The 226,643-nt window shown below is 64.8% G+C and carries 209 protein-coding genes, 4 tRNA genes and 3 pseudogenes (2 of these 216 cut by a window edge); 103 read left to right on the plus strand and 113 right to left on the minus strand.

Features of this window, described 5'->3' with window-relative positions:
* The 5 genes in view from QOU61_RS32075 to QOU61_RS32095 are tightly spaced (each overlapping or abutting the next) and all read right to left on the minus strand, a layout consistent with a single transcriptional unit that may run on beyond the window.
* A protein-coding gene (locus QOU61_RS32075) for a Wzz/FepE/Etk N-terminal domain-containing protein (RefSeq protein ID WP_289655188.1) crosses the window boundary here: on the minus strand, window positions 1-748 show its 5' portion. The gene continues 269 nt to the left of window position 1, outside the view; the window shows 748 of its 1,017 coding nt (coding positions 1-748); it begins with the start codon at window positions 746-748; its stop codon lies beyond the left edge, outside the window.
* Window positions 732-1,616 (minus strand): polysaccharide deacetylase family protein, encoded by an 885-nt coding sequence (locus QOU61_RS32080; protein WP_289655189.1) that lies wholly within the window; start codon window positions 1,614-1,616, stop codon window positions 732-734. Before QOU61_RS32080 ends, QOU61_RS32075 begins: the two co-directional genes overlap by 17 nt.
* Window positions 1,616-3,964 carry a polysaccharide biosynthesis C-terminal domain-containing protein gene (locus QOU61_RS32085; RefSeq protein ID WP_289655190.1) on the minus strand — a complete coding sequence of 783 codons (2,349 nt, stop codon included), beginning with the start codon at window positions 3,962-3,964 and terminating at the stop codon, window positions 1,616-1,618. The genes QOU61_RS32080 and QOU61_RS32085 overlap by 1 nt, the downstream gene beginning before the upstream one ends.
* Window positions 3,949-4,755, minus strand: coding sequence for a WecB/TagA/CpsF family glycosyltransferase (locus QOU61_RS32090; protein WP_289655191.1), 807 nt, complete (start codon window positions 4,753-4,755; stop codon window positions 3,949-3,951). Before QOU61_RS32090 ends, QOU61_RS32085 begins: the two co-directional genes overlap by 16 nt.
* Complete coding sequence (locus QOU61_RS32095; protein ID WP_289655192.1) at window positions 4,755-5,732, minus strand: UDP-glucuronic acid decarboxylase family protein; 978 nt, start codon at window positions 5,730-5,732, stop codon at window positions 4,755-4,757. Before QOU61_RS32095 ends, QOU61_RS32090 begins: the two co-directional genes overlap by 1 nt.
* A gap of 283 nt (window positions 5,733-6,015) precedes the next feature.
* Between QOU61_RS32095 and QOU61_RS32100 the strand changes: the two genes are divergently transcribed.
* The 4 genes from QOU61_RS32100 to QOU61_RS32115 all read left to right on the plus strand — a co-directional run bounded on the left by QOU61_RS32100 (window position 6,016) and on the right by QOU61_RS32115 (window position 11,070).
* Complete coding sequence (locus QOU61_RS32100) at window positions 6,016-7,359, plus strand: polysaccharide biosynthesis/export family protein (RefSeq protein WP_289655193.1); 1,344 nt, start codon at window positions 6,016-6,018, stop codon at window positions 7,357-7,359.
* Window positions 7,360-7,535: 176 nt separating this feature from the next.
* Entirely contained in the window at window positions 7,536-8,528 is a 993-nt protein-coding gene (locus tag QOU61_RS32105) for an NAD-dependent epimerase/dehydratase family protein (RefSeq protein WP_289655194.1), read from the plus strand.
* Window positions 8,529-8,600: 72 nt separating this feature from the next.
* Complete coding sequence (locus tag QOU61_RS32110) at window positions 8,601-10,070, plus strand: exopolysaccharide biosynthesis polyprenyl glycosylphosphotransferase (protein ID WP_289655195.1); 1,470 nt, start codon at window positions 8,601-8,603, stop codon at window positions 10,068-10,070.
* A 772-nt stretch (window positions 10,071-10,842) separates the two neighbouring features.
* Window positions 10,843-11,070 carry a hypothetical protein gene (locus tag QOU61_RS32115; protein ID WP_289655196.1) on the plus strand — a complete coding sequence of 76 codons (228 nt, stop codon included), beginning with the start codon at window positions 10,843-10,845 and terminating at the stop codon, window positions 11,068-11,070.
* Between the two features lie 67 nt (window positions 11,071-11,137).
* On the opposite strand, the gene QOU61_RS32120 is transcribed toward QOU61_RS32115, so the two are convergent.
* Window positions 11,138-12,115, minus strand: coding sequence for a helix-turn-helix transcriptional regulator (locus QOU61_RS32120; protein ID WP_289655197.1), 978 nt, complete (start codon window positions 12,113-12,115; stop codon window positions 11,138-11,140).
* A 466-nt stretch (window positions 12,116-12,581) separates the two neighbouring features.
* On the opposite strand from QOU61_RS32120, the gene QOU61_RS32125 reads away from it, so the two are divergent.
* The 3 genes from QOU61_RS32125 to QOU61_RS32135 all read left to right on the plus strand — a co-directional run bounded on the left by QOU61_RS32125 (window position 12,582) and on the right by QOU61_RS32135 (window position 15,052).
* Complete coding sequence (locus QOU61_RS32125; RefSeq protein WP_289655198.1) at window positions 12,582-13,607, plus strand: AraC family transcriptional regulator; 1,026 nt, start codon at window positions 12,582-12,584, stop codon at window positions 13,605-13,607.
* Between the two features lie 81 nt (window positions 13,608-13,688).
* Entirely contained in the window at window positions 13,689-14,375 is a 687-nt protein-coding gene (locus tag QOU61_RS32130; protein WP_289655199.1) for a CPBP family intramembrane glutamic endopeptidase, read from the plus strand.
* A 266-nt stretch (window positions 14,376-14,641) separates the two neighbouring features.
* Window positions 14,642-15,052 carry a DUF4864 domain-containing protein gene (locus QOU61_RS32135; RefSeq protein ID WP_289655200.1) on the plus strand — a complete coding sequence of 137 codons (411 nt, stop codon included), beginning with the start codon at window positions 14,642-14,644 and terminating at the stop codon, window positions 15,050-15,052.
* Window positions 15,053-15,080: 28 nt separating this feature from the next.
* Here QOU61_RS32135 and QOU61_RS32140 read toward each other — a convergent pair whose 3' ends face one another.
* Window positions 15,081-16,226, minus strand: a complete 1,146-nt coding sequence (locus QOU61_RS32140; protein WP_502876847.1) for an alpha/beta fold hydrolase — start codon at window positions 16,224-16,226, stop codon at window positions 15,081-15,083.
* Window positions 16,227-16,450: 224 nt separating this feature from the next.
* Window positions 16,451-17,713, minus strand: a complete 1,263-nt coding sequence (locus tag QOU61_RS32145; protein WP_502876848.1) for an MFS transporter — start codon at window positions 17,711-17,713, stop codon at window positions 16,451-16,453.
* 349 nt (window positions 17,714-18,062) lie between these two features.
* Here QOU61_RS32145 and flhA point away from each other — a divergent pair, with 349 nt between their 5' ends.
* From flhA to QOU61_RS32160, 3 genes are all read left to right on the plus strand, one after another.
* The gene (flhA, locus tag QOU61_RS32150) at window positions 18,063-20,192 is read left to right on the plus strand and encodes a flagellar biosynthesis protein FlhA (protein WP_289655202.1); all 2,130 of its coding nucleotides are present in this window, start codon (window positions 18,063-18,065) and stop codon (window positions 20,190-20,192) included.
* Window positions 20,193-20,509: 317 nt separating this feature from the next.
* The gene (locus tag QOU61_RS32155; protein WP_289655203.1) at window positions 20,510-20,710 is read left to right on the plus strand and encodes a hypothetical protein; all 201 of its coding nucleotides are present in this window, start codon (window positions 20,510-20,512) and stop codon (window positions 20,708-20,710) included.
* Window positions 20,711-21,060: 350 nt separating this feature from the next.
* The gene (locus tag QOU61_RS32160; RefSeq protein ID WP_502876849.1) at window positions 21,061-21,339 is read left to right on the plus strand and encodes a DUF3551 domain-containing protein; all 279 of its coding nucleotides are present in this window, start codon (window positions 21,061-21,063) and stop codon (window positions 21,337-21,339) included.
* Between the two features lie 188 nt (window positions 21,340-21,527).
* Here the strand turns inward: QOU61_RS32160 and QOU61_RS32165 are convergent, their stop codons facing one another.
* From QOU61_RS32165 to fliI, 5 genes are all read right to left on the minus strand, one after another.
* On the minus strand, window positions 21,528-22,409 hold the full coding sequence (locus tag QOU61_RS32165; RefSeq protein ID WP_289655204.1) for an AraC family transcriptional regulator: 882 nt from the start codon (window positions 22,407-22,409) through the stop codon (window positions 21,528-21,530).
* Between the two features lie 203 nt (window positions 22,410-22,612).
* Entirely contained in the window at window positions 22,613-23,533 is a 921-nt protein-coding gene (locus tag QOU61_RS32170) for an anti-sigma factor (RefSeq protein ID WP_289655205.1), read from the minus strand.
* Between the two features lie 79 nt (window positions 23,534-23,612).
* Window positions 23,613-24,161, minus strand: a complete 549-nt coding sequence (locus QOU61_RS32175; RefSeq protein WP_289655206.1) for a sigma-70 family RNA polymerase sigma factor — start codon at window positions 24,159-24,161, stop codon at window positions 23,613-23,615.
* Window positions 24,162-24,362: 201 nt separating this feature from the next.
* Window positions 24,363-24,782 (minus strand): flagellar export protein FliJ, encoded by a 420-nt coding sequence (gene fliJ, locus QOU61_RS32180; RefSeq protein WP_289655207.1) that lies wholly within the window; start codon window positions 24,780-24,782, stop codon window positions 24,363-24,365.
* A 108-nt stretch (window positions 24,783-24,890) separates the two neighbouring features.
* Window positions 24,891-26,216 carry a flagellar protein export ATPase FliI gene (gene fliI / locus QOU61_RS32185; protein WP_289655208.1) on the minus strand — a complete coding sequence of 442 codons (1,326 nt, stop codon included), beginning with the start codon at window positions 26,214-26,216 and terminating at the stop codon, window positions 24,891-24,893.
* A gap of 373 nt (window positions 26,217-26,589) precedes the next feature.
* Here fliI and ctrA point away from each other — a divergent pair, with 373 nt between their 5' ends.
* From ctrA to QOU61_RS32210, 5 genes are all read left to right on the plus strand, one after another.
* A complete protein-coding gene (ctrA, locus tag QOU61_RS32190) occupies window positions 26,590-27,291 on the plus strand; it encodes a response regulator transcription factor CtrA (RefSeq protein ID WP_016848562.1) in 702 nt (233 codons plus the stop codon).
* A 131-nt stretch (window positions 27,292-27,422) separates the two neighbouring features.
* Window positions 27,423-27,827 (plus strand): DUF350 domain-containing protein, encoded by a 405-nt coding sequence (locus QOU61_RS32195; RefSeq protein ID WP_289655209.1) that lies wholly within the window; start codon window positions 27,423-27,425, stop codon window positions 27,825-27,827.
* Between the two features lies 1 nt (window position 27,828).
* Window positions 27,829-28,230, plus strand: coding sequence for a hypothetical protein (locus tag QOU61_RS32200; protein ID WP_289655210.1), 402 nt, complete (start codon window positions 27,829-27,831; stop codon window positions 28,228-28,230).
* A 106-nt stretch (window positions 28,231-28,336) separates the two neighbouring features.
* Entirely contained in the window at window positions 28,337-28,564 is a 228-nt protein-coding gene (locus QOU61_RS32205) for a hypothetical protein (RefSeq protein ID WP_289655211.1), read from the plus strand.
* Between the two features lie 6 nt (window positions 28,565-28,570).
* Window positions 28,571-29,731, plus strand: coding sequence for a glutathionylspermidine synthase family protein (locus QOU61_RS32210; protein ID WP_289655212.1), 1,161 nt, complete (start codon window positions 28,571-28,573; stop codon window positions 29,729-29,731).
* A 9-nt stretch (window positions 29,732-29,740) separates the two neighbouring features.
* Here QOU61_RS32210 and QOU61_RS32215 read toward each other — a convergent pair whose 3' ends face one another.
* From QOU61_RS32215 to chpT, 6 genes are all read right to left on the minus strand, one after another.
* Window positions 29,741-30,607 (minus strand): CheR family methyltransferase, encoded by an 867-nt coding sequence (locus tag QOU61_RS32215; protein WP_289655213.1) that lies wholly within the window; start codon window positions 30,605-30,607, stop codon window positions 29,741-29,743.
* The gene (locus QOU61_RS32220; protein WP_289655214.1) at window positions 30,604-31,773 is read right to left on the minus strand and encodes a protein-glutamate methylesterase/protein-glutamine glutaminase; all 1,170 of its coding nucleotides are present in this window, start codon (window positions 31,771-31,773) and stop codon (window positions 30,604-30,606) included. The genes QOU61_RS32215 and QOU61_RS32220 overlap by 4 nt, the downstream gene beginning before the upstream one ends.
* 78 nt (window positions 31,774-31,851) lie before the next feature.
* A complete protein-coding gene (locus QOU61_RS32225) occupies window positions 31,852-32,217 on the minus strand; it encodes a response regulator (protein WP_289655215.1) in 366 nt (121 codons plus the stop codon).
* 75 nt (window positions 32,218-32,292) lie between these two features.
* Window positions 32,293-32,763 carry a chemotaxis protein CheW gene (locus QOU61_RS32230; protein WP_289655216.1) on the minus strand — a complete coding sequence of 157 codons (471 nt, stop codon included), beginning with the start codon at window positions 32,761-32,763 and terminating at the stop codon, window positions 32,293-32,295.
* 31 nt (window positions 32,764-32,794) lie between these two features.
* Window positions 32,795-35,551, minus strand: a complete 2,757-nt coding sequence (locus tag QOU61_RS32235) for a hybrid sensor histidine kinase/response regulator (protein ID WP_289655217.1) — start codon at window positions 35,549-35,551, stop codon at window positions 32,795-32,797.
* A 190-nt stretch (window positions 35,552-35,741) separates the two neighbouring features.
* Window positions 35,742-36,386, minus strand: coding sequence for a histidine phosphotransferase ChpT (gene chpT, locus QOU61_RS32240; protein ID WP_289655218.1), 645 nt, complete (start codon window positions 36,384-36,386; stop codon window positions 35,742-35,744).
* 146 nt (window positions 36,387-36,532) lie between these two features.
* On the opposite strand from chpT, the gene QOU61_RS32245 reads away from it, so the two are divergent.
* Window positions 36,533-37,396 carry a 3'(2'),5'-bisphosphate nucleotidase CysQ family protein gene (locus QOU61_RS32245; RefSeq protein WP_289655219.1) on the plus strand — a complete coding sequence of 288 codons (864 nt, stop codon included), beginning with the start codon at window positions 36,533-36,535 and terminating at the stop codon, window positions 37,394-37,396.
* Window positions 37,397-37,440: 44 nt separating this feature from the next.
* On the opposite strand, the gene QOU61_RS32250 is transcribed toward QOU61_RS32245, so the two are convergent.
* A complete protein-coding gene (locus QOU61_RS32250) occupies window positions 37,441-37,893 on the minus strand; it encodes a YHS domain-containing (seleno)protein (RefSeq protein ID WP_289655220.1) in 453 nt (150 codons plus the stop codon).
* Between the two features lie 165 nt (window positions 37,894-38,058).
* Between QOU61_RS32250 and QOU61_RS32255 the strand changes: the two genes are divergently transcribed.
* The 4 genes from QOU61_RS32255 (at window position 38,059) to QOU61_RS32270 (ending at window position 40,698) form a co-directional block, all read left to right on the plus strand.
* The gene (locus tag QOU61_RS32255; RefSeq protein ID WP_289655221.1) at window positions 38,059-38,664 is read left to right on the plus strand and encodes a DUF1134 domain-containing protein; all 606 of its coding nucleotides are present in this window, start codon (window positions 38,059-38,061) and stop codon (window positions 38,662-38,664) included.
* Between the two features lie 118 nt (window positions 38,665-38,782).
* A complete protein-coding gene (locus QOU61_RS32260) occupies window positions 38,783-40,042 on the plus strand; it encodes a coiled-coil domain-containing protein (RefSeq protein ID WP_289655222.1) in 1,260 nt (419 codons plus the stop codon).
* Window positions 40,043-40,199: 157 nt separating this feature from the next.
* A tRNA-Val gene (locus tag QOU61_RS32265) sits at window positions 40,200-40,274 on the plus strand.
* Window positions 40,275-40,500: 226 nt separating this feature from the next.
* On the plus strand, window positions 40,501-40,698 hold the full coding sequence (locus QOU61_RS32270; RefSeq protein WP_289655223.1) for a hypothetical protein: 198 nt from the start codon (window positions 40,501-40,503) through the stop codon (window positions 40,696-40,698).
* 205 nt (window positions 40,699-40,903) lie between these two features.
* Here the strand turns inward: QOU61_RS32270 and QOU61_RS32275 are convergent.
* Window positions 40,904-41,103: pseudogene (locus QOU61_RS32275) on the minus strand (hypothetical protein).
* A gap of 144 nt (window positions 41,104-41,247) precedes the next feature.
* On the opposite strand from QOU61_RS32275, the gene QOU61_RS32280 reads away from it, so the two are divergent.
* Window positions 41,248-41,499 (plus strand): hypothetical protein, encoded by a 252-nt coding sequence (locus QOU61_RS32280; protein WP_289655224.1) that lies wholly within the window; start codon window positions 41,248-41,250, stop codon window positions 41,497-41,499.
* 44 nt (window positions 41,500-41,543) lie between these two features.
* Here the strand turns inward: QOU61_RS32280 and QOU61_RS32285 are convergent, their stop codons facing one another.
* Complete coding sequence (locus tag QOU61_RS32285) at window positions 41,544-41,672, minus strand: hypothetical protein (RefSeq protein WP_289655225.1); 129 nt, start codon at window positions 41,670-41,672, stop codon at window positions 41,544-41,546.
* A gap of 243 nt (window positions 41,673-41,915) precedes the next feature.
* Between QOU61_RS32285 and QOU61_RS32290 the strand changes: the two genes are divergently transcribed.
* A complete protein-coding gene (locus tag QOU61_RS32290) occupies window positions 41,916-42,131 on the plus strand; it encodes a hypothetical protein (RefSeq protein ID WP_289655226.1) in 216 nt (71 codons plus the stop codon).
* A 93-nt stretch (window positions 42,132-42,224) separates the two neighbouring features.
* Here QOU61_RS32290 and QOU61_RS32295 read toward each other — a convergent pair whose 3' ends face one another.
* A complete protein-coding gene (locus tag QOU61_RS32295; RefSeq protein ID WP_289655227.1) occupies window positions 42,225-42,740 on the minus strand; it encodes a hypothetical protein in 516 nt (171 codons plus the stop codon).
* 40 nt (window positions 42,741-42,780) lie between these two features.
* Window positions 42,781-44,328 carry an acetolactate synthase large subunit gene (locus QOU61_RS32300; protein WP_289655228.1) on the minus strand — a complete coding sequence of 516 codons (1,548 nt, stop codon included), beginning with the start codon at window positions 44,326-44,328 and terminating at the stop codon, window positions 42,781-42,783.
* A 233-nt stretch (window positions 44,329-44,561) separates the two neighbouring features.
* Here QOU61_RS32300 and QOU61_RS32305 point away from each other — a divergent pair, with 233 nt between their 5' ends.
* Window positions 44,562-45,140, plus strand: a complete 579-nt coding sequence (locus QOU61_RS32305; protein ID WP_289655229.1) for a L,D-transpeptidase — start codon at window positions 44,562-44,564, stop codon at window positions 45,138-45,140.
* A gap of 72 nt (window positions 45,141-45,212) precedes the next feature.
* Window positions 45,213-46,016: a DUF2927 domain-containing protein gene (locus QOU61_RS32310; protein WP_502876850.1), complete on the plus strand. Its 804-nt coding sequence runs from the start codon at window positions 45,213-45,215 to the stop codon at window positions 46,014-46,016.
* Window positions 46,017-46,020: 4 nt separating this feature from the next.
* Here the strand turns inward: QOU61_RS32310 and QOU61_RS32315 are convergent, their stop codons facing one another.
* The 3 genes from QOU61_RS32315 to QOU61_RS32325 all read right to left on the minus strand — a co-directional run bounded on the left by QOU61_RS32315 (window position 46,021) and on the right by QOU61_RS32325 (window position 49,746).
* Complete coding sequence (locus QOU61_RS32315) at window positions 46,021-47,139, minus strand: M48 family metallopeptidase (RefSeq protein WP_289655230.1); 1,119 nt, start codon at window positions 47,137-47,139, stop codon at window positions 46,021-46,023.
* A 3-nt stretch (window positions 47,140-47,142) separates the two neighbouring features.
* Complete coding sequence (locus tag QOU61_RS32320) at window positions 47,143-48,348, minus strand: DUF898 family protein (protein ID WP_289655231.1); 1,206 nt, start codon at window positions 48,346-48,348, stop codon at window positions 47,143-47,145.
* Between the two features lie 225 nt (window positions 48,349-48,573).
* Window positions 48,574-49,746, minus strand: coding sequence for an isovaleryl-CoA dehydrogenase (locus QOU61_RS32325; RefSeq protein ID WP_289655232.1), 1,173 nt, complete (start codon window positions 49,744-49,746; stop codon window positions 48,574-48,576).
* Window positions 49,747-49,962: 216 nt separating this feature from the next.
* Between QOU61_RS32325 and QOU61_RS32330 the strand changes: the two genes are divergently transcribed.
* The 7 genes from QOU61_RS32330 (at window position 49,963) to mdlC (ending at window position 57,877) form a co-directional block, all read left to right on the plus strand.
* Window positions 49,963-51,231 (plus strand): cytochrome P450, encoded by a 1,269-nt coding sequence (locus tag QOU61_RS32330; RefSeq protein ID WP_289655233.1) that lies wholly within the window; start codon window positions 49,963-49,965, stop codon window positions 51,229-51,231.
* Window positions 51,232-51,258: 27 nt separating this feature from the next.
* Window positions 51,259-52,533 carry a cytochrome P450 gene (locus QOU61_RS32335; protein ID WP_289655234.1) on the plus strand — a complete coding sequence of 425 codons (1,275 nt, stop codon included), beginning with the start codon at window positions 51,259-51,261 and terminating at the stop codon, window positions 52,531-52,533.
* A gap of 15 nt (window positions 52,534-52,548) precedes the next feature.
* Complete coding sequence (locus QOU61_RS32340; protein WP_289655235.1) at window positions 52,549-52,986, plus strand: PaaI family thioesterase; 438 nt, start codon at window positions 52,549-52,551, stop codon at window positions 52,984-52,986.
* Window positions 52,983-54,152 (plus strand): acyl-CoA dehydrogenase family protein, encoded by a 1,170-nt coding sequence (locus tag QOU61_RS32345; RefSeq protein WP_289655236.1) that lies wholly within the window; start codon window positions 52,983-52,985, stop codon window positions 54,150-54,152. The genes QOU61_RS32340 and QOU61_RS32345 overlap by 4 nt, the downstream gene beginning before the upstream one ends.
* A 10-nt stretch (window positions 54,153-54,162) precedes the next feature.
* The gene (locus QOU61_RS32350; protein ID WP_289655237.1) at window positions 54,163-55,290 is read left to right on the plus strand and encodes a CaiB/BaiF CoA transferase family protein; all 1,128 of its coding nucleotides are present in this window, start codon (window positions 54,163-54,165) and stop codon (window positions 55,288-55,290) included.
* Window positions 55,287-56,138, plus strand: a complete 852-nt coding sequence (locus QOU61_RS32355; RefSeq protein WP_289655238.1) for an HTD2 family dehydratase — start codon at window positions 55,287-55,289, stop codon at window positions 56,136-56,138. Before QOU61_RS32350 ends, QOU61_RS32355 begins: the two co-directional genes overlap by 4 nt.
* A gap of 110 nt (window positions 56,139-56,248) precedes the next feature.
* A complete protein-coding gene (mdlC, locus tag QOU61_RS32360; RefSeq protein ID WP_502876991.1) occupies window positions 56,249-57,877 on the plus strand; it encodes a benzoylformate decarboxylase in 1,629 nt (542 codons plus the stop codon).
* 60 nt (window positions 57,878-57,937) lie between these two features.
* Here mdlC and QOU61_RS32365 read toward each other — a convergent pair whose 3' ends face one another.
* Entirely contained in the window at window positions 57,938-58,726 is a 789-nt protein-coding gene (locus QOU61_RS32365) for an SDR family oxidoreductase (protein WP_289655240.1), read from the minus strand.
* A 188-nt stretch (window positions 58,727-58,914) separates the two neighbouring features.
* A complete protein-coding gene (trhA, locus tag QOU61_RS32370; protein ID WP_289655241.1) occupies window positions 58,915-59,610 on the minus strand; it encodes a PAQR family membrane homeostasis protein TrhA in 696 nt (231 codons plus the stop codon).
* Window positions 59,611-59,781: 171 nt separating this feature from the next.
* Between trhA and QOU61_RS32375 the strand changes: the two genes are divergently transcribed.
* The gene (locus tag QOU61_RS32375; RefSeq protein ID WP_289655242.1) at window positions 59,782-61,251 is read left to right on the plus strand and encodes a YcjX family GTP-binding protein; all 1,470 of its coding nucleotides are present in this window, start codon (window positions 59,782-59,784) and stop codon (window positions 61,249-61,251) included.
* Window positions 61,248-62,279, plus strand: a complete 1,032-nt coding sequence (locus tag QOU61_RS32380; RefSeq protein WP_289655243.1) for a YcjF family protein — start codon at window positions 61,248-61,250, stop codon at window positions 62,277-62,279. The genes QOU61_RS32375 and QOU61_RS32380 overlap by 4 nt, the downstream gene beginning before the upstream one ends.
* On the opposite strand, the gene QOU61_RS32385 is transcribed toward QOU61_RS32380, so the two are convergent.
* Window positions 62,276-63,754 carry a glycosyltransferase family 39 protein gene (locus QOU61_RS32385; RefSeq protein ID WP_289661990.1) on the minus strand — a complete coding sequence of 493 codons (1,479 nt, stop codon included), beginning with the start codon at window positions 63,752-63,754 and terminating at the stop codon, window positions 62,276-62,278. The genes QOU61_RS32380 and QOU61_RS32385 overlap by 4 nt on opposite strands.
* A 202-nt stretch (window positions 63,755-63,956) precedes the next feature.
* On the opposite strand from QOU61_RS32385, the gene QOU61_RS32390 reads away from it, so the two are divergent.
* The 4 genes from QOU61_RS32390 (at window position 63,957) to QOU61_RS32405 (ending at window position 67,898) form a co-directional block, all read left to right on the plus strand.
* Window positions 63,957-65,699 carry an adenylate/guanylate cyclase domain-containing protein gene (locus tag QOU61_RS32390; RefSeq protein WP_289655244.1) on the plus strand — a complete coding sequence of 581 codons (1,743 nt, stop codon included), beginning with the start codon at window positions 63,957-63,959 and terminating at the stop codon, window positions 65,697-65,699.
* A 204-nt stretch (window positions 65,700-65,903) separates the two neighbouring features.
* On the plus strand, window positions 65,904-67,103 hold the full coding sequence (sorA, locus tag QOU61_RS32395; RefSeq protein ID WP_289655245.1) for a SorA family sulfite dehydrogenase catalytic subunit: 1,200 nt from the start codon (window positions 65,904-65,906) through the stop codon (window positions 67,101-67,103).
* Between the two features lie 5 nt (window positions 67,104-67,108).
* The gene (sorB, locus tag QOU61_RS32400) at window positions 67,109-67,447 is read left to right on the plus strand and encodes a SorB family sulfite dehydrogenase c-type cytochrome subunit (RefSeq protein WP_289655246.1); all 339 of its coding nucleotides are present in this window, start codon (window positions 67,109-67,111) and stop codon (window positions 67,445-67,447) included.
* Between the two features lie 250 nt (window positions 67,448-67,697).
* Window positions 67,698-67,898 carry a cold-shock protein gene (locus QOU61_RS32405; protein ID WP_289655247.1) on the plus strand — a complete coding sequence of 67 codons (201 nt, stop codon included), beginning with the start codon at window positions 67,698-67,700 and terminating at the stop codon, window positions 67,896-67,898.
* Window positions 67,899-68,035: 137 nt separating this feature from the next.
* Here QOU61_RS32405 and QOU61_RS32410 read toward each other — a convergent pair whose 3' ends face one another.
* Window positions 68,036-68,686 (minus strand): hypothetical protein, encoded by a 651-nt coding sequence (locus QOU61_RS32410; protein WP_289655248.1) that lies wholly within the window; start codon window positions 68,684-68,686, stop codon window positions 68,036-68,038.
* A 136-nt stretch (window positions 68,687-68,822) separates the two neighbouring features.
* On the opposite strand from QOU61_RS32410, the gene putA reads away from it, so the two are divergent.
* On the plus strand, window positions 68,823-71,855 hold the full coding sequence (putA, locus tag QOU61_RS32415; RefSeq protein ID WP_289655249.1) for a bifunctional proline dehydrogenase/L-glutamate gamma-semialdehyde dehydrogenase PutA: 3,033 nt from the start codon (window positions 68,823-68,825) through the stop codon (window positions 71,853-71,855).
* 3 nt (window positions 71,856-71,858) lie between these two features.
* Here putA and QOU61_RS32420 read toward each other — a convergent pair whose 3' ends face one another.
* Window positions 71,859-73,934 (minus strand): tetratricopeptide repeat protein, encoded by a 2,076-nt coding sequence (locus QOU61_RS32420; RefSeq protein ID WP_289655250.1) that lies wholly within the window; start codon window positions 73,932-73,934, stop codon window positions 71,859-71,861.
* A 296-nt stretch (window positions 73,935-74,230) separates the two neighbouring features.
* On the opposite strand from QOU61_RS32420, the gene QOU61_RS32425 reads away from it, so the two are divergent.
* Window positions 74,231-75,436: a CaiB/BaiF CoA transferase family protein gene (locus QOU61_RS32425; RefSeq protein WP_289655251.1), complete on the plus strand. Its 1,206-nt coding sequence runs from the start codon at window positions 74,231-74,233 to the stop codon at window positions 75,434-75,436.
* Window positions 75,437-75,601: 165 nt separating this feature from the next.
* Here QOU61_RS32425 and QOU61_RS32430 read toward each other — a convergent pair whose 3' ends face one another.
* From QOU61_RS32430 to QOU61_RS32450, 5 genes are all read right to left on the minus strand, one after another.
* Window positions 75,602-75,760, minus strand: a complete 159-nt coding sequence (locus tag QOU61_RS32430) for a hypothetical protein (protein ID WP_289655252.1) — start codon at window positions 75,758-75,760, stop codon at window positions 75,602-75,604.
* 19 nt (window positions 75,761-75,779) lie between these two features.
* Window positions 75,780-77,180, minus strand: a complete 1,401-nt coding sequence (locus QOU61_RS32435; RefSeq protein WP_289655253.1) for an MFS transporter — start codon at window positions 77,178-77,180, stop codon at window positions 75,780-75,782.
* Between the two features lie 76 nt (window positions 77,181-77,256).
* The gene (locus QOU61_RS32440) at window positions 77,257-78,492 is read right to left on the minus strand and encodes a flavin-dependent oxidoreductase (RefSeq protein ID WP_289655254.1); all 1,236 of its coding nucleotides are present in this window, start codon (window positions 78,490-78,492) and stop codon (window positions 77,257-77,259) included.
* A gap of 141 nt (window positions 78,493-78,633) precedes the next feature.
* On the minus strand, window positions 78,634-80,205 hold the full coding sequence (locus QOU61_RS32445; RefSeq protein ID WP_289655255.1) for a hypothetical protein: 1,572 nt from the start codon (window positions 80,203-80,205) through the stop codon (window positions 78,634-78,636).
* A gap of 95 nt (window positions 80,206-80,300) precedes the next feature.
* The gene (locus QOU61_RS32450) at window positions 80,301-81,311 is read right to left on the minus strand and encodes a hypothetical protein (protein ID WP_289655256.1); all 1,011 of its coding nucleotides are present in this window, start codon (window positions 81,309-81,311) and stop codon (window positions 80,301-80,303) included.
* Window positions 81,312-81,607: 296 nt separating this feature from the next.
* Here QOU61_RS32450 and QOU61_RS32455 point away from each other — a divergent pair, with 296 nt between their 5' ends.
* The 3 genes from QOU61_RS32455 (at window position 81,608) to QOU61_RS32465 (ending at window position 83,685) form a co-directional block, all read left to right on the plus strand.
* Window positions 81,608-81,976: a Crp/Fnr family transcriptional regulator gene (locus tag QOU61_RS32455; RefSeq protein ID WP_289655257.1), complete on the plus strand. Its 369-nt coding sequence runs from the start codon at window positions 81,608-81,610 to the stop codon at window positions 81,974-81,976.
* 154 nt (window positions 81,977-82,130) lie between these two features.
* On the plus strand, window positions 82,131-82,958 hold the full coding sequence (locus tag QOU61_RS32460; protein WP_289655258.1) for an MBL fold metallo-hydrolase: 828 nt from the start codon (window positions 82,131-82,133) through the stop codon (window positions 82,956-82,958).
* 112 nt (window positions 82,959-83,070) lie between these two features.
* Window positions 83,071-83,685, plus strand: coding sequence for a glutathione S-transferase family protein (locus QOU61_RS32465; protein ID WP_289655259.1), 615 nt, complete (start codon window positions 83,071-83,073; stop codon window positions 83,683-83,685).
* A gap of 19 nt (window positions 83,686-83,704) precedes the next feature.
* Here the strand turns inward: QOU61_RS32465 and QOU61_RS32470 are convergent, their stop codons facing one another.
* The 7 genes from QOU61_RS32470 to QOU61_RS32500 all read right to left on the minus strand — a co-directional run bounded on the left by QOU61_RS32470 (window position 83,705) and on the right by QOU61_RS32500 (window position 90,856).
* Window positions 83,705-84,067 carry a hypothetical protein gene (locus QOU61_RS32470; protein WP_289655260.1) on the minus strand — a complete coding sequence of 121 codons (363 nt, stop codon included), beginning with the start codon at window positions 84,065-84,067 and terminating at the stop codon, window positions 83,705-83,707.
* A 149-nt stretch (window positions 84,068-84,216) separates the two neighbouring features.
* On the minus strand, window positions 84,217-84,996 hold the full coding sequence (locus tag QOU61_RS32475) for a 2-keto-4-pentenoate hydratase (protein WP_289655261.1): 780 nt from the start codon (window positions 84,994-84,996) through the stop codon (window positions 84,217-84,219).
* A gap of 37 nt (window positions 84,997-85,033) precedes the next feature.
* Complete coding sequence (locus QOU61_RS32480) at window positions 85,034-85,531, minus strand: TPM domain-containing protein (RefSeq protein ID WP_289655262.1); 498 nt, start codon at window positions 85,529-85,531, stop codon at window positions 85,034-85,036.
* An 8-nt stretch (window positions 85,532-85,539) separates the two neighbouring features.
* On the minus strand, window positions 85,540-86,451 hold the full coding sequence (locus QOU61_RS32485; protein WP_289655263.1) for a TPM domain-containing protein: 912 nt from the start codon (window positions 86,449-86,451) through the stop codon (window positions 85,540-85,542).
* Window positions 86,452-86,579: 128 nt separating this feature from the next.
* A complete protein-coding gene (locus tag QOU61_RS32490) occupies window positions 86,580-87,188 on the minus strand; it encodes a LemA family protein (RefSeq protein ID WP_289655264.1) in 609 nt (202 codons plus the stop codon).
* Between the two features lie 282 nt (window positions 87,189-87,470).
* Window positions 87,471-89,795 carry a xanthine dehydrogenase family protein molybdopterin-binding subunit gene (locus tag QOU61_RS32495; RefSeq protein WP_289655265.1) on the minus strand — a complete coding sequence of 775 codons (2,325 nt, stop codon included), beginning with the start codon at window positions 89,793-89,795 and terminating at the stop codon, window positions 87,471-87,473.
* 185 nt (window positions 89,796-89,980) lie between these two features.
* Window positions 89,981-90,856 carry a dihydrodipicolinate synthase family protein gene (locus QOU61_RS32500; RefSeq protein ID WP_289655266.1) on the minus strand — a complete coding sequence of 292 codons (876 nt, stop codon included), beginning with the start codon at window positions 90,854-90,856 and terminating at the stop codon, window positions 89,981-89,983.
* A 271-nt stretch (window positions 90,857-91,127) separates the two neighbouring features.
* Between QOU61_RS32500 and QOU61_RS32505 the strand changes: the two genes are divergently transcribed.
* Window positions 91,128-91,931: a transporter gene (locus QOU61_RS32505; RefSeq protein WP_289655267.1), complete on the plus strand. Its 804-nt coding sequence runs from the start codon at window positions 91,128-91,130 to the stop codon at window positions 91,929-91,931.
* 112 nt (window positions 91,932-92,043) lie between these two features.
* Window positions 92,044-93,768: a membrane protein insertase YidC gene (gene yidC / locus QOU61_RS32510; protein WP_289655268.1), complete on the plus strand. Its 1,725-nt coding sequence runs from the start codon at window positions 92,044-92,046 to the stop codon at window positions 93,766-93,768.
* On the opposite strand, the gene QOU61_RS32515 is transcribed toward yidC, so the two are convergent.
* From QOU61_RS32515 to QOU61_RS32525, 3 genes are all read right to left on the minus strand, one after another.
* On the minus strand, window positions 93,765-95,450 hold the full coding sequence (locus QOU61_RS32515) for an outer membrane beta-barrel protein (protein ID WP_289655269.1): 1,686 nt from the start codon (window positions 95,448-95,450) through the stop codon (window positions 93,765-93,767). The genes yidC and QOU61_RS32515 overlap by 4 nt on opposite strands.
* A gap of 154 nt (window positions 95,451-95,604) precedes the next feature.
* Window positions 95,605-97,470: an HlyD family type I secretion periplasmic adaptor subunit gene (locus QOU61_RS32520; RefSeq protein WP_289655270.1), complete on the minus strand. Its 1,866-nt coding sequence runs from the start codon at window positions 97,468-97,470 to the stop codon at window positions 95,605-95,607.
* Window positions 97,467-99,179: a type I secretion system permease/ATPase gene (locus QOU61_RS32525; RefSeq protein WP_289661993.1), complete on the minus strand. Its 1,713-nt coding sequence runs from the start codon at window positions 99,177-99,179 to the stop codon at window positions 97,467-97,469. The genes QOU61_RS32520 and QOU61_RS32525 overlap by 4 nt, the downstream gene beginning before the upstream one ends.
* 534 nt (window positions 99,180-99,713) lie before the next feature.
* On the opposite strand from QOU61_RS32525, the gene QOU61_RS32530 reads away from it, so the two are divergent.
* The 3 genes from QOU61_RS32530 (at window position 99,714) to QOU61_RS32540 (ending at window position 106,510) form a co-directional block, all read left to right on the plus strand.
* Window positions 99,714-103,199: a hypothetical protein gene (locus QOU61_RS32530; protein WP_289655271.1), complete on the plus strand. Its 3,486-nt coding sequence runs from the start codon at window positions 99,714-99,716 to the stop codon at window positions 103,197-103,199.
* A 315-nt stretch (window positions 103,200-103,514) separates the two neighbouring features.
* Entirely contained in the window at window positions 103,515-105,425 is a 1,911-nt protein-coding gene (locus tag QOU61_RS32535; protein ID WP_289655272.1) for an ethylbenzene dehydrogenase-related protein, read from the plus strand.
* A complete protein-coding gene (locus QOU61_RS32540) occupies window positions 105,422-106,510 on the plus strand; it encodes a 2Fe-2S iron-sulfur cluster-binding protein (RefSeq protein ID WP_289655273.1) in 1,089 nt (362 codons plus the stop codon). The genes QOU61_RS32535 and QOU61_RS32540 overlap by 4 nt, the downstream gene beginning before the upstream one ends.
* Window positions 106,511-106,638: 128 nt before the next feature.
* Here the strand turns inward: QOU61_RS32540 and QOU61_RS32545 are convergent, their stop codons facing one another.
* On the minus strand, window positions 106,639-107,226 hold the full coding sequence (locus tag QOU61_RS32545) for a cysteine hydrolase family protein (protein WP_289655274.1): 588 nt from the start codon (window positions 107,224-107,226) through the stop codon (window positions 106,639-106,641).
* A gap of 175 nt (window positions 107,227-107,401) precedes the next feature.
* Window positions 107,402-108,514, minus strand: coding sequence for an alanine dehydrogenase (gene ald / locus QOU61_RS32550; RefSeq protein ID WP_289655275.1), 1,113 nt, complete (start codon window positions 108,512-108,514; stop codon window positions 107,402-107,404).
* A 135-nt stretch (window positions 108,515-108,649) separates the two neighbouring features.
* On the opposite strand from ald, the gene QOU61_RS32555 reads away from it, so the two are divergent.
* Window positions 108,650-109,141 carry an Lrp/AsnC family transcriptional regulator gene (locus tag QOU61_RS32555; protein ID WP_289655276.1) on the plus strand — a complete coding sequence of 164 codons (492 nt, stop codon included), beginning with the start codon at window positions 108,650-108,652 and terminating at the stop codon, window positions 109,139-109,141.
* Window positions 109,142-109,193: 52 nt separating this feature from the next.
* Complete coding sequence (locus QOU61_RS32560) at window positions 109,194-109,319, plus strand: alpha/beta fold hydrolase (protein ID WP_289655277.1); 126 nt, start codon at window positions 109,194-109,196, stop codon at window positions 109,317-109,319.
* 31 nt (window positions 109,320-109,350) lie between these two features.
* Here QOU61_RS32560 and QOU61_RS32565 read toward each other — a convergent pair whose 3' ends face one another.
* Complete coding sequence (locus tag QOU61_RS32565) at window positions 109,351-109,548, minus strand: hypothetical protein (RefSeq protein ID WP_289655278.1); 198 nt, start codon at window positions 109,546-109,548, stop codon at window positions 109,351-109,353.
* A gap of 262 nt (window positions 109,549-109,810) precedes the next feature.
* On the opposite strand from QOU61_RS32565, the gene QOU61_RS32570 reads away from it, so the two are divergent.
* The 3 genes from QOU61_RS32570 (at window position 109,811) to QOU61_RS32580 (ending at window position 111,633) form a co-directional block, all read left to right on the plus strand.
* Window positions 109,811-110,038, plus strand: coding sequence for a hypothetical protein (locus QOU61_RS32570; protein ID WP_289655279.1), 228 nt, complete (start codon window positions 109,811-109,813; stop codon window positions 110,036-110,038).
* A 161-nt stretch (window positions 110,039-110,199) separates the two neighbouring features.
* The gene (locus QOU61_RS32575) at window positions 110,200-111,153 is read left to right on the plus strand and encodes a SphA family protein (RefSeq protein WP_289655280.1); all 954 of its coding nucleotides are present in this window, start codon (window positions 110,200-110,202) and stop codon (window positions 111,151-111,153) included.
* A 240-nt stretch (window positions 111,154-111,393) separates the two neighbouring features.
* A complete protein-coding gene (locus QOU61_RS32580; RefSeq protein ID WP_289655281.1) occupies window positions 111,394-111,633 on the plus strand; it encodes a hypothetical protein in 240 nt (79 codons plus the stop codon).
* A gap of 161 nt (window positions 111,634-111,794) precedes the next feature.
* On the opposite strand, the gene QOU61_RS32585 is transcribed toward QOU61_RS32580, so the two are convergent.
* Together QOU61_RS32585 and QOU61_RS32590 are read right to left on the minus strand one after the other, a co-directional pair.
* Window positions 111,795-113,021 (minus strand): CaiB/BaiF CoA transferase family protein, encoded by a 1,227-nt coding sequence (locus tag QOU61_RS32585; protein ID WP_289655282.1) that lies wholly within the window; start codon window positions 113,019-113,021, stop codon window positions 111,795-111,797.
* Window positions 113,008-113,709: a haloacid dehalogenase type II gene (locus tag QOU61_RS32590; RefSeq protein WP_289655283.1), complete on the minus strand. Its 702-nt coding sequence runs from the start codon at window positions 113,707-113,709 to the stop codon at window positions 113,008-113,010. Before QOU61_RS32590 ends, QOU61_RS32585 begins: the two co-directional genes overlap by 14 nt.
* A gap of 104 nt (window positions 113,710-113,813) precedes the next feature.
* On the opposite strand from QOU61_RS32590, the pseudogene QOU61_RS32595 reads away from it, so the two are divergent.
* A pseudogene (locus tag QOU61_RS32595) lies at window positions 113,814-114,641 on the plus strand (LysR substrate-binding domain-containing protein); the annotation flags it as partial.
* A 71-nt stretch (window positions 114,642-114,712) separates the two neighbouring features.
* On the opposite strand, the gene QOU61_RS32600 reads toward QOU61_RS32595, so the two are convergent.
* Window positions 114,713-116,134, minus strand: coding sequence for an MFS transporter (locus tag QOU61_RS32600; protein ID WP_289655284.1), 1,422 nt, complete (start codon window positions 116,132-116,134; stop codon window positions 114,713-114,715).
* Window positions 116,135-116,393: 259 nt separating this feature from the next.
* Between QOU61_RS32600 and QOU61_RS32605 the strand changes: the two genes are divergently transcribed.
* The gene (locus tag QOU61_RS32605) at window positions 116,394-117,416 is read left to right on the plus strand and encodes an MBL fold metallo-hydrolase (RefSeq protein WP_289655285.1); all 1,023 of its coding nucleotides are present in this window, start codon (window positions 116,394-116,396) and stop codon (window positions 117,414-117,416) included.
* A gap of 40 nt (window positions 117,417-117,456) precedes the next feature.
* On the opposite strand, the gene QOU61_RS32610 is transcribed toward QOU61_RS32605, so the two are convergent.
* The 5 genes from QOU61_RS32610 to QOU61_RS32630 all read right to left on the minus strand — a co-directional run bounded on the left by QOU61_RS32610 (window position 117,457) and on the right by QOU61_RS32630 (window position 122,811).
* Window positions 117,457-118,719 carry a CaiB/BaiF CoA transferase family protein gene (locus tag QOU61_RS32610; protein ID WP_289655286.1) on the minus strand — a complete coding sequence of 421 codons (1,263 nt, stop codon included), beginning with the start codon at window positions 118,717-118,719 and terminating at the stop codon, window positions 117,457-117,459.
* Between the two features lie 16 nt (window positions 118,720-118,735).
* A complete protein-coding gene (locus tag QOU61_RS32615) occupies window positions 118,736-119,458 on the minus strand; it encodes a glutathione S-transferase N-terminal domain-containing protein (protein WP_289655287.1) in 723 nt (240 codons plus the stop codon).
* 28 nt (window positions 119,459-119,486) lie between these two features.
* The gene (locus QOU61_RS32620) at window positions 119,487-120,104 is read right to left on the minus strand and encodes a DsbA family protein (RefSeq protein WP_289655288.1); all 618 of its coding nucleotides are present in this window, start codon (window positions 120,102-120,104) and stop codon (window positions 119,487-119,489) included.
* 20 nt (window positions 120,105-120,124) lie between these two features.
* Entirely contained in the window at window positions 120,125-121,345 is a 1,221-nt protein-coding gene (locus tag QOU61_RS32625; RefSeq protein ID WP_289655289.1) for an ABC transporter substrate-binding protein, read from the minus strand.
* A gap of 212 nt (window positions 121,346-121,557) precedes the next feature.
* A complete protein-coding gene (locus QOU61_RS32630; RefSeq protein ID WP_289655290.1) occupies window positions 121,558-122,811 on the minus strand; it encodes a CaiB/BaiF CoA transferase family protein in 1,254 nt (417 codons plus the stop codon).
* 128 nt (window positions 122,812-122,939) lie between these two features.
* On the opposite strand from QOU61_RS32630, the gene QOU61_RS32635 reads away from it, so the two are divergent.
* Window positions 122,940-123,875 (plus strand): LysR family transcriptional regulator, encoded by a 936-nt coding sequence (locus QOU61_RS32635; RefSeq protein WP_289655291.1) that lies wholly within the window; start codon window positions 122,940-122,942, stop codon window positions 123,873-123,875.
* Between the two features lie 79 nt (window positions 123,876-123,954).
* Here the strand turns inward: QOU61_RS32635 and QOU61_RS32640 are convergent, their stop codons facing one another.
* Complete coding sequence (locus QOU61_RS32640) at window positions 123,955-125,127, minus strand: hypothetical protein (RefSeq protein ID WP_289655292.1); 1,173 nt, start codon at window positions 125,125-125,127, stop codon at window positions 123,955-123,957.
* A 111-nt stretch (window positions 125,128-125,238) separates the two neighbouring features.
* Between QOU61_RS32640 and QOU61_RS32645 the strand changes: the two genes are divergently transcribed.
* The 6 genes from QOU61_RS32645 (at window position 125,239) to QOU61_RS32670 (ending at window position 131,723) form a co-directional block, all read left to right on the plus strand.
* On the plus strand, window positions 125,239-127,998 hold the full coding sequence (locus tag QOU61_RS32645; RefSeq protein WP_289655293.1) for a xanthine dehydrogenase family protein molybdopterin-binding subunit: 2,760 nt from the start codon (window positions 125,239-125,241) through the stop codon (window positions 127,996-127,998).
* Entirely contained in the window at window positions 127,995-128,510 is a 516-nt protein-coding gene (locus QOU61_RS32650) for a (2Fe-2S)-binding protein (RefSeq protein ID WP_289655294.1), read from the plus strand. The genes QOU61_RS32645 and QOU61_RS32650 overlap by 4 nt, the downstream gene beginning before the upstream one ends.
* A 3-nt stretch (window positions 128,511-128,513) precedes the next feature.
* Window positions 128,514-129,128 carry an Isoquinoline 1-oxidoreductase subunit gene (locus tag QOU61_RS32655; protein ID WP_289655295.1) on the plus strand — a complete coding sequence of 205 codons (615 nt, stop codon included), beginning with the start codon at window positions 128,514-128,516 and terminating at the stop codon, window positions 129,126-129,128.
* A gap of 1,005 nt (window positions 129,129-130,133) precedes the next feature.
* Window positions 130,134-130,376, plus strand: coding sequence for a hypothetical protein (locus tag QOU61_RS32660; protein WP_289655296.1), 243 nt, complete (start codon window positions 130,134-130,136; stop codon window positions 130,374-130,376).
* 142 nt (window positions 130,377-130,518) lie between these two features.
* A complete protein-coding gene (locus QOU61_RS32665) occupies window positions 130,519-130,668 on the plus strand; it encodes a hypothetical protein (RefSeq protein WP_289655297.1) in 150 nt (49 codons plus the stop codon).
* Window positions 130,669-130,958: 290 nt separating this feature from the next.
* A complete protein-coding gene (locus QOU61_RS32670) occupies window positions 130,959-131,723 on the plus strand; it encodes a hypothetical protein (RefSeq protein WP_289655298.1) in 765 nt (254 codons plus the stop codon).
* Window positions 131,724-131,789: 66 nt separating this feature from the next.
* Here QOU61_RS32670 and QOU61_RS32675 read toward each other — a convergent pair whose 3' ends face one another.
* The 7 genes from QOU61_RS32675 to QOU61_RS32705 form a co-directional block, all read right to left on the minus strand.
* Window positions 131,790-132,011, minus strand: a complete 222-nt coding sequence (locus QOU61_RS32675; RefSeq protein ID WP_289655299.1) for a hypothetical protein — start codon at window positions 132,009-132,011, stop codon at window positions 131,790-131,792.
* Window positions 132,012-132,119: 108 nt separating this feature from the next.
* The gene (locus QOU61_RS32680; protein ID WP_354142488.1) at window positions 132,120-132,542 is read right to left on the minus strand and encodes a hypothetical protein; all 423 of its coding nucleotides are present in this window, start codon (window positions 132,540-132,542) and stop codon (window positions 132,120-132,122) included.
* 414 nt (window positions 132,543-132,956) lie between these two features.
* Window positions 132,957-133,694: an ABC transporter ATP-binding protein gene (locus QOU61_RS32685; RefSeq protein WP_289655301.1), complete on the minus strand. Its 738-nt coding sequence runs from the start codon at window positions 133,692-133,694 to the stop codon at window positions 132,957-132,959.
* Entirely contained in the window at window positions 133,681-134,451 is a 771-nt protein-coding gene (locus QOU61_RS32690; protein ID WP_289661996.1) for an ABC transporter ATP-binding protein, read from the minus strand. Before QOU61_RS32690 ends, QOU61_RS32685 begins: the two co-directional genes overlap by 14 nt.
* A complete protein-coding gene (locus QOU61_RS32695) occupies window positions 134,451-135,446 on the minus strand; it encodes a branched-chain amino acid ABC transporter permease (RefSeq protein ID WP_289655302.1) in 996 nt (331 codons plus the stop codon). Before QOU61_RS32695 ends, QOU61_RS32690 begins: the two co-directional genes overlap by 1 nt.
* Window position 135,447: 1 nt before the next feature.
* On the minus strand, window positions 135,448-136,320 hold the full coding sequence (locus QOU61_RS32700; RefSeq protein WP_289655303.1) for a branched-chain amino acid ABC transporter permease: 873 nt from the start codon (window positions 136,318-136,320) through the stop codon (window positions 135,448-135,450).
* 102 nt (window positions 136,321-136,422) lie between these two features.
* Complete coding sequence (locus tag QOU61_RS32705) at window positions 136,423-137,586, minus strand: ABC transporter substrate-binding protein (RefSeq protein WP_289655304.1); 1,164 nt, start codon at window positions 137,584-137,586, stop codon at window positions 136,423-136,425.
* A 156-nt stretch (window positions 137,587-137,742) separates the two neighbouring features.
* Here QOU61_RS32705 and QOU61_RS32710 point away from each other — a divergent pair, with 156 nt between their 5' ends.
* Window positions 137,743-138,201: a DUF3237 domain-containing protein gene (locus QOU61_RS32710; protein ID WP_289655305.1), complete on the plus strand. Its 459-nt coding sequence runs from the start codon at window positions 137,743-137,745 to the stop codon at window positions 138,199-138,201.
* 56 nt (window positions 138,202-138,257) lie between these two features.
* On the opposite strand, the gene QOU61_RS32715 is transcribed toward QOU61_RS32710, so the two are convergent.
* From QOU61_RS32715 to QOU61_RS32725, 3 genes are read right to left on the minus strand one after another with little or no spacing between them, the layout of a single operon-like run.
* The gene (locus QOU61_RS32715; RefSeq protein WP_289655306.1) at window positions 138,258-138,944 is read right to left on the minus strand and encodes an NAD(P)H-dependent oxidoreductase; all 687 of its coding nucleotides are present in this window, start codon (window positions 138,942-138,944) and stop codon (window positions 138,258-138,260) included.
* Complete coding sequence (locus QOU61_RS32720) at window positions 138,941-141,013, minus strand: hydantoinase/oxoprolinase family protein (RefSeq protein ID WP_289655307.1); 2,073 nt, start codon at window positions 141,011-141,013, stop codon at window positions 138,941-138,943. Before QOU61_RS32720 ends, QOU61_RS32715 begins: the two co-directional genes overlap by 4 nt.
* Entirely contained in the window at window positions 141,010-142,782 is a 1,773-nt protein-coding gene (locus QOU61_RS32725; RefSeq protein WP_289655308.1) for a hydantoinase B/oxoprolinase family protein, read from the minus strand. Before QOU61_RS32725 ends, QOU61_RS32720 begins: the two co-directional genes overlap by 4 nt.
* Before the next feature lie 281 nt (window positions 142,783-143,063).
* Between QOU61_RS32725 and QOU61_RS32730 the strand changes: the two genes are divergently transcribed.
* On the plus strand, window positions 143,064-143,978 hold the full coding sequence (locus tag QOU61_RS32730; RefSeq protein WP_289655309.1) for a LysR family transcriptional regulator: 915 nt from the start codon (window positions 143,064-143,066) through the stop codon (window positions 143,976-143,978).
* A gap of 465 nt (window positions 143,979-144,443) precedes the next feature.
* Here the strand turns inward: QOU61_RS32730 and QOU61_RS32735 are convergent, their stop codons facing one another.
* On the minus strand, window positions 144,444-144,635 hold the full coding sequence (locus QOU61_RS32735) for a hypothetical protein (RefSeq protein WP_289661997.1): 192 nt from the start codon (window positions 144,633-144,635) through the stop codon (window positions 144,444-144,446).
* Window positions 144,636-145,034: 399 nt separating this feature from the next.
* On the opposite strand from QOU61_RS32735, the gene QOU61_RS37305 reads away from it, so the two are divergent.
* Window positions 145,035-146,345, plus strand: a complete 1,311-nt coding sequence (locus tag QOU61_RS37305; protein ID WP_354142489.1) for a GAF domain-containing sensor histidine kinase — start codon at window positions 145,035-145,037, stop codon at window positions 146,343-146,345.
* 732 nt (window positions 146,346-147,077) lie between these two features.
* Here QOU61_RS37305 and QOU61_RS32750 read toward each other — a convergent pair.
* The 5 genes from QOU61_RS32750 to QOU61_RS32770 all read right to left on the minus strand — a co-directional run bounded on the left by QOU61_RS32750 (window position 147,078) and on the right by QOU61_RS32770 (window position 151,567).
* Window positions 147,078-148,346, minus strand: coding sequence for an Hsp70 family protein (locus QOU61_RS32750; RefSeq protein ID WP_289655310.1), 1,269 nt, complete (start codon window positions 148,344-148,346; stop codon window positions 147,078-147,080).
* Window positions 148,347-148,852: 506 nt separating this feature from the next.
* Window positions 148,853-150,052, minus strand: coding sequence for an extracellular catalytic domain type 1 short-chain-length polyhydroxyalkanoate depolymerase (locus QOU61_RS32755; protein WP_289655311.1), 1,200 nt, complete (start codon window positions 150,050-150,052; stop codon window positions 148,853-148,855).
* 5 nt (window positions 150,053-150,057) lie between these two features.
* Window positions 150,058-150,477, minus strand: coding sequence for a ribbon-helix-helix domain-containing protein (locus QOU61_RS32760; protein ID WP_289661999.1), 420 nt, complete (start codon window positions 150,475-150,477; stop codon window positions 150,058-150,060).
* A 139-nt stretch (window positions 150,478-150,616) separates the two neighbouring features.
* Window positions 150,617-151,237 (minus strand): general stress protein, encoded by a 621-nt coding sequence (locus QOU61_RS32765; RefSeq protein WP_289655312.1) that lies wholly within the window; start codon window positions 151,235-151,237, stop codon window positions 150,617-150,619.
* A 12-nt stretch (window positions 151,238-151,249) separates the two neighbouring features.
* Window positions 151,250-151,567 carry a hypothetical protein gene (locus tag QOU61_RS32770; RefSeq protein ID WP_289655313.1) on the minus strand — a complete coding sequence of 106 codons (318 nt, stop codon included), beginning with the start codon at window positions 151,565-151,567 and terminating at the stop codon, window positions 151,250-151,252.
* A gap of 301 nt (window positions 151,568-151,868) precedes the next feature.
* On the opposite strand from QOU61_RS32770, the gene QOU61_RS32775 reads away from it, so the two are divergent.
* Together QOU61_RS32775 and QOU61_RS32780 are read left to right on the plus strand one after the other, a co-directional pair.
* Complete coding sequence (locus QOU61_RS32775) at window positions 151,869-152,054, plus strand: hypothetical protein (RefSeq protein WP_289655314.1); 186 nt, start codon at window positions 151,869-151,871, stop codon at window positions 152,052-152,054.
* Between the two features lie 223 nt (window positions 152,055-152,277).
* On the plus strand, window positions 152,278-152,484 hold the full coding sequence (locus QOU61_RS32780) for a dodecin (RefSeq protein WP_289662002.1): 207 nt from the start codon (window positions 152,278-152,280) through the stop codon (window positions 152,482-152,484).
* Between the two features lie 152 nt (window positions 152,485-152,636).
* Here QOU61_RS32780 and QOU61_RS32785 read toward each other — a convergent pair.
* Window positions 152,637-152,818, minus strand: a pseudogene (locus QOU61_RS32785) (adenylate/guanylate cyclase domain-containing protein); the annotation flags it as partial.
* 250 nt (window positions 152,819-153,068) lie between these two features.
* Between QOU61_RS32785 and QOU61_RS32790 the strand changes: the two are divergent.
* Entirely contained in the window at window positions 153,069-153,242 is a 174-nt protein-coding gene (locus QOU61_RS32790; RefSeq protein ID WP_289655315.1) for a hypothetical protein, read from the plus strand.
* Window positions 153,243-153,625: 383 nt separating this feature from the next.
* On the opposite strand, the gene QOU61_RS32795 is transcribed toward QOU61_RS32790, so the two are convergent.
* The 3 genes from QOU61_RS32795 to QOU61_RS32805 form a co-directional block, all read right to left on the minus strand.
* Window positions 153,626-154,414: an acid phosphatase gene (locus QOU61_RS32795; RefSeq protein ID WP_289655316.1), complete on the minus strand. Its 789-nt coding sequence runs from the start codon at window positions 154,412-154,414 to the stop codon at window positions 153,626-153,628.
* A 266-nt stretch (window positions 154,415-154,680) separates the two neighbouring features.
* On the minus strand, window positions 154,681-155,031 hold the full coding sequence (locus QOU61_RS32800; protein ID WP_289655317.1) for an HdeA/HdeB family chaperone: 351 nt from the start codon (window positions 155,029-155,031) through the stop codon (window positions 154,681-154,683).
* Between the two features lie 148 nt (window positions 155,032-155,179).
* Window positions 155,180-156,214 (minus strand): DUF1254 domain-containing protein, encoded by a 1,035-nt coding sequence (locus tag QOU61_RS32805; protein WP_289655318.1) that lies wholly within the window; start codon window positions 156,212-156,214, stop codon window positions 155,180-155,182.
* Window positions 156,215-156,545: 331 nt separating this feature from the next.
* On the opposite strand from QOU61_RS32805, the gene QOU61_RS32810 reads away from it, so the two are divergent.
* Window positions 156,546-157,583 (plus strand): AraC family transcriptional regulator, encoded by a 1,038-nt coding sequence (locus QOU61_RS32810; protein WP_289655319.1) that lies wholly within the window; start codon window positions 156,546-156,548, stop codon window positions 157,581-157,583.
* Between the two features lie 156 nt (window positions 157,584-157,739).
* Here QOU61_RS32810 and QOU61_RS32815 read toward each other — a convergent pair.
* Window positions 157,740-157,814 (minus strand) — tRNA-Glu (locus QOU61_RS32815).
* A 446-nt stretch (window positions 157,815-158,260) separates the two neighbouring features.
* Entirely contained in the window at window positions 158,261-158,605 is a 345-nt protein-coding gene (locus QOU61_RS32820) for a hypothetical protein (RefSeq protein ID WP_289655320.1), read from the minus strand.
* A gap of 148 nt (window positions 158,606-158,753) precedes the next feature.
* On the opposite strand from QOU61_RS32820, the gene QOU61_RS32825 reads away from it, so the two are divergent.
* Together QOU61_RS32825 and rpoH are read left to right on the plus strand one after the other, a co-directional pair.
* A complete protein-coding gene (locus QOU61_RS32825) occupies window positions 158,754-159,779 on the plus strand; it encodes an RluA family pseudouridine synthase (protein ID WP_289655321.1) in 1,026 nt (341 codons plus the stop codon).
* A gap of 216 nt (window positions 159,780-159,995) precedes the next feature.
* A complete protein-coding gene (rpoH, locus tag QOU61_RS32830) occupies window positions 159,996-160,895 on the plus strand; it encodes an RNA polymerase sigma factor RpoH (protein ID WP_289655322.1) in 900 nt (299 codons plus the stop codon).
* A gap of 267 nt (window positions 160,896-161,162) precedes the next feature.
* Here rpoH and QOU61_RS32835 read toward each other — a convergent pair whose 3' ends face one another.
* The 4 genes from QOU61_RS32835 to QOU61_RS32850 all read right to left on the minus strand — a co-directional run bounded on the left by QOU61_RS32835 (window position 161,163) and on the right by QOU61_RS32850 (window position 164,725).
* Window positions 161,163-161,807: a peptidoglycan recognition protein family protein gene (locus QOU61_RS32835; protein ID WP_502876851.1), complete on the minus strand. Its 645-nt coding sequence runs from the start codon at window positions 161,805-161,807 to the stop codon at window positions 161,163-161,165.
* Between the two features lie 19 nt (window positions 161,808-161,826).
* Complete coding sequence (locus QOU61_RS32840) at window positions 161,827-163,041, minus strand: GGDEF domain-containing protein (protein WP_289655323.1); 1,215 nt, start codon at window positions 163,039-163,041, stop codon at window positions 161,827-161,829.
* 640 nt (window positions 163,042-163,681) lie between these two features.
* Complete coding sequence (locus QOU61_RS32845) at window positions 163,682-164,293, minus strand: LysE family translocator (RefSeq protein WP_289655324.1); 612 nt, start codon at window positions 164,291-164,293, stop codon at window positions 163,682-163,684.
* A 45-nt stretch (window positions 164,294-164,338) separates the two neighbouring features.
* Entirely contained in the window at window positions 164,339-164,725 is a 387-nt protein-coding gene (locus QOU61_RS32850) for a response regulator (RefSeq protein ID WP_289655325.1), read from the minus strand.
* 143 nt (window positions 164,726-164,868) lie between these two features.
* Between QOU61_RS32850 and QOU61_RS32855 the strand changes: the two genes are divergently transcribed.
* Window positions 164,869-165,717 carry an SDR family NAD(P)-dependent oxidoreductase gene (locus QOU61_RS32855; RefSeq protein ID WP_289655326.1) on the plus strand — a complete coding sequence of 283 codons (849 nt, stop codon included), beginning with the start codon at window positions 164,869-164,871 and terminating at the stop codon, window positions 165,715-165,717.
* Between the two features lie 76 nt (window positions 165,718-165,793).
* Here QOU61_RS32855 and QOU61_RS32860 read toward each other — a convergent pair whose 3' ends face one another.
* The gene (locus QOU61_RS32860; RefSeq protein ID WP_289655327.1) at window positions 165,794-166,603 is read right to left on the minus strand and encodes a lytic murein transglycosylase; all 810 of its coding nucleotides are present in this window, start codon (window positions 166,601-166,603) and stop codon (window positions 165,794-165,796) included.
* A 203-nt stretch (window positions 166,604-166,806) separates the two neighbouring features.
* Between QOU61_RS32860 and QOU61_RS32865 the strand changes: the two genes are divergently transcribed.
* Complete coding sequence (locus QOU61_RS32865; protein WP_289655328.1) at window positions 166,807-167,148, plus strand: hypothetical protein; 342 nt, start codon at window positions 166,807-166,809, stop codon at window positions 167,146-167,148.
* A gap of 43 nt (window positions 167,149-167,191) precedes the next feature.
* Here the strand turns inward: QOU61_RS32865 and QOU61_RS32870 are convergent, their stop codons facing one another.
* Window positions 167,192-167,992, minus strand: a complete 801-nt coding sequence (locus tag QOU61_RS32870) for a lytic murein transglycosylase (protein WP_289655329.1) — start codon at window positions 167,990-167,992, stop codon at window positions 167,192-167,194.
* A gap of 169 nt (window positions 167,993-168,161) precedes the next feature.
* Between QOU61_RS32870 and QOU61_RS32875 the strand changes: the two genes are divergently transcribed.
* Window positions 168,162-168,398, plus strand: a complete 237-nt coding sequence (locus QOU61_RS32875; protein WP_289655330.1) for a hypothetical protein — start codon at window positions 168,162-168,164, stop codon at window positions 168,396-168,398.
* A 120-nt stretch (window positions 168,399-168,518) separates the two neighbouring features.
* Here QOU61_RS32875 and rpoD read toward each other — a convergent pair whose 3' ends face one another.
* The 5 genes from rpoD to QOU61_RS32900 form a co-directional block, all read right to left on the minus strand.
* A complete protein-coding gene (gene rpoD / locus QOU61_RS32880; RefSeq protein ID WP_289655331.1) occupies window positions 168,519-170,654 on the minus strand; it encodes an RNA polymerase sigma factor RpoD in 2,136 nt (711 codons plus the stop codon).
* Window positions 170,655-170,996: 342 nt separating this feature from the next.
* Complete coding sequence (gene dnaG / locus QOU61_RS32885; RefSeq protein ID WP_289655332.1) at window positions 170,997-172,988, minus strand: DNA primase; 1,992 nt, start codon at window positions 172,986-172,988, stop codon at window positions 170,997-170,999.
* A gap of 274 nt (window positions 172,989-173,262) precedes the next feature.
* Window positions 173,263-173,658 carry a gamma-glutamylcyclotransferase family protein gene (locus QOU61_RS32890; protein ID WP_289655333.1) on the minus strand — a complete coding sequence of 132 codons (396 nt, stop codon included), beginning with the start codon at window positions 173,656-173,658 and terminating at the stop codon, window positions 173,263-173,265.
* 32 nt (window positions 173,659-173,690) lie between these two features.
* Window positions 173,691-174,503, minus strand: a complete 813-nt coding sequence (locus tag QOU61_RS32895; protein ID WP_289655334.1) for a transglutaminase-like domain-containing protein — start codon at window positions 174,501-174,503, stop codon at window positions 173,691-173,693.
* Window positions 174,504-174,506: 3 nt separating this feature from the next.
* On the minus strand, window positions 174,507-175,391 hold the full coding sequence (locus QOU61_RS32900; protein WP_289662008.1) for a transglutaminase family protein: 885 nt from the start codon (window positions 175,389-175,391) through the stop codon (window positions 174,507-174,509).
* A gap of 100 nt (window positions 175,392-175,491) precedes the next feature.
* Between QOU61_RS32900 and QOU61_RS32905 the strand changes: the two genes are divergently transcribed.
* On the plus strand, window positions 175,492-176,295 hold the full coding sequence (locus QOU61_RS32905) for an N-formylglutamate amidohydrolase (RefSeq protein ID WP_289655335.1): 804 nt from the start codon (window positions 175,492-175,494) through the stop codon (window positions 176,293-176,295).
* Between the two features lie 214 nt (window positions 176,296-176,509).
* Here the strand turns inward: QOU61_RS32905 and QOU61_RS32910 are convergent, their stop codons facing one another.
* Window positions 176,510-177,001 (minus strand): hypothetical protein, encoded by a 492-nt coding sequence (locus QOU61_RS32910; RefSeq protein WP_289655336.1) that lies wholly within the window; start codon window positions 176,999-177,001, stop codon window positions 176,510-176,512.
* On the opposite strand from QOU61_RS32910, the gene QOU61_RS32915 reads away from it, so the two are divergent.
* Together QOU61_RS32915 and QOU61_RS32920 are read left to right on the plus strand one after the other, a co-directional pair.
* The gene (locus tag QOU61_RS32915; protein ID WP_289655337.1) at window positions 176,972-178,171 is read left to right on the plus strand and encodes a Spy/CpxP family protein refolding chaperone; all 1,200 of its coding nucleotides are present in this window, start codon (window positions 176,972-176,974) and stop codon (window positions 178,169-178,171) included. The genes QOU61_RS32910 and QOU61_RS32915 overlap by 30 nt on opposite strands.
* A 342-nt stretch (window positions 178,172-178,513) precedes the next feature.
* The gene (locus tag QOU61_RS32920; protein WP_289655338.1) at window positions 178,514-179,122 is read left to right on the plus strand and encodes a DUF1906 domain-containing protein; all 609 of its coding nucleotides are present in this window, start codon (window positions 178,514-178,516) and stop codon (window positions 179,120-179,122) included.
* A gap of 7 nt (window positions 179,123-179,129) precedes the next feature.
* On the opposite strand, the gene QOU61_RS32925 is transcribed toward QOU61_RS32920, so the two are convergent.
* The 3 genes from QOU61_RS32925 to QOU61_RS32935 form a co-directional block, all read right to left on the minus strand.
* Complete coding sequence (locus QOU61_RS32925; RefSeq protein ID WP_289655339.1) at window positions 179,130-179,747, minus strand: LysE family translocator; 618 nt, start codon at window positions 179,745-179,747, stop codon at window positions 179,130-179,132.
* A 130-nt stretch (window positions 179,748-179,877) separates the two neighbouring features.
* On the minus strand, window positions 179,878-180,459 hold the full coding sequence (locus QOU61_RS32930) for a hypothetical protein (RefSeq protein ID WP_289655340.1): 582 nt from the start codon (window positions 180,457-180,459) through the stop codon (window positions 179,878-179,880).
* A gap of 132 nt (window positions 180,460-180,591) precedes the next feature.
* On the minus strand, window positions 180,592-182,043 hold the full coding sequence (locus QOU61_RS32935) for an LVIVD repeat-containing protein (protein WP_289655341.1): 1,452 nt from the start codon (window positions 182,041-182,043) through the stop codon (window positions 180,592-180,594).
* Window positions 182,044-182,163: 120 nt separating this feature from the next.
* Here QOU61_RS32935 and QOU61_RS32940 point away from each other — a divergent pair, with 120 nt between their 5' ends.
* The 5 genes from QOU61_RS32940 to QOU61_RS32960 are packed head-to-tail and all read left to right on the plus strand — an operon-like array spanning window position 182,164 to window position 184,424.
* Window positions 182,164-182,478 carry an ArsR/SmtB family transcription factor gene (locus QOU61_RS32940; RefSeq protein WP_289655342.1) on the plus strand — a complete coding sequence of 105 codons (315 nt, stop codon included), beginning with the start codon at window positions 182,164-182,166 and terminating at the stop codon, window positions 182,476-182,478.
* A complete protein-coding gene (locus tag QOU61_RS32945) occupies window positions 182,471-182,956 on the plus strand; it encodes an SRPBCC family protein (protein ID WP_289655343.1) in 486 nt (161 codons plus the stop codon). The genes QOU61_RS32940 and QOU61_RS32945 overlap by 8 nt, the downstream gene beginning before the upstream one ends.
* Window positions 182,953-183,402, plus strand: coding sequence for an SRPBCC family protein (locus QOU61_RS32950; protein WP_289655344.1), 450 nt, complete (start codon window positions 182,953-182,955; stop codon window positions 183,400-183,402). The genes QOU61_RS32945 and QOU61_RS32950 overlap by 4 nt, the downstream gene beginning before the upstream one ends.
* 9 nt (window positions 183,403-183,411) lie before the next feature.
* Window positions 183,412-183,879, plus strand: a complete 468-nt coding sequence (locus QOU61_RS32955) for an SRPBCC family protein (protein WP_289655346.1) — start codon at window positions 183,412-183,414, stop codon at window positions 183,877-183,879.
* A 32-nt stretch (window positions 183,880-183,911) separates the two neighbouring features.
* Window positions 183,912-184,424: an SRPBCC family protein gene (locus QOU61_RS32960; RefSeq protein ID WP_289655347.1), complete on the plus strand. Its 513-nt coding sequence runs from the start codon at window positions 183,912-183,914 to the stop codon at window positions 184,422-184,424.
* A gap of 6 nt (window positions 184,425-184,430) precedes the next feature.
* On the opposite strand, the gene QOU61_RS32965 is transcribed toward QOU61_RS32960, so the two are convergent.
* Window positions 184,431-185,210: a DUF2189 domain-containing protein gene (locus QOU61_RS32965; RefSeq protein ID WP_289655348.1), complete on the minus strand. Its 780-nt coding sequence runs from the start codon at window positions 185,208-185,210 to the stop codon at window positions 184,431-184,433.
* A 225-nt stretch (window positions 185,211-185,435) separates the two neighbouring features.
* Between QOU61_RS32965 and QOU61_RS32970 the strand changes: the two genes are divergently transcribed.
* On the plus strand, window positions 185,436-185,690 hold the full coding sequence (locus tag QOU61_RS32970) for a hypothetical protein (RefSeq protein WP_289655349.1): 255 nt from the start codon (window positions 185,436-185,438) through the stop codon (window positions 185,688-185,690).
* A gap of 97 nt (window positions 185,691-185,787) precedes the next feature.
* On the opposite strand, the gene QOU61_RS32975 is transcribed toward QOU61_RS32970, so the two are convergent.
* The 4 genes from QOU61_RS32975 to QOU61_RS32990 form a co-directional block, all read right to left on the minus strand.
* Window positions 185,788-187,386, minus strand: coding sequence for an OprO/OprP family phosphate-selective porin (locus QOU61_RS32975; RefSeq protein ID WP_289655350.1), 1,599 nt, complete (start codon window positions 187,384-187,386; stop codon window positions 185,788-185,790).
* 290 nt (window positions 187,387-187,676) lie between these two features.
* Window positions 187,677-189,284, minus strand: coding sequence for an acyl-CoA synthetase (locus QOU61_RS32980; RefSeq protein ID WP_289655351.1), 1,608 nt, complete (start codon window positions 189,282-189,284; stop codon window positions 187,677-187,679).
* A 53-nt stretch (window positions 189,285-189,337) separates the two neighbouring features.
* Window positions 189,338-189,793 (minus strand): GatB/YqeY domain-containing protein, encoded by a 456-nt coding sequence (locus QOU61_RS32985; protein WP_289655352.1) that lies wholly within the window; start codon window positions 189,791-189,793, stop codon window positions 189,338-189,340.
* Between the two features lie 235 nt (window positions 189,794-190,028).
* The gene (locus QOU61_RS32990; protein ID WP_289655353.1) at window positions 190,029-190,730 is read right to left on the minus strand and encodes an alpha/beta fold hydrolase; all 702 of its coding nucleotides are present in this window, start codon (window positions 190,728-190,730) and stop codon (window positions 190,029-190,031) included.
* A 139-nt stretch (window positions 190,731-190,869) separates the two neighbouring features.
* Here QOU61_RS32990 and QOU61_RS32995 point away from each other — a divergent pair, with 139 nt between their 5' ends.
* The 4 genes from QOU61_RS32995 to QOU61_RS33010 all read left to right on the plus strand — a co-directional run bounded on the left by QOU61_RS32995 (window position 190,870) and on the right by QOU61_RS33010 (window position 195,112).
* On the plus strand, window positions 190,870-191,388 hold the full coding sequence (locus QOU61_RS32995) for a GNAT family N-acetyltransferase (protein ID WP_289655354.1): 519 nt from the start codon (window positions 190,870-190,872) through the stop codon (window positions 191,386-191,388).
* 77 nt (window positions 191,389-191,465) lie between these two features.
* Window positions 191,466-192,656 carry a glutamine-hydrolyzing carbamoyl-phosphate synthase small subunit gene (gene carA, locus QOU61_RS33000; RefSeq protein ID WP_289655355.1) on the plus strand — a complete coding sequence of 397 codons (1,191 nt, stop codon included), beginning with the start codon at window positions 191,466-191,468 and terminating at the stop codon, window positions 192,654-192,656.
* Window positions 192,657-192,831: 175 nt separating this feature from the next.
* Entirely contained in the window at window positions 192,832-193,359 is a 528-nt protein-coding gene (locus QOU61_RS33005) for a hypothetical protein (RefSeq protein ID WP_289655356.1), read from the plus strand.
* 283 nt (window positions 193,360-193,642) lie between these two features.
* On the plus strand, window positions 193,643-195,112 hold the full coding sequence (locus QOU61_RS33010; RefSeq protein ID WP_289655357.1) for a DUF1254 domain-containing protein: 1,470 nt from the start codon (window positions 193,643-193,645) through the stop codon (window positions 195,110-195,112).
* 106 nt (window positions 195,113-195,218) lie between these two features.
* On the opposite strand, the gene QOU61_RS33015 is transcribed toward QOU61_RS33010, so the two are convergent.
* Complete coding sequence (locus QOU61_RS33015) at window positions 195,219-195,746, minus strand: Dps family protein (RefSeq protein ID WP_289655358.1); 528 nt, start codon at window positions 195,744-195,746, stop codon at window positions 195,219-195,221.
* Between the two features lie 116 nt (window positions 195,747-195,862).
* On the opposite strand from QOU61_RS33015, the gene QOU61_RS33020 reads away from it, so the two are divergent.
* The 5 genes from QOU61_RS33020 to QOU61_RS33040 all read left to right on the plus strand — a co-directional run bounded on the left by QOU61_RS33020 (window position 195,863) and on the right by QOU61_RS33040 (window position 202,202).
* On the plus strand, window positions 195,863-196,558 hold the full coding sequence (locus QOU61_RS33020; protein ID WP_289655359.1) for a class I SAM-dependent methyltransferase: 696 nt from the start codon (window positions 195,863-195,865) through the stop codon (window positions 196,556-196,558).
* Window positions 196,559-196,626: 68 nt separating this feature from the next.
* Window positions 196,627-196,702, plus strand: a tRNA-OTHER gene (locus QOU61_RS33025).
* A gap of 307 nt (window positions 196,703-197,009) precedes the next feature.
* Window positions 197,010-200,474: a carbamoyl-phosphate synthase large subunit gene (gene carB, locus QOU61_RS33030; RefSeq protein ID WP_289655360.1), complete on the plus strand. Its 3,465-nt coding sequence runs from the start codon at window positions 197,010-197,012 to the stop codon at window positions 200,472-200,474.
* A 375-nt stretch (window positions 200,475-200,849) separates the two neighbouring features.
* Window positions 200,850-201,323, plus strand: coding sequence for a transcription elongation factor GreA (gene greA, locus QOU61_RS33035; RefSeq protein WP_289655361.1), 474 nt, complete (start codon window positions 200,850-200,852; stop codon window positions 201,321-201,323).
* Window positions 201,324-201,797: 474 nt separating this feature from the next.
* Complete coding sequence (locus tag QOU61_RS33040; protein ID WP_289655362.1) at window positions 201,798-202,202, plus strand: DoxX family protein; 405 nt, start codon at window positions 201,798-201,800, stop codon at window positions 202,200-202,202.
* Window positions 202,203-202,340: 138 nt separating this feature from the next.
* Here the strand turns inward: QOU61_RS33040 and QOU61_RS33045 are convergent, their stop codons facing one another.
* On the minus strand, window positions 202,341-202,820 hold the full coding sequence (locus QOU61_RS33045; protein ID WP_289655363.1) for an Lrp/AsnC family transcriptional regulator: 480 nt from the start codon (window positions 202,818-202,820) through the stop codon (window positions 202,341-202,343).
* Window positions 202,821-203,085: 265 nt separating this feature from the next.
* Between QOU61_RS33045 and trxB the strand changes: the two genes are divergently transcribed.
* The 5 genes from trxB (at window position 203,086) to QOU61_RS33070 (ending at window position 207,439) form a co-directional block, all read left to right on the plus strand.
* Window positions 203,086-204,051 carry a thioredoxin-disulfide reductase gene (trxB, locus tag QOU61_RS33050; protein WP_289655364.1) on the plus strand — a complete coding sequence of 322 codons (966 nt, stop codon included), beginning with the start codon at window positions 203,086-203,088 and terminating at the stop codon, window positions 204,049-204,051.
* A 38-nt stretch (window positions 204,052-204,089) separates the two neighbouring features.
* Window positions 204,090-204,983 carry a LysR family transcriptional regulator gene (locus tag QOU61_RS33055; protein ID WP_289662010.1) on the plus strand — a complete coding sequence of 298 codons (894 nt, stop codon included), beginning with the start codon at window positions 204,090-204,092 and terminating at the stop codon, window positions 204,981-204,983.
* Window positions 204,984-205,786: 803 nt separating this feature from the next.
* The gene (locus tag QOU61_RS33060; protein WP_289655365.1) at window positions 205,787-206,710 is read left to right on the plus strand and encodes a 4-hydroxy-tetrahydrodipicolinate synthase family protein; all 924 of its coding nucleotides are present in this window, start codon (window positions 205,787-205,789) and stop codon (window positions 206,708-206,710) included.
* Window positions 206,711-206,815: 105 nt separating this feature from the next.
* Window positions 206,816-206,947 (plus strand): hypothetical protein, encoded by a 132-nt coding sequence (locus QOU61_RS33065; RefSeq protein ID WP_289655366.1) that lies wholly within the window; start codon window positions 206,816-206,818, stop codon window positions 206,945-206,947.
* A 333-nt stretch (window positions 206,948-207,280) separates the two neighbouring features.
* The gene (locus tag QOU61_RS33070) at window positions 207,281-207,439 is read left to right on the plus strand and encodes a hypothetical protein (RefSeq protein WP_289662316.1); all 159 of its coding nucleotides are present in this window, start codon (window positions 207,281-207,283) and stop codon (window positions 207,437-207,439) included.
* Between the two features lie 89 nt (window positions 207,440-207,528).
* Here the strand turns inward: QOU61_RS33070 and QOU61_RS33075 are convergent, their stop codons facing one another.
* Complete coding sequence (locus QOU61_RS33075) at window positions 207,529-208,206, minus strand: AAA family ATPase (RefSeq protein WP_289655367.1); 678 nt, start codon at window positions 208,204-208,206, stop codon at window positions 207,529-207,531.
* 34 nt (window positions 208,207-208,240) lie between these two features.
* On the opposite strand from QOU61_RS33075, the gene QOU61_RS33080 reads away from it, so the two are divergent.
* Window positions 208,241-208,549, plus strand: coding sequence for a hypothetical protein (locus QOU61_RS33080; RefSeq protein ID WP_289655368.1), 309 nt, complete (start codon window positions 208,241-208,243; stop codon window positions 208,547-208,549).
* Here QOU61_RS33080 and QOU61_RS33085 read toward each other — a convergent pair.
* Entirely contained in the window at window positions 208,546-208,893 is a 348-nt protein-coding gene (locus QOU61_RS33085; RefSeq protein WP_289655369.1) for a hypothetical protein, read from the minus strand. The genes QOU61_RS33080 and QOU61_RS33085 overlap by 4 nt on opposite strands.
* Before the next feature lie 329 nt (window positions 208,894-209,222).
* On the opposite strand from QOU61_RS33085, the gene QOU61_RS33090 reads away from it, so the two are divergent.
* On the plus strand, window positions 209,223-212,024 hold the full coding sequence (locus QOU61_RS33090; RefSeq protein ID WP_289655370.1) for a UPF0182 family membrane protein: 2,802 nt from the start codon (window positions 209,223-209,225) through the stop codon (window positions 212,022-212,024).
* Window positions 212,025-212,095: 71 nt separating this feature from the next.
* Here QOU61_RS33090 and QOU61_RS33095 read toward each other — a convergent pair.
* The 3 genes from QOU61_RS33095 to QOU61_RS33105 all read right to left on the minus strand — a co-directional run bounded on the left by QOU61_RS33095 (window position 212,096) and on the right by QOU61_RS33105 (window position 213,378).
* Window positions 212,096-212,172, minus strand: a tRNA-His gene (locus tag QOU61_RS33095).
* Window positions 212,173-212,332: 160 nt separating this feature from the next.
* Window positions 212,333-212,767, minus strand: coding sequence for a phasin (locus tag QOU61_RS33100; RefSeq protein WP_289655371.1), 435 nt, complete (start codon window positions 212,765-212,767; stop codon window positions 212,333-212,335).
* 227 nt (window positions 212,768-212,994) lie between these two features.
* Window positions 212,995-213,378, minus strand: a complete 384-nt coding sequence (locus QOU61_RS33105; RefSeq protein WP_289655372.1) for a phasin family protein — start codon at window positions 213,376-213,378, stop codon at window positions 212,995-212,997.
* Window positions 213,379-213,706: 328 nt separating this feature from the next.
* Between QOU61_RS33105 and QOU61_RS33110 the strand changes: the two genes are divergently transcribed.
* The gene (locus tag QOU61_RS33110) at window positions 213,707-216,874 is read left to right on the plus strand and encodes a PAS domain-containing protein (RefSeq protein WP_289655373.1); all 3,168 of its coding nucleotides are present in this window, start codon (window positions 213,707-213,709) and stop codon (window positions 216,872-216,874) included.
* Window positions 216,875-216,974: 100 nt separating this feature from the next.
* On the opposite strand, the gene QOU61_RS33115 is transcribed toward QOU61_RS33110, so the two are convergent.
* The 4 genes from QOU61_RS33115 to QOU61_RS33130 all read right to left on the minus strand — a co-directional run bounded on the left by QOU61_RS33115 (window position 216,975) and on the right by QOU61_RS33130 (window position 221,046).
* Window positions 216,975-218,843 carry a PASTA domain-containing protein gene (locus QOU61_RS33115; RefSeq protein WP_289655374.1) on the minus strand — a complete coding sequence of 623 codons (1,869 nt, stop codon included), beginning with the start codon at window positions 218,841-218,843 and terminating at the stop codon, window positions 216,975-216,977.
* A 124-nt stretch (window positions 218,844-218,967) separates the two neighbouring features.
* Window positions 218,968-219,618: a GNAT family N-acetyltransferase gene (locus QOU61_RS33120; protein WP_354142490.1), complete on the minus strand. Its 651-nt coding sequence runs from the start codon at window positions 219,616-219,618 to the stop codon at window positions 218,968-218,970.
* A 10-nt stretch (window positions 219,619-219,628) separates the two neighbouring features.
* The gene (locus QOU61_RS33125) at window positions 219,629-220,279 is read right to left on the minus strand and encodes a CoA transferase subunit B (protein ID WP_289655375.1); all 651 of its coding nucleotides are present in this window, start codon (window positions 220,277-220,279) and stop codon (window positions 219,629-219,631) included.
* Between the two features lie 59 nt (window positions 220,280-220,338).
* The gene (locus QOU61_RS33130; RefSeq protein ID WP_289655376.1) at window positions 220,339-221,046 is read right to left on the minus strand and encodes a CoA transferase subunit A; all 708 of its coding nucleotides are present in this window, start codon (window positions 221,044-221,046) and stop codon (window positions 220,339-220,341) included.
* Between the two features lie 236 nt (window positions 221,047-221,282).
* Between QOU61_RS33130 and QOU61_RS33135 the strand changes: the two genes are divergently transcribed.
* Entirely contained in the window at window positions 221,283-223,235 is a 1,953-nt protein-coding gene (locus QOU61_RS33135; RefSeq protein ID WP_289655377.1) for an AsmA family protein, read from the plus strand.
* 117 nt (window positions 223,236-223,352) lie between these two features.
* On the opposite strand, the gene QOU61_RS33140 is transcribed toward QOU61_RS33135, so the two are convergent.
* Window positions 223,353-223,598 (minus strand): hypothetical protein, encoded by a 246-nt coding sequence (locus QOU61_RS33140; RefSeq protein ID WP_289655378.1) that lies wholly within the window; start codon window positions 223,596-223,598, stop codon window positions 223,353-223,355.
* Window positions 223,599-223,742: 144 nt separating this feature from the next.
* Between QOU61_RS33140 and QOU61_RS33145 the strand changes: the two genes are divergently transcribed.
* The 3 genes from QOU61_RS33145 to QOU61_RS33155 all read left to right on the plus strand — a co-directional run.
* Complete coding sequence (locus QOU61_RS33145) at window positions 223,743-224,546, plus strand: hypothetical protein (RefSeq protein ID WP_289655379.1); 804 nt, start codon at window positions 223,743-223,745, stop codon at window positions 224,544-224,546.
* Between the two features lie 288 nt (window positions 224,547-224,834).
* Window positions 224,835-226,142, plus strand: coding sequence for an ABC transporter substrate-binding protein (locus tag QOU61_RS33150; protein WP_502876992.1), 1,308 nt, complete (start codon window positions 224,835-224,837; stop codon window positions 226,140-226,142).
* Window positions 226,143-226,408: 266 nt separating this feature from the next.
* Window positions 226,409-226,643: the beginning of a carbohydrate ABC transporter permease gene (locus QOU61_RS33155; protein WP_289655381.1), read on the plus strand. 635 nt of this gene lie beyond the right edge of the window; only the first 235 of its 870 coding nucleotides appear in the window; its start codon is at window positions 226,409-226,411; its stop codon lies off the right edge, out of view.

Here is a 226,643-nt window from a genome sequence, read left to right on the forward strand (position 1 = left end):
TCTTGGCACCATCCTTCGATTCCTCGCCCAAAGCGTTCAGTTCGGCTTCAAGATGCCGGAGCTTCATCTCGGCGAGCTGGTATTGCGGATGGCGCACACCGTAGATCGCCGAAGCTTCCTTCAATTCGTTTTCGGCGGTGGACACTTCCTGCATCATCCGGCTTTGCAGATAGGCCGACCCCACGGCGTTAACAAGCATCCTCGCGCGCTCCGGCCGATCCGCGGTTGCTGTGATCGAGATAACGTAGGTGCGCGGCTGCGCGGTGACGCCAACTCGACGCAAGAGTCCGTTGACCGCGCGATCGTGAGGCGTCGACTCCGGCTGGGGAAGTCCTAGCACCGCCTGTACAAAGGTCAGCGCCTGCACGAACAGCGGGTTATGGGTGTATTGGGGATCCTTGTCGAGCCCGAGACGCGTCACCACGACGCCGGCGATCGGGCGCGACCGGAGAACGCGTGCGGCGCTGTCCAGCAGCACGGAAGCGTCGAGATTCGCGATCGACTCCTGGGTCTTGGTGTTGAAAGCGCCTCCCTTTCGACTGAAGCCGAGCTCGATCGTCGCCTCGGCGGTGTATCGAGGCCCTATCAGCACCAGCACGAGGAACGCAAGGACGGCTGGCGTGACCAGAAACGCTGCGATCAGCCACTTGCGGCCCCATAACAATTTCACCGTGTCCTTGGCGATTTGCTCGTAATGGGACCGAAGGTTGACGGTGTCGCTGTTTCCGAACTCAAGTTTCAGAGTCATTCCGACTTCCCTTCACGCAGCAGGCCTCGCTCGCCACCGGCAACCGACGCTCGCAAGGCATAACACTGAACCTCGGTTGCAGAGGTTGAAAGAGCCCATCCGGAGTACCCCGCAAGTCGGAGCAAAGCGGTTCCGCCAGAAAGCGCTGCGCAATCTCGCCGTTTTCGAGCGACGGTGCGCTGGCCGCGACCTCCTTGATTGCCTGAAGAACTTCATCGAGTCGCGTCCATTGATCCGCGGTGCCCAATTCCCATGAATGACCCCAGAGGTGAAACACGCCACCGTGGTCGATTGCCCGACGCAACAGGTATCGCGCCAGCTCCGGCCAGTCGGTCGTGCGACCGTGAATGACGAATCGCCACAGATTCGCGAAGGCCATCCGCTTGGCCGCGTTCCTCACGAATGCCAACAGCCCGTGCGGATAGGCCTGAACCGTCGTCGGCATCAAGACGAGGTCGCCGCGCACTCTGGGGAGATCGAGAGATCCCAGCTCGGTCGTGCGCAGACCGATGAAGCCCGCGCGTCGGATCATTTCCAGGTGCAGCTCCGAAAACGCGCCCGTCGGGGGGCAAAACATCCGACACGGTCGCCCGATCGTATCCTCGAGCCATAACTTGGAGCCGACGATCTCTCGCAACGCGCGTGCTTTCCGCGTTTGGGGCAGGACGACGTGATGAAGCGTATGGGCGCCGATTTCGAAAGCCGAGCTCAGCTCCCGGATCTGCGCAGCAGTCATCGTGCCGGTGTCTGCGCTCATCGGCACATAGAACGTGCCTCGCACGCCGTGCTTGACCAGGAGCTCGGCGATGCGCAGGTCGGCCGGATTGCCGTCGTCCCAGCTGGTCGTGATGTATGTCTCCGGTTTCATCACTGGCGCCTCGCCCGGCTGCCGGTCGACAATGACTGCCGTCCCGAGGACATCGCTTCTGCCGTCAGTCTTTCGAGTGTCGTCTCAATGCCGTTTAGCGCGCTTCGCCGGAGCAACCGGCGCCAATAGCCCTGTAGCGACCACGAAACGTCGATTGCCTTCAAATGGAGCCGCGCGCAGGCATGGATTTCGGCGAGCACACGCATCTTGTCCTCGCATCCCGCGATCGTTTCGACGAATAAACGCATCACGCGCTCCGTGAACATCAGCTTGCGGGCGCGGACGCCGGGCCTGGCGACGTCGCGCTTGACCGGCATTGCCGCGCTATACAGCATGTACGCAAGGTCGTCCGTAGCAGGCCGCCAGCGGCTTGCGCCATCAGAGAAGGGCAGGACGATCGGCGGCAAGTCGAGGTCTACAAAGGATATTTCCCGCGTCACTGGGTCGAGAAGAATGTTGTCGACGTTGAGATCGCCGTGCGATTGGCCTGCGGCCCAGCAATTCGTCATGGCGGCGACAACAGCCTGCGGCGCGGTGTCGATGATTTCGCGTGTCAGTTTGCCGCCAGCCCGGAAATGCGAACTCACCTTGCTTCCAGGAACCCTGGTCATCACGAGCGCAAGCGGCGACCTGCTCAAGTGCAACGGACGCGGGGCCAAAATCCCCCAGCCGTTGAAGGTACGGCCATCCAGCAGCGCATGCGATCGCGACAAGCACTCGAATTGACGGCCGGCGAGCTCGGCTCGCGAATCGACCGAGGATTTGTAAAGCTTGATGATCACCGGCTCCTGCGCTCCAACATCACGGCGTTGGTTCCGGAACTCGGCAAGGAAGACGACGGCCTGTTCGCCTTCGTCGAGCTTCCGGACCGACCAGTCGTCGTCGGCGGTCTCCCGCTTGAATTCCCGGAGCACCTGCATCGCCTGTGCAACCCTTGAAGACGATTCTGCCTTCTCTGCCACGCCACCTTGCGCATCGCACGACCACAGCACCACGTAAAACACGATCCACCGCGCGGCCGCGGCAATGAAATTGCCGAGCATGAATCCGTAGGCCGCGCCATCCAGCCCCCATGCACGTGTCAGATGCCACTCGATGAGCGTGGTCAGAATCGCTGCGCCTGAAATGATCCAGAAAATCTCGCGCGTGCGCTTCATGCTCGCCAGCGCGTTCGTGGCCGGCATTCCCAGGCTGCTCGCCAGCAACGTCACCGCGAGCACTGTAAGAAGCTGCCCCCGGTTCTCGAATGCCGCACCGTGATAGAGCAACGGCATAAGTCGTTCGCCGCCGATCGCGACGGCGATGCAGAAAGCCGCCATGGCGAGACCCAGCAGAGCCGCGTCTTGAACGGATTGGCGCCACAATTTGCGGCCGCCCCCCTCGTTCAAGGCCAGAACGGCTCGCGGCACCAGAATGTTGCTGATGCCGAGGATCAGGGGGTTTGCGATCGACACGACGCTCATGCAGGCGGCGAATATCCCCGTTATCGCGGCGCCGGCAATCCAGGCCAGCAGCCAGTTGGCGGCGTAACCCTGCACCAGCAAGGCGATCTGGCTGCCAAACAGCCACTTGCCCAGGGTCCAGCTCTCACGGATCGACGCTCCCAGCTGACTGAGACGGAGTGAAAAATCCCGACGCGACAGGTAGAGCCACGTCGCGACGGTCGGCGCACAGCCGCCGCCGAGCGCAAGGCAGGCGGTGGAGCTCGACATCCAATCATTCATCCCGAGCCAGAACAGCGTGCCGAGCTGAATCGCTGCTACGGCGCCATCGAGAAGCGCAGCCTGCCCGCTGCGCAGATGCGCGAAGGCAAACCGCCTGCCAAATTCGCGCAGCAATGTGAACGGCGCCATCAACGCCAGCACAAGAACCATCGTTGCGAGCTCGGGGTCCGCGCCCCCGGCACGCATCCCTACGCTTGTCGCACCCAGGACAAGGACGACAAGGGCCGAAAGGAGACCGCTCTGCATCAGGGAGCTGCCGGCGGATTCGGCCGGTGTCCCCGCGGCATGGTGGCGCTGGATCGTATACGGAAGCGAGATCAGCGCTTCCTGGATGGTGACTGATGCCACAAGAAGCGAGATGCCAATCGAATAGATTCCGAGCTGGCTTGGAACCGTCCAGCGGGCGACGATGACGGTCGAAGCGAAGCTCGCGCCGCTGACGATCGCCTGATCGACCAGCGCGATCATGTGCTGGCCGAAAGCCAGGCGCCAAAGCCGCTCCCATAGCGCGCCGCCGACCCGATGCGCGCGGAGAGGAACCGCGGCAGCTTGCGTGGTCGGTATACTCATTTCGTGCGCAGTCTCCTTGACGGTCGCCGAACTATGCTTCAGCGCGTAATCCAACTCTTCTCCCTTCCGGCAATCGTCGCCCTGCGGACGAGCTCGCGGGCGGCGAGGATCATGAACCCCGGTACGATGGTGGCGTAGCGTCGCCACAACCGTCGTGGTTCGGAGCAGAGTCGAAACAGCCATTCGAGCGCGTGACGTTGCATCCACTTCGGCGCCTGGCGCTTGGTGCCTGCGAGGAAATCGAACGCCGCCCCGACGCCGATCATGACCGGCGCCTCGATCCGCCCGAGATGCGCTGCCATCCATCGCTCCTGCTTCGGCGTGCTCAGGCCTACCCAGACGATGTCGGGCCGCGCGGCGTTGATCAGGTCGACCACGGCCTGGTCCTCCGCCGGCGTCATCTCGCGGAATGGCGGGCAGAACGTGCCCGCCACCTGCAGTCCGGGAACGGACCTGATCAGGCCGTCCTTCAGCTTGTCCGCGACGCCGACGCCGCCACCATAGTAGAACTGGCGGTAGCCGCGAGATGCCGAAAGCGTGGTCATTTCCCGCATGAGGTCGGGCCCGTAGACGCGTTCCGTGCGCTTCCTGCCGACAAGGTGCAGGAAATAGACGAGCGGCATACCGTCGGGCGTCACCATGCCGGCCTCGTTGTGGATCCTGCGGAGCGACGGGTCGTCGCGGCATTCCATGATGCCGTGAACGCCGGTGATGCAGACATATTCGCGCCGCCCCTCGCCGATCCAACGCTCGATCGTCGCGATCGCATCGTCCATGGTGATCGCGCTGACCTTGACGCCGAGAACGTCGCCGCGCTCGGCGCGCTGCCGGCGGGACGCGTTCATTACGAAAGTTTCCACACGAGCTTGTCCGCTTCGCTGGGATTGGCCAGCAGATTGTCGAAATAGGCGATGGTTCTGCCGAGGCCCTCTTCGACCGAGATCTTGGGTGTCCAATGCAGCAGGTTGCGCGCGCGTGAGATGTCCGGCCGGCGCTGGCGCGGATCGTCCTGCGGCAACGGCCGGAACTCGAGCCGCGAACGCGAGCCGGTCAGCGCGATGATGAGCTCGGCCAGTTCGGCCATTGTCATCTCGATCGGATTGCCGATATTGACCGGCCCGTCGGGGTGCTGTGCCAGGTTCATCAGCCGTGTCAGCCCGTCGATCAGATCGTCGACGTAGCAGAACGACCGCGTCTGCGCACCTGATCCGAAGATCGTGATGGGCTCCCCCCTCAACGCCTGCACGATGAAGGTCGAGACGACGCGCCCGTCCTGCGGATGCATGTTCGGCCCATATGTATTGAAGATTCGGGCGACGCGCGCATCCAGCCGGTGCTGCCGTCGATAGTCGTAGAACAGCGTCTCGCTGCAGCGCTTGCCCTCGTCGTAACAGGCGCGCGGTCCGGCCATGTTGACGATCCCGCAGTAATCCTCGGTCTGCGGATGGACCTCCGGATCGCCGTAAACCTCGCTGGTGGACGCCTGCAGGATGCGGGCATGCAGCCGCTTGGCAAGACCCAGCATGTTGATCGCACCGAGCACGCTGGTCTTGGTGGTCTGGATCGGATCGCGCTGGTAGTGGATCGGCGAGGCCGGACAGGCAAGGTTGTAGATCTCGTCGACCTCGACATAGAGCGGGAAGGTCACGTCGTGGCGCATCACCTCGAAGGCCGGCTCGTCGAGCAGCGGCTCGATGTTGCGGCGCATGCCGGTGAAGAAATTGTCGACGCAGAGCACCTCGCATTCCTGCCTGAGCAGACGTGCGCAAAGATGCGAACCGAGGAAGCCTGCGCCCCCGGTCACCAGAACACGTTTTTTCAAGATACGCCTCCTGCCCGTTGCATGTCCGCCGGTCGGGAGTCCGGCAGCTCGCATCCTGATCGAAGCCTGAGTTCGTCAACAACCACGCACATGGGTGGCGACACGGCGCATAAGAGCTATCAGGCGGGACGCGACTAATCCGAGGGAAGTACTTCCGACGAGCACGCCGGTAGCCCCTGTTTTTCGGCGGCCCGGCGCCGCCGGCAACTAGGCTCAAGGGCAACAACGACGAGGAACGCGACCGCCGGCTCGGCAGGCCCGGCGGACAACGCATGGAGTCTTCATGACGCACCATCGGCCAAGTTTCGCGAACGCCTCCGCCACGGCCCTGGTCCGCTACGCCCTTGGCGCGACCTGCCTGGCTTTCGTGCTGCTCCCCGGCAGAATGTGGGGCGAGGAGGCCGACAACCGCGCCTACCGCCTGGCGCCGGGCGATCGCATCGCGGTGACGGTCTTTGGCCAGCCGGAGCTGTCGGGTGACGTGCTCGTCGACGACGCCGGCACCGTCACCATTCCGCTCACCACACCGATCGAGGTCAAGGATCTGACGGTGGTCGAATGCCAGAGGCGCATCAGCGAGCGGCTCCTCTCCGACGGCATCCTGCGGACGGCCTCGGTGAGCGTGAAGATCGCCGAGCTGCGTCCGCTTTACGTCATGGGCGACGTGCGGCAGCCTGGCGCCTACCCGTTCCGTTACGGCAGCACGGCGCAGAGCGCGGTGGCGCTGGCCGGCGGATTCGGTCTGGGCGAGGCGCTGCGCCAGACCGCGGTTTCCGAATATCTCGTGGCCGAGGAGCGCGTGCGGCAGCTGACGCTGCAGAAGCGCACGCTGCTGGTGCGCAAGGCCCGGCTCGAGGCACAGCGCGACGGACGACCCAGCTTCTCGCCGCCCCAGCTTGGCGACGGCGCCGACGACAACGACGCCCGCGATATCGTCGCGAGCGAGCAGGACATCTTCCTCGCCGAAGGCAACATCCTGCGCGGCCAGATCGATCTGCTGCGTTCGCAGAAGCCGCTTCTCAAGGACCAGATCGACGCCAACAGCGAACAGGGCACCGCCGGGAAGAAGCAGCTCGACCTGATCCGGCAGCAGATCGACCGCTACGGAAACCTGCTCAAGCAGGGATTGGGAACGCAGAACAACGACTTCCAGTACCGCGTGCTGGAGGCAAACCAGGAAGCCGCGGTCTGGCGGCTGCTGTCGGACGTCTCGCGCCTGCAGGTGGAATCGGGCAACCTCGATTTCAAGATCAAGGAAGTCGAAGCCGCATTCAAGCGACAGGTCGCCACCGAACTGCAGCAGACCGGCGATCACCTCAACGAGCTCGACATCACCCTGCCCGCAGCGATCCGGATCCGCGACGTCAAGCGGCAATTTGCCGGCGGCGCCGCGGCTTCCGACAGCAAGCATCCGATCAGCATCACGCGCACGCGCAACGGCCGGGCCGTTGTTCTCGATGCCGAGGAGACGACGCCCGTCGAGCCTGGCGACGTCATCGACGTCAAGAACGAGATGACGCACGTCCTGCCGCATGACGAGGCCACGGCGACGCCGCCTGGATCGCGGCCGGCGAAGACCGACAAGGCGCGCAACCAGGCCAACGCCGCAACACGGATCGCCCGCTGAAACTGCAAAGTGCAACAGCGCAGCTACAGCAAGACCGATCGAATATTCCGCTGCCGACAGCGATTCCGGATTACCACGTCGTTCCAATCGGGACTCGCGCATCGCGCGTCTAAGATCAGCGTCCGGCCAAAGTCCACAACCCTGCGCGACGCGCGGAAAGTCAACGGAGACGCGAAATGCGAAATGGGAAAACGGCGCTGGTGACCGGCGCCGGCGGGTTCATCGGGCATCACCTGATCAAGTATCTTATCGGACAAGGCTACGTGGTTCGCGGCGCCGACATCAAACATCCCGAATACGAGGAGACGGCTGCCGACGAGTTCGCGATCGCCGATCTGCGCGTCCCCGAGCAGTGCCTGCGCGTCACCAAGGGAATCGACGAGGTCTATCACCTGGCGGCCGACATGGGCGGCATCGGCTATATCAGCGCGTTCCACGCCGGAATCACCCTCAACAACACGCTGATCAACGTCCACACGCTGCAGGCGGCGCGACATCACGGCGTCAAGCGGTTCATGTTCTCGTCCTCGGCCTGCGTCTATCCGCAATATCTGCAGAAGGACCCCGACGTCGTGCCGCTGCGCGAGGAGGACGCGTTTCCGGCCGACCCCGAGGAAGGCTACGGGCTGGAGAAGCTCTACACCGAGAAGCTCTGCCAGTATTTCACCGAGGACTGGAACTTCGCCACCCGCGTAGTCCGCTTCCACAACGTCTACGGGCCGCTCGGCACCTATGACGGCGGCCGCGAAAAGGCGCCGGCTGCGCTCTCGCGCAAGATCGCGTCCCTGCATGACGGCGACGAGCTCATGATCTGGGGTGACGGCAGGCAGACCCGCTCCTTCATGTATGTCGACGACTGCGTCGAAGGCATCCACCGCATCATGCGCTCCGACTACAGCGCCCCGCTCAATCTCGGAACCGACGAGCTCGTCACCGTCGATGAACTGGTCGACATCATCGCCGAGATCGCCGGCAAATCGGTGAAGAAGTGCCACGACACCTCGAAGCCGCAGGGCGTGCGCGGGCGCAACAGCGACAATTCGCGGCTGCGGACGGTGCTCGGCTGGGAGCCGAAGACATCGTTGCGCCAGGGGCTCATTCCCACCTACCGCTGGATCGAGCAGCGCGTGGCGGCCGAGCTCGGCTTTTCCGGAATTGCAGCCGAATAGCTGCAGCGCGCTTCGCACCGCCCGGCGCGAGGCGCGCGACCTTTTACATCGAAAAGAGAAGCATAGGGCAGCATGGCAGACCACGGTCTGAACCTGCATTCGGCGGGCCCTGCGCGACTGCGCTCCCGCGGTCGACGTGACGGCGATCTGACGCTTGTCCGTCCCTACCGCAAGCCCATCGTCGTGGCCTCGCTGGTTTCGGGCGATCTCGCAGCCACGCTGGCTGCCATCGCCTGCAGCCATCTGCTGGCGTGGTTGACCGGACTGTCGGCGCATGGACCGCCGCCAGCGGCCGCCCTGCTCGTCATTGTCGCCTTCCTTGCCGTCGGACTTTACAGCGGATCGGGCCCCGGACCCTACGAACGGTTCCGGCAACGCACGCTCGGCATTGCCGGCTTCACCGTGGTCTGGATCGTCCTGGCGCTGCCCGGACGAAACGTGGTCGACTTCGTGATCGTGCAACTGGCCAACGCGGCCTGCCTGCTGCTGTTCAGCCATTACGTCGAGGCCATGACCCGCGGTCTCCTGACCTATGTCGACCTGTGGGGGGCTTCGACCGTGCTGGTCGGCGCAACCGCGCAATGCCGCGAGCTTGCGCAGCTTCTGGCGCGCAAGTCCGAACTCGGCCTGAAGCCGATCGGGCTGATCAGGACCGCCGGCAGCCGAGCGGATGCCAGCTTTCCGCTTCCCGTGCTGGGAACGACGACCGATCTCGCCCACATCAGGCCGCGTGTCGAAATCGAGGTGGCGATCTTCACGAGCACGGCCGCGCTCGCAACGCTGCCGCGCGATTGTCCGCTGTTCGCACCGCCATGCCGCGTGCTGCTGCTCGAGGACATCCACACCATGCAGCGGCCCTGGGTGCGCGCGCGCATGCTGGAGACGATGGTCGGCATCGAGATCCGGCGCGGCCTGTGCTCGCGGCATAACCAGCTGCTCAAGCGCGCGCTCGACATCATCGTCGCTCTTCCCGCAGCACTGCTCGCCCTGTTGGTCGTGATCCCGGCGGCGCTCCTGATCAAGCTGATCGATCCGGGCCCGGCCTTCTATGTCCAGAAGCGCATCGGGCATCACGGAAAAACCGTGTCGGTGCTCAAGCTGCGCACCATGTACACCGACGCCGAACGGTTGCTCGAGGCCCATCTGGCCCACGACCCGCAGGCCCGCGCGGAATGGCAACGCTTCTTCAAGCTGCGCCACGATCCGCGAATCCTGCCCGTCATCGGTCACTTCCTGCGCCGTTCCAGTGCCGACGAGCTGCCGCAACTCTGGAACGTGATCTGCGGCGACATGAGCCTGGTCGGCCCGCGGCCGCTCCCGACCTATCACGCCGAACAGTTCGACGAGGAATTCCGCTCGGTGCGGAGCAGCGTGCTGCCCGGCGTCACCGGACTGTGGCAGGTCTGCGCGCGCAGCGACGGTGACCTCAAGGTCCTGCGGGAGCAGGATCTCTTCTACATCCGCAACTGGTCGCCATGGCTTGACGTCTACATCCTGCTGCAGACGGTTCCGGCTGTTCTCGGCGCCAGGGGCGCCAGGTAACGTCAGGCATCGCCAGATCATCGGACGCCCGGCAGTCCGGCCTCCTGCTCATTGCCAAACAACAGATAGCGCAACCGTCCGCATTGTCGCGGCACGAAATGCCCGAGCTGTGCGAGATCATGACCCTCGAAACGGAGGGCGCAGGGAAGGCCGGGTGCTGGCCGCACCCGCAGCCTCGCGTGCAGTAAAGAAAAGCACACGAGTTAGTCACCACAGGTTTGGCCTCGACATCCGGCCTTCCCCGCGCGAATGGTTTTAACGGTTTCCTTCGTGCTCTCCCCGGTGACCGGGCTTTCTTGCCACCGTCGCCTGCAAGAGCTTGCCTCTCGCGAGCTTGGCATCAGCGTCGGGATGCCAGGACCACACGACTTCGCCGTCCGCAAGTGAACGCCGCTCGTCTGGCGACGCCATCACGTCCATCGCATCCTGCGCCAACGTTCGTGACGACGCGTACGCCCCTCGCTCGGTGCAGGACGCGCCGAGTGAAGCCACTGATTTGCCCGACGCAACAAGCGAATTATTTTTTGGCAAAGGACTGGACGACCCAAATCACGTTGACCTCATTGGCGAATTCTCCCTGTTCGCGCAGGCGATTTCCAGGCTGTCGAGCGCGCGCCGCGCGCAGCGACGGTCGCAAGGCGCACTGATTCAGGAACCGCACCGCGCCCGGCAGGTTGATCCGTCAGCGCGAGGGACGCGCTTCGATGAATGCGAGGAAAGCGTCAGGAGAAGCGCCAAGAGGACTACCAAGAGAACTGCCAAGAGGAATGTCATGAGCAGAGTACGACGATTGAGCGGCTGCGCGGTGTTGCTGTCGCTGTGGATCACGCCGGCGTCGGCGCAGCACGTGACTTCCAACCCCGGCTGGTGCGCACAATTCTATCCGAACGCCAATTGCCAGAATTACGGCCCGGGCAATCCCTACACCAGCTACGGCTGGGCGCACCGCGGCCATTGGCGCCACCATCATTATCGCCATCATCGGCATTGGCATCGCTAGGCCGAGGCTCGAGCGCTGTCGGCGCCGGCCGACACTCAGCCACCCATGAAGCGCCTGCCCCGGTGCGTCACGCCCCCATGCGGCCATCGCCGCGCGCTCCGGTCGGCGTGTCGCCAAAGCGACGGCGGAATGCGCGATCGAAGGTCGACAGCTCCGGATATCCGACGGCGCGCGCGACGTCGCCGATCCGCTTGCTCGCATTCGCCGGATCGGTCAGGAGCGCCATCGCCTGCTTCAGCCGCTCCTCCTCCACGAAGCGGCTGAACGTCTGTCCGGTCATGCTGAAAAGCTGGTGGACATAACGGTCCGACACGCCGTGGCGGGCCGCCACCGTTCTCGCGGAAAGGCTGGCCTCCGACAGGCGGGTGAGCGCATCGGCGCGGATCGCCGCCAGCCGCGCGGCACGGGTCGCGCTCTCGCCGCGAACGCGCGCCTCTTCGGTCGGCCCGAGCGCCAGCGCCACGAGGCTCGCCAGATGCTGGCGAACCTGGTGAGCGAGGGACGGCTCGGTGGACGGCCCCTGCTGGCGCAGCACCGCGCAATAGTCGTTGAGCAGCCGCAACGCGCGCGACTGTGCCGCAACCCGGCGGATCGGACGCTCGTCGAGGTCGCGCACGGAAGCGGCCAGAAGATCGCGTTGAATGCAGATGATGCCAAGCGTGCAAGGCTCGGGAAGATCGGTCGTCCCGGCCACGCCGTTGAACAACAGCGCTGCGTCGCCATAGTTCATGACCTCGTCGACGCCATCGGCCGTGAAGCGGAAACGCGTGCCGCCGGCCTTCATGACGAAACGAAAATTGCCGTCGCCGTCGCGGAGCAGCTCGGAGGTGCGCGCCGACCGCAGCGGATTGGTCTCGGCAAAGGTGAGCGACGTCGCGCCCCAGAGATGCTGCTCCACCGCAAAGTGGACCGGCGCCTCGCCGAGCGGCTCGAGATCGAGACGCAGGTAGCTGTGCCCGGTCAAATCGCGCAGCACCGCGTACCTGTCCTTCAACGGCACGTCGTTCGTCGAGAAACGGATCGCATCGCTCGAATTCACACTCATCATCATCCCAACCAATATTTTCAAAAATCGAAGTGATCGATCTGCCTCCCGAAGCCTGTCGGATCAGGAGCCACATCCTGCTCAAGGCAGAAACCCGGCGTTGCGCGACAGCGACGCGCCGGCCGGGTCTGGCTGGCGGACCGCCGTCGGCAGCCTTGCGAATAGCAACAACACCGCAGGCGTCGCGCCATTCCCGGGGCGCCGTCGGCGCGGCCTGAACGCCAGTGAAGATTTTTCGCGCGCGGTGAGTGAATCTGCATCGTCCGCGCGCGCACGCAACGTTCGCGCTGCGCGGCAGCGGCAATCGCTGCCATCACGATGAGCGGCGAATTCCTTGCCTGCCAAATTTGCTTCGGCAGCGAATGAGACGGAGCCATGCGCGGCTGGCATAATGCAGGCCATGCAAAACCAGATTTGCCGGGACAAAGCAGACGCAATCCTCCCGGCTTCAATGCAAGGCGAACGAATGAATCCAACGACGAGCGATGGCGAACCGTTTCGGTTTTCGACCGATGACGCCCCGCCGCAAGAGCGCGTTGCGCTGCTGCGCGAAATCGTGGGACGCATCTACCTGCGGCTGGACCCTGCGCCGATCGGCGACGGACCGGTGCGGACCATCGTCGAGCAGCATCCCTGGGCGGCCGCAACGCTGATCTTCTGCAAGACCAATCCGCTCGCCTATCTACGCAGCCCCGAGCTCGTGCGCGACGGCGACGGCGATTTCCGCTTCGTCGCGCGCGTCGAGGGAACGCGCTATCACTATGCCGGCGGTGGCGGCGAAGAGACGATGAATCCGGACGACGCCGCGCTCCTGTTCAACGGTGCGGCGAGCACGATCCAGGTGCCGAATCCGGCCTCGCTGACGGCGGTCCGCATCCGCCGCAGCGATCTTGCGATGGCGGTGAAGAATCTCGACGAGCGGCCGATCCGTCGCGCCGCCGGCGGCGCCGCGTCGCTCACCCTGCTGAACGGCTACATCGCCACCCTGCGCAGCCACCGCCCCTCGACCGATCCCATCCTCGCCCATCGCGTCGGCCGCCATTTGATCGATCTGGTGGCGCTCGTGCTCGGGCCGACCGAGGAGACGCGCCAGCGCGCGGCCGGCGGCGCGACGCGCGCGGCGCGGCTCGCCACCATCCGCGCCGACGTGCTCGCCAACCTCTCGGAGTTCAACCTGTCGGCAAAGACGATCGGCCGCCGCCATGGCGTATCGGATCGCTACATCCACATGCTGTTCGAGGAGACCGGACAGACGTTCAGCCGCTTCGTCGAGGCCGAGCGGCTGCAGCGCGCCTTCGCGATGCTGGTCGATCCCGATAACGCGACCAAGCGGATCAGCGAGATCGCGGCCGATGTCGGCTTCGCCGAGCTGTCGACCTTCGGTCACGCGTTCCGCCGCCGCTTCGACGACACGCCGACCGGCGTGCGTGCCAGGCACGCGGCGGGTCTTCCGGCAAGCCCGCCGGGCGATGCCGCCGCGCCCAGGGAATAAGCCGCTCGCGCCGCTCGACGGCCGCACCCGGTTTGCGCTAGTTCAGGTGCCGTCGGGCTTGGCTCGTCGTCGGGATCACCCATGGACTCTGCGGCTTCGGGACAGGCGACCGCGGCGGGCGAGCGCGCCCGCGAGCCGCTGTTCTACCTCTATCTCGCCTTCTTCGCCTGCGCCTGGACGGCCTATGTGTGGTTCGTCTACCGGCATGTCCAGGCGCTGGGCGAGAGCAGCCTTGGCTATGCCGCGGCCAACATCGCCATGCGGCTGGCGATCTGGGTGGGGCCGGCCGTCGCCTATCTCCATTTCGTCGACCGCACCGACGTCTTTCGCTATCTGAAGCTGTCGCAGGGGTGGCGCCGCGGCGTGGCGATCGGCCTTGCGCTTGGCGCCCTGCTGTTTGCCGGCTCGCTGCTCCGCTTCGGCCGGCCGCATGTCGATCCGTCGACCATCACCTGGAACAGCGTCCTCAGCACGTCGATCGGCATCGGCTTCTTCGAGGAAATCCCGTTTCGCGGGCTGATCCTGCAGAAGCTCGCTGCGCGCATGAATTTCTGGACGGCGAATGCCGTCACCGCGCTGCTCTTCGCCGCCATGCATCTGCCGGGCTGGATCCTGCTCGGGCTGTTCTCCTGGCCGGTCGCCCTGAACGTGTTCGCGTTCGGCTTCGTGCTGGGGGCGGTGTTTCGCTTTTCCGGCTCGCTCTGGTCGTGCATCGTGGCCCACAGCCTCAACGACTTCGTCGCCTTCATTCTGTTTCACGGCCGCTAGTGGAGCTTTGGATCTGACGTTCGCATAAGGGGAAGCGCGGCAAAATGGGTAGCTAACGTCAAATCCACTCCACTAAAGCGCGATGAGATCAGGTTGAATCGTCATCGCGCTTTAGGTTCTTGCTTGGGCATGATCTCCGCGCAAACGCGTTCCGCGTTATTCGCGAGGGAAAGCCGCTGCACACTTTTCCCGATCATGCTCCAGCTCGAGAGGACCGCGATCCGGTTTTCTGCTAAGCTTGCGAGGAATCATCCTGCGGGCGATCCATGCGCGCCGTCATGCTGCTGTTCGTCGCGATCCTAGGCCTAGCCGCCGCGCCGGCCATCGCCGCCGATGACGTCGCGACAGCGCGAGCCGTCATCAGCGCCCAGGCCGAGGCCTTTGCGCGCGACGATGCGACCACGGCCTATTCCTACGCGTCGTCCTCGATCCGCGAGGTCTTTCCGCGCGCCGACATCTTCATGGCCATGGTCCAGCACGCCTACGCGCCGGTCTATCGCCACAAGAGCTTCGAATTCGGCGCAGCCCAGACCGAAGCGGGCAAGGTCGCCCAGCGCGTTCACATCGTCGATGCCGAGGGCGAGGCGTGGGAGGCGCTCTACACGCTGGAGCGCGAGGGCGACGGCAGCCTGAAGATCACCGGCTGCGTGCTGTTGAGGGCCGGCCAGGCGGTGTAGGCTTTTCGCGGGCCCGGAGCCCGCGTGCTCACGCCACGATAGCCCCTTGCGCGCGCAGCCGCGGCAGATCGCTGCGCAGCCATCGCGCGATGCGCGGCCAGGACGAGGCGAGCGTCTGGCCGCCCATGAAGAGACCGAGATGGCACGCCGGCACGCAGGCGCTTTCGATCAGCGGCGACGGGGTGCCGAGCAGACCTGAGGTCGCGAGCGCCTGCGCCGCCGGCACCACCTCGTCATCCGCGCCGGCCAGCACGAAGGTCGGCAACCTCACGTCTTCCAGGTGGATTTCGCGGCCGAGCGCGACGAAGCCCCCGCTTGCCAGCCGGTTCTCGCGAAAGATCCAGTTCACCACCTCGAGATAGTAGGTGCCCGGCAGATCCAGCGTCCGTTCGTGCCAGCGCTGGAAGCGATCGCGCAGCTCGGTGGCGGCGCCGCCGGAAAGATCGCGCTGCAGTGCGGTTTCGATATTGGGCGGACGGCTCCAGAACCGCAGCATATGATCGCCGCGCACCAGCCCGCCGCCGCTGCCCACCAGTCCCTCGAAAGCGGCTTGCGGCGCTTTCGCAACCAGCCGCGACAGGTCGGACGGAACGGAAATGTCGACCGGCGTTCCGACCAGCACCAGCCGCCGCACCTTTTGCGGAAAGCGCGCCGCATAGACCAGCGACAGCCATCCGCCCTGGCAAAGGCCGACCAGATCGACGGGCGGTCCGATCTCATCGACGGCGACGTTGAGATCGGCGAGATAGTGGTCGATCGACAGATGACGCATGTCTGGAGTCGCCGACTTCCAGTCCGTCAGATAGAGGCGATCGAGGCCGCCAGAATGCAGCGCTTCGACCAGGCTGTGGCCGCCAGCGAAATCGGCGACCATGGCGCCATGCAGGGTATAGGGCGCGCAGATCAGGACCGGCGGCGCTTCGTGGGCGCGCGAGAAGTCGCGCAGCCGCATCGACGGCAGCTCCAGCGCGACGGTGTTGGGCGTGGTCCAGGGCAGGTCTGCTTCGTCGTCCGCCCGGCCTGAATCCGGGCTTCGATCAAGCCACCAGCCATAGGCGTCGAGCGCCATGTTCGCCGCAGCGAACGGCCACAGCAGCGGATCATGCGGCCAGGCGCCGCCTGACGCCGCAACATCGGAACTCTTTACGATCTGTTTTGCGATCTGTTTTGGCACGGGCATTCCAATCCTGCACAAAGACTCCCCTGCCGCCTTTCGATCCTGATCCCGCCGCGCGGTTCCCGCAATCCCGCCGGCTCTTTTTATTTCATGCACTTTCTTAGCAGGCGCGCGCGACAACCAATTGACCCGCATCAAGGAACGGGCGGCGTGCAGCGCAACTTTTCCGGCGCATCGAAGCGGCGTTTGGCCGCATCGGCGGCGATCTGTGCGGCGACAGATCAGCCGGCGCGCGCCGCGAGGCCGGGGCCGGCCGCCGCCGGCAAAGAGCGCGAGCGCAACAGCAGCATCACCACCAGCGAGATGTTGAGTGCATTCCAGGCGAGCCCGTTGACGAAGGCCGCGGCATAGGAGCCGGTGGCGTCGAAGATCACGCCGGAGATCCAGCCGCCGAACGACATGCCGAACACGGAGGCGAAGATCACGGTGCCGACGCGGGTCGCGGCCTCCTGCGCCGGCATCGCCTCGCGAATGATGATGGCGTAGCTCGGCACGATGCCGCCCTGGAACAGGCCAAACAGCGCCGAGATCACATAGAGTGAGGTCAGCCCGTCAAAGAACACATAGAGCAGCAGCGCAACCCCTTGCGCGATCGAACCAATCAGCAGCGTGCGGATGCCGCCGATGCGGTCGGCAAGGAAGCCCGAGCCGATCCGGCTGAAGATGCCGAAGCCGAGCATCAGCGACAGCATTTCGGCGCCGCGCGCCACGCCATAGCCGAGGTCGCCGCAATAGGCGACGATATGGACCTGGGGCATCGCCATCGCGACGCAGCAGGCAATCGCGGCAAGCGACAGGATCATGGTCAGCGTGTTGGTGGAGAAGCGCAGGTTGAGGGGCGGCGGCGGCGCGTTGAGGTGGCTGCGCGCCTGTCCGGCGCCGACCAGCATCCGCAACACGGCCAGCGCGATCGCCATCGACACCATGACGAACAGCCCGATCGCGATATGGGTGGTGCGCCAGCCGCTCGACTGCATCAGGAAGCTGACGACCGGCGGCCACACCGCGCCGGCGACATAATTGCCGCTCGCGGCGATCCCGACGCCAAGCCCGCGGTAGCGGTCGAACCAGTGGGACGCTTCCGCCATCAAGGGCGCGAAGGTCGCCGACGAGCCGAGCCCGATGGCGAAATTCACCAGGATGAACTGCCAGATCGAGGACGACAGCCCGGCACCGATATAGCCGAGGCCCAGAACGCCGATGCCGAGCCCGATCGCCACGACGATGCCGTAGCGGTCGGTCAGCTTGCCGGTCAGCACCCCGCCGGAACCGAAGCCGATCATCACCATCGTATAGGCCAGCGAAATCATGCCGCGCGTCGCGCCGAACTCGGTCTGCACCACCGGCAGCGCCACCACCACCGACCACATGCTGACGCTGCCGATCGCGCCGATGATCACGGCCACGACAAGGCACAGCCATGCCCGGCGGGAGTCGGGAACGAGCGATGCGTGATGCGGGGGAGATTGAACAGAAATTGCCACGGCTGCCGCAACTTGGGTCAGCGCCCCGGCAAGGGTCAACCCACAATGGCGCGAGATTGGGCATGCAGAACTGCCGCAAGCCCGCCCGCGCGGCAGTGGCGGCAGCGGGCAGTGCCAAGGGCCCCGGAATCGCCCGGATCTGCCCCGCCGGGGTGGCCGGATTAACCCTTTGCTAACCATACACCGGGCAAAAATTGCCGGGTGAAGTCGAGTGTCGTCGATCGCGTTTGATGCGGGAGAAGCCCCCGTGGACGCCAGTGCGGTGCCTCACTTTCGAAACGGCGGCCCCCAGGCCGCCGCACAGACGTTTGGCGCGCGCGAGCGGCATAGTCGGGGGGACACGGCGACCATGGTGGATATCACGGCGGCCCAGGGCGCAGCCGCGCCGGCGGGATTTCCCAAACTCAGCGACATCGGCAACATCTTAAAGCGCGGCGACATCGCGCTCGCCTGCGGCATCCTCACCATCCTGGTGGTCCTGATCCTGCCGCTGCCCTCGATCGTGCTCGACCTGTTCCTGGCGATCTCGATCACGCTGTCGATCCTGATCCTGATGACGGCCCTGTTCATCCAGGCGCCGCTGGAATTCTCCTCCTTCCCGACCATCCTCTTGATCTCGACGATGCTGCGGCTGTCGCTGAACCTGGCCTCGACGCGGCTGATCCTGTCGCGCGGCCACGAGGGCACGGACGCGGCCGGCCACGTCATCGAGGCCTTCGGCAACTTCGTGATGGGCGGCAATTTCGTCATCGGCATCATCGTGTTCGCGATCCTGGTGACGGTGAATTTCGTGGTCATCACCAAGGGCTCGGGACGCATCGCGGAAGTCGCGGCGCGCTTCCACCTCGACGCGATGCCCGGCAAGCAGATGGCGATCGACGCCGACCTTTCTGCAGGGCTGATCAACGAGACGGTCGCCAAGGAGCGCCGCAAGGCGCTGGAAGACGAAAGCGGCTTCTTCGGCGCCATGGACGGCGCCTCGAAATTCGTCCGCGGCGATGCGGTTGCGGGCCTGCTCGTGGTCTTCATCAACATCGTCGGCGGCATCATCATCGGCGTGGCGCAGCAGGGCCTTTCCTTCGGCGACGCCGCGCGCACCTACACGCTGCTCACCGTCGGCGACGGCCTCGTGACGCAGGTGCCGGCGCTGATCGTCTCGACCGCGGCCGGCCTGCTCGTCTCCAAGGCCGGCGTCTCCGGCGCCGCCGACAAGGCGCTGATGAAGCAGTTTTCCGGCTATCCGCAGGCGCTCGGCATGTCGGCTGGCGTCATGCTGGTGCTGGCGATGCTGCCGGGCATTCCGACCCTGCCGTTCCTCGCGCTCGGCAGCGGCGCGGCCGCGCTCGCCTGGTCGGCAGGCAAGCAGAAGCGGGCCAGGAAGGCCGAGGAAGCCAGCGCCGCGGCGGCGCCCGCCGCAGCCGCGGCCGCGGCCGCCGCCGCCGAGGAGCCGATCGCCGCCGCGCTCAAGATCGACGATCTCAAGATCGAGCTCGGTTACGCGCTGCTGCCGCTGGTCAACGGGCCCGACGGCACCGACCGCCTGACCGAGCAGATCAAGGCGCTGCGACGCTCGCTCGCGATCGAGATGGGTTTCGTGATGCCGGCGGTGCGCATCCTCGACAACGTGCAGCTCGAGGCCAACACCTACGTCATCAAGATCAAGGAGGTCGAGGCCGGCACCGGCAAGATCTGGCCGAACTCGTTCATGGTCATGGATCCCGCCGGCGGCCACGTCGCCGTGCCCGGCATCCACACCACCGAGCCGACCTTCGGCCTGCCCGCGACCTGGGTCGACGCCGCGCTGAAGGAGGAAGCCTCGCTGAAGGGCTACACCGTCGTCGACGCCGCCACCGTGCTGTCGACGCATCTGACCGAGCTGCTCAAGGCCAACATGTCCGACCTCTTGTCCTATGGCGAGGTGCAGAAGCTCCTGAAGGAGCTGCCGAAGGAGCAGAGCGAACTGATCAAGGACATCGTGCCGGCCCAGGTCACGATCTCCGGCATCCAGCGCGTGCTGCAGCTGCTGCTCGCCGAGCGCATCTCGATCCGCGACCTCTCGACGATCCTGGAAGGCATCGCCGATGCGCTGGCCTTCTCGCGCAACCCGTCGACCATGGTCGAGCATGTCCGCGCCCGCCTCGCGCGCCAGATCTGCGCCGCCAACACCTCGCCCGCCGGCTACCTGCCGCTGATCGCGCTGTCGGCCAAGTGGGAGCAGGCCTTCGCGGAATCGCTGATCGGCCAGGGCGAGGAGCGCACGCTGGCGATGCAGCCGTCAAAGCTCTCGGAGTTCATGACCGCAGTGCGCGATGCGTTCGAGCGCGCCGCGCGCGAGGGCGAGGCGCCGGTGCTGGTCACCTCGGCCGGCATCCGTCCCTTCGTGCGCTCGCTGGTCGAGCGTTTCCGCCCGCAAACCACCGTGCTGTCGCAGTCCGAAATTCACCCGCGCGCCCGCCTCAAAACGGTCGGCAGCGCCTAGGCGCCGGGGGATCGGGGCCCGCCGAGGGCCCTTGTTCCGCCTGTGTTTTTTCGCCACAGGCAAACGGATTTCACTGATTCGGGCGAACGCAACACAATATCGCCCTAAACACGCCAGACATATTAAACCACTGTTTTATATGGATAAAACACCGATTTCCGACCCTTTTAATCGCGAATATTCAAGTGTTATCACGGCCTTGTGATCGCCCCTTTGGAACGAAAGCGCGCATTCTTACTTTTCTGAGTGCGGGTTGCTTGAACCTGCTGGCGGAAGCTTTCGACGAATCCGCTGCAGGAGGGCGACGGGAGGCTACGATGAACCACTCGATTTACAGCGCTGATCGCGGGACCCATCTGAAGATTGTGGTCGTCGCGCTTGTTGCTGGCATCGCGGTGGCCGGCCTCGGCATCGCCGCCCGCGTGACGACAGATGATGGCTACACCCAGACCGCGCATGTCATCAAGGCAGGCAAGCCGGTCGTGATCACGAGTTCAAACGCCTCAACAGTGCGCTGAGGAGTTTTAAAGGAATTCACGCGGCTCTTTACCAGCCCCCCAAAGTCGCTGCGTGGATACGTAGAAGACCCCAACTACCCCCAAGTTGGAAAACGCCCGCTCCCCACGGGCGTTTTCTTCTTTTTAGGGCTTCTTCTTTAGGGCCCGTATTTTGCGCCCATGAAAAGCGGACCACGCGATCACGCGCCGCGATGACAGGCATGGCGAAATCGATCATCGTCGGGCTGCGCGGCACGTCTCGCTTGATCTCTCACATTAAGCACCTGCGATCGCGCTTCAGCCACGCGCGGCTGTTGAGAAAGAAGTCGAGAAGCGGGAATTTCCCGCGACAATCCGAGGGGAATGCGATCATGAAACTGCCGCAAGCGCTCGCCGGAGCGATGGCCTTGACGATTTTCGGCGCGCTGGCGCCGCTGGCCGGGCCGGCGCAGGCCCAGACCTACGATCCAAAATATCCCGTTTGCCTGCAGATCTACGACGACATGGTGCACTTCTACTTCGAGTGCGGCTACACATCGATGGCACAGTGCGAAGCGTCCGCGTCAGGCCGCTCCGCCCAGTGCGTGGTCAATCCCTATTATGCCGGGCCGAAGGCGAAGCGCGCTCCGCGCAAGAAGCGCCCGACATGAGCTGTGACGGCGTCGCGTTGCAGGCTCGAGCGGACCAGCCGCCGGCATCAAGCCAAAGCGCGATGCGATCAGGTTGAAATCGCCATCGCGCTTTGCCGTGAACCCATAAATCGGGAGCGACCGCGAGAGGTGGACAGCAGCCTGACCGTTTCCTGCGATCGAAAGGGACAAGCCGCCGTCAGAAGGCGCTATTTCAGCGGCAGAAAAAGTTCCGCGACCGTCTCATGCTCCGGCACCTCCGGGAAGAAGCTCAGCCGCTGGCAATAGATCGGGAAGTCGCGCGCTTCCTCGCCGCTGGCCGGAAGCCAGTCGCGATAAAGGTAGAGCGCGGCGGGCTCCAGATTGTCGGTGTTGCCGACGACGCGCAGCACCGCGCAGCGTCCGCCAGGGATCTCACCGGCTTTGATCTGCTCGCCGTTCGCCTCGATCGGTTGGTCGGTCCCGACACAAAGGTCCACGCTATAATCGGCAGGCGTCGCAGGACGCCGCTCGGAACGCCAGACATTGAAGGTCGGACTTGTCTTGGGGTGCAGGCCAGCGGCCATGCGCCACGCGATGAACCGCTGGATGGTGGTGCCGAGCGTCGCCGGGTCGCCCCGATGCTCCATGATCGCCACCGGCGTGGGGGGCACATCGCGGATCGTCACGTCGTCAGTGGTAAAAGTCTTCTGCATGAGCTTGCTCCTCGCGTTTTCGAGAGGCCCGAAGGCCGCAAGCCACGGCTCCCAGTCGGGAGACTTCCGGAACGACGAAGGCGATTGCCCGAACCGTTGCCGAAAGGCGCGGGCGAAGGCATCCGGTGCATCGTAACCGGCATCCATCGCTATGTCCGTGACGCTTTGAGCGTCCATGTAGGCCAGCCGGTACGAAGCGCGCTTCATTCGGGCAAGCTGGACATAGCGATGCACGGATAACCCGAAGGTCGCCGTAAACTGCCGGTGGAAATGAAACTTCGAGAAGGCCGCAACACCGCTCACCGTTTCCAGGTCCAGATCACCGTCAAGATGCCGGTCAATATGGTCCAGCACCCGCCGCATCCGGGCCTGATAGTTTTGAAGCGCCGCCTTCATCGTCCCTTCCTCCGTGGCGGCACCAGTTAGTCGCTGATAGACGTAACGTGCTCGACCGATCTTGCGGTCTTGGGCGGATGCGGCTGTGGCTGCACGCTTGGGAGTCTACGGCCTGGCAAACTCCGGATTCCAGTGGCGTTTTGGATTTGACATTCGCCTTGCGAAGTCGCCGCTAGTGGGGAGCGAATGTCAAATCCACTCCGCTAGCGCGCCGGCGGCACGGTCTCGATCAGCTTGCCGCTATAGACCGGCGCCGAATGCGGATTGCCGTCGGGCGAGCCGCCGGCCTGCTCGACGGTCACCGCATAGGTCGCAGCGTTGATGACGTCGGCGTCGTACGAGGCGAGCACGTTGCGCCCGGTGAACTCGCCACTGCCGATCACGCCGAGCGAGCGCGGCCGTCCGAGCTTGTCGGAGATCAGCCAGAGCTCGAAGCTCTTGCCGGGATCGGCGGCGGGCGCGCCGACCCGGCGCACGGTGAAATTCCTGGTCGCGCCATCGACGGTAAGGATGAAGGCGGGTCCGCCACCCTGCCCCTGCAGGAGTGCGACATATTGCGCGGTGGATTGCTGCGGCGGCGTCTTCACCTCGACGATCTCTGTCCTTGGCTTCGGCCGCATGCCGGAGGGCAGCAGGTCGGGCTGGAACACCTCGATCGCCAGCAGCGCGATCAGCGCGGCCGCGAGCGCGCTCGCGACGCGCGCGATGCCGCGCCAGCGCCTGAGCTGGCCGGACAGCTGAATCACATTGGCGTTGTCGGCGACCGGCGCGGGGCCGATTGCCGCAGGCGAAGGCTCGAGCGGCGCGAGCTGCGGCTCGGCATCGTACGAAGGCGGCGGCTGTTCGAGCGGCGCCTCCGCCGGCGCGTCGGGCATTGCCGGCGGCGCCTCGGCTGCGGCCTTGGCGATCGACGCCTGGATGCTCTCCCACACGATCGGCCGCGGCTCGACCGAGCCCACCATCTGGTTCAGCACGCCGAGCCGGAATTCCCAGGCCTGCACGACCGCGGCGAAATCCCTGTCGACGGCCATCATGGTCTCGACCTGGATACGCTCGTCGGCATCGAGCGTGCCGAGCGCGTATTCCGCCGCGAGCGCGATATGGTCTTCGCTATAGGCCGTCATCATCCAAGCCCGACGTCGTCCAGATCCAGGTGCAAGTCCAGCTGCAAGTCATCCAATTCCAGCTCATCCAGCCGCAGCGTCATCCGAGTCCGAGACATTCGCGGATGTCGAGCATGCTGCGGCGCAGCCACGTCTTCACCGTGTTGACCGGCGCCTCGAACTTCTGCGCCAGCTGCTCGCGGCTCCAGCCGTTGTAATAGGCCAGCAGCACGAGCTTCTGGCGATCCGGCTCGAGCCGGCCGACACATTCCAAGAGCCGCTTCAGCTCTTCCGTCATTTCGCGCCGCGCCAGCGGGTCGGGGCTGTCGGCCGCAACCTCCATCGCCGACGGCTCGTCCTCGAGCGAGGACTCGGCCCGCTTGCGCACGACATCGATCGCCCGGTTGCGGGCAATCGACGTCATCCAGGTAATCGGCGAGGCAAGGCCCGGGTTGAACTGCCCGGCGCTGTTCCAGATCTTGACGTAAGCGTCCTGAATGACCTCCTCTGCGAGATCCTGTCGCCGCAAGATACGCAGCACCACGCCATAGAGTTTCGCGCGCGTCGCCCCGTAGAGGCGCTCGAAGGCGGCCTGATCCCCTTTTGCAATGGCAGCGATCAGCCAGACCAGCTCAGCCGGCGTCAGCATTCAGCGTCCCCAATTCGCGCTTCCCATCGCTTTCTCGATATCCGGCGGCGTCGGTCCGAAGCCCCCTCGTATCATATTCCGGGCCCGATCTGTCCACCAATTCGCCCCACTGCGGCCTGCGCCAAGCTGTGGAAAGCAAACGCAAAAAACCCGGGCCGCGAGGCCCGGGTTCTGGAATGTCGCTTGCGAAGGTGGAGGGCGTCAGGCGATCGCGCCAAGCCGCGCGCGCATCAACCCGATCGAGTCCATGTCGGCCTGCTCGCGCGCGTTCTCCTCGGCGCGCTCGCGCGCCTGATCGCGCTCGTCCAAGAGCTCGACCTTCTTCAATTCCTCGAAGGCTTCCGCCAAGAGCGACTTGGCGTCCTCGAGCTGGGTCCGCAGCTCCTCGGCGGAGCGGGTCAGGTTTTCGCGGCGCTGGATCGCGGCCTTGGCGTAGGTCGGATAGGCGAAATGCGCGGGATCGTTGATGCCGGCGCGCTCCTGCTCGCTCAGGATCTCGCGCTCGAGCTCGGCCGACATGCGCTGGAAGTCTGCGATCATGCCCTCGATCTGGGCAACCCTTCGCCGCTTCTCGTCGACCTGAAATTTCTTCAGGCGGATCAGCGTTTCACGTGACTTCATCGACTCATACTCCCCAGAAGTCCAAATCCCAAAGCGGGACGGAGCCGGCTCCCCTCAGGGCCCCGCCGGCATTACTAACCATGTGCCGGGGATGATGGCCTGACAAAGTTAGCGTTCCGTTTCCAAGGTGCCGAGGATTTGCTGGAGCTGCTGGTAACCCTCGTTCAGGCCGGCGACTTCGTCCTTGGCCTGGCGCAGGAACGCCTCCAATGGCGGATGCAGGGCGATCGCCTCGTCGACCTCCGGGCTCGAGCCCGCCCGGTAGGCGCCGAGCCGGATCAGCTCTTCCATGTCGGCGTAGGTCGCCATCACCTGGCGCGCGCGCATGATCACCGGCAGGTAGGCCGGATCGGCCGATTTCGGCATGGTGCGGGAAACCGACTTCAGGATGTTGATGGCGGGGTAGCGCCCGCGCTCGGCGATCGAGCGCTGCATCACCACATGGCCGTCGAGAATGCCGCGCACCGCATCCGCGATCGGCTCGTTATGGTCGTCGCCGTCGACCAGCACCGTGAAGATGCCGGTGATCGAGCCCGCCCCGGTGCCGGGTCCGGCACGCTCCAGAAGCTTCGGCAATTCCGTGAACACGGTCGGCGTGTAGCCCTTGGCGGTCGGCGGTTCGCCGGCCGACAGGCCGATTTCGCGCTGCGCCATGGCAAAGCGCGTCACCGAATCCATCAGGCACAGCACGTCCTTGTCCTCATCGCGGAAGTATTCGGCGATCGCGAGCGTCAGATAGGCGGCCTGCCGCCGCATCAGCGCGGGCTCGTCCGAGGTCGCCACCACCACCACCGAGCGCGCCAGCCCCTCTTCCCCGAGGTCGTCCTGCAGGAATTCCTGGACCTCGCGGCCGCGCTCGCCGATCAGGCCGATGACGCTGACGTCGGCGTCGACATTGCGCGCCAGCATCGAGAGCAGCACCGACTTGCCGACGCCGGAGCCGGCGAAGATGCCGAGCCGCTGGCCGCGGCAGCAGGTCAGGAAGGTGTTGAGCGCACGCACGCCGAGGTCGAGCGGCCGACCGACCCGCTGTCGCGCATGCGCCGGCGGCGGCAGGTTGCGATAGGGCATCGGCGAGCCGCCTTGCGGCAAAGGCCCCTTGCCGTCGATCGGCTCGGCCATGGCGTTGATGACCCGGCCGAGCCAGGCCGCGCTGGGCCGCACCTGGCCTGCCGCATTGGCAATGACGGCGCGGCAGCCACGCCGCACCCCCTCGAGCCCGGCAAACGGCATCACCACGGCATTGCTGCCGGAGAAGCCGATCACCTCGGAAGGAATGAAACGGTCGGTCCCGGTTTCGATCACGATGCGCGCCCCGACCGACATCGCATGGATCGGACCCGCGATCTCGACCATCAGGCCGCGGACCCCCACGACGCGGCCATAGATATTGACGCCGTCGATGTCATTTATCTGTTCGGCCAGCGCCTTCATTGCGAAAACCTTAAGTTTCGACGTATTTCGGCCCGCCGCTTAACTTCGTGTTTACCCGCATCATTAATCATTGCGTCACTGTCTTTGGTGACTGAGTGCGCGCTCGACTGGTTCAGAATGAACGCCGAGTCGCGGGAGTCGGTTAAGGCCGCCTCTTAATGTGGAGCTTGAACTCGCACGGGTAGGAAAAGCTGCTTCGAAGCAACATCTTAGGGCGATTCGTTAAAAATTGCACTTGAGGATCTTGCGAACCCGAAACAGATTTTGTTAACCATGAGTTGTCAGGATCCGAATCAGTTGTTCAAAGGCGTTTTGAGTGCCGCATGTGCTGCGGCCGACCTGACGCCCGGAGCGGCGACTATGGGGAACTGGCATGCGCGTTTTGCTGATTGAAGATGACAGCGCCGTCGCGCAGTCGATCGAGCTGATGCTCAAATCCGAGAGTTTCAACGTCTATACGACCGATCTCGGGGAAGAAGGCGTCGATCTCGGCAAGCTTTACGACTACGACATCATTCTCCTCGATCTCAACCTGCCGGACATGTCGGGCTACGACGTGCTCAAGCAGCTCCGGGTCTCCAAGATCAAGACTCCGATCCTGATCCTCTCCGGCCTCGCCGGCATCGAGGACAAGGTCAAGGGTCTCGGCGTCGGCGCCGACGACTACATGACCAAGCCCTTCCACAAGGACGAACTGGTCGCCCGCATCCATGCGATCGTGCGCCGTTCCAAGGGCCACGCCCAGTCGGTGATCCAGACCGGCGACCTCGTCGTCAATCTCGACACCAAGACGGTCGAAGTCGGCGGCCAGCGCGTGCACCTGACCGGCAAGGAATACCAGATGCTCGAGCTGCTCAGCTTGCGCAAGGGCACCACGCTGACCAAGGAAATGTTCCTCAACCACCTCTATGGCGGCATGGACGAGCCGGAACTGAAGATCATCGACGTCTTCATCTGCAAGCTGCGCAAGAAGCTCGCCAACGCCTCCGAAGGCCGCAACTTCATCGAGACCGTGTGGGGCCGCGGCTATGTGCTGCGCGAGCCGCACGAGGCTGACGAGCGCATCCCGGCCTGACGGGTTGCGTGAGCCGACCAGGTTCCTCCCGATTGAACCCCGCCGCGAATGGCGGGGTTTTTGTTTTTGAGGGGGTTGAACCGGCGGCGGGAGCCGGTCGACAATTGTCGTAAATCGGGGGCATTTCACCAATGATCCTGCAATCCCTGGCCGGGCTGCCGGCCTTCCTGGTCTATTTCTGCACCGGCCTTTTCGCCGTGACCGCCTATCTCCTCGTCTACACCCGCATCACGCCCCACAACGAGTTTCAGCTGATCCGCGACAACGATCCGGCGGCCGCGATCGCGCTGGGCTTGAGCCTGCTCGGCTTCGTGCTGCCGGTGGTCAGCGCGATTGCCCACTCCGCCAATGTGGTGGACTGCCTGATCTGGAGCGCGATCGCGCTCATCGTGCAGATCGTGGTGTTCTATCTGGTCAAGGTCCCGGTGCCGAACCTGTCGGGACGGATCGCCGCGGGCGAGCTTGCGCCCGCGATCTGGCTCGGGCTGTCCTCGCTTGCCGCCGGCGCGCTCAATGCGGCGGCGATGATCTACTGACATGAGCAAGCAGCCACCGGCGCCGGAATTCGGCAAGCGCAGGCCCGCCGCGCCAGCCCGGCCTGCGCCGACGCCGACCAAGCGCTCCGGCCATGTCGGACTTCTGCTGATGGGCACGTTCGCGGTCGGCGGCGCCGCCTACGCGCTGATGCCGAGCGAAACCTGCCAGCCGCCGCAGCCGGCGATGGCCGCGCCCGCGACGCCGGCGGCCGCCACGGCCTGCACCTCGCGCAGCTCGTCGGGCGGCGGCAGTTCCAGCCGCACCTCGCGCTTCAGCTTCTACGGCGGCGACTCCTCGTCCAGCCGCACGGCGTCCGCCGGTTCGGCCGATTCCGGTTCAGGCGTGACGCGCGGCGGCTTCGGTTCGATCGCGCACGCGTTCGGCTTTTCCGGCCGTGGCTGATGCATGGACGCTTCGCACGATGCCGTGAGATGACGGGTTTCGCTTGCCTCGCCGGCGCGGGCGAGGCGACTATGACGATGACGTTCAAGTGCAAGGGGGCCGGCCCATGAAACGCTCGCGCCGCGTCGTGCTGACCATGATGGGCTCGGCCGCCATCGGCGCCGTGTCGATGGGCCTGGTGCGGCGGCAGGATTGCGGCGCGGGGTTGACCGCGAGGCCGGGTCCGAACGGCCAAGCCTATTGCGGGCCGGTCTATGGCGGCTTCGGCGGCGGTCCGGCGCGGCTTCATGGCCACGGCCACGGTCACGGCCATGGTCATGGCCACGGCGGCTAGGGCGCGATGCGGCGCATCGCCTGTCCCGAACGCGACGACTGGCGCTCCACGGCGGAAGCCTGCGGCTTCGATTTTCACACCATCGACGGCGAGCGCTACTGGGACGAGCGGGCCTATTACGCCTTCACGCTCGCGGAAATCGAGCAGAAGATCGAGGCGCCGACCGGCGAGATCGACGCGATGTGCCTCGAACTGGTCGCGCGTGCGCTGCGTGACGAACAGTATCTGAGGCGGCTGAAGATTCCGGAAGCGTTCTGGCCGCTGTTGTCGCAAAGCTGGCACGATGACGCGCCGAGCCTGTACGGCCGGCTCGATCTCTGTTTCGACGGCCGCGGCACGGCGAAGCTGCTCGAATACAACGCCGATACCCCGACCTCGCTGTTCGAGGCGGCGGTGTTCCAGTGGACGTGGCTCGAACAGGCGACCGAGCGCCGCATCACCCCGCGCGGCGTCGATCAGTTCAACTCGATCCACGAGCGGCTGATCGAGGCGTGGAAGAAGGTCGCAAAACCCCACAGGCACCTGCACCTGACCGGGACCACCGGCGTCAGCGAGGATCTGGGCACGCTGACCTATCTCGAGGATACCGCGACGCAGGCCGGGCTTTCGACCACGCTGATCGACATCGAGGACATCGGCTGGCGCGAGGACGGCTGCTTCGTCGATCTCGACGACAGCGAGATCGCACTCGCCTTCAAGCTCTATCCCTACGAATGGATGTTTCACGACGCGTTCGGCGCCAAGCTGCGTGACGCGCCGACGCGCTGGATCGAGCCGCCCTGGAAAGCGATCCTTTCCAACAAGGGCATCCTGCCGCTGCTGTGGGAGATGTACCCCGGCCACCCCAATCTGCTGCCGGCCTATTTCGAGGACGACGAGCGGGCCGGCTCGCTCGGCTCCTCCTATGTGCGCAAGCCGCTCTATTCGCGCGAAGGCGCCAATGTCGCGCTCGTAAGCCATGGCACGACGCTGGTCGCTCAAGAGGGCCCCTATGGCGCCGAAGGTTTTATACGCCAGGCGCTGGCGCCGCTGCCCGATTTTGCCGGACAGTATCCGGTGCTTGGAAGCTGGCTGATCGATCACACCCCGTGCGGGCTGTCGATCCGCGAGGACGAGAACCCGATCACGGGCAACACCTCGCGCTTCCTGCCGCACGCGATCCTGTAAGATCGCGCCTCAGCGCGCCGCGACCACCCGCAGCCCGGACGTCATGGCGCCGGCCGCCCCGCGCGCCGGATTGAGCTGGTAGAGGCCGCGCTTGTCCGGACAGGGCTTGAAGACGTCGGTGATGCCGACGACGGATTCGGCGGCGCCCAGCATCAGCATGCCGTCCGGCTCGAGCTGCCTTGCGAGGCGTTCGAAGATGCTGACCTTGGTGTCCTGGTCGAAATAGATCAGGACGTTGCGGCAGAAGATGACGTCGAAGGAGCCGAGATGGGAGAAGTCCTGCAGCAGGTTGAGCTGGCGATGCTGCACCATGCCGCGGATATCGGCATTGAGCTGCCACAGCTCGCCGCTTTGCGTGAAATATTTCACCAGCAGCTGGATCGGCAGCCCGCGCTGCACCTCGAACTGGCTGAACAGGCCGGACCTGGATTTTTCCAGCACGCCCTGCGACAGGTCGGTCGCGACGATCTCGATGCGCCAGCCGGCCAGCATGCTGCCGGCTTCCTTCAGGAGCATCGCGATCGAATACGGCTCCTGCCCGGTCGAGGAGGCCGCCGACCAGATGCGGATGGTGCGGCGATTGGCGCGCGCGCGCAGCAGCGCCGGCAGGATGGTTTCCTTCAGATGGTCGAACGGAATCTTGTCGCGGAAGAAGAAGGTCTCGTTGGTGGTCATCGCCTCGACCACGTCAGCGGTCAGGGTTTCCGCACCGAGGCCCTTCATCTTCTGCACGAGCTCGGAAATGCCTGAAAGCCCGACCCGGCGCGCCAGCGGCACCAGCCGGCTTTCGACCAGATATTGCTTGTCCGCAGAGAGGTCCAGGCCGGATCGCTCCTTCAGGAGCTTGCGCAGATACTCGTAATCCAACGGCGTCACGAACGATCTCCAGAGAACAGTCGGACCAGTTTCGGCGCGATCTGGTTGAGCGGCAGCACCGCGGCGCAGATGCCGGCGTTGGCCGCTGCTCCCGGCATGCCCCACACCACGCTTGTCGCCTCGTCCTGCGCGATCACGCTGCCACCGGCCGCGACGATCTCCTTGCCGCCGCGCATGCCGTCCGAGCCCATGCCGGTGAGGATCAGCGAGAGGATGCCGCCCTGCCAGACATCGATCGCCGAGACGAACATCGGATCGACCGCCGGCTTGCAGAAATTGATCGGGGGACCGTCGTCGAGCGCGATCGCGGCGTCAACGCCGTGCCGCACCACGCGCATGTGCCGGCCGCCGGGCGCGAGATAGATCGTGCCGGGCCTGACGGCCTCGCCGTCGACCGCCTCATGCGCCGGCCGTCCGCTCGCGCGCGCCAGGTGCTCGGCCAAAATCGTGGTGAATGTCGGCGGCATGTGCTGGGTGATCAGCACCGGAACGCGGTCGATCACCCGGCCGAGGTCGGCCACCAGCGTCATCAGCGCCTGCGGCCCGCCGGTCGACGATCCGATCAGCAGGACCCGCGGCACCAGCATGCCGAACGAGCGCCGCGTCAATGGCGGCGGCGCCGGCGTGGCGCGGACGGGCATCTCGCGCTTGCGATCCAGCGCCGGCGTGGCCGGCGCCAGCGGCGGGCTCGGCATGGCCGGCTTATTGCGGCGAAGCCTGGCGCCGAGATGGCGGATCTTCTGGATCAGGTCGTGGTGGAAGATTTCGGCGGCGCCCGGCTCCCGCGTGCTTTCCGGCTTCGGGATGTAGTCGGCCGCGCCGAGCGAGAGCGCCTTGAAGCTGATCTCCGCGTTGCGGCGGGTCAGGGTCGAGGCCATGATGATGACGAGGTCGCGCTTCTTGCCGAGAAGCTGAGGCAGCGCCGACAGCCCGTCGAGCTCCGGCATCTCGATGTCGAGCACGGCGACGTCGGGATTGACGCGCTCGAGCTGGTTCACCGCGTCGAGCCCGGTCCGCAGCGACGCAGCGACCACCATGTCGGACTCGGCGCCGATCCAGCGCGAGATCAGGCCGCGGATCACCACGGAGTCGTCGACCACCATCACCCGCAGCGGCTCCGGCCGCGATGAAGTGGGGATCGACGGATTTACCAACGCAACGCTCATTACTCACCAGATACGGTCATGCGGCACAACAAACTAAGACGCCGATGGCCGTGGAGCCGCCGGATCAGTCGAGGTCACTCAGATGAGGCCGACTTCCTGGAACTTCGCGGTGACGATGTCCTTGTCGAACGGCTTCATGATGTATTCGTTGGCGCCGGCGTGCAGCGCCCGCGCGATATGGGCGACGTCGTTCTCGGTCGTGCAGAACACGACCTTGGGCTGGTCGCCGCCGGGCATGCGGCGGAGATTGCCGAGAAACTCGTAGCCGTCCATGATCGGCATGTTCCAGTCGAGCAGGATCGCGTCGGGGAGTCCGCGCTTGCAGACCTCCAGCGCCTTCTCGCCGTCTTCTGCCTCGACGATCTGGAAATCGAGACCTTCGAGGATCCGGCGCGCCACCTTGCGAATGACGCTTGAGTCGTCGACTACAAGACAGGTTCTCATTTCAGCCTCTGCTTCCCATCCCGACGGGGGACGTTTCCTCAACCAATGCGACCCGGCGTCATGCCGGCATCGTCGTCAAGCGGCCATCAGCTCCGGCGCGATCTCGAGCACGCGGTCGACGTCGAGCACCACCATGAGCTGGCCGTCGAGGCGATGCACGCCTCCGGCGAGCTTGGCCATGCGCGGGTCGAGATTGACCGGGTTCTCCTCGCGGCTGTCGTCGGGCAGCCGCAGCACCTCGCCGATCTGGTCGATCAGGAGCCCGTAGGACTCCCCGCGCAGGTCGACGCCGACAGCCATCGGCGTCTTGCCGTCGTCGGCCCTGGGCAGGCCGAGCCGGGTGCGCATGTCGATCACGGTGACGATGCGGCCGCGCAGGTTGAGCACGCCGGCGATCTCGCGGGGCGACAGCGGCACGCGGGTCAGCCGTTCCGGCATGAACACGTCCTGCACGCGCGAGATCGGCAGGCCGAACAACTGCCCTCCGATCACGGCGGTGACGTATTCGGCCATGGTGCCTTCGCTGGTTACGGTCTTGCTGGTCATTTCGAAATCCTCAGTTCATCCCGGGCCTGGTTCACGCCGCCCTGCTCAGCTCGGCGGTCTGCTCCTTGAGCGCCGCGATCAGGCCGGGACGGTCGAACTTGGCGACATAGTCGTGGAAGCCGGCGAGACGCCCGCGCTCAATCGCCGCCGGCGACACCAGCGAGGACAGCCCGATGATCGGCACCTGGTTCAGATGCGTATCGGCACGGATGGTCTCGGCGAACTCGAATCCGTTCATGTCCGGCATCTCGATGTCGGTCAGCACCACGTCGAACGCCTGCCCCGAGCGCAGCGCGGCAAGCCCCTCCTGCGCGTTGGGCGCGACCCGCACGCGGTATCCGGCCGCCTTCAGCACCGGCGCCAGCATGTTGCGGAAGAACGCGCTGTCGTCGACCAGCAGCACCGACTGCGAGCTTGCCGAGGGGCGCATCTCCTTGCGGCTGAACCAGTCGGCGAACGCCATCGGCAGGAAATAGCCGACATCGATCACCTCGGTGGCCTGGCCCTTGATCACGGCCGAGCCGAGGATGCCGTGGCCGGACGAGCCGGCGACCTCGATGTTGAGCCGCTCCTCGACGATGTCGATGATCTCGTCGACCACGAGCCCCATCGAGCGGCCGTCGTCGGCGAACACCAGGATCGGCTGCGTGCTCTGGCTGCCGACGTTGACGCCTTCCATCTGCACCAGCGGCATGAGCTGGTCGCGGTACTGCACCATGTAGCGGCCGTTGGAGAGCTCGATCTTGTCGGCCGCGATCTCCTCGAGCCGGGTGACGAGGCCGAGCGGCACCGCCTTGGGCTGCGTGGAGCCGGCGCGGAACACCAGGAGCGAGGTCATCTGCTCGCCGGAGCCGGCATGCAGGCCGGCGTTCTCGTCCGCGATCTCGTGGCTGGCCGCGCTGGAGGCGCCGAGCGCCTTCGCAATCCCGTTGGGATCGATGATCATGATCACGGCGCCGTCGCCGAGGATGGTGTTGCCGGAGAACATGTCGATGTGACGCAGCTTGGTCGACATCGGCTTGACCACGATTTCCTCAGTGTGGAACACGCCGTCGACCACGATGCCGAAGGTCTGGCTGCCGACCTGCGTCACCACGATGAAGCCGTTCTCGGGATCGGACGAGGCGCCGTCGTCGATCTTGAGCAGCTTCTTCAGGTGCATCAGCGGCAACAGCTTGTTGCGCAGCCGAAGCACCGCGGTGTCCTTGATGCGCTCGATGCGGTGGTCGGAATTGGCGCGCGCGCGCACCAGCTCGACGACCGAGAGCTGCGGGATCGCGAAGCGGTCGCCGCCAGCCTCGACGATCAGCGCCGACACGATCGCGAGCGTCAGCGGGATCTTGATGGTGACGCTGGAGCCCTCGCCCGACACCGACTTGATGTCGATGGTGCCGCCGATCTGGTCGATATTGGTGCGCACCACGTCCATGCCGACGCCGCGGCCGGAGACGGAGGTGACCTGCGCTGCGGTCGAGAAGCCCGGCGCGAAGATGAACTTGTGGATCTGCGCTTCCGTCATCTTCTCGAGCTCGGCCTCGGTGACCAGCCCGTTGCCGATCGCCTTGGCCTTGATCTTCTCGGTGTTGAGGCCGCGGCCGTTGTCGGCGATGCAGATGATGATGTGGCCGCCTTCATGATAGGCGGAGAGACGGATCGTGCCCTGCTCCGGCTTGCCGGCGGCGGCGCGCTCGGCCGGCGTCTCCAGGCCGTGGTCGGCGGAGTTGCGCACCATGTGGGTGAGCGGGTCCTTGATCAGGTCGAGCACCTGGCGGTCGAGCTCGGTGTCGGCACCGTGCATCTCGAGCTCGATCTGCTTGCCGAGTTCGCTCGACAGGTCGCGCACGATGCGCGGCAGCTTCTGCCAGGCATTGCCGATCGGCTGCATGCGCGTCTTCATGACGCCTTCCTGCAGCTCGGCGGTGACGTTGGAGAGCCGCTGCAGCGGCACCTTGAACTCGGTGTCCTCGTTGCGGCGGGAAATCTCCAGAAGCTGGTTGCGGGTCAGCACCAGCTCGGAGACCATCGTCATCAGATGCTCCAGCGTATCCACGTTGACGCGGATCGACTGGTTGGCGACACGGTCGCTGTCGGAGGATTCGACCTCGACCGCGGACTTTTTCGCGGCCGATTTCCTTTCCTTGGCCGCAGGGGCCGGCGCTTCGGCAGCCGGCTTCGCGGCAGCGACGGGAGCGGGCTGCGACGGCTCGACCTCGGTCTCGGTCTCGCGGAAGGCGCGCTCCAGCTCGTCCAGCGACACTTCGCCGGGACGCAGCGGACGCTCCAGCGTCTGCTCCACCAGCGTGCCCTGCGAGGCCGCGGGCGCGGCCGGCGCGATCGGCGGAGCCGACGCCGGGGACATCGGCTGCACCGAGCCTGCCGGCATCGGCTGCGCCGAGCCTGACATCGCCTGCATGCCGCGTTCGACCATGGCTTCGAGCTGGTCGATCAGGTCGCGGTCGTTGCCTTCCGGCTCGGTCTCGGTGGCTTCGAGGCCGCCGAGGATCTCCTTAATGCGGTCGATCGAGGAGAGAATCAGCGTCACCGCGTCGGCGGTGACCGGCATGCCGTCGCGGAACTTGCCCATCAGGGTTTCGCCGGCATGCGCCAGCGCTTCGAGGCGCGGCAGGCCGAGGAAGCCGCAGGTGCCTTTGATGGTGTGGACAAGCCGGAAGATGTTGTCGAGAATTTTGGCGTTGTTCGGCTCCTGCTCGAACCGCACCAGCTGATTATCGACGGTGTCCAGGCTCTCGCTGGTTTCCGTCAGGAATTCCCGCAACAAATCGTCCATGAAACTCGCCTTCGTACACAGGCGCGCGCGACATTGGCGCACCGTTTGGAACCGGGCCAGCTTCTATGCAAAGCGTTTAAGTTTGGTTGAGTAAGCGGAAAAGAACGGCCTCAACAAAGAGATAAGACGGCCGCGCGGCAATCCGCGCGGCCCGGCAAGCATTGGTTAACCGTGTTTGGTAGCAGTTCGTTTACGAAGCGCTGATCACCACTGCCTCGCCCTCCGGCGCGAGCACGACTTTCAGCCCGCAAGCCTGCGCCAGCAGCCGCGTGTAATAGGGCTGCACGGCATGCGCATCGACCGAAGGCGGCTGGCTGACCGAGAGCAGGTCGGCGATGTTCTGCGGCAGGCGCGCGTTGAGCCCCTTCGCGTTGACGCGAAACCCCATCGTCTCGCCCTCGCCGATCGGATCAACCGTCAGCGTGCCGCCGCGCGGGATCGTCTGCTGCGCGATCACCAGCATGTTCAACAGCAGCTTGACGCGGTTCTTCGGCAGAAGCAGGCGCGGCAGATTCCAGGTGATCGTGCACTTGCCGTCCTCGATATGGCCGCGCGCCATGTTGAGCGCGTCGCCGAGATCGATCTGGGCACCGGACGAGCCCGCAGCCCCGAAGGCCAGGCGGCAGAACTGCAACCGGGCAGAGGCCGTCCGGGCGCTCTTGCGGATCAGCTCGAGGGCGAAATCGCGGTCTTCGGGCTTCGGATTGTCGTCGAGGACTTCAAGCCCATTGACGATCGCGCCGACCGGGCTGATGAGGTCGTGGCAGACCCGCGAGCACAGGAGCGCCGCGAGTTCGAGCGTGTCGGGAGGGGAACCGGCAGGAGTTTCAGACATGAAGGTGTCCCTGGAGAAACGACGGGCAACGCGGCGGATCGGAATTTTACAGGATTAGCGAATCACGCATGCTTTGAGGCTTGATACACTCTGGACACGAACGCGGCCAGCATGAGGCAGCCGTTACAAGGAACGACGAACAGCCAATGCGCCCGCCCATCACGCCCACAAACAAGGCAGCATCGTCGTCGCGCTTGATCGACGCCGCGGCGGCGGCCGCGCTGATCGGACCGCTCACCGAGCTCGTGGCGCGCGCGGGCGCGGCCATCCTCGCCGTCAACCGCCAGGCGATGGACGTCGCCGACAAGGGTGACGGCTCGCCGGTGACGGAAGCGGATCTCGCCGCCGACCGCCTGATCGCCGCGGGGCTGGCGCAGCTCGCCCCCGATTTGCCCGTGCTGTCGGAAGAGCGCACGCATGCGGCAAAGCCGCCCTTCCCCGGCAGCTTCTTTCTGGTCGATCCGCTCGACGGCACCAAGGAATTCATCGCAGGGCGGCAGGAATTCACCGTCAACCTCGCGCTGATCGTGGCCGGCACGCCGCTCGTCGGCATCATCGGCGCACCGGCGCTGGGGCTGATCTGGCGCGGGCTGGTCGGCCGCGGCGCCGAACGGCTGCCGGTCGGCGAAGCCGGCATCGGGCTGCCAGAGCCGATCCGCACGCGGCGAATGCCTGGGCCGGGCCAGCCCTGGATTGCCGCAGTGAGCCGCTCGCACGCTGATGCCAGGTCGGAAGCCTTCATCGCGGGACGGCCGAATGCGGTGCGCGTGCAGCTCGGCTCGGCCGTCAAGTTCGGCCGGCTGGCCGAGGGCACCGCCGACATCTATCCCCGCCTCGCGCCGACCTCGGAATGGGATGTCGCCGCAGGACAAGCGCTGGTGACGGCGGCGGGCGGCAAGGTCACCGACTTGAGCGGCGCGACGCTGCGATTCGGCCAGCGCGTGGACGGCTTCGTCGTCCCCGGCTTCGTCGCCTGGGGGGACCCTGCGGCAGCCGAACCGTCATTGTGAGAAGGGTCCGCGCAAAGCGCTGCCCGATCGCAAGACCAAGAACCCTACTGAGCCAGCGATTGCTCGAGCTTCGGCCAGCGCGCCTCGGCGTCTTTCAGGAAGCTTTCCGGATCGGCGGCAAAGGCCTCGCGGCTCGCCTCCCGGCCGAACAGATAGAGCCGCTCCCCGGCAATCACCCAGAAGCGCGGGTTGCCGGCAAAGGCTACGCCGCGCGCAACGTCGGTCGGGTCATAGCCGCCGAACTGGGGACCATAGACCTCCGGATGGGCCAGGAAGGAGGCGCGGTTGCCCTCGTTGCGAAAACGCCAGACCACGCCCGCCTCGAGCGCCTCGAACTGCGGCAGCCCGGTCTCGGCGCGGCCCTCGACGAAATAGGCGACGGGATCGAATCCCTCGATCGCGATCCCTGAGAAACGGTTGATCACGATCCGCTCGGTGGTCGAGGCGGCATCGGCGAAATCGCCGCCGGCCGTGGCCAAAAAGCCCGCCAGAAGCATTAAAAAGGCCGTTCCAAGGCGCCGATGGTATCTTTCCTGCCGCTGTGCCGTCATAGTTGCTGCGGATAACATTCGAGTCGAGGGGAAACTGGACGCAACCTAGAGCCGTGGACGTTGGCGTCGGGTTAAGGCGGCGGCCGGAATTTCGATACCAGGGGTAGCTTCATGACTTTCGCATCACGTCTCGCCGCGGTGACACTCGCCGCGCTGATGTGCTGGACCGTGCCGGTTTCCGCCCAGCAGGCGCCGCCGCCGGAGCTGCCGCCGCCGCAACGCCAGCCCAGCCCCAACACCTACGGGCCGGACGAGCTGGTCTCCGCCGGCCACAAATTCTTCGGCAACGTCTCGCGCGGCCTCGCCTCGGTGATCGAGCGCGCGGTCAGCCAGTGGGGCCTGCCCAACGGCTATGTGCTCGGCGAGGAAGGCTCGGGCGCCTTCGTGGCGGGCCTGCGCTATGGCGAGGGCACCCTCTACACCAAGAACGCCGGCGACCTGCGGGTCTACTGGCAGGGGCCCTCGGTCGGCTTCGACTGGGGCGGCGACGGCGCCCGCACCATGACGCTGGTCTACAACCTGCCCGCGACCGGCGCGATCTATCAGCGCTTCGTCGGCATCGACGGCTCCGCCTATATCGTCGGCGGCTTCGGCATGACGGCGCTCACCGCCAACAACATCGTGCTGGTGCCGATCCGCTCCGGCATCGGACTGCGACTGGGAGCCAATATCGGCTATCTCAAATATACGCCACGGGCGACCTGGAACCCGTTCTGACGCAAGCCTGGCGCGGTGCGCCTGTGTCGCTCGCGCCGATTCACGTTGACGCTGGCATTTTGCCTGCGCGCCGTGGCATTGTGATTAACGATTTCTCAAGCGGCGGAGTTAACGGCTCATGATCGAACCGATCATGTATCTGGCGATCGGCTTCCTGGTCTCGATGCTGTGCGGGCTGATGATCGTGCCGCTGGTGCACAACCGCGCGGTGCGGCTGACCACCCGCAGGCTCGAGGCAGCGACGCCGTTGTCGATGGCCGAGATCCAGGCCGACAAGGACCAGCTCCGCGCGGAATTCGCGATGTCGGCGCGGCGGCTGGAAATGAGCGTCGACCAGCTCAAGAACAAGACCACGAGCCAGCTCGCCGAGCTCGGCAAGAAGACCGACGCCATCAACCGCCTGAAGATCGAGCTTGGCGAGAAGAACGCCACCATTTTCGCGCTGGAAGCGCGCGAGAAGGCGGTGAAGGACCAGCTTCGCGCCAGCGAAGAAGAATTCAACGACAAGGCCGCGGCGCTGCGCAGCGCCGAACAGGCGCTGGCCGACAAGCGGGCCGAGCTTGGCCGCATCAATACCGAGCTCGCCGACCGCTCGATGACTGCGGAAAGCCGCCAGGTCGAGCTGACGGCGGTGCGGGTCCAGATCGAGCAGCTCAAGGGCCGCGTTGGCGATGCCGAGAAGGAATTCTCCGCCACCCAGGCCCGGCTCACGCAGGAGCGCACGGATTCGGAAACCGCCTCGCGCGAGCTCGCCGAGGCGCGCGGCCGGGTGGAGAATCTGAGCCAGCGCGTCACCGATCTCGACCGCCAGCTCATCGTGCAGGTCAAGGAAGCCGAGATGCTGTCCAATCGGGTCAATGATCTGGAGGGCCGGCTTGCCACCCAAGGCAAGATTCTCGCCGAGCGCGACTATGAGAACAACCAGCTTCGCCAGGCCAACACATCAGCCGAGCGCTCCATCAAGGAGCTGCGCGACGAGATCGCCGCGACGAACGGCGGCAAGTCGCCGCTGATCGAGAAGCTGCGCGGCGAGAAGGCGGCGGTCGAGGATCAGCTCCGGCTCGCCCGCGACGAGCGCGCCAAGCTGCAGCGCGACCTCAACATGATCCAGCAGCAGGCGGAAAGCTCCTGGGCGACCGAGCGCATGGAAAATGCGCTGCTGCGCGAGCGCATCAACGACATCGCCGCCGAGGTGGCGAAACTGGCGATGCAGCTCGAGGGACCGAATTCGCCGATCGAGGCCATGCTGGCGGCCGAGCCGGCGACGCCGAAGCCGGCCAACGCCAATGACGCAGCCGCCGTGCCGGGCGGCACGCTCGCCGAACGCATCCGGGCGCTGCAGGCGCACGCCTCGCGCGCCCGCCAGCAGGGGGCGTAAGCCCCCCGCGTCGAGGCGCCCTTCAACAAGGTGCGCCCGTCAATGGTCAGACAGCTTGACACTGGCACCTTACGCTTCGTAAATCGCGGGCTCTGACGGATCACGTTGCTCATTCGGCCCGAAATCTTGCCAGGCCATTGACGAAGCACGACAATCCGGGCGCATAGCTCAGCGGGAGAGCGTTCCCTTCACACGGGAGAGGTCCAAGGTTCGATCCCTTGTGCGCCCACCATCAAAGGCCCCGCTTTTGCGGGGCTTTTTGCATTTTTGGAACCCGCTGATCGGCGCCAGACGGCATTCGCCGGCAGAACCGGGTCAACAGGTGGGAGCGAAACACGAATTAGGTAGACTTGGGCACGTAAGAAGCGCCTAGTCCCGGCATCACCGCTCCGCCATGGCCCCTATCGGTGACTGAGAGCGTCGTGCTCTCCGCCCCCTCGAACTGCGGAGAAGCGGCTATGCAGCGTCGCCATTTCGAACAAATTCGAACGTTTCCAGAGCGGCTTTCCGAACTTGCACATCGCCTGCGCGAACAGGCGCAGACCATGCGGCCGGGCAAGGACCGAGACAGCCTATTGCAGAAGGCTCGGCAGGCTGACACCGCTGCTCATATCGACGAGTGGGTTTCATCCCCCGGACTGCAAGCCCCCAAATAGATCTTGTCGGACAGCATTGTGGAAGATGCGGATGGCAGGTCTGCGGAAGGCGTCGTGCGCTTTCGGAGGCAGGCGGATGGCTGCTACCGGCAAGCCAGGCTGGCGATAAATCCGCTCGACAGGGAAGCGTGGCTTCTACTGGCGGACGACTGGATCAAGATGGCGCAGGCCGCTGAGCAAAACGGCTGGCGATAGCAAGGCCGCCTCAGCTCGCGCCACTTTGGCGATGTTTCGCTTCCCGTTGCCAGCGCCGCAAAACCACAAGCGACCAGATCGCCTCCACCACGCCGAACGGCCACGCGCCCTGTAGAAATCCGTAGACAGAACCGAGCGCGCACGCCCCGGCGATAGCAGATGAGCATGGCGGTGACGGCGAAACAGGCCGAAGGCAGCAAGCGCGTCCATATCAGATAATCTTACAGTGCGGCTGCCAACGGCACTGTCCGCACCTAAGCCTCTGTGTCCCAAGCTGATTTTGCCCGCGTCCCAATTCCGGCTTTGGCACCATATCTCGTTGATGTATCGTCGCACCAAGGACAGGTAGCGAACGTGGCGACGGCAAAAGAGTTCGTTGATTTTTGGCTTGATAACAGCGTTCACGCTGACGAATCATTTGGCGTGCGGCGGGGGCGCATTGAAGTCGAACGGCTCGTCGAAGGTTTGCTCCGGGCCGCGGAAGCGCAGGGCTTCTCGAAAGAACAGGTGGAAGCTGAACTGGGCGGCGATATTTATGCCCACATCCGGGCCCGCATCGACCGGCAAAACGAGGCCGAAGCCAAGCGATTGGGTAACGAAAGATAAGGCCACGCGGCGCGACGCGCCGCCATGTGAAGCCTGACCGCCAGTCAGATTCCGAACATCCAGACCGCAACCACGGTGCCGAGGACCGCGAGCCCGGAAATGGTCCATCCCGCGAGGTAGCCGCCGTCGCTTTCGTCCGGCCTGTCGACCATCGGATCGTGCCAGTAGGTCATGACTGCCTCCTCAGCGCGCCTCCCCCCTTCTAGATGGGTCTCCCCTGACCATCCGAGGTTCAAACCGACAACCGATCGGCCTGCCAATCAGTTCCACAGCATCGCTGGCGACGGGAAAAAGCGGCCGATCGATGGCCCGCGCTTTCACGAATTACTGATCCCGGAATTGGCCGGTATGCGGGAACCGGTTCCGGCCGGTTCCGTTGAGGCGCGGCCGGGGTGCACAACTTGGAGGTCTATCTCATGCGTAAACTGATTGTCGCCATCACCGCTATCGCCTTTGTTTCCGCGCTTTCCGCGCCCGTCCTCGCCCAGGACAAGGCGGGCGGCTCGACCGCGCCCGCGGCGCAGAGCGGCGACACCATGAGCAAGGGCGAGGGCATGAAAATGAGCAAGAAGACGAGCAAGAAATCGAAGAAGTCGGCCAAGAAGTCCGGCGACGACACGATGAAGCAGTAGGCCGCCAGGCTGACGGCCAGCGTGCTCGAAGGCCGCCCCCGGGCGGCCTTTTTGCCTGGAGCTGACCCTGCCGGCACATTGCGGCCTGATCGCTTACGGCGCGGCGAGCCCCACTTCCTTCAGCCGCTCGGCGAGCCAGACCGACAGCGCGCGGTCGACCACGCCGCCGACATAGACCTCCGACGACGCGACGCCCTTGCGCGAAAGGATCACCATCACGCCGATCCAGTAGGCGAACCAGATGTGCGGATCGGTCAGCGCCCGCAGCTTGTGCTGGTCGTGCTCGAGCGGCTGGTGGTTGGCCTCCTTGCGCAGCTCGATCGCGAGCAGGCAGTTGGGGATGGCGCGCTGGTGCACGACGATGTCGGGATAGATCGATTTGGCGAGGTGATCGTCGGTCGAGACGATCGAGCCGTGCGGCAGCCGCAGCGTGCGCTCGCCGAGCCGGTCGTAGTCGCAATCGACCTCCCAGCCGGTGAACTGCTTCTCGATATAGACGGCGAGGCGATGGGTCAGCGCGCGCTCGCCGACATCCTTGTCGAGCAGAAACGTCTCATGCGCGAAGAATTCCTGGAGCGCGGCGACGACCTTGTTGAGCTCGGTCTGCATGTCGCCTCCCCCGCAACTTCCAACCCGCCGCGCCTTCGCGCTACATCTGCACTTCGATCAGCCGCGGCCCCGGCTCGGCGACCGCTTCAGCGAGCGCCTTGTTGAGCTCGTCGGCGGTCGTCACCGCGCGGCCGGGCACGCCCATGCCGCGGGCCAGCGCGACGAAATCGATGGTCGGCCGGTCGAGCTTGAGCATGTCCTGGGCGCGCTTGCCCGGCTCACCGGCGCCGACGCCGTCGAACTCGCCGCGCAGGATCTGATAGATGCGGTTGGCGAACACGATGGTGACGACGTCGAGACCCTCGCGCGCCTGGGTCCACAGCGACTGGATGGTGTACATCGCACTGCCGTCGCCGACCATGCAGAGCACCTTGCGGTCGGGGCAGGCGACCGCGGCCCCGGTCGCAACCGGTGTCGAGAAGCCGATCGAGCCGCCCATGTTCTGCAGCCAATCGTGAGGGCGAGCGGCCGCCGTCAGCGGGAAGAAGCCGCGTCCGGTGGTGATGGACTCGTCGACCACGATGGCGTTCTCGGGCATCGCATAGCCGATCGCCTGCGCGATCGTGGCGTAGTTCAGCGCACCCGTAGGCTTGACGATCTCCGCGAGCTTCTGCGGCTTGACGTCGGCAGGCTTGGCGCCGAGCGCATCGCTAAGCGCTTCCAGCGCGGCGATCGAGTTGTCGCCCCAGGCCGTCATGCGATGGACCTCGCAACCTTCCGGCCTGAGCACGCTCGGCTTGTTCGGATAGGCGAAGAAGGCGATGGGATCGTTGGCCTCGACCAGCACGATGTTCTTGAAATCCTTCAACAGCGGCAGCGCCTGCTCGATCACGTAAGGGATGCGGTCGATCGAGAAGCGGCCGCGGCCGCGCGCCATGCGCGGATGATAGGTCTGGCCCAATACCTTGCAGCCGGTCTTGCCGGCGATCTGCTGCGCCAGCGCCAGCCCGCGCTCGGACAGCGCATTGCCGGTGACGAGCAGCAGGTTCTGCGTGCCGCCGCTGTGCAGGATCTTCGCGGCCTTGGCGACTGCATCGGAGGAGAAGCCCGGCTGCTGGGCGGGCGGCGGAACCTTGGCGATACCGTCGGCCTCGTTCCAGGCGGTGTCCGCGGGCAGGATCAGGGTTGCGATCTGCGGCGGCGCGCTTTTCGCCGCCGCGATCGCCGCGGCGCCGTCGGCGGCAACCGCCTTGGCGTTGGGCGAGGTCCGTACCCAGTCCGACATCGGCCGCGCCAGGCCCTCGATATCAGAGGTCAGCGGCGCGTTGTAGCCGATGTGATAGGTGGCGTGCTGGCCGACGATGTTGACGATGCCTGAACGCGCCTTCTTGGCGTTGTGCAGGTTGGCAAGCCCGTTGGCGAGCCCGGGGCCGAGATGCAGCAGCGTCGAGGCCGGCGTGCCCTTCATGCGGAAATAGCCGTCGGCAGCGCCAGTCACCACGCCCTCGAACAGGCCGAGCACGCAGCGCATGCCCTCGACGCGGTCGAGCGCCGCGACAAAATGCATCTCGGAGGTGCCGGGATTGGCGAAACAGACGTCGACGCCGCCTGCGACCAGGGTCCGCACCAGACTTTCCGCACCGTTCATCGTTCCTCTCCCGTTCGCACGCTCGTTCTCGGCGGCGAGATTGTCGGTTGTCAGTGTCTGATCAATCATTGTTCGCGGCCTCAGTCAAAGGGGGCACGGGCATTGCTGGTACGCAGAGGCTTTCTTAACCGCCCTATCCGAAAGCGGCGCCGTCGCGCCGGAGAGACTTGCGAAATCGCCGCCGATATGGCCTCCTTTTGTGGGCAGAATCCACCTTTTCGCGAGAGAACAAAATGACCCGGGCGCTGGCTCTCTTGGTTGTGGCAGCAGCATTGTTGGCAACCAGCCAGCCCTCACGCGCCCAGGGCGTCGACATGCGCGACATCATGGGCGGCGGGCCGAACTTCTTCCAGCACGGCAGCGGCGGCAGCCCGATCCCGCGGCAGACGGTCTACTACCCGACGAATTACGCGCCCGGCACCATCGTGGTGAACACCGCCGAGCGGCGGCTTTACCTGGTGCTGTCCAACGGCCAGGCGCTGCGCTACGGCATCGGCGTCGGCCGCGACGGCTTCCGCTGGGGCGGCGTGCACCACGTCTCGGCGAAGCGGGAATGGCCCGGCTGGACGCCCCCGGCGCAGATGCGCCGACGCCGGCCCGATCTGCCCGGGCACATGGCCGGCGGCATCGAAAATCCGCTTGGCGCCCGCGCGCTTTATCTCGGCTCGACGCTCTATCGCATCCACGGCTCCAACGAGCCGGAGACGATCGGCCAGGCGGTGTCCTCCGGCTGCTTCCGCATGACCAACGAGGACGTCATCGACCTCTATGACCGCGTCGGCGTCGGCACCACCGTGGTGGTGAAGAACTAGGCTTGGCACCCGGGCCAACTGCGTTCCGGCCCGCGCTTGCACCGGCCGAAGCGTTGCGGCAGCGTGGCGCCGATGTTCATCCTCCCCCTTACGCTTCCGCGCATCGCCGTCATCTCGCTGGCGGCCTTCATGCTTGCTGCCGGACTATCGGCTGCATGGGGTGAAATCCCCGCGATCGCCCAGCGCCAGCGCGCGGAAAAGAAGGTCTTCACCGACGGCGAGATCACCGACGGCTTCATGAAGACGGTATTCGGGGCCGAATTCCACCTGGCCGGACGCGTCGATCGTGTCCGCAAATATGTCGCCCCGGTGCGGGTGTTCGCCGACGGCAACCGCGCCGACCGCAAGGCGCAACTGGCCAGGGTGGTCGCCGACATCGCCGCGCGCGTCCAGCATCTCGACATCGCGATGGCCAAGACCCGCGACGAGGCCAATGTGGTGGTCACGCTGGTGCGCGATCGCGATCTCAATCGGACCATCACCGCGTTCTACGGCAGCGAGCGGGCGCGCGAAATCAGGACCTCGCTCGATCCGCAATGCCTCTCCGGCTTCCGCAAGAACGAGCAGTTCGAGATCGAGCATTCCGACGTCATCCTCACGGTCGACAACGGCGACTTCGTGTTTCTCGACTGCGCCTATGAGGAGCTGCTGCAAGCTCTCGGGCCGATCAACGACACCGACAGCGTGCCCTGGACCATGTTCAACGACGAGGTCTCGATGGGTTTCTTCGATGTCTTTGACCAGTACATCCTCAATCTGCTCTACGACCCGCGCATCAAGCCCGGCATGACGGTTACCGAGGTTCGCGCGGTGCTGCCGGAGGTGCTGGGTGACGTGCGGGCGTGGATCGCCAAGGTGAACAAGCTGCCGCCGTGACGCGCTAATTCCCGCCGCCACAGATCGCCTTCAGCGAGGTCCATTCGTCCGCATTGAGCAGCGGCGGTCCGCTGACCGGACGATCCGCCGCGCGCATCCGCTGCAGGCGGTCCTCGCTCAGCGGATGGCTCGCCAGGATCGACAGCGTCTTGTCGACCTCCTTGCCCGTGATGCGAAACATCAGCTCGCCCATCGCACTGGCCGGGCGGCCGAGCCGGTGCATCACCTCGATCGAGAACGTATCGGCGCCCTCCTCCGCCTCGCGCGAATAGGACGCCGTGACCAGCGAGCGCGAGGCGAAGATCAGCGCGCTCGAGCCCGTGACGTCGCCGAACAATAGCCCGATCAGGAACGAGGTGCCGCCCCTGTAGATCAGCTCGCGCATGTTGTCGCGGTGCTTCAGATGACCGAGCTCGTGCGCGAGCACGCCGGCAAGCTCGTCGGCATTCGCCGCCCGCGCCAGCAGGCCGCTTAGCAGATAGACCCTGCCGCCCGGCAGCGCGAAGGCGTTGGGCACGGGCGTCGAGACCACGGCGGCCTGCACCGGCCCCGGCAGCTCGGCGGCCTCGCGCAAGCGGTCCATGAGCTTCGCGAAAGCCGCCTGTCCGGCGGCGGCGCCGCAGGTCTTGCCGCCGAACATCGCGTGGACCTGGACATTGGCCGCATCGCCGACGCGCCGCTCGATGCCGGCCGGCACCAGCGGGGCAAGGCGGTCCGCGGCATAGGGAACGCCGAACAAAACCACCAGCACGATGGAAAGGGTTGCGGCCAGCGACCAGCCGACGATGACGGCAACGCCGCGGCCATGGGCATTGGCGTCGAGCGCGGCGCAGCGCGAGATGAGTGCCGCCGAGAGGTCCGCATCCGCGATTTCCAGCCGCGCCAAAGGCGGTGCAGTCTGGCAGCTCACGCGCAGCGTGCCCGCGGGGCTGTCGGCGCGCCGGATGTCCGCATAGTCCCAGAACAGCGGCGGGCTGCCGTCCTCGCTGATCTCGAGCCGGTCGGTAAAGGTGAGCTGGACACGCCGCCGGCGGCTCGACTGGCCGTCGAAAAAGATCGCCGACGCCTGCGGCGCGGCCGCGCTCGTCTGCGTCGGTACCGCGTCCATCGGAACGTCGTTCATGGATCAGAACCCGGCGACATCGAGCCCGTCGGCAAAGCCCTCGCCCAGCGCGCTGGCGAGATCGCCGATGGCGGTCACGTTCTCGGCCGCCGCGATGTTGTAGACGGTCGTCGTTGCGGCTACCCGGCTCCAGACGTCGCGCATCAAATAGAGCCGCATCACGACGTTCAGCGCGAGGATGAGCAGCAGATAGCCCAAGAGGCCTAGCACGATCATGGGTATGCTCTGCTGCGCATGGCCGGACATGAACAGCTTCGCGATATCCGTCCGGCTCGCGCCTGCGACCAGGGCCGCGCAGAGCAGCATGTAGAGCGGAAACACGATCGAGAACAGCAAGAACCAGCCGATCACCTTCCAGTAGAGACCGGCGAGCGCGCTGGACTCCAGCTTGGATTCGAACTGAACGCCGCCGAACCGGATGCCCGAAACCCACCAGCGCCACTCGATGGCCTTGAAGGTCGCATAAAGGAACGGCGCTGCGACCACCGCAAGCAGCGGCGCCGGCGGGATCCACTTGGTGAGCGCGAGCGCGGCCAGCAGGGCGATGCCAGCGAACCAGATCCACCAGCCCTGCTTGAAGAACTCCCAGCCGCGGCCGTCGAAATCGCCCGGCAGGCCGCCATAGTAGGAATGCTGCATCTTGTAGCGCTCGAGCGCCGCCTCGCGCCAGGGCAATGCGAGGCCCAGCGTCAGCAGCACCAGCAGCCCCCACAGCGTGGCGCGGCCCGCATAGGCCCAGCCCGAACCATCCATCCAGAACCGCACGCCGCGCCAGACCGTGCGGGTGAGCCGATAGCGCCGCGCGCGATAGACCGCGAACTGACCGAACACGTAGAAGAACGCGAGCAGCGGAAAGCTGGCGAATGCCCTGAAGCGCTCGACCTCGAGGCCGACCAGGAAATAGGCGAGATAAACCGGCACCAGGATCGCCAGCGCGAACAGGAAGCCGATCAGCAGCTCCCGGCCGCGCCCGGTATATTCGGCCGCGTCGCCGTCGATCAGCGTGTTCGACCACAGATGACGGCGGATGTCGGTGGCGAGCCAGAAGCGGTAGAAGCCGACAGTGATGAGCTCGAGCCCGGCGCCGCGGCTCACCAGGCGGAAGAAGGCGCCGCGATCGCCGGAAAACGCGACCGCCGCCGGCAATGGTGGCGGCGACGGCGACGGCGGTGGGGGCGGATGCAACGGCTCCCAACGCAACTGGTCCATGGATCAACCCCCGGATCAATCAACCGAAACGAGCGGACAAATCTCGACGAAACCATAGATTAGAGATTTGTCGGTCCCGTGACCACCCGGATTGGAAGGCTACCCAAAGGCTGAGTGAAGATACCGCTAACGCTTTCCAGCGCTTTGCGCGGCAACCGGAAATGCTTCACTTTTCGTCATGGCCGGCCAGCTCCCCGCCACGTCATTTTTTTTGCGGAACACGCGTCAGACGGTCTTTTCGAACAGCTCGCGCCCGATCAGCATGCGGCGGATTTCGCTGGTGCCGGCGCCGATTTCGTAGAGCTTGGCGTCGCGCAGCAATCGCCCGGTGGGATAGTCGTTGATGTAGCCGTTGCCGCCGAGCAGCTGGATGGCGTCGAGCGCGACCAGCGTCGCCTTCTCCGCGGCATAGAGGATCGCGCCGGCGGCGTCCTCGCGCGTGGTCTCGCCGCGGTCGCAGGCTTTCGCCACCGCATAGACATAGGCGCGCGACGCGTTCATCGTCGTGTACATGTCGGCGATCTTGCCCTGCACGAGCTGGAAGGCGCCGATCGGCTGACCGAACTGCTTGCGCTCGTGCACATAGGGCAGCACGACATCCATGCAGGCCTGCATGATGCCGATCGGGCCCGCCGCCAGCACCGCGCGCTCATAATCGAGGCCGCTCATCAGGACGTTGACGCCGCGTCCGACCTCGCCGAGCACGTTCTCTTCCGGCACCTCGCAATTGTCGAACACCAGCTCGCAGGTGTCGGAGCCGCGCATGCCGAGCTTGTCGAGCTTCTGCGCCGTGGAAAATCCCTTCATGCCCTTCTCGATCAGGAAGGCCGTGATGCCGCGCGAGCCGGCAGCCGGATCGGTCTTGGCGTAGACCACCAGCGTATCGGCTACGGGTCCGTTGGTGATCCACATCTTGCTGCCGTTGAGCACATAGCGATCGCCCTTCTTCTCGGCGCGCGTCGCCATCGACACCACGTCGGAGCCGGCATTCGGCTCCGACATCGCGAGCGAGCCGACATGGTCGCCGGAAATCAGCTTCGGCAGATATTTGCGCTTCTGCGCGTCGCTGCCGTTGCGGCGGATCTGGTTGACGCAGAGGTTGGAATGCGCGCCGTAGGAAAGGCCGACCGCGGCGGACGCCCGCGAAATCTCCTCGACCGCGATGCAGTGCTCGAGGTAGCCGAGCCCGGAACCGCCATACTCCTCCTCGACCGTGATGCCGTGCAGGCCGAGCGCGCCGATCTTCGGCCAGAGGTCGCGCGGGAACTGGTTGGAGCGGTCGATCTCCGCGGCGCGCGGGGCGATCTCGTTGCTGGCGAAATCATGGACCGTCTCGCGGATGGCGTCGGCGGTTTCGCCGAGGTCGAAATTGAACATCCGATAGGCGTTGGGGATCATGGCCGGCGTCTCCGCGCAAGTCTGGCGTCTGCAATTTCGCTATAGGCTTAGCCTCTGCCGCCGCGCTTGTCACGGGAAATGATACGGCTCCGTATCGCCCTCCGGCCGCCGGAGCGCCAACCCCGACTCGCCCTTGCCCTGAACGGCAGCCCGGGGTGTAATTCGCTCAAAATTACCGCCGGCCAGCGGCGGACGAAACCAATCTGGGAGAGGCCCATGCACGGGACCATCAATCCGGGCGAGGACGTCCAGGCCGCGGCGCGCGAGCGTGCTTTTTCGACACCGCTCGCGCAATTCGATCCCGGCGACCCCGAGTTGTTCCGCACCGATACGTTCTGGCCGTATTTCGACCGGCTGCGCCGCGAGGAGCCGGTGCATTACTGCAGCGACAGCATGTTCGGGCCGTATTGGTCGATCACCCGCTACAACGACATCATGGATATCGAGACCAACCACGCGGTGTTCTCCTCGGCCGCCTCGCTCGGCGGCATCACCATCCGCGACACGCCGCCCGATTTCCGGCGCGAGAGCTTCATCGCCATGGACCAGCCGCGCCACTCGGCGCAGCGCAAGACCGTGGCGCCGATGTTCACGCCGACCCATCTCGACCAGCTCGCCATCAACATCCGCAAGCGCTCCGCCGAATGCCTCGACAACCTGCCGCGCGGCGAGGTGTTCGACTGGGTCGACCGCGTCTCGATCGAGCTCACCACGCAGATGCTCGCCGTGCTGTTCGATTTCCCCTGGGAGGAGCGGCGCAAGCTGACGCGCTGGTCCGATGTCGCGACCACGATTCCCGGTCCCGGCGGCGTGGTGGCCACCGAGGATGAGAAACAGGCCGAGCTGCTCGCCTGCGCGGAGTATTTCGCGCGGCTCTGGAAGGAGCGGATCAACCAGCCGCCGCGGAGCGACCTGCTCTCGATGATGGCGCATGGCGAGGCCACGCGCGACATGGACCCGAAGAATTTCCTCGGCAACCTGGTGCTGCTGATCGTCGGCGGCAACGACACCACGCGCAACACGCTGTCCGGCTCGATCTACGCGCTGAGCCAGCATCCGGAGCAGTACAGGAAGCTCAAGGACAACCCCGCGCTGATCGACAGCTTCGTGCCGGAGGTGATCCGCTGGCAGACGCCGCTGGCGCATATGCGGCGCACGGCGCTGGAGGACATCGAATTCCGCGACAAGAAAATTCGAAAGGGTGACAAGGTCGTGATGTGGTACGTCTCGGGCAACCGCGACGAGGACGCGATCGAGCGCGCTTACGAATTCATCATCGACCGGGCGCGGCCGCGCACCCATCTCTCGTTCGGCTTCGGCATCCACCGCTGCGTCGGCTTGCGGCTGGCCGAACTGCAATTGAAGATTATATGGGAAGAGATTCTCAAGCGTTTCGAGCATATCGAGGTGGCGGGCCCGCCCAAGCGGGTCTATTCGAGTTTCGTCAAAGGCTATGAGACCCTGCCGGTGCGTATCGCCGCCTGATCTCTTAACACGTGGGAACGATCACCGATGAACCTGCAGACCAGTCTCCGGGCCGACCGCAACGAGCGCCTGCGCCTCGCGCGCGAGGAGGCGTATGCGACGCCGCTGAAGGATTTCCATCCCGGCGCGCCAAAGCTGTTCCAGGACGACACGCTGTGGCCGTGGTTCGAGCGGCTGCGCAAGGAAGAGCCGGTGCACTACTGCACCAATGCGCCGATCGAGCCCTATTGGTCAGTGGTGAAATACCACGACATCATGCATGTCGACACCAGCCACGGCATCTTCTCGTCTGACGCGGCGCTCGGCGGCATCTCGATCAAGGACGCCCCGCCCGGCTACGACTGGCCGAGCTTCATCGCGATGGACCAGCCCAGGCACGCCGACCAGCGCAAGACCGTGGCGCCGATGTTCACGCCGACGCATCTGGACGAGCTGGCGAAATTGATCCGCCAGCGCTCGGCCAAGGTGCTCGACAATTTGCCGCGCAACGAGACCTTCAACTTCGTGGAAAAGGTCTCGATCGAATTGACCACGCAGATGCTCGCCACCCTGTTCGATTTCCCGTTCGAGGAGCGGCGCAAGCTGACGCGCTGGTCCGACGTCTCGACCGCGCTGCCCAAGAGCGGCATCGTGGAATCGGCCGAAGAGCGCCGGCGCGAGATGGACGAGTGCCGCGAATATTTCGCGCGCCTGTGGAACGAGCGCGTCAATGCCGAGCCGCGCAACGACCTGATCTCGATGATGGCGCACAGCGAGGCCACGCGCCACATGGACCCCGACAACCTGATGGGCAACATCATCCTGCTCATCGTCGGCGGCAACGACACCACGCGCAACACCATGTCGGGCTCGGTGCTCGCGCTCAACGAGAACCCCGACCAGTTCAAGAAGCTGCGGGAGAATCCCGCGCTGATCGACACCATGGTGCCCGAGGTGATCCGCTGGCAGACGCCGCTCGCCCACATGCGGCGCACCGCGCTGGTCGACACCGAGATCGGCGGCAAGAAGATCAGCAAGGGCGACCGCGTCGTGATGTGGTACATCTCGGGCAACCGCGACGACGAGGTGATCGAGAACCCGAACGAATTCATCATCGACCGCGCGCGCCCGCGCATCCATCTGTCGTTCGGCTTCGGCATCCACCGCTGCGTCGGCATGCGGCTCGCCGAATTGCAATTGCGGATCGTCTGGCAGGAGATGCTGAAGCGGTTCGACCGCATCGAGGTGGTGGGCGAGCCGAAGCGGGTCTATTCCAGCTTCGTGCGCGGCATCGAGGATCTGCCCGTGCGTATCCCCGGCTAGCGGGCGGATCGCATCATGAGCACCGAGCGCAACCCACCCTCGCTCGCCGAAGCCGTCAACGCCAAGGGCTTTGGCGCCGCCGCCGGCTTCCGCATCGTCAAGGTCGAGCCGGGCCAGGCCGAGGTCGCGCTCGCGCGCCGCGACGACCTCACCCAGTTCTTCGGCTATTTCCATGGCGGCGTCATCACTGCGCTCGCCGACCAGGCCGCCGGTGTCGCGATCACCTCGGGGCTGCCGAAGGGACGGATCGGGGTGACCGTGGAACTCAAGGTGAATTTTCTCAGTCCGGCCGACGGCACCGAGCTTGTGGCGCGCGCCAAAACCCTGCAAATGTCGGGCTCGATCGGTGTCGCCACCGTCGAGATCTTCACCGGAGGCGACAAGCCCGAGCGCCTTTGCGCATTCTGCACCGCCACGATGCGCGCCCTTGACCTGCCGGCCGAGTTTCGATGACCGCACAAGAACAGCAAGACGACCATTCCGACATCCGCGACGCCATCGCCAAGCTCTGCGCGCAATTCCCCGGCGAATACTGGCGCAAGCTCGATCGCGAGATGACCTACCCTTCCGCCTTCGTCGACGAGCTGACGCAGGCCGGCTACCTCTCGGTGCTGATCCCCGAGGAATATGGCGGCGCGGGCCTGAAATTGTCGGCGGCGGCCGCGATCCTGGAGGAGATCCAGCGCGCGGGCTGCAACGGCGGCGGCTGCCACGCCCAGATGTACACCATGGGCACGCTGCTGCGGCACGGCAGCGAGGCGCAGAAGGCGAAATGGCTGCCCAAGATCGCAAGCGGTGAATTGAGGTTGCAGGCCTTCGGCGTCACCGAGCCGACCTCGGGCACCGACACCTCGTCGCTGAAGACCTTTGCGCGGCGCGAGGGCAATGACAGCTACATCGTCAACGGCCAGAAGATCTGGACCAGCCGCGCCGAATATTCCGACCTGATGATCCTGCTGGCGCGCACCACGCCGAAGGACCAGGTGAGGAAGCGCACCGACGGACTTTCCGTGTTCATCGTCGACATGCGCGAGGCCAAGAAGGCGGGGCTCTCGATCCGCCCGATCCGCACCATGATGAACCACTCCACCACCGAAGTGTTCTTCACCGACATGAAGGTGCCGGCGGAAAACCTGATCGGCGAGGAGGGCAAGGGCTTTCGCTACATCCTCTCCGGCATGAATGCCGAGCGCATCCTGATCGCCGCCGAATGCATCGGCGACGCCAAATGGTTCATTGCGAAGGCGACCGCCTACGCCAAGGAACGCAGCGTGTTCGGCCGGCCGATCGGTCAGAACCAGGGCATCCAGTTTCCGATCGCCAAGGCCTATGCGTCGATGCGCGCGGCCGAGCTGATGGTGAAGGAGGCGACCCGCAAATACGAGGCCGGCCTCGATTGCGGCGCCGAAGCCAACATGGCCAAGATGCTCGCCGCCGACGCCTCCTGGGAGGCGGCGAATGCCTGCGTGCAGACCCATGGCGGCTTCGGCTTTGCCGAGGAATACGACGTCGAGCGCAAGTTCCGCGAGACGAGGCTCTACCAGGTGGCGCCGATCTCGACCAATCTGATCCTGTCCTATGTCGCCGAGCATGTGCTCGGCATGCCCCGCTCCTACTGAAAGGCCAGCCATGTTGCCGCTGGAGGGAATAAGGGTCATCGCCGTCGAGCAGGCGGTCGCTGCACCCTTCTGCTCGTCGCGCCTGGCGGATGCCGGCGCCGAGGTGATCAAGGTCGAGCGGCCGGAGGGCGATTTCGCCCGCGGCTATGATGCCGCCGCCCGCGGCCAGAGCAGCTATTTCGTCTGGCTCAACCGCGGCAAGCAGTCCGTGGTCGTCGATCTCGCCAGCAGCGAAGGTCGCGCCGCATTGGAAGAGCTGATCGCCGGCGCCGACGTGCTGTTGCAGAACCTGAAGCCCGGCGCGATGGACAAGCTCGGCTTTTCGCTTGAACGCCTGCGCAAGGACTATCCGGCACTGATCTGCTGCACGATTTCGGGTTATGGCGACGAGGGCCCTTATGCCCACCGCAAAGCCTATGACCTGCTGATCCAGGCCGAGAGCGGGCTTGCCTCGATCACCGGCGGACCGGACGGGCCCTCGCGCGTCGGCCTTTCCATCGTCGACATCGCGACCGGCGCCACCGCACACGCCTCGATCCTGGAGGCGCTGTTCGCGCGCACCCGCACCGGAAAGGGCGCCGACATCCGCATCTCGATGTTCGACGTGATGGCCGACTGGCTGACGGTGCCGCTGCTCAATTCCGAGGACGGCAAGCCGCCGCAGCGCATCGGGCTTGCCCATCCCTCGATCGCGCCCTACGGCGTGTTCCACTCCAAGGACGGCAAGGAGATCCTGATCTCGATCCAGAGCGAGCGGGAATGGAAGAAGCTTTGCGCCGACGTGCTGGGCCGGCCTGACCTGCCCGGCGATCCCCGCTTTGCCAACATGGTGGAGCGGGTGAAAAACCGCGCGCTGACCGACAAGGCGGTCGGCGATGCCTTCGCCAGCATGACGCGCGACGAGCTGCTGGCGCGGCTGGCGGACGCCGACATCGCCTTTGCCGAGGTCAACACCATGGCGGACCTGTCGCACCATCCGCATCTGCGGCGCATCGCGGTCGACACGCCGAACGGCACCGTGTCCTACCCGGCGCCGGCCGCGATTTTCGTCGGCGAAGCGCGGCGCTATGGTGCGGTTCCCGCGATCGGCGACCACAGGGATTTGAACGAGACGCCCCGCGCCCGGAAGACCTCATGACCGACAAGCTCGACCTCGATCATCTGCGCAAGTGGATCGGCCGCACCACCGAGGCTTCCGACATCGTCACGGCGCAGCTCGTCAAGGGCCTGCGCGCGACGCTGTTCCAGGAGATCGGCGAGCCGAAGACGGGCGATGCTGCGCCCTTCACCGTGCATTGGTGCCTGGCGCAGCCGGTGTTTCCGATGTCGGAGCTTGGACCGGACGGCCATCCGACCCGCGGCGGCTTCCTGCCGCCGGTGCCGCTGCCGCGCCGGATGTGGGCCGGCGGCGAGATCGAATTCCTCGACCCGTTGCGGGTCGGCGATGAAGCCAAGCGCACGTCGAAAATCGTCGATGTGACCGTGAAAAGCGGCTCGACCGGCCAGCTCTGTTTCGTCTCGGTCGAGCATGTGATCACGACCACACGCGGCATCGCGATCCGCGAACGGCAGGACATCGTCTACCGCGAGATGACGGGCCAGAGCGCTGCGCCGGCGAAGGCCGCCCCGCCCCCGCCGGCGGCCAGGCATCGCGAGACCCACATGTCCGATCCGGTGCTGCTGTTCCGCTATTCCGCGCTGACCTTCAACGGCCATCGCATCCATTACGACCGCGACTATGTCACCAAGGTCGAGGGCTATCCGGGCCTGATCTTCCATGGGCCGCTGCAGGCGGCCTTCATCGTGGAGCTCGCGGCGAAACTACACGGCGGCAAGCCGCCCAAAAAGCTCAGCTATCGCGGCGTGCAGCCGCTGTTCGAGGGCAGCGAGTTCTCGATCAACGCCAACGAGGATGGCGGGTCCATGGAGCTGTGGACCGCGAATGCCGCCGGACAGCCGACCATGAAGGGGACCGCGACGTGGTGAGCCCCTTCATGACGCATACCGACCCGGCCGAAAGACGAATGCCCACTTGATGACATTCTCGCGCCGGCGATGATACGCTAAACATTGTTCCGATACTTGGAGGTCAAACTATCTTGTCCCGCAAACCCGCCAGAGCCGCTTCCGCCGCAGTCACCGTCAAGCAGGCCACCTTCGATCTGTTGCGCGCCTTCGGCATCAAGAAAGTGTTCGGCAATCCCGGCTCGACCGAGCTGCCGTTCCTTTCCGACTGGCCCGACGACATCGACTACGTGCTCGGCCTGCAGGAGGCCTCCGTGGTCGGCATGGCCGACGGCTACGCCCAGGCGACCCGCAATGCCGGCTTCGTCAACCTGCATTCGGCAGCCGGCGTCGGCAACGCGCTCGGCAACATCTATACCGCCTATCGCAACCAGACGCCGCTCGTGATTACCGCGGGCCAGCAGGCGCGCTCGATCCTGCCCCTGCAGGCGTTCCTCTCCGCCGAGCGCGCCGCGGAATTTCCGCGACCCTACGTGAAATACAGCATCGAGCCGGCGCGGTCCGAAGACGTGCCCGCCGCGATCGCGCGCGCCTATTACGTCGCGATGCAGCCGCCCTGCGGACCGACCTTCGTCTCGGTGCCGATCGACGACTGGATGCAGCCGACGCAGCCGGTTGCCGCCCGCCACATCAGCCGCGAGTTGGGTGCCGATCCGGACGCGATGGCCACGCTCGTCGAGGCGCTCGCGGCAAGCAAGCGGCCCGCCTTCGTGGTCGGCCCCGCGGTCGACCGCGCCCAGGCCGTGGAAAGCATGGTGAAGCTGGCGGAGAAAGCGAAAGCCGTGGTCTGGGCGAGCCCGTTCTCGCCGCGCTGCTCGTTTCCCGAGCGGCACCCGCAATTCGCCGGACTGCTGCCGGCATCGCCGGGGCAGATTTCCGAGGCCTTGCGCGACAACGACCTCGTGGTCGTGGTCGGCGCGCCGGTGTTCACCTTCCATGTCGAGGGCCATGCCGCGATCTTCGACGGTCCGACCGCGATCTTCCAGCTCACCGACGATCCCGAGGCCGCCTCGATCACGCCGGTCGGCACCTCCATCGTCGCGACCATGAAGCCGGCGCTGTCGGCGCTGCTTTCGCTGCTGCCGGAAACAAGGCGCGAGACGCCGCGCGGCCGCACGCTGCCGCCGCCTCCCGCATCCGGCGAACCGATCCCGGTCGAATTCCTGATGCATACGCTGTCGGCGGCGATGCCCGGCAATGCGCGACTGGTCGAGGAAGTGCCCTCGCACCGTCCGGCAATGCAAAAATTCATGCCGATGCGCGGCCAGGACAGCTTCTTCACCATGGCGAGCGGCGGACTCGGCTTCGCGCTGCCGGCCTCCGTCGGCATGGCGCTAGGCAGCCCCGAGGCGCGCACCGTGTGTCTGATCGGCGACGGCTCGGCGATGTATTCGATCCAGGCGTTGTGGACCGCGGCGCAGCGCAAGCTGCCGCTGACGGTGGTCGTGGTCAACAATGCGGGCTACGGCGCGATGCGCTCCTTCAGCCAGGTGATGCAGGTGCGCAACGTGCCTGGCCTCGACCTGCCCGGCATCGATTTCGTCAGAATCGCGCAGGGCATGGGCTGCGACGCCGTGCGCGTCACGAAGTCATCCGAGCTCGCGCCCGCGCTCAAGCATGGGCTGTCGCAAGCCGGCGTCAGCCTGGTCGAGGTGATGGTGGATTCGGCGGTGCCGCTGCTCTACACGCAGAAGCATTAGAGCGGCGCGGCCCTTCGTTTACCGTCTCGACGCCAGCAAGGCCGGAAGGTCTTGAATTTTTCAGTGCCCCTCGCGCATTTGCGCCTGCAGCTTGGCCATGCCGCCGATCCAGCGCTCGTAGTTCTCGGTCTTCTTGCGCATATAGCCGAGCACCTGCGGGTGCGGCAGGATCACGAAGCTCTCCTGCTCGATGCCCTTGAGCGCATCGCTCGCCACCTGCTCCGGCGTCAGGTCGCCGTCGCCGGATTGTGGTCCCTTCGGAATGGATCGCAGCATGTCGGTCTCCACGCCCTGCGGACAGAGGATCGAGACCTTGATGCCGTGGGCCTTGTGCGCGATCGCAAGGCTCTCGGCGAAGCCGACGGCGCCATGCTTGGTGGTGGAATAGACGGGGCTGCCGACCTGCGACAGCAGGCCCGCCGCCGAGATCGTATTGAGGAAATAGCCGCCGCCCCGCGTCTTCATGCGCGGCACCAGATGCCGCGCCGCATAGACATGGGCCATGACATGGACGGCCCAGGCCCGCGACCAGGGCTCGTCCGAGGTGCCGCCGGCATTCTCCCCGAGCGGATCGAAGCCGCCGCCGATCCCGGCATTGGAACAGAACAGGTCGATCGGGCCGAACAGCCGCTCGGTCTCGTCGATAAGGTGGAAAATGTCCTTTTCCTTGGCGACGTCGCATTTGAAGGCCGCGCCGTCGAGCGTGCCGGCGACCGCGCGCGCCCCCGCCGGATCGATGTCGGCGACCACCACCTTGGCGGCGCCGGCCCTGTGCAAGGCTTCGCACAGCGCCTTGCCGATGCCCTTGGCGCCTCCGGTGACAACCACGATCTTGCCGGTCACCTGCATCGCCAACCTCCGTTCTCTAGTGTCCCGGTTCTGGCATTCGCATCATGTTGCAGCGATCTCTCCTGCGAATGCCAGAACCAAAGGGACACTAGCAAATATCGGATTCCGGTGCGGCTTTGGATTTGACATACGCCAAATGGATTCGCGGCGATACTGAAGCGAATGTCAAATCCACCGCACCAGGAACGTCAGGTCAACACGATATCGAGCACCGCCGTATAGTGGCAAGCCGCACCCAGCAGCACGAAGCAGTGCCAGATCACGTTCTGGAAGCGCAGCCGCCGCCAGGCGTGGAAGATCACGCCGAGGCTGTACAGCGCGCCGCCAGCGACCACGAACCCCAGCGCCGTGCTCGGCAGCGCGGTCACGACGGAATGGTACAGCATCAGGCCGCTCCAGCCGAGCGCGAGATAAAGCCCGATCGAGAGCCGGTCGAACCGCCCGGGCCAGCGCAGCTTGAGCACGATGCCGAAGATCGCCACGCACCACACGCCGATCAGCAGCGCAATGGCGAAGATGCTGTCCTTCAGTTCCACGATGAAGGGCGTGTAGGTCGCCGCGATCAGCACATAGATCGCCGAATGGTCGAAGCGGCGCAGGATCCATTTGGTGCGCGACACCGGCCACAGATTGTAGCTCGCGGACAGGCCCAGCATCGACAGCAGGCCGGCGACGTAGATCGAGACCACGACGATGTCGAGCGCGCTGGCATAGATGGCCGTGAGCACCACCAGCACGCTGGCCGCGATCAGGCCGAGACAGAGGCCGACGACATGCACGACGCCGTCGGCGATGATCTCGGCGCGGTCATAGTTCCAGCCGACCGCGTCGGCTGCCGCATGCACGGAGGTGGAGGCGAACTGTTTCAGTTTGAAGACGCTCATGCCGATCCAGCCGGATTGATTTTGCGTAGCGATAGAACGGACACCATGAAGGGTCAATGAACGTGCTCCTTCGCCCCGTAACCGGGCCAAAATGTGAAGCTTGATTTCGTTCCATTAATCGCCACCTTTTGAACGATTTTGCCCTTTCTGACGCCGGACCTTCCCCGCCGCATGCCCCCGACTTTCCAGGACATTCTTGAAGAAGCCCGGCTGTCGGCGCGGGCGCTGCTCGACTATGGCGAGCACCTGTTCAATCCGACGGTGCGGCTTGGCGTCACGGGATTGTCACGGGCCGGCAAGACCGTATTCATCACCGCGCTGGTCCACGGCCTGATCCGCGGCGGCCGCTTCCCGGTGTTCGAGCCCTATGCCTCCGGGCGCATCGCCCGCGCCCGCCTGGAACCGCAGCCTGATGACGCCGTGCCGCGCTTTGCCTATGAAGACCATGTCCGCGCCCTGACCGAGGAGCGGCGCTGGCCGAACTCGACCGTCGACATCAGCGAGCTCAGGCTCGTGATCGACTATCAGCGCCAGAACGGCGCCGACCGCACCCTGACGCTCGACATCGTCGACTATCCCGGCGAATGGCTGCTCGACCTGCCGCTGCTCGACAAGACCTATGAACAATGGTCGGCGGAAAGCCTGGCGCTGTCGCGCGAGAAGCCGCGCGCGCATCTCGCGGCCGCCTGGCACGCGGCGCTTGCGGGCCTCGACGCCGAGGGCCGCGAGGACGAGCAGGCGACGCTGGCCGCGGCAAAGCTCTTCACCGACTATTTGCGCGCCTGCCGCGACGAGCGTTTCGCGATGAGCCTGCTGCCGCCCGGGCGCTTCCTGATGCCGGGAAATCTCGCGGGCTCGCCGGCGCTGACCTTCGCCCCGCTCGACGTGCCGGCCGACGGCACGGCGCCGTCGGGCTCGCTGTGGGCGATGATGGTGCGCCGCTACGAGGCCTACAAGGACATCGTGGTGCGCCCGTTCTTCCGCGATCATTTCGCTCGCCTCGACCGCCAGATCGTGCTGGTCGATGCGCTGTCCGCCTTCAATTCCGGCCCCGAGGCGCTGCACGATCTCGAAGCGGCGCTCGCCGGCATCCTCGATTGCTTCAGGGTCGGCCGCAGCAGCTTCCTCGCGAACCTGTTCCGCCCGCGGATCGACCGCATCCTGTTCGCCGCCACCAAGGCCGACCATCTGCACCACCAGAGCCATGACCGGCTCGAGGCCGTGCTGCGGCGCGCGGTCGCAAGCGCGGCCGGACGCGCGGAGGCCAGCGGAGCCGCGATCGACGTCGTGGCGCTCGCCGCCGTGCGCGCCACGCGCGAGGCGATGGTCGCGCGCGGCCGCGACCGGTTGCCGTCGATCCTGGGCACCCCGGCGCCCGGCGAAACCGCGGGCGGCGAGGCGTTCGACGGCAATACGGAAGTGGCGACCTTTCCGGGCGACCTGCCGGCCGACGCCGGCACGCTGTTCGGCGGCGAGGATGCCTTCCGCGGCCTTTCCTCGACCGGCGCGGGCGAGAGCGACTTCCGCTTCCTGCGTTTCCGGCCGCCGGCGCTCGAACGCGATGGCGACGGCGAGCCCGTGCTGCCTCACATCCGCCTTGACCGGGCGCTGCAGTTTCTGATCGGAGACCGACTGCAATGAGCGACAAGACCCATCGGCGGCCGGCGACCTTCCGCCTCGACGATCCCGGCGTGGTCGTCGTCGACGGTGACGAGCACGCCCGCGCCGGCCGCGGCACGGTGCGCATCACGCCCGAACCCGAGCCGGCGCTGCCTGTTCCGGTTGATGCCCCGCCGGTGCCGGCGCGCCGCGGCTTCCGCTGGGGCACGCTGTTCTGGACCGCGACGGGAGGACTCGTGCTGCTTGGCGCGGGCCTCGGCGTCGCCAGGCTGGTCGAGGACCTGTTCGCGCGCAGCGAAGGCCTCGGCATTCTCGGCCTCGCGCTCGCGGTTCTCGCCGCGCTGGCGCTGGCCGCGATCGTCGCGCGCGAAACCTTCGGGCTGATGCGGCTTGCCACCATCGAGAAGCTGCATCGGCGGGCGCTCGACGTGCTGGCGAGCGACGACCGCGCCGCCAGCCGCGCCGTCGTCAACGACCTGTTGCAGCTCGCGCACCAGAATCCGCAGCTGGCGCGCGCCCGCGCCGCGCTGAAGGACCACGCCAACGACATCATCGACGGCGCCGATATGATCCGGCTCGCCGAGCGCGAACTGATGACGCCGCTCGACGCCGAGGCGCGGCGGCTGGTGTCGGTGGCCGCGCAGCGCGTCTCCGTGGTGACGGCGGTGAGCCCGCGCGCCGCGATCGACGTGCTGTTCGTGTTCGTGGCGTCGCTGCGGCTGATCCGGCAGCTGGCGCGGCTCTATGGCGGCCGGCCGGGTGCGCTCGGCATGATCCGCCTGCTGCGCCACGTGGTCGCCCATCTCGCCATCACCGGCGGCATGGCGGCGAGCGACAGCGTGGTGCAGCAGATGCTCGGCCATGGCATCGCGGCGAAACTCTCGCAGCGCCTCGGCGAAGGCATCCTGAACGGGCTGCTCACCGCGCGCCTCGGGCTTGCCGCCATTGACGTGACGCGGCCGCTGCCGTTCACGGCGCTGCCGCGGCCGGTGCTCGCCGATCTCGCGCGGGATCTGTTGCGCAAGCGCGAGGACGCGGAAGAGAACTAGGCGAGCACGCGCCAGCGGAACAGCGGCGAATCCCTGGGCGGCGACAGTTCCGGCGTCCAGCCGGTCAGCTTTTCCAGCACGTAAGTATCCATCACCACGCCGCGCCACACCCGGTCGATGCGGCCGAGCGGCTGTCGGCCGGCGGGAATGGCCGACCAGATCGGGCCGAGATTGTCGGGCTCGCGGCCGACATAGAGGCCGGGATGGCCGGCGATGCGGTCGACGCCGGGATCGTGAAAATCCTGGAAGCGGCCGCGCTCGTTGATCTGGACCACCGGCACGCGGCCGTTGAAGTGCCAGCGCAGCATCGCATAGGTGCGATAGTCCGTGGTCGCGATCCAGCTCGCGCCCGTGCTCCGCAACTCGTTTTCCACGCGCGCGGCGACCGCCTGATAGCCGGCCTCACCGCCAACCGGGTCGGTGCGCCCGATCAGGTTCCACGGTGCCGCGACGTAATAGAGGAACACGACCACGACGAAGCCGATGCCCGAGACAACAGCGATCCTGGCCCAGCCGCGCGTCGCCCTCACCAGTCCCGCCGACCAGCCTTCACGCGGCATCAACGAAATGTTGATCGCGGTCGCGGCAATGCCGGCCGGCCACAGGAACATCGGCCAGGTATCGCCGACCCGCAGGCTCAAGGACTTCCAGAGGAAATAGCCGAACGGGACCAGCACCGCAGTCGACAGCAGGATCGCGACCGGCTCGCGCGCGCGATAGCCGCGCCACGCTGTCAACGCCGTGCCGAACAGCACGACCGGCAGCAGCACGAACCCGACGAGGCCGAACTGCAGGCTCAGGAACTCGCCGAGCGTGCGCAGCGAGATGTCATGGGTGGCGGAGGCGCGCACGAACTGGAAGCGGAACGAGGCCCAGTCGTGCTGGACATTCCAGATCAACACCGGGAGGAACACGACAACAGCGAGCAGCGCCGCTGCGTAAGGATAGGGACTGAGGACCCAGCGGCGGCGCCAGTCCGGCACCAGCATGAACGCGGCGATCGCCGGCAGCAGCATCACCGCGGTGAATTTCGACAGCAGCGCAAGCCCGCCGAACAGCCCCGCGGCCAGCCACCAGCGCGGATTGCCGCTTTCGGCAAGCCGTACCAGCGACCACAGCATCGCGGTCGCAAACGGAATCAGCGCGGTGTCGGGCGCGACCTTGGCCATCAGCAGGCCGTAATAGAGCGCGGCCTCCGGCATCAGCACGGCGAGCACCACCGCACGCAGGTCGTGCGTGACGCGGCGGACGATGTCGGCCAGCAGCGCCTGCGTCACCAGCATGGCAAGCAGGCCGGCGAGGCGGACGCCGAGATTGGTGTCGCCGAAGATGGCGGTTCCGAACCGGATGAACCACGCGATCATGGGCGGATGGTCGAGGAACGACAGCGCGCTCTCCTTCGACCAGGTCCAGTAATAGGCCTCGTCGGTGCGCAACTCGGTCACGCCGGCATAGATAACCCTCACGAGCGTCATCGCCGCGACAATGACGAGCGCGACGATCAAGGCCCGGCGCGAGGAATCGTCCGGCTTGGTGAGGTTTTCGGGAGCGGCTGGCGGCACGGCGCTTTCTCACCGACTGCCATGCGGGTGTCAACTCGGCCGCCGCCTTTCGATGGCTCCCATGACCGGCGCTTTTGAAGTGGAATAAAGCGCTTGCATCGCAGATAATTATTCCATGAATCGCCCCGCCCGCCTGAACGAACGAGTTTCCCGAACGCTCCGCGGGATCGGGCTGCGGCAGGTCCGGCTCGCCTGCGGCGTCGTGCTGTTTTCCTACCTGGTGAGCCATTTCCTCAATCACGCGCTCGGCAACATCTCGCTGGATGCGCTTGCCGACGGCGTTCGCATCCACACCCTGTTCTGGCGCTTTCTGCCGGTCTCGATCGTGCTGTACACGGCCATCCTGCTGCACAGCGGGCTCGGCATCTGGGCACTCTATCAGCGGCGCGAATTCCGCTGGCGGGCGATCGAGCCGCTGCAGCTCGTGCTGGGCTTGAGCGTGCCTGCGCTGGTCGCCTCCCACATCATCGGCGCGCGGCTGGCGCACGCGCTGTTCGAGAATCAGAAACTCTACCCGCAGGAACTCTACGCGTTCTTCGTCGGCGTGCCGTTCAACGCCTGGAAGATGTCGGCAGTGCTGGTCATCGCCTGGGTGCACGGCTGCATCGGCCTGCACTTCTGGCTCCGGATGCGGAGCTTCTACCCGAAGGCCGCGCCCTTCCTGCTGGCGCTCGCGGTGCTGATCCCGACGCTGGCGCTGCTCGGCGTCTATCAGGCCGGCCGCACCGTGATCGCCGAGAGCGCCAATGCACCCTGGCGCGACGCAAACCTGTCGCCGCAGCAGGTTGGCACGCCGGCGCAACAGACGACGCTCGAGACGATCGCCGACGATTTCCTGATCGGCTATCTCGGGCTGGTCGCGGTCGTGCTGCTGGCGCGCGGCGCCCGCGCGCTGATGGAGCGGCGCGGCAGCATGATCACGCTGTCCTACGGCAATGGAAGGGTGGTGCGGGTCCCCAAGGGCCTCAGCGTGCTGGAAGCAAGCCTGCGCAACAATGTCCCGCATGCCAGCGTGTGCGGCGGCCGCGCGCGCTGCTCGACCTGCCGGATCCGCATCATCGGCGATTGCAGCGGACTGCCGCAGCCGTCGCAGCGCGAGGCCTTCGTGCTCGCGCGCGTCGGCTCCTCCGATCCCGCGATCCGGCTCGCGTGCCAGTTGCGGCCCGCCGCCGACCTCTCCTTCTTCCAGCTCTTCACGCCGCAAGTGACCGCCGCCAATGCGCCCGGCTCGCACCCGGCGCGGATCGGCCAGGAACGATACCTGGTCAGCCTGTTCGTCGATATGCGCGGCTCGACGCACCTCGCCGAAAAGCGGCTGCCGTTCGACACCGTGTTCATCGTCAACCGTTTCCTCGCCGCGGTGTCGCAGGCGGTCATCGAAAATGGCGGCCAGCCGAACCAGTTCGTCGGCGACGGCATGCTGGCGCTGTTCGGGCTATCCACCACCGCGCGCAACGCTTGCCGGCAGGCGCTGCGGGCAGCCGCCGCGATCGCAGCCAACATCGACGAGCTCAACCAGTTCCTCGGCCACGACCTGCGCGAGCCGATGCGGTTCGGCATCGGCATCCATGGCGGCGAGGTGATCGTCGGCGACATCGGCTATCGCGACCACATGGTTTTTACCGCGCTCGGCGACGCCGTGAACGTCGCCTCCCGCCTGCAGGAGCTGACCAAGACGCTCGGCTGCGAGGCAATCCTCTCCGAGGAGGTGCGCGTTACCGCAGGTCTTGCCGCAGACGCGCTGCCGCAGCAGGAAGTGGCGATCCGCGGCCGCGACGAGCCGATGGTGCTGCGTACCGTCGCTGACGCGCGGACGCTGGCGGCGCTGCTCGACAAGGCGGACCCGATCGCGGCCTGACCTCGCTCGCACGCACGCGCTTGCTGCAATGCAAAACATGGGCCGAAAGCATGATTTGACTTCGATGCCGCCAATGCGGCTATGTGGGCCTTGCATCCTCTCCACCGCAGCGGGCACCCGTTTGCGTTGGGGAATATGCGCCGCGTATTGCGGTTAGTAAGCCGGTGATGACCGGCTCAACAGGAATGCTTCGGGGGAAGCTGAATGCTCGACAGAAGAGAATGGATGAAGCGCGCCGGCCTGACGGCGCTCGCCGCGGGCCTCGGACCGGCCAGGGCGCTGGCGCTGGATACGGCGACACTGCCGTTTGGCAACGGCGAACGGCCGCTGGTGCAATACCCGCAGAAGCGCCCGATGATCCGGCTGACCAGCCGCCCGCCGCAGCTCGAGACGCCGTTCCACATCTTCAATGACGGCCCGATCACGCCGAACAATGCGTTCTTCGTCCGCTATCATCTGGCCGACGTTCCCTACAACATCGATCCCGACAAATTCACGGTGGAGATCAAGGGCAAGGTCGATCGCGCGCTGAAGCTGTCGCTCAAGGACATCAGGAAGCTCAAGGCGGTCGAGCTCGTCGCAGTCAACCAGTGCTCCGGCAACAGCCGCGGCTTCTTCGAGCCGCGCGTCGCCGGCGGCCAGCTCGCCAACGGCGCGATGGGCAACGCGCGCTGGCGCGGCGTGCCGCTGAAGACCGTGCTCGACATGGCCGGCGTGCAGGCGGGCGCCAAGCAGGTCACCTTCAGCGGCATGGACGGCCCGGTCAGCGACAAGACGCCCGACTTCGTCAAGGCGCTCGATATCGACCACGCCCGCGATGGCGAGGTGATGCTGGCCTATGGCATGAACGGCGACGACCTGCCGGTTCTCAACGGCTTTCCGCTGCGCCTCGTGGTGCCCGGCTTCTACGGCACCTATTGGGTGAAGCACCTCAACGAGATCACCGTCATCGACAGCGTGTTCGACGGCTTCTGGATGAAGTCGGCCTACCGGATACCCGACACGCCCTGCAACTGTGTCGACCCCGGCACCGCGCCGAAGGCGACCATTCCGATCAACCGCTTCACGGTGCGCTCGTTCATCACCAACGTCACCGATGGCGCCAAGATGAAGCCGGGCACACTGAAGCTGAAGGGCATCGCCTTCGACGGCGGCACCGGCATCAAGGAGGTCGCGGTCTCGACCGACGGCGGCAAGAGCTGGACGCAGGCCAAGCTCGGCAAGGATCTCGGCAAATACTCGTTCCGGGAATGGACGCTGCCGGTGAAGCTCGCGTCCGGCACGAGCGAGCTCAAGGTTCGCGCCACCAGCAATGGCGGCGACACGCAGCCGATGGAGCCGCGCTGGAATCCGGCCGGCTATCTGCGCAACGTCGTCGAAACCGTGCGCGTCACCGCAGCGTGAGGAGAATGACCATGCGACGCTCATCCCTCCTCGCGCTGGCCGGCCTTGGCGCGGCCGCAGGCCTTGTAGTAGCCCTCGGTCTGGCCAGCGGCCAGGCGGCGCCGATCTCGTACAGCCTTCCCGAGGAGAATGTGGTCTTCAAGCCGGGGCCAAACCTCGAGGTGGTGCAGAACAACTGCACGGCCTGCCATTCCGCCGACTACGTCGGCACGCAGCCGCGCGGCGAGAAGTTCAAGAAGGACTTCTGGCAGGCCGAGGTGACCAAGATGATCAAGGTTTATGGGGCGCCGATCGACGACGCCGACGTTCCCAAGATCGTCGACTACCTCGCCGCCACCTATTGAATCAGCCGCCTGCGGCTTCGTCCTCGGGGACGACGGGCACCGCCCCGTCCGCCCCCGGGGGCCGGCATCACATTTGCTTTGACGACCGACAAAATGCCCCCAAAATGCGCGGCCTGTCGGCCGTTTCGGCCGTCTCGGGCTCACGTTTGCGCTATCAAGGTTGCCACAATCATCGTATCTTTTAGGCCGGGCCGGCCGGTTGGCGGTGATCGGCGGCCTGTTATTTTTTTGACTCTCCGGAGAAGACGTAATGGCTAAAGGTACTGTTAAATGGTTCAACCCCACGAAGGGCTATGGATTTATCCAGCCCGCTTCGGGCGGGAAGGACATATTCGTGCATATTTCAGCGGTTCAGAAGGCCGGCCTGTCCACCCTCAACGAAGGGCAAACCGTCGAGTACGATGAGGTTGCCAATCGCGGCAGGAGCTCGGCCGAGAACCTCAAGGTCTAGCCACGCAATCGCGCACCGGCCACGGCCCCGCACCGGGACGCCGTCTGTGACCTTCCGATAACATCAAAATCATTTGCGCCGGCGTGAGCCGTGATCATCGCGCGCTCGCGCCGGCGGAAAATAATAGCCCTCGCGCGTCAGTCCTCGGTCACCCACTGCGTGATCGGCATCACATCCGGGGGTTGCAGGTAACCCCGGGGCCAGAGATCGACGGCCCACTCGACCTTGGTGGCGCGATCGACCAGCACGGCCGTGTTGTGCGGGGTCTGCAGCACCAGCGTATTGCCGCGGTAGTGCGGATCGCCGACCACGTGATACTTGAACAGGCCCCACTCCTGCAGCACCAGCATCAGGCTCGTGGTATTGCGGGTCGTGTCCCAGCAATCGAAATTATGCGGGGCATCGAAATAACGGAAATCCGCCTTGGCGACCCGCTTGTCGGTGCCGAGGATTGGCCCCATTCGCCGGTCGAACCAGATCACGGCCTTCTGCACGGCGGCCCGCTCGGCTGCCGCCGAGGCGCGGCCCGCCGCCATGATTTTCGTCAGCGCCACCCGGTCGGCCGCCGTGAAATCCAGGATTTCGCGGCGCCGGCAGACGAAGCCGTAGCAAACTGTCATCGATCTGGCGTCGGGCGGATAGATCGAAACCGTCGTGTAAAGCGCCGCCTGCGGCTCGGTCAGTTCGGCGCCGGCTGCGGGACAGGCCACGCCGGCCAACAGTGCGGCACCCAGCCCGCAAAGCGCCACGCCTTTGCGGGGTCCTGCGATCCATTCCCTGCCCGTCATTCCGCCCCGCTATTCCCATCGTCCGAAGTGGCTGCGAAAATTATCGCAGGCCTTGCGCAGTGCCAAGAGCCGGGTCGCGCCCCAGCCTTCGCCCGGAACAGCAGGGAACTTCAAATTCTCGGGAAGGAGCGGCAAGATGGGCGCCGAAACGATTCCGGCACCGGCCATGACAACCGAGCCTTTCAGCGCGCCCTATGCTCCCGATGACCGCGCCTTTGCCGGGCCGCTGCTCGGCAGCAGCCGCTTGGCGGCCGCGCAGGACGCCCGCATCGACCGCACCGCCACGCGCCTGATCGAGGCGATCCGCGAGAACGACGACCGGCTCGGTGGCGTCGAGGACATGCTGCGCGAGTTCGCGCTCTCCACCAAGGAGGGGCTGGCGCTGATGGTGCTCGCGGAAGCGCTGCTGCGCGTGCCGGATGCCCGCACCGCCGATCAATTCATCGAGGACAAGCTCGGCGAAGGCGATTTCATCCATCACGAGACCAAGTCGAGCGCGTTCCTGGTCAATGCCTCGGCCTGGGCGCTCGGCATGTCGGCACGGGTGATCCAGCCGGGCGAAACCCCTGACGGCACGATCGGCCGCCTGGTCAAGCGGCTCGGCGCGCCGGCGGTGCGCGCCGCCACGCGCCAGGCGATGCGGCTGATGGGCAGCCACTTCGTGCTCGGCGAGACCATCGAGGCGGCGCTCGCGCGGGCCCATGCGCACGCCGCGCAGGCCCATGCGCCGCGCTATTCCTTCGACATGCTCGGCGAAGGCGCCCGCACCGCCGATGACGCGCACCGCTATTTCAAGGCCTATGCCAGTGCGATCGAAGCGATCGGCCGATCGGCCGGCAACAAGCCGCTGCCCGACCGCCCCGGCATTTCCGTGAAACTGTCGGCGCTGCACCCGCGCTACGAAGCGGTCAGCCACGGCCGCGTGATGACGGAGCTGGTGCCGCGCCTGGTCGACCTGGCGCGACAGGCCAAGGCGTATGACCTGAACTTCACCGTCGATGCGGAGGAAGCCGACCGGCTCGAGCTCTCGCTCGATGTGATCGCAGCCGCGCTCGCTGACCCCTCGCTTGCAGGCTGGGACGGCTTCGGCCTCGCGATCCAGGCCTACCAGAAGCGCGCCAGCGCCGTGATCGGCTATGTCGACGGGCTGGCGCGCCAGTACGAACGCCGGCTGATGGTGCGGCTGGTGAAGGGCGCCTATTGGGACACCGAGATCAAGCGCGCGCAGGAGCGCGGCCTCGACGGCTATCCGGTCTTCACCCGCAAGGCGATGACCGATCTCAACTATGTCGCCTGCGCCCGGCAATTATTGTCCCTGAGGCCGCGGCTGTTCCCGCAATTCGCCACCCACAACGCGCTCTCGGTCGCGACCATCCTCGAGCTGGCCGGCGACGACCGCCAGTTCGAATTCCAGCGCCTGCACGGCATGGGTGAAGCGCTCTATGCACGGCTTGCCGAGGATCATCCTGACCTTGCCTGCCGCACCTACGCGCCGGTCGGCAGCCATCGCGACCTGCTCGCCTATCTCGTGCGCAGGCTGCTGGAAAACGGCGCCAATTCGTCCTTTGTCGCACTCGCCGCCGACGACGCGGTGCCGCTCGCCTCGCTGTTGCGGCGCCCCGCCGGGATCATCGGCAGCGCCGAACAGGCAACACATCCGAACATCCCGCTGCCGCGCGACCTCTATCGGCCCGAGCGGAAGAATTCGCGCGGGATCGAATTCGGCGAGCGCGCAGCGCTCGGTGCGCTCGTTGCCGCGACCGCGGCGGAACGGACTGCCGCGACCGGCAGTGCCACCGCGGCAGCACAGGCGCAGGCGGCTGCGGCCGTCGAGGCCGCGCGCGCCGGGTTCCGACGCTGGAGCGCGACGCCCGCGCGCGAGCGCGCCGAGGTGCTGGAAAAGGCCGCCGACCTGATCGAGGGCCGGCGCGCGCATTTCATCGCCTATCTGCAGCGCGAGGGCGGCAAGACGCTCGACGATGCGCTCTCCGAGGTGCGCGAGGCCGCCGACTTCTGCCGCTACTACGCGGCGCAAGGCCGCAAGCTGTTCGACGACGGCGAGCCGATGCCGGGCCCCACCGGCGAAAGCAACGTGCTTCGGCTGCGTGGCCGCGGCGTGTTCGCCGCGATCTCGCCGTGGAATTTCCCGCTCGCGATCTTTCTCGGACAGGTGACCGCGGCGCTGATGGCCGGCAATACCGTGGTGGCGAAGCCGGCCGAGCAGACGCCCCTGATCGCGGCCGAGGCGGTGCGGCTGCTGCACGACGCGGGCATTCCCCATTCGGCGCTGCAGCTCGTGCAGGGCGACGGCGCGATCGGCGCGGCGCTGGTGTCCCATCCCGCCATCGCAGGCGTGGTCTTCACCGGCTCGACCGAGGTCGCGCGCGCGATCAACCGCGCGCTCGCCGCCAAGGACGGTCCGATCGTGCCGCTGATCGCGGAGACCGGCGGCATCAACGCGATGATCGCGGATGCGACAGCGCTGCCCGAGCAGGTCGCCGACGATGTGGTGACCTCCGCGTTCCGCTCGGCCGGACAGCGCTGCTCGGCGCTGCGGCTATTGTTCGTGCAGGAGGACGTCGCCGACCGCACGATCGAGATGATCGCGGGCGCCGCGCGCGAACTGAAGGTCGGCGACCCCATCGATCCCGCGACCCATGTCGGCCCGGTGATCGACGCCGAGGCGAAGCAGCGACTGGAGGCGCATATCGCGCGCATGAAACGCGAGGCGCGGACGCATTTTGCGGGAACGGCGCCCGAGGGCAACTACGTCGCGCCGCATATCTTCGAGCTCGCGGACGCCGGCGAACTGACCGAGGAAGTGTTCGGCCCGATCCTGCATGTGGTGCGCTACCCGGCCGACCGGCTCGACCGCGCCCTCCAGGCGATCGCGCGGACCGGTTACGGGCTCACGCTCGGCGTCCATTCGCGGATCGACGATACCGTGGAGAGGATCGTCGATGCCCTGCAGGTCGGCAATGTCTACGTCAACCGCAACATGATCGGCGCCGTGGTCGGCGTGCAGCCGTTCGGCGGCTTCGGCCTTTCCGGCACCGGCCCGAAGGCCGGCGGCCCGCATTACCTGGCGCGCTTCGCCACCGAACAGACCGTGACGGTCAACACCGCGGCCGCCGGCGGCAACGCGGCGCTGCTGGCGGGAGACGACTAGCGCTCACAGGCAGGTGCCGTCCTTGTCGTTGCGGACCGAATTTCCGCACGGCACGCGCTTCGAGAGCTGCTGCAGTTTCTGCTTCGACTCGGCCTGCGCGACAAGGTCGAATGCGCTGCCGGGCGCCAGTTGCGTGGCGCGGCGGAAGTCGTTCGTTGCCTTGTCGACGCTGTTCTGCGCTTCATAGATCTTGGCCCGCACGAAGTAGCTTTCGACCGTTTCGCGCTGCGCGATCGCTTTGGTGAGATCATCAAGCGCCTTGTCATAGTCGCGATTGGCGAGCCACGCGATGCCACGCAGCCGCAGCGCATCCGCATCGTTCGGCCGCGTGCCGAGCACCAGATTGAGATCAGCCATCGCGCTCGCCGTATCCTTCCGCGCAAGATAGGCCCTGGCACGAAGCAGCCGCGCCAGCGAATCGAGGGCAACCGACTTGCCGATCAACTGATCGAGCGCGACGATCGCCCGGTCGTACTGGCCGGACAGCACCATCGCCAGGCCCTGGCCGAGCTCCGCCATCTGGTTGTTGGGATTGCGATCCAGCGCATTCTTGACGTCCACCAGGCCTTCGGAGCTGTTTCCCTTCAGCAACAAGGTCAGCCCGCGCGCCGCGCGGGCCGCGTCGTTCGCCTGGTTGAGGACGAGCGCCTGGTCGAAGTCCACCAGCGCCTTGTCGAACTGGCCAAGTCCCATATAGGCCTGTCCGCGTTCGCCATAAGCGTTGCTGTCCTTCGCATTGAGCGCAATCGACCGGCTGAAATCGGCGATGGCATCCTGGAATTTCGCGGTCAACCGGTTGACCGTGCCCCGGCCGAGATAGGCCGTCGCGTTATTCGGATTGACGCTGAGCGCGTGATTGGCGTCGGCCATCGCCTGGTCGAACTGCCTCATGCCCAGCGAAGCCACGACGCGCGCGCCCAGCAGCTGCTGGTCGTCCGGCTTGAGCTTGAGCAGGGTGTCCATGTCGTCGCGGCTTTCGGCAAAGCGGCCCGACGACAGCAGCGCGGCCGCGCGAAGCCGCAGCGCGTTCTGATTACCGGGATCGACAGCCAGCGCCGCGTTGAGCCGCGTCACCGCGTCGGCGAACTTGCGCTGGCCCATGAGCTGCTGCGCCTCGCTGATGCCCTGGCCGGTGGAGGACGGCGCGGTCGGGGCCGCAACCGGCGTCGAGGCCGCCGGCGCGGGCGGAGCCGCAGCGACCGTCCGCCCGGGCGACGCCGCCGGCTGCCCCTCGTGAAGCTTCGCGAGCTCGGCCTGCATCGCGACGGCGGCCTGACGCTGCTGCTGCGCCGCCTTGTGATCCGGCGCGATCGAGAGCAGCTTGTCGAAATCCGCGATCGCCCGCGCATAGTCGCCCCTGGCGATGAAGAGCAGTCCCCGCGCGTAATACGACCCGCGGTCGGCCTGCGGCGCCTGTGCGATGGCCCGGCTGAAGTCCTCGATGGCGTGATCGGCGTCGCCCTTGCGACGATAGGCTTCGCCGCGCCAGTAGAACGCGTTCTGCGCGTTCGCGTTCATCGAGATCGCCGTGTTGAGATCGCTCATGGCCTGGTCGAGCTGGCCGGTCTCGACATAGGTTCGGCCGCGCGCGACATAGGCCTGGGCCAGATCCTGGCGCAGCGCGATCGCCTGATTGAGATCGGAGAGCGCGTCCGTCCATGCCCGCTGCTCGTCGTGCAGGATGCCGCGCGCAAGGAACAGTAGCGGATTCTTCGGCTCGATCTCGATCGCCTGGTTGAAATCGGCCAGCGCCGCGTCGAAATGGCCGAGCCTTTGCCGGGCGTAGCCGCGCGCGATCAGCGCCGGTGTTGATTTGGGATTGAGCTGTAGCGCGGCCTCCGCATCGGCCTGCGCCGGTTCCAGCCGGGAACGGCTTGCGAGGAAGCGCGACCGGCTCACATAGGCCTTCAGATGATCGTCGGCGGAACGTGCGGAATCGTTGATGATCGCGCTGCAGGCCGCCTCGAGCCTGTCGGAGAACGGACCGTTGCAATCCTCGACGTCGCCGGCCCGGGCCGGCTGCACAATAGCCAGCGCCAGCAGGACAGGCGCGAGCAGCCGAAGGCGCGAGGAGTTCATGAAAGTCTCCCTTCTGTCGTATCGGCAAAACGCCGCGCGTCGCCCCGCGCGCAGCGTCGATCGCGATGTTCCCTGATTTCCGCGGATTCTTACAACCGCGACGTGCGGTTTACCATATCGATTTGGCACAAGTCGTGACGACAGCAAGATCGGAAGGCGTCGAGATGCAGGCAGGAGTGGATATTTGCAACCGCCGTCCGGCATGATCAAATGGGATTTGGGTCTTTCGCCGGCGTGGGCGACGGACCAATGTTCCGGCCGCAACGACGCCGGCAACAGGCTCCACGGGAGACGGCATGGACAAGGGCATTTTTGACGGGCTGAAGGTTCTGGACTGCGCGAGCTTCATCGCTGCACCCGCGGCCGCGACCGTGCTGTCGGATTTCGGCGCCGATGTCATCAAGATCGAGCCGCCGGGTTCCGGCGACCCTTATCGCAACCTGCCGAAGCTGCCGGGCTATCCGGTAAGCGAGCACAATTATGCGTGGCTGCTGGAGGCGCGCAACAAGAAGAGCCTCGCGCTCGACCTCTCCAAGGCGGAAGGACAGGCGGTGCTGCACCGGCTTGCCGCCGATGCCGACGTCTTCATCACCAACTATCCGCCTGCGGTGCGCCAGCGGCTCGGCATCACCTATGATCATCTGGCGCCGCACAACGAGCGGCTGATCTATGCTTCCTTCACCGGCTACGGTGAAAAAGGCGAGGAGGCCAACAAGCCCGGCTTCGACAGCAATGCCTATTGGGCGCGCTCCGGCCTGATGGACCTCGTGCGCGCCGACACCAACACGACGCCGGCGCGCTCGATCGCCGGCATGGGCGACCATCCTTGCGCGATGGCGTTCTACGGCGCGATCGTGACCGCGCTCTACAAGCGCGAGCGCACCGGCAAAGGCTCGCATGTCGCCTCCAACCTGATGGCCAATGGCGTGTGGGCGGCTTCCGTGCTGGCGCAGGCAAAACTGTGCGGCGCGAAATTCGGCGAGCGCCGCCCGCGCGAGCGCGCGCTCAACGCCGTCACCAACCACTACCGCTGCAAGGACGGACGCTGGATCATCCTGTCGCTGCTCAACGAGGACCGGCAATGGCCGACGCTGGCGCGCTGTCTCGGCCGTGAAGACCTGCTCGATGACGTCAGGTTTGCCACCAAGCCGGACCGCCACGCGCGCTCGCTGGAGCTGATCAGGATCTTCGACGAGGTGTTTGCGACCAGGGATCTCGCCGAATGGCGCCAGATCCTCGACGGCAACGGCCTCGTGTTCGGCGTTGTCGGCATCCTCGACGACATTCCGCAGGACAGGCAGATGCTCGAGAACGAGGTGCTGGTGCCGTTCGAGAACGACACCATGCTGACCGTCAACAGCCCGATCTGGATCGACGGCGCGAGGAAAGTGCCGCCACGCAAGCCGCCCGGCGTCGGCGAGCATTCGGACGAGATCCTGCGCGCTGCCGGCTACGACGAGGCCGCGATCAGCAAGCTGCGCGCCGCCGGCACGGTGGCGTAAGCGCTAGTGTGGCGGTTCGGAAGTCCGCCTCATTTATTGCCGCGAGTTCGTCATGCGGACTTCTGAACCAAAGCCACACTGGATCAATAGATTGCCGGTGTCCTTCGATTGCGAGGTTCGCAAACGAGGGGCCCGCAGAATGGTGCGAACTTCGGAATCGGGACACTAGCGGCTCAGCCAGGCCCAGACGATGGCGACCGCAACGACGCCTATGATGATCGCGAACACGATGGTCCATACGCTGACGCGAACATCGCCCGTGGTCTGACGCACAGCTTCGTTCTGGGCGATCTCGCGATTGCGTTCCTTCTCGGCTTCGTTCATCCGCTGCCCCCGCGTCGCCTTACGTCTGGCTCCCGGCTGGACGCAGCTTAGCATCAAAAGATGTCGCCTGCTCAACGGCGCCGCCGCCCGTGCCGGCCAACCTGGAGAGCCAGAGCGCCGCCAGCGCCGCGCAGAGTGCTGCCGCCGCGGCCGCGAGAAACACGGCGCCGGCGCTCCAGTGCGCCTCCATCAGCGCGCCGCCGACCAGGGGGCCGACGATCGAGCCGACCCGGCCGATGCCGAGCGCCCAGCCGACCCCGGTGGCGCGCACCGCGGTCGGATAGAAGCCGGCGGCCAGCGCGTTGGCGGCGATCTGCCCGCCGACCACGCAGAACCCGGCTGCGAAAATCGCGATCGCGACCAGTGTGGCGGCATGGCCGAGCTGGCCGATCGCGCCGACCGCGAACACCGCGACGAAATAGACCAGCGCCAGCGCGCGGAACGAGAAGCGGTCGATCACGCTGCCCAGCGCGAAGGTGCCGACCACGCCGCCGACCTGCAACAGCGAGCCGATCGCCGCGGCCGCCGAGACCGACGCGCCGAGGTCGTTGAGCACGGTCGGCAGCCAGTTGGCGAGAAAATAGAGGTCGAGCAGGCTCATGAAGAACACCACCCAGAGCAGCAGCGTGGCGCCGGCGCGGCCCTCGCGGAACAGATGCTGCACTGGCATGCCCTTCAGTTCCGCCTCGTTCACGACGAAGCGCGCATCGTGCGCGAACACGGCCTGCGGCGCGATCCTTGACAACAGCGCCGCGACGGGTTCGGGCCTGTGGCCGGCAAGCGCCAGGAAACGGACGGACTCCGGCAGCGAGCGCGCGAGAAGCACGACCATGATCAGCGGCGTCACGCCGCCCACCGCGAACACCGAGCGCCAGCCGAACGAGGGGATCAGCACGGCGGCGAGCAGGCCACCGAGCGCGGCGCCGACCGAGAAACCGCAGAACATGATCATCACCATGGTGGCGCGTCGACGCCGCGGATTGAACTCCGAGGTCATCGCGATCGCGTTCGGCATCGCGCCGCCAAGCCCGAGCCCGGTGAGGAAGCGGATCACGAGCAGCGCGTTCACGCCCTCGACGAAGGCGGTGGCAAGCGCGCCGACGCCGAAAGCCAGCGTCGAGAAGATGATGATCTTGCGCCGCCCGACGCGGTCGGCAAGCGGCCCGAACACGAGCGCGCCGATCATCAGCCCGAACAGGCCGGCGCTGAACACCGGCCCCAGCGCGCCGCGCGACAGGCCCCACTCCTTAGCCAGCGCCGGCGCGACATAGCCGATCGCCTGTGTATCGAAGCCGTCGAGGAACAGCACGGCAGCGCAGGTCACGAGCAGCCTGATCTGGAAGCCGCCGACCGGCTGGTTGTCGATGAAGTCGGCGACATCGATGCCCGGCGCGGCGGCCGTGCTCTCGGATTCCGTCATGTCGCTTCCCTCCCCGCGCTGCTGCAACGCGGCTCTTGGCGGCCGCTGCTTTGTGGGCGTGTCGTACCGCGCGGCGCTAGCGGCGCAACGCTTCCTTCGAATAGCCGGCGATGCGCTTGTAGCTGTCGGACAGCGCAACCAGCTCGTCATGGCTGATGACGTCGTCGATCGCCGTGAACGGGCGGTCGTGCGTGCGCTGGAACACCTCGCGCAGGATCGCATCCGGCGGATTGGTGCGGTTGGTGAGCACGACGCGCGTGGTCGCCTCCAGCCGCTCTCTCTCGTAGGCCGCAAACGCCGCCGCCGGATCTCCGAGCTGCCGCAGCGCGTCCGTCAGCGCGCGCACGTCGAGAATCGCCTGGCCAGCGCCATTCGAACCGCGCGGCACCATCGGGTGCGCGGCGTCGCCGAGCAGGGTTGCGCGACCGAACGTCCAGCGCGGCAGCGGGTCCTGGTCGACCATCGGAAATTCCAGCACATGATCGGCCGCGCGGATGAAAGCGGGCACATCGAGCCAGTCGAAATGCCAGTCGGAGAACGGGCCGATGAAATCGTCGAGCGTGCCGGCGCGGTTCCAGTCGCGCTTGCGGTAATGCGGCGTCTCGATCTCGGCGACCCAGTTGACGAGCTGCAGGCCGTCGCTGCCTGCGCGGCGGATCGGATAGATCACCATCTTGCCGTGCGACAGCCAGCCGGCGCGCACCATGCTCGCGCCCGACAGCATCGGCTTCCAGCGCGTCACGCCCCGCCACATGTTGACGCCGGAATAGCGCGGCTCGCCCTCGTCGGGGAAGAACTGCTTGCGCACCGCCGAATTGATGCCGTCGCAGGCGACGACCGCGCGACCGCGCACAGCGTGCCGGGCCGCGCCGTTCGGCCCGTCGGAAAAGGTCACGGTGACGCCCGTGTCGTCCTGCGCAAGCCCGATGCAATGGTGATTGGTGAGGATGCGGCTCGCCCCCGCACGCGTGCGGAAGGCCTCGAGCAGCACCATCTGCAAATCGCCGCGATGAACAGAGAATTGCGGATGGTCGTAGCCGGCGGCGCGCCCGAGCGGTTCCTGGTAGATCAACTGGCCGAAGCGGTTGAAGAAGGTCGCGTCCCTGGTCTCGATCGCGACCCGCGCCAGCGCGTCCTCAAGCCCGAGCGCGGCAAGCTCCTTTGTCGCATGCGGCAACAGGTTGATGCCGACGCCGACCGCCTTGATCTCGGGCGCGGACTCGAAGATGCGGCAGGGGACGCCGGCCTGGTGCAGCGCGAGCCCCAGCGTCAGTCCGCCAATTCCGCCGCCGACGATCAGGATATCGTCCATGTTTCCGTCCCGAAACCGTTTGGGCGATGAAACACGATTAGTAAGTCTACTGTCAATTCGGCAAGAGGCCGGCGCTAGTGGTCCTTTGATAACATTCGCATCCTATCCCGGCAGACGGGTAGCGAACGTCAATCCGCTCCACTAGCGGCTTTTGATGAAGCACATGCCCATGCGCGAGCTTTGGCCGGCGGCCTCGCAGGCCAGGCCCTTCGCGCAGGTCCAGGACCGGAAGCTCGCATCGTTATCGCTGCCTTTCGCATGCTGCACATAGCAATGCGCGCCCCAGCCGTCGGAATATTCGGTCCCGGCCAGTTCGTTGCTGCCGCGCAATTGCGGTCGGCTGGAAAAGCCGCGCGAATAGTCCGGCGCGCTGCCGCCAGCGATGGCGGCGAGGATATCGCGGCGACGCAGCTGATCGCCGAAGAAATGCGGCGAGGCCGGAACCACGGTCGAGTTCGACGGCTTCGCCGCCATCCAGTCGACGCCCGGGAAATGAAAGCCGCCGATGCCACGCGTCTGGTGGCACCCTGCGCAGGTGATGTCGTTGAGCCGCCGCTCGAAGCCTGCGACCGAGCGGATGTTCTGCAGCGTGACGCCCTTCTGCGCGGCCTTCTTCAGCGCGGACACGACATCATTGTCGTCGAACACGCCGGCTCCCGTGCCCTCTCCCTGCACCAGGCCGAATTCGGGCAGCAGCCCCGATGGATCGAACCCGGCCGGGGTCGGCGCGATCGCAGCCTTCGCCAGGAACGGCTCCGGGATCAGCGCGGTGCTGCGATCGAAATCGCGCATGTTTTTGGGATCGAGCAGCCAGGCCTTGAATTCCGCCCTCAGATTCGCATCCGCCAGCAGCCGCTCGCGGTCGATCTGGTTTTCCATCGGCGCTTCCTGGAACAGGCGCGCCTGCGCATCGTAGCGAAACACCTTCAACAGATAGTCGGTGCGGAAATCGCGCACCGCCGATTTCGGCGCATGGGCGATCTGGAGGTTGGTCTCGATGCGGTCGATGTTGTCGGGCCTGACCAGCGCCAGCGGTCCGTCCGCGGCTGTGAGTTTTGCCGCAAGCGCGGCGCCGGCCTCGGGCCAATCGGCGACACCAAGCCAGCGCCGCGCGATCTCCTTGCAGGTGACCGCCGCGCCTGCCTTGTCGCCCCTGGCATGCAGCACGACGTTGAGCGTCATCGGCAGCCGCGGCGAGTTCGCGCCCTCGCCGACCGGACCGTCGTCGAGACGGGTCAGGCGATAGATCAGCCGGATCTCGCCGCAACTTTGCGGCGCGACATAGGCGCGATCCATGCGGTTGACGATTCCTGACAATACGAAGCGGGCGCGCGGCGAATAGAGCAGATCGCGGTCGAACAATTGCCAGTCGAAGGCAGTTCCGACGCCGATGGTCTCATTCGGCAGCTCCACGTGGTGGCGGGCGGCGTAGCGATCGAAATCGGCATCGAGCGCGGCGCGCAGCGGCGCCATCGCGGGCAGCGCGAACAATTCGTCATCGGCGATCGGCGCCTTGTCCATCCGCGCGCCGGGAATGAACCTGCGCAGTTCGAAACCTGTTTCGCTATTGCCCGCCTGCTCCAGCGCGCGCAGGGCAAGGGGATCGATGATCGCGGCACCGCGCTCGAGCGGCGCGGTTATTTCCGCGCGCGCCGAAAAAGCCGCGCAAAGCAGGACTGGGATCAGCAGAAGAATTCGCGGTGCACGGCTCATCTGCCGTCACTAACACCGCCGGCAAGCGCCTATTCAAGTCAAAAGGCGCTTCACAGGACGGTGAAGCGCCTTTGCTTTTTCAAAATTGGCAGGTTCTAGCGCGAGGTGATCAGGCCCTTGCTGGTGACGACCACCCAGCGGCCGTCCTGGCGGCGGATCGCATCGATGCGCCCCAAGCCCGGAACGCTGTCGCCGACATACACCTCGTAGGAACCGCGCCGGTTCTCGATCAGCGCGCCGCCATAGCCGACATCGCTCAGCACCCAGCCTTCCACCGCCGGCATCCGCGAAACCTCGGGTTTCGGCACCGGCAGCGGCACCGCTCCGGGCACGGCGTTGGCGACCTGCTGCGGCAGCGAGCCCGTGATATCCTTTGCGGCCTGCGTTGCGGGCGCCGCCGCAACCGGCGCCTGCGGCGCGGCGCGCAGCTTGTCGACGGCTTCGGTGAGTTTTGCGAGTTTTGCGGCCGGATCGATTTGCGCCTTTTCGAGTTTGTCGAGCCGGTCGGCGGTCCGGGTGAACTGGCTCAAATTCGCCTTGGACGCCTGCTCGACGCCGCCCTTCAACGCGACGATATCGGCATCAATCCGGGCGATCGAAGCTTCCAGGCCGGTATTGGCCGTTCCAGCGCCCGTGCCGGCCAGATGCGTGACGCCGAGCGTCGCGAATGCCCCGCCGACTGCGCCCGCGACCATCGCCAGCGCCACGACGGCGGCCATGGCGGCGAAGCGGCGGTTGCCGGCCGCCGGAGAATCCGAACGAACCTGCTCTGCCCCCGGCGCCTCGCCATGGATGCGGTCGCCGGGCGCCATGATCATCAAATGGGGCGTACGCGGAGCGTCCGCCTTCGCCGCCTTGACCGGCTCGGCCTTGGTGGGCTCCGCCTTGGTGGACTCAGCGTGGGGAGCTTCGACCTTCGGCGCCTCGGCTTTGATGGCGTCGGCTTTGGGTGCCTCATGATCGGGGGCGATTCGCGGCGAATCCATCACCGTGATCTCTGGCGCTGCCGCCGAAGCCGGCCCGCTTTCGGGCTGGGAGGACGTGGTTGCCGCGGCGCCGGGGGAACCGGTCTCAGCGCTGGTCTCATCGGCCTGATGTTCGCTCACGTTCGAAATCTCCAGGATGAATTGACCATTTGGTAACTTTCATTGCTTGCGAATTGGTTACCGGGGGGCCGTTTCCCGGCGGCTTACGGAAATTTTAGGGAGTCTTTGGGGCTGGCCCGACTTTGCTGCCCTGCGGCAAAACCGCCGGGCAGGCCGTTTGCGCTGCCGGACTTCCCGGTCCTTGCGCGAGCCCGATCCCCCGGGAGGGAGCCCGAGGACATGCTTTTTCGGAAAACCGGTGGCCAGTTTTCCGCATCATGCTCTAACATGCACCCAGCCAGAATGGCGGGGAAAGCATGGCCATCGAGAAATGCATCAATGAGTTTGGTGTCGGCGATGTCATCTTCGAGGAAGGCTCGACCGGGCGCGAGCTGTTCGTCGTGCTCGACGGCCAGGTCGAGATCGCCAAGATCGCCGGCACCAGCAAGACCGTGATCGTCACGCTCGGCAAGGGCGAGTTCTTCGGCGAGATGGCCGTGATCGACGGCTCCTCGCGCTCGGCAACCGCGATCGCGGCCGCGCCCAACACCAAGGTGATGCGGATCAATCACGCCCGCTTCGTCTATCTGGTGAGCCAGCAGCCGGCCTTCGCGCTGATGATCATGGACGCGCTGTCGAAACGCCTGCGCGTCTCCAACGAGCGCACCTATCGGGCGGCAACCTAATCATGAGCGACCGACGGTCGAGTGTCGCCGATTTGAAGTTGCTACACATGGCGCCCTACGTTCGCCTCAGGGACTTCAAACCGAAAAGCTGCACTGGAATCAGGGACCTTTTGGCACGCTTTGCTTTCCGAAGTTCGTGGGAGAGGTCGCCGCGATGAATGACGAACTTCCGAAAGCAAAGCGTAGCGGCCCGTTCAAGACGCTGTTCGACAATGAAGCCTCGACCCTGATCCAGGCGGCGCCCGACGTCTACCAGATCCGCTTCAAGAATCGCGCGGCGAACGCCTATCTCGTGGTCGGCAGCAGGCGCACGATCCTGATCGATGTGGGATTGTCGAGCAATTATCAGCATCTGCTGGCCTGCATGAACCATGTCGGCGTCACGCCCGACAAGATCGACATGGTGGTGCTGTCCCACGAGCATCTCGACCATATCGGCGCCGCCTATCATTTTGCCGGCCGCTGCTACATCGCCGCGCACCGGCTTGCCGCCAACAAGATCATGCTGCGCGACGACTTCTCGATGCTGCGCAAGATGTTCAACGAGCCGAACGTGCCGATCGACGTCGACCTCTGGCTCGAGGAAGGCAATCTGATCGACCTCGGCAGTTTCCGCCTCAACGTGATGCACACGCCGGGCCACACCTCGGCCTGCATCACGCTGTTCGATCAGGACAAGGGCCTGTTGTTCGCCGCCGACACCCTGATGCCGGGCGGCGTGATGGGTGGCGTGTTCGGATCGGGCTCGATCGCCGACTACATCCAGTCGCTGGAGCGCATCAAGGGGCTGAACTCGAAAATCCTGCTCTCCGGCCATGGCCGGCTGTCCGACACCCCGCAGGAGGACGTTCGCACCGCGATCCAGCGCTCGCACGGGCTTTTGTCCGATACCGCGCAACTGTTCGACGCGCTCGATGCGCGGTCGAATTTCGAGCCGATCATGCAGTCGGTGCGCGACCTCAACAAGCTCGACGACAGCTGAAGCAACTTGATTGACGCCAACGGCGCACTCGCCCCGTTTGACAAAGGGAGGCGGCGTGTTCAACAAAGACCGTCATCTTGCCGGCACAGGCCAGGAACTGGGAGGGAAGTGCATGAAGCTCTACGACTCGATCGGACCCAATCCGCGCGTGGTGCGGATGTTCATGGCGGAAAAAGGCATCGAGATGCCGAAACAGGCAGTCGACCTCATGGCGGCCGAGAACCGGCAGGAGCCGCATCTGAAGCGCAATCCGCACGGCCAGATGCCGACGCTTGAGCTTGATGACGGCAGCTACCTCTCAGAGATCGTGCCGATCTGCGAATATCTCGAGGAGAAGACGCCAACACCCGCGCTGATCGGATCCTCGCCGGAACAGCGCGCCGAATGCCGGATGTGGACACGCCGCGTCGACCTCAATATCTGCGAGCCGCTCGCCAACGGCTTCCGCTTCGGCGAAGGGTTGAAGATGTTCCAGAAGCGCGTGCATTGCGTGCCCGAGGCGTCGGCCGGGCTGAAGGCGATCGCGGCCAACCGCCTGCAATGGCTAAACGGACAGATGGCGGACGGCCGAAAATATCTCTGCGGCGACCGCTTCACGCTGGCCGACATCCTGCTCTACGGCTTCCTGGATTTCGGCAAGCAGGTCGGCCAGCCGCTCGATCCCGCCAACAGCCATATCGCGGCGTGGTTCGCGCGCGTCGGCGAGCGGCCTTCGGCGAAGGCCTAAGACCGCGAGCAATCGGCCATCATGCTGCGGCGGGCTCCGGAACAGCCCATGATGCGTCCTGCCAGGGAGCTGGCGTCTCCGCCGCGAGCATCTCGGGCGTCGAGGCTTCGGCGGAGGCCGCTGCCGCGGCCTCGGGAGAAAGCGCATCCGAAGCTGGTGCTTCTGGAGCGGGCGCAATCGCGGCCGGCGTCGCGGGCCTCGCGAATTCGGGGAACCTCTTTTCGAGTTCCGCGGCGTCGAACGGCCTGCCGTCGGCGTCCGTGATCGTCACCTGCCAGCCCTCGCTCTCCAGAACGCGAGCATTCGCCAGCGTGATCAATGCGCTATCCCGTTGCTTGCGGACGGTCTGGTTTTCCCGCGCTGCGACCAAGCTGTACGCCATGCGACTAACTCCCCCATACAAGAGCCAGAGGAAAACGGCCGAATGCGTGGACTTGGTGACCCGATTGGGCCGAACGGATGACGATTTGGCGTCACGCCGGCGTCGCGGCCAGTCGGCGCGCGGTATCAGGTGATGCGGCGCGGGCCGGATCACCCGGCCAGCTGCACCTCGACGGTGCCGATGCCTTCGAGATCGAAACGATAGGCGGCATCCTCGGTCGGAAACACCGTCTTCATGACGCTGCCGGTCATCACGACCTGTCCCGCCTTCAATGCCTCGCCGCGGGCGGCCAGATGCGCCGCCAGCCACGCCACCGAATTGAAGGGATGGCCGAGGATGTCGCGGCCATGTCCCTCGCCGATCGGCGCGCCATCGCGGCTCGCCCGGCCAGGCACGGCCTCCAGGTCCGGCCATGCCGTGATGAAATCAGACAGCACGATGCCGCCGTTCCAGGAATTGTCTGACACCAGCGAGCGCACGTCGAGGCTGCCGTAGTCCGCAGCGCGGTCGTCGACCAGCTCGATCGCCGCGCACACACTCTCGACATGCGGCGCGATGGTCGCGGCGGTATAGGACGCCGCGCTCGCCGGGACATCCGACTTGACGCGCACCGCGATCTCGAATTCGAGACCGAGCCTGCCGAAATCGGCACGGCGGATGCGCGCGCCGGAGCGGTGGACGCGCGTTGCCAGCACGACGCCGGCGATCGGATGATCGATGCCGCAGAATGTCTGCATCGTCTGCGACGTCAGCCCGACCTTGTAGCCGATGCTCTCGCCGTGCGCGGCGCGCAGTAGCGCGACATAGCGGTCCTGGACGTCATAGGCATCCGCGATCGCGGCGAGGCCGTCCATCGTATGAAACCGGGTGGCTGCCTTGTGTTCGGCGAGCAATTGTTCGGCCGCACGTTGCGCCGCCTGCTTCTCCATCGCGCCCTCCCTTTGTCCCGGTTCTTGATGCGAGACTTTATATCACCACGGGCTTGTCCGGCAGCTCGTTGCGATGCGGCCCCTGCGCCGGGAAATGCACAGCCAGCGCCTGCGAAACCGCCTCGACGCCCTTGATGATGCCGCGCTCGAACGCACCGTGCCGGAAATCCTCCTGCATCGCGCGACAGATCGCTGCCCAGCCTTCCGCGCCGACCTTCGCATCGATGCCGCGATCGGCGATGATCTCGACGTCATGATCGGCGAGCAGCAGATAGATCAGCACGCCGTTGTTATGCGCGGTATCCCAGATGCGGTAGTGCGAGAAGACGTCCAGCGCGCGCTCACGTGCCGGCTGGTCGCGGAGTAGCGGCGCGCCGTCGAGCGCGCCTTCCACGACGAAGCGCACCTGGCCGGTATGGGTCAGCTCGCCGGCCTTGATCGCCTGCTCGATGCGCTCCAGCACCGCGCGCGAAAACAGCCGCCGCGTCCGCCAGCGGTGCTCGATCAAATGCCTGCCGATGCGCTTGATGCCCATGCCTGATATTACCAGCTTCCCGAAGCGCCGCCGCCGCCAAAGCTGCCGCCACCGCCGCCGCTGAACCCGCCGCTGTCGCTTCCGCTCGAGCCGCCGGACCAGCCGCCGCCTCCGCCATAGCCGCCGCCGACCCAGGCGCCACCGGACGACCGGCGGCCGCTCGGAGGCCCGCCCGAGAACAGGCCATCGGCGATCAGCGTGAACAGGAACACGACGCCGCCCGCGATCAGCGCCGCCGCCAAAGATCCGGCGATGAACCAGGCGATCAGCCCGACGGTGCCGCCGGCCGCGGCCGAGCCCAACAGCCGGCCGAGCACGGCGCGAAAGATGCCGCTGACGAAGACAAGCACGATCAGCACGAACGGATTGAACGGATCGAAGGAGTCCAGCGCGCCGGTGTTCTTCCAGTGCGGAGGCTCCGGCGCCGGCAGCTTTTCGCCGTTGACGACGGAGATCATCCGGTCGACGCCGTCGGAAATGCCGCCGGCAAAATCGCCCTGGCGGAATTTCGGCGTGATCACCTCGTCGATGATGCGGTGCGCGGTGACGTCGGTGAGCGCGCCTTCGAGCCCATAGCCGACCTCGATGCGCAGGTGGCGGTCGTTCTTGGCGACCACCAGCAGCGCACCGTCGTCGATCTTCTTGCGCCCGACCTTCCAGGCCTCCGCAACGCGGATCGAGAACTGCTCGATGGTCTCCGGCTGCGTGGTCGGAACGATCAGGACCGCGATCTGGCTGCCCTTGCGCTGCTGCAGGTCGCGCAGCTTTTGCGTCAGCGAAGCGATATCACCCGACGACAGTGTGCCGGTCTGATCGACCACCTCGGCCGTGAAAGGCGGGATAGCGACGTCGGCCGCCGCCGGCAGCGCAAAGCCGAGAACCAGCATCAGGGTGAGAAGCAGGGTTCTCGCCGCGCTCATCGCGATACCGGATCTGTCATTGCGAGCAGCGCAAGCGACGAAGCAATCCAGATCAATCTCGCGCTCTCTGGATCGCTTCGCTTGCGCTCGCGATGACAGGAACAAGCTCGACCGCGTCTCATCCGGGCCTACTTCGCTGGAGCGGGCGCCGGATTGAAATCGACCTTCGGCGCGGTCGAAATCTCCTTCTCGTTCTCGACCGTGAAGTTCGGCTTCTCCTTGTAGCCGAAGGCCATCGCGGTGAGATTGGTCGGGAACGAGCGGATGGTGACGTTATAGTCCTGCACCGACTTGATGTAGCGGTTGCGGGCGACCGTGATGCGGTTCTCGGTGCCCTCGAGCTGGGACATCAGGTCATGGAACAGCGCGTCCGACTTGAGCTGCGGATAATTTTCCGTCACGACCAGAAGGCGCGACAGCGCGCTGGAGAGCTCGCCCTGGGCCTGCTGGAATTTCTGGAACGCGGCGGGATCGTTCAGCACCTCCGGCGTCGCCTGGATGCTGCCGACCTTGGCCCGGGCGTTGGTGACGCCGAGCAGCACGTCCTTTTCCTGCTGCGCAAAACCCTTCACCGAATTGACCAGGTTGGGCACGAGATCAGCGCGGCGCTGGTACTGGTTGACCACTTCCGACCAGTTCGCCTTGATCTGCTCGTCCTGGCTCTGGATCGCATTGTAGCCGCAATTGGTCAGGCTCAGGGTCGCCAGCGCCGCCAGCACGGTGAAAAACTTGCGCATCGAAATCTCCCGTTGCGTATGGTCGCGAACGTAGCAGAACGGATCGGTCAGGTAAGTGATGAAGAGCGCTTTTTCGGCAACTTTCGCTGGCCTCGCTTTGTTGCGCGGAAGGCGCGGCGGGTTCAATGTCGCTGTCATGCCGGCGCGAGCGCAACCGTGTCGTCCTCGCGAAAGCGAGGACCCATAACCACAGGGCTCAGTTGTGAAGAAGCTGGTCCATCCAGTCTTCTTCATCGCTAGATTCCGCGGTATGGGTCCCGGCGTTCGCCGGGACGACCGGAACTACGCCGTCGCCTTGGCGTCCTGGATCGCCTTCCACACCTTCTGCGGCGTCAGCGGGGTCGGCAGCTGCGTGATGCCGAGCTCGGCCAGCGCATCCATCACGCCATTGGTAATGCAGGGCGGACCCCCGATCGCGCCGGATTCGCCGCAGCCCTTGGCGCCGAGCGGATTGGTGCGGCAGGGCGCCGAGCCGTCCAGCGTCACATCGAGCTGCGGCACGTCGTCGGCACGCGGAATGCAGTAGTCCTGATAGGTCGCGGTGAGGAGCTGCCCATCGGGGTCATAGGTGACGCCCTCGTAAAGCGCCTGCCCGATACCCTGCGCGATGCCACCATGGACCTGCCCGGTGACCAGCATCGGATTGATGGCAACCCCGACGTCGTCGACAGTGGTATAGCGCACCACGCGCGTGACGCCGGTTTCGGGATCGACCTCGACCTCGCAGATGTGGGTGCCGTTGGGCCAGCTTGGACCATCGGCCTTGCCCTCGCTGTCGACCGAGAGCCGCGCGCCGTCTTGCCGGCCGGCGATCTCGAACAGGCCGATACGCTTGTCGGTGCCCACAACGGTGAGCGTGCCGTCGTGATATTCGATGTCGGCGGCCGAGGCCTCCAGGACGTCGGCGGCCTTCTCGCGCGCCTTGTTGATGAGATCGTTCGCCGAAACGGCCACCGCCGTGCCGCCGACGAACAGCGAGCGCGAGCCGACGCTGCCGAAGCCGATCGCCAGATCAGTGTCGCCCTGCACCACATCGATCTTGTCGAGGGGAATGCCGAGCGACTCCGCGATCATCTGGGTATAGGTGGTCGCAAGCCCCTGCCCCATCGCCATGGTGCCGGAATGCAGCACGATGCGCCCCTCGGCGGTGGCATGCAGCGAGACCGTTTCGTTGTGGACGTTGCCGCCGGTCCATTCGATATAGCTGGTCAGCCCGCGGCCATAGAGCAGGCCCTTCTTCTTCGCCGCACGCTTGCGCGCGGCAAAGCCGTCCCAGTCGGCGAGTTTCGTGGCGCGATCGAGCATGTGGGCGAATGCGCCGGAATCGTAGACCTGGCCGACCGCGTTGGTATAGGGCAGCTGTGCCGGCTTGACGTAGTTCGCCTTGCGGATGGCGCGCGGGTCGATGCCGATCTGCCGGGCGGCGGCATCCATCAGCCGTTCGACGATGAAGACCGCCTCGGGGCGGCCGGCGCCACGATAGGCGCCGACCGGCGCGGTGTGGGTCATCACCGACTTCACCTCGAAATGGACCAGCGGCAGGTCGTAGACGCCGGTCTGCACGAACGGCCCAAGCACCAGCGGGATGATGTTGGCGGTGCCGGACTGGTAGGCGCCGGTGCCACCGATCGAGCGCACGCGGTAGGCGAGCACGCGGCCCTTGGCATCGAGCGCGAACTCGCCGGTCGAGGTCAGGTCGCGGCCATGCGTGCCGCCGACGAAATCATCGGTGCGGTCGCCGCGCCAGCGGATGGCCTTGCCGAGCTTCGTCGCCGCATAGGCGACGATGCCGTCCTCGGGATAGACATTGGTCTTCTGGCCAAATCCGCCGCCGATGTCGCCGACCAGCACGTGCACGCTTTCCTTCGGCCGCTTCAGGATCGCTTCCGCCATGAGATCGCGGGTGGTGCCCGGGGTCTGCGATTGCACGTGCAGCGTCAGCCGTCCGGTCTTCTTGTCGACCTCGGCAATGGTCGAGCGCGGCTCCATCGCCGACGGTACGAGGCGCTGGCTCACGATGTCGAGCGAGACCACGTGCGCAGCTTTGGCAAAGGCCTCCTCGACCTTGGCGGCATCGCCATAGCTCATGGCGGCCACGACGTTGTCGGGCGCCTCCTCCCAGACCCGCGGCGCACCCGGCTTGACGGCCTCCAGCGGATCGACCACCGAGGGCAGCACTTCGTAATCGACCTCGATCGCTTCCGCCGCGGTCTGCGCTTCCACGCGCGACGAGGCGACGACGGCCGCCACCGGCTCGCCGGCAAAACGCACCACTTCATGCGCGAGCAGCCGCCGCGGCGGCACCGCCATTGCCGAGCCGTCCGGCCGCTTGAAGATCGCCAGCGTCGGGATGCTGCCGATGTCGTCGCGGATCAGGTCGGCGCCGGTATAGACCGCTGCGACTCCGGGCATTTCCGACGCTGCCTTGGTGTCGATCGACTTGATTTTCGCGTGCGCATGCGGCGAACGCAGCACATAGAGCCAGAGCGCGCCGTCGGCCGGCCTGTCGTCGATGAACTTGCCCTTCCCGGTAATGAGCCGCAAATCCTCCAGACGCCTGACCGGCTGGCCCGCCCCGAAACGCATATTGCCGGGAAGAATATTCATCCGTCTTTCCTTCAAGTCTTTTTCGAACAGGCCCGGTTTTAGCGGATTTTTCGTGCCGCACAACCGCAGCCGTCATCCCGATACGCCAACGGGTCCGCGCGAAGCGCGGCCCTATGACAGGCTCCGCGACACTGCCGCGTCGCCCCGGGGATGACGATGTGGCGAGATCACAAGCTGCATGCCGATCAGCCGAGCTCGCGCAGGACCGCCTCGACGGCCTTGCGCTGCTCGTCGGTAAGCGGCGCCTGCGGCGGGACGGGATCGCCGACGTCATAGCCCCTGATCGCGAGCCCCGCCTTGATGCAGGCGGCGAGGTTGAAGCGTGCAAAGGCCTCGTTGACGCGCCAGAGCTTTCGCTGCAGCACCAGCGCATCGTCCCAGCACGACGCCTTGCAGAGATTGTAGAGCTCGACGCTCTGCCGCGGGATGATGCAGGCCGGGCCCGCCATCCAGCCCACCCCGCCGATCAGCATCACAGCGGCCGGAATGTGGGCGGAGGCGGAGAACACCTTGATGGCGTCGCCGCAGCGGTTGATGATCGAGAGCAGCCGTCCGGTATTGGTGGAGGCATCCTTGATGTAGCCGATGCGCGGATGCTCCGCGAGCCGCGCGATCACATCGAGCGAGAGGTCCGAGCGCTGGAATTGCGGATTGGTGTAGATCACGACGGGGATGTCGACCGCGTCCGCAATGGCGCGGAAATAGGATTCGACGCCCGCGTCCGAAAGCGGGAAATAGGCTTCCAGGATTGCAAGGATGCCGTCGGCGCCCGCCTTCTGATAGGCCCTTGCCTGCGCGACCGCATCGGCGGTCGCAGTCGAGACCACGCCGGCAACCACCGGCACGCGACCGCGCGCCGCCGCGATCGTGGCTTGCACCACCGTCATGCGCTGGGTGGAATCGAGATAGGCGAATTCGCCGGTCGAGCCCAGCGGGGTCAGCCCGTGCACGCCCGCTGTGATCAGATCGTCACAGAGCCGGCCAAGCACTTCCGCCTTCACCTTGCCGTTGGCGTCAACCGGGGAAACCAGATAGGGAAAGACGCCGTGGAAATCGGGCATGAACCGACGCGCTCCGAGGAAAAAAGCGACAGTGTCCCGAGGCGGCGCGCGACGTCAACACTGGTGTGGCGGTTCAGAAGTCCGCATCATTGTCGCCGCGAGTTCGCGTTGCGGATTTCTGAACCAAAGCCACACTAGATCGGAATCGGGACACTCAGCGGGAATATTTCGCTTTTTCCTTAGTCTATTGAATCTAGAATAGGATTGTGCTGCACGGCCGCGGGCTCGGGGCGGCGAGGTCTTGCGAAGAAACCGGACGTTCAGGCCCCTCATGTTCGCGTCAATGCCCCGGCTGTCGTTGCCATCGGCCTGCGTCCTTGTCGCGCTTCTGCCCTTTTCGGCCCGTGCCGCCGAATGTCCGGCCTCCAGCTCGGAGATCGCGACCGATCGTCCCGACGTGACCAATTCGAGCCTCGTCGTGCCCTTCGGCAGCCTGCAAAGCGAGAACGGCATCAACAGCACCGGCCAGAGCGCGGGAAAGGGCTTCGACGGCACCAACAGCCGGCTGCGCTTCGGCGTCGCGCAGTGCCTCGAGGTGCTGGTTGACATCCCGAGCTATGTCGGCCGCCTGTCGGGCCCGCTCGCGACCGGCTTCACCAACGTCTCGCCCGCCATCAAATGGCAGGTGAGCGCGCTGCCGGAGACGACGAGCCTTTCGGTCGTGGTCGGCGCGGGACTGCCGACCGGAACGCGCGCGATCACCGGACCCGGCCCGCAGCCCTATCTGCAATTCCCCTGGTCGCACGAGCTCGGCGGCGGCTGGGGCATCAGCGGCATGTTCACGAGCTTCTTCCGGCCTGCCGACTTCACCAACCATCAGAGCACGGAGGCGACCTTCGTGATCGAGAAAAGGCTGAACGAGCGGATGAGCGTGTTCGCCGAATATGTCAGCGACGTCCCCTCGCGCGGCGCGCCCATTGCACTGCTCAACGTCGGCGGCGGCTATCTGTTGAGCCGTACCCAGCAGATCGACTTCCACGTCGCCTTCGGCCTCAACCGCAACTCGCCGGATTACATCATCGGCGTCGGTTATTCGTACCGGTGGGACAATCTGTGGAAGGCATCGACCCGATAGTCAGTCAGTTCGGGGGGGCCTGCAAACCCGGTTGAAACGGCTATCTATCGTAATCGTGAGTTGACTGACGGCGCAGGCTGTCGTCGCTGCGATTGGTAGTTGGAGTTGCGACATGCACGATCAGAACAACGTTTTCCTCGCCATCGCGCTCTCGGTGCTCATCCTGATCACCTGGCAATACTTCTTCGCGACTTCCTTTTCCCGCAAGGAAGCCAGGGCCCCGCAGATCGATCTGCCCGGGTCCCATGCTCAGCTGAAGCAGTCCGAAGCCTTTCCTCCGCCACCACAGCAGCAGAAGGTCTCACGGCAGGAAGCGCTCGGGCGCTCGCCCCGCGTTGCGATCGAAACGCAGAGCCTGAAAGGCTCGATCGCACTCAGGGGTGGCCGGATCGATGACGTGTTGCTGGCGCGGTATCACGAGACGACAGACCCCAAATCCCCGCCGATCGAGCTTTTGTCGCCTTCCGGCAGCCCACAGGCGTTCTATGCCGAGTTCGGCTGGATCAACGTGTCGGGCACGGCCTTGGCGGTGCCGACGTCCGAGACGACCTGGCGCCAGGTCGGATCCAACAATCTCGGCGTTGGACGGCCGGTCCTTTTGTCCTGGCAGAACGGCGCAGGCCTGGAATTCCGCCGGACAATTTCAGTGGACGACAAATATCTCTTCACCGTCCGCGATGAGGTCGAAAACAGGGGACCAGATCCCGTGGCGCTCGCACCCTATGCCTTGATCTCGCGCCACAATCCACCACCCACGCTCGGCAGCTACCTGCTTCACGAGGGAGCCATCGGGGTTCTCGGGGAGGAGGGCCTGCAGGAGCTGACCTACAAGACCCTCGACGAAAGGAAGCGCGTGCCGTTCACAACGAATGGCGCCTGGCTCGGCTTTACGGACAAGTATTGGGCGGCTGTCGTTGCTCCGCAGGCTTCCGTGCCCCTCCACGCCGAATTTGCCGCAAGCGAACTCGGTTCTCTCAAGACCTACGAGGCCGACTATCTGCAGCAGACGCAGACAATCCTGCCGGGCTCAACGGCAAGCGCAACGACGCGCCTGTTTGCGGGTGCAAAGGAGGTCGCCGTTGTCGACGACTATCAGAAGGCGCTCGAGCTCGACCGCTTCGATCGATTGATCGATTGGGGACGGCTCTGGTTCATCACCAGGCCGATGTTCAGCCTGATCGACTATTTCTTCCGCCTGGTCGGCAACTTCGGAGTAGCGATTCTCATCGTCACGCTGCTGCTGAAAATGGCCTTCTTCCCGCTTGCCAGCAGATCCTACGCCTCGATGGCCAGGATGAAGGCCTTGCAACCAAAGCTGCAGCTCATCCGCGAGCGCTTCGACGGCGACAAGGTGAAGCAGCAAGAGGCGATGATGCAGCTCTACCGGGATGAAAGGATCAACCCGATCGCCGGTTGCCTGCCCACGCTTGTTCAGATTCCGGTGTTCTTCGCGCTCTACAAGGTGCTGTTCATCACCATCGAGATGCGCCACGCGCCATTCTTCGGCTGGGTGAGGGACCTGTCCGCGGCGGACCCGACCAACCTGTTCAACCTGTTCGGCCTGCTGCCGTACGATCCGTCGGCAGTCCCCCTGATCGGCGCCCTCCTCGTGGTCGGCGCCTGGCCCCTCGTGATGGGCTTGAGCCAATGGATCCAGATGAAGCTGACGCCCGCGTCCGCGGACCCGACCCAGGCCGCAATCATGAACTGGATGCCGGTGATCTTCACGTTCAGCCTGGCCAAGTTTCCTGTCGGCCTGGTGATCTACTGGACCTGGAACAACCTGCTGTCCACGGTCCAGCAGCTGATCGTCATGCGCAGGAATCGCGTGTCCTAGTTCAGGCCTGCGAACTTGTAGGACGCCTGCAGGAATCCGCCGTAGCGCTCGGCAGAGACCGGCAGCGTCTGGCATGGGCAGCCGAGGCTGAACGCGTTGGTGCTGCCGGGCGCCCACATCGCCCAGTAGCGGGCGCCGGCGCCGACATTGAAGGACCGCGTCACCGCGTAGGACAGGATCGCCTCGAGCTGGACACCGCGGCCGGTCGCCGTTTCGGGCGAGACAGTGTTGGCGACGTCGGTGCGCAGCAGGTGGTTGTCGGTGCCGCTGAAGGAGACGAAGGGCAGATAGGCGGCATCCGCGGTCAGGGTCAGCCGATCCATCAGCTTGACCACGCTGTTGACGCCGACGCGCATCGAATTCCACTTGTTGTCCTCGGTGATGCCGAGGATCGTGCTCGCGAGCGACGGCACGCAGTCGGAATTGGCATTGGCGAGCTGGGCGCAGCCGAAGGCCGACTTGTTGTCGCGCATGTAGTTGTAGCCGATGAAGCCGCCGACATTGGCGCTCGGCCCGCGGAACACCGAATAGCCGACGTCGAAGGTGGCATAGGCGAGGCTGCCGTTCGCGCTCGACAGCGTGTTCGAATAGGGCACGCTGGCGTTGAAGATCAGCCAGTCCTCGTCGTGCATGTTGCCTGACAACAGCTTGCCGCCGCCGACAAAGCCCTTGATGAAGATGTTGGAGGCGGTGTCGATACGGCCGAACACTTCGCCCGACGCCGCCGTGGTGTCGTAGGTCAGCCGCGACACCAGCACGTTCTGCTGCGCGTTGTCGAAAGTGGCGCCGAGGTCCTTCTGGAAGCGCCCGGAGGAGTACCAGACACGCCCGCCGACCTCGACTTCCGCTTCCGGCAGATAGCCGGGATCCGTGGTTCCGCGCAGCCGATAGTCGGAGGCGGAAGGCTCCCACGTCGCATGCAGGTCCTCGCCGATCCGGTAGTTCAGTCCGAGCTTGACGGTATGCAGGCTCTGGCCGACGTTGGTGATGCCGCCTGACGTCGGCGCATACGCATTGAACGGCGGCAGCACCTGCACGAAACTCGCCGGCGTCGGCATGCCGCTGTTGCCGAATTGTGCATAGTCATATTCGAGCTTCACCGACCAGGCCGGCGTCAGCGCCCTCTCGACGCCGCCGCCGACGGTCCAGCCCCAGCGCACGCCGTCGAAGCTCGTCGTCATCGCCGGCAGCAGCGCATTGGTGGCGATGTCGATCTGCTCCTGCAGCCAGGCCGCGCCGGCCTTGGCATAGACCAGCGTGTGGCCGCGCGAACCGGTGACGAAGCCGACACGGCCGGTAAGCGTGCCGGAAAGCTGCGGGCGGACACGGCAATTGGCGGAGATGAAGAAGCCGGAGGAAGCGAAGCAGGTCGCGGTGCCGTCGCCAATCATCGCGCTCGCATCGGTCTCGACGCCGAGCAGGAAATTCGAATTCGGGATCTGCCAGTTGTAGCCGAGCTGGAAGCCTCCGAGCGCCGCCGGGCTTCTCACCGTGCCGCCGTAGATCGATGGCCCCTGCGGATCCGCAAAGCTCGAACTGGCAAAGCCGGCGCCGGCATGGACGCCGAGATAGAGCCCGGTCCATGACCAGACCACGACGGGCACCGGCGCCGGCATGTCCGCCGCATGGGCGATGGACGCGCCGAGAACCACGCCGACTGCTGCAACCGACAGCTTCTTCATGGACACAACCCGAACTTGCAATGGCGAGCTCGCCGTTAACCAAGATCGGGCGAAAAGCTTAAGAAACCCTGAGCAATTCAGGATTGGCTAACCGTATTTTTTAACGCATCCGAGGCCGGCGGCACCGCCGGCGCACGACGGGAGATACCGCCGGTTATTGCTCGATGAAGGCGCGCTGCATCTGTTCGGCGATCGGCTTGAATATGTAGCTCATCATGGTGCGGCTGCCGGTCTGCAAAAACACTTCCGCCGGCATGCCCGGCACCAGCTGGCGGCCGGCCAGCCGCTGCCGCTGCTCGTCCGGCAGCACCACCTTGACCGTGTAGTAGCTCGCATTGGTCTGCGCATCGTGGCTCGTCGTCGCCGACACGAAGACGACATTGCCCGTGAGCTGCGGCGTGGTGCGGGTGTTGAAGGCGGAGAAGCGCACGAACGCCTTCTGGCCGACATGCACCTGGTCGATGTCGTTGGGCTGCAGCCGCGTCTCGACCTGCAACTCGTCGGCGTCAGGCACCACTTCCATGATGGTGTCGCCGGCGCGGATCACGCCGCCGATCGTGTGCGCGGCCAGCTGGTGGATCACGCCCGAGTTCGGGGCGCGGATCTCGATGCGGTCGAGCTGGTCGCGCGCGGCGACTGCGCGCTCGACGAGCTCGGCTTCCTTGCCCTGGGTCTCGCCGAGCTCCTTGACGACCTCGGTGCGAAAATCCTGGTCCATGCGGACGATCTGGAGCTTCGCCTCGTCGATCTTCGACTTCGTCTCGGCGATCGCCGAGGTCAGTTGGCCGCGCTCGCCGTCGATCCGCGCCGCCTCGCGCTGCAGCGTGGTGAGGCGCGTCAGCGGCACCAGATGCTTGTCGAAAAGATCCTGCACGCCGGTGAGCTCGCCCGCGATCAGCTCGATCTGCTTCGCCTTCGAGGCGACCTGCGCATCGAGGCCGGAAATCTCTTCCGTGAGCTGCGAGATCCGGCTCTGCAGGAGCTCGCGCTGGCTTTGCCGCGCATGGGCGCGGGCCTTGAACAGCGAATCCTCCGAAGTGAGCAGGCTCGCCACATTGTCGTCCTTCATGCGCGCCAGCAGCTCGGCGGGAGGCTGCGGCTTCTCCAGCCCGTCGCGCTCGGCGACCAGCCGCGCGATCCGCGCCCGCAGCTCGTCGAGCTGCTTGCTCACCATCTGCAGGCTCGCCTGGGTCTGGGTGGCGTCGAGCCGCACCAACAGATCGCCGAGGCCGACATGCATGCCGTCATACACCTTGATCTCGGCGACGACGCCGCCGGTCGGATGCTGGATGGCCTTGACGTTGGACTGCACCACGAGATTGCCCGGCACCACCACCGCGCCCGCGAGCGGCACCAGCGCGAACCAGCCGCCGCCGATGACAAGCGCGACCAGCAGGAAGCGAAGCCCCATGCGCAGCTCGCGCTCGAACGACCAGCCGGTCCGCGCCATCAGGCTCTCGCTGATGGCCGGCTCTGGCACGCCGTTGCGATCGAGCAGGAAGGCGATGCCCGTACTCAAGCTCGCCTGAGCCTTGGCGATCCATCGCCCGGCCGCCGCCGGCTCGCCTTCGGCGCGCGGCAGGCTCATCGCCGGGCTTTCCAGCAGCAGGCGATCGGGCCCCGGGATTTCCACCGCGGGCGCCGCCAGATTCATCGGTATCGGCTCGGGACGCTTGGCGGGCTCAGGGCGCTTGGCGGGCTCGGGCGCTGCGACGGGTGCGGCCGGCGCGTTCGCAGCCGCCTGTTCGCGGCGCGGTGGCGCGGGGTGCGGTGACGCGGCGGGCTTGTTGCGCTGTTTTCCGGCCGGCGGTCGGCGCGGCGGCGGTGCGGCCGGCTTGGCGCGACGCGACGAAGTGCGCGGCTCCGGCCAGCGCTCGCTGTCGAGCGCCTGGCGCAGCCGCTGCAGCTCGAGGATCAGGGCGTTGCCCTGCGGGCCCACGCCGCTGCCATGGGCGTCGTTTCCCCAGCGCCGCGCGGCCTCCTCACTGTGCCTGATCTCGTCGGTGCGCGCCATGGTCATGCACGCTCGGCGACGGCGGCGCGGCGGATTGGCCTGGCCTGCGCCGCGGGCGCGACCGGCGCACCGGGCACCGGCTTGCCCTTCGCGGCGCGGACGCGCGCAAAGATCTCGTCGCACGAACCGAAGGCGATCGCCTTCCCCTCATACAGCACCAGCGCCATGTTCAGCGTCGACAGCGCGGCCGGCCGGTGCGAGATCACGATGACGATGGCATTGCCCTGGCGCAGCGTCAGGATAGCGCGGGCAAGCGCCTGCTCGCCGTCGGCGTCGAGATTGGCGTTCGGCTCGTCGAGCACGACCAGGAACGGATCGCCGAACACCGCACGCGCAAGACCGACGCGCTGACGCTGGCCCGCCGACAGCGACAGGCCGCCCTGCCCGATCCGCGTCGCATAGCCTTCCGGCAGGCGCAGGATCATCTCGTGCACGCCGGCGATGCGCGCCGCCTTCAGGATCGCGTCCGACGTCGCGGCCGGATCGAAACGCGCGATGTTTTCGGCGATCGTCCCGTCGAACAGCGCGACGTCCTGCGGCAGGTAGCCGATATGACGGCCAAGCTCCGCATCACGCCACTGATCGATGGTCGCGCCGTCAAGCCGCACCGTGCCCTGCCGCGCCGGCCAGATGCCGACCAGCGCCTTCGAGAGCGACGTCTTGCCCGAGGCGGAAGCGCCGAGCAGCGCCAGGCCCATGCCGGCCTTCAAGGCAAAGGAGACGTTCGACACGATCGGCACATCGCTGCCGGGGGCGCTGACCGAAAGCGCCTGCACCGCGAGCTCACGGCTCGGGCGCGGCAGCGCAACCGGCGGCGGCGCCGGCTTTGCGGTCGCCTTGCAGATGTCGCGCAGCCGCGCGATCGCCTGGCGCGCCGCGACGAGCTGCTTCCAGTTTCCGAGCGCGATCTCGACCGGCGCCAGCGCGCGGCCCATCATGATCGATGACGCGATCATGATGCCGCCGGAGGCGTGATCGGCAACCACGAGATAGGCGCCGAGTCCCAGCATGCCGGACTGCAGCACGTAGCGCAGCACCTTGGCGCCGGAGCCGAGATTGGCATGAAGGTCGGTGGCGCGGATGTTTTCCCGCAGGTAGCGTTCATTGGCCTCGGACCAGCGCGCGGTGAAGCGATCCATCATGCCGAGCGCGCGGACCACCTCGGCGTTGCGCTGCGTCGCATCCGCGAGCACCTGGCGCTGCGCGGCGCCATCCATCGCGGATTTGGCGGCATCGCGCGACAGGCGCTCGGTCAGCAGCGTCATCGCCACGATCGCGGCGGTGCCGAGCAAGGCGGTCATGCCGATCGCCGGATGAAACAGGAACAGCACGATCAGAAAGATCGGGATCCAGGGCATGTCGAGAAAGGCGGTCGGCCCCATGCTCGACATGAAGGCGCGGATCTGGTCGAGATCGCGCAGCGGCTGCTGCATCAGCATCGGCTTGACCCCGCGCAGCGGCAGGCTCGCGAGCGCCTGGTGTATCGCCTCCTGCAGGCCGACATCGAACAGCGTCGCGACGCGGCACAACATCCGCGTGCGCAGCGCGTCGAAATAGCCCTGCACCGCATAGGCGAGCAGGACCATCAGCGAGAGCCCGAGCAGCGTCGTGAGGTTGCGGCTCGGAATCACGCGGTCATAGACCTGAAGCATATAGAGCGAGCCCGACAGCATCAGGATGTTGATGACGCCGCTGAAGACGCCGATCCCGATCATCCGCCGCGCGCTCGCGCGCAGGCCGGTGGCCACGGGATCGTCAGCCGACGCCGCGGGCAACAATGTCCATCGGCCCGCCGACACTGATGCCCGCGGGTGCCCCTGAACCACACTCATCCGTCTGCGCCTCCCCTTTGGGCCCGGTGTCGTGGTCGACGCGATTTCACTGACAGGCGATGCCGACCATTTTCCGGCAACAATGGGACCGATCGATATCTTCTCTGCGACTGCGGAGGCGACGCATGCGAACAGCGCGAGCTCGCATCGCACGCAACCATCGCGCGCAGATGGAACCGTGCAGATGCGGGCACGCACGAGCAGGACCATTAGTAAAGAGAGCGTCACACGCCGCGCGAGACGCGAAAAAGCAGCAGATATCGCATGTCATAGATTTGTCCGCCTATGACCTTGCTTCTGCGCGCAATGGTCGCGGTCTCGGCCGATTGACGCCATGAACATTATCGAGGTTTTGCCCGCGCACGGTTGCGCGCGGGGAATTGGAAGTTTCTGGACAAACATATAATGGGGAGCCACATGGCCTTGACCGCAACGGATCTGTTCAATGACGCAACAACGCGCGAGATCGGCGGCGTCGGCCCCGACCAGGTCAACCTGATCGTCTCGGATCTCGTCGGCGTGCAGCAGATGCTGAGCGCGGCCGATCCGACCATCAACAACCTCTCCGACCTGCACACCCACGTCATCATCAATCAGCTCAACGAGGAGATCGCCACCGTCGAGAATGCGAATTCCGCACTCGACACGCCGATCCTCGGCACCGACCTCGGGCAGTATGTCGGCCGCGCCATCAACGACATCCACCGCGACATCATCGACATCGCGCAGGGCGATCCCGGCGTGCAGGCACTGTTCAACCCGACGCCGCTGCCCGCGCTTAACACCCCGGCCGCGCCGTTCCATGACAACGCCGACCAGACCAAGTTCGTGACGCAGTGGATTCAGGACAGCAACCATCTCGGCCAGGCTGCGGTCGCCATCGAGAACAACGGCTTCACCGGCGATGTCGCCGGCCTCGTGCAGCAGATCCAGACCTTCGAGAACAGCGCCAACGCCTTCGACCAGGCACAGGGCGGGCTGTGGTCCGCGCGGTTCTGGAACGAGTTCCGCAACGACGGCACCACGGGCACGGCGGCGAATGCGCTGATCGAGGGCCTGCAGACCCATAATGCCGGCGAGGTCAATGCCGCGGCGGAACAGCTTGCGGCGAATTCGGCCGATGTGGGCGGCAACAACCTGATGACCGACGGCGGCAGTTACGCCAACGTCGTCGCCGCTGCGCAGGCCACCGCCGTCACGCCGGCTGGCAACAACGCGGCTGCACCGGCTGGCAATAACGCGGCAGCACCCGCGGCGAACAATAACGCGGCAGCACCTGCCGAGAACAATAACGCGGCGACACCTGCCGAGAACAATCATGCCGCCGCGCACGCGGCGAACGATCCAGCCGCAGCCGCTGCCCCTGCCGCCGCGCCGGCGGCCGCTGCCGGCCTCACCGCAACGGATCTGTTCAATGACGCAACGACGCGCGAGATCGGCGGCGTCGGCCCCGACCAGGTCAACCTGATCGCCTCGGACCTCGTCGGCGTGCAGCAGATGCTGAGCGCGGCCGATCCGACCATCAACAACCTCTCCGACCTGCACACTCACGTCATCATCAACCAGCTCAACGAGGAGATCGCCACCGTCGAGAACGCCAACGCGGCGCCGGGCACCCTGATCCTCGGCACCGACCTCGGGCAGTATGTCGGCCGCGCCATCAACGACATCCACCGCGACATCATCGACATCGCGCAGGGCGATCCCGGCGTGCAGGCGCTGTTCAACCCGACGCCGCTGCCCGCGCTCAACACCCCGGCCGCGCCGTTCCACGACAACGCCGACCAGACCAAGTTCGTGACGCAGTGGATTCAGGACAGCAATCATCTCGGCCAGGCTGCGGTCGCCATCGAGAACAACGGCTTCACCGGCGATGTCGCCGGCCTCGTGCAGCAGATCCAGACCTTCGAGAACAGCGCCAACGCCTTCGACCAGGCACAGGGCGGGCTGTGGTCCGCGCGGTTCTGGAACGAGTTCCGCAACGACGGCACCACGGGCACGGCGGCGAATGCGCTGATCGAGGGCCTGCAGACCCATAATGCCGGCGAGGTCAATGCCGCGGCGGAACAGCTTGCGGCGAATTCGGCCGATGTGGGCGGCAACAACCTGATGACCGACGGCGGCAGTTACGCCAACGTCGTCGCCGCTGCGCAGGCCACCGCCGTCACGCCGGGCGGCGGGACGGGCGGAACGGGTGGCGGCACCACCGGAGGAAACGGCGGCGGCAATGGCGATCCCGGCGGCGGCGCGGGCAACGGCGGGACGCCGGGCGGCGACCACCCCGGCGCGGGCAATGGCGGAACGCCTGGCGGCGATCCCGGCGGCGGCGTCGCGGCGCTGAAGCCCGGCGACCTCTATTTCGAAAACATGTTCAACGATGCGACCCGCATCCTCGAGGGCGGGCTCTGGCACAACAACGTCCCGGTCGGCAACCAGGGCAACGGCACCGACGGCCGCTACACTGCCGATCTCAAGCTGGTGCAGACGGGGCTGATGGCCGACGTCGCCGCCCATGATTTTGCCGGCGTCCAGCTTGCCGACGTCAACAAGGTGCTCGGCGACATCGGCACCGCGCTCGCCTCGGTGCAAGGTGCGGTCAACAACGACCCCAATGCGGAAGCGTCCCTGCGCACTGCGCATCTCGACATCATCAACACCATCGAGAACGATCCCATTCTGCAGGCGCTCAGCATCAAGGACGGCAATCCCGGCTTCAACTTCGCGCCGCCGGAGCTTGCCACGCCGCTCAACGCCAACACGCCGCACGCGACCTTCGCCGAGCTCGGCGCGATCTTCGACGACGCGCAGTCGAAGTCGCTGGGCGGCATCAACGCCAACAACCTGCCGGCAATCCAGGCCGACCTGCAGACCGTGCATGACGGGCTCCAGACGCTGATGCAGGATCACCCCGAACTGTTCGGCGGCGCGACCGGCATCCACGCCGCGACCATCGTCGATCAGATCAACCTGCAACTCACCAATTTCAACCACCAATACGGCTTCAATCCCGACGCCGCGAAATCCACCAACGACAACCTCCTCGACATCACCGACATCGTTGCCGGCGATCCCAACCTCGCCAATATGGCATCCATCAACGGCGTCACGGGATGGACGCCCGCGCCGGCCACCGACGTCGTGCCGGTGAAGTATCAGGACAATGCCGACCAGACCAACTTCTGGGCCGACTTCATTGCTTCCAGCAACACGCTGGGAACGCAGGCCCAGCATCTTGTCGCCACCGGCACCGACCAGCAGATCAAGGACTTCGTCCAGACGCTCAAGGGGTTCGAGCACAACGTGCAGAACTTCGACGCGGCGCAAGGCGGCATCTTCCAGGCGCGCTTCGACAATGAACTGCTCGGCGATAACTCCACCGTCGGAGCCGACGTCGCGGCGATGATCAAGGGCCTCCAAACCCATGACGCGGCGCTGGTCACGGCGGCGGCAGAAGGCTTTCATGCCAACGCCATGGATGTCTCCGGCAACAACGTCCCTCTCAATGGCGGATCGTACAACCCCGACGGCGCGACGATTGCCGATGCGCTCAGCACGGCGACTGGTCCGTTGCCGCCGGCGCCGGCCACGCCGCTGACACCAGCGGCGCCGGCCGCTGCGCCAGCAGCGGTCGCGGCGAACGACCCGTCAGCGCACGACGCCGGGGCGGCGGCTGCGGCACCACCAGTCGGCGCGGCCGCGGCAAACGATCCGTCCAGCCACGCGACGACGCCGGCCACACCCGCCGCGCCATCGACCGGCGCGGTCGCGGCAAACGACCCGGGCCACCATGACACTGCGCCCGCGGCTGCACCGACGCCGCTTGTCGCGGCCGCGCCGGCAGCCACTATTCCGCACTCGGCTGATTTCGTCGACATGAACCAATTCCATCACCTGTGGGGGTAGTGGCGCGGCCTGCCTCCGGCACCCGCGCATCAGGGGTGCCGGAGGCAGAACGGATCGGTAAGGCGGCGTGGGCGTGACCGCCGACGATCCATGAAAAAAAGATCAGCCAGGAAAGGGACCTCGCTCGCCGAGCCGCGAGCCTTCGATCTGGGGGAATAACCGTTTGCGTACCAAGAACTGGAAATGCTCGCGGAATGCTGTCCCGTCCGCGCACGATCGACGTTTGATCGGGCGCGTCGCACGGCGCGGCCCATCCGACGGAACTGACGGAAGAATCCGCAATCCATCCTGCCGTCCCGATCGGGGATTGCGGCGATGAGACAGCGCAGGACGGACTATGGGACCATCATCCTGCACTGGGCTCTCGTCGGCGCGCTGTGCGTGGCTTTTGTCACCGGTCTGCGGATCGCGACCGAAGCGCCGGACCGGACCTGGATCAACTGGCTCGACCCGCTGTTGCCGGCGAGCCGCGTATGGACCCTGCACATGCAGGCGGCGATCGTGCTGGTCGCGGTCGCGCTGGCCTACGCCGTCTATGTCGTGCGCTCGGGCCTGAGCCGCCGCGTGCGGCTCGACAAGGTCCGGCTGCGCGGCCTGTTCGGCCGCAAGACGGCGCGGCTCGGCTCCGCCAACGTGATCCTGAGCTGGGTGTTCTTCGCCGCCATGCTGGCGCTGATCGGTAGCGGCGGCCTGCTGTATTTCGGAATCTCGGCCGGCCAGGACGCAGCGACCGTGCATTGGTGGACGACCTGGGTGGTGCTGGGCTTCGCGGGCCTTCACATCCTTACGCATTATGCGATCGGCGGCGCGTCACAGCTGTTGCGGATCTTCCGCCCTGAACGTCTGCCGGCCCCGCCGCCGCAACTCGATGCCGTCGAGCTGCTTTCGCTGCTGGCCGAGCAATCGGACCGCCTGGCGCGGCAAGCCGACGGCGCCGAGAGCGCACCGACTGCTGCGCGCGCGCAGCCCAACCCGCTCGGCGAGCCGGTGCGGCTGCGGCCGGCGGCGCGTCGCGCCGCGCCGCCGCCACAGCAGCCATCCGCAAGGCCGGCGCAGCGCAGCGCGCAATCGCGGCCAAGAAATCCGACGTTCCAGTCCAATCCTCTCGTCGTGGCGCTCGCGATCGCGATCACCGGCGCCTCCGCGCTGCTCACCGCCGACTGGCTTGCGGTCGATCGCCTCACCCTGCACCGCATCGATGCGGTCGACGCGCCGGTGGTCGACGGCGATACCTCGGACCGGGTGTGGCGCAACGTGCGGCCGTACTCGCTGCTGACCAACCAGGGCGGCAATTTGGACGGCAAGGGCGAATCCCGCGTCGAGATCCGCGCCGTGCATGACGGCACCTGGGCCTATTTCCTGTTCACCTGGGAGGACCCGACGCGCTCGTTGAAGCAGTTGCCGCTGGTCAAGGAGATCGACGGCTGGCACCTCCTGCACAACGGCTACGAGAATGGCGACGAGCACGACTACAACGAGGACAAGTTCTCGGTGCTGCTGACGACAACGGACTCGATCCTTGCCGGCGACAAGACCTTTCACGCCGGCACCCAGCCGATCGCCAACGCGCCGGCGACCATGAGCGGGCGCGGCCTGCACTACACCAACGGCGGCTATGTCGACGTCTGGGAGTGGAAGGCGACCAACGGCGGGCCTGCCGGATGGATGGACGATCTGCATTTCGGTCCGCCACTCGAGCCGACGTCAGCGCAGGCGCAGGCGCGCGCGCCCTATCACGGCGGCTTCGCGCCCGATCCGGGAACCGTGAACTATGCCGAGAACTTCACCGTTTCGCCCGACGATGCGGCCGCGGGCAACCAGCTCGTTACACCGCGCCGCCTGCCAAAGGACCTGCAGGCGATCAAGGGCGCGATGGGAGAAGTATCGCTCGATCCCAATCTCGGCGAGAGCGAGGGCGCCCGCTGGTTCATGACGGAGGCGGAGTCCGACCCTTATTCGCCCGAGCGCGACCGTCAGATTCCGGTCGGCACCATCCTGCCCGGCGTGATCTTTGCCGGCGAATTTTCCGGCGACCGTGCCGACATCCGCTGCGCGGCGCGCTGGGCGTCGGGCCGCTGGGCACTCGAAGTCGTGCGCCGGCTCGACTCGAAAAGCCCCTACGACGTGGCGCTGAGGAGCGGCACCTTCATGCGGGTTGCCGCCTTCGATCACAGCCAGATCCGGCACACCCGCCATATCCGACCCATTCGTCTCGAGGTGGAATGATGCGAAAGACCTGCAAGGTGACCGTCAACGGGCAAAGCTTTGCCGCGAACTGCGGCGAGCTCCTGCTCGACGGCGCGATCATGAACGGCGTCGAGCTGCCGCATGACTGCCGCACCGGAATCTGCGGCAGCTGCCGGGTGCGCCTCGTCGAAGGCAAGGTGTTCGGCGGCGACGAGGACGGCAGCGGCATGATCCATGCCTGCCAGGCGCGAATCGTCTCCGACCTTTCGGTCGAGACCGAACCGGTGCCCGATTCCGTCACCGTGTCGGCCGAGGTCGCGCGGCTCGTGCGGCTTGCGCCCGACGTCGTCGGCGTCGAGCTGGCGCTGGAGCAGCCGTTTCATTACCTGCCGGGCCAGTATTGCAACCTGCAGTTCCGCGGCTTTCCCGTGCGCTCCTACAGCCCGAGCTATCCGCTCGAAGGCGCGCCCGACGAACGCCGGCTGCACTTCCACATCCGCAAGCTCGCGGACGGCGCGGTCTCCTCCGCGCTCGGCGAGCGGATTCGCGTCGGCCACCGCGTCAAGCTGAGCGGCCCGTTCGGCAGCGCCTATTTCAGGCCCGACCATTCCGGCTGCACGGTTCTGGTTTCCAGCGGCACCGGCTTTGCGCCGATGTGGTCGATCGCGGTTGCCGCGATCACGGAGCAGCCCGAGCGCGAGCTGATCTTCGTGGTCGGCGCGCGGCGTCTCGCCTCGTTCTACATGCACGCCGCGTTGTGCCGGCTCGCGCTGTTTCCGAACGTCACGATCATTCCCGTGGTGAGCGAGCCGCAGGCCGTTTCGTCGGCGATCCGGGTCGGCCAGCTCGCCGATCAACTGCCGAAACTGTCGGCGGATGACGTCGTCTATGTGTCGGGCGCGCCCGCGCTCACGCAACTTGTGGCACGCATGGCCAAGACCGCCAGCGCCCGCTGCTACACCGACCCCTTCGTCGCAAGCGCGAAGCCCGGCGAGCAGGGAAAGCTGTTGTCGCGCCTGATCGGCTGGCTGGACAGCGGGCGCGGCAACGCCGCCCCGCCGCTGCAGCCCGAGGAGATGCCGGCGCGGCCGCTGCCGCGAAAACCGGTCGCCCACGTCGCCTGAGTCCGCGCCTTATCTCAAGAGGCCAACGCGCCAAAGCGGCGATGGCCTTAGGCTGAACGGCCTTCGCCGCCCTGGCTTGTCGTCTCGAGCATGATCGCTTTCGAAAACCCGGCGTCCGCTTTTCCGGATCATGCTCCCGCGCCGCGCACGATGATGGCAAAGCGGTCTGACAGTTCCGCCAGCGCCACGTCATGAATCGTGGCGGCGGCGATCACGCCGCCGCGGCCGTCGGGAAGGTCGCGGGTGGCACAGCCGTCAGCCTCGATCGTGGTCATGAAGCCGAGATCGAGCGCGGCACGCGCCGTCGAGCTCACGCACATATGCGTCATGAAGCCGACCAGAAGCAGGTTCTTGCGCCCGCTTCCGGCCAGCACTTCCTGCAATTGCGTGCCGGCGAACGCATTGGGCAGCGCCTTCTCGACCACCGCCTCGCCCGTGATCGGGACAAGCGCCTGCACGATCTGGCCGCGCGGGCCCTCGCGGTCGAACATGCCGCCGGCCCGGCCCTTGTGCGCGACATGCACAACCGGCGTGCCGGCAGCGCGGGCGCGCGCCAGCAGCCGAGCCACATGGTCGACGGCCCTTGGCGCATCCGGCAGCGCCAGCGGGCCCGCGAGATATTCGTTCTGCAGGTCGATCAGGACCAGCGCGGCATCGTCGAGGCCGGCGGGCCTGAGGTTGGCGCCGGCGAGTTCAAGCAGTGTCCTGGCGGTCATTTCGATATCTCCGGAAAGCGGCGTCCGGCATCATGAAGAAAGCTGCGGCGCATTCACGCCGCAATCATGCAGGGCGGCCTGCAATTCTGCAGGCGCGGGCGCCGCTTCGTTAAAAAAAATCGGGCCGCCTCGAGGGCGGCCCAAGTCAGGGAGGTAAACGGAATAGGATTCGGTGTCAGGCCGCGATGGTTTCCGGCGCCACGTAGGAAAGCCCCTGGCTCTCGGCCACCGCCCTCGAGGTCAGCCGTCCCCGGTGGACGTTGAGGCCGGCGCGCAGATGCGGGTCTTCCGCGATCGCGGCGATGCCCTTGCCTGCGAGCGCGAGCCCGAACGGCAGCGTCGCGTTGTTGAGCGCATGGCTCGAGGTGAGCGGAACCGCGCCCGGCATGTTGGCGACGCAGTAATGCACCACGCCCTCGCAGACATAGGTCGGCGCGTCATGGGTGGTGGCGTGCGAGGTCTCGAAACAGCCGCCCTGGTCGATCGCGACGTCGACGACGACGGCGGCCGGCTTCATCGACTTGAGCATCTCGCGCGTGACGAGTTTCGGCGCGCTCGCGCCTGGAACCAGCACGGCGCCGATCACGACGTCGGCGGAGAACACCTCGTCCTCGATCGCCTCTATCGTGGCGAAGCGGGTACGGACGCGGCCGGCAAAGAGATCGTCGAGCTCGCGCAGCCGCGGGATCGAGCGGTCGAGCACCGTGACCTCGCCGCCGAGGCCGACCGCCATGCGCGCCGCATGGGTGCCGACCACGCCGCCGCCAATCACGGCGATCTTCGCCGGCGGCACGCCCGGCACGCCGCCGATCAAAAGGCCGCGGCCGCCGGCATGGCGCTGCAACGCGCTGCCGGCCGCCTCGATCGAAAGCCGGCCCGCAACCTCGCTCATCGGCGCGAGCAGAGGCAGGCCGCCTTTGGGGTCCGTCACCGTTTCATAGGCCACGGCCGTGCAACCGGATGCCAACAGGCCCCGGGTCTGCGCCGGATCCGGCGCCAGATGCAGATAGGTGAAGAGGATCTGGCCCTCGCGCAGCTTGGTCCATTCGCTGGCCTGCGGCTCCTTGACCTTCACGATCATGTCGGCCTGGGCGAAAATCTCGTCGGCAGTGTCGGCGATGGTGGCACCGGCCTTGCGGTAGGTGTCATCGGCGGCGCCGATGCCTGCGCCGGCGCCCTTCTCGACCAGGACAGCGTTGCCAGCGCGGACATATTCGCGCACCGCTCCCGGCGTGAGGCCGACGCGATATTCGTGGGTCTTGATTTCCCTGGGAACACCTACCCGCATGAGCATCCTCCGTCGGTTCTTGTTGGCACTGGTTTACCACCCGATTTGTTTTGATTCTGTGCATTCTTGCGCTATGACGTGGCCATTAGCGCTAGAATTTCAATTGAATGCGCGTATTGACGCAGGAATTTGATCATGGAGCTCGACCGCATCGACACCCTGATTCTCGAGGAGCTGTCCACCAACGCGCGCGTCAGCCAGGTTGACCTCGCCGAACGGGTCGGCCTGTCGAGCACGGCGATCGCGCGGCGGCAGAAGACGCTGGAGGACGAGGGCTACATCCGCGGCTACCAGGCGGTGCTCGACCTCGACCGCATGGGCCTGAGCACGACGGTGCTGGTGCGGATCGCCCTGGAAAGCCAGAGCGACGAGGCGCTGCGCTCGTTCGAGGCCGGCGTGCTCAAGTGCCCGTCCGTGATCCGCTGCTTCCTGATGTCGGGCAGCGACGACTACATCGCGATCGTGCTGGCGCGCGACATCCAGGACTTCGAGCGCATCCACCGCACCGAGTTGTCGCGGCTGCCGCGGGTGTCGCGCATCCAGTCGAGCTTCGCGATGCGCGACGTCGTCAACCGCGCGGTGCCGCCAGTGATGTTCGACCAGGGCAAGCGGGCGAAGCGCAAGTAAGGCGAGCGCAGCGGCGCTCTCCGTCTCCGCGCGATGGCCTGGGTGCTGTCCCATGGCCGCGGCGATCCCGGATAGTCAAATCCATTGCTTCAAACGCGTCGGCCATGTGCCGATGATCGAGCGTCGCGAGGCGTTCAACGCGCTGACGCTGGACTTGCTGCGTCGCCACGAGCGCTAGCCGGCCTCGCCTTTCCACGATGGCCGCGAGCTTACTTCGGCGGCCGTCCGCGCTTGGCGAACACCAGCCCGCGCGCATCCGCGGAGCATCGCAGCCGGCTTGCCTCCTTCAGCGCCTCGTTGCGCTGCGGACCCGGCGGCATTTGCCGCGCCTGTTCCAGGGCCTCGCTGGCGCGCGTATCCCATTCGAGTCGTTCAGCGGAGCGTGTCTCTCGGCGCATGACCTGCATGGATGTCTATCGGCGCGCGAACAGTGTGTTCGGTGCAAGCCCGACTGACGCAGGCGCAGGATTATTCCTGCGGTTGCAATCTCATTGCCGTGAACGAAAATCGCCGCAGAGGGCGCGCGTGCCGCCGCTCGCGGCGGCTAGCGATCAGGGCAGACGGCGGCCGCGAACGCGGACACGCCAAAGAGTCCCAGCCGGGCATGACTGAGACTCAGCTTGGAGGTTTTTCAAGGGCCGGCTGAAGCGGCGGGCCGGCGGATGCTGGGTGGTTGCGATCGGTCGCTTCGTCGTCTCTCCTTCCGGTGAAAGGAATCATTATCGCTGCCGATATTCCCGCAACGGCTCACTTTTGTTTCAGGTCAGCGTGCGCCTTCCGCTGCACGGCGTTCGCGACGATGCGCTGTTTTGCAGCCGCGAAGCGCCGGCCATTCACGGCTCGCTGCGATGTGAGCGCGGCCAAAGCGTTCCACCTTTCGTTGTGACAAAGCAGTAACAGGATTTCGTCCCTGCGCTTGCTTGGATCGCGCGCGACGCGACTTGCGTCATTCAGCCAGAACTCACGACTCCGTGACGCAGCTGGTCAAACAACAGCAGACCTCGAGGAAACAAATGCGATTCAGCAAAGCACTGCTTGCATGGGGAGGCGTCGCAGCGATGGCATGGACGCCCGCCTACGCGTATGAAGCCGGCTCGGCCGGCTGGGCACAGAAGCCGGGCATCACGCTCGGCGGCGGCACGGCCGGCGCGCCGCCACCCGGCCTCTACATGATCGATCAGGTCTACACCTACCAGACCAACCTGACCGGACCCGGCAACAACGTTCTCAACCCGCGCGGCACCACGACCGGCGTTCCCTCCGCGGTGGGGGTGGGCGCCTTCGTCTGGGTGCCTGGCTGGGAAATTCTCGGCGCGACCTACGATGCGGCATGGGCGCTGCCGTTCGGCATGTTCGCTGCCGGCAGTCCCATCAACGGCGAGGCGTCGGGCATGATCAACACCTTCATCGCACCGATCGAATTGAGCTGGAAGCTCGGCAACTCCGGCTTCTTCATCAAGAGCGGCCTCGGCATGTATGTGCCCGACGGCACCAAGAACGGCATCAACGGGCTCGGCAATGTCGGCACGCCCTGGTGGACCTTCATGCCGGAATTCGTGGTGTCCTACCTGAAGGACGGCTGGAACCTGACCGCGAACATCTTTGGCGAGATCAACACCGAGAACACCATCACGAAGTATCGCAGCGGCGATATCCTGCACGCCGAGTTCACCGCGACGAAGTCGATCGGCAAATGGACCGTCGGCCCGGTGGCGTATTATGCAGGCCAGGTGACCGACGATCGCTCCAGCGCGTTCTATCAGGGCGCCATCAACGTCAACCGCTACAACCTTTTCGCCGTCGGCGCCGAGCTCGGCTACAATTTCGGGCCGGCGCAGCTCACCTTCTGGGCGCTCGACGAGGTCTCGGCCAACGCCTCCGGCGGCACGCCGCAATTGCCGCCCGGACCCGTGATCACCAAGGGCTTCAGCGCCTTCGCGCAGCTCTCCTATCGCCTCTGGGGGCCGGACGAGCAGACGGCTGCGCCGAAATCGCCGCTCTGGCACAAGTGACCTTGATGGTCCCTTGATTCCGGCATTCGCAAGTCCTTCCCGGCGCGGGCAGCGAATGCTGGAATCCCGACCGCTAGCCGGGCACCAGGCGCGACGCGCGACGTCGGCGGCTTGATCATCGGCGCGGGCACGGCCAGTCGCGCTTTCAACTGTCCGTGCAAACGGGAATGGAGAGGCCTGTTTCGCAGTCCTTTCATCACAAGCCCTTTGCATCGGTTCGGGGCTACATGGGAGGTTACGATGACCACACGACTCACGCTGATCGGCGCGGCTGCCATCCTGTCGGTCGCCCTTGCAGCTCCGGCGCTGGCGCAGCAAGCCGTCCAGGAGCCCGGCAATCAGGCTTTCTATCAAAGCCTGGGCGTCGGCTCGCATGACCGGCCGGCAAGCGCGATGGCGCTGGCGGGGAGCGGTGTCTTTGCGGCGGTGCCGACGCATCGGAGAGTCGCACGGCACTACGCCCATGCTCGGAAGATGTGAAGCGCCGCATCAGACCAAGTGAGGGGGAGCGAGCGTCAAGCCCGCTCCATCAGCTCGATTCGTCAAAAGCGCCGGATCGGCAGCGACCTGAGCGCCCGGGGCGCGCGCGCCATCGCATGGGCGTGCGCCCGGGGCGAAATAGCCCCGGCACAACCCCGGCTTCAATCGACCCGCGACGTTGAGGCGCCGAACGCGCCGGCGGCGGCATATCGCTCCCGCTCCCGCGCGTCCCAGCCCAACCATTCCGACAACACCTCGACCGTGTGCTCGCCGAGCCGAGGCGGCGCCTCGGAAGCAGGCGGCGGCGCGTCGTCGAAACGGACCGGTCTTGCAATGAAGCGCACGGCGCCGGCCGCCGCATGTTGCACCGTCTGCACCATGCCGCGCGCGACAAGCTGCTCGGCCTCGCACACTTCGCCGACGCTGCGGATCGCGCCACAGGGAATGCCGGCTCGGCGCAGCACGGCAAGCCATTCGCTGCGCGTCCGCGTTGCCATGACGGGCGCAAGCGCAGCGGCGAGCGCAGCCCGATTGGCGGCGCGCTTCGGCGCAGCGTCGAAACGCGTATCGCAGGCGAGATCCTCGCGGCCGATCACGCCGCAGAAGATGCTCCAGAACTTGTCGTTGGCAACGCCGAGATTGATCCAGCCATCGCTGGCCTGGAACGGCTCATAAGGGCTGATGGTCGGATGGACGTTGCCGCGCCGCTTCGGGCTTGCGCCGCTGGCGAAATACATTCCGGCATTGAAGGTCAGGAGCGAGGCCATCGCATCCAGCATCGAGACGTCGACGCGGCCGCCCTCGCCCGAGCGCGCGCGCCGCATCAAGGCGGCGAGCACGGCCTGCGACGCGTAAAGCCCGGTGACGAGATCGGCGATCGAGGTGCCGACCTTCATCGGCGGACCATCCGGATCGCCGGTGATGTCCATCACGCCGGACTCGCCCTGCAGGATCAGATCGTAGCCCGGACGGTCGGCGTCGGGACCGCTGCGGCCAAATCCCGAAATGCCGCACAGGATCAGCTTCGGATTGCGTGAACGCAGGGCGTCGAAGCCAAGCCCCCATTTCTCCAGCGTGCCCGGCCTGAAGTTCTCGATGACGACGTCGGCGACGCCGGCAAGCGCCAGGATCACGTCGCGACCGGCAGACGATTTGAGGTCGACCGCGCAGCTCCGCTTGTTGCGGTTGACGGAAAGGAAATAGGCGCTTTCGCCGCCGATGAACGGCGGGCCGTAGCGGCGGCTTTCATCGCCCTGCCGGGGGTCCTCGATCTTGACGACGTCGGCGCCGAGATCGCCGAGATGCATGGTCGCGAACGGCCCCGAGACGACGCGGCAGAGGTCCAGCACCTTGATGCCGGAAAGCGCCTCCGTCTCAGAGAAGCGCATCGGCGAGGTCTTTCATCGTCGGCACGAGAATATCCGGCTGGTGCGGCGTGATGCCGAACGGCCGGCTGCGGCGATCGATGAAGGCGGTGCGCATACCCGCCGACTTGGCGCCGATGCAGTCGAAGGCGTGGTTGGCGACGAACAGGATCTTGTCGAGCGGCAGGCCAAGAAGCTCGGCCGCCCTCGTGTAGGTCGCGACATGCGGCTTGAAGGAATTGGCTTCGGCAACCGAGATCACGCGGTCGAACGGGATCTTGTGATAGGCCTTCGCGGTCTCCAGCATGTCGGGATCGCCGTTCGAGAGCACGACGAGCTTGTATCTGGTCTGCAGCCGCGCCAGCGCCTCGGGCACCTCCGGAAACGGCCTCAGCTTCTCGATCGCACCGACGAGGCTGCGCACCTCCTCCATCGTGTAGTTGATGCCGGCGCGGTCCATGACGTGGGCGACCGCGCGGTGGCCGATCTCGCGATACGGCGTGTGCGCGCGATGCAGCAGCGCGTCGATCATCGAGTTCTCGAAATGGGTGCGGCGCCACCAGGTGACGAAGGCGTTGGGATCGCCCTTCCAGCCCTTTGCTTGAAGGAACGGCGTCGCGATCGCGGTCAAGCCGCCCTGCATGTCGACCACCGTGCCGTACTGGTCGAACATGCAGACTTTCACTTCCTTCCTGATCGTTTCAAGGCTCACGGGATATCTCTCCGGTTGGGCTGAACGGGATCATTTCTAGTGCGAACGGCTCCATCTGCTAAATGGATTTGTGATCTCTCATTATTTGTCTTATCAATGATGGCATGAACCTGCGCTCGATCGATCTCAATTTGCTGGTCGCGCTCGACGCCCTGTTGTCGGAGCGCCATGTCACCAAGGCTTCCGAGCGGGTGGGCTTGAGCCAGCCCGCGATGAGCAATGCGCTCGGCCGGCTGCGCGGCCTGTTCAAGGACGAGCTTCTGGTGCGCACCGCGACCGGCATGCAGCCGACGCCGCGCGCCACCGAACTGGTCGAGCCGCTGCGGCAATTGCTGCGCCAGGTCGAGCGCGTGCTGGAAAGCGATTCCGGCTTCGATCCCGCGACGTCGGAGCGCCTGTTCACGGTGCGGATGTCCGACATCCTCGCCTGCCTGATCCTGCCGCTGCTGCTGGCGCGGCGGCCGGCCGGCACGCGGATCGGCTACAACGTCCTGCACCTGCCGCCGACGCAGACCGTCGACGCGCTGGAGCGCGACGAGGTCGATCTCGCGGTCAGCATGGGGCTGGAGCATTCCAACGCGATCCGCGCGGAGAAGCTGTTGCAGGACCGCATGGTCTGCCTGATGCATGCAGGCCACCCGGCTGCCGAGGAAGCGCTGACGCTGCCGCGCTTCATCGCGCATGAGCACATGAAGGTCTCGATGAGCCCGACCGACGTCCGCTTCGTCGACGACGTGCTCGCGGGCCTCGGCCATCAGCGCAAGATCGTGCTCAACGTGCCGCACTGGCTGCTCGTGCCGCATGTGTTGAAGCGCACGGACCTGCTGGCTGTCATGCCGGGCCATCTCGCCACCGCCTTGATGGACGCGGACCTGCGGATGAAGGAGCTGCCGTTCCACTCCGCGCCGTTCCACTGGATGATGTACTGGCATCGCCGCCACGACCAGAGCAAGGCAAACCGCTGGCTGCGCGAGGAATTGCGCCGGGTCTGCGCCGAGCTTGCTCAGGCGCCGAGCCGCGCGGCCGATTCCTCACCGCGCACCACGGCGCCCGCCGGATCGCCGGCGGCGGTCTCCGCGACCTCTTCGAGCGCGCGGCCCTTGGTCTCGAAGCCGAAGCAGAGGAAGACCACCGCCTGAAACACCAGGACGCCGGCAAGCGTCATCAGCACGCCGAACAGTCCCTGCCACGCGAAGATCGCGACCACCGCGAACTGCACCAGCGCCGTGGTGATGCGGCCGGCGGTCGCGCAGATCGCCGTGCCCCGCAGCCGATATCGGGTCGGGAACAATTCCGGCACATGCATCGCAAAGCCGGTGGCGAGCATCACGTAGATCGCGCTCACCAGCAGGAAGCCGACCGCAACCAGCGCGGGCCCGTCAGGCATGAACGGATAGGCGACGCCCAGCGCGGCCGCCGCGAGCGAGGAGCCGACGATCGAGGCCTTGCGGCCGATCAGATCGGCGAGAACGAGACCGATCAGCGAGCCGACCGGGCCGCCCAGCGACATCAGGGTGGTGTAGCCGAGCGAGGACACCACGCTGTGCCCGCCCTTGATCAGGAAGGTCGGCAGCCAGCCGATGAAGCCGTACAGGCTGAAGCCGACCACGATATGAAGAAGACTTCCGAGCAGCGTGCGCGAAAGATAGGGCGGCGCGAACAGCCGCCACACCGAGCCGTCCTCGGCTTCCTTGCGGGTCTCCGGCGCAACTGCCGGCAAGGGGCCCTTGCGCGCGGCTTCCGCCTCGATGTCGGCGAGAATGGCTTCCGCCTCCGCAGCGCGGCCGTGCGCGGCGAGCCAGCGCGGCGATTCCGGCATCGACTTGCGTGCCAGCCAGACCACCATCGCGAGCACGCCGACGATGACGAACATCGCGCGCCAGCCGAATGCCGGAATCACCCACAGGCCGACCATCGAGGAAGCGAACAGCGAGAAATTGGTGATGACCGCGAGCAGCCCGATCCAGCGCCCGCGCGAGGCGGCCGGCACGAATTCGGTCAGGGTCGCATAGCCGACCACGATCTCGGCGCCCAGCCCAATGCCGATCACGAAGCGCGCGGCGATCAGAAAGCCCATCGAGGGGGCAAACGCCGCGGCGAGCGAGGCAAGGCCGAAGATCGCGAGGTTGACCTGGTAGGAGAAGCGACGGCCATAGCGGTCGCCGAGGATTCCGGAGAACCACGCGCCCAGTGTCATGCCGACGAAGGTCGCCGAGACAAAGGTCGCGTTCAATTCGAGCGTGGACCAGCCTTCCTTCAGCACCGCGCCGAGCACGCCGCCCGCAAGGTAGATATCGAAGGCGTCCAGAAACATGCCGGCGCCGATCAGCGCCAGCATGCGCCAATGGAAGCGGCCGATCGGCAGGCGGTCGAGACGCGCACCCGCGTTGACTGAAATGACCTCGTTTCGCGACGGCGTCTGCATCCATCCCTCCCCGGCCGAAACCGCCAAAGGCGGTCCGCTGCTGTTGCGGACAGCATGATGCGCGAAGCGCGGGCGTCTAATCGAAAGATGCAATCGCGCTATTCAACGCGGTGATAGTGCAGGCTTCGCGCATGTCCGGACACGAACGGCAACGCCGACCCGGCGGGAAGCTCGCGCCAGCCACAACTCTTGCTGCATCTTGCCGGGCTTCCGCCAATTTGTATTATCATTGGGTTGATAGGGAGAATGGGGGAAACACATGGCGCCTTTCGCACGGGCCTTCGCCATCGGCATCGCGGCTTTGGCAATCGCGGCGACATCAGCGGCCCCGGCGCGCTGCGCCGACGATCATGTACGGGTGACGCTGGTCGGCACCGGCGGCCCGGAGATCAATCCGACCCGGTTCGGCTATTCGACGCTGGTCGAGGCCGGCGGTGAGAAGCTGCTGTTCGACGCCGGGCGCGGCGTGGTGCAGCGGCTTTACGAGTCCCGCGTCAATCCGCGCGAGGTCACCAAGATCTTCCTCACCCACCTGCACAACGACCATATCGAGGGCCTGCCGACGCTGTGGATCACGCCGTGGTTCCTGCTCGCGCGCGACCAACCACTGGAAATCTGGGGCCCGCCGGGGACGCAGAAGATGGTCAAGGGCATGCGCGAGATGTTCAGCGACGTCGAGAAGCGCGGCGGCGTCAACGGCTTCAACAAGATCGAATACATGGACATCAAGGCCGAGGAGATCGGCGAGGGCACGGTCTATGACCGCAATGGCGTGAAGGTCACCGCCTTCAAGGTGTCGCATGGCGACGGCGATCCGGCCGTCGGCTACAGGATCGACTATGGCGGGCGCGTCGTCGTGCTGTCAGGCGATACCGTCTACAGCCCCAACGTCGTCGCCGCCGCAAAGGGCGCCGATCTGCTGGTGCATAACGTCGTCGGATTCAGCGACGCCTGGGTCGCCCGGCCCGGCGCGGAAAAGCAGCGCAACGCGGTTGCCTCCAAGCTTGCCTCGCCCGAGCAGGTGGCGCGCGCGTTCTCTGAAGCGACCCCTCGCCTCGCCGTGCTCTCGCATATCGTCAAGAAGGATCTTTCGGGCCGCGCCGGCGACGATTTCATCGTGCAGCAGATCCGCAAGAACGGCTACAACGGGCCGATGCTGATGGGCGAAGACCGAACTGTGATCGACATCGACGCCAAGGACATCAAGGTCCACCCGCCGCAGCCCACCGACAAGCTGCCCGATCTCGACAACCGCAACGTCAAGCTCGACGAGGCGCCGTAAGGACGCGCGGCGCATGCGGGGAACGCGCCAGGCGCCGGCGTCAGGCGCGCTCCCGGCCGGCCCGCAAGGCGCGATCCTGAACCAGCACCTTCTCGGCGTAGAGATTCTCGATCTCCGCATCCGACAGGCCGATCTCGCGCAGGATATCCTCGTTGTGCTGGCCGAGAAGATCGGCCTTGAGCTGGTCGCTCGGCTGCCATGCCGAGAATCGCACCGGGTTGCCGGGAATGGCAAATTGACCGATTTGCGGGTCGTCGACCCGACGCACCGTGCCGCGCTCGACGAGATGCGGCTGCGCCATCGCGTCGTTCAGCGTCAGAACCGGCGCGCAGGGAATCCGCTCCTGCTCCAGCGCGGCAATGGCCGCCTCCCGCGACGGGAAGCGTTGCAGCCACGCCTCGACGATCTCGGCGACAGCCTTGTTGTTGTCGCTGCGCGCCCGCGCCGACGCAAAGCGCGGATCGTTCTCGAGCTCCGGACGCCCGAGCGCGCGCACCATCTGCGGCCATTGATGCGCCAGCGCGCAGATCACGAGAAATTCGCCCCGGCCGCAGTCGAACACGCCGACCGGCCCGCCATTGGGATGCAGCGACCCTTCCCGCTTCGGCACGAAGGAATCGCCGCGCAGCGCGACCTTCGGCACGTTCGCCTCATGCATGTGGAAATAGGTGTCGAGCAGCGAGGCTTCGATGAACTGTCCCTCGCCGGTACGCTCGCGATGCAACAGCGCGAAGCCGACCGCCATGGCGGCCGCGACGCCGGTCGACGCGTCGCCGATCGCGACCGGAACCTGCGCCGGCTTGCCGTCCGGCTCTCCGATCACGCCGGTGATGCCGGCAAAGGCCTGCGCGATGTAGTCGAAGCCCGGCTTGTCGCTCAGCGGCCCGGTCTGTCCGGCAAAGGAGATCGAACACATGATCAGCTTCGGATTGATCGCCTTGAGCTCGTCGTAGCCGAGCCCCGCACGCTTCATCACGCCGGGCGTGAAATTCTCGACCAGGACGTCGCAGCCGGCCGCGAGCCGCCGCAGGATGGCGCGGCTCTTCTCGTGCTTGAGGTCCAGCGCAAGGCTCCGCTTCGAATGGTTCTGCTGAAAGAAGTAGGTGCTCTGCGACGTGTTCTTGTACGCGGGATCGCGCGGCTTCAGGCCCTGGAAGCGCGACCGGTCCCCGAATGGCGCCAGCTCCACCTTGATGACGTCGGCGCCGGCTTCCGCCAATAGCCGCGTGCAGGTCGGGCCGGCGACGAATTGCGTGATGTCGAGGACGCGGTAGCCGCTCAGCATTTTCGGAGGAAGGTTCATCGCTATCGTCCAGTCGCTAGATCTGATTGGCCTCGTTCGGCGTCACCGCACCTTCGCGTCTCGCGCCGAACAGGTTTTCCCGCGCTTTGTCGTCGAGGGTCTTGCGCACCGCATGCCGGCCGAGCGCCAGTCCCTTTTGAAGCTGGGGGCGCGCCCGCAGCTCGGCGAACCAGCGCCTGACATGCGGCAGGCCATCGAGGTCGAGACCCTGCGCCTTGTGGGTCATCACCCAGGGAAAGCAGGCGATGTCGGCGATGGAATAGTCGTGACCTGCGACATAGGCACCGGTCTCGGCCAGCTGGGCGTCGAGCACGCCGTAGAGCCGCTTCGCTTCGGCGCCGTAGCGCGCGATCGCGTAAGGGATCTTCTCCGGCGCGTAGAGCAGAAAATGGCCGTTCTGGCCGAGCATCGGCCCCAGCCCGCTCATCTGCCACATCAGCCATTGCTGCACGCGATGGCGGCCGCGGACGTCGCTCGGGAGAAGGCGTCCACTTCGTTCCGCGAGATAGAGCAGGATCGCCCCCGACTCAAAAATCTGCATCGGCGCGCCGCCGTCGGCAGGATCGCGGTCGACGATCGCGGGAATCCTGCCGTTGGGGCTGAGCTTGCGGAACTCAGGCTTGAACTGGTCGCCGCGCGCAATGTTCACCGGCACGACGGTGTAGGGCAGCCCACACTCCTCGAGCATGATCGAGATCTTCCAGCCATTCGGCGTCGGCGCGAAATAGAGATCGATCATCGGCGTGAACCTGCGCGGCGCTGGTGGATCAGGCCGATTGCTTTTCGCGGGCCAGCGCAAGACCGGCCTGCTGCAGGCGTCGCTCCAGCATCGGCACGCGATCGTTGCCCCAAAACTGTTCGCCGCGGAAAACGCAGATGGGAACGCCGAATACGTGATCCTGCTGGCTCTCCGCCTGTGCCTCCTCATATTCCCGCAGGCCATCGCCCTCGAGATAGGCCCGGTATGCGCTACCCGACATGCCAAGCGATTCGATGAAATTCTGCATCGCATCGGCCTCATCGATGGCGAGCTCGCGCCTGAAGAACAGCTCGTAGACAAGGCGGCTGTATTCGACCAGCCGGCCCTGCTTCTCGGCAAACAGCCCGCCGATCAGCGCGGGCGCCGTATCGTAGATCTTCAGCGGGCCGCGGATGATCTTCTTGTCGCCGCGCTCGTTTGCGGTGCGCCTTGCATCCATGTAGGAATACTTGACCTTGTATTCCGAATAGACGCTGCGCTGTCCCGAGCCCTTGATGCGGAGCTGGAACGGCCGCCACTTGACCTGGATGTCGTATTTGCTTTCGAGGTCGAAGACCGGATCGAACGCGAGCCACGCGTAGGGGCTCTTGTAGTCCGAATACATCTTGAGAATTTCACGCGGCATGTTGCTCTCCCTTGTCCTTGTCATTCCGATTGGGCGACCAGCGGGCAGCGGCTCTGCGACAGGGGCAGCGCCGCCTCTTCCGCCGGAATGGTCTTTTCGAGACGGTAGTAGTCCCAGGGCTCCTTCACCTCGTCCGGCTTCTTGATGCTTGCCAGGTAGAACGGGTGCATCAGCCAGCCGTCGGCACGAACCGAGCCGTCGTGCACATACATGTCGTTGACGGGAAGCTTCCTCATCTCGTTCGCGACCGTCGGACCATCCAGCGTTTTCGCCGCCGCCACCGCACGCAGGTAGTGCAGCGTTCCCGAGTAGACTGCGGCATGATCCATGGTCGGCATCGAGCCGCGCTGCTTGAAGAAGCGCTCCGACCACGCGCGCGTTTCGGGCGTGCGGTTCCAGTAGAACGGCGTGACGAAGGTCAGGCCCTGTACGTTCTCGATACCGAGCGCATGGACGTTGGTGATGTAGGTCAGCGGCACGACAATCTGCTGGCCGCCCTGGGCGACGCCGAACTCCCTGGCCTGCTTCAGCGCGTTGGTGGTGTCTTCGGCCGCCGAGATCAGCCACATCACCTTCGCCTTGGACGAGACGGCCTGCAGAATGAACGAGCTGAAGTCCGGATTGTTCTGCGGGAAGCGGACCGAGCCGACCACCTTGCCGCCGGCCGCCTTGATGGCGCCGGTCGCCGCATCCTCCATCGCCTTGCCGAACGAATAGTCGGCCGACAGGAAGAAGAAGCTGTCGAGGCCGCGCTCGATCAACGGCTTCGGCAGCGGCGCGGAAATCGCGTAGGCGTTCAGCGACCAGGAGAACGCCGTCGGCGCGCAGGCCTGCTGCGTGATCGCGGGTGTTCCCGTGACGCCATGGATCACGATCTTGTTGTGCGATCGCGCCAATTCCTGGACGGCGAGCGCCACGGCCGACTGCGCGACGTCGACGATGACGTCGGCGCCGCCATTGTCGAACCAGTTCCTGGCAATCGCGGCACCGACATCGGCCTTGGCCTGATGATCGCCGGACACGATCTCGATCGGCCGGCCGAGCACGCTGCCGCCGAAATCCTCCACCGCCATCTTCGCCGCCAGCACCGAGCCAGGCCCCATGATGTCGCGATACATGCCGGACATGTCGGTCAGCACGCCGATCCTGACTGGTTTCGACGCATCCTCGGCGCGGCTTGCGACCGCCGACACCATGCAGATCGACAGCACCGTCGCCGCGAGAATTCCCTTGCTTGCCATGACGCTTCCCCTGTTCGGGCGGTTGTGATTCCACCGCCTCTTGTTCTGCATCTAGTGTGGCGGCTCCGACGTTCCTTCACTTTCGCCGCATGTTCTTCAAAGGAACGTCAGAGCCAAAGCCACACTAGAATCCTATATTTGCTAGTGCCCCTTTGGTTCTGACATTCGCAAACGTGGCGCCGCAAAATGATGCGAATGTCAGAACCGGGGCACTAGATGATGCTTCGAGCCCGCAGCTCCTCGATCCGCTCGTCCGAAAGCCCGAGCAGTTCGCCGTAGATCTCGGGATTGTCCTGGCCAAGCGAGGGCGCCGGCGCGGCGTATCCCTTGTGGGTCCGTCCCATCTTGATCGGGAAGCCGGCGCCTATGACCTTGTCGTTCAGTCGTTCGGTCGGGTGTTGCAGCGGCTGCAGCATGTCGCGCGACTGCAGATGTTTCCACGCCAGGATGTCGGCGAAATCCCGGATCGGGCTCGCCGCGATCTCGTTGCTGTTGAGCGCCTCGATCGCTTCCGCCGTCGTCAGCCGACTCGTCCACGCCTCGACGATCGCGTCGATCTCGGCGTTGTTGCTGACCCGCCAGCCGGTGCTCATGAACTGCTCGCTTTGCGCGAGATCCATCCGGTCCATGACCCGCAGCAGCGCGAGCCAGTCTTCATTGGTGGCGGCGCCGATCGCGACCGTGCCGTCCTTCGTCGGATAGGTGTTGAACGGCGAAAACCGCATGATGCGGTTGCCCTGGCGCGGCGCCAGCCCAAGACGATCGTAGCAATCCAGCGGCTCGTCGAGGACCAGCGACAGCAGGCAGTCCGTCATGGAAACGTCGACGAACTGGCCCTGGCCCGACGAACGCTGCTCGATCAGCGCAGCGAGAATGCCGGAAACCGCGAATGCTCCGGTGATGCCGTCGGCAAGCGCGGTGCCCGCCTTGCTCGGCGGGCTCTCCGGCGCGCCCGTGATGCTCATCAGGCCGGCGCCGGCCTGGATCATGAGATCATAGGCCTTCAGCCCGCGGTCTTCGCCGGTCGAGCCGTAGCCGGTCAGCGCGCAATGAACGATGGCGGGGTTGACCGCGCGGTTCGATTCGTAGTCGATCCCGAGGCGCCGCGCCGCGCCCGGCCGCAGGTTCTCAACGAGGATATCGGACTTGCGCAGCAGCTCGCGAAACAGGTCCATGCCCTCCGGCGAGCGCATGTTCAGCGTGATGGATTTCTTGCCGCGGCAACGCTTGAGATAGGCAATGCCGAGATCGCTGTCGTGCTGGCCCTCCAGCGACACGCCGCCCTTGCCGAGGAAGGGTGGCCCGGTCATGGTCGGATCGCCCTGGCCGGGCTCGTCGATCCGGATCACCTCCGCGCCGAAGCCCGCCAGCATCAGGGTGGCGAACGGACCGGAATAAAACCGCGTCACGTCGAGCACCCTGACACCTTGCAGGGCGCCCTGCTTCGCTGCGTTCAGTCCCGTCACCTGGCCGCCTTTTCCTGAAAACCAGTTCTAAAAACCGGACCATCATTGCCGCAATGATGCTTGATCTTTCGGGCATCTAGGTCAAATACTTTCCTATCCTCATTATTGATGCAGAAACGGAATGAATGATGAGCCGCCATCGACGCATCGCCGAACGCCGGTTCGACGTCGGGCTGAAGCATATCCGCGCGGTGAACTCGGTTGCGACCTATGGCAGCTTCACCGCCGCGGCCGCCGATCTCGGCATGACGCAATCCGCGGTCAGCCGGCTCGTGATCCAGCTGGAGAAGCAGCTCGGCGTGTCGCTGTTCCTGAGGTCGACCCGCAATGTCGTGCTGACCGCGCCCGGCCGCGAATTCACCGCATCGACGCGCCGCTTCATCGATGATCTCGACATCCAGGTCAACAATGCCCGCGCGCTCGGCGGGCAGATCCGCGGACGGCTGATCATCTCCTGCCTGCTGTCGATCACGCATCACGTGGTTCCTGATGCGGTGCTGAAATATCGCAAGGCGCATCCAGGCGTCGAGGTCCACCTTCGCGAGGGGCTGGGCAGCGAGGTTCACGAGGACGTTCGCAGCGGCTTCGCCGATTTCGGCGTCGGCAACGTCACCGGCCTCGGCCAGGAGGTCGTCACCGAGGAGATCGTTCAGGAATCCTGCTTCGCGGTGCTGCCCTCCACACATCCGCTGCGCCGGAGGAATGCGCTGAGCCTCCGCGAGATGAGGGACGAACCGTTCGTGTCGTTGCCGACCGCGGCCGGCCTGCGGCGGCAGATCGACGTCGCCGCCGCCGACCAGGGGATTGCGCTCAAGCACACGACCGTCGTCGAGCAGTTCGGGACGCTGTTCGATTTTGTCGCGGCCGACGTCGGGATCGCGATCGTGCCGGCCTCGGCACTGCCGCGCCGCCCGCCGCCCGGCGTCGTCATCAAGAAGCTGGTGTCGCCGCCGCTGGTGCGGCGGGTCGGCATCCTGCGCCTGAGAAACCGTCCGCTGACCCCGGCAGCGACCGGCTTCCTGAACATCTTCCGGCCGCTGTTCCTGAGCGCATCCAGGCGGTGATGCGCGGGGCCGACGCCGTCCGACGGATCGTCGGCGCTCGGGGTCAGATCAGCTACGGCTCAGCAACCGCGGAAGGATTTCACTTCGCGGCCGGAAGGTCGGCAAGCGACGCGGGGCCCGGGCCGGGCGTGATCAGCGTCGGCCACTGCTTCGACCCGAACGGCACGACCGGCGGCAGGAACGGCGTGGCGCCGCGCTTCCTGCTTTCGTCGATGATGGCCTGACGGGCGTCGCCGCCCATCAATTCATAGTCCATCAGGTGGTAGCTGCCGAAGAAGGCCGCACCGACGGAGCGATCGGCGATGATGCGGGTCAGCGATTCCAGCATGTCCTCCGGGGTCGTCGTGAACGAAATCGTCTCGATCAGCATCAGCCGGTCGTTGATCGCGTCGGGACCGAAGAATTGCGCCAGCACGCTGAACAGCACGTTGTTCTGCCTGGCGACATAGATCGTGTTGCTCGCGGCATAGGTCCTGTCCCAGGCGTCGCCGAGCTGTTTCTTCCAGTCGGCGAGCACGCCCATCCAGTGCGCCACCTGGGTCTGCGCCGCCCAGGCGATGTTCTTCTTCAGAAGCGGCGCCTGCCTGGCGGCGAATGCCTCCAGCGCCGCGGTCGTGATCACGCCCTTGCCGGCACACTCATCCATGAAGGCGACGTTGTTGCGCAGGATCGCGCGGTTGTTCTCCTTCCAGTCCGCCGGCATGTCGGTGGCGTCGATCCCGTTCAGGGCCGACTGCATCTGGCTGCGATAGGAAAGCAGCGAAGCGCGCCAGGACGTATCGGCCGCATTCTCGAGATACGGCATCACGATCTCGGCCAGCGCCATGGTGCTGTGCCCGACCGATTTCTGCAGCTGATAGGCGACCGGCACCGACGGCGCCTCGAGCGGCGGCATGCCGGGGCGATACAGGATGAAGCGGCCGCCCGAGCCCGAGAACAGTGCGAGGATGACGGGATGCTTCGCCAGCAGGTTTCGCCGGAACACCGCGCCGGCATTGGCGTAGAGCTGGAACATGCTGGTGTTGAGCGCCAGCACGTCAGCATTGGCGATGCCGGCCGCATTCGCCGAGGTACGGCCCGCGATCGGCGCCATGTAGGACGGCAGCTCCTCAGATTGTGCGGCAGCCATCGACCCCGCGAACATCAGCGATGCCATGACGAGGGAAAGACAGCGCTTCGAGATGGAGCCGTTTCTCGCGAAGGTATCCGGCTGTGGCGATGTGTCCACGCTGGGTCCAAGGATGTTGTGCATTTTGGTTTCTTGTCCGCCCTGCAATGGTTCTTTTACGAATCGCCGTGCAGTGATTCTTTTACGGGCTGTCGCGGCGGCAGCAATGCCGCTGTGACCGGGGGCGAGAAAACAATGTGGACATCGCGACGCGCGTTCGTGAAGCTGGCGGCGAGCGGTATCGCGTGCAGCGTGTCGTCTCTCGCCTTCGCGCAACAACCCGAATTCGACGCGCGCGAGACGTTGCCGGGGCGCGCCAATCCCGCTGCCGCCGGCCGCATCGACGGCGTCGCCAAGGTGACGGGCGCCAAGCTCTACGCCTCGGATTTTCGCGCTGCCGACCTTCCCGGCTGGCCGGCGCAAACGTCGCACGCCATGCTGATCCGCGCGCCCGACGCCACTCACGTCTATACCGGCCTCGATCTGGCGCGGCTGGCCGGCCGCGCAAAACCGTCCGTGGTGGTGACGTCGGCCGACCTCGCCCGCGCCGCGATCCGCGTGCCAGCGTTCTATGCCGGCGATCTGTTTTGTCCGGTCGGCCGGACGCCGCTCTACCTCGGCCAGCCGGTGGCGCTGCTGATCTTCGAGACCTTCGAGGCCTTCGATTCCGCACGGACCGCGTTGCGCGACGGATCCTTCGTCCAGTTCGGGGAGGAAACCGGCGCGGTCGCGATGCCCGACTATGGCGCCTTCCGCTTCACGCGCGTCGCGGGTCCGACGTCCGACGCACCCGATGTCTATTCGCCGCTGAAGGCGGGCTGGGTGAGCCCCGCCCATGTGCAGAACTCGGAGCGGCCGGTGTGGACGGCTTCCGCAGCGCCGGCCACGAGCGCCTACGCGCAAGCCGCCGTCCATGGCGAACAGATCCGCGCCGAACTGGCCGCGGACGACCCGGCGCTGCTGGTGCTGGAGCGCGCATTCGAAACCCAATCGGTCGACCCGATGTTCCTGGAGCCCGAGTGCGGGCTTGCCTGGTATGAGACAAGCCGCAGGAATCTCGAGCTCGTCCTGGGCGTGCAATCGCCGTATGAAACCACGGAGTCTGTTGCGTTCCTGCTGGGCCAGGCGGCGCCCGCCTACAAGCCTGCGCGGATCAACACGCATTTCGCCCATGTCGGCGGCGGTTTCGGCGGCCGCGACCACACGCCGTTTCCGCTCTATGTCGCGCTTGCCGCGATGTTCTTCCCGAACCGTCCGGTGCGGCTTGCGCATGACCGCTACCAGCAATTCCAGGGCGGCATCAAGCGGCATCCGTTCAGGATACGCACGCGCATCGGGGTCGATCGCGCGAGCGGCCGGATCCGCGCGCTGGCCGCCGATCATGTGCTCGACGGCGGCGGCCTCGCCAATTATTCCGAGAGCGTCGCGGTGGTCGCGGCCACCGGCGCGCTCGGCATCTATGACGTCCCGAAAGCCGATGTCACCACCGTCGCGCTGCATTCGCGCGGCGTCACGGCGGGTTCGATGCGCGGCTACGGCACGCTGCAGACGATGACCGCGCTGGAGGTGCTGGTCGACGAGGTGGCGGCGGCGCTGCCGCTCGATCCGATCGAGTTCCGCCGGCGCAACGCGCTCAGGACCGGCGGGCGCACCCTCACGGGCAATCCCTATTTCGTGCCGGTGCGCACCCCGGAGATCCTGGACCGGCTGGAGAACCATCCGATCTGGCGGCAGCGCGCCGAAGCAAAGGCGCGTGCGACGCGCGAGATCGCCATCGGCACCGGCGTTGCCTGCGTGACCAAGGATTACGGCTCGGGTGCCGACTGCGCGCTCGGGCGCGTGGAAATCGACCCCGTGGGGCGGGTTTCCATCCATTGCGATCACGTCGAAATGGGCAACGGCATCGGCACGGCGCTGGCGAACCGCGTCGCAATCCATCTCGGCGCCGTCGCCGATGAGGTTGCGGTTGCCCGCACCGATACGTTCGGCGCGCTCGCGCTCGTGACCCATGGCGATCCCTACACCATGACGCAGGCGGACCAGGACGCCGCTCAGCGCAATCCGCGCTGGGTGCCGGCGATCAGTTCACCGACCAGCGCCTCGATCGGCGCGCATGTCGGAACGCATGCGGCGGCCGAGGCCGCGCGCGTCATCTTCCGCTTCGGCCTTTGGCCGGCCGCCTTGAAACTGTGGCAGATCGCGGCGACGGATCGGCGCACCGGGCAATGGGCCGCGGCGCGCTGGAAGGATGGCGAGCTGGTGATGCCCGGGCTCAGGCCATTGCCGCTGGCTGACGTCGCGGCGCAGGCGCATGCGATGAATGCCGTCACCGGAGCGATGGCGCATGGGTTTTCGCGCTGGTCATGGGCGCAGGCCGGCTTCAGGATCGGCAGCGAGCCCTGGACCGCCGCCATCGATGCGCTTGCGGTGCGCCGGGGCGGCGGAGCGTTCATGCGGCTGGACCGCGCAAACGTGAAATATCCGCCGACCGACTATAACCGGATCGGCACCAGCTTCACCTCGCTCTGCGGCACGCTGGTGCGCGTCGAGATCACGCGCGCGACCGGGGCGCTGCGCATCGCCAGGGCCTACAGCGTCTTCGAATGCGGCAACGCGCTGGTGCCCGAGGTCGTGATCGGACAGGCACAGGGCGGCTTCGCCATGGGCGTCGGCTATGCGCTGCTCGAATCGCTGCCGCCCTACGAAGGCGGCCCCGGCGACGGACAATGGAATCTCGGACGATACCTGGTCGCGCGCGGCTCCGATTTGCCGCTGCGCGATCTCGAGGTCGAAATCCTTCCGCCGCTTTCGCCGGACGAGCCGCCGAAGGGCATGGCGGAGGTCGTCATGATCCCCGTCGTGCCGGCGCTTCTGAACGCGATCTTCGACGCGACCGGCCGCCGCTTCCAGTCGCTGCCGGTGACGGAGGATAGCCTCAAGGGAGCGCTGGCGTGACGACTTTCAGCATCACCATCAATGGCCGCGCCTACGGCCCGGCCGAGATCAGCGACGATCTCTCGATGAATGATTTTCTTCGCGAGCACCTCGGCCTGACCGGCACCAAGTTCGGCTGCGGCGCCGGACAATGCCTGAGCTGCGCCGTGATCGTCGACGACGCCGACGGCGCCAGCTACACCAGCCCGACCTGCATTGCCGCCGCCGCGAGCTTCAACGGCAAGGCCATCCGCACGGTCGAAGGTCATGCGAAGGACGGACAATTGTCCGTGCTGCAAAAGGCCTTCATCGTCCATTTCGCGTTTCAGTGCGGCTATTGCACCGCGGGCTTCCTCAACGAGGCGCAGGTGCTGCTCGAGCGTCTTGCGAAAAAGCCGATTCCCCGCGCCGAGCTCGAAAAAACCGTCGCCGAGGCGCTGGACGGCCATCTCTGCCGCTGCACCGGCTACATCAAATATCATGAAGCGGTGCTTGACGTGATCCTCGCTGATCCAAAACGCTACCTGGCTTGATCGATGAAATCCGACACAGGCGTCAAACTTCTCATCGCGGCCGCGGCGCTACTTGCAAGCGCGCTGTCGACGTCAGCGGTCTCGCTGCTTCCGTCGAACGGCCTTGCTGCGCCGGAAAATTTTGCGACGATCGAGGATACCGAAGCGAGGTCGGCGGCGTTGTTCGGCGAGCTTGCCAAGGTGCTGACGCACCCGCGCTGCGTCAACTGTCATCCGGCCGGCGATCGGCCGCGCCAGGGCGACATGATGCGGCTGCATCAGCCGCCCGTGGAGCGCGGGGCTGACGGCCACGGCCTTGCCGCGATGCGCTGTTCGAGCTGCCATCGCGAGACCAATTTCGATCCCGCCCGCGTGCCCGGCGATCCCAACTGGCATCTCGCGCCGCGCGAGATGGCATGGGAAAACAGGACCGCAAGCGAGATCTGCGCCCAGATCAAGGACCCCGCGCGCAACGGCGGCCGTTCTCTGGAGGAGATCGCGACCCATATCGGCAGCGATCACCTGGTCGGCTGGGCATGGCAGCCGGGCGCCGGCCGTCAGTCCGCGCCCGGCACACAAGCGGCGGCCGGAGCACTGGTTGACGCCTGGGTGAAGAGCGGAGCGGCCTGCCCGAAATAGCGGGCACCCCGATTGGGACCGCCCGGTTCACTGAAATCAAGGCGGCCCCGGCCGACCATTTGAAATTGCCCGTCAACCGAAGCCATAGCCAGCGGACGCGACCATAACGCGCCGCAAAATCGCTGTCGCTTCGTCGAACGGCTATTCTCGAATGGGAGCGATTCAGAACGAAGTCCGCCTGCCGATGGTCGGGCAGCGCCTGGAAGGCAATTTCCCGGCGATGATCTCGCCGATGTGACCGATCGTGAAGCTGCCGCAAGCTTGGGATCGCGGCGGTCCGCAACCACATGACGGCTGGCGGGCAATTGCATTCGCAGCCCCTCAGAGCCGCCCGCTGAAGCGGTCCCAGCACGCCGTCGCGTCCCCCCCGTTGTGCGACGCTGGGACCGTTTCCCTGCGGCCCGGCCGGCGCAGCATGTGATCAGCTTGAGCGGACGCCGGTACGTGAATGGGAGCAGTGCGATGCGTCCAGCGCTGACGTTTGGTGTCCTGGCTCTTGATTTGGTGATCATGTTGTGGGCTCCCGCTGATGCCGCCCCGGCGCACCGCGCGACAGCGCACCTGCGCGCGCGCCAACACCTCATCATTCGTCCGAGCCAAGGCGCGACCGCGCCTGCGCACTTCGCGGTCCCGGGCTGGACGGACGAACAGACGCAGCGCTGGCTAGATGCGCCCACCTCGTGCGAGGGCTGCGGATAGCACGCGGCGCAACGCGCGCGATGATGGGACGCTGACTTGGCGCTCGATGCCACGACAAGCGTAGCTTTTGCCGAGCGATCCTTTCCGCCGCGGTTGTGGCTGAGATCCGGGCGCGCGTCCAATGGCGCAAGCAGTGCGCGATGGAAAACGACCTCGCCTGCATTCGTCGGTTGCGGTCAAATGCCCTCCGGCCGGCCAAGTAACGCCCACAAAACGCCCGAAAAAGCGCAGCAGATCGTTTTTCCTAGATCTGTCGACTTTGGGGGGCTCGGGGCTTTTCATCACGTACCTTGGGGAGGGATTGTGATGGACCTACGTGAGCACTCGCTGGAAGGCCGTGAATCACCAACCTGCCCGAACTGCGGCAACGAGATGCAGTTGTACCGGTCGGAGCTCGTCAAATTTGTTCCGGTGACCAACCTGCATTTGTTCAACTGTCCGACCTGCCTTCTGTTCGCGGAGTCAGAAAGCGCGCAGCGCGGGCCGGTTTGGGTGCGCGCTGACAAGCTCGCCGCGCCGTGCTTCAGGTTTTTTGCGCCGGCGGCTTAGACCTTGCGGACTGCCAATCGGGTCCGAGACCGGCTTGCCCACAGGTGCCCTGCTGCGGTCCCCATCTCGGTGAGACCCAACGCAACCCGTGCGGCCGGCGCAAAATCGGATAGAATGCGTACCTGGTCTTTGGCGGTCGCTCATGACTGCTCTGGGTGTCGCGTTCCTCGTCGTCGGCGTCGCACTGGTTTGCGGCGGGCTCATTTTGCGGCCCGCGGCGCCGGAGACAAACGATGAGAAGAGCGAGGAGGAGCGCGACGACGGCGACGAACGGCAGATGCCTGAACGGTGATGCGGCAGCGATCTCGCCAAAGCCATCTCGCAGGCCATATTCGATGATGATTTGATCGATGATGACTTGCGCGGCCACAATCGATCGCTTGCGTGCACCGATCGCCACTCCATTCGCACGCGCAGGCCCCCAAATCTGGGCAATCGGATTCCGAACCGGTTCCCTTTCGCGTGGCCGCACGGTCGCGGCCCCAGTGAAACCAAAATTTCTCCCAAATCGGGTCGGCGATGGTCGCTTTTGGACCTCGATACCGGGCTACCGGTTGGACAGGACAACAAGAGGAGGTGTCAGTGTCGACCAAAGACGGTTTCACTCCCGACCATCCCTTGCCGCTCTTTCTCTCCGACCAGGCGGATGAAGAGGTACAGCGGGGTCCGTCGCGACTCCTCAAGGCGAGCACCGCGGTCATGGCGGCGGCCGTGATTTGTGTCGCCGTGGCCCTGGCACTGGGAAATCCGGCGAAGGTCGTTGCCGACCTCACGGCCTCGCTGACCGACGTTTCGGCGCTAAAGGCTGACGCCGATCAGTCGACGCCAACAATTCAATCAACCGCTGACACTCAGGCTTTGCAGCCGACGGCGAGGGACGCGCCAGCGCGCGACGAGACTTCCGCCAATTCCGATGCCGTCGCGCAGAGCCAGCCGGAAACCGGCGAGGCGCCGTCGGGAGCGCTGTTGAAGCAGTTTCAGAATTGGGCAGCCGAGCAGGACGCAAAGACGCAGGCCCAGCCTGCGCCGGATGCGCGGGCGCAGGCCGAACCCATAGAGTCTGTTCCGGACGCGCGCGCGCCGGTCGAGCCTGTGCAGGCTGCACAGGATAAATCGGAACAGAACCTGCAAAATGCTGAAGCACCGGTCCGACCGGTCAAGCGGCACCGAAGGGCCCAGCCCGTCCAGAATGCGCGGGCGGAGATAAGGTCGCCACGTCCCCAGACAAGGATTCCGCGTCATCAAGCGCCGCGGGCAGAGGTGCGCCCGGCGCAGGCACAGGAGCAGGCGGGGCCCTATGGCCAGCCGCCATCGTTCCTGCAAAGCCTCGGCCTTCGCGATTACTAATGCGGTCGTTCGGAGTTTCTCCTGATTGCGCGTTCGCCAGGAGAACTTCCGAGCCAAACCGCACTTTCATTCGTCCTCCTCCTCGTCTTCCTCATCGTCGGCTTCTTCGAGTTCCTCGAGCGCGCCGTCGATCACCTCGATCGCCTGCTGCACCTCGATGAGGCCTTTGATGGCGGTTTCAGTCTCTCCGCGCTTGTAACCAGCCGCGATGACTTCGGCCCAGTTGTAGCGCAACTCGATGAGAACCTTGCGCGCCTTGGTCAGGTTGTCGTGATCGTCATCGGCCATGGCTATTCCTTTCAGCTTTCTCGGCCGAACGGAGTAGCAGCAGCGCATGTCGCTCGTATGTCGATGGAGCGGCGCTATTCTGCCTGAAGCGCGCCTGCTCGTCGCGCGTCAGCGGCGAGCGCCGAAGGCGAACGGAGAAGCGCCGGGCAGCGAGAGCGAATTGATGTTGCCGGCCGGCTGTTGGGCGTAGCCGACCCCGAGCGACAGGCTGACATTCGATGTCGGCTGGAACTCGACGCCTGCATGCGCGCCATAGCCGGTCACCGCATTGGAGGCGGAGTCAGACGCAAAGGGACTGCCGATACCGGGATTGTATTTCAGGGTGTCGAAGCCGGCATAGACCGTGACGGGCAGCGCCCCCACGCCCTTGAAGTTGTAGCCGAACTGCACGCCGTCGTAGGCGAGCGAGGGGATGTTGGTGAGCGCTCCGCTCAGCCCCGTGCTGCCGCCTTCGCCGCCGCCAGACCAGCCGTCCTGAAAATGGGTGCGCGCGTAGGAAAAGCCGGCGCCTTTCGCGTCACCGCTGTCCAAGCCCGGACCGTTGCCGAAAGCGTTCGCACTCGAAGCGGCGGACAGGCTGCCGCCGAAGCCGATGGGCCAGTTCGGCATCCAATAGGCGAAAGGCGCGGACTGGGCATGAGCGGCTCGCCCGGCCAGACAAAGCGCCGCCAGGACGAATACGAGACCTAATTTGCCAGAGGACATGGACATAAGCGCGACCACCAAATTCTTCGAAATTATACCCGTCCGGCCGTGGGAGCGCCAGTGACCTGGCCGTCGTGATCGATGCTGGCCAAGATGTTCGAGAAGATCCCGGCGATGGCGGGTCCGAGGTCTTGAGCCCCGGATCGACGCCTTTCCCTGCCGAGCACGAGATCGATCGTGTGCGCGGCAATCCCCCGATCGGCCTGGTGGCGGCTGCTTGTCCCGGTATTTCAGTGCGCTCTATTCCAACCGATCATGATCCTCGCCGCTGAACCCAAAATAGGCTTCCTGAATATAAGCATCGTCGCGGAGAGCGGCGGCGCTCGCGGACATTTTCAGCTTTCCGATCTCGATGACGATCCCGCGATCTGCGAAGCTTAGAGCCCAACGCGAGTTCTGCTCCGCAACAAGCACAGCAATGCCTTCCTTGGATCGTATCGCTTTCACCACCTCGCCAATGCGCTGAACGACAACGGGCGCAAGGCCGAGCGAGGGTTCATCGAGCAGCAACAGTTGAGGGCGTCCCATCAGTGCGCGGCCAATCGCCAGCATCTGCTGCTCTCCGCCGCTCAGGCTTGCGGCCAATTGCGACGCCCGCTCCGACAAGCGCGGAAAATAGGAATGAATTTCCTCAAGCCGACTCGCGATCGTGTTTTTGTCGGTCCGATACGCGCCAGCCAGCAAATTTTCCCGCACCGTAAATTCCGGGAAGACGCGCCGGCCCTCGGGCGACAAGCCGATCCCGTGCCGCGCGATCTCGGAAGGACGACGGCCAGTGATGGGCTTTCCCTGGAAGGTGATCGTGCCGGAATGAACCGGCGCCATTCCCATAATCGCCTTCACGATGGTGCTCTTACCCGCGCCATTGGACCCAACGAGCGCGACGATCTCACCTTTTTTCACATCCAGGCGCATCGACTCCACGGCCTGGACATGACCGTAGAGAACCTTGATGTCGTTGACCTCAAGCAGGCTCATCGACATGTCCAAGGTAAGCATCCATCACGCGCGGATCCTTAAAGACATCCCGCGGCGCCCCCATTGCGAGTTCCTGGCCATGATGCAGAACGACCACGCGGCTGCACAGCGCCAGGACAAAACGCATGTTGTGATCGACGATCAGAATGCTCACGCCGCGTTGATTGATATTCCGTATCACGCCCACCAAATGCCTTGCTTCCTGCCCGTTCAGTCCTGCGGCAGGCTCATCGAGCATGATCAACTTCGGATCTGCCGCCAAGGCAATGGCGAGACCAACAAGCTTTTGATGACCATACGGCAAGGTTGCCGCTTTGACATCGGCCAGTTCCTGCAGATTCAACTGAAGCAGAATTTTGTTCACCCGCTCTTCCGCGACCGCGCGGCGTCTACGCAAAGCGGCACCATCCCACAGCGATGACCAAAGATCTCTGTAGACGACCGAAAACGCTCCGCGCAAAACATTTTCGCGAACCGTCCTTGTGCCGAACAGGTTCACGTTCTGAAACGTCCGCAGCAATCCCCGACGAACCAATTCATGGCAGGAATATTTCAGGACCTGTTCGCCATCGAAATGGACAGAGCCGGCCGTTGCCGGTATCGCGCCCGAGATCAAATTGATCGCCGTGCTTTTGCCTGCACCATTCGGGCCAATGAGCCCAACAATTTCATGCTGCCCGATGTCAAATGTCAGATCAGATAATGCATCGACGCTGCCATAACGTTTTTTGAGACCCCGGACCGAGAGTAGCGCCATCACGACCCCGCTCGCATTCGCGCGACAGCCATATCGCGCAGCTTCGTCCCAAGTTCAGCAAGCCCGCCGGGGAAGAAGCGCATGACGCAGATCAGCGCGATACCGTACAAAATCCATTGCAGCTCGACCCATTGTCTTAGCAGCTCCGGCAATGCCACGATAAATATCGTGCCAATGATTGGCCCCCATAGACTATGCGTTCCTCCAATGACGTTCATGACGAGAAAATTGAGCGACTCTGAAAAGGAAAACGATTGCGGCGCAATGAAGCGAATGAAATGCGCCGTCAAACTGCCCTGAAGACCAGCGAGCACACAGCCGATGATAAAGACCGTGATCTTGACCCGATAGACGGGAACGCCCGTGGCCGCGGCCAGCGTCTCACTTTCCCCGATGGCGTCCATCGCCTGCCCGAATTCAGATTTCATCAGACGAAGCGAGAAGACGAGCGACGCCGCGGCGACGGCCAGAGCCAAATAATAATAATGAAACGGAGACGAGAAGAACGCAGACGGCGACGGGATGCGTGAAATCCCATCGGATCCACCCGTGATAGCGCTCCATTCGACGAAAACGAGGCGGACAATTTCTCCAAGCGTAAATGTGATGAGGACAAAGTAGACCCCGCGCAGCCGCAGAATAATGGGGCCGACGACGGCAGCCACCAATCCCGCCGCCATTCCGGCCGCCGCGAACGCAAGCCAGAACGATATGCCAAACCTGGTGGTCAGCAGCGCCGAAACATATCCGCCGATTCCGACAAAAGCTGCCTGCCCCAAAGGGATCAGGCCGGTGCGCATGATCAGATGCATGCCGAAGCCGCCGACCAGATAGAGGAAGACGACCGTCGCGATGTACACGAGGAAGCTGTCGGGGTTCCAAAGCGGCAATAATGCAAGGAGGAGCAAAACGCCGACCGCTGACGCCCAGGCCAGGAAGGCGCGATGGTTTCGCATCTCCTCGCCTGCCAAAATCCTATCGGCTGTCGTGGTCATGCTAGGCGCGTCCAAACCGGCCGAGCAGGCCGTTGGGCCGCCACAACAGCAGCAGGATAATGCCTCCGAAGGAAGCAAATTGCGCGATCGACGCGCCGTAAAGCGTGCTCAAGATACTTTCGCTCATTCCCAACAAAAGACCGCCGAGGGCAGCGCCCGGAATGCTGCCCAACCCGCCGAGGATGACGACGATAAAGCCCTTGGTAAGCGGCATTTGCCCTATAAACGGTGACAGCGCGTAAAGCTGACTGAGCAGACCACCAGCCAAAGCCGCCATAACGGTCGCGACAAAAAATGCGGTTCGATAGACCAGGCGCGTATCCATTCCTTGCGCCTCCGCGATCTCAATATCTTGTGCAACCGCCCGCATCGCGAGGCCGATGCGGCTGAACTGCAGCAGAGCCCAAAACAAGCAAAGCGTCACCGCCGCCACCAGCACGACGACGACCCGATCTTGGGAAATCACGACACTCCCGAATGAACAGATGTCCGTGAATGCGCTTGGGATCGAGCGTTGATAAGGTCCCCAGAGCCAAACACCTGAGGATGTCAAAGCAACGGAAAGCCCAAGCGTCGCGATCATGCCCGGCATCTCGCGTTGATAGAAGTGCCGATAAACCACACGCTCCAGGACCAGGCCGGAAGCACCAACCGTAATCGCACCGGCCGCCAGTGCGGGCAGAAATGGCAGACCTAGCGTGGTGAACCAGAACAGCGTGGCAAAACCGCCCAACATGGCGAATTCGCCATGGGCAAAATTGACGATGCGCATGATTCCAAAAATCAGCGTGAATCCAAGCGCCACGAGAATATAGATGGCCCCGAGAGACAGACCGTTAATTCCGATTTGCGCGATCAGGGCCGACGAGGACATCTTCTCTCAATCCGTTGAAACGGGCCGCATAACCATCCGGCGGGTTTGCACAAGGTCCACAGCGCGCCTTGATTTTTCCGGCGCGCCGCGGATCGGGGAGAACTACGGCTGCAAGCGTGCGACGTAGTCGGGCTTTCCACCCTTTATCTCCACCACATAAAAAGCCGTCAGCAGCTGATGGTCGATGCCGTAGGCTTCCTTGCCGGCCCAGCGAACCGGGCCATACATCGTGTCGTATCCGCCAAGCTTCTCAAGCTGATCGCTCACCGCCGACTTGTCGAGGCTGCCGGCGCGCCTCATCGCCTCAAACAGCAACTGCGCGGCGTTGTAGAACAGGGGCGCGTAGGTCGTGATCGGCGTGGAGAAGCGCGCGCGATACTTTTTCACGAAATCCTGCATGCTCGCGGCATTGGGGTCAAAATTCTCGAACGACAGGAAGCCCTCCGACAACGGCCCCGCGATCCTGATGACTTCCTCGATGCTGGGGCCGCCCGTCTGAATGATCGTCCCCTTGAATCCGAGCTGACGGGCTTGTTTGACCATCAGGCCTGCTTCAGCCAGCGCATTGGAATCAAGCTCGAACACATCAACGCCGGCCTTCATCATTCGCGTGATCAGAGCGATGAAATCGTTGACGCCACGCTCATACGTCTCCTTGAAGACGACCTCGAACCCCTGTTTCGGATAGGCATCCGTCAGCACCTTGATCGCAAACTGGCCGGTCGCGTCATTGGGGCTGATGATGCCGACACGCTTGGCATCCGGCACCCGCTCTCTCAGCCATTTGACAATCGCGGGCGCAATTTCCACGGTCGTGATGTTGACGCGGAAATTGAACTTGCTTTCCGGCGTGAGGATCTTGTCGGAAAATCCATTGGAGACAACGAGAGCCTTGTCGGGCGACGTCACGCCGAGAGCGCCGAGCACAGAGGCCGAACCGATTGGGCCGATGATGAATTTCGCTTTGTCGACGTTGATCAAGCGCGTGGCGGCCGTCGTCCCGCCCTGGGCGGTGTATTGATCGTCGTACAGGACAAGCTTTGGCGTATGCGTTTCACTTCCGACCTTGAGACCACCCGCCTCATTCACCTCCGCTATCGCAAGTTCGACGCCTTGCTTCAACGCGATGCCCCACTCCGTTCCTCCACCGGACATCGGTGCGATCGCGCCGATCACGAGATCGGCTGCTCTTGCTTGAAATCCTCCGCTCAGAACCGCAAGCGAAGCAAGCATTCCGAGAAAGAGCTTTCTGATGATCTGGATCACTTCAAATCCCCCCATTTGTGTTCTGATTTTTTATGCTCTTGCGCGCGTGCCCGGCCTTGTCGCAAGACGGCCGTTGCACGGCGATGACTAACGGAATATGCGAGAGCCGCCACGAGAGATGGTTCGACAGAATTTGAATGAGGGAGACAGATCGCGATGAATAATCTCACGACCCGGCATCTCTTTCACCTTTCGCTCAAGGCTGGCCTGCCGCAACCGATCGGCGCGGCGCCGACCGGTACGCGGCGCATCGTCCCGGTCGAAGGTGGAACTTTCGCGGGTGACCGGTTGCGCGGCATCGTCCTGCCCGGTGGATCGGACTGGATCACGATCCGCTCCGACGACGCGTGGCATCTCGACGTGCGCATCGTTTTGCAGACCGACGACGATCAGCGCATCGCCATGACCTATCAGGGGTTGCGGCACGGACCGCCCGAGATCATGGCGCTCGTCAATCGTGGTGAACCGGTCGATCCGTCCACCTATTATTTCCGCAGCGTCGCGACTTTCGAGACCGCGTCGCAGCGCTATGGCTGGATGAACGGCATCTTCGCGGTGGGAAAGGGATATCGACCGCCCGAAGGCCCCTGTTACGGCGTCTTCGAGGTCACGTAACGGCAGCGGCGGTGAACGCCCGCGACCGTTCAGGATTTCGCGGACAAGTACCGGCATCAGGGCTTCACCATTTCTTGCGCCGCTTTCTGCCTGCTCGCCTGCATGACCCGCCGCAGATGCGCACGGTAAGCGCTGGCGCAGGATTGCCGCTCGACTTCGGACATTTGATTGACCGCCCATCCGATAAACGGCTCCGCCGGCGTGATACCGACATAGCGAAACAGCCCGCGATGCAAGGGACGCAAGGTATCCTCCATGCTGGCATAAGCGAGTGGCTCGGCCGGAGAGTAGCGGCTTTGCTCAGCGGCCGTGGACGTCGAGACCATACCTGTTCGACCGCGCAAGCCGCCGTTGTTGAATTTCATGCCGCGGTCATAGGCGAAGCCGACCGACATCACGCGATCGATCCAGCCTTTTAGGATCGCCGGGACGCCGTACCACCAAAGCGGAAATTGCAGGATCAGCAACTCGCACCAGAGCAGCTTCTCGTGCTCCGCGCGCAGATCCGGCGCCATGGAGGACGTCTTGAATGCGTTCCGTTGCTCTGCCTGATAATCGAAATAATCCGGATCAGCGGCAGCCAGAAAATCATGTCGCCCCGCGACCGGATCGAATTCCATCTTGTGAAGATCGGACACGACAACGTCATGTCCATGATCGGAAAGGTAGTTCACCGCGACGTCCTTCATCATCGCATTGAAGCTTCGCGGCTCGCGGTGGGCGTACACGATCAACGTGTTCATGGCGGCAACACGATCGAAACAGCGCCGCTTTCGGTGACGGTCGCTTTATTGCCGGGGTAAAGAACGATCGATGTCAGCGCCTGATCGAGAATGGCCGGCCCCTCGACTTGGACTCCGGGCAGAAGATGGTCGACGCCGTACACCCGAAAATCCACCTCGCCGCCCAATTCCGGGGCATAGGCCTTGCGCAGCTTGATCGTCTCGTTTTGAGGCTGCGGGATCACATCGTTCTTGCGTTCGATTGCGCGCTTCGGCAGCCGGCCAATTGCATCGACCGACCATTCGACAAATTCCACCGGGTCGTTCTGACTGCGGACAAAGAACCGCTTTTCGTGAAGCTTATGAAACGCCTCGACGGTGTCAGCCAGACTCGCGGCATTCGGGATGCGGTTACCCTGCAGCGGCAAGGTAAGCTGCCACACCTGTCCCCGATATCGCGTTTCGACCGAGAACTGCAATTCGCGACGGTCGGCCGCCACATTCATGCGATCAAGATAAGCTTGCCCCTCACTCTCGATCTGCGTCAGAACGTCCGCTACACCCGCGAAATCGAACGCGATGTTCGACGTCAGAAGGCTGCGCGCAAAGCTCGATTTGATGTCGCTCACCATAATGCCGAAGGCGCTGAGCACGCCCGCGACCTGCGGCACCAAGACATTCTTGATACCGAGTTCGCGCGCGATGGCGACGGCGTGCAAACCGGCAGCCGCGCCGCCCACCACCATCACATATTCACGGGGATCGATGCCCTGCCGGATCGTAAAATCCTCGATCGCGGCCACCATATTCTGCTCGACCGCCAAGCCGATCAGACTTGCCGCCTCTGGAACGAGAATGCCAAGCGGCTCGGCGACATGTTCGCGGATCGCCTGTTCGGCGCGCTCCTTGTGCAGAACGACCGTGCCACCCGCAAAGCGATCCGGATCAAGGAAGCCGCGCACGAGATTTGCATCCGTCACCGTCGGCCGCACGCCGCCGCGGCCATAGCATGCGGGCCCCGGTGTCGCGCCCGCGCTTTCCGGACCCACGTGGATAAAGCCCCCCGCATCCACGCGCGCGATGCTTCCGCCGCCGGCGCCGATTGTCTTCACCTCGACGGACGGCACGCCGAACATATGACTGTCGATGACGCCATCGCGATGCATCGGGATGTGCCAGTTGTCGATGATGCTGATATCGAAACTCGTTCCACCCATATCCACGACAATGGCATTGCCGCCCTTGCCTTCCTGGCGCAGCAGCTGGCGCGCCGCTTCGGGGGCAGCCGAAGGTCCTGAAAGGCAGAGCTGGATCGGCCGGTTGACGATTTCGGCTGCGGATGTCTGCCCGCCATTCGAAGTGACCAGACTGAAGATGCCCTTGAAACCCGCGCCATGAAGCTGCTGCTGCAGTTCATTCACATTCCTGCGGATAAGCGGCTTGAGCGAGGCATCGATCGCGGTCGCCGATGTGCGGCGATATTCCCGGATGGTGGGACTGGTGCGATGGCTCAGGCTGTAAGGAATGCCCGGGCATTTTTTCTGGATCAATTCGCCTATCCGGACCTCGTGCTCCGGGTTGGCGATCGACCACAATAGACTGACCGCGATTGCTTCGACATCCTGCTGCGCGACTTTGTCAAGCACCACGGCGAGCTGTGTTTCGTCAAGCGGCGTCTCGATACCGCCTTCGCTGTTGATCCGCTCTCGAACTCCATAGGTCAGATGCCGCGGAATATAGGCTTCGGGATAATCGATGGCGATATTGTAGGTGTCCTGTTTGCCGCCCTCGCGGATGAGAAGCGTGTCCCGGAAGCCCTCGGTGCAGAGCAGCGCGGTCCGCGCATAGGCTCTTTCCAGAATCGCGTTCGTTGCGACCGTGGTGCCGCAGGCAAATTTCTGACAGCGCGAGAGAAGCTCGGAGCGCCCGAGGCCGAGTGTTCTTGCAGCGAGCGAAATGCCGCCGAGAATTCCGTCAACAATATTGGCGGGCGTGCTTGGCGCCTTGAACGTTTGCACCCGCCCTGCCTCGTCCTGCACGACGACATCTGTGAACGTGCCGCCGACGTCGGCGGATATCTGGTAACTCATACGGCTACCCTTTTGGATCGTTTTTCATCGCGCAATTTCACGGTTTCCGGCGCATCGACCCGCCACACTTGTTCGTCATGAAACAGGACGACGCCGTACACCGCCCTGGCGCGGTCGGGGGAAATCCATTCCTTGAGGACGCTTTGCAGGACACGCGCGGGATCACGCTCAAGCGGATCACCGAAGCCGCCTCCGCCGCAGCCTTCGGACAAAAGGCGCTCGCCTGGCTGGACCGTAATATCGATGGAGATCGGAAGCTCGGCACGACTTCCGTTTTGGTCCAATACCGCAACTTTCATGGCGCCGCCGGGCGACCCGCCGGCCGCTCCCAGCGGAGGAAACGTTCGGCTTGCGGAATTGACGGTGAAACGAATCGGCGCCTGCCGCGGCCTGAACACGGAAACGGCACCCGGAGCTCCGTCCCATCGTCCTGCGCCGCCGGAATCCTGGCTGACCTCGAGCCGCTCGACGATGATGGGCTGCTGCTGCTCGACGATTTCGACGCTCGACTGCCAGAGGATACCTTGCGATGTTCCGCTGCCGTAAGTGAGCCAGCCGTCGTGGCCGTGCATCGCCGGACCGCCCCAATACCCCATCAATATCTGATTGACGAACGGCTGGTTTCCCTGGCGCCAATCATTACCGCTGACGACGGGACAGGATCCGGGCAGCCCGATCGTCCCATAAGCCGTTCCCAGATCCGGCCGCAGATCGGCGAACATGGACTGGATATGCGGCGTCAGCGCATGGCATAGGTTGGTGGTCGCGGCGGACGTCGCGGCAGGAAAGCGCGGCTTGCCGATCACCGCCCCTTCGCGCATCAGGACACGAATGCGTCGAAACGAACCCGTGCAGCGCGGAACGTCAGCCCCTAAAACATTGAGCACACCCATCCGGCACGCGGCCAGTGTCGTACTCTCCGTCAGATTTATGCCTGACGGAATGTTGTCAATGTTCTCCGTCAGGTCGACCGTGACGACCGCGTCATCCGGGTCGACTGTGACGATCGCGCGTATTGGAATGCCGCCAGGCAATCCATCGATCTCGGAATCATAGAAAGCTTCCTTGCGAACGACTCCCGCCGGCAATTTACGAATGGCGTCGATTGCCAGTTCCTCGGCATAATTCTGAAAGTCATCGACAAAAGTCTTGACCGTCTGCGCGCCGTATTTGGCGCACAGGTTTTTTATCTTTGTCTCACCGGTCCGCACCGCCGCCAGGACGGCGAGGTAGTCGCCATAAAACTGTTCAGGGACGCGGATATTAGCCTTGCAGATATCGATGACCTCCGAAACATCGGCGTAGTCCTGCTGAATGCGGACACAAGGAAGCATCAGGCCTTCCTCGTAAACATCTCGCGCCCGCGGGCTGTAAGTGGTGGGTGTCGGAAACCCCATATCGCCGAAATGAGCGCGCGCGATCGTATAGAATATGAGCTCGCCTTCATAAAAAACGGGTGCGCAGACGGTGAAGTCCGCACAATGCGTATTTCCCAAATAGCCGCTGTTGTTGACGAAGCAATCGCCTGGTCGAATATCGTCGCCGAATTTGTCGACCACCGCACGCGGGATGAGATCAATCGCGCCGACATGGACAGGCAATCCAAGGGCGACGCTGATCGATTGAAATTTGCTGTCGGTGAGCCCGCAAGAGAAGTCCATCGCGGTATTCAAAACGCCGGACCGCCCGGACTTGAACAACGCCGTAATCATCTCTCTGACGATCGCTTCGAACCTTCGCCGGAGAATGACACTCGTAAAGATGTCCAAAGATGCCTCTTTGGAAATTGCCTGCTCTTGCAAATCAACACCCAAGAAATGGAACGGTCAGCTGCGATCCTCAGCGCAGGCAAATGCCCAGCATTGCGACAATGAAACAAATAAAATGTTTTTATGCGCGAGTTCATACGGCTTGATACGCATTCCATATGAAACAAGCGGCGCCGCGCCCGTGAGAGCGATCTTTGATTGCCAACATAAACTTACAGTGACAAGCTTCTTCGAGCAGACGGCCGTCAGGATGACGCACCGGCAGATCGGCATGGGCAATCGTGGATTTCAGGCAAATTCAGTACTTCGTTGCATTGTACGAGGAACAGAGCATCACCAAGGCGGCCAATCGACTCAACGTGGTCCAACCCGCCGTGAGCATGCAAATTCGTCGACTGGAATCGTTTTATAACGTGAATCTTTTCGAGAGAACGCCGCGCGGCGTTTATCCGAATGCCATCGCAAGACGGCTTTATCCGCTTTGCCGTGACGCGCTGGAAAAGGCCGGCGCGCTGCACAAAATTCTCGAAGCGTCGTCCGGCGACGCCGTCGGAACAGTTTCGATTGGTGTGCCGCCGTCGATCGCGGCAAATATGCTTGGACGCGTCCTTATCAAATTTCACGAACAGAGCCCGCATGTGCAGCTGCGTGTCCGGGAAGGCTACAGCGCCAATTTGATGGCCTCCTTGATGGATGGCGAACTCGACTTCGCTGTCGTGACGCCGATCGACAATACCGTGCGCCTGAATTCGCAGATTCTTGGAACGGAGGAATTTGTCGTTGTGGTCAAGGCCCGCACCTTTCCCGATGCGACGTCGATATCGGGGATTGATCTGGCGGGCTTGCGACTCATCGTCCCATCCGAACGAAACATGACGCGACCGCTGATCGATACCGGATTCGAGGCTGCCGGAGTTGGAATCTCCGTTGCGATGGAGGTCGATTCTCTGGCGACCGTGTTCAGCATGATTCATCAGCCCGGCTGGGCCTCGATTCTTCCGATGTCGGCGGCGCTCGCGTTGTCGAGGGAACGCGATGTGCAAATTCTCAAGCTCTCAAAACCCGACCTTCGACGCAGCCTGACGGTTGCCTTCCATCGCCAACGGGGATTGTCGGCTTCCGCGCAGTTGCTGATCAGTCACCTCGAGGTCGAATTGGCGACGCTGGCGCTGGACGCAAATCCGCCCGAACATTAGTTGTGCTTGTTGCAAGAACGGTCCGATCGATATCGCCAGCCCGTTGCGCCCGGATCTTGCCCGTGGGCGCCGGTGCAATTTTTGCGGGCGCCGCCGATCCAGCGAGATCGATCAAAAGAAAGGCGGCCCCGCCGCGCTGGTGGCCGGGGCCGCAACGGAGGGCCGCAACGATCCCCCAGCCCCCGTCCGTTCGACAATCGCGAAGTTGGCGGGCGATTTCAATGCCGCTTGCACGCTCCGACAGGCATTCGTTCGGCTGAGTGGCAAATGTGCAACCTTTATTGGCTCGCCGCAGGTCGAGCCGCTACTGCCGCGCTGTTTCGTTGCGGCGACTGTTCCGTCGTCCGGAACTGATGCGTGGGGCGTTTTGCCGGGCCGACATCGCCGTCTGCACCGGATCAACGGCAAGCACGACGGACGCTCGTGCCCATTGAAGTGGCCGACACTGGACACGCAACCGGCGCGCTACATTCCGTGACTTGCGAAAACCTTCTTGCAGGCTGCGCTCAAGCTGGCTCGTTTCGTCTGAAGGCATTGCTGGACGGCACTGTCATTGCCGAGGTCCTTGCGACAGAATCGCGAAGCATCGCGCGAGCATGCCGACTGTTCTGTCTGGGTGCCGGCGTGCTGCGCCTGTGCGACGCCACCGGCCGTCATCGAAGCCGCGACGGATAAAGCAACGATCAACGAATAGCGCATTGTTGAATTCCTCCCGTTTTGAAAGGGTCAAACGGGCCTCACTGCGGTTCGTTCCGGGGAACCCGATCCGAAACGTGCTCATGCCTTCGGTCGCCTGCCGCGACCGAGAGACCGCATGAGTGGCGCGCGATGGCCGCACCTGCAGCGTCGCGTGCCAAGGTGAGCGAAGCCGTCACAAGCGACCTGAAGGGCGGTCGGTGAACCCCAGGTCGTCGAAAAGCGCCCTGGACTGATCTGGCTGCTTGAAAACGCCGCCCGGAACGGAACCTGCGACACATTTTTCGGGCCACGGGAGCTATCCGAACGGCGGCCGGAACGATACCATCCCCGCGAAAGGCGGATCGGGAAGGAGCGGCGATGAACCAGCTCGAAACCGGCGAGATGCCCGCGGCCGCTCACGCTGCTTCGGATTTGCAAGACGAGCTGGCCGAGGTTCTTCGGCAACGGGCGGCCATCTCCGCGGTGCTGCGCGCCATCGCCAGTTCGCCACACGACCTGCAACCCATATTCGACACGATCCTCGACAGCGCGAGAAGGCTCTCGCGCGCGGATACGGGTGTCTTCCGTCTCGTCGAGGAAGCGGGCTTTCGTCTCGTCGCGCGTGCATTGAGCCCCGCCGTGTCGGAGAAGGTTTTACCGCCGACGCTGGTGAAACCCGGCACCTTTCATGGCAACTTTTATGATCGCCTCCTCGCAAGCAAGTCGCCGCTCCACGTCCACGACGTCGCACTTGAGCTGCATTATGCGGGAGAGGCTCGTGCAGTCATTGAGCGGGGCGGCCTTCGGACGCTGCTCTTCGTGCCCATGCTCAGAAAGCACGAGCTGATCGGATCGCTTACCTTGGGGCGGCTGCGCGTCGAGCCCTTTACCGAGAAAGAGATCGAACTGGTCACGGACTTCGCTGCGCAGGCGACCATTGCCCTGGAGATTGTCCGTCGCGAGCGGCAACAGGGCCAGCTGCAGGCGGAGCTGGCGCATGCGAACCGCGTTGCCACCCTGGGCCAGCTCGCGGCTTCAATTACCCACGAAGTGAAACAGCCGATTGCCGTGGCCGTCACCGGGGCGCAGGCCGCCCAGCGCTGGCTCAACATGCAACCGGCGAACCTGGCCGAAGTCAGCGACGCACTGCTGCGTATCGCGACGGAAGGAAAGCGCGCGGGCGACATCATTGACCGAATCCGCAACCTGATCAAAAAGGCGCCCTCCAGGAAGGAAGCCGTTGATATCAACGAGGCGATCGGCGAGGTGCTTGGGCTGACCCGCGGTGAAGCCGTGAAGAACGGCGTCTCGGTGCAGACCGATCTCGCGTGGGACTTGCCGCTCGTCGAAGGTGATCGGGTGCAACTGCAGCAAGTGATGCTGAACCTGATCGTCAACGGCATTCAGGCAATGAGCGGTGTTGCCGAGGGTCCGCGCGACTTGCTGATCAGCACCGAGGCCGCCGAGCACGGCGTGCGCGTTGGGGTGCTGGACACCGGCCCAGGGCTGCATCCGGAGAACCTGCCGCGCCTGTTTGAACCTTTCTACACGACCAAGCCTGACGGCATTGGCATGGGCCTGTCGATCTGCCGCTCGATCATTGAAGCCCACGGAGGACAGCTCTGGGCGACCGGGCACACACCGCAAGGTGCGCTCTTTCAGTTTACGATACCCGCTCGGCCGGCGTGATGAGCCGATGGTCTGACTTTGGTCCCGCGCCGACCTATCGAGATGTCCGCCTCTGTGCTGGCCGGCTCTCACGGACTGAATGACATCAGCATGAGAGCAAGCCTTTGGTCGCCGGCCGCGACTGAGCGGGCCCGCGTGAATGGTACGCGATGTACATGTCAAAGAACCGGTCGGCGAGCCGACGCATTGCCGCGACGCAGGAAGCGCCCGGGCTTTGCGCAAAACCCTCTCGTTGAGAGGGCGCAGGGAATGCCGGGTGCCTGGCCGCACCCGCAGCCTCGCGTGCAAATGAAAAAAGCACACGAGTTAGTCACCACAGGTCAGCCGAAACAATCCGGCATTCCCCGCGCGATTGGTTTTAACGGTTTCCTTCGTGCTCTCCCCGGTGACCGGGCTTTCTTGCCACCGTCATTTGCGAATTGTCGTTTCGCAAACTTGATCCCAGCGTCGGGGGATCGGGACCACACGACTTCGCCGTCCGCGTTGACGCCGCTCGTCTGGCAGCATCACCCGCGTCCATCGCATCCCGCGCCCAACGTCCGTGACGATCGCGATACGCCCCTCTTATCGGGCGCGAGACGCGGGAATTGAAGCCACTGATTTGCCCGACGCATCAAGGCGAATATTTTTTGCCGAGGGGATGGACAGGGGCTTTGTGAGGGGGCGGGTGTTTTGCCCGTCGGGCAGAGCTGGCTCAGAGACATCCAAAAGTTCGACTCTCAATTTCCCATGTCAAATCCGACACGTCGACGCAAATCGCCTGGCGGCATCGAGCGCAAGGCCGGTCGCAACGCTCCCGAGCGCATCACCTTCAATGAGGCGCGCGGTGGGCACCGCAGCCGCGATGGACTTCCGCACCGAAGGCATCCTGGTGGCGCCGCCGGTGAGAAACACCGCCGATACCGAGTCCGATGTCAAGCCGGCCATGCGCAGCAAATCATTGATGCGAGATCGTATCCGCTGCAGGCTGTCGGACATTGCGGCCTCGAGTTCTGCGCGGGTGATCTTCAGGGAGATATCGGCCACGCCATCGTCGAGCTTGAGCAGGGCGAGATCGGTGCGCGACAAATCGATCTTGGCAGCCTCGATGCCCGCCAGCAATTCGTGACCCTTGCGGTGTTCGAGCACGCGCAGAAGCCGTTCGATTTTCTCGGGCTCTGCCGCATCTCGCAAAACCGCGCGAACCTCAGTGAGCACTTTCGAATCGTAGAGAAAGTTGATCCTGTGCCAGGTCGCGAGGTCGAAAAAATACCACGATGGCGCCTCCAGTCCCTTGCGGCGAAGCGGACTGCGCAGGCCCAGTGACGGCATCACACGCGCCAGCCCCAACTGTCTGTCGAAATCCGTGCCGCCGATGTGAACGCCGGTAAATCCGAGAATGTCCCGGCGCCGATCGCTCGATCGAGCGCGCTCTGGAGAAACCCGCACAATCGAAAAATCCGAGGTCCCGCCGCCGATGTCAGCCACAAGCGCGATCTCCTCGGTATTGACGCTCTGCTCATAATCGAGGGCGGCCGCAATCGGCTCGAACTGGAATGCGATCTGCTCGAAACCGGCGCCTCGAGCAGCCGCTTCGAGCTGACGTTCCGCCGCCGCATCGGCCTTGGGATCGTCGTCGACAAAGAACGCCGGACGCCCGAGCACCACGCTCGTCGGCGGTTCACCGAGGCTTTGGGCAGCCGCAATGCGCAAGAACCGAAGAAACGCAGCGATGATCTCGCCGAACGCGTAACGCCTCAGCTTGGTCTGCGTTGTCTCCTCAAAGAGCTTGGTGCCGAGCACGCTCTTGATCGCGCGCAGATAGCGGCCGTGCTCACGCACGAAATAGCGATCAAGGGCTTCGTGGCCGAAGGTCGTGGAATTGTCTTCGAAGCTGAAGAACAGCGCAGTTGGCACCGACGTCTCGCCACGCTGAATAGGCAACAGGCGAGGCCGACCCGCGTCGCAGACTCCGATGGACGAATTCGAGGTGCCGAAATCTATGCCGCACGCAGTTGTCATGCGCAGTGCTCCGTGTCATGGCGTATTGGATGACGTGATCAAGTGCGAAGGGAGCTCGACCTATCGTCGGAGGACGCACCTTGACAAGACTGCAATTTCTCTTCAGACCGTGGCGTATCCAGCAAATTGAGAGAGGCGACGAGGTCGCAAGGTGGAACGCCAAAGCGGTGGGCCCTTGTGTTGTTTCGTCGCTTCATCGCATCGGCAGGCCGCCCACGGCTGCTTCTCCTGCAACCACTAGGCTCGGCGGCTTCTGGCGATGCAAGCAGCCGATGCCGTGCGGTTCGCAGAACGCTTTGTCCAACTCGAGGCAGACGTGAAGGAGGCATGGTCCGCCGGATTTCGGCACGTTTACTGGTTCGACAGGGCTACTGTCGCACCAATCGATGTGCCTTCGGGGACATCACGGGTTAGCAGTTTCGCCGAATTGACCGAGAAACTGTTTCCGTGATGTCCGAGTTGGCCAACAGGCGGCATCACGAGATCGGCTGCCGACCGAGGCGACCTCACTCCTCCGGGAGCGAGTGCTCGAGGAAAAAGCGAAGCATTTCCCTTGTTGCGTTCGGTCCTCGCGGATCAGTGTAGGAGCCCGCTGGGCTGCCTCCCGACCATGCGTGTCCGGCTCCGTGGATACTCCAGTGCTCCAACATTCCGCGTCCGCTCGCGTCGCTCAGGATCGTGCGAGTATAGGCGTGCCCTCCGGGGACCTGCCCGCGATGCACCTTCTTTTGTGTGCTCATCGTTCTCACAGACTGCTCGAGAATCTGACCGCCGTTGTTTGGATGCACGGTCGTGTCGCGATCGCCGTGAAACACAATGGTGGGGACAGGGGACCGGTCGCCTGAAATTACCTTGTGATCGGACCCGCCTTGTCGCATCGCGACAAGCGCGGAGGGAAGGTCTGTGGCAACTCCGCACGCGAGGCCAGAATGTACACCGATTGCCGCGTACAGATCGTTGTATGTTGCTCCCATGATAGCCGCGGCGGCCGCGCCGGCCGACAACCCGCCAATGTAGACGCGCTTTCGATCAACTGAATAGTGATCCATGATTTGGCGAGTGATGCCCGCGATAAGCGAGGGTTCACCACTGCCTCGCTGCTGGTCGGCTGTGCGAAACCAGTTCCAGCATTTCGCCGGGTTGGCCTGGCTGGGCTGAGCAGGATAGACCACGAAGCAATTATGCTCCTCTGCGATAAAGTTCATCCTCGTGCCGGCGGCGAAATCGTCCGGCGACTGGGTACAGCCGTGAAGCATGACGACCAAAGGAAGCGGTCCCTCCTGATAGCGGCTCGGGATGAAGAGCCTGTAGGTACGGCTTCCCGCGGGACTGCTGTACGTGCCTTCGATGAACCGGGTGCCCTCCGGCACGACGTTCGGTGTGGACAGCGGGGCGCGCTTGATCTCACCTCGCAGTCCGATCCTGGAGCGCCCCTTCTTGCGATCCAGTAACGCCCCGAGCATCCGCGGTTGTGCGGAGGTGGCTGGCTTTGATTGCGGATGACTATCCATCTCCTCAATAGCGTTGGCCTTCGCATCAATGACGAGAGGTTCGCGTCGTGTAAGAGCGATGCGACCGCCGGTACGCGATGGCGCGTCTGGCGCACTATTCCCGCGAAGCATGCACTGAAGGAGCGCGGTAGCCTCAACGAGTTGGCCCGCGCGCGTGAGGCGTGTTGCCTCCCGAATGATGTCCTGGTTCAGCATCGCCTTCACCGTGTCCTGTCGGCGAGGACGGCCTTGACCGCCGGACTGGCGTGCAATGCGCCCAACACGGAGACTGAGGCAATGGTGGCGCGAGCAAGCTCGGGCGTGACATCTTGCGAGATGCTGGCAAGGCCCAGAACATTGATGTGCAGCATCTCGCCGGCGCGCTGCGCCGCTTCGAGATCCTCGCGGCTGTAGTTTCGCAGTCCGAGGTCCAGACTTTTGCGCGCCGTTGACTGCTTTACGACGTCGGCATGACGGTCGAGCTGGTTCCGGATCGCGGTCCGGATGAAATCGGTACGGTTCGAGTAGAACCCTTCCTGAACCATGAGATCGACGTGGCCAAGGTCGACATACCCAAGATTGATCGTGATTTTTTCGCTTTCAGGTAGCTTGGGTCGAAGTTCCCGAACATTATTCGCCATCACTTTCACCATCCATATACCATCTGTACGGATGGTATATGGATGTCGCGGAGAACCTTTCAAGCGGGGGGTCCCACTCGCAAGTGGGTTTTATTCTCGACCGGGGAAAAGAAGCGGCCCGCCGAAGCGGGCCGTTTCCTTAGCGAAGGGCGCCACCGTATCGCTGCCGCTCCTTGCGAACCTCCTCCGCGCCGTAGGGTTTGCTGGCGGGGTCGAACGATTTCCAGCCAGCCTTTTGCCAGGCCGCACTCCGGTCACGCAGATTGATGGCAGACTGGTTCAACATTGAATCGAGGCGGGATCGATCCGTGTCAGCCACTCGTGCCGACACCAGCGTGCCGCCACGACGGACGCCCTCGGCATAGGAGTGAGCATCCTCTGCCGAAACGCCAGCCTCCGTGAGCGCTCCGACGATCCCGCCGGTAGCTGCTCCTGCGGCAGCGCCAACCGCGGTCGCGACCAGCCAACCGGCTGCCACAACGGGACCGAGGCCGGGGATCGCCAACAAGCCGAGCCCGGCAAGAAGGCCGGCAGTGCCACCTACGCCCGCGCCAATGCCGGCGCCTTTGCCAGCACCCTCGGCGCGATCGTCGACGCCATCGCGGTCGCGATCCACCTTCTTGTCGGTGTTGAACCAGCTGTCTGAATTATTGGCGACTATGCTGATGTCCGAGTGCGGCACGCCCGCAGATTCGAGGCGTCGAACAGCCTGCTGAGCGTCATTGTGATTGTCGTAAAGACGAGAAATTGTAACGGTCATGCTAAACTTTCCTTACTTGGCGGTATTAACGTTGCCTTGAAAATCGACGCTTACCGCAGTGGCGGACCCGCCCTTGCTGGCTTCGCCGCGCCAGACACCATTGTCGTCCTTCTTCAATTCGGTGACGTTGGTGTAGCCCGCATCCTCGATCTTCGACTTGGCTTGTCCTTCGGTGAAACTGTTGCGACCAGCGACGGGAGCGTTGGAGTTGTTTTTACCGGGGCTATTGACCGCGCTGTTGTTCGGCCCCGACTGCGCCGGCGGATTTTGTGCCGAAGCCGTGGTAGCCGCCAATAATCCAATGCAAATGAACAGAAGTGAGCGTTTCATAGTTGTCTCCAGAGTACAGGTGCGAGCTCAATCTCTCGCCGCCGCGTTAGTTCCTCGACCTGCGACGTTAAGTGGATTTCCAATCGCCAAATAATTCCTTGGCCCCGGCAGTCATCGACCACATTTGAGAGCCGCTGGTGCCGTTGGCGCGCATGTTTTCGGAAGCCGACGAATCCCTTTCGGAGCCTGCGGCGGCTACGGGCCGCTCGCGTGCGCGGACGCGATCAGCATTGCGGTGCACTCCAGGTCCGGTGCGGCTAGCTCCGGATTGAGCTAGAATGCCGCTTTGGCGAGACTCGCCATGCGTGTTCTCGGTCTTGCTCTCATCGCCGTCGGCCTCACCGTTATCTGCGGCGCGCTCATCTTGCGGCTTCGGACGTCGATGACAGCGGAGGAAGAAAAAACAGAATCCCACGAAGACGTGGAGACTGGAATGGCAGACTTGTTGCGGCGGCTTAACGAGAGCGACGAGGATCCCTCCAGATAAACAACGCGCCGATTGGCTCGCATCTTCGAGTGATTTGCCGACGGGCAAAATGCACGGGCGGAGAGATTCGTATCAAGGACTGTGGCCCGAAGAATTCCAGTAGCGAACGCGAAGAAAGGTCCGCAAAAGAGCATATGGAACCTACAGCAATTGGACCCGTTTCACTCAAAAAGTTTTTCAAACAACCCACAAATGGAGCTTCGTCATGCCCGCTACTACTGAAATGAAGGACCATGTTTATAAGATCTTAGAACTCGTAGGATCTTCCGAAGACAGTATCGAGGGTGCCATTCAGAATGCCATTTCGCGTGCGTCGAAGACCATACGCGAGATGAAATGGTTTGAAGTCGTGCAGACTAGAGGTCACATCGAGAATGGATCTGTTCGCCACTACCAAGTCACATTGCGCGTCGGATTTACGCTCGAGTAATAGCCTCGGGCCGAACGGAAATCGCCATTCGAGCGCGCTACGATCTACCAGAGCCGGATTAGCAACCACCGAAACCGACATTCGCCGTTAGCGGCCGCTTGTCGAGGTCGCACGCCTTGGGGCGGCCCGGCACCTGGCGGTAGATCGGCCATTCAGCCGTGATATGCAAACAGCTCGATTGGGTCGTTGAAGCCGCGCACGGGATATTCGCCGACGCGTTCGAGATCGAAATCGCTTTCGACCAAGTCGGCGAACTCGCGGGAGAGCAGCACCGTCTTGCCCGCTGTTTGGTGAGGGTTTCGAGACGCGAGGCCATGTTGACCGCAGGACCGATCTTCGCCGAGCTGCCCGCTAGTGCGGACGGGGCTACGCCGAGACGATGGCGCCATGAGGTCCCTGCGAGGTGATGCGAGGGGACATCGTGATCTTCGCTGAAGGTGACGAGAGCCAGGCTCTGTCATTCCATTTGCGCACCGACGACAGCGCATTCATTTAATCAAGTCGGCCTCACGAAAGCTTGCCTGAGACAACGCAGCGGGCCGCCTATATCAAAACTATTCGCTTAACATGTTATGGAGGCTCGCTTGGACCCAGATGAAGCGGAAGCAATGTTGCTCCTGATACCCTTGATGTGGGCCTCCAAGATGTTCAGAGCGCACATGGAGTTCGTCGCTGAAATAGAGACCATGCAGGTTGATCTGGACGAGCTGCTTAAGGCCGCTCTGCGCGAACGCGCTGAGCGAAACAAGACGCACTGATGACGACAGTGACAATCATATTCTTGATGGTGCTGGCTACGGCGGCCGCATGCGTGGCTATTGTGTTCTTGATGTAACTTAACCCCACGAGGAAGTAGAAGGGGCTTGCAGCTGCGGCGCCGCCTCGCGTCTCTTGAAGATGATTGGCTTTGCCGACGGGCTCGATGGATGCAAGACCCGAATTGTATCTGACGAAACAATCATGAGGAAACGTTGCGGCTCTATTCCTCCACCGAGCAGGGTTGGGGATTGCTCGCTGGAGGTACGCTTAAGGAGCCCGAGGACTGCGCGACCCCGAAAATGCGGGGATGACAACTGGCGCGCCACTCAGAATAAAACTGCGAACTGTTATATTATTGAAATTGTTATCTAATCCAGCCCGCTCATTGCTGGGACAAGGCTGCGGCCTCGGCAGCACAATCCGTCATCGAAGCTGAAGGCGTCGCCTTGGCCGCACTCACTTCCGCCTCCGCCGCCTTGAGATCAGCAAGAAAGGCCGGATCAGTCTGCAACCGTGCCACGGTGGCCGCTCCCATGATGCGCCCTGCATCGACGTCGCTCTGCCAATGAGCGTTGCAAATCACCCGGCTCTGGCCGAAGGCGAGGCCACGCCTGAACAGCTCGTTCGAGCGCTCGGGATTGATCTGCGAGAAAACCAGCGCCCATCCCCACCCGGCAGCAGTATGTCCGGAGGGGTAGGAGCCGTCCCCGCGTAGGATCGCTTCCTGATCCGTCCTGCACGTCGCTTCGTCATGGACGACGAAGGGCCGAATGCGATTATACTTGTTCTTCACACCGTAGGTGGAAAGACCGAAGTCGGACAACACCTTCTGCATCATGGCATAGAGCCGAGGGGTCTGCGTTTCGTTGATCTTGATACCCATCGCGCAGGAAAAGTTGTCTGCCGCCTGTGGGAAGGCCAGATCGGCGTCGGTGATAGCAAGCTTCCAGCGCTCGGTGCCCCGCAGCGGGATAGTCGCCTTGCGTGCTTCTTCGTCTTTGGCCAAAGCCGCCGAACCCCTCTCAGGGGGCGGACCCAGCAGGACCAAACTGTTCGGCAATTCCGCCGGTTTCAGATAACCGGGTGCGATCTTGAAATGAGGGTCAGTGACGTTCGGCTTAGCTTCGCTTGATTGCGCGAGAGCCTGTCCGCAAATCGGGAGCAGCAGCAAGATGGACGCACCTGCGGATCGAACCAAGTTTACAGTCACGGATTCCTCAATCATTCAATAGCGCCGAGATCATCAAGCGGCCGGGATTCCTTGCATGCGGGTCCCAACCATCTGGCCGAGGCGCCATTAAAGGTGAGTGAGAGCCGCTGGACCGCGTTGAATTTCGAGCTAGTTGTTCAGGTTGCAGAACCGGATGCCGCCAAACGCTCGCATCCTCGTCAGCCCGGCAGAGAGCAGGCGCCCGATCGCGCAGATCACGCTCGTGTTTACGGCTTCATCTTGATTCCCGCCGTAGCCCGCATGTCCTTGAAGACAACAGCGATCGCCTCGATAATCTTTTTGTTCGGATTGGCTTTGCAATACACGATCACCTCGTGCTCGGCCTCTTTCGCCCGCTTGATGTTGATCAAGTGCTTGCGAGCGAGGCCATTGTACCAGCCGCTGTACCAGGTGGTGAGCAAGTCCGCATCTTGCTGCCATGTGCCTGCGAGCTGAGCGCACGTCAGTTTCTGAACGTCCAAATACCCGTTGGCGTCGGCGTAGGCGCTTAGATCAGTCTGCGCGCGGGCCATCGACGTGAAGCCGATGACCGCTGCGATGATCAGTGTTCTGAACATGATAGCTCCGATTCCGTTTACGGATGATCAGGAAGGGAATAGAAAGCCGAGCCGATATCGACTCAGGAGAAGCGGACGGCGCGGGCTCGCGTGACAGCGAGAGGCGACGAAACCGATGTCTCTTCCTCGAAAGCCAATCCTTTTGGGCTTAGATCAAGGGCTTCGCGTCCGGGAGTTTCCACTTGCCGCTGGCAAGGGGTTGCTCCGGCCGATAAAGCCGGACGGTGTAGTTCCAGCCTTCAACGATCGGCAGACAGTTCGGGATCTTGCCGTCACAGCCGCCGAACTGGACGGTCACCGACCCGTCGGCATTCTTCTTCGCGGTGATGTCGTTGATCGAATAGGCATTGTATTCGTTTTTCTCGAAGAAGCCCTTCGCGTTGTACACGCTGACCGACCAGAACTCCTTCACCGGCACAGTCTTCGGCATATTGAAGGTGTAGACCGTCTTGCCGTCGTTCTTCGCAGGCGTGAAGCTTACGTAGATGGCGTCCTTGTCCGGAATGCCGCCCCATCCGGCAGCGGTGCCGATCAGGTGCTGGATCGGATCGACCTGGCCACGGGCGCCAAAAGAACCGCGAAACGACGTCTGGAACTTTGCCAATCCGAGCAGCGCATTGCGGACGTCCGTCAGGCTCCCTTCATCCCAGTTTGGAAGGTCGAGCTTGCCTGTTGCCTTCTGGCTGACCTTGATGGCGTCCTGAAGCTTGTGGACCTCGCCGAGATCCTTCGGATCGTTGGGATCAACCAGCGTCCTGATAGCGACGAAGGCATATCGAGTGCCAACCGATTTCTGCGTCAGCGTAACCGGCTTCGTGCCGTAAGCGACGATTGGCAGGTAGTGATCCTGATCGACGACCATCATCGACATGTAGCGCTTGCCCGTGTCAGGCAGCGAGAGCGTTACCGGCCCGCCGGCAAGATCAAACACAGCAAACGAATAGAGCGTATCCCGGTTCATGCGAATGACCGTCTGCTTGTCGATCGATACTGGCTCCCGGGAGTGCTGAAACTTGCCGAGCCCGCCTACGGCCTTTGCATTCGCCACGAGGTAATGGTCGGTCTCAGCGCGGGCGAAATTGTCAACGGTGACCGGCATTTTGCCGCCTGGCGCCTGGGCAAATGCACCACATATCGGTGCAACTGAAGCAAATGCGAGACTGATCCCAACCGAGCGGAGCATGGACATACCTCTTCATTCAAAGCCGTGCTGAGTAGCGGCGTGGGAACATTCCGCACGGCGTGGCACGGGACAACTCAAATGCGATCTAACCAATCACCGTCTGATCGGCATCCGAGCTCTGCTCTGATCCTTTTGAGAATAGGCAGATCGCCAGTCTTGCCATTTCGCGCCAATCGCTAGCGACCGCGCTATCTGCAGGTGAATTATTACCACTGTGCACCTGCGATTGCTTTTGACGCGAACCGCTGCGCTTCAAGAACGGCATGTGCCGGCAACAGAACGGCCAAATTCTCGATGCTCGCCAGTAGCGAATCCGGCGAAACTCTGGCTGATGAAATGCACCACCTATGGTCGTGGCGAGATTCCAATGGCTAACATCCCTTTAACGCGCTGCCAGTTTCTTCTTCCTTTCGTTGGGATTCTTGATGAGATCGGTGCGCCGACGAGTTCGCTTCTGGAAAAATTTCGGCTTCCGTCGTCTCTCGAAGCAAAGAGCGATCTCTACGTCCCGCTACTGCCGGCAATCCGCTTCATGGAAGCCGCCCAGAGAAGCCAGGGTATTGAAGAATTCGGATTTCTGGCCAGTCAGCGGATGCATTTTTCCCATCTGAGAGAGAAAACTCGGGCCTTGATCGCTCACTCCCCGACACTGCTCGTTGCGCTGCGGCACGCCTGCAGGTGGGCGTCGCGGGAGGATACAATTCTGAGCATGTGGATCGAACACGATGACGATCACATACGGATTTGCAGCAGGCTCGTCGGGACAGCCGGGCTCCTGCATCTGGAGCACGCGCAATGGATCCAGAACATTTGTGCCATATATATCGTCCGGCAATTCGCAGGGCTGGACTGGATGCCGGCGACGATCTCCTTTGAAGCTCGCTACACGCCGAGTTTGGCGACGCAATCCCTCTGGCCAAATGTACGATTCCTGTCGGGCCAGCCTGCGGCTTGGATCGACGTGCCGGTCTCGTACCTGAGTCTATCTAATCCTTCGAACGAAGTAAGCCCTTTGCCGCACGATGACGAGGATGGCCCTTCTGGCTATGACATCGTTGAATTGGTTAAATTGATGCTGCCGTCCTATCTGGACGAAAGAATTCCAGCCGTTGCTGAAGTCGCGGAGATGGCGAGGGTCAGCACGCGTAGCTTTCAACGCAAGCTATCGCACGTCGGCCTTACGTATTCAGATCTACTCGACACTGTCCGATATGAGAACGCGAGTAAGCTTTTGCGTGACACTGACTCCAAGATTATCGAAATCGCGATTTCTTCCGGCTACACGGATCCGGCACACTTCAGTCGCGCCTTTCGCCGAATTGCCGGCGTTACGCCGCGAGGGTTTCGCGAGCAATCGCGGCTACGATAAGCGCCACCGACAAACGAACATCGCCAAGGGTCGCCTATGGGGCAGAACGCGAAACCCTCGACCTGGCTGCAACTCAGTTATCTGAAGAACGCGGAAGAGTACCACCGCGCCCACGAGCCGATATAGTTCGCAGTTTTGTTCTGAATGGTTGCAATTTGGCGCTCCCAAGGGGAATCGAACCCCTGTTTCAGCCTTGAGAGGGCCGCGTCCTAACCGCTAGACGATGGGAGCGTAAGGCTTACCGAATAGCCTCGAAATGCGTTTCCCGCAAGGCGGCTGGGGCCCACATGGCACCGACAGCACGGTTTTCTTGGACACTCTTAATTAGAATCCGGCCGACCCGAACCGGAAAGCCGCGGGCGGCCGCCTCACCGGGCGTTGACGAGTCCGCGGATGGGACGTGGATGCCCGGCGCAAGGCCGGCATGACGAGCCCCCCCCCCCCGACCTTCGCTTCGCTCCGGCGTCATTTGAAGAACGGCCGCCTGAAGGGCGGCCTATGCCTCCCACCGCTTCGCGGGGGGAGGGATAAGACGCGTCGGACCATGACGCAACCGTTCGCCCCCTCACCCGCGCCGGAGCCTGTCATCGGGCGCCCATTTGCGCGACCCGTTGGGCGCGATCCTCGGGTCAAGCCCGAGGACAAGCCTCTCCCCACCGGGGAGAGGTAAAGAGCCCTCACGGCTCCCGGGCGAATTTCAGCGTTCCCGCAGGCCTGAGCGTCTGGGCATCAAAGGTGCGGATCTCGGTACTGCCACCGACATCCAGCGTCACCACCAGCCGGTCGCCGGCCACCGCCGTCGAGACGATCCGGGCATTTTTGGGCAAGGTCGCGGTGATCTCCGTCGCGGCGGCGGCCCGGCCGGCACTTCCCTCGGAGCGGAAAAGGCGGTAGCCGACGGCGACCAGCACGGCCGCGACCGCGACCGCCGTGGTCAGGCTCGCGATCAGCATCATCCGCCGCACCCGCGCGAACAAGGCGGCCTGTTCGGGTGTCGGCTCGGGAAGCGCAGTTTCGGTCATAAAGGTCTCGTTGTTGGTGCCGCTGATCTGAAGCTCCTATCATGCCGCCGCGAACGCGTCCCAGGAACTTCAGATCGAAAAGCGGCACCAAAATCATGGATTTGCCGGTGCCCCTCGCTTTCCGAAGTTCGTGTAAGAATGTGCAGCAATGAGAGACGAACTTCGGAAAGCGGACACCGGGGGTGAGAAAAGGCTGGAGGTCACCGTCGCCGGCGACGAGGGATCGGCCCGGCTCGACCGCGTGCTGGCGCTGCGCTGCGAGGGCCTGTCGCGCTCGCGGCTGAAGGCGCTGATCCTCGCAGGCGCCGTGACGGTGAAGTCGGTCCCGGTCCGCGACCCCGCTTACCACGTCACGGCCGGCGATACGATCCTGATCGAGGTGCCCGAGGCTGCGCCGGCCGAGCCCGCCGGCGAGGCGATCGCGCTCGACATTACTTATGAGGATGCCGACATCATCGTTATCAACAAGCCGGCCGGCCTCGTGGTGCATCCGGCCGCCGGCCACGAGAGCGGCACGCTGGTGAATGCGCTGATCGCCCATTGCGGGGCGAGCCTGTCGGGGATCGGCGGGGTGCGCCGGCCGGGCATCGTGCACCGGCTCGACAAGGATACTTCGGGACTGATGGTGGTCGCCAAGAACGACCTCGCCCATCAGGGCCTCGCGGCGCAGTTCGCCGACCATGGCCGCACCGGCGCGATGCAGCGCGGCTACCTGGCGTTCGCCTGGGGCCTGCCGAACCGCCTCCGCGGCTCGGTCGACGCGCCGATCGACCGCCACCCGCATGCGCGCGATAAGATGGCGGTGCGCGAGGGCGGCCGCGAGGCCGTCACCCATTGGGAGATCCGCAGGAGCTTTGCCGGGCGCGACGGCAAGCCGGTCGCTTCACTGCTCGCCTGCCGGCTCGAGACCGGACGCACCCACCAGATCCGCGTCCATCTCGCTTATATCGGGCATCCGCTGCTGGGCGATGCCGTCTACGGCCCGCACTTCAAGACCAAGGCGAGCCAGCTCGGCGAGCAGGGTCGCGCTGCGCTGGAGGCGCTGGACCGGCAGGCCCTGCATGCCTATCTCCTGGTTCTGGAACACCCGCGCAGCGGGGAACTCATGCATTGGGAGGCGCCGCTGCCCCCCGAGCTCGCCCGCCTGGAGGGCACCCTGGAAGCGGCGGTTTGACGCAGGCCCCGGAAAAGCCGTGTTATGCCAGCAGGTTATGGCAGCCACACGGGGACGTGACGTCAGCAATCCTTCCCTATTAACCCCCGGATGGTGTATTGTTGCACCCGCGTTGAATACCCAACGCGGAACATCGCAGTCCGGCTGGCTTTAACCAAGCGCCGCCTGCCTGGCCCGCCGCTATCGGGGGCCTGAACCAAAGTGGAGGGCGCTAGAATGGCCCGCACAGCTTCGCTGCCGATTCTCAGTGGAGAATCCGGCCTTTCAAGATACCTCGCCGAGATCCGCAAGTTCCCGATGCTGGAACCCCAGCAGGAATACATGCTCGCCAAGCGTTGGCGCGAGCATGACGATCGCGACGCGGCACATCAACTCGTCACCAGCCACCTCCGGCTCGTGGCCAAGATCGCCATGGGCTATCGCGGCTACGGCCTGCCGATCTCCGAGGTCGTCTCGGAAGGCAATGTCGGCCTGATGCAGGCGGTCAAGCGATTCGAACCCGAGAAGGGCTTTCGTCTCGCCACCTACGCCATGTGGTGGATCAAGGCGTCGATACAAGAGTACATCCTGCGTTCCTGGTCGCTCGTGAAGATGGGCACCACCGCAAACCAGAAAAAGCTGTTCTTCAACCTGCGCAAGGCGAAGAGCCGCATCAACGCGCTGGACGAGGGTGACCTGCACCCCGACCAGGTGAAGACCATCGCCAAGCGGCTCGGCGTCACCGATCAGGACGTGATCGACATGAACCGCCGCCTGTCCGGCGACGCGTCGCTGAACGCGCCGATCCGGGACGATGGCGAAGCCGGCGAATGGCAGGACTGGCTGGTCGACAACTCGCCGAGCCAGGAAGCGCTGATGGCCGAGCACGAGGAGTTCGACCATCGCCGTAACGCGCTGCACGGCGCCATCAACGTGCTCAACCCGCGCGAACGCCGCATCTTCGAGGCGCGGCGCCTGGCGGACGAGCCTATGACGCTGGAAGACCTTGCCGCCGAGTTCGGCGTGTCGCGCGAGCGCGTGCGGCAGATCGAGGTCCGCGCCTTCGAGAAGGTGCAGTCGGCGGTCAAGGGCACCATCGCGCGGCAGGAAGCTGCCGCGCTCGAGGCAGCTCACTAATGGCATGATCCGAGAGCCGGAGGGCTTTCGGATCGGAACAGCAGGATCAGCGATTTCAAAGCCGGCGGCAACGCCGGCTTTTTTGTTGCCTCGTTTCGTGCTGCGCCGTTCCGGCTGACTTCGTCATGCCCGGCATGCAGTCAAGCCTGCGCAGACTGCGTAAACTTGTCTGCGGTGCCGGGCATCCACGTCTTCAGGATCTTGCGGGAACGGAAAGGCGTGGATGGCCGGGTCAAGCCCGGCCATGACGAATAGCGCGGCGCTCCCCTACTCCCCCCACTCCCGCGCCATGGTGGCGAGCGCGCAGCCCTCGCAATAGCGCGCGTCCTTGTAGTCGATCCAGTTGTGCGCATAGACGTGGTCGAGCGGAATGCCGTAACGCGCCCGCAACAGCTTCACCAGGATCCGCCACGCCGCGACCTGCGCCTCGGTGGGCGGACGGGTGACGTCGGGATAGTTGCCGGCGAACTCCACCCCGATCGAAGTGTCCTTGTTGGCCTGATGATAGGTCTGGCTGTTGTCGATATATTTGTTGTCGTTGCGGTTGGCGCCGTCGGTGTGGGTCGGGACCAGCGTTTCCGGCACCGCCCAATAGACCGTGCCGTCGGTCTCGACCCAGACCATGACGCCGCGCCGTGTCGGGTTCTTCGCCTGCTCGGCGGCGCCGCCGCGCGCCGAGCCTGCCGGCCCCTCGGTCTGGTGCACGATGATGTTGGTCCATCGGTGCGCCGTCGCGACGTCGCCCCAGGGCGCGAGCCACACGATCTTCAATCCGTCAATCCCGGGCGTGCCGGCCTGCCGCGCCAGCGCGTTCAGATCAGCGCCTTGCGCGAACATCTCCGCCGATAACGCAAGCGCGGCGCAGGCGATGATCAGGAACCAACATGTCGTGGAGAACAGACGGGCTTTCATAAAGCCTGTCTAGCATGCTTCACGCGCGCTTGCGCGCCGGCTCGGCCGCGCCCTGGTCGGGCGCCAGCGGCGGCGACGGGTCATAGACCGCGCAGCGGTTCTTGCCTTCCTTCTTGGCGGCGTAGAGCGCGTGGTCGGCCGCGGCGACCAGCCGGTCCGGGAAGTTGCCGACGTCGGCGCTCCATTGCGCCACGCCGATCGAGACCGCGATCGGGATGTCGTTGCCGACACAGGCTTCGGCGTCGGCGCGGCAGACGTCGAGGATGCGGCGCGCGATCATCGCGCCCTCGCGCAGCGTCGAGGACGGCAGCACGATGCAGAACTCGTCGCCGCCGGTGCGCGCCAGCATGTCGCCGGCCCTGAGCCGCGTCTGCGCCATCAGCGTGAAATGCTGCAGGCAGGCGTCGCCCGCGGCGTGACCATGGGTGTCGTTGATGCTCTTGAAGCCGTCGAGATCGATCACCAGGAGCGCGAACGGCTCGCCGGAGCGCCCCGAGCGCGCGCATTCCTCGGTGAGCCGCTGCAGAAGGTGGCGGCGGTTGCCGACCCCGGTGAGATCATCGAGCAGCGCGAGATCGGCGACCTCGCTGCGCAGCCGGTCGATGCCCATCAGCAGGAAGCCGAAATTCCAGGCCATCGACAGGAAGCCCAGCACCAGGATCAGCGGCGCCTGCAGCCCGTTGTAGGTCACCAGCGAGACATCGCCGCCGATATGCAGCAGCGCGCAGGTGGTGCGAAAGGCGTGAGAAGCGACCATCAGGATCGCGACCATGCTGGCGAGCCTGGCGCCGGGATTGGTGCGGCCGTGCTCGCGCCCCCACAGCAGCTTCACCGTCGCGGCGATGGGGATCGACTGGCCCACCGAATAGATCAGGATGCGGATCGGCATGTCGTCGACGACGACCAGGAAGAACAGGAGCCCGGCGCAGGTCAGCCCGACCGTCAGCGCCGCGCCACGCCAGGAGACCGGCTCGCCGTAGAAGCGGCGAACGCCCATCGCGATCAGGCAGCAGGCGAAGATCAACAGGCCACCGCCGACGACCAGCGGCAGGCGCGAGTCCACCACGCCGCGCAGCAGGGAAAGCGCCGCGCCGAGCGCGGCCATCAGCGGCGCCGCAGCCCAGAACCGCGCGGCTTCGAACTTGGGGTAGCTGCGGAGGACGTAGCCCCAGAGCAGGCTCAGCGCGAGGAAATTGATGACGAATACCGTCCACAGCGTCGGCACGTTCAGCATCGCGACTGCGGGAAAAGAAACACCCGCCCCCTCTGTCCGGTCGAACGGCCCGCCCCGGACCGCTGCCTTTCTTCTTGGGCGCCAACATGCAGCCGCGCCGCTTAACGGACTCTCAAGGCGAAAGCATCAATCGCGCCGTGGTTTTGAATTGATGAAGAGGCCGTTCGGCAGCTGTTAAGCATCGCCTTCGACCGGCGCGACGGCGGCGATCAAAGGCTTACGCATCGCTTCGCACGGCGTTCGGCCAGCGCCGATTTCGCGAAAAACCGTTTCAAAATGCATAACATCTGTGGATAACGCGATGACACCGGCGTGACAGTGGGAGGCATCACGCCGCGAATCTGCTTCGCTTATCGTCGAGGATATTGCGAGGCTGGCCCTCCGCCGAGCATCCCTCGTGTCTCGCGTTCAATCCATTAAACCCTTGAGAGGATACTATGGCTAAGAAAGCGAAGAAGGCGAAAAAGGCGAAAAAGGCGAAGGCCAAGAAGAAGAAGTAACGCTTCTTCAGCCCGGGCGGAGCGCACCGCTCCCCCGGGCTACCGGCCCAAACCCGGATCATCAGGTTCAAAACAGGCGGGCATCGGCCCGCCTGTTTGATTTTAGGGAGGTCACTTCAAGGGAGGTGGGAGGACGCTCTTCAGCGCTCGGCGAACGCGAGCCGCGCGCCCAGCAGCGCAAAGCCGCCGGCGAACGCCCGGCGCAGCCACATCATCACCCTTGGCCGGCTCACCACGCGGTCGCGCACGTAGGCCGCGAACAGGCCATAGAGCACGAACACCGCAAACGTCATCGCCATGAAGGCCACGCTCAATTCGGCCATCCGCGCCAGCGGATGGCTTTCGCCGGAGGCGATGAACTGCGGCAGGAAGGCGAGGAAGAAGATCGACAGCTTCGGATTGAGGATGTTGATCAGGAAGCCGGTCACCACGACGCGCCGGTCCGAGTGCGGCGTTGTGCCGGTCTCCACCGCAAGCGCGCCGCGCTCGCGCAGGCTCTGCCAGGCCATGTAAAGCAGATAGAGCACGCCGCACCATTTCAGCGCGGCGAACGCCAGCGCGCTGGTGTGCAGCACCGCGGCAAGCCCGAGCATCGCGGCCGCCATGTGCGGCAGGATGCCGAGCGTGCAGCCGAAGGCGGCGGCGATGCTGGCGCGGCCGCCGCGCGCGAGCGCCGCCGCAAGCGTGTAGAGCACGCCGGTGCCGGGGGAAGCGACCACGATCAGCGAGGTCAGCAGGAAGGCTGCGGACATGGCTTGCCATAGCACGCCGCCGCGCGCGGCGGTAGCGCTAGCGCCTCAGCGCGGCGAGCCGAGCTGCGCCGCCTCCGCCTCCCGCAGCACGTCGAGCGGCGTCCACGGCTTGGCCCAGAATTTCGTGCCGTCGGGCAGCTTCTCCGCCAGCGGCCGGCCCGAGGTGACGACGACATCGAGCGCGGGATGGCGCTCCCTGGCGAGGAAGGCGAGCTCGACCCCGCTCATGCGGCCGGCCAGGTTGACGTCGGTGATCAGGAGCAGCACCGCGCCACCGTCGTCCTTTTCCAGGACAAGCGCGGCAGCCTCCGCGCTCTCGCACTGGATCACGTCGTAGTCGCTTTCTTCCAGGAGCAACGACATCATGTCGCGCTGCGAGGGGTCGTCCTCCACGATGAGCGCGGTGGCACGAAAGGGCCTCGATTGTCCCATGAGCCGCTCCCAAAATCAGACGTTGAAGAAGATGGCATGGGGTCAAACAACAAACCCCGCCATTGTTTCGCACCGCGGCTTAAATAGTGCCGGAACCTGCGCTATCAGCAGGACCCGTATGATCTCTGGACAGAGGAACCGACATGACCGAGATCAGGGGCTCCGCCGCGGCCGTAACGGGAGCGGCCAGCGGCATCGGCCGGGCGCTCGCGCTGGAACTGGCGGCGCGCGGCGCCGATCTCGCGCTCGCCGACCGCGACGAGGCGGGGCTCGCGGCGGTCGCGGCCGAGATCGAGGGCAGCAACGCGAGCCCGCGCAAGGTCACGACCCACCGCGTCGATGTCGGCGCGCCCGACCAGATTGCAGCATTCGCGCAAGCCGCAAGCGCCGCGCATCCCTCGCTCAACATCCTCGTCAACAATGCGGGTGTGGCGCTGCTCGGCCAGTTCGGCGAGATCGACCAGGCGCAGATGGACTGGCTGATGAACATCAATTTCTGGGGCGTGGTGCATGCGACCCGCGCCTTCCTGCCGCAGCTCTCGCGGCAGCGGCAAGCGCATATCGTCAACCTCTCGTCGATCTTCGGCATCGTCGCCCCGCCCGGCCAGACCGCCTATGCGGCGGCGAAGTTCGCCGTGCGCGGCTTCTCCGAAAGCCTGCGCCATGAGCTGCAAATGGCGGCAAGCCCGGTGCGGCTCTCGGTGGTGCATCCCGGCGGCGTCTCGACCAACATCGTGCGCAATTCCCGCACCGGAAGCGGCATCAGCGACAATGCGTGGCGCGCACAGACGATCGAGCGGTTCGACGCGTTGGCAAAGACCACGCCGCAAGCCGCCGCGCTGCGCATCATCGACGGAATCGAGAAGAACAGGCCGCGCATCCTGATCGGCAACGACGCCCGCTTCATGGACATCCTGCAGCGGCTTCGCCCCGCGAGCTACTGGTCGGTGCTGGCGCGGCGGCTGGAGAAGATGGCGAACAAGGCGAAGTGACGATCGCGCCCCTGGGCGCGATCGTCATCCCGGGGCGCGCGAAGCGCGAACCCGGGATCTCGCGCAGCAAGGCGCCTCACCGTCCGACGAGCTGGTCGGCGAAATAGCCGATGGTCTTGCGATAGATCACGGCGCGATTCCACTCGCGCATCGCCTCGAAATTGGCGCTGCCCTCGCCGTAAGGCTGCCCCATCTTGAAGCCGTTGGTGTGCAAGAGGTTCGCGGTGGAGGCGAGCACGTCGGCGACGCTGTGGCGCAGGTCGACGCGGCCGTCGCCGTCGAAATCGACGCCATACTTGATGTAGGACGACGGCAGGAACTGCGTCTGGCCGATCTCCCCGGCATAGGCGCCGATCAGGTCGCGCTGGGGCAGATCGCCGCGCTGGATGATCTTCAGGGCCGCCAGCAACTCGCCCTGGAACAGCTCGCTGCGCCGGCAGTCATGCGCGAGCGTGGCGAGCGTGCGGATCACCGGCAGCTTGCCCATGTCGCCCTTGCCGAAATCGCTCTCCAGTCCCCAGATCGCGACCAGGATCTGGCGCGGCACGCCGAACTGCTGCTCGATCTTCGACAGCAGCGCGGCGTGACGGGACAGCATGGCGCGGCCGCCATTGATGCGGCCCGGCCCGACCCGGGTCGAAACATACTGCTCGAAGGTCTTGTTGAAGGTGTAGCGCTGCCGGCGGTCGAAGGCGAGCACGCTGCCGTCCTGCCCGACGCCGGAAAATGCCGTGCTGACGACGGCCGCCGAGACGCCGGCCGCTTGCGCATCCGCGGAAACATTCGAAATGAACGAATTGAAATCGCCGCCGCAGCGCGCGGCAAAAGCGGGCGTGGCCGCAGCAAGGAAGATGCCGAGAAAAGCGACCGTGCCAGACCTGAACATGCTCAAAAATACCTTTGATTGCTGCACCGGTTTCAATCATGCCATGGCGAAAACAGGTCAGTCAAAACGCCCGCCCGGCAGAGCCAGTCGACGCTTGTGAACGACGTCCAGGACAGCCGCCTGCACGACAGGAACCGGCGCTGATGCCTGACGTTGTCCGTTGACGGGTTGGCCGTTTTCAGTTGATCGCAGGTCAGGCCGCGATGCAGGACGGATTGCAGGACGACACATCACCGCGCGGCATTCTTGGGACACCGCTGTTGCGGCTGCTCGCCATCAACCTCGCGGCCGGCGCGGCGGCGGCCGTCCTTCTCGTCGGCGGCCTGCTGCTGATCAACCCGGGCGGCCTGCGCGACCTGATCCTCGCCGACCGAGCGCCGGGCGTGGCGCTTCTGCTGCTGATCGGATCGTTCGTCATCACCTTCGGCTCGACCGCGATGGGCACCGCGATCATGGCTTCCGGCTGCCGCGAGGCGACGGATGACGCGCCGCGCGGACCCGGCCGCCTCGTCGCGCAGGACATCAAGCAACCGCGCGGCTCGTGACCGAAGGTCGCGCGACCGGGCGTCAGGCCGATCAGCACGCGCCTCACCCGCCGCCGTCGATCTGGCGGCCCATGATCGCGATCGCGCGCTGATAGACGGAAGCCGCATTCCAGGCCTCGATGGCCACGAAATTTGGCTCGCCCGGCTGGTAGCCGGCCCCTGCCTTCCAGCCATGGGCGCGCAGGAAATTCGCGGTCGAGGACAGCGCGCCCGAGGCGCTCTCGAGATTGCCGGCGCCGTAGGCCAGGATGTTCTTCGGCAGAAATTGCGTCTGGCCGACCTCGCCATGCATCGAGCCGCGCTGCGAGGCCGACAGCGTGCCGCGATCGATCAATTGCAGCGCCGCGTAAAGCTGGTCCGTGAAATATTCCGGACGCCGGCAGTCATAGGCCAGCGTCGCGATCGAGGACAGCATGTTCTGGTTGCCGCGCTGGCTGCCGAAGCCGGTCTCCATGCCCCAGATCGCGATCAGCGGCCCCGGCGGCACGCCATAGCGCTGCTGGATCGAGCCGAACATCGCCCCTTGCGACTGCTTCAGCGCGCGGCCGCGCGACACGATCGCCGCGGCACCGCGCTTGGCCATGAATGCTTCGAGCGAGAGCGAGAAGCTGCGCTGGCCGCGATCGGCCGCGATCGTCGCGCTGGCATAATTCGTCCCCATCAGGGCCGAGATGCCGGTAGCGCCGATGCCCTTTGCGCGGGCTTCGCCTGCGAACTGCTGCTTCCAGGCCTCGAACCCGCCGGGCCCGCTGCCGCACTGCGCGGCACGTGCGCTCGGGCTCGCACTGGCGATGATGGCCAAGGCTGAGAGCGCGGCCGTCAAAAATCCCCTGCTCCTGGTCATCGGTAGACTTTCCTGCTTGCGATGTTGGCCTCCCGACAGCTTAGCGCAGGAACCGCGGCGGTCCAGAGCGTTCGGAGACGTTTGCGCCGGCGCGGTACGCGCCCCTCGCACAGCAGTTGCGGGATACCCACCAATTGACAGCGGCGTACTAATCGACGACAAGCCGCCCATGCCGAAAAAACCCGGGACCAATCCCAAAGGCGAGTTCGCCTTCTTCAACGTCATCTATGAAGACGGCTCGCAACGCTCCAACCGCCGGGTGCCATCAGAGCTTCTTGGCGGGCTTGAGGGCGACGAGCCCGCGCGTGCCTTCATCCACGAGCAGGATCGCGAAATCGCCGAGAAATCCGGCCGGCCGCCGCTCAAGATCAAGAGCATCAGCCGGGTCGGCGCGAAGAAGAAGTAGCTGCGCTCTCGGCCGCGCGGCCGCATAATGGCTGCGACCGAATTGAAAACGGCGGGCTTTCGCCCGCCGTTTCTATTTGGATGGATTGCCGGGTCAGGCCCGGCAATGACGACCTAAGAATTAGTTATCGAGGAACGACCGAAGTTTGCGGCTCCGCGACGGATGCTTCAGCTTGCGCAGCGCCTTGGCCTCGATCTGGCGGATGCGCTCGCGGGTGACCGAGAACTGCTGGCCGACTTCCTCCAGCGTGTGGTCGGTGTTCATGCCGATGCCGAAGCGCATGCGCAGCACGCGTTCCTCGCGCGGCGTGAGCGACGCCAGCACGCGCGTCGTGGTCTCGCGCAGGTTGGACTGGATCGCCGCATCAATGGGGAGGATCGCGTTCTTGTCCTCGATGAAATCGCCGAGATGCGAGTCTTCCTCGTCACCGACAGGGGTCTCGAGCGAGAGCGGCTCCTTGGCGATCTTGAGAACCTTGCGCACCTTCTCCAGGGGCATGCCGAGCTTCTCGGCCAGCTCCTCCGGGGTCGGCTCGCGGCCGATCTCGTTGAGCATCTGGCGCGAGGTGCGCACGATCTTGTTGATGGTCTCGATCATGTGCACGGGGATGCGGATGGTGCGCGCCTGGTCGGCGATCGAGCGGGTGATCGCCTGCCGGATCCACCACGTCGCATAGGTCGAGAACTTGTAGCCGCGGCGGTACTCGAACTTGTCGACCGCCTTCATCAACCCGATGTTGCCTTCCTGGATCAGGTCGAGGAATTGCAGCCCGCGGTTGGTGTATTTCTTGGCGATCGAGATCACGAGGCGGAGGTTGGCTTCCACCATTTCCTTCTTGGCCTGGCGCGCCTCGCGCTCGCCCTTCTGCACCGAGTGCACGATCTTGCGGAATTCGCCGATCTCGAGCCCGGTGAGCGCGGCCAGCGACTGCACCTCGTGGCGCAAATCCTTGATGCGGTCCTTCTCGTGGTGGACGAAGTTCTTCCAGCCCTTTGCCGAGAGCTTCGAGACGCGGTTGAGCCAGCGCGGATCGAGCTCGGAGCCCTGGTAGTTGCGCAGGAAGTCCTCGCGCGCGACGCCGTGGCTGTCGGCAAGCCGCATCAGCCGGCTCTCGAACGAGACCAGCTTCTTGTTGATGTCGTAGAGCTGCTCGACCAGCGAATCGATGCGCGCCTGGTTCAGCCGCAGCGACTTCACCTCGACGATGATCTCGTCCTTCAGCTTCTTGTACTTGCGCTCCTGCGCCGGCGACAGCGTCTCGTTCTGGAGCTGGTTACTGATGTCCTGCTCCTGCAGGCGGCGCAGCTTCTTGTAGTTGTCGGCGATCTTGTCGAAGGTCTCGACCACCTTCGGCTTCAGCTCGGCCTCGATGGCCGCGAGCGACATCTGGTTCTCGAACTCGTCGTCGTCCATGTCGGACTCGGCGGCGGCCTCGGCCGGATCCTTCTCGTCGCCTTCGCCCGCCGGGGCGGCAGGGGCGGCGCGGAACGGGGTCGGCGACGGCGGCGCCGCCGGCGGCGCGACATGGGCCGGAGTTGGCTGGCCCGCGATCGCGGCGCCATTGCCGCCTTCGGCGGGCGCGCCATCAGCGGTGACGCCGATGATCTGCGGGTTCAGATTGTTCTTGGCGTCAGGCCCCGCATAGGTCGCTTCGAGATCGATGATGTCGCGGAGGAAAATCTTGCCTTCGTTGAGCTCGTCGCGCCAGATGATGATGGCCTGGAAGGTGAGCGGGCTTTCGCAGAGCCCCGCGATCATCGCCTCGCGGCCGGCCTCGATGCGCTTGGCGATCGCGATCTCGCCCTCGCGCGACAGCAATTCCACCGTGCCCATCTCGCGCAGATACATGCGCACGGGATCGTCGGTGCGCTCGCCGGGCTCGGACTTCTTGACCTCGGTGACGGCCTTCTGCGTGACCTCGACAAGCTCGTTGTCGGTCTCGTCGTCGACCTCGTCCTTCTCTTCCTCGTTGTCGGCCTCGTCGGCCTCGGTGACGTTGATGCCCATGTCGGAGAGCATCGACATGATGTCCTCGATCTGCTCGGGCGACGTCGTGTCGGAAGGCAGCACCTCGTTGAGCTGATCGAAGGTCACGAAGCCGCGCTTCTTGGCCTGCTTGATCATCTTCTTGACGGCGGCATCCGACAGGTCGAGCAACGGCGACGGTGCGTCCGCGGTCTCCTTCTCCGGGGCGTCCGCTGCCTTGTCTTCTTTTTCCTTGTCCTTCACCTGCAGCGTCTTTGCCTTTGTGGCCATTCAATGCTCTCCAAAACGCGCTTCATGCCGGATGCGTCGCCGCTTCCGCCGGATATGGTTGGCCCTCGACGCGCAAAGGGCGGCGCACCACGGTCGCCACCCCTCATCTCGCTGTCGCCGGTTTCGCACTCACTAAGACGCGATCCGTTGAGATCAAGTTGCCTCGCGCCTTGGCTTTTCGTTGCGCATGATCTGTTCGGAAAACCGGTGCCCACTTTTCCGGATCATGCTGTAACGGTGCGGTATTAAGCTTCGCTTAACCCTGTTTTTGCAGCCAAACCATGGGTTTGGCGAGTCATTTTGCATGGGCGGGCGCGCCCGTCCGCATGAATCTTATAAAGATCAGACCGAGCGCTGGAACCGGCCGGACAGCTCGCCAAACCCGTCAATCTGGGCCTCCGTGCCATCGAGCGACTCCAGCCGGGCGCTGACATCCTTGAGCCAGGCCAGGTTGGCCTCGCTCGCCTCGTCGCCGAGCGCAAGCTCGGCCTCTTTCCTTTCCCTAAGTAGGGCGTGGGTTTTTTGATGCAAGACAACGAGTTGCTGCCAGGTCGCCAAAACGTCATCGCGCGCCGCTCCGGGCCTTGCCGCCCACACCGCCCCGGTCGTGATCGCCCGCTCAAGCCTTTGAAGAATAGGGGTAAATCCGCCCTTCGCGAGGTCGGCCCGCATTTTTTCGGATTGCTCGGCGGGGTCGGCGGCGTGGTGATGATCGTGGGCAAAGGCCGCAATAATACCGGCTCGCAGCTTGTGGGCCTCGGGATGGGCGAGTTCCAGCGCGGCCACTTCCTCCAGATGGTCGTGCAGCAGCCAGGGGTGGTTCACCAGGGATTCCAGGATCAGGGCCTCGCGGCGGGAAATCGCGCTGCGCTGTCCCCGCATGATCGGGCTCGTCGCAAGCTGGGGGCTCGCGGCCTGGTAGGGCCCGCGGCCGAGGGTCGAGGGCTGGGGCCGCGCAGGCCCGCGGCCACCCGGGCGGCCCGCCGGGCCGGCGCCACGGGGGGCGAAACGCGGCACTGATTCGCGGCCGAAGCGCCCCTGCCCGTAGCCGCCGCGCGCCGGCTCCGGCGCAAAGGTGCGGGCGAGACGCTCGACGAGATCCTGCCGATAATAGCGGCGCACCACCTCGTCGCGGATGCCGTTCGCAAGCTCGCCGATCCGCGCCTCCAGCGCCGCGCGCCGCTCGGGCGTGACAAAGCTGCCGCCCTCGATCTCGCGCGCCCACAGCATGTCGGCGAGCGGGCGGGCAGCAGCCATCACCTCCTCGATCGCGCCGCGACCACCCGATCGCGCGAGATCGTCGGGGTCCTGGCCTTCCGGCAGCAGCGCGAAGCGCAGGCTTTTTCCGGGCTTGAGATGCGGCAAGGCAAGGTCCGCGGCACGGTAAGCCGCCTTCTGCCCGGCGCGGTCGCCGTCGAAGCAGAGCACCGGCTCGTCCGCCATCTTCCAGAGCAGCGCGAGCTGGTTTTCGGTCAAGGCGGTGCCGAGCGGCGCAACCGTCGCGGCAAAGCCCGACGTCACCATGGCGATGACGTCGACATAGCCTTCGACCACGATCAGCGGCTTGCCGTCATGCGCGGCCTGGCGCGCCGGCGCGTAGTTGTAGAGATTGTCGCCCTTGTGAAACAGCGGCGTCTCCGGCGAATTCAGGTATTTCGCCGCGACGTCCTTTTCCAGCGCGCGGCCGCCGAAGGCGATCACGCGGCCTCTGAGGTCGGTGATCGGAAAAATCACGCGGTCGCGGAAGCGATCGTAGGGAACGGGGATGTCCTCGCCCGCGATCAGAAGTCCCGCCTCCACCATGTCCGGCACCGGAATGCCGTGCGAGCCGAGATGCTCCTTCAGCGCGAAGCGTTCGGGTAGCGCGTACCCCAGGCGAAACTGCAGCTGCGTCGCCGGCGAGATCGCGCGGTCGCCGAGATAGCCGCGCGCCTTGGCGCCATTGCGCGAGGCGAGCGTGTCGGCGAAGAACTTTGCCGCAAGCTCCATGACGTCATGCAGCGTCCTGCGGCGCTGCTCGAAGCGCGCGGCCTCCGGGGTTGCGACCGGCAGCGCCATGCCGGCCATCCCGGCAAGCCGCTCGACCGCCTCGGGGAAGGTGACGCCCTCGGTCTCCATCACGAAGTCGAAGATGTTGCCGTGCTTCTGGGAGGAGAAGCAGTGATAGAAGCCCTTCTGGTCGTTGACGGTGAAGGACGGCGTTTTCTCCTGCTGGAACGGCGACAGCCCTTTCCACTCCTTGCCCGCCTTCCTCAGCTTGACGCGCTTGCCCACGACTTCCGAAACCGGAAGCCGGGCGCGAAGCTCGTCGAGGAACTGGGGCGTGAAGCGCATGGGCGAATTTCTGGCACAAAGTCCTGAGTCGGGGCCAACCGGATAGGGATATAGGGGGCGCGCGCGGAAATACCGCGGAAATACGAAGAGAGTCCCGATTCTCCCGGCTATTCACAGCCCCGCTTTCAACCTCCCCTTGAAAAGGGGAGGTCGCTTTGCTCCGGCAAGGAGCAAAGCGGGAGGGGATCAAAATCGTCAGCGTGTGATGCCCCCTCCCCAACCCTCCCCCGCAAGCGGGGAGAGGGAGCCGACCGTCGATGACGCGTGCCTGGGCCTAATCCAGAAACCGTCCCGATTCGATGCGCGGCAGGCCGCTCACTGGCCAGTTGTAGAGATAGGTCCAGGCCTCGCCGGCGGAACCATCGCCAAGCGTGACGCCGAGCATTTCGCGCACATATTCGGTCGGCGCGGGGAATCCCTCGCCGCAGGCCTCGTACATGTCGAACTCGGCGAGCAGCGCATCGCGCTCGCGCAAGCGATAGAGCTCGCCGAACACGAGGTCGTCGGCGTTTTCGGACGGCACGAGGCCGGGATAGTGCTTCACGAGATAGAGCCTGCCGCGGCAGCGCGCCTCGCCGAGGTACTCGGCATTGGCGGAAAGCAGCCGCGCCATCGGGTGGTCGAAGCCGCGCATCAGCGTGCCGTAGACGAAGAGATGGTCGCAGATCATGCGAGCTTGTTATCGCGCCTGCGCCGGCGCGATCAAGCCCGCACCACTTCCTCGCTGACCACGGAGAATTTCGCGAGCTCCATGCGGCCGAAGCTCGTCGAGAGCGCAACATCCGCGGCATCGCGCCCCGTCGCCATCAGGACGCGGCCGATGCGCGGGACGTTGTGGCGGGCGTCGAAGGTGTGCCACTGGCCGGACAGGTAGGCCTGGAACCAGCCGGAAAAATCCATCGGCGCCGGGTCCGCCGGCACGCCGATGTCGCCGAGATAGCCGGTGCAGTAGCGCGCCGGGATGCCCATGCAGCGGCACAGCGTCAGCGCCAGATGCGCGAAGTCGCGGCAGACGCCCTTCTGGTCCTCATAGACGTCATGCGCGGACTTCATGTGATGGGCGTGCTGGTAGCCGAAGGTGACGTGACGGTGCACGAAATCGGTGATCGCCTGCACCCGCGCCCAGCCCGGCGGCGTGTTGCCAAACAGCGACCAGGCGATGTCGGTGAGCTTGTCGGTCTCGCAGTAGCGGCTCGGCATCAGATAGAGCAGAAGCTCGTCGGGAAGCTGATCGATCGGCACCTGCCGCGCCGTCGGCACCACGACGTCAGGCTGGCCGGAATCGCGCACCAGCGCGCGGCCGCGCAACGTCACGCCGCCGCTTGGCGCCACCAGGCGGCCGCAGACATTGCCAAAGCTGTCGCGATAGAAGCCGATCGGCGTGTCGGGGTCGGCGACGACGGTCTCGGTGCCGACGATGTCGGAAAAGCGCGACGGGTGGATCGAGAGCATGATCACCATCGGGATCGGCTGCGCCGCCGTATAGGCAATCTCGAAGCCGACCCGGATCTCCATGCGCTACACCGTTTCGGCCATGCCGGCCTCGGCCACGCGGATCTCGACATCCATGCAGTCGAAGGCATCGGCGGACCCGAGATAGGTGCCGTGCAGCGGGATAGCCTGGCGCGGATCGCGGGCCACCGCGACGCGGATCAGGTCGCGGCTGCCGACGATGCCGTTGGTCGGATCGAACTCGATCCAGCCCGCGCTCGGCAGATAGGCCTGCACCCAGGCGTGGGTCGAGCCGCCGCCGACATAGTGGCCGTTCTCGGGCATGAACAGGTAGCCGGAGACGAAGCGCGCGGCGATGCCGAGCTGGCGCAGCGCCTCGATCATCAAGAGCGCATAGTCGCGGCAGGAGCCGGACCCGCTCTGCAGCGTGTCGAGCGGATGCTGGGTGCCCTGCTCATGCCGCTTGCGGTAGGACAGGCCGGCGCGGATGCGATGCGTCATGTTGCTCAGGATCTTGAAGGTCGGCGTCGGCGCTTCCTCGTCGAGGAACGTGCGCGCCCACGCCGCCAGCGCGCCGTCGGGATCGGCATATTGGGGCGCGATGAACTGCTTCAGATCGGGGAATTCCTCGACGTCGTAGAGGAAGGGATAGAAATAGGCGCGGTCGTCGGGCGTCAGCGCGTATTCTTCCGCCGGGAAGTGCTCCACGGTCGCGGTCGCGACGAAGGTCAGCCGGTCGGCGCGTTCATCAAAAGTCGCGATCGCCACGCTGTTGCCAAAGACATCGTGAATCCAGCGCAGCGCCATCGGCTCCGGCGTGATGTCGAGGCGGCCGTCCAGCAGGTGCAGATCATGGCCGACCAGCGGGCGCAGCATGACGCGGTGTTCGCCAAACGCCACCGGGCGGTTGTAGCGATATTCGGTCTTGTGATGGATGGTCAGGAGCGGCATCGTTTGATCAATCATCGTGATTCCCAACCTTCGAATCTATAGCGATGGCTGCTCTTTTCTAGGTCGAGATGCCGCTTAGATAGGCAAACATACAGGGAAAATGGCCTTGAACAGCGGTGACTATCCAACCCTCCTGCTCGGAAGAGACGAAGTTTCACCGGTTCAGGAATTCAATGCGTCAGGGCCTTCGCCGTTCCTCTTCACCTGCGATCATTATGGCAGGCTGATCCCGCGGGTGCTTGGGCATCTCGGGCTGCCGGAAGAAGAACTCGGGCGCCACATCGCCTTCGACATCGGGATCGCCGGCGTCGCAGAGGCGCTGTCGCAGGCGCTCGGCGCGCATCTCATTGCGCAGCGCTACTCGCGGCTCGTGATCGACTGCAACCGGCCGCCGCAGATGGCAAGCTCGATCCCGCTGATCAGCGAGGCCACGACCGTTCCCGGCAATGAGGGCCTGACCGCCGAGACGGCCGAGATGCGGCGCCGCGCGATCTTCGACCCCTATCATCGCCGCATCGACGAGATCATCGACCAGCGGATCGCCGCGGGACGCCCCACCGTGCTGATGGCGCTGCACAGCTTTACGCCGGTCTATGCCGGCATCGTCAGGCCCTGGCATATCGGCACGCTCTATCATCGCGACAAGCGCCTGCCGCCGCTGCTGCTCACGAGGCTTCGCGCGGAGCCCGACCTCGTGGTCGGCGACAACGAGCCCTATGCCGTCTCCGACGAGACCGACTACACCATCCCCGTGCATGGCGAGGCGCGCGGGCTGATCAATTCCGGGATCGAGATCCGCCAGGATCTGATCGCGGACCAGAGCGGCCAGCAGCAATGGGCGGAGCGGCTTGCGTGCGTGCTCGGCGACATCGCGGTGCTGCTGCGCGACCAGCGGCTGATCTGACCAGGCCTCGACCCGGCCATTTGATGTGCACACCGCCGATCGGCCTCGGCGGTTTGGTGCTCTCTTGCCGTCGTTCTTGCCGTTGCGGGCGCGCCCCAAGGTCAGCGCCGGAACTTTTCGGCCATTGAGCGCGTTGTGGTGCTAGCGCCGGTATCCCGACCAGACGAGGTGGGAGGAAAAGATGCTGAGAGCCGCTCACCGCACACGGACTTTGTTAGCGTTCGCCGCGATCCTCGCGGGCGCCGCGATAGGACTTGCATCCCCGAACCTCGCCCAGGCCGCCCACGGTGGTGGCGGCGGGGGCGGCCATGGCGGTGGCGGCGGCGGCTTTCATGGCGGTGGTGGCGGCGGCTTTCATGGCGGTGGCGGCGGTTTTCACGGCGGCGGCGGCGGATTTCATGGCGGCGGCGGCTTCCACGGCGGCGGTGGCTTCCATGCTGGCGGCTACCACGGTGGCGGCTTCCATGGTGGGGGCTTCCGCGGCGGCGGCTTCCATGCCGGCGGCTTTCATCGGGGCGGCGGCTTCCATGCCGTCCATGCTGCGCCGGGAGGCGGGCACGGCTTTGCCGGGCGCCACGTCCAGAGCCGCCCTGCCTTCGCCGGCGGTGCTGCGCGAGCCGGCAATCGTGGCCAGCCAGCGGCCATCGCAGGCAACCGCGCCGTCTCGAACCGCGTGATGCAGCGTAACGCCGCCGCGGTCGGCCACGCGCTGTCCTCGCGCCAGATCAGGACCGCCCTGCACGCGCAAGGCGGCCTGCGCAATCCGATGACGCGCGCCGCGATCACGACGGCGGTCGCCGGTGCCGCATGGAGCCATCAGCACGGAAACCTGTGGTGGCGCCACGCCCATGGCGGCTTCGGCTGGGTCGGCCCGGTGTTCTGGCCCTACGCCTATGACGATCTCTATGACTACACGTGGTGGGGATGGGGCTATGACCCCTACTTCTGGGACTATGGCTACACCGATCTGTATGCCGGCCTGTTCGGTCCCTATGACTACGGCGCCTTGAGCGGTTACACCGGCTATCTCCCCGGCTACGCCGGATCGGCGCGGCAGCCGTCCGCGCCCGCCAGCGCGGAGGCGGCGACAACGCTTGCCGACATGTGTGGCAGCGACAGCCGGAACATCGCCGGCTTCCCGATCGACCAGTTCAGCGCTGCGATCCAGCCCAACAGCGAGCAGAGCGCCGCGCTCGACGATCTCGCCAATGCCTCCCAGAAGGCGGCCGAAACCATCCGCGCCTCATGCCCCAAGGACGTGGCGCTGACCGCACCGAGCCGGCTCGCCGCCATGCAGCAGCGTGTCGAGGCGATGCGCGACGCCGTCAACATCGTGCAGCCGGCGCTCGACAAGTTCTATGGCCTCCTGAGCGACGACCAGAAAGCCAAAATCACGGCGCTGGCCGCGGATCGGCAGACAGAGCGCAAGGACATTCTGGACAATGGCAACTGCAACGCGGCGCAGACCAGCGCGACGGACTGGCCGGGCGATCTGATCGAACGCAACGTGAAACCGACCGACGCCCAGCGCGCGAGCCTCGCCGCCTTGCAGGATGCCGCAACCAGGACGCCAGACATCCTGAAATCATCGTGTCCGCCGGCGGACGTGCGCACGCCGCCCGCACGGCTCGCCGCGGTGGGCGCGCGGCTCGATTCCATGCTGCAGGCGATCGCGACCGTGCGACCGGCGCTTGACACCTTCTATGGCTCGCTCAGCGACGAACAGAAGGCGGCGTTCGATGCCATCGGTCCCGATCGGCAAGGCCCCGCATCGGCGTTGGCCTCCGCTCGCGATGAACCGACGCCGCGGCGTCACCGCCGCCACCATCATGGCATGAGCATCGGCGGCATGATCTTCCGCATGATGCGGCTGTGACGCTGCCGCGGTAGCGGCTTTCATCCCGAGGCGGCATCGGCTCTCGGCTCACCTGAGAAAGGCGACGCGCGCGGTCAAGTCCGCCAGCGGCGAATGGATGTCGCGCCTCGCCTTCGCGCGTTCGCGGCGAAGATCGCGATGCCGCGCGACAAGACACTGGCCAAACAACTTATAATTGTATTAGCATGGCGACCGTGCTCGCCGTTTTGCCGCGACCGCGCAAACCCAGGACAAGCGGTATCGAGCCTACTGAGTAGCGTGGCTCGATCCAAGGCGCAGGCGACGGTTCGGCGCACGCGACCCATTTTGCCATTCATGATTTTCATTTTGAGAGGAAGCGAGATGAGCGACGGTATCGATTGCGCACTGGACTGCACCAAAAGAGCTGGCTGGATAAAGGCAAATGGAAACGAGTTTTTGGGTCGGTACTACAGAAATTCCGTTTCGAAATGGGCACCTCTTACGGCGAACGAGGCCAAGGCAATTTCGGCAAACGGGATCGTCCTTGTCGCGCTTTGGGAAAGCAATTCTGCGGTCGCTGCCCACTTCTCCTATACAACCGGCGTCGATGAAGGAACCAGCGCCTACAAGCAGGCGATGAACACCGGACAGCCCGCGGGTACACCGGTCTATTTCGCGGTCGATTTTGACTGTTCCAACTTGGAGATTGCCGGGGGGATCAACGACTACTTCCGGGGCATCGCCCATGGGTTCGATGCAATAGGCTCGGACAATCCCGCTTATGCGATCGGCGTATACGGATCGGGGGATGCGTGCGGATGGCTCCTGGCGCACCAAAGGGTCCGCTACACCTGGTTGGCGCAATCCACAAAATGGGGAGGGCACAAGACCTTCTCGTCGTGGAACATCAAACAGGGGCCAACAAAGAAGGCGCCGTTCGACTTCGATACCAACGAGGCAAAACCCTCCTATGGGGGATTTACAGTTTGAGCTTGTTCTACCGCGCCCGCGTCAGCGCCAGCCACACCCCGCCGCCGATCATGAAGCCGCCTGATATGCGCGACACCAGCCGGGTGCGCCGCGCCGAGAAGAACTTTCGCGCTCGGCCGGCGAGCAGCGCGTAAAGGCCATCGGTCATGCCCGCGATGACCATGAAGGTGACGCCGAGCAGCGTCACCTGCGAGACATGGTCCCTCTCCATGTCCATGAACTGCGGGATGAAGGCGCCGAAGAACACCAGCACCTTCGGATTCGACAGCAGCACCAGCAGGCCCTGCAGGAAGAAGCCGCCGCGCGGCGGCGCCGGCGGCTCCTCGACATTGATGCCCTGCACGGGATCGCGGATCAGCTTGATGCCGAGCCAGATGAGATAGGCGGCGCCGGCAAGCCGCACCCAGTCGAACCAGTAGCCCATCGTCGCCATCAGCGAGGTCAGCCCGACCGCGACGATGCCGATCACGATCGCGAGCCCCACTTGCGCGCCGGCGATGTTGATCAGGGCCGCGCGGGTGCCGTGACGCAGGCCGTTGGCGATCAGTAGCGTGACGATCGGACCGGGCAACAGTGCCAACGCGACGCAGGCGGCGACGAAGGCGAGATAGACTTGCAGGGACATGGGAGAGGCTCTGTGGGGTTCGTCATGGCCGGGTTTATCCCGGCCATCCACGTCTTCAAAAAAGTGCCGCGAGTAGAGAAGACGTGGATGCTCGGGTCAAGCCCGGGCATGACGGAGGACTTGCAACCCACTAATGCGCCTGCAGCGACGCCATCGTCCAATGCCGCGTCTCGTCGGTTTCCAGGAATCTGAGCGCCGCGCGCTGCAGGCCGGCCGCCTCGCCCGCGCCCTGCACCACCGCGACCAGAAGATCGCAGCGGTGCGACAGCGCGAAGCCGATCGCGGTGTGGCGCGCGCCGTCGCCCATGGTGAGATGATAGGCGCGCGAGCGGCCGGACAGGCCGGCGACACGCACGGCGCCGCCGGCCTTGTCCGGCATGAACTGCGCGCTGATCAGATCGATGTCGGCGACGCGGTCGACCTCGTCGTCATCGGCCACTCCCGTGTCGCAATTGCAGAAGCCGAGCTTGGCGCGCACGTACAGCTCCGCGCCCGCACAATCGCCGCCATCGCAGCGGAAGGCGCGGCCTGCCGGCCAACCGTCGCGCGGAAACGGCCAGGCGATCTCCTGCCAGCGCGGCGTGGTCGCCCCGCCCGACCCACCTGAAAATTGCAGCGCGGCGACGCCCGACAGCGCGCCGAGCGACAACATCGCGAGGATGATGAGCGAAAGGCGCAGCGCCTGGTATCCCGGATCCGAAGTTCGCTTCATTTCGCGGCAACCTCCTGAGCGAACTTCGGGTCCGGGACACCAGCAAACCTGTTATTCCAGTGCCGCTTTTTCGATCTGAAGTTGCTGGGGTGAATTTGCGGCACCCGGTGCAGGAACTTCAGATCGGCGGCACTAGTCCTGCGGCAGGCCGGCCGCGGCGCGCGCCTCGCCGGTCAGCTCCAGGATGTGCAGGCCGGTATTGGCGCGGTCGACGATATAGACATAGCCGCGCTCGTCGGTCTCGACATTGTTGGTCTGGATCGCGACCTTGCAGCGGTCCTTGCCGTCGATGGTGACGCAACGCTTGTCGGTCTTGTCGGTGACCTGCGGGATGAAATAGCCCACTTCCTTCGGATGATAGGGATCGCGGATGTCGAGCGCACGCACGCCGGCATTGAAGAAGGCAATGAAGGCGAGCTTCTTGTAGTAGACCGGCGCCATGCTCTCGTTGGAGGAGTGCGCACCGAAGCGGCCGCCGCGTGCGCAGAAATTGCCGCTCGCTTCCGGCACGGTGTAGCTCGAGATCATCATCGGGGTCTTCTCGACGGTGACGTCGGCAAACCACACCATCTGCCGCGGCTCGGCGCATTCGTTGAGGATCGCTTCGTCGACGATCATGATGATGTCGCGCTTGGCCCCGTCCTTGTCGCGGGCGAATTCCGCGATCGGCATGCCGGGCATCGGAAAGACGGTATGCGCGCCGTTGAAGGCGGACATCGCCATGCGCGAGACTTCAGGATAGCGCAGATTGTCCGCTGTCGGCTCCCTCGGGCCGTTCAGCAGCTTCTCGCGATCGACGATCTGCAGGAAGCCGCCCTTGTTGGTGCCGTAGCCGAAATAGACGCGATTGCCGGAGGGACCGGTCGAGATCGGTCCGTGCAGCTCGGTCGGCACCGCGCCGGTTGCGCCCGGCTCCTGGCCCGGCAGGCCGAAATCGCGAATTTTTTGCGGATGCGCCGGATCGGAGAGATCATAGACCTGCGTCATGCGGCGCGTGCGCCAGTCCGGCGCACCCGACACGAGGTAGGCAATGCCGGTGTCGCATTCCCAGAAATTCTTGTGCGTGTCCTTCAGGCCTTCGCCGATATGGGTGACGAGAACCGGATTTGCGGGGTCGGCGACGTTCCAGATCTCATGCCCCTCGCTGCCGACGGCGCGCAGCATGTAGACCGCGCTGGGATCGCCCTTGGGCAGGCTCTTGCCGTCGCAGACGCGCACCATCTGCGCGCCGCCGGATTCGTATTTGCCCTCCTGTCCCGGGATATGGCGCAGATATTTGGGATGCGCGGGATCGGTGACGTCGACGATCGAGGTGCCGTTCGGCTCCTTCTTCCCCGTCATCGGATTGACGGGATCGGGGATGTCGTCAGTGCCGCCGTGGTGGCCGATATAGGCAATCCAGCGGTCGCCCTGTTGATGAATGGTCGGCTGGTAGGCGCTGCGCGCCTGCAGATCGCTGGTCCCAACCAGCTTCATGTTGGAGGCTTCGGGCTGTGCACCGACCGCCTGCTGCTGCGCCAGCGCGGCGCCGGAACCAGCCAAAAACCCGCACAGACCCAACGCGATAAAGACGCGACCCGTCATGACGCTCCCCAATCGTTCACAGCCAGTCTTCGCTGGCTCGGCCTCGATCTAGCATGTCGGGCGTCACTTGCGAAAACACGCCCTTGACATGCAACCATTTGGTTGCCTATTGTGAAGCCCATGGATGAAGTCTTCAAGGCACTGGCTGATCCCTCGCGGCGGTCGCTGTTGGACAGACTTCACGCCAGGAACGGACAGACCTTGAACGAGCTCTGCGAGGGCCTCGCCATGACCCGGCAGGCCGTGACCAAGCATCTCGTGATCCTCGAAGAGGCCAACCTGGTCACGACCTACAGGCACGGCCGCGAGAAGCTGCACTACCTGAACCCGGTCCCGATCCACCAGATCGGCGAGCGGTGGATCAAGAAGTTCGAGCGCGCCAAGCTGACCGCGCTCGGCGAATTGAAAAGGCAACTGGAGAAGCGCGATGAGTAAGCCTGAATTCGTCTACACGATCTATATCGCCTCGACGCCGGAGAAGGTGTTCGCGGCGCTGACGGATGCGGAGATGTCGAAGCGCTACTGGCACGGCAACTCCGTCGTCTCCGACTGGAAGATCGGCGCGCCCTTTGCGCTGCGGCTGGCCCGCCACGGCGGCGACGTCACCGGCGAGGTGCTCGAATATGATCCGCCGCGGCGCCTCGCCTACTCCTTCCGCGCCCATGACGGCTCCGACGGCGGCAGGGCCTCGCGCGTGACCTTCGATCTCGAACGCCAGCGCGACCAGGTGCGCCTCACCATCGTGCATGACGGGTTCGAGCCGGGAAGCGTGGTGCTGGAAAAGGTTTCCCGCGGCTGGCCGCTGATCCTCTCCAGCCTGAAGAGCTTCGTCGAGTGCGGCCGGGTACTGTACGCGCCCTGGTACGAAGACGACGAGGCCGCGCCGACGCACGCCGTGGGAGGTGCGCGATGAGCAAGCCGGAATTCGTCTACGTCACCTATATCGAGACCACGCCCGAAAAACTCTGGGACGCGCTGACCAATAGCGATTTCACCGAGCGCTACTGGTTCGGTTATCGCGCGACCTCCGACTGGAAGGCAGGATCGCCCTATCACATCGCCAAGGACGGCCAGCGCAGCGTTGAGGGCATGGTGCTGGTTTCGGATCGGCCGAACAAGCTCGTCTACGCCTGGGATGTGGTCAAATACGCCGACCGCGAACGCACCTCGCGCGTCACCTTCGACATCGAGCCGCGCGGCACCGTCGTCCAGCTCACGGTGACGCATGACGAGCTCGACGAGCGCGGCAGGACGCTGCGCGACATCTCCGGCGGATGGCCGATGGTGCTGGCGAGCCTGAAGAGTTTCCTGGAGACGGGCAAGCCGCTGCCGGCCGACCTGCCCTCGCGGGCCGCCTAGGAGCGCACCATGCGGAAGCCCGAATTCGTCTACGTCACCTATATCGAGACCACGCCCGAAAAATTGTGGGAGGCGCTGACCAGCAGCGAGTTCTCGCGGCGCTACTGGTTCGACACCGAGGTGCGCTCCGACTGGAAAGTGGGCTCACCGTTCGCGCTGGTCATGAACGGCAAGACCACGGACGTCGGAGAAATCCTCGAGGCCGACCGGCCGCGGCGGCTGTCCTACACGTTCCGCCACGTGCTCGACGAGACCCTAAGCAAGGAGCCGGCCTCCACCGTCGTGTTCAGCATCGAGCAACACGGCAGGCTGGTGAAGCTGACCTTGACCCACGAAGGTTTCGCTCCGGGCAGCAGCATGCTCGACAGCATTTCCAAGGGATGGCCGGCCATCCTGTCCAGCCTCAAGAGCCTGCTGGAAACCGGCGAACCGCTGATCATTCCCTTGATCGCGCTGGACATCGACGGCGTCGCCTGACCATGAAGTTCTATCGAAGGAGCCGAACCGACATGAACATCGGAGCATTCAAGCCGGCAATCGTCTACACGATCTACATCGCCTCCACGCCGGAGAAAGTCTGGCAAGCGCTGACCTCGGCCGAATTCAGCCGGAAATATTTCTTCGGCAATGCCGTCGAAGTCGAGCAGCGCGTCGGCGGCGCCTTCATCGTGCGCACGCCGGACGGCGCCCTTCACATCTCGGGCGAGGTGGTCGAATGTGATCCGCCGAAAAAGCTCACCGTGACCTTCAACGTCAACTGGCCGGGCCTGGTCGAGAAGCTGGGCCCCACCCTCGTCACCTACGCGATCGAGCAGGCTGGTGAATCGGTGAAGCTGACGCTGCTGCAATCGCACGACCGGCCGCTGAGCGACGACATCCTCTCCGGCGGCCGCGCAGGCTGGCCGGCGATCCTCTCCAGCCTGAAGAGCGTGCTGGAGACAGGCCAGCCGCTGGCGGTCAAGATGGAGCCGCCGCAGCGCATGCTGGCCGCGCTGAAGGAGCTCGGGATCCCGATGCCGTGAGCCGTCTCACGCCGGCAGCGGCGCGATGATCCGCCGGTAGAGATGCCAGGTGGTGTGGCCGAGCACCGGCACCGTGACCAATAACCCCAGGAAGTAGGGGATCGCGGACACGATCAGCAGGCAGACGACGACCGCGGCCCATCCGATCATGGGCAACGGGCTCGTCACCACGGCGCGCACGCTCGTGATCATCGCGGTGACGAAATCGACTTCGCGGTCGAGCAGCAGCGGAAACGAGACCACCGTCAGCGAAAACACGATCAGCGACAGCACCGCGCCGTCGAGATTGCCGATCACAAGGAACAGCAATCCCTCCCTGGTGGTGAGCACGACGTTGAGAAACTCCTGAAAGCTCGCGAACGAGACATTGAGCCCGAGCAGCAGCGCGATCAGCAGCCGGACCTGGTACATCCAGATCACGAAGACGAAGAGGGTGACGAAGGCCATCCAGCCGATCTCGCTGCGCGAGCGCACCGTCGACCAGATCTCGCGCAGCGAAATCGGACGGCCGGCCTCGCGGCAACGGCTCACCTGGTAAAGCCCGATCGCGACGAACGGGCCGATCAGCGCAAAGCCCGCGGCCAGGGGATACGCGAGGTAGACCATCCCGAAGGCGGTCAGGCTGAGCACGATAATGATGCCGCCCGCCGCATAGAGCGCGCCGAAGGCCAGGCCATAGAGCGGCGCGGCCTGGAAGTCGCGCAGCCCCTGCCCCAGCGCCTCCGCGATATCGGCAATCCCGATCCGGCGCACCACAGGATCGAGCTTGCCGGAAACCGATGCCATCGGCCTTGCTCCCGGCTCGTGTGACGATTGGCCGTATTGGGCGCTGGCTACCGCGAGCAGCGTTTGATCTGCGTCAAAAATCGGGCCGAACGTTCCGGAGGGCAGCGGATAAAAGGGAATTTAATGGGCGCGCATGGCGAGCGCACCTAACTCCCGGGGAAGGGTTCGGTGCAGTGCATTAGCCTGCGCACGGAACCGAGCGCTTGATCGGCACCGAGAGCGAGAATGATGACAAGACGATTGATGACGATTGCCGTGACCGCCGCGCTTGCGTCGAGCCTGTTTTCGGTCGCAGCCGTGGCGGGCAGCAGAGACCACCGCCAGCTTGCTGGAAACGGCATTGAGGAGCTCAGGTCCGGCTACCGCAGCTTCGGCGGCCGTGCCGATCCCCATTTGGATGACCACGATCGCGGCAGGATGCACTGCTATACCCCTCCCGAGATCTCAAAATATCCGCCATGGCCGCCATTCTGCGGCTAAAGCGCGATGAAATCAGGTTGAATCGTCATCGCGCTTTAGGTTCTTGCTCTAGGCACCTCCCGCTGCCGAGCCACAGGCCGCAAACCTGCCCATTCGATCAGAAGGCGATTTGGGTGCGCATCGCGATGGCATCGAATTTGGCGCCGGCATCGCCGGGGTTGGTCGGGCTGATCTGCCTCGCAATATTTCCGTGCAAATAGTCGATCATGAAGCGGACGTTGCGATTGACGTACCAGTTCAGCGCCGCGGTGTAGACGGTCTGGCGGCCGCCGGCGATACCGTTCGCCGTGCCGAGCTGATCGTTGAGGTCCATCGTGCTGACACGGCCGGCGATCTCCCAGGCGCCCCAGCCGCCGCCCGCCAGCGAGAACGGATTGTCCGGGATGACGCCATAGTAGGCTGCCGCCGACGGGTTGTATTTGTGGGTTTCGCCGGTCAGCACATAGCTCGCCTGCGCGTAGCCGCCTTCGAATTTCAGGCTTGGCGCGCCAAACGGCGGGAGCCCGGTCACGGCATTACGGTCGACGTTGAACCAGAAATACTCTCCCTGGAAGAACAGCGGTCCGTAGGTCGCGGCGGCCTCGACACCGTAAACCTGCGCGCCGGAGACGTTGGCGATGGCGCCGGTCGAGATCAGCTGGGTGGGGTCGATGCGCAGCTCCGGCCGATCGGTCAACGTCAGCGTCTGCGCATTGGAGATATTGTTGTGCGGCGGCCGAATCAGGAATTCGGCGCCCGCGCCGAGGTGAACCGAATAATTCGTGCCGCTCACGACCTGGCCCGCGACGCGGGCGACGGCGCCGAACTGCTCGCCGGTGCCGTTGGGGTTCACGCTGGACGCCGAGTGGATCGCGCCCGTGGTCGGACCCGTGGCATAGGCACCTGCCCAGAGCCTGTCGGTGAACCAGCGCGCGCCGACGGCGGAACGGAAATCGTCGGCGGCCATGGTGCTGGCGATGACCTGGGACGTGGCGCGCTCCATGAACGGGAAATCGTTCGAGCTCGTCGCCTCGCCGAGCGTGAAAGGCAGATCCATGACGCCGCCTTCGATGGCGAGCTGGCCGCCGAAGGGCCTGAATCCAGTGTAGCTCAGATAGGCGTTCTCGACGCCGGATACCGCGCCGCCGGGAAGAAAGCCGACCGGCACACCACCCGCCGAGGCGGTGCCGCCAAAACCGTCCGACGAACCGCCGAAGTCGTAGACCAGCGCGTAGTTCCAGTCGCCGGCGAACTTGCCGAGGACGCCGATGCGGGCGCGGCGCAGGTTGACCCCGTCGTCGAGCCGCTGCGGCGAGGTTGACGCGCTGTTCGGCCGATAGTCGTAGCCACCGACGTCGAAATGCACGCGGCTCGTTATCGCGACGCAATTCTGCTCGTCGGCGGTGCAGATGGTCGGCCGGTTGTTCGGCATCGTCACCACGACGTCGGACGGCGCCCGTGGCTTCATCGGAATGTCCGCCTTCGTTGGAATGGCGGCGTTGGCCGTCGTGACGGCAGCCTTGGCCTCCGCCTTGGCGCTTGCCGCGGCCTTGGCGCTCGCAGCACCCTGCTTTTCCAGTCGATCGAGCTTCTGCTCGAGCAGATGCAGCTGCTGCTTCAGGAGCGCAATCTCCGCGTCACTGTTCGCCGATTGCGCTGCGGCCGGTGATGCAGCCAAGGCTCCTACCCCGATGGCGCAAATGGTCGCCGTGGTCATTCTCCTTCTCATCGCCCTGTCCCTCCTTTGATCCTCGGCTCCCCATCGGCCGAAGGATCGAGATTCGGTACCTTATTATCGGGCGTGACCAGAGCCCAGCCGGTATCGAGGACGACGCGTCCGAACTCTTCGGAGGACCCAACGCCAAGCGCGCCCACGCCAAGGGGGCCAGCGGGCTCAGCGCGGAGGTATCGCCAGGCGATCATTTGCGGCCACCGCGAGGGAATAGCCGCCGGTGGCCGGGCACCGGCAGCCATTCCGGGCGCTTCAGGAGACAGGCAGTTTGAGCGTCAGCCCCGCGCGCGCAGCTCGCGCCGCAGCACCTTGCCGGTCGCCGTCATCGGCAGCGTCTCGGCGAACTGCACGAAGCGCGGATATTCGTGCGCGGCGAGCTGCACCTTGACGAAATCCTGGATCTCGCGCGCAAGCTGGTCGCTCGGCGCAAAGCCCGGGCGCAGCACGATCCAGGCCTTGATCGATTCGGTGCGGATCGGATCGGGGATGCCGACCACCGCGGCAAGCGCCACCGCGGGATGCTTGAGCAGCGTATCCTCGATCTCGGACGGGCCGACGCGATAGCCGGCGGTGGTGATGACGTCGTCCTCGCGGCTCATGTACCAGAAGTAGCCGTCTTCATCCTGGCGGCCGAGATCGCCGGTGAGCAGGAATTCGCCGGCATATTTCTTCGCGGTCGCTTCGGGATTGCGCCAGTATTCGAGCATGGTGACCGGGTTCGGCTGGCGCACGCCGATGATGCCGCGCATCCCGCGCGGCAGCTCATTGCCCCTGTCGTCGACGATACGCACGTCGAAGCCGGGCGTCGCCTTGCCCATCGAGCCCGGCCTGATCGGAAACAGTCTTGCGTTGCTGCCGACCACGAGGTTGCACTCGGTCTGGCCGTAGATCTCGTGCGCATCGATGCCGAAGGTTGCGCGCACCCAGTCCAGAAGTTCGGCGCCGAGCGACTCGCCGCCCGAGAAGATGCTGCGCAACTTCACGCCGCCATGCTTGACGTTGGCCTGCCGCATCAGCTTGAGCGCGGTCGGCGGCAGAAACACGTTGCACACGCCATGCGCGGCCATCAGCTGCATTGCCGCGTCAGGGTCGAACTTCTTCGCACGGTGGCCGACCACCGGCACGCCGTGATACCAGGCCGGAAACAGCGCGTCGAACAGTCCGCCGATCCAGGCCCAGTCGGCCGGCGTCCACATCACGTCGCCCGGCTTCGGAAAGAAATCATGGCACATCTCGACATTCGGCAGATGGCCGAGCACCACGCGATGGGCGTGCAGCGCGCCCTTGGGATTGCCTGTCGTGCCTGAGGTGTAGATGATGATGGCGGGATCGTCGCTCGACGTCTCGACGGTCGCAAAATCGTCCGATGCCGCATCGAGCGCCGACCAGAACGATTTTGCGCCAGCGCGCGCGGCGCCGATCACGTAGACATGGGCAAGCGCGGGCAGGCGGTCGCGGATCTTCGCAAGCTTCTCCCAGCCGGCCTCGTCGGTGACGACGGCCCTGGCGCCGGAATTCTTCAATCGGAATTCCAGCGCATCCTCGCCGAACAGCGCAAACAGCGGGATCGAGATCAGGCCGGAGCGGAATGCCGCCAGATGGGTGACCGGCAATTCCAGCGATTGCGACAGGAACACCGCGACGCGGTCGCCGCGCGAAAGCCCATCGGCCTTCAGCACATTGGCAAAGCGCCTCGACATCGCCGCGAGTTCGTCGAAGGAGGTCCGCGTCGCTCGACCATCCTCGTCGACATAGATCAGCGCGAGGTGCCCGCTGCCATCGGCATGGCGGTCGCAGCAGGCGGTCGCCATGTTGAAGCGCGCCGGAACCTCCCAGCGGAAATGGCCGTAGAGCTCGTCATAGGTGGCTGCTTCGGTGAGCATGGCGTTCCCCTTCCTTCGCCCCGCCCGTCTGCGCGGGCCGTGGTGAAGAAAACTCAGCCCGACAGCGCCGCCTTCACCAGCGGGCTCGCCTTGCCGAAATCCATCTGGCCGGAATATTTCGCCTTCAGCGCTGATATCACCTTGCCCATGTCCTTGACCCCGGCGGCGTTGGTCTCGGCGATGACGGCCAATATCGCGGCCTTCACCTCGTCCTCCGACATCTGTTTCGGGAGATAGGCCGAGATGATCGCGATCTCCTCGCGCTCCTGGGCGGCGAGCTCGGCGCGGCCGCCCTTGTCGTAGAGCTCGACCGCTTCCTGGCGCTGCTTGATCATCTTCTGGAACAGGCCGAGCAGGTCGGCATCTGGCAGTGGCGGCTTGCCTTGACCGCGCGCCTCGATGTCGGCGTTCTTGATGGTCGAATTGACCATGCGCAAGGTGGACAGCTTGCGCTCGTCCCTGGCCTTCATGGCCTCCTTGACCGCGTTGTTGATGTCGTCGCGCAGCATCCTCTGTCCTCTCGCTGTCCCAAGGCCTTGATCTAGTACCCGCTTTCCGAAGTTCGTAGGAGACTGCGGCATATTCCATTTGCGAACTTCGGAAAGCAAAGGGTACTAGCAAGCTTATGATTCTAGTACCGCTTTCGATTTGAAGTCCGCCCAGCCAATTCGTGGAAGCCCGTGAGGCGGACTTCAAATCGGCGGTACTAGGCCGTTCGCGGCGCCGAAACAACCGACGAAAGGCCTAGCCGCGCATCCATTCGGCGAGCGCGTCGCAGGTCGCCTGCGGCTGCTCCGGCTGCGGCAGGTGCCCGCAATCTTGCAGGATGACGAGCTTCGCGCCGTGGATGCCGTTCGCCATCTCGACCGACAGCATATTCGGGATGGTGTTGTCCTCGTCGCCGGTCAGCACCAGCGTCGGGCAGCGGATCCAGGCCAGCGCCGGCCGCGAGTCCGGCCGGCTCATGACCGCGGTCTGCTGGCGGATGAAGGCCTGCGGTCCGACGTCGTCGCCCATGTCATGAACCAGTTGACGCAAGGCGGCATCGCCCTGCCGCGACGGATGCACGAACCCGGCAAACAGCTCGTCGAGCACGGCGTGGTATTCGCCGTTTTGCGCCCGCGCCATCAGCGCGCGGCGGCGCGCGGTCGCCTCCGGCGTGTCGGGGCGCGCCTGGGTGTTGATCAGCGCGAGCTTGGCGACGCGGTCCGGCGCCTGGCGCATGATCTCGAAGGCGATGTAGCCGCCCATCGAATGGCCTGCGAGCGCGAAGCGCGGCGGCGCCTCGGCCAGAATGCGTCGCGCGATCGCGCCCATATTGTCGTCGCGGATGTGGTTGGCGATCGTCACCGGGCCGAACCGCCAGAGCGCCGGAATCACCGGCGCATAGATGCGCGGCGAAGAGACGAGGCCCGGAACGAGCAGGATCGGCATCGTGTTTTCCATGTCCGTCTCCGGGATTTAAGAAAATTCTTGCAGAAAACCGGCCGCAATCCGCGCCGGATGTAGATTAAAAGCCGCCTTTCGTCTGTCAAATGTGTCGCGCGTGCCGAGACGGGGCGCGCCAAAAGCAACAGGTCTCGCCATGGTCGACAGCAAAGCTCACGCCGACATTCGGCTCCTTGCCGCCGCCGACGCCGCCCCCTACCGCGAAATCAGGCTGGAGGCGCTCAGGCAGCATCCGGAGGCCTTCAGCAGCACGTTCGCGCGCGAAAACGAAAAGCCGCTGGCCTGGTTCGAGGAGCGGATCGCGCAAGGTGCGGTGTTCGGTGCTTTCGCGGCCAACCGGCTCGTCGGCGTTGCCGGGTTCTGGCAGAAGGACGGCGAAAAGGAGCGCCACAAGGCAGCCCTCTGGGGCATGTATGTGCGCCCCGCAGCGCGCCGGTCGGGCGTGGGCCGGCGCCTGGTCGAGGCGGTCCTGGCGCATGCCGCGAAGCTCGTCGAGCAGCTCCAACTCGCGGTGGTCAGCGGCAACGACGACGCGCTCCGGCTTTACCGGAACGCCGGCTTTGTCGAATACGGCCGTGAAATGAGGGCGTTAAGGCAGGACGGCCGGTATCTGGACGAGATCCTGATGGCCCGGTTCCTGAAGGAGCCGTCCTGAGCTCTGCGAAAGACGCATGTGAAATAGGGCCTTTGCGGCTTTGACGCTCGCGGCTTCGCCGACTATGTAAGGGGCTTATGACGACATCAGAAAACGACGCCGCCTGGCCGGACCACAAGCCGACCGCGCTCCTCGTGCTCGCCGATGGCACGGTGCTCGAAGGCTTCGGCCTGGGCGCCGAGGGCCAGGCCGTGGGCGAGGTCTGCTTCAACACCGCAATGACCGGCTATGAGGAGATTCTGACCGATCCCTCCTATGCCGGGCAGATCATCACCTTCACCTTCCCGCATATCGGCAATGTCGGCACCAACGACGACGACATCGAGACGGTGAACATGGCGGCAACGCCGGGTGCGCGCGGGGTGATCCTGCGCACCGTGATCACCGATCCCTCGAATTACCGCGCCACCCGCCACCTCGACCAGTGGCTGAAGGCGCGCGGCATCATTGGCCTTTCAGGCATCGACACTCGGGCGCTGACCGCGCTGATCCGCAGCAAGGGCATGCCCAATGCCGTGATCGCCCATAACCGCCACGGCGAGTTCGATCTGCACGGGCTCAAGGAAGAGGCCCGCGAATGGCCGGGTCTGGAGGGCATGGACCTGGTGCCGATGGTCACCTCCGGGCAGCGCTTCACCTGGGACGAGACGCCGTGGGCGTGGAATCAGGGCTTTGGCCGCCAGACCGAGCCCGAGTTCAACGTGGTCGCGGTCGACTACGGCATCAAGCGCAACATCCTGCGGCTGCTCGCCGGTGTCGGATGCAAGGTCACGGTGGTGCCGGCGACGACCTCGGCCGAGGACATTCTGGCGCTCAAGCCGGATGGCGTTTTCCTGAGCAACGGCCCCGGCGATCCCGCCGCGACCGGCAAATATGCCGTGCCCGTGATCCAGAAGGTGATCTCGTCGGGCACGCCGACGTTTGGAATCTGCCTCGGACACCAGATGCTCGGCCTCGCCGTCGGCGCGAAGACGAAGAAGATGCACCAGGGCCATCACGGCGCCAACCATCCGGTCAAGGACGAGACCACCGGCAAGGTCGAGATCACCTCGATGAACCACGGCTTTGCCGTGGACCAGGCGACGCTGCCCAAGGACGCGGTGCAGACCCACATCTCGCTGTTCGACGGCTCCAATTGCGGGCTGGCGCTGGAAGGCAAGCCGGTGTTTTCCGTGCAGTACCACCCGGAAGCGTCGCCGGGCCCGCGCGACTCGCACTATCTGTTCGACCGCTTCGCCGATCTGATGCGGAAGAAGAAGCGCGCGTAGCACAATCGTCATTGCCGGGCTCGACCCGGCAGTCCATCCTGTTTGAAAAAAGATGGATGCCCGGATCAAGTCCGGGCATGACGCTCCCTGGTGTTCGGAGGCCGTAAACTCCGATGGGAACTCCAGCCGCTGACTTCGGGTTGGTCCGCGAATAGTCTGTTCGCGGGAGAACGTCATGCCGGCCGTGCGCGAAAAGATCGAACCGCTCGCCATCGTCTTCGACGACGACGGCCTCGTGCCCAACAATCCCATGCCGTTCCTGGTCTACAAGGGCGCGGTCGCCGTCGACAACGCGCAGCCCGAAGAGACCATCGAAAAGCTGTTCGGCAGGAACGGCTGGGGCGACATGTGGCGCAACGGCGTCTACGACTATCTGCACTATCATTCGACCGTGCATGAGGCGCTCGGCGTCGCCCGCGGACATGCGCGGGTGCGCTTCGGCGGCGACGGCGGGCGCGAGCTTGAGATTTCAGCCGGCGACGTCGCGATCCTGCCCGCCGGCACCGGGCATCAGTGCCTCTCGGCGAGCCGCGATTTCTGCGTGATCGGCGCCTATCCGCCGGGAGCGAAAATGCAGATCACGCGCCCGACGCCTGAAAACCATGCCCGCGCGCTGAAGACGATTCCGCGAGTGGAGCTGCCGAAGACCGATCCGGTGCTCGGCGAGCATGGCGGGCTGGTAAAATCGTGGAAGCGCGGTTGACAAGACGTGCGGCTAAACCACGCCCCCCAAAAATGACCCTTGGCTGTTCCTCATTTTTCGTTTGTGCTAACGTGATACTCGCGGAGGTAGTCGAAATAGTCCTTCGAAGTCGCCTTCAACGACAGGCTTATCGCATCTAATTTCAGCGCCCCAGCCTCGATTCCCGCAGACGTCACGCGGCGTTCAATGCAGCCGACGCTACGTGTTCTCTTGCATGCGACCTCTCGCGCAGAAGCGTGAGGGCTTCCGAGACAAATCGAAGTCTTGCACAAGGATGGATGTCATGCGTATCCGCAAATTGAAACAGATTTTCGCAATCATCGCCGCCGCGACGGCCTTCCTTGCGACAGCTTCGCCGGCGGCGCGGGCCCAGCAGGCGGCGCCGATCACCGAGCAGGAGGCCCACGCCATCGCGGTGGACGCCTACGTCTACTTCTACTCCCTGATATCGATGGACCTGACGCGCAAGCAGTTCACCAACGGCACCACCGATTTCAAAGGCCCGATGAATACTTTCGTCAACGTACCGGAATACCCGCCGGCAGATTTCAAGGGCGTGGTGCGGTCGAACTTCGACACGCTCTATTCCGTGTCCTGGCTGGACATGACCAAGGAGCCGGTCATCATCTCGGTGCCGGATACCAATGGACGTTACTACCTGCTGCCGATGCTCGACATGTGGTCGGATGTGTTCGCATCGCCAGGCTGGCGGACGACGGGCACCAAGGCGGGGACCTTTCTGGTGACGCCTGCGGGCTGGCGGCCCGATCTGCGCGACAGGTTCGTTGACGAATTCAAGCTTCCGAAGGACACGCAGCGGATCGAAGCGCCGACGCCTTATGTCTGGGTGATCGGCCGCACCAAGACCGACGGCCCGCCGGACTACGATGCCGTCCATAAGATCCAGGCTGGCTACAAGGTCACACTGCTTTCCGAATACGGCAAAACGCCAAAACCGGTCGAATTCAAGCCGGACCCCAGCGTCGACATGAAGACGCCGCCAAAGATCCAGGTCGATTCGATGACGGCCGGCGTCTATTTCGCCTATGCCGCGGAACTGCTCAAGCTTCACCCGCCTCACATCACCGATGAGCCAATCATCGCGCAGATGAAGAAAATTGGAATCGAGCCCGGCAAGAGCTTTGACATCGGCAAGCTCGATCCGGTGGTGCAACGGGGGCTTGAGACCGCACCGCAGGATGGCCAAAAACTAATGGCCTGGAAAGTGCCGACGCTGGCGCGGGTCGCCAACGGCTGGTCGATGAACACCGATACGATGGGGGTCTACGGCAACTACTACCTGAAACGGGCGATTGTCTCGCAGGTGGGACTTGGCGCCAACCTGCCGGAGGACGCCATTTACCCCCTCAACCTCGGTGACGAGGCCGGCAAACCGCTCGATGGCGCCAACAAGTACATCATCACATTTGCGAACGGCGCTGCCCCGCCGGTCAATGCGTTCTGGTCGATCACCCTGTACGACCCGGAAGGATTCCAGGTCGGCAACGCGTTGAATCGTTTTACCGTCAGCAGCTGGATGCCGTTCAAGTACAACGCGGACGGCTCTCTCGATCTCTACTTCCAGAACGAGTCACCGGGCAAGGACAGGGAAGCCAACTGGCTTCCGGCGCCGAAGGGAGCCTTCAATCTGACCATGCGGCTCTACAGCCCGAAGTCGGAAGCGCTGACCGGGAAGTGGAATCCCCCGCCGGTCGTGAAGACCGCGACAACGGTCGGTCTGTCGGCTCAATGAAGCTGACATGAGCGCCGGCGCTCGACTACCCGAACGCGGTCGGCCTGTCGGCGGACGGCCGTGACGGCGGCATCCTCGAAGCTGCTCCCCTCTGAGAAGGGAAGGATCACGCCGCGTTACTGCCTTCCTGGCGGCTCGCCTCGAACAGGAACCAGGTGCGCCGCTCGGTCTCGTCGATGAAGGTCTCGAGCAGGCCGGCGGTGCCGGAATCCTCGTGCTCGTCGCAGAGCTTGTGCGCCTTGCGCATGCTGGCGGCGATGTGCTTGTTGTCCTCCATCAGCTCGCGCAGCATCTCGCGCGGCGGGACATAGTCCTCGTCATTGTCACTGATGGTCTGCAGCTTGGCGACCTGGCCGATCGAGCGCAGCGTGGTGCCGCCAAGCTTGCGCACCCGCTCGGCAAGCTGGTCGGTGGTCGCGAAGATCGCTTCCGACTGCTCGTCGAGCATCAGGTGGTAGTCGTGGAAATGACGGCCGCTGACATGCCAATGGAAGTTCTTGGTCTTCAGATAGAGCGCGAAGGCATCGGCCAGCAGCGTGTTCAGCGCCGTCGATATCTTGTCGACTGCGGCCGGCGGCAAGTCGGTCGGGGTGTCGAGGTCGGGAGAAACTTTATCGGACTTGGCTTTGCTCACGATGGACCTTCCTGTAAGGAACCGGGCGATGGACAGGGTGCCCCTGCCCGTTAACGCCTGTTCTGGGGACCGGTTCCTGAGCCGGAACCCCCCACTTTTTCCGGACCCTCCACGTCATGGACGAATGGATCGATTATTACGATTCCACGCATACGATTTATGTGAGCAAGCGCCATCGCGACCTGCATTTCGAGATCATCGCGCGCGACATTATCGGCTACATCTCCTCCCCCGAGGCCACCGTGCTCGACTATGCGTGCGGCGAGGCGCTGTCGGCCGCCCGGGTCGCGGAGGCTTGCGGCAAGCTGTTCCTGGCGGAGCCTGCGCCTGGCGTGCGCGGGCGGCTGATCGCCCGCTTTGCCCCCAACACCAAGATCCGGGTGCGCTCGCTGGACGACGTGCGCAAGATGCAGCCGGATTCGCTTGATCTGGTCGTCATGAACTCGGTCGTCCAGTACATGACGGCAGCCGAATTCGACGCGGCGCTGGCCGTGATGAAGCGGCTGCTCAAGCCGTCGGGACGCCTCGTCCTCGGCGACATCCTGCGGCCCGAGGTCGGCATGCTCACCGACGTGTTCGCACTGCTGCGCTTTGGCGCCCGCCACGGCTTTCTGAAGGACGCGCTGAAGGGACTGATCTCCACCGCGCTTTCCGATTATCGGCAATTGCGCTCGCGCATCGGCCTGCAGCGCTACAGCGAAGCCGATATCAAGGCCAAACTAGCGAAAGCAGGATTCACCGCTTCGCGGGCCCCCTTCAACATCGGTCACAACCCCTCGCGCATGACCTTCGTGGCGCGGCATGCGTTTTGAGCTGCTTTGTTAGGGTTAATCGCCGTCAAGCATGGCCGCGCGGCGTGTGATCGGCCATGATCGGCCCCGGCCCGGTGGCGGAATGCTCAACGCGGGGGCGGTGCAACGCCCTTTTTCCTGGTTCAAGTCCAGGCCGGGCCTCCAGCCTTCGCTGGCTTCGCCTGCTTCGGCCCGCCGGGCCCCATTTCGCGAAGGCTGCCGCGGCATAGCCTCCAAGAGCGCGTTTGCGCGAATCCTCGACGCACTGTGTGGGCAAAGCCGGGCTCGATCCGGGCTGCTCGCGCCCTAAAGCGCCAAAATGCCGGTTGATGGGGCCCCTAAAACCCTTTCGCGGCTGCGAAATCTGGTCTAAAGACCACCCGCGCGCGAGGGAAACCCTCACGCTGTAGCTCAAGGGGACGCGCGGCAGGCGCGCCCTTTTTTTGTGCCCGATTTCCACCCGCGAGACTTGATGCCCAAACGAACCGATATCTCCACCATCCTGATCATCGGCGCCGGTCCCATCGTGATCGGCCAGGCCTGCGAATTCGACTATTCGGGCACCCAGGCGGTGAAGGCGCTGAAGGAGGAGGGCTACCGCGTCGTCCTGGTCAATTCCAATCCGGCGACCATCATGACCGATCCGGAATTGGCTGATGCGACCTATCTCGAGCCGATCACGCCCGACATCGTCGCCAAGATCATCGAGAAGGAACGCCATGTCGTTCCCGGCGGCTTCGCGCTGCTGCCGACCATGGGCGGACAGACCGCGCTCAACTGCGCGCTGTCGCTGCGCCGCCAGGGCACGCTTGCCAAGTTCGACGTCGAGATGATCGGCGCCACCGCCGACGCGATCGACAAGGCCGAGGACCGCCAGCTTTTCCGCAACGCCATGGAAAAGATCGGCCTGCAGACGCCGAAGTCGCGGCTCGCCAACGCATCAGGCCTGAAGAAGTCCGACCGCGACCGGTATCTCGCCGACCACGAGAAGCTGTCGGGCAGCGCGCTCGAAGAGTTCGAGCGGCAATGGACGCTCGGCGAGAACGAGCGGCGCAAGCGCTACCAGCAGCAGGCGCTCGCCGAAGCGCTGATGGCGCTCTCCGAGATCGGCCTGCCCGCAATCATCCGCCCCTCCTTCACCATGGGCGGCACCGGCGGCGGCATCGCCTACAACAAAGAGGAATTCCTCGACATTGTCGAGCGCGGGCTCGACGCCTCCCCCACCAACGAGGTGCTGATCGAGGAATCCGTTCTCGGCTGGAAAGAGTTCGAGATGGAGGTGGTGCGCGACAAGAAGGACAATTGCATCATCGTCTGCTCGATCGAGAACCTCGATCCGATGGGCGTGCACACCGGCGATTCCATCACCGTGGCGCCGGCGCTGACCTTGACCGACAAGGAATACCAGATCATGCGCGACGCCTCGCTCGCGGTGCTGCGCGAGATCGGGGTGGAGACCGGCGGCTCCAACGTGCAGTTCGGCGTCAACCCCGCCGACGGCCGCATGGTGGTGATCGAGATGAACCCGCGGGTGTCGCGCTCGTCCGCGCTCGCCTCGAAAGCGACAGGCTTTCCGATCGCCAAGGTCGCAGCCAAGCTCGCGGTCGGCTACACGCTCGACGAGATCGCCAACGACATCACCGGCGGCGCGACGCCGGCCTCGTTCGAGCCGACCATCGACTACGTGGTGACGAAGATCCCGCGCTTCGCGTTCGAGAAATTCCCCGGCGCCTCCACCACGCTGACCACCTCGATGAAGTCGGTCGGCGAGGTGATGGCGATCGGCCGCACCTTCCAGGAAAGCCTGCAGAAGGCGCTGCGCGGGCTGGAGACCGGCCTGACCGGCCTCGACGAGATCGACATCGAGGGGCTGGGGCGCGGCGACGACAAGAACGCGATCCGCGCGGCGCTCGGCACACCGACGCCGAATCGCATCCTGCAGGTCGCGCAGGCGATGCGGCTCGGCTGGTCGAACGAGGACATCTTCAATTCCTGCAAGATCGATCCCTGGTTCCTCGCCGAGATGCGCGGCATCGTCGAGATCGAGCAGAAGGTCCGGCGGCACGGCCTGCCGGGCAACGCGTTCGGGATGCGGCAGCTCAAGGCGATGGGCTTTTCCGACGCGCGGCTCGCGGTGCTCTCCGAGACCACGGAGGCCGAGGTCACCGCGAAGCGCCACGCGCTCGGCGTGCGCCCGGTGTTCAAGCGCATCGACACCTGCGCCGCGGAGTTCGCCTCCCCCACCGCCTACATGTATTCGAGCTACGAGTCCCCGTTCGCAGGTCCCCCGGTTGACGAGAGCGCGCCCTCGGACAAGAACAAGATCATCATCCTCGGCGGCGGACCGAACCGGATCGGCCAGGGCATCGAGTTCGATTATTGCTGCTGCCATGCCTGCTTCGCGCTGCACGACGCCGGCTATGAGAGCATCATGATCAACTGCAACCCGGAGACGGTGTCGACCGACTACGACACCGCCGACCGGCTGTATTTCGAGCCGCTCACCGCCGAGGACGTGCTGGAGATCATCGACAACGAACGGCGGAACGGCACGCTGCACGGCGTGATCGTGCAGTTCGGCGGCCAGACCCCGCTCAAGCTTGCGCACGCGCTGCAGGCCGCCGATGTGCCGATCCTCGGCACCTCGCCCGACGCCATCGATCTCGCCGAAGACCGCGACCGCTTCAAGCGCGTGCTCGACAAGCTGCATCTGAAGCAGCCCAAGAACGGCATCGCCTATTCGGTCGAGCAGGCGCGACTGGTCGCCGCCGATCTCGGCCTGCCGCTGGTGGTGCGCCCGTCCTACGTGCTTGGCGGCCGCGCCATGCAGATCATCCGCGAGGACAACCAGCTCTCCGATTACCTGCTCGGCACGCTGCCGGAGCTGGTGCCGGCCGACGTCAAGGCGCGCTATCCGAACGACAAGACCGGGCAGATCAACACCGTGCTCGGCAAGAACCCGCTGCTGTTCGACCGCTATCTGTCCGACGCCACCGAGATCGACGTCGACTGCCTCTGCGACGGCCAGGACACCTTCGTGGTCGGCATCATGGAGCATATCGAGGAGGCCGGCATCCATTCCGGCGATTCCGCCTGCTCGCTGCCGCCGCATTCGCTCGACGCCGCAACCATCGCCGAGCTCGAGCGGCAGACGCGTGAACTGGCGCTCGGGCTCGACGTGATCGGGCTGATGAACGTGCAGTACGCGATCAAGGACGGCGATATCTACGTGCTCGAGGTCAACCCGCGCGCCTCGCGCACCGTGCCGTTCGTCGCCAAGGTGGTCGGCACGCCGGTCGCCAAGATCGCGGCCAGGATCATGGCCGGCGAGAAGCTCGCCGATTTCGGCCTGAAGAAGAAGAAGCTCGGCCATGTCGGCGTCAAGGAATCCGTCTTCCCGTTCGCGCGCTTCCCTGGCGTCGACACCGTGCTCGGTCCGGAGATGCGCTCGACCGGCGAGGTGATGGGCATCGACCGCTCCTTCGAGGTCGCATTCGCGAAAAGCCAGCTCGGCGGCGGCACGCGCGTGCCGCGCAAGGGCACCGTGTTCGTCTCGGTGCGCGATAGCGACAAGAACCGCGTCACGGACGCGGTGCGGCTGCTCTACGCGCTCGGCTTCAAGGTGATGGCGACCTCGGGCACCCAGCGCTTCCTCGCCGACTGCGGCGTGCCGACCGACAAGGTCAACAAGGTGCTGGAGGGCCGGCCGCATATCGTCGACGCCATCACCAATGGCGACGTCCAGCTCGTCTTCAACACCACCGAGGGCCCGCAGGCGCTCGCCGACAGCCGTTCACTGCGGCGTGCTGCCCTCTTGCATAAAGTGCCGTATTACACCACTCTTTCAGGTGCCGTGGCCGCAGCCCAAGGCATCCGCGCCTACAGGGACGGAGACCTTGAGGTACGCACGCTGCAGAGCTATTTTTCTGAAGATTGATCATTAGCGGGCCGTCGAGCCCGCTAAATGATTGAGAATCAAGCCCGTCGGCTGGAACCCACCGCCAGTGGTCCGGTTCTAACATTCGCGTCCCGCCTCGGCAGGCGTCTTTGCGAATGCTGGAATCAAAGGACCACTGGAAAATGTCAGGTTCTGGTGGAGTGTTGGATTTGGCATTCGCATCGCGAATGCGCGGCAAGTTCCTTGCGAATGCCAAATCCGCTCCACCAGCATGGATGTTGAATCGGCCCTCCCGCAGGGCTGAAAATTGATAGGCTCAAGGGCTGTGTTCGCAGCCGCGAAAGCCTAGGCTGGAAGACATTGCGTGCGGACCAGGCCTTGGCGGCCCGCGCGATTGAAGGACGAGAAGCGATGATGGAAAAGGTTCCGATGACCTCGATCGGATATGCCGCGCTCGAGGACGAGTTGAAGAAGCGCCAGTCGGTGGAGCGTCCGCGCATCATCGAGCATATCGCCGAGGCGCGCTCGCATGGCGACCTTTCTGAGAACGCGGAATATCACGCGGCCAAGGAAGAGCAGTCGCATAATGAAGGCCGTATCGCCGAGATTGAGGACAAGCTCGCGCGCGCCGACGTGATCGACATCACCAAGCTCTCCGGCGACACCATCAAGTTCGGCGCCACCGTGACCCTGGTCGATGAGGACACCGACAAGAAGGCGGTCTGGCAGATCGTCGGCGAGGTCGAAGCCGATGCCAAGAAGGGCCGCATCTCCATCACCTCGCCGCTGGCGCGCGCGCTGATCGGCAAGAAAAAGGGCGCGACCGTGGAGGTCATGGCGCCGGGCGGGCCGAAGGCCTACGAAATTACCAAGGTCGAGTGGATCTGATCGTCCGCTGCGACCATCCCGAGAGACTGGAAAGCCGCGCTGCGAAGCGCGGCCTTTTTGTTGCGCCGCAATCACGGTTCTCCGCCAATCGCGCTAGTGGAGTGGATTTGACATTCGCTCGTCATCCAGCCGCGAATTCCGAAAGCGAATGTCAAATCCAAAACTCCACTAGAATCTTATATTTGCGAGTGGTCCTTTGACGCCGACATTCGCAAACGTGCCTGCCACAAAGGGAATGCGAATGTTGGCGTCGGACCACTGGGCCCGCGGAATGATTCAAAGCGGTGGGTGTTGATCATCCGCGCCGGTGACGGATGTCCGCGATTGCGTTACAGCATGTCCGAGCGAAATGGGGGTGGTGGTTTCCTCAAGGAAACCGCGCTTGCGTAAAAGCGCCAGGCCGCGCCGGCTGCTCGAGCCGATGCCGTCGTGCATTGGTAGCGATTCTTCACGTGTCAGAGAGGGGATTACGACATGGACCAGATGTTTTCCAAATGGCAGCCGGCGGCGCTCAGCCTGCTTCGCTTCATCACGGGGCTATTGCTGTTTCAGTTTGGCGTCGCCAAGATCTTCAAGATTCCGGTGCTGGCCTATTTCGCCAATATTCCTCCGCTGATCCAGGCAGCCGCATGGATCGAGCTCGTGTTCGGCGCGCTGCTGATGGCCGGCCTGTTCACGCGGCAGGTCGCCTTCATCCTGTCGGGTGAAATGGCGTTCGCCTATTTCCTCGGCCACATGTTCAAGACCGGGGAGCCGGTGCTTCATCCCCTCAACAACGGCGGCAGCTTGGCCATCGCGCTGTGCTTTGCCTGCCTTTATATCGCGACGGCCGGCGGCGGGCCGATCAGCGTCGATGCGGCGATGGGCAAGAAGAGCTGACGCGAAGCGTCATCCCGGGCTGGTGCGTCAGCACCAGACCCGGAATTTCGGGATTTCGCTCACTTCATTCGCGCTCTCAGCACTACGCGCTTGCGCGCGGCGGCAAGCGTTGCGCGCTTGCGTGGAGAATGACGGCGCCTATTCGCGCCCCTTGAGCTCGAGCGGCACCGCCGCCTCGTATTTCGAATTGTGCAGCACCAATGACGTTCGCACGTTGCGCACGTGGGGTGCCGCGGTGAGATGGGTGACGAAATCCTGGAACGTCGCCATGTCAGGCGCCACGCATTTCAGGATGAAGTCGACTTCGCCCGACAGCATCCAGCATTCGCGCACCAGCGGCTCGCCACGCACGAATTCCTCGAACGCGCGCAGGTCCGCCTCCGCCTGGCTCGACAGATGCACGGAGGCGAACACCGTGACGTCGAAACCGAGCCGGCGCGGGTCCAGCAGGCCGCGATAGCCCTGGATGTAGCCCTCCTCCTCCAGCGTCCGGACCCGGCGCAGGCAGGGCGGCGGGGAGATGCCGACGCGTTTGGCCAGCTCGACATTGGTGATTCGGCCATCGGCCTGGATTTCGCTCAGGATTTTGAGGTCGATCTCGTCAAGGTTCTTCGACACGTGAATTCGGGTTCCAGCTCTTGCGGCAGCGCGGGGAAAGGAGTGGCAACTCTTTAGCTCAGGCGGGTGCCATTGCGCAATTTTATTGCGCGCCACCCACGCCCATTTCCCGGAATTGAAGGGAAAAACTGCCGATATGGATTGCAATTCTTGCATGGCTCGGCAGAAGGCTTAAATTTGGAGGGCTACTTGCGGCACCGCCGCGATGACTCCCCCGGGCCTCATGCTCAAGCCTTGACCAACTCCCCAAGAGAGGGACCTGCCCATGCCTGCCCCTATTCACGCCAAGGTCGTCATCATCGGTTCCGGCCCGGCCGGCTATACCGCGGCGATCTATGCAGCGCGGGCAATGCTGGAGCCGATCCTGATCCAGGGCATCCAGCCGGGCGGGCAGCTGACCATCACCACCGACGTGGAGAACTATCCGGGCTTCGCCGACGTCATCCAGGGCCCCTGGCTGATGGAGCAGATGGAGAAGCAGGCCGCCCATGTCGGGACCAAGATCGTCACCGATCTCGTGACCAGGCTTGAGCTGTCGCAGCGGCCGTTCCGCCTGACCTGCGACTCCGGCGATGTCTACCTCGCCGAGACCGTGGTGCTCGCCACCGGCGCGCAGGCGCGCTGGCTCGGCCTGCCGTCCGAAGAGAAATTCAAGGGCTTTGGCGTCTCCGCCTGCGCCACCTGCGACGGCTTCTTCTATCGCGGCAAGGAAGTCGTAGTGGTCGGCGGCGGCAACACCGCGGTCGAGGAAGCCCTGTTTCTCACCAATTTCGCCTCCAAGGTCACGCTGGTGCATCGCCGCGACCATTTCCGCGCCGAGCGCATTTTGCAGGACCGCCTGTTCAAGAACCCCAAGATCAAGGTGATCTGGAACAGCCTGATCGACGAGATCACCGGCGAGGACAAGCCGGCCAAGGTCACCCATGTCCGGCTCAAGAACGTCAAATCCGGCGCAACCACGCAGATTCCAGCCGACGGCGTCTTCGTCGCCATCGGGCATGCGCCGGCGACCGACCTCGTGGCCGGCCAGCTCAAGCTGAAACCGTCCGGTTATGTCGAGGTGGCGCCGAACTCGACCGCGACCTCGGTGCCAGGCCTGTTCGCCGCGGGCGATGTGGCCGACGAAACCTACCGCCAGGCGGTGACCGCCGCCGGCCTCGGCTGCATGGCGGCGCTGGAGGCCGAGCGTTTCCTTGCTTTACGCGCCAGCGAGCGCGCAGCGGCTGAATGACCATGGCTAATACTCGAAATCGCGACGGTTTTACCGACATGGACTGGGACAAGCTGAAGGTGTTTCACGCGGCCGCGGAAGCCGGCAGCTTCACGCATGCCGGCGAGCAGCTCGGCCTGTCGCAATCGGCCGTTTCCCGCCAGGTGTCGGCGCTCGAGCAGGAGTTGTCGGTCTCGCTGTTCCACCGCCACGCGCGCGGCCTCATCCTCACCGAGCAGGGCGACCTGCTGTTTCGCACCGCCCATGACGTCTTCATGCAGTTGCAGGCGGCGCGCGCCAAGCTCACCGACAGCCGCGAGCGGCCGAGCGGCGACCTCAAGATCACCACCACTCCGGGCGTCGGCATCAACTGGCTGATTCCGCGGCTCGGCGAGTTCACCTCGCTCTATCCGGAGATCCGGATTTCGCTGATCGTCACCGACGAGGAGCTCGACCTGTCGATGCGCGAAGCGGATGTCGCGATCCGCACCCGCAAGCCGACGCAGCCCGACCTGATCCAGCGCAAGCTGTTCGCGATGGGCTTTCACGCCTATTGCTCGCCGGACTACATCAAGCGCTTCGGCACGCCGCGCACGCTCGACGAACTCGACACGCACCGCATCATCATGCTGAGCGACAACCAGGTCGCGCCGCATTTGCAGAATCGCAACTGGCTGATCGAAGCCGGGCGCAACGGAAGCGGTCCGCGCGAGGCCTACTTCAAGGTCAACAACATTCTCGGACTCGTGCGCGCCTGCCAGCAGGGCCTCGGAATCGCAGCGCTGCCGGACTATCTGGTTGAAGACAACAGCCGGCTCGTGCAGCTGTTCGGCGAATCAGATTCGATCCAGCTCGACACCTATTTCGTCTATCCGGAAGAGCTGAAGACGGTAGCCCGCGTGCAGGTTTTCCGCGACTTCGTGGTGAGCAAGGCGCAGCGCTGGCCGGCCTAGAGCATGATCCGGAAAAGTGTGCAGCGGTTTTCCCTCGCGACAAACGCGGAACGCGTTTGCGCGGAGATCATGCTCATCAAGAACCTAAAGCGCGATGACGATTCAATCTGACCTCATCGCGCTTTAGTGGTCCGATTCTGACATTCGCATCCCGTCTTGAGCGGCATGTTTGCGAATGTTGGATATCAAAGGATCACCAGAAAGTGCGGGTTTGCAGTGCAGTTCAAATCCACTGCACCAGTGTGGCGGCTCGGAAGTTCTCTTCGTTGCAGCAGAAATCCCGTGATTCTCGTGCGGCTTGGTGCAGAAATTCTGAAGGCGCCGTCGCCGTAAGCAACTGGAGAATTTCCGGACTCCCACACCTGCTTTGCGCATGACTGACATGCGGCGCGGGCGGTTGCTGCGGGACGCCGACGGGGATCATAATACTTCCACGCTGAGCGTTCGCGTTGCGCATTTGTCCCCCTCCTCCAGTGGCGCGGAAGTTCAGTAATCCCTCTTGGAAGGTGATTGTGTCGGCCTCACGTGGCCAATACCTTAAGCCGGGCTCTTTGGAGCCCGGCTTTTTTTCGTGCCCGAAATCCTGCGCAACCATCCGTTGACAGCGCAGCCCTGTTCCCGCATCTTCTTAGCATGATCATGAAGTCGCGCCGTGCCTCGTTGAAAAAAGGTCCCCGTTCGGGGACCTCGGATCGGCGCGCGCGATAAAATTATTCTTCAGCCGCTGCCTTCTGAAGCCCCGCCGCGAGGTCGGGGCTTTTTGCTGTCCACCTCCGGTACCCCACCACCAAAGGAGATGGACCATGACTGATCTTCGAACCCAATTGCGGGGCCTGTGGCTGCCGCTGGTGACCCCGTTTCGCGACGGGGAACTCGACCAGCCATCGCTGCAACGGCTGGTCAGACATTATGCAGCCCGCCCGATCGACGGGCTGGTGCTGGCAGCGACATCAGGCGAGGGCCTGGCGCTGGAGATGACGGAACTGGAGCGGCTGGTCGACACCGTGCGTGCCGAGCTTGCTGCCATCAGCCGCCATCTTCCGCTTTGCCTCGGACTTGCGGGCGCCGCAACGCACAGATTGTGCGGCACGCTCGACGACACCGCGGCATGGCCGATCGACGGCTACCTGATCTCGTCGCCCTATTACGTGCGGCCTTCGCAGCGCGGCCTGCTCGATCATTTCACCAGGCTTGCCGATCACGCCTCATGGCCGATTGTGCTCTACAACATTCCCTATCGCAGCGGCGTCGGCCTCGCCAACGAGACGCTGCTTGCGCTGGCCGAGCATCCCAACATCGTCGGCATGAAGGATTGCGGCACCGACCGCGCGCAGTCGGTCGAGTTCATGCGGACGCGACCGGCCGGCTTCCGCGTGCTGACCGGCGAGGACGCGCATTATTTCGACGCGCTCACTGATGGCGCCGACGGCGCGATCCTGCTGTCGGCCCATGTCGAGACCGAAAGCTTTGCCGCGGTGCGAACGCATCTCGCAGCCGGCGAAGCGGAGGCGGCGCTGGCGCGCTGGCAATCGGTCGCCGAATTGACGCGGCTGTTGTTTGCCGAGCCGAGCCCGGCGCCCGCCAAGCACTGGCTGGCGCGGATCGGGCTGATCGACAGCGCCGAGGTGCGCCTGCCGATGGTCAGCGTCGGCCCCGAGCTCGCCGCGCGGCTCGATGCCGAGATCGCGCGACGCTCGCGCGCGCGGGCAACGATCGCGGCTGGTTAACGCCAGGTGAGCCGATCGGCTCAACTGCGTCTGACGGCCCGAGAATAAACTTTAGAATTTTCCGCGTATGGATTCTCCCGCTGGCAAAAGACGGGGGGAGAAACCATGGCCACCACAACGATCCGACGCGCGCGCGACGAGCGCCTGCAGGAACTTCTCATGATCGCGTCGTTCACCTTCTGGGCGACGCTGCTCGGCTTCGCGCCGGTGTTCGTGTTCCACTCGCTCGCAAGCTGAGCCGTCACGCGCGGCCTTCGCGCGTGCGATGGTTAGCAAACGGCAAAGCGGCGCTGCCGGTGGTTAATCGGCGGTAGTGCCTGCGGTCAAATCCGAGCGAATTCGCGACCGGCTTCTTAAAAGCTTTCGCGTATTGAGCAGTGCGGCGGTTCAGAAGTCCGCATCATTGTCGCAGCGAGTTTGTCATGCGGACTTCTGAACCAAAGCCACACTGGATAATAAGTTGCTGGTGTCCTTCGCTTCCGAAGTTCGCAAACGAGAGAGCCGCGGAATAATGCGAACTTCGGAAGCGGGACACTAGCCCACAACAAAGCAAGAATTGCGGGGGGCGTCGTGGATACTCAAGTCAGTCCGGTCACCAGTCCGGCCATCAATCCAATTCCCGAACAGCAGGGCTTCACCACCGAGGACATCCTCTGGGCGATCGGCATCTGGTCGGCCATCCTGTTCCTGTCGCCGGTGATCGTGTTCTACATGCTGATGGTGGCGTGACGCCGCGCCGTCGCGGCTGGCTAGAAAAGAAAAAACACGCAAAGCAGGTGCTCTGCGCGTTTCTTCTGGAGGACATCGAAAGCTTGCGACTACGCCGCCTGCTTGTGCATCGCGCCGCTGGCGGAGGCAGTGCCGCGGATCGCTTTCACCGAGCGCTCGATCGCGGCCCACAACCTTGCGATCTCGGCCGCAGCGCGGCCCTCGGCATAATATTCCCGCGCGCCTTCGCCATGACCGAGCGCCATCAGGAGATCGGCGCGGTTGGTGATCTGTCCGCCCCAGACCGGTGCGCGGAATTTCGCCAGCGCCTCGCGCGCAATCGTCACGATCGGGCTTTCCGCGTCGTCACGGCGCGCCGGTGCGCCGTTGAGCACGACCGCGTAGGGCTTGCGCGCGGCGCGGCACATCTGGATGGTTTCCTGCACCGCGTTGACGTCGAACACGCCCGGGCGCGCCGGGATGATGACCATCGTTGCGTTCTTGATCGAGTCGTCGACGACGGCCGACAGGTTCGGCGGCGTGTCGATCAGAACCCACTCGACGCCGTCGCGCCTGGCATTCGCGATGATGCCGCTGACCGAATTGACGGCGGCCTTGATTGGCGGCTCGTTGGTGCCGCGCAACTTGTGCCAGAGCGTCAAGGACCCCTGCGGATCCGCGTCAACAAGCAGAACAGGCTTGGTTGCCTTGATCTGCGCGGCGAGATGGGCGGCCAGGGTGCTTTTTCCTGAGCCTCCCTTACGCGAAGCGAAAACAATGACGTTCATACGTCGGCCTCCAGATTGACCCCAGAAGCTGAAAATGAATCAACGCGGTGATTCGCGAAAGAAAAATTTACCCACTGTTCATGAAGACGCCACCGATTCGGCGAAACCTGGGCTTTTGAGTCACACTGTGGTGTTGCAACCGCTGCGTGAGGTGCCTCACAAAGGGCCTTTGACAGGGTTGACGATCGTTCGCTGCGATCAGCGCTCCACGTCGCAACCGCGCAACCAGTCCGAGCACGCGCCAATCAGCTCCGCACCACAAAAAGGCAGCGGCTGCGAACAAACCGAGTCCGCTTTGCGGCGCGCGCCAATCGGTCGCGCAGCGATCGAGGCCGCGGCTTAAGTCTCTTCCGGATGCGCGCGCCGCTTCTTGCGCGCCCTGAATGTCGGCTTGTGCGCGGCGGCCGGCCTGATGCTGGCAGGCTCGCCCGCGGCCGCGCCGTCCGGCCGGCGTGGCGAGCGGAAGAACGCGGCGCAGGGCGGCGACAGTTCGGCCTTGCGGCGGATCATGCAGGCGGTGATGCGATCGACATCGGGAATTTCCGAACCGCACAGGCGAAACGCGTCGCCCGTGCAGGCCTGCTGCTCCTCCTGGCTATAGGCCGCGCCCGGCGTCGGATGCATCGCGATCGCAAGCGCGAGCGCCAAAAGGCCGAGCTGAAGCTTTCCCGAAGAGATCGCCGACATCGCTGCCCCCACCCCATTATTTCAGGGAATTCTGGGTGAAGGGCGAGGGATTCGCAAGCAGCCGGCGACAGAAAGCCGCGCCGGAAACAACGAAACTGTTGACCACTTGTCAGGCGAAGCCGACCTCGATGCGACGTTCCCTTCCGGAGACGATCCCGCAGGCGCGAAGCTTCGGCCGCGCCGATCATCTGCAACATGAGCGCCGCAGGCGGTCGCGACGGCCGCGATGAGGGCGTGCGTTTCCGGCCGGGAGCGAACAGCGCCAGCACGGCCTTCAGCGACCGCGAATATTGCAAGTGGACGCTGCCCGCTTGTGCTAGGATCAGATCATGACGATCGGGATTACCGGACCCGAACGGCAGGTCCCGGGGCGAAGCGCCCTGGCACGGTGGGTTGTTGCTGCAATCATCGTCATCATCATCTTGCTGTGGCTGGCCAGGATAGCCGGCGAAATCCTGGTCGACTGGCTCTGGTTTTCCGCGGTCGGCTATCTCCAGGTCTTCTGGACAAGCCTGGGCGCCGAAGCGGCGATCTTCGCCGCCGTTTTCGCCGCAACGGCCGCGGTCCTGTGGTTGAACGGATGGCTCGCGGTACGCTTCGCCCGACCGCCGTCGATGCCGCCTGTCACCGCCCCCGGGGGGAAGCGGCCCGATCCATTCGCGGTTGCGCGCGAGCAACGGACATTGTCACGCCTGGTCGCCGGCACCGCGGTGCTGCTCGCGGTGCTGGTGGCCGCGCGCGAAGCCGGCGACTGGGCAACCCTGCTGCGCTACATCTATCAGGTGCCCTACGGTTCAACCGATCCGCTCTACGGCAAGGACATCGGCTTCTACCTGTTCTCGCTGCCCGTCTATGTCCAGATCAAGAACTGGATGCTGTTCACGCTGGTTCTGAGCGCGCTGTTCGCGGGCGCGGTCTACTGGTGGCATGGCGACATCGAATACGGCCCGCATCAGCGATCGATGTCTCCCGTGGCGCTCGCTCACGGCTCGGCGCTGCTCGGTCTGTTGTTCGCCGTAAAGGCCTGGTCGTACGGTCTCGATCGCTATCTGCTGCTCTACGGCGACAATGGCGTCGTCGTCGGCGCCAGCTACACGGACATCCACGTGCAGCTTCCGGTGCTGTGGCTGCTGATCGGGCTTTCAATCCTCGCCGCGGTTGCCGCCTGGGCGAACCTGGGCGCGCGAGGCTACCTGCTTCCGGCGGCCGCGATCCTGCTCGTGTTCGGCAGCGCCTTCGTGCTGTCCGGCATCGTTCCCGCGCTGTTTCGCCAGATCTTCGTCAAGCCGAGCGAGCTGCAGCTGGAGAAGCCGTATATCGAGCGCAACATCGCGCTGACCCGGCAGGCCTATGATCTCGACCGGATCGTCGCCAAGCCGTTTGCCGCCGAACAGACCCTGACCTTCCGGACGCTGCAGGCCAACAAGGCGACGATCGACAACATCAGGCTGTGGGACTGGCTGCCGCTGTACGACACCTATGCGCAGCTTCAGGAGATCCGGACCTATTACAAATTCCATGACCTCGACGTCGATCGCTACTGGCTCGACGGCGCCTATCAGAGCGTGATGCTGTCGGCCCGCGAGCTGCAGCCTTCGCTGCTGCCGTCCAACGCCCAGACATGGGTCAACCGCCACGTGCTGTTCACCCACGGCAGCGGCGCGGTCATGAGCCCGGTGACCCGCAAGACCATCGAGGGACTGCCCTACTTCTACCTGCGCGACATTCCCCCCGTCGCGGACGGAGGCCCCGCGATCCGCGAGCCGCGCGTCTATTATGGCGAGGAGAGCAACACATACGTCATCGTCAAGGGCACGGTTCCGGAGTTCGACTACCCGAAAGGGCAGGACAACGTCTACGCGGCCTACGGCGGCAGCGGCGGCGTCCCGGTCGGCAGCCTTTTGCGGAGAATGCTGTTCGCCCAGTACTTCAACGACGTGAACCTGCTTCTCACCGACTACATCGCGAGCGACAGCCGCATCATGATCCGTCGCAATATCCGGGAACGCGTGCGCACCATCGCTCCGTTTCTGACGCTCGATCACGACCCCTATCTGGTCATCAGCGACGGCCGGCTGTTCTGGATCCAGGACGCCTACACGACGAGCTCATATTTTCCTTCCGCGCAGCCGGCGCAGGATCTCGACCTCAACTACATCCGCAATTCCGTGAAGATCCTGATCGACGCCTATAACGGCACCGTCGCGTTCTATCTGGCGGACCCCACCGATCCGATCGCGGCGACCTACGGGCGGATCTTCCCCGGCCTGTTCAAGCCGTTCGCCGCAATGCCGGCGGACCTGCAGAAGCACATCCGCTATCCGGAGGACCTGTTCTTGATCCAGGCGCGGATCTATCAGACCTATCACATGGAAGCGGCCGAGGTTTTCTACAATCGCGAGGACCTCTGGCAGTTTCCGCGCCAGCCGGGCAGCGACGGCATCGCGATGATGGCGCCCTACTACATCATCATGCGGCTGCCGGGCGAGCCGCAGGCCGAGTTCTTTCTCATGGTTCCGATGGTGCCGAGCCGCCGCGACAACATGATCGCGTGGCTCGCCGCGCGCTGCGATCCGCCCGACTACGGCAAGCTGATCGTCTACGAATTTCCCAAGGACAGGCTGATCTATGGTCCGTTCCAGATCGAGGCGCGGATCAACCAGACCACCGAGATTTCGCAACAGATCACGCTGTGGAATCAGATGGGATCGCGGGTGATCCGCGGCGCGAACCTGCTCGTGATTCCGATCGAGAACGCGATCCTCTATGTCACGCCGCTCTACCTGCGCGCCGAATACGGGCACCTGCCGGAGCTGAAACGGGTGATCGCGGCCTATGGGGAAAAGGTGGTCATGAAGGAGACGCTGGCCGAGGCGCTGTCGGCGCTCTTCCCCGAACCGGGCGTCACGCCGACCGCGCCCAGCGCGGCGACGAAAACGCCGCTCGCGGGCCCTGCCCGGCAGGCCCTCGATCACTACAGTCAGGCGATGGAGCGCCTGAAGGCGGGCGACTGGGCCGGCTTCGGCACGCAGATCGAGGCGATGCGCGCGCTGCTGGAGCAATTGAGCAAGCAGCCGAGCGACGCGGAGCATCCGGCGCTGGACGGCGGAAAGGCCGATGAGAGCCGCTGATCGCGCTGGAATCCTGCATGAGCGGCTTCGAGGAGAGCGCAGGCGTACACTAAATTATTGATTTGATTTGGTGGTACAGTTGGGTGGGCTCGAACCACCGACCTCCTGTTCCACAGACAGGCGCTCTAACCAACTGAGCTACAACTGCATCCCTCGAAGCCCCGCGCAAAAGGGGGGGGCCGAACGGGCCGGAAACTAGGTGCAACGGCCGCCTTTGGCAAGGCCGATCAGCCTCTTGTCGGCGGACTCCTCAACGCAAAAACCCGGGCGCAGCGCCCGGGTTTCGCAAGGGGCGGAAGCTTCAAGGATCAGGCGGCCGGCTTGTAGTACTTCGAGGCGCTTTCCTTGATCGGCTCGACGGTTTCCGACGCGACCCGCTGGGACAGCTCGGCGAGCTCCTTGGCCTGGGCCGAGAGGGTCTCGAACTGCTTGCGCGTATGCGCAGTCCACAGCTCCAGCGCTTCCGCCGGCGACTTCACGCCGAACAGCTCCTGGGCGAAATCGAGCGAAGCGGTGGTGTTGGCCTTGAAGAACTCGACGAGCTTGGCGGAATACTCGCTCGTGCCCTTGCTGGCGCGGGTGAACACCGCCTCGATGGTGCCGTTGTGCTGTTCGGCGGCATCCTTGAACTTGGCGTAGTTGTCGCGGGCCTGCGAAACGCCTTTCTCGGCGAAGGCGCGGACCTGCTCGGGAACTTCGAAGGGAATGACGGAGGCAGAGAAGGGATCGGAGGCGTTCGGCATCGGGGATGTCCTTGGCGACTGAGGTATGGCGATACTCGTTCCAGGCCGCGCGCCGGCGGCAGGAGCTAGGTACTTCGAACGAAGGTCACTCAGGGTCTGGGGGCGCCGGAGGTCCGGCATTCCCCATTTAACACGTACATCGTGTCAATTTTGTGCAATGCAACGTATTGGCGTGCATTGCCGCGTGCGCCGGGCAGACGGGTCCCGGCTACCTGCGGTTGCCCCGGCTAGTTCTTGGGCTTCGCCGCATCCATCGCCGCGCGGCCGACGATCTGGCCCATCTCGCTCGCCTGCTCGGCCAGCGTGCGCATCTGGCTCTGCACATAGGCGCTGTGCAGCCGCATCACCTCGGTGAGATCCTTGGCTTGCAGCAGCGATTGCGCGTAGTCCAGCGACGACTGCACGTTCTTCTCGGCATAGGCGAGCGCCTTGGCGCTGATGTCCTTGGCGCCGGCCCGCACCGTCTCGCCGCGTTCTTCCAGCGAGCCGGCGGCAGCCTGCGCGTTGGTCAAAAACTTCTCGAAGGTCTGGCGCGCCTGCTCGAAGCTCGCCTCCGCCATCGACCGCATGTCCTTTGGAATCTCGAAATGGTCGCGCCCTTCATCGCTCATGGTCGTTCTCCTGTTGGATGACCGTCGCGCCCCTTGAACTGACCCTAGCACCAGCCGCCTGCAGCGATGTGACGTGCTCGCATCGACCGGCCGCGGCCTATAGGCGCGGGACCCTATCAACCCGCGGCCACCGGGATGGTTGCTACTGCGCGCAAGGTTGGTTGTCCGGTTAAGGTTATCCCGGCTTTAGCGCAGCCGGCCGGCCCCAGGCGGTGGACCTCGCCCCTCGCAGGCGATAGTAACCCTCTGTTAACGTTGTCGATTGTTTGACCGACGGATGTTCGTGCGGGCATGCAAGGCAGCAGAAGGCGTCCGTTCTGTTAAGTCGATGACCCATTTGGAATTCCAGTTGCGCGGCCTCGACGATCTGCGGCTCGCCGTGCATGCCACGAGCGCGCAGCCGGCCTGGCTGTGGTCGATCGACGGCACGCACATCCTGTGGGCGAACCCGGTCGGCGCCGGCGTGTTCGGCGCCTCGCATGCGGCCGCGCTCGCGCAACGCCGTTTCGGACCGGCCGATCCGCATCGCCGGCAGATCGCCCAGCTCGCGACCCGCCTGCCGCTCAATGGCGCGATCCGGCTGGAGCGGCTGCGCGGCTTCGGCGCCCCGCTCGGGACGCTTGCGACCTGCGGCTGCACCCGGCTCGATTTCTCCGACGGCAGCCAGGGCATCCTGGTCGTCGCGCAGGCGAACGGCCGCACCATGCCGCTGGTCGAGCGGCTGCAGCGGCTGGTCGAGGGACTGGACCGGCCGATCGCCGCGTTCGCAAGCGACGGCCTGTTCGCCGGCGCCAGTGCCGCCGCGCGCCCGCTGCTCGGCTTCCGCAACCTGAAGGAAGCCGGCCTCGACGAGGCGCGCCATGACGCGCTGGCGCAGGGCCGGGTCGAGACGCCGATCGGCATCGGCCACATGGTGCTGCAGCGGGTCGGCAGCGGCGCCGATGTCGGGCTGATCGCGCTGATCGCGCCGCATCCCGCCGCCTCTGCGCCGTCGCCGTGCACGAGCGACGCAGGCATCGAACTCATCGACCCCTTCGCCGAAGAAGAGGCGCCCGACGTCGCCTGTGACGCGACAGCGCCGGCGATGGCGCAGGAAGAGCCCCCTCCCTCCATCGAGCCGGTCGCCGACGAGCCGGCGATGCCGGAGCCAAACGAGCCGCCGGAACCGCATCGCCATCCGCTGCGCTTCACATGGCAGATCGACGATCAGGGATGCTTCTCGCTGCAGCGTGGCGAATTCACCACCCTGATCGGCCCGCGCACCGCCTCCGCGCTTGTCCGGCCATGGCCCGAACTCGCCGCGCGCCTCGGGCTCGATCCCGATGGCCGCGTGATGCGCGCGCTCGCGACCCGCAACACCTGGAGCGGCATCACCCTGGACTGGCCGGTCGACGGCGGCGGACGCCTCCCGATCGAGCTGTCGGGCCTGCCGGTGTTCGACCATTTGCGGCGCTTTGCCGGCTATCGCGGCTTCGGCGTGTGCCGCGACCTGGAGGCGCTGACGCGGCTCGCCGCGCAGCGCCGCCATTCCGCGCCGCCTTCCGCCGACATCGTGCCGTTCGAACCGCCGCCTGCCGCGAAAACGCCTGCAACGCCTGATCAGACTCCGCCCCTGTTATCCGGATTGCCAGCGCGGGTTGACCTTGAAACTGCACCATCAACCGATTTGGAAAGACCCGTGGAAACGCCCCCCAATGTGGTGCCCTTCCGCCCGCCAGGCGAGACCAAGCCGCCGACCCTGACGCCGGTCGAGAACCACGCCTTCGACGAAATCGCCCGCCAGTTGTCGGCGCGGCTCGAAAACGGCGACGACGCGGAAGCCGCAGACGAAGCTCAGCCGGCGCTGCCGGAAGCGCCACCATCCGCTTTGCCCGTATCAGGCGACGCGCAGCCCGACAGCGTGCCGGCCGCGAGCGCCCGGCCCGACTGGCTGGCCGCGCCGGAACGGCCGGCACACGGCGAGACCCAGCGTGACCGCATGCTGCTCGACCTCGTGCCCTCAGGCATCCTGATCTACCGGTTCGACCGGCTGCTCTATGCCAACGCCGCGTTTCTGAAGCACATCGGCTACGCGAGCCTGCATGCGCTGGAAGAGGGCGGCGGCCTCGATGCGCTCTATGTCGAGCCCGGCGTCTCGTCGGCGAGCAGCACCTCGGAAGCCGGCACGCCGATGACGATTTCCGCGCAGCAAAGGGACGGCACGACCTCGGCGCCGCTCGATGCGCGGCTGTTCACGATTTCCTGGGACGGCGATTCCGCGCTCGCGCTGATCTGCGCGGGCGAGCAGGCCGCAGCGAGCGTGGCCGCAACAATGGAAGCCGCGCCGCCCGTGGCTGAACCCGCGCCGCCGGCTGAACCCGCGCCGGCGGCTACGGCCGGCCACGCCGATGCCGAGGATCTGGCCGCGATCCTCGACACCACGGCCGAGGGCATCGTGATGTTCGATGCCGAAGGCAACATCCACGCCTGCAACCGCAGCGCCGAGGCGCTGTTCGGCTATGACGGCAAGGAATTCGCGCAGCGCAACCTGTTCGAGCTGTTCGCGCCCGAAAGCCAGCGCGTGGTGCAGGACTATCTCGCCGGCCTGAAGGGCGCCGACGCCGCAAGCCTGCTTGAGCACGGCCGCGACGTGCTGGGGCGCGAGCGCAAGGGCGGCATCATCCCGCTCTCGATGACGATGGGCCGCACCCGCGCCGACGGACCGAACTTCTTCGCGGTGTTTCGCGAGCAAAGCCACGGCGGCAGGCCAAGCGAGAGCGAACCGCGCGAGACGCGGCAGCCGGCCAATCGGGCGGCCAACGCCAAGGCCGATCTGCTCGCCCGCATCAGCCATGAGATCCGCGCGCCGCTCAACGCGATCATCGGCTTTGCCGAGGTGATGATCGGCGAGCGCTTCGGCGCGCTCGGCAGCGAGCGCTACGTCGAATACATGAAGGACATCCGCGCCTCCGGCGAGCGCGTGATCGCCTTCATCAACGATCTCACCGAATTGTCGCGGATCGAGACCGGCCAGCTCGACCTCGCCTTCGCCAGCCAGAACCTCAACGACCTCGTCGAGCAGTGCGTAGCGGTGATGCAGCCGCAGGCCAACCGCGCGCGCATCATCATCCGCACCTCGCTCGCGCAGGCGCTGCCGCCGGTCGTGGCGGATGCGCGCGCGCTGCGCCAGATCGCGCTCAACCTGATCGGCAGCTCGATCCATCTCGCGAACGCCGGCGGCCAGGTGATCGTCTCGACCGCGCTGTCGGATTCCGGCGATGTCGTGCTGCGGGTCCGCGATACCGGCCAGGGGCTCAACGACAGCGAGATCGCCAGCGCGCTCGCGCCGTTCCGCGCCACGCCGCCGTCGGATCACGCCGCCGACGGCTCCGCCTTCAGCCTGTCGCTGACGAAAGCGCTGGTGGAGGCCAACCGCGCGCAATTCCACATCAAGAGCGGCGCCCATACCGGCACGCTGGTCGAGGTGGTGTTCTCGCAGGCGCTCGCAGGAGCGTGAGGCGCCGATCCCGCCCTGCGCGCGTCGTCGTTTGCCGCAGAAGCCGAGCCCGCGCGCATGGCGCGATCGGTGCTTGCCGCCAAACGCGGCGCGGCTTCGCTCAATGGGCAACGACGACCTCGACCGGCGAACCCTGCATCACCCGGGCGCCCGCCCCCGGTGCCTGGATGAGCACCATGCCGTGCGCTGCATTGCCCCTATCGCGGATGATCTCCAGCAGCGGCAATCCCATGGCGGCCGCATGGTTGCGGGCAGCCCCGATCGACAGGCCGACCAGGTTCGGAACCTCTACACTCGCCGGCGGCGCGGACCCTGGCGCTGGCCGCGCCGTCGAGGGCGCGCGCGCCGACGGTACGAGGCTCGCACCCCGCCGCGAGGCCAGTTTCGGCGACACCACCACGCGGATCTGCTTGATGTCGCAGGCGGCCGAGAGCGCGATCTCGCCGCCGAACGCGGCAATGGTGTCGCGATAGCCGAGGCAGGCGAGCCGGTAGATCAACTGCTGCCCGAGCACGCCTTCGAAATAGCCGCCGTGCACGTTTGGCTTTTGTCCGCGCAGGACATAGGCGAGCAGCAGCGCCAGATGGGAGTACCAGCGCAGCCTGGCTCTCGCATCGTTGCGCTTGCGTCGCCTGGCGAAGGTCAAGAGCGGGCGCGGACGGACGCCGGGCTCGTCCGCATCGACATAATCGGTGCAATCGAAATAGGTGAACACGGCCGGCAGCTCGGCATGTGCCGCAGCCGGCGCCGCATTCGGCTGGCGACGTGCCTTGGCCTGCTCCAGCGCATCGTAGAGATCCTGCAAGGTGAGGTTTCCGATGCGCAGGACCTGAAGCAGATCGGCCGCCTTGACGTTGATCAACCCATAGTGGCGCGACAGGATCTCGACATTGCCGAGCCGGAAACCGTGATTGCGGCTCTTGGTCGGAAACACGAAATAGTTCGCGAGCGTGGATATCTGCCGCAGCACCTCGTCGCCTTCATTGCTGAAAAGATAGGCTTCCTGGAAGCGCGACAGCGCCGCCGCCAGGAAATTGCCGCGGCTCGACAGCAGCGTCTCCGCCGGGATGTCCGGCGACACCAGCACGAAGCGCATCAGGCGGAACACGTTGCCGATCGGCTGCGACGCCGGCTCGACGATCCCCGGTGTCTCGTTCGCGCCAAAGGAATTCAGCGTGCTGATCTCGCGGGCGAAGACGTCCGACAGCACCCGGATCGTGTTGGTGACGACGAAACCGCCCATGCTGTGCCCGATGAAGGACAACTCGATGTCGTTGCTCGGCCCCTTGCCGCCGCGCTGCCTCATGACTTCGCTGTCGATGGCGCGGATCACCTGCACGAGGTCGGGTACGCCGAAATTGGTGGCGCGATAATTGTCGCGGAAATAGACGATCGTCCGGAGCAGCACGGTCATGAGCACAAGGCCGGCCACGGTCCAGCCAAGCAGGGTGAGGACGTGCACGCCGGCGGGATTCCAGACGTAGCGGAAGACATCGAGCCACCACTGCCGGGTCTCGATGGCCCAGTAGAACAGCGGAAACGACAGCACCACGAGAATGAGGCCCAGATAGAGAATCCAGGTCGGGAGTGTCGGAAGCGCATCCCAGGTGCCGCGCCAGGGCGCGCCCATCCGCTCCGAGGGCCAGCGATAGCCGACACAGACGAGTCCGTCGCGGCCCGAGATCGCGGCATCGCCATGGATCGCGATCGCGGCGGACGTGTACATTCTGAGCACCGCGGGCTCGGGATTGTTGAAGCCGTGAACCATCACGACGAGGTTCGGCTTTCCCCCTGCCACCAGCGCCTGCGCGATCTGCCTGACCGCGAGATCGGAATCGATCGGTGTCAGTTCGGGCGGAAGCGTTGTCGCAGGAACCGCGGTGTCGTCGACATTGTCCGGCGCCGTGCTCTCGATGAAATAGGTCGGCACCGACGTTCCGACCGCCTGGTGCGCACGAAAGAAATCCATGGCCGATCCCCCCTGCCGGACCGCAATCCGCGCAGGCTAGGGAGGGGCCGGGCAAAATACAAGCTGAGGTTGTTGCTTCCCGAAAAGATGATCTCGTCGGCAGGAAGGCTTCGCGTGGTGCGGACTAGATCGCCCTGACGAACCGCCGAAAGCCGGGCGCGCCGATCAGCGCCTCGAAAGCGCCATCGCGCTTCTCCTCGGCAAAGACAAAGCCTGCCTTGGCGTAGCAGCGCTCGGCCGGCTCGTTGCCGATCAGGAACGAGATCGAGGCTCGCCTGAAGCCGGCGCGTCCACCATCCGCAAGCGCCTGCGCGAGCAGCGCCTGCACCAGCCCGCGCCCGCGATAGGCCGGCAAGCTCGCGACATGCTCGATCAGCCACTCGCCCTCGCCACCCTGCACCCAGCAATTGGCGCTGTAATTGCCGCGCTGGAAGATCGCGGCGATGTCGGCCGCGCCGAGCCCTGCGTCCTTCGCGGCCTCGGCAATGGCATTGCCCGCCGCCCCGCGCGTGCCGGAAGCCGGCAGCGCACAGAGCGAGGCTGCCGGCGCGCCGTCGATCTCGGCGACCAAGAATGTCGAGACGTGCCACCAGGACAGGGCTTGCGCCGTCGCGATCTTTTCCACGAAGGCAAGGCAGCGCGGCTCGTCCCAGCCGAGCGCGATGTCGAACCAGCCGCGCGGCCGCGGGCCGCGCTGCGCGGAGAGGATGCTGCGGGCAATGAAAGGAGCGTCGTCGGCGCGCGCGGGGCGGATCGTCATCGACGACACCGCCACGGCTCGCTCCTTACGTGTTCTTCAGCGCGACGCGGAATTCGGCCTCGGTCTTCGACTTGACCTCGTCGAGCGTGACGCCGTCGGCGAGCTCGATCAGCGCCATGCCGTCCTTGCCGTGCCTGTCGATGGTGAAGACGGCAAGATCGGTGATCACCATGTCGACCACCCGCTCGCCGGTCAAAGGCAGCGTGCATTCCTTGAGCAGCTTGGCGCCGTCCTTGGCGGAGTGCTCCATCACGACCACGACGCGCTTGACGCCGGCGACGAGGTCCATGGCGCCGCCCATGCCCTTCACCATCTTGCCCGGGATCATCCAGTTGGCGAGGTCGCCGTTCTGCGCCACCTGCATCGCGCCCAGGATCGACAGGTCCATGTGGCCGCCGCGGATCATGCCGAAGGAGTCGGCCGAGGAGAAATAGCTCGTGGTCGGCAGCTCGCTCACCGTCTGCTTGCCGGCGTTGATCAGGTCGGGATCTTCCTCGCCCTCATAGGGGAACGGCCCCATGCCGAGCATGCCGTTCTCGCTTTGAAGCTGAACGTCGACGCCGGCGGGAATGTAGTTCGAGACCAGCGTCGGGATGCCGATGCCGAGGTTGACGTAGTAGCCGTCGCGCAGCTCCTTGGCGGCGCGGGCTGCCATCTGTTCGCGGGTCCAGGCCATGGGAATTCTCCTGCTAAGCTGAATCTTGTCTGGCGCGTGATCTGGTCGGAAAAGCGCGCTTAGGCCGCGGGCCGCGGACGGGTGTTGCGGAATTCGATGCGCTTCTTGGCGGTGCCGACCTCGACGATGCGCTTGACGAAGATGCCGGGCGTGTGGATGTGGTCCGGATCGATCTCGCCGGCGGGAACCAGGTGCTCGACCTCGGCGATCGTGACCTTGGCGGCGGTCGCCATCATCGGGTTAAAGTTGCGCGCGGTCTTGCGGTAGACCAGGTTGCCCGCGGTGTCGCCCTTCCAGGCATGGACGATGGCGAGATCGGCGAACAGGCCGCGCTCCATCAGGTACTTCTCGCCGTCGAATTCCTTGATCTCCTTGCCCTCCGCGATCAGCGTGCCGACGCCGGTCTTGGTGTAGAAGGCCGGAATACCGGCGCCGCCGGCGCGGATGCGCTCGGCGAGCGTCCCCTGCGGGTTGAATTCGAGTTCCAATTCGCCGGCGAGGTATTGCTGCGCGAACAGCTTGTTCTCGCCGACATAGGAGGAGATCATCTTCCTGATCTGGCGCGTCTCGAGCAGCCGGCTCAGACCGATGCCGTCGACGCCGGCATTGTTGGAGACGACGGTGAGGTTCTTGACGCCGGAATCGCGGATCGCATCGGAAAGCGTCTCGGCGATGCCGCAGAGGCCAAACCCGCCGGACATGATCATCATGCCGTCCTTGAGAAGGCCGTCGAGAGCCGATTTGGCGTCGGGATAAACCTTGTTCATGCCGTGGTCCTGGATGGAGGGAGGTGCTCGCGAGAGCCCGGGAATTTGCGGGAATTATTAGGCGAAATGTTCTTATGCCGTCAATGATGTGACATTTGCGGGGTAGAGGCACCCGGACGGCCTTGAAAGCGTCAAGAAAACCCATCAAGTTGCCCTCATTGGCATGGGACCGGCGCCGCCCTCCCGCTAGCAAGCGAGCCTGCGATACCAACCTCAATCAGGACATGTCATTGACGATGGCCCAAGGAATGAAGCGCCTCGGGACGCCGGTTGCGGCGTTGCTCGGTCTGGTGCTGCTCGGCCTGATCGCCACCTCCTGGTTGATCAACCGCGACGCGCTGCGCCAGGCGGTGGAAGCGCAGATCCGCGGCGTCACCGGCCTCGATCTCGTGGTCAAGGGCAATATCGACGTATCGGTATTTCCCGGCAGCTACGTCTCCTTCCATGATGTCGGCCTGAAGGGCGGCGGCTCCGACCCGGCGCTGCGCGTCGACGTGCTCACCGCCAACCTGCGGCTGCTGCCGCTTTTGATGCAGCGCTTCGAGATCGCCGACCTGATGATGCTGCGCCCGCAGATCACCGTGCTGCGCAACGCCAACGGCGAAAGCAACTGGACGCCCTTCATCCAGACCACCGCGCGCACCCTCAAGCCCGGCGCCGACAACCAGGTCTCGTTCTCGGAAATCCGCATCCAGGACGGCACGCTGACCTATGAGGACGCCGGCAACCATGCCTCCGAGAAGCTGGAGGACATCGACCTGTCGCTGGCCTGGCCCTCGATCTCGCGCTCCTTCGCCGCCACCGGCCAGTTCGACTGGCGCGGCGAGCGCATCGACGCCTCGATCAGCATCAGCGATTTCATCGCGGCGCTGTCCGGCGACCGCTCCGGGCTGAAGGCGCGGGTCACCAGCGCACCGCTGAAGCTCGCCTTCGACGGCACGGTCGCCAACCGCACCAGCGCAATGATGGAAGGCACGCTGACCATCGACTCCGTCTCGCTGCGCAACGCCCTGCAATGGACCGGGCAGCCGACGCCGGGCCATGGCGGCTTCGGCCGCTTCGCGCTGAAGGCGCGCGCCAATGTCGTCGGCGCCTCGATCGCGCTCACCAATGTCAATGTCGAGCTCGACGGCAATGTCGCCGAAGGCGTCATGACCTATTCCAACAATGGACGGCAGACGCTGCAGGCAACGCTCGCCGCCGACGCGCTCGACTTCACGCCCTATATCTCGACCTTCCGCCTGCTCACCGGCAGCGCGCGCGACTGGAACCGGCAGCTGTTCGACCTCAACGCGCTGTCCTCGACCGATCTCGACATGCGCCTGTCGGCAGCGAGGGTCACCGTCGGCCCGTCGAAGCTCGGGCGCACCGCGCTCGGCGCCAATTTGCGCGGCGGCGCCCTCGCGCTTTCGGTCGGCGAGGCGCAGGTCTATGGCGGCATCGCCAGGGGATCGTTCAGCGTTGCGCGCGTCGATGCCACCGCCGACGTCAAGGCCGAGTTTCAGTTCACCGATGTCGACCTGCAGTCCTGCGCCAGCGAGCTGTTCGGCGTCACGAAACTCTCCGGCCGCGGCAATCTCGGCGTCTCGCTGGTGGCGTCCGGCTCGAGCCCGTTCGGGCTGGCGCAGTCGCTTGACGGCACTGCGACGCTGGTCGGCCATGACGGCGCGATCTCGGGCTTCAATGTCGAGCAGCTCCTAAAGCGCCTGGAGCGGCGGCCGCTGTCGGGTGGTGGCAATTTCCGCTCCGGCTCGACGCCCTATGACAATCTCACGATCTCGTTGAAATTCGCCGACGGCGTCGCCACCGCCGACGACGTCCGCATCGAGGGGCCGGCCTCGCGCGTGACGCTGACCGGCACCGCCTCGGTGCCCTCGCGCGAATACGACCTCAAGGGGGTCGCGAGCCTGACCTCCGGCGCCAACGGAGCGGCCGGGTTCGAATTGCCCTTCGTGGTGCAGGGGCCCTGGGACGACCCGCTGATCTTCCCCGACCCGGAAAGCTTGATCCGCCGTTCGCCCGCATCCGCGCCCCTGCTCGATGCGGTGAAGGATCGCAGGACCCGCGACGCGGTGCGCTCGGTGATCGAGCGCTTCACCGGCGGCGGCGCAAAGCCCGCGACGCCGGATGCCGCGATCTCACCGCCCTCAGGTGCGCCTGCTGCCGACGCGAGCGCGAAGCCAAATTGAGGCCGGCACGCTTCCCCCGCCTCATGCCGAGATCGGCGCAATGAAACACGAAGATGGCCTCCGTTAGGAGGCCATCTCGCACTAGTTTCGCACTAGTAGTCTCGGACTAGTCTCGCACTAGTAGTCGTCCCAGTAGTGGTGATGACGCCTGATGACTACCGTTCGGTCGCCGTCGCGATCGTACCAGCCGCGATGCCAACCCCGGTCATGTCCGTAAAACTCGACACGAGGGCCGCGATCGTAGTTGCGGTAGTAGTCTCGGTCGCCGCCGACGCGGACGCTGAACCCCTCGGCGCTCGCCACGGTAGGCGCAGCAACCGCGATGGTCGCGAGCGCTGCGAGAACGCAAGAAAGCCTCTTCATTTCGCCTCTCCTATCGTTGTTGCGCGGAGAGAAAACGTGTGAGATAGCGTGATGTTTCGGGAACAGGCGCGGAACTTTCTTGAACCGTTATTCAGCTTGCCGACACCACAGCGATGGTTCCGACCGTGATCGCGATGGGGCCTGATGCAGATGCCTTCGCCTCCGAGCGCGAAATGGCGCGTACTGATAGCCTTCGCCTTCCTGTTCGTTTTCATGATCGCCGCCTCCATCGGGGCCTGGCGCCTGGCCGACCTCGGCAGACAGCAGGAGCAGGCCGCCACGCGCGAAGGCCTGGCCGCGCTGCGCGACGCGACCGACACCAGCGGAATCGAGGACGCACTCAGGCAGCATCCGCAAAACAAGTTCCTGCAGTTGACCGCGATGGCCACCCGGACGGCCGACGAGACCAACGCCGCGATCGAAAAGCTGTCGGACGAGATTGCGCCGGCCGGCATTCCGGCAAGCATCAACCTGGGCAAGGCGGGCCGGAGCGACCTCGACGCGCTGCGACGCGATCTGAAAGCGGCCGAAGCCAATACGGCGATGTTGATGCCGCGCTATGCCACGCTTCTCAAGGCCGAGCGCGACGCAGTCGAAAAATACGCGCTTGCACTCCGTGTGGAAAAAGACACCGTCGACGGCTTCCTGCAGTCCATCGATCGGCGGCATGCGGAAACCATGGCCCTGGTTGCCAAGATGCTGCCGGCGCGTGCCGAGTATTACCGCGCCTACGAAAAATGTGCCGCGATCCTCGCCTCGGAATTCGGCACCTACAGGGTCGAGAACGGCCAATTCGTGTTCCCGTTTCAGCTCAGCGCGAACCGCTACAATGCCGCTGCCGGCGCCATGGCGGCTGCCGCGGCGCGCTTGGATGAGCTGGAACAGGAACGCAAGGGCCTCTTGAAGTCGCAGCAGGAGCGCTGGACGCAGTTCGTCAACGGCAAATGACGCTGCCCCAAAGGCCGGCTTGCGGCTCGCCTTGCCCGGCGCTGCTCTCGACCACGATTTTCCCTGTCGCGGAAAGGCCGGTGCCTGTCGGCCGGGCCCGCCGAAATGCACTGCTACCTACGTCGCACAACAATCGCGCTAGACATGCCCGCGCCCTGCGCTAGTCTTTTATCCAGCCGGTTAAAAAAAGCGGCAGGAAACAGGGAGAGGGACGTGAATCCGAGAGGAAAGGTTGCGCTGTCGTTTGCGTTGGTCGCGGCTGGGCTGTTCTGCGCGGCAGCGCCCGCGATGGCCCAGGACAAGATCACGGTCTGGTGGGGCAAGGGCTTCTACAAGTCCGAAGACGACGCGCTGATCGAGGCGATCAAGAAATTCGAGGCCAAGACCGGCACCAAGGTCGAGCTCTCGCAATACGCGATCCAGGACATGATCCCGAAGACGGTGGCGGCGCTGGACTCCGGCACCGTGCCCGATGTCGCCTATTCCGATACCTATGACGTGCAGGCCGGCGGCAAATGGGCGTTCGAAGGCAAGCTCGAGGACCTCTCCGACATCCTGCTGCCGATGAAATCGGCGTTCGCGCCGAACACGCTGGAGACCGCCTATCTCTACAACGACGTCACCAAGAAGAAGGGCTATTACGGCTTTCCGCTGAAGCAGCAGAGCATGCACGTGCAGATCTGGGGCGACATGCTGGAGCAGGCCGGCTTCAAGGCTTCCGACATCCCGACCAAATGGGCGGACTACTGGTCGTTCTGGTGCGACAAGGTGCAGCCGGCGATCCGCAAGGCGACCGGCCAGCGCATCTACGGCATCGGCCAGCCGATGGGCGTGGAGTCGACCGACTCCTTCCAGTCCTTCTACACCTTCATGGACGCCTACAACGTCAGGCTGGTCGACGACGACGGCAAGCTCCTGGTCGACGACCCCAAGGTGCGGCAGGGCCTGATCAATGCGCTGAAGGACTATACCGACACCTACGTCAAAGGCTGCACGCCGCCCTCCTCCACGACCTGGAAGGACCCGGACAACAACGTCGCCTTCCACAACAAGACGACCGTGATGACGCACAACTTCACGATCTCGATCGCGGCAAAATGGTTCGAGGACTCCACCAATCCGGCGCTGACGCCGGAGCAGCGCGCCGCCGGCAAGAAGGCCTATGAGGAGACCATCATCACGGCCTCCTTCCCCAACAAGCCGGACGGCACGCCGATCAAGTACCGCTCCGACGTCAAGACCGGCGTGATCTTCACCGCCGCCAAGAACAAGGAGAAGGGCAAGGAGTTCATCAAGTTCCTGCTGCAGGAGGAGAACGTCCGCCCCTATGTCGAGGGCGCGCTCGGCCGCTGGTTCCCGGTGATGATCGAAAGCCAGAAGAGCCCGTTCTGGCAGGCCGACCGCCACCGCAAGGCGGTCTATAACCAGTTCATGGGCGGCACCACGCCGTTCGACTTCACCAAGAACTACAAGTTCACCATCCTCAACAACGAGAACGTCTGGGCCAAGGCGATGAACCGCGTGGTCAGCGAGAAGGTGCCGGTGGACAAGGCGGTCGACGAACTGATCGCGCGCATCAAGGAGGTGGCGGGCTAGTGATCCGATTCTAACATTCGCATCCCGTTGCGGCATGCCCTTGTGCGAATGTTAGAATCAAAAGGACCACCAGCAAGCAATTGTTTCTAGTGGAGCTTCGGATTTGACGTTCGCATGAAGGAATCGCGGCGAGGGAGTAGCGAACGTCAAATCCGCTCCACTAGTTCGAATCGCCGCTTTTTCTCACGTCGTTCCGGCGAAAGCCGGGACGACCACGTACCTGCAAGCTCGTATAGAGGCTCTGCACTTCGGATAGAGTAGCGAGCATGGCGATCACGGTCTCCGCAACCGATGTCCCGGGCGCACCATTGTCGGCGCGCCTGTCGACGCCCACGGTCTGGGCGATCGTGCTGCTGGCGCCTTACCTCCTCGTGTTCCTCGCCTTCGTGGTCTACCCCGTGGCCTACGGGCTGTGGCTGGCGCGCCAGCCGTCGAGCTATGTCGCGCTCTACAACGATCCGATCTTCGCGCGCGCCGCGATCAACACGCTGATCTTCCTGG

It is taken from the genome of Bradyrhizobium sp. NP1 (assembly GCF_030378205.1).
Lineage (GTDB): Bacteria > Pseudomonadota > Alphaproteobacteria > Rhizobiales > Xanthobacteraceae > Bradyrhizobium.

Coding starts and splice junctions, on each gene's coding strand:
- QOU61_RS32345 (WP_289655236.1), top strand. CDS start 52,983: ATGACCGCACAAGAACAGCAAGACGACCATTCCGACATCCGCGACGCC.
- QOU61_RS32490 (WP_289655264.1), bottom strand. CDS start 87,188: ATGCGCAAGTTTTTCACCGTGCTGGCGGCGCTGGCGACCCTGAGCCTG.
- QOU61_RS32380 (WP_289655243.1), top strand. CDS start 61,248: ATGAGCGACAAGACCCATCGGCGGCCGGCGACCTTCCGCCTCGACGAT.
- flhA (WP_289655202.1), top strand. CDS start 18,063: ATGGTGGATATCACGGCGGCCCAGGGCGCAGCCGCGCCGGCGGGATTT.
- QOU61_RS32990 (WP_289655353.1), bottom strand. CDS start 190,730: ATGGAAAACACGATGCCGATCCTGCTCGTTCCGGGCCTCGTCTCTTCG.
- rpoH (WP_289655322.1), top strand. CDS start 159,996: ATGGCCCGCACAGCTTCGCTGCCGATTCTCAGTGGAGAATCCGGCCTT.
- QOU61_RS32250 (WP_289655220.1), bottom strand. CDS start 37,893: ATGCTTCTGGCGGGCTTTTTGGCCACGGCCGGCGGCGATTTCGCCGAT.
- QOU61_RS32825 (WP_289655321.1), top strand. CDS start 158,754: ATGAGAGACGAACTTCGGAAAGCGGACACCGGGGGTGAGAAAAGGCTG.
- QOU61_RS32760 (WP_289661999.1), bottom strand. CDS start 150,477: ATGGCGAATAATGTTCGGGAACTTCGACCCAAGCTACCTGAAAGCGAA.
- QOU61_RS32935 (WP_289655341.1), bottom strand. CDS start 182,043: ATGACGGGTCGCGTCTTTATCGCGTTGGGTCTGTGCGGGTTTTTGGCT.
- QOU61_RS33130 (WP_289655376.1), bottom strand. CDS start 221,046: ATGAACAAGGTTTATCCCGACGCCAAATCGGCTCTCGACGGCCTTCTC.
- QOU61_RS32720 (WP_289655307.1), bottom strand. CDS start 141,013: ATGAGTTACCAGATATCCGCCGACGTCGGCGGCACGTTCACAGATGTC.
- QOU61_RS32385 (WP_289661990.1), bottom strand. CDS start 63,754: ATGACGCTCGTGAGGGTTATCTATGCCGGCGTGACCGAGTTGCGCACC.
- QOU61_RS32420 (WP_289655250.1), bottom strand. CDS start 73,934: ATGAACTCCTCGCGCCTTCGGCTGCTCGCGCCTGTCCTGCTGGCGCTG.
- QOU61_RS32425 (WP_289655251.1), top strand. CDS start 74,231: ATGGACAAGGGCATTTTTGACGGGCTGAAGGTTCTGGACTGCGCGAGC.
- QOU61_RS32685 (WP_289655301.1), bottom strand. CDS start 133,694: ATGAGCCTGCTTGAGGTCAACGACATCAAGGTTCTCTACGGTCATGTC.
- chpT (WP_289655218.1), bottom strand. CDS start 36,386: ATGTCTGAAACTCCTGCCGGTTCCCCTCCCGACACGCTCGAACTCGCG.
- QOU61_RS32205 (WP_289655211.1), top strand. CDS start 28,337: ATGAAACGCTCGCGCCGCGTCGTGCTGACCATGATGGGCTCGGCCGCC.
- QOU61_RS32665 (WP_289655297.1), top strand. CDS start 130,519: ATGACTGCTCTGGGTGTCGCGTTCCTCGTCGTCGGCGTCGCACTGGTT.
- QOU61_RS32640 (WP_289655292.1), bottom strand. CDS start 125,127: ATGCACAACATCCTTGGACCCAGCGTGGACACATCGCCACAGCCGGAT.
- QOU61_RS32955 (WP_289655346.1), top strand. CDS start 183,412: ATGCGGAAGCCCGAATTCGTCTACGTCACCTATATCGAGACCACGCCC.
- QOU61_RS32575 (WP_289655280.1), top strand. CDS start 110,200: ATGGCATGGACGCCCGCCTACGCGTATGAAGCCGGCTCGGCCGGCTGG.
- QOU61_RS32390 (WP_289655244.1), top strand. CDS start 63,957: ATGAATCGCCCCGCCCGCCTGAACGAACGAGTTTCCCGAACGCTCCGC.
- QOU61_RS32980 (WP_289655351.1), bottom strand. CDS start 189,284: ATGCTCACCGAAGCAGCCACCTATGACGAGCTCTACGGCCATTTCCGC.
- QOU61_RS32160 (WP_502876849.1), top strand. CDS start 21,061: ATGAAACTGCCGCAAGCGCTCGCCGGAGCGATGGCCTTGACGATTTTC.
- QOU61_RS32330 (WP_289655233.1), top strand. CDS start 49,963: ATGCACGGGACCATCAATCCGGGCGAGGACGTCCAGGCCGCGGCGCGC.
- QOU61_RS33135 (WP_289655377.1), top strand. CDS start 221,283: ATGGCCCAAGGAATGAAGCGCCTCGGGACGCCGGTTGCGGCGTTGCTC.
- sorB (WP_289655246.1), top strand. CDS start 67,109: ATGACCATGCGACGCTCATCCCTCCTCGCGCTGGCCGGCCTTGGCGCG.
- QOU61_RS32530 (WP_289655271.1), top strand. CDS start 99,714: ATGGCCTTGACCGCAACGGATCTGTTCAATGACGCAACAACGCGCGAG.
- QOU61_RS32930 (WP_289655340.1), bottom strand. CDS start 180,459: ATGAAGCGAACTTCGGATCCGGGATACCAGGCGCTGCGCCTTTCGCTC.
- QOU61_RS32170 (WP_289655205.1), bottom strand. CDS start 23,533: ATGACGGCCTATAGCGAAGACCATATCGCGCTCGCGGCGGAATACGCG.
- QOU61_RS33105 (WP_289655372.1), bottom strand. CDS start 213,378: ATGAGCGATGAAGGGCGCGACCATTTCGAGATTCCAAAGGACATGCGG.
- QOU61_RS33115 (WP_289655374.1), bottom strand. CDS start 218,843: ATGGATTTCTTTCGTGCGCACCAGGCGGTCGGAACGTCGGTGCCGACC.
- QOU61_RS32335 (WP_289655234.1), top strand. CDS start 51,259: ATGAACCTGCAGACCAGTCTCCGGGCCGACCGCAACGAGCGCCTGCGC.
- QOU61_RS32715 (WP_289655306.1), bottom strand. CDS start 138,944: ATGAACACGTTGATCGTGTACGCCCACCGCGAGCCGCGAAGCTTCAAT.
- QOU61_RS32465 (WP_289655259.1), top strand. CDS start 83,071: ATGAAGCTCTACGACTCGATCGGACCCAATCCGCGCGTGGTGCGGATG.
- QOU61_RS32350 (WP_289655237.1), top strand. CDS start 54,163: ATGTTGCCGCTGGAGGGAATAAGGGTCATCGCCGTCGAGCAGGCGGTC.
- QOU61_RS32325 (WP_289655232.1), bottom strand. CDS start 49,746: ATGATCCCCAACGCCTATCGGATGTTCAATTTCGACCTCGGCGAAACC.
- QOU61_RS32585 (WP_289655282.1), bottom strand. CDS start 113,021: ATGCGCTTCTCTGAGACGGAGGCGCTTTCCGGCATCAAGGTGCTGGAC.
- QOU61_RS32200 (WP_289655210.1), top strand. CDS start 27,829: ATGAGCAAGCAGCCACCGGCGCCGGAATTCGGCAAGCGCAGGCCCGCC.
- QOU61_RS32645 (WP_289655293.1), top strand. CDS start 125,239: ATGTGGACATCGCGACGCGCGTTCGTGAAGCTGGCGGCGAGCGGTATC.
- QOU61_RS32800 (WP_289655317.1), bottom strand. CDS start 155,031: ATGTTCAGAACACTGATCATCGCAGCGGTCATCGGCTTCACGTCGATG.
- QOU61_RS32295 (WP_289655227.1), bottom strand. CDS start 42,740: ATGCAGACCGAGCTCAACAAGGTCGTCGCCGCGCTCCAGGAATTCTTC.
- QOU61_RS32375 (WP_289655242.1), top strand. CDS start 59,782: ATGCCCCCGACTTTCCAGGACATTCTTGAAGAAGCCCGGCTGTCGGCG.
- QOU61_RS32495 (WP_289655265.1), bottom strand. CDS start 89,795: ATGAATATTCTTCCCGGCAATATGCGTTTCGGGGCGGGCCAGCCGGTC.
- trxB (WP_289655364.1), top strand. CDS start 203,086: ATGCCTGCCCCTATTCACGCCAAGGTCGTCATCATCGGTTCCGGCCCG.
- QOU61_RS32965 (WP_289655348.1), bottom strand. CDS start 185,210: ATGGCATCGGTTTCCGGCAAGCTCGATCCTGTGGTGCGCCGGATCGGG.
- QOU61_RS32635 (WP_289655291.1), top strand. CDS start 122,940: ATGAGCCGCCATCGACGCATCGCCGAACGCCGGTTCGACGTCGGGCTG.
- QOU61_RS33080 (WP_289655368.1), top strand. CDS start 208,241: ATGAATCAACGCGGTGATTCGCGAAAGAAAAATTTACCCACTGTTCAT.
- QOU61_RS32810 (WP_289655319.1), top strand. CDS start 156,546: ATGAAATGCACCACCTATGGTCGTGGCGAGATTCCAATGGCTAACATC.
- QOU61_RS32770 (WP_289655313.1), bottom strand. CDS start 151,567: ATGAAACGCTCACTTCTGTTCATTTGCATTGGATTATTGGCGGCTACC.
- QOU61_RS32735 (WP_289661997.1), bottom strand. CDS start 144,635: ATGACGGCCGGTGGCGTCGCACAGGCGCAGCACGCCGGCACCCAGACA.
- QOU61_RS32605 (WP_289655285.1), top strand. CDS start 116,394: ATGGCGCCTTTCGCACGGGCCTTCGCCATCGGCATCGCGGCTTTGGCA.
- QOU61_RS33065 (WP_289655366.1), top strand. CDS start 206,816: ATGGCCACCACAACGATCCGACGCGCGCGCGACGAGCGCCTGCAGGAA.
- QOU61_RS32625 (WP_289655289.1), bottom strand. CDS start 121,345: ATGGCAAGCAAGGGAATTCTCGCGGCGACGGTGCTGTCGATCTGCATG.
- QOU61_RS32100 (WP_289655193.1), top strand. CDS start 6,016: ATGACGCACCATCGGCCAAGTTTCGCGAACGCCTCCGCCACGGCCCTG.
- QOU61_RS32675 (WP_289655299.1), bottom strand. CDS start 132,011: ATGGCCGATGACGATCACGACAACCTGACCAAGGCGCGCAAGGTTCTC.
- QOU61_RS32175 (WP_289655206.1), bottom strand. CDS start 24,161: ATGCTGACGCCGGCTGAGCTGGTCTGGCTGATCGCTGCCATTGCAAAA.
- QOU61_RS32695 (WP_289655302.1), bottom strand. CDS start 135,446: ATGACCACGACAGCCGATAGGATTTTGGCAGGCGAGGAGATGCGAAAC.
- QOU61_RS32165 (WP_289655204.1), bottom strand. CDS start 22,409: ATGAAGGCGGCGCTTCAAAACTATCAGGCCCGGATGCGGCGGGTGCTG.
- QOU61_RS32120 (WP_289655197.1), bottom strand. CDS start 12,115: ATGAGTGTGAATTCGAGCGATGCGATCCGTTTCTCGACGAACGACGTG.
- putA (WP_289655249.1), top strand. CDS start 68,823: ATGGGCGCCGAAACGATTCCGGCACCGGCCATGACAACCGAGCCTTTC.
- QOU61_RS32660 (WP_289655296.1), top strand. CDS start 130,134: ATGGACCTACGTGAGCACTCGCTGGAAGGCCGTGAATCACCAACCTGC.
- QOU61_RS33020 (WP_289655359.1), top strand. CDS start 195,863: ATGGACGAATGGATCGATTATTACGATTCCACGCATACGATTTATGTG.
- QOU61_RS32475 (WP_289655261.1), bottom strand. CDS start 84,996: ATGGAGAAGCAGGCGGCGCAACGTGCGGCCGAACAATTGCTCGCCGAA.
- QOU61_RS32310 (WP_502876850.1), top strand. CDS start 45,213: ATGTTCATCCTCCCCCTTACGCTTCCGCGCATCGCCGTCATCTCGCTG.
- QOU61_RS32580 (WP_289655281.1), top strand. CDS start 111,394: ATGACCACACGACTCACGCTGATCGGCGCGGCTGCCATCCTGTCGGTC.
- QOU61_RS32975 (WP_289655350.1), bottom strand. CDS start 187,386: ATGACCACGGCGACCATTTGCGCCATCGGGGTAGGAGCCTTGGCTGCA.
- QOU61_RS32905 (WP_289655335.1), top strand. CDS start 175,492: ATGGCCTTGAACAGCGGTGACTATCCAACCCTCCTGCTCGGAAGAGAC.
- QOU61_RS32920 (WP_289655338.1), top strand. CDS start 178,514: ATGAGCGACGGTATCGATTGCGCACTGGACTGCACCAAAAGAGCTGGC.
- QOU61_RS32365 (WP_289655240.1), bottom strand. CDS start 58,726: ATGCAGGTGACCGGCAAGATCGTGGTTGTCACCGGAGGCGCCAAGGGC.
- QOU61_RS32560 (WP_289655277.1), top strand. CDS start 109,194: ATGGCCGCGGCGATCCCGGATAGTCAAATCCATTGCTTCAAACGCGTC.
- yidC (WP_289655268.1), top strand. CDS start 92,044: ATGCACGATCAGAACAACGTTTTCCTCGCCATCGCGCTCTCGGTGCTC.
- QOU61_RS32315 (WP_289655230.1), bottom strand. CDS start 47,139: ATGAACGACGTTCCGATGGACGCGGTACCGACGCAGACGAGCGCGGCC.
- QOU61_RS32945 (WP_289655343.1), top strand. CDS start 182,471: ATGAGTAAGCCTGAATTCGTCTACACGATCTATATCGCCTCGACGCCG.
- QOU61_RS37305 (WP_354142489.1), top strand. CDS start 145,035: ATGAACCAGCTCGAAACCGGCGAGATGCCCGCGGCCGCTCACGCTGCT.
- QOU61_RS32870 (WP_289655329.1), bottom strand. CDS start 167,992: ATGACCAGGAGCAGGGGATTTTTGACGGCCGCGCTCTCAGCCTTGGCC.
- QOU61_RS32950 (WP_289655344.1), top strand. CDS start 182,953: ATGAGCAAGCCGGAATTCGTCTACGTCACCTATATCGAGACCACGCCC.
- QOU61_RS32125 (WP_289655198.1), top strand. CDS start 12,582: ATGAATCCAACGACGAGCGATGGCGAACCGTTTCGGTTTTCGACCGAT.
- QOU61_RS32970 (WP_289655349.1), top strand. CDS start 185,436: ATGATGACAAGACGATTGATGACGATTGCCGTGACCGCCGCGCTTGCG.
- QOU61_RS32525 (WP_289661993.1), bottom strand. CDS start 99,179: ATGATCGGGATCGGCGTCTTCAGCGGCGTCATCAACATCCTGATGCTG.
- QOU61_RS32155 (WP_289655203.1), top strand. CDS start 20,510: ATGAACCACTCGATTTACAGCGCTGATCGCGGGACCCATCTGAAGATT.
- QOU61_RS32995 (WP_289655354.1), top strand. CDS start 190,870: ATGGTCGACAGCAAAGCTCACGCCGACATTCGGCTCCTTGCCGCCGCC.
- QOU61_RS32775 (WP_289655314.1), top strand. CDS start 151,869: ATGCGTGTTCTCGGTCTTGCTCTCATCGCCGTCGGCCTCACCGTTATC.
- QOU61_RS32130 (WP_289655199.1), top strand. CDS start 13,689: ATGGACTCTGCGGCTTCGGGACAGGCGACCGCGGCGGGCGAGCGCGCC.
- QOU61_RS32520 (WP_289655270.1), bottom strand. CDS start 97,470: ATGACCATGGCGCGCACCGACGAGATCAGGCACAGTGAGGAGGCCGCG.
- QOU61_RS32940 (WP_289655342.1), top strand. CDS start 182,164: ATGGATGAAGTCTTCAAGGCACTGGCTGATCCCTCGCGGCGGTCGCTG.
- QOU61_RS32500 (WP_289655266.1), bottom strand. CDS start 90,856: ATGCCCGATTTCCACGGCGTCTTTCCCTATCTGGTTTCCCCGGTTGAC.
- QOU61_RS32515 (WP_289655269.1), bottom strand. CDS start 95,450: ATGAAGAAGCTGTCGGTTGCAGCAGTCGGCGTGGTTCTCGGCGCGTCC.
- dnaG (WP_289655332.1), bottom strand. CDS start 172,988: ATGCGCTTCACGCCCCAGTTCCTCGACGAGCTTCGCGCCCGGCTTCCG.
- QOU61_RS33055 (WP_289662010.1), top strand. CDS start 204,090: ATGGACTGGGACAAGCTGAAGGTGTTTCACGCGGCCGCGGAAGCCGGC.
- QOU61_RS32765 (WP_289655312.1), bottom strand. CDS start 151,237: ATGACCGTTACAATTTCTCGTCTTTACGACAATCACAATGACGCTCAG.
- QOU61_RS32110 (WP_289655195.1), top strand. CDS start 8,601: ATGGCAGACCACGGTCTGAACCTGCATTCGGCGGGCCCTGCGCGACTG.
- QOU61_RS33110 (WP_289655373.1), top strand. CDS start 213,707: ATGACCCATTTGGAATTCCAGTTGCGCGGCCTCGACGATCTGCGGCTC.
- QOU61_RS32470 (WP_289655260.1), bottom strand. CDS start 84,067: ATGGCGTACAGCTTGGTCGCAGCGCGGGAAAACCAGACCGTCCGCAAG.
- QOU61_RS32355 (WP_289655238.1), top strand. CDS start 55,287: ATGACCGACAAGCTCGACCTCGATCATCTGCGCAAGTGGATCGGCCGC.
- QOU61_RS32805 (WP_289655318.1), bottom strand. CDS start 156,214: ATGCTCCGCTCGGTTGGGATCAGTCTCGCATTTGCTTCAGTTGCACCG.
- fliI (WP_289655208.1), bottom strand. CDS start 26,216: ATGAAGGCGCTGGCCGAACAGATAAATGACATCGACGGCGTCAATATC.
- QOU61_RS32555 (WP_289655276.1), top strand. CDS start 108,650: ATGGAGCTCGACCGCATCGACACCCTGATTCTCGAGGAGCTGTCCACC.
- QOU61_RS32105 (WP_289655194.1), top strand. CDS start 7,536: ATGCGAAATGGGAAAACGGCGCTGGTGACCGGCGCCGGCGGGTTCATC.
- QOU61_RS33075 (WP_289655367.1), bottom strand. CDS start 208,206: ATGAACGTCATTGTTTTCGCTTCGCGTAAGGGAGGCTCAGGAAAAAGC.
- QOU61_RS32840 (WP_289655323.1), bottom strand. CDS start 163,041: ATGCTGAACGTGCCGACGCTGTGGACGGTATTCGTCATCAATTTCCTC.
- QOU61_RS32505 (WP_289655267.1), top strand. CDS start 91,128: ATGTTCGCGTCAATGCCCCGGCTGTCGTTGCCATCGGCCTGCGTCCTT.
- carB (WP_289655360.1), top strand. CDS start 197,010: ATGCCCAAACGAACCGATATCTCCACCATCCTGATCATCGGCGCCGGT.
- QOU61_RS32755 (WP_289655311.1), bottom strand. CDS start 150,052: ATGCTGAACCAGGACATCATTCGGGAGGCAACACGCCTCACGCGCGCG.
- ald (WP_289655275.1), bottom strand. CDS start 108,514: ATGCGGGTAGGTGTTCCCAGGGAAATCAAGACCCACGAATATCGCGTC.
- QOU61_RS32340 (WP_289655235.1), top strand. CDS start 52,549: ATGAGCACCGAGCGCAACCCACCCTCGCTCGCCGAAGCCGTCAACGCC.
- QOU61_RS32615 (WP_289655287.1), bottom strand. CDS start 119,458: ATGATCGATCTCTATTTCGCGCCGACGCCGAATGGCTGGAAGATCTCG.
- QOU61_RS32410 (WP_289655248.1), bottom strand. CDS start 68,686: ATGACGGGCAGGGAATGGATCGCAGGACCCCGCAAAGGCGTGGCGCTT.
- QOU61_RS32270 (WP_289655223.1), top strand. CDS start 40,501: ATGCAGCGTCGCCATTTCGAACAAATTCGAACGTTTCCAGAGCGGCTT.
- sorA (WP_289655245.1), top strand. CDS start 65,904: ATGCTCGACAGAAGAGAATGGATGAAGCGCGCCGGCCTGACGGCGCTC.
- greA (WP_289655361.1), top strand. CDS start 200,850: ATGGAAAAGGTTCCGATGACCTCGATCGGATATGCCGCGCTCGAGGAC.
- QOU61_RS32860 (WP_289655327.1), bottom strand. CDS start 166,603: ATGTTCAGGTCTGGCACGGTCGCTTTTCTCGGCATCTTCCTTGCTGCG.
- QOU61_RS32230 (WP_289655216.1), bottom strand. CDS start 32,763: ATGACCAGCAAGACCGTAACCAGCGAAGGCACCATGGCCGAATACGTC.
- QOU61_RS32210 (WP_289655212.1), top strand. CDS start 28,571: ATGCGGCGCATCGCCTGTCCCGAACGCGACGACTGGCGCTCCACGGCG.
- QOU61_RS32245 (WP_289655219.1), top strand. CDS start 36,533: ATGCGCCCGCCCATCACGCCCACAAACAAGGCAGCATCGTCGTCGCGC.
- ctrA (WP_016848562.1), top strand. CDS start 26,590: ATGCGCGTTTTGCTGATTGAAGATGACAGCGCCGTCGCGCAGTCGATC.
- QOU61_RS32290 (WP_289655226.1), top strand. CDS start 41,916: ATGCGTAAACTGATTGTCGCCATCACCGCTATCGCCTTTGTTTCCGCG.
- QOU61_RS32850 (WP_289655325.1), bottom strand. CDS start 164,725: ATGGGACAATCGAGGCCCTTTCGTGCCACCGCGCTCATCGTGGAGGAC.
- QOU61_RS33145 (WP_289655379.1), top strand. CDS start 223,743: ATGCAGATGCCTTCGCCTCCGAGCGCGAAATGGCGCGTACTGATAGCC.
- QOU61_RS32235 (WP_289655217.1), bottom strand. CDS start 35,551: ATGGACGATTTGTTGCGGGAATTCCTGACGGAAACCAGCGAGAGCCTG.
- QOU61_RS32710 (WP_289655305.1), top strand. CDS start 137,743: ATGAATAATCTCACGACCCGGCATCTCTTTCACCTTTCGCTCAAGGCT.
- QOU61_RS32610 (WP_289655286.1), bottom strand. CDS start 118,719: ATGAACCTTCCTCCGAAAATGCTGAGCGGCTACCGCGTCCTCGACATC.
- QOU61_RS32405 (WP_289655247.1), top strand. CDS start 67,698: ATGGCTAAAGGTACTGTTAAATGGTTCAACCCCACGAAGGGCTATGGA.
- QOU61_RS32435 (WP_289655253.1), bottom strand. CDS start 77,180: ATGACGGAATCCGAGAGCACGGCCGCCGCGCCGGGCATCGATGTCGCC.
- QOU61_RS32600 (WP_289655284.1), bottom strand. CDS start 116,134: ATGCAGACGCCGTCGCGAAACGAGGTCATTTCAGTCAACGCGGGTGCG.
- QOU61_RS32220 (WP_289655214.1), bottom strand. CDS start 31,773: ATGAGCGTTGCGTTGGTAAATCCGTCGATCCCCACTTCATCGCGGCCG.
- QOU61_RS33140 (WP_289655378.1), bottom strand. CDS start 223,598: ATGAAGAGGCTTTCTTGCGTTCTCGCAGCGCTCGCGACCATCGCGGTT.
- QOU61_RS32875 (WP_289655330.1), top strand. CDS start 168,162: ATGCCGAAAAAACCCGGGACCAATCCCAAAGGCGAGTTCGCCTTCTTC.
- QOU61_RS32430 (WP_289655252.1), bottom strand. CDS start 75,760: ATGAACGAAGCCGAGAAGGAACGCAATCGCGAGATCGCCCAGAACGAA.
- QOU61_RS33100 (WP_289655371.1), bottom strand. CDS start 212,767: ATGCCGAACGCCTCCGATCCCTTCTCTGCCTCCGTCATTCCCTTCGAA.
- QOU61_RS33150 (WP_502876992.1), top strand. CDS start 224,835: ATGGCCCAGGACAAGATCACGGTCTGGTGGGGCAAGGGCTTCTACAAG.
- QOU61_RS32255 (WP_289655221.1), top strand. CDS start 38,059: ATGACTTTCGCATCACGTCTCGCCGCGGTGACACTCGCCGCGCTGATG.
- QOU61_RS32780 (WP_289662002.1), top strand. CDS start 152,278: ATGAAGGACCATGTTTATAAGATCTTAGAACTCGTAGGATCTTCCGAA.
- QOU61_RS32300 (WP_289655228.1), bottom strand. CDS start 44,328: ATGAACGGTGCGGAAAGTCTGGTGCGGACCCTGGTCGCAGGCGGCGTC.
- QOU61_RS32445 (WP_289655255.1), bottom strand. CDS start 80,205: ATGAGCCGTGCACCGCGAATTCTTCTGCTGATCCCAGTCCTGCTTTGC.
- QOU61_RS32485 (WP_289655263.1), bottom strand. CDS start 86,451: ATGAGCGCGGCGAGAACCCTGCTTCTCACCCTGATGCTGGTTCTCGGC.
- QOU61_RS32460 (WP_289655258.1), top strand. CDS start 82,131: ATGAATGACGAACTTCCGAAAGCAAAGCGTAGCGGCCCGTTCAAGACG.
- QOU61_RS32960 (WP_289655347.1), top strand. CDS start 183,912: ATGAACATCGGAGCATTCAAGCCGGCAATCGTCTACACGATCTACATC.
- QOU61_RS32900 (WP_289662008.1), bottom strand. CDS start 175,391: ATGCCGCTCCTGACCATCCATCACAAGACCGAATATCGCTACAACCGC.
- QOU61_RS32620 (WP_289655288.1), bottom strand. CDS start 120,104: ATGCCGCGTGAAATTCTCAAGATGTATTCGGACTACAAGAGCCCCTAC.
- QOU61_RS32115 (WP_289655196.1), top strand. CDS start 10,843: ATGAGCAGAGTACGACGATTGAGCGGCTGCGCGGTGTTGCTGTCGCTG.
- QOU61_RS33010 (WP_289655357.1), top strand. CDS start 193,643: ATGCGTATCCGCAAATTGAAACAGATTTTCGCAATCATCGCCGCCGCG.
- QOU61_RS33085 (WP_289655369.1), bottom strand. CDS start 208,893: ATGTCGGCGATCTCTTCGGGAAAGCTTCAGCTCGGCCTTTTGGCGCTC.
- QOU61_RS32750 (WP_289655310.1), bottom strand. CDS start 148,346: ATGACAACTGCGTGCGGCATAGATTTCGGCACCTCGAATTCGTCCATC.
- QOU61_RS33125 (WP_289655375.1), bottom strand. CDS start 220,279: ATGGCCTGGACCCGCGAACAGATGGCAGCCCGCGCCGCCAAGGAGCTG.
- QOU61_RS32915 (WP_289655337.1), top strand. CDS start 176,972: ATGCAGCGTAACGCCGCCGCGGTCGGCCACGCGCTGTCCTCGCGCCAG.
- QOU61_RS32225 (WP_289655215.1), bottom strand. CDS start 32,217: ATGAGAACCTGTCTTGTAGTCGACGACTCAAGCGTCATTCGCAAGGTG.
- QOU61_RS32305 (WP_289655229.1), top strand. CDS start 44,562: ATGACCCGGGCGCTGGCTCTCTTGGTTGTGGCAGCAGCATTGTTGGCA.
- carA (WP_289655355.1), top strand. CDS start 191,466: ATGACGACATCAGAAAACGACGCCGCCTGGCCGGACCACAAGCCGACC.
- QOU61_RS32865 (WP_289655328.1), top strand. CDS start 166,807: ATGCAGGACGGATTGCAGGACGACACATCACCGCGCGGCATTCTTGGG.
- QOU61_RS32820 (WP_289655320.1), bottom strand. CDS start 158,605: ATGACCGAAACTGCGCTTCCCGAGCCGACACCCGAACAGGCCGCCTTG.
- QOU61_RS32545 (WP_289655274.1), bottom strand. CDS start 107,226: ATGACCGCCAGGACACTGCTTGAACTCGCCGGCGCCAACCTCAGGCCC.
- fliJ (WP_289655207.1), bottom strand. CDS start 24,782: ATGAAGTCACGTGAAACGCTGATCCGCCTGAAGAAATTTCAGGTCGAC.
- QOU61_RS32440 (WP_289655254.1), bottom strand. CDS start 78,492: ATGGACGATATCCTGATCGTCGGCGGCGGAATTGGCGGACTGACGCTG.
- QOU61_RS32985 (WP_289655352.1), bottom strand. CDS start 189,793: ATGCTGCGCGACGACATCAACAACGCGGTCAAGGAGGCCATGAAGGCC.
- QOU61_RS32655 (WP_289655295.1), top strand. CDS start 128,514: ATGAAATCCGACACAGGCGTCAAACTTCTCATCGCGGCCGCGGCGCTA.
- QOU61_RS32690 (WP_289661996.1), bottom strand. CDS start 134,451: ATGGCGCTACTCTCGGTCCGGGGTCTCAAAAAACGTTATGGCAGCGTC.
- QOU61_RS33090 (WP_289655370.1), top strand. CDS start 209,223: ATGACGATCGGGATTACCGGACCCGAACGGCAGGTCCCGGGGCGAAGC.
- QOU61_RS32540 (WP_289655273.1), top strand. CDS start 105,422: ATGATGCGAAAGACCTGCAAGGTGACCGTCAACGGGCAAAGCTTTGCC.
- QOU61_RS32700 (WP_289655303.1), bottom strand. CDS start 136,320: ATGTCCTCGTCGGCCCTGATCGCGCAAATCGGAATTAACGGTCTGTCT.
- trhA (WP_289655241.1), bottom strand. CDS start 59,610: ATGAGCGTCTTCAAACTGAAACAGTTCGCCTCCACCTCCGTGCATGCG.
- QOU61_RS32135 (WP_289655200.1), top strand. CDS start 14,642: ATGCGCGCCGTCATGCTGCTGTTCGTCGCGATCCTAGGCCTAGCCGCC.
- rpoD (WP_289655331.1), bottom strand. CDS start 170,654: ATGGCCACAAAGGCAAAGACGCTGCAGGTGAAGGACAAGGAAAAAGAA.
- QOU61_RS32835 (WP_502876851.1), bottom strand. CDS start 161,807: ATGAAAGCCCGTCTGTTCTCCACGACATGTTGGTTCCTGATCATCGCC.
- QOU61_RS32535 (WP_289655272.1), top strand. CDS start 103,515: ATGAGACAGCGCAGGACGGACTATGGGACCATCATCCTGCACTGGGCT.
- QOU61_RS32090 (WP_289655191.1), bottom strand. CDS start 4,755: ATGAACGCGTCCCGCCGGCAGCGCGCCGAGCGCGGCGACGTTCTCGGC.
- QOU61_RS32890 (WP_289655333.1), bottom strand. CDS start 173,658: ATGATCTGCGACCATCTCTTCGTCTACGGCACGCTGATGCGCGGCTTC.
- QOU61_RS32895 (WP_289655334.1), bottom strand. CDS start 174,503: ATGGAGATCCGGGTCGGCTTCGAGATTGCCTATACGGCGGCGCAGCCG.
- QOU61_RS33040 (WP_289655362.1), top strand. CDS start 201,798: ATGGACCAGATGTTTTCCAAATGGCAGCCGGCGGCGCTCAGCCTGCTT.
- QOU61_RS32285 (WP_289655225.1), bottom strand. CDS start 41,672: ATGACCTACTGGCACGATCCGATGGTCGACAGGCCGGACGAAAGCGAC.
- QOU61_RS32260 (WP_289655222.1), top strand. CDS start 38,783: ATGATCGAACCGATCATGTATCTGGCGATCGGCTTCCTGGTCTCGATG.
- QOU61_RS32565 (WP_289655278.1), bottom strand. CDS start 109,548: ATGCAGGTCATGCGCCGAGAGACACGCTCCGCTGAACGACTCGAATGG.
- QOU61_RS33005 (WP_289655356.1), top strand. CDS start 192,832: ATGCCGGCCGTGCGCGAAAAGATCGAACCGCTCGCCATCGTCTTCGAC.
- QOU61_RS32080 (WP_289655189.1), bottom strand. CDS start 1,616: ATGAAACCGGAGACATACATCACGACCAGCTGGGACGACGGCAATCCG.
- QOU61_RS33060 (WP_289655365.1), top strand. CDS start 205,787: ATGACTGATCTTCGAACCCAATTGCGGGGCCTGTGGCTGCCGCTGGTG.
- QOU61_RS32855 (WP_289655326.1), top strand. CDS start 164,869: ATGACCGAGATCAGGGGCTCCGCCGCGGCCGTAACGGGAGCGGCCAGC.
- QOU61_RS32455 (WP_289655257.1), top strand. CDS start 81,608: ATGGCCATCGAGAAATGCATCAATGAGTTTGGTGTCGGCGATGTCATC.
- QOU61_RS32195 (WP_289655209.1), top strand. CDS start 27,423: ATGATCCTGCAATCCCTGGCCGGGCTGCCGGCCTTCCTGGTCTATTTC.
- QOU61_RS32845 (WP_289655324.1), bottom strand. CDS start 164,293: ATGTCCGCAGCCTTCCTGCTGACCTCGCTGATCGTGGTCGCTTCCCCC.
- QOU61_RS32480 (WP_289655262.1), bottom strand. CDS start 85,531: ATGGGCATCAAGCGCATCGGCAGGCATTTGATCGAGCACCGCTGGCGG.
- QOU61_RS32320 (WP_289655231.1), bottom strand. CDS start 48,348: ATGGACCAGTTGCGTTGGGAGCCGTTGCATCCGCCCCCACCGCCGTCG.
- QOU61_RS32925 (WP_289655339.1), bottom strand. CDS start 179,747: ATGTCCCTGCAAGTCTATCTCGCCTTCGTCGCCGCCTGCGTCGCGTTG.